The organism is Paenibacillus sp. FSL H7-0943, from assembly GCF_037963265.1.
In the GTDB taxonomy this organism is placed as follows: domain Bacteria; phylum Bacillota; class Bacilli; order Paenibacillales; family Paenibacillaceae; genus Paenibacillus_AQ; species Paenibacillus_AQ odorifer.
This window is the reverse complement of sequence record NZ_CP150148.1, coordinates 5,767,148-5,997,833: the sequence shown is the minus strand read 5'-3', so window position 1 is coordinate 5,997,833 and position 230,686 is coordinate 5,767,148. Positions and strand designations below refer to the sequence as shown.

Here is a 230,686-nt window from a genome sequence, read left to right as displayed (position 1 = left end):
AATGTTTTAGGAGCGGTCGTTTTGCGGCAGAATGGGGATATTCCGTTTCAAAGCGCACTTCTTCAAGATTTTGATATGGTAGTGTTAGTTTTGCATGAAGAACAGGATAGAGAGCATATTGTTCGCCATACCATTGCCGGTGACCAACGGACCCAGTCAGTCCATATTGGCCTTTTTGCTTTGGAGCAGGCTGTTATGGCAGGGGATAATAACGAACTTCTTATCAGTTTGATGAGGGGGGAAGTGATCTGGGACCCCAAGGGAATACTAGAGGAAATGCGACGCGAGATACTGCAATTTGAAGGACCGATCAAGGAACGGGTCGCATTTATGGAGTTTGCTCGCTTTTTGCATATGTATGTGAAATCCAAGCGCTATATAGAGGCTGGCTTTATTATGGATGCTTACAACTGTGTATTGATAGCCTTATACCATTGGGCAAGAATAGAAGTGAGTGAAGTGGGTGCTTTCCCCGAGCCAGCTATTTGGGAGCAGGTTAAAAGCATGAATACCTCTGTTCATAAACTTTATGAGGAGTTAACGGTCAGTACTGAGACCTTAGAGCAACGTGTGGAGCTTGTGCTTCTTGCATGTGAATTTGGGATTATGTCCAAAATGACGGACTGTTGTCTATTGCTCTTTAATATTTTGAATAGCCGTAAGGAAGCATGGAGCATTAAAGAATTACTGCAGCATTCAGGTCTGAGTCAATTAGAGTCTGAACTACCCCTTGTTTTACGAAAGCTGGTTTCTCGTTCGCTAATCCGAGAGATTACATCTTGGGCTGATGTTCACGAGGGAGAAGGGCATGCGATCCGCTATACATTATAGAGATAAATTAGATACAGTAGAAGATGTTTAATTATAGAGAGATGAGCAAGGATAGGGAGAGGCTGAGCACTCTCTTTTTGTTTGTTTACTAATATGAAACGCTCATATTTATTCAGAAAAATTAATGGTTGACTCTTTCCTTGTTCATGTGTTAAATTATAACTCGTCCCTCTGACACAGAGATGTGCTTTCGAAAACATTCGAAAGACAACCAAAAAAAGAAATTAAAAAAAAGGTTGACTAAAACGAGGACGCTGTGATATATTATAAAGGTCGCTGCTGAACAACACATCGACGAAATAAACAGCTTGATCTTTGAAAACTGAACAACGAGTGAGTAGGAAATCACGCAAGTGAAATCCAAAATTAGAGAATTAATTTTCTCGTCAGATGTTTCAAAATGAGCATATCGCTCTTTTCAATACTAATTGGAGAGTTTGATCCTGGCTCAGGACGAACGCTGGCGGCGTGCCTAATACATGCAAGTCGAGCGGAGTTATTTTGAAAGCTTGCTTTCAAAATAACTTAGCGGCGGACGGGTGAGTAACACGTAGGCAACCTGCCCTTCAGACTGGGATAACTACCGGAAACGGTAGCTAATACCGGATAATTTCTTTTTTCTCCTGAGAGAAGAATGAAAGACGGAGCAATCTGTCACTGAGGGATGGGCCTGCGGCGCATTAGCTAGTTGGTGGGGTAACGGCCCACCAAGGCGACGATGCGTAGCCGACCTGAGAGGGTGAACGGCCACACTGGGACTGAGACACGGCCCAGACTCCTACGGGAGGCAGCAGTAGGGAATCTTCCGCAATGGGCGAAAGCCTGACGGAGCAACGCCGCGTGAGTGATGAAGGTTTTCGGATCGTAAAGCTCTGTTGCCAGGGAAGAACGTCCGGTAGAGTAACTGCTACCGGAGTGACGGTACCTGAGAAGAAAGCCCCGGCTAACTACGTGCCAGCAGCCGCGGTAATACGTAGGGGGCAAGCGTTGTCCGGAATTATTGGGCGTAAAGCGCGCGCAGGCGGCTATTTAAGTCTGGTGTTTAAACCTTGGGCTCAACCTGAGGTCGCACTGGAAACTGGGTGGCTTGAGTACAGAAGAGGAAAGTGGAATTCCACGTGTAGCGGTGAAATGCGTAGATATGTGGAGGAACACCAGTGGCGAAGGCGACTTTCTGGGCTGTAACTGACGCTGAGGCGCGAAAGCGTGGGGAGCAAACAGGATTAGATACCCTGGTAGTCCACGCCGTAAACGATGAGTGCTAGGTGTTAGGGGTTTCGATACCCTTGGTGCCGAAGTTAACACAGTAAGCACTCCGCCTGGGGAGTACGGTCGCAAGACTGAAACTCAAAGGAATTGACGGGGACCCGCACAAGCAGTGGAGTATGTGGTTTAATTCGAAGCAACGCGAAGAACCTTACCAGGTCTTGACATCCCTCTGAATCTGCTAGAGATAGCAGCGGCCTTCGGGACAGAGGAGACAGGTGGTGCATGGTTGTCGTCAGCTCGTGTCGTGAGATGTTGGGTTAAGTCCCGCAACGAGCGCAACCCTTAACTTTAGTTGCCAGCAAGTAATGTTGGGCACTCTAGAGTGACTGCCGGTGACAAACCGGAGGAAGGTGGGGATGACGTCAAATCATCATGCCCCTTATGACCTGGGCTACACACGTACTACAATGGCCGGTACAACGGGAAGCGAAGCCGCGAGGTGGAGCCAATCCCATCAAAGCCGGTCTCAGTTCGGATTGCAGGCTGCAACTCGCCTGCATGAAGTCGGAATTGCTAGTAATCGCGGATCAGCATGCCGCGGTGAATACGTTCCCGGGTCTTGTACACACCGCCCGTCACACCACGAGAGTTTACAACACCCGAAGTCGGTGGGGTAACCCGCAAGGGAGCCAGCCGCCGAAGGTGGGGTAGATGATTGGGGTGAAGTCGTAACAAGGTAGCCGTATCGGAAGGTGCGGCTGGATCACCTCCTTTCTATGGAGAATCGTTCTCTGCAATGAGAACATTCAAATCGGAAGCTCAGCTTCCAAACTCAGGTTTAGGCCTGTTACTCACTCGTTGCTCAGTTTTGAGAGTTTAAGCTCTCAAGTAAGACTTGATCCTTGAAAACTGGATACCGAAACGAATTTGCGTTTTAGAACATCTTTTAGCAACTTGTGTAAACAAGTAAATGTTATTAGTGAGATTTTTCTTCGGAAGAATCAAGGTTAAGCTAATAAGAGCACACGGAGGATGCCTAGGCGCCAGGAGCCGACGAAGGACGTGGCGAACAACGAAACTGCCTCGGGGAGCTGTAAGCAAGCTTTGATCCGGGGGTGTCCGAATGGGGAAACCCAGCTGTGGTAATTCGCAGTTACTCATTTCTGAATACATAGGAAATGTAGAGGCAGACCAGGGGAACTGAAACATCTAAGTACCCTGAGGAAGAGAAAACAATAGTGATTCCGTCAGTAGCGGCGAGCGAACGCGGAACAGCCTAAACCTAAGAGCTTGCTCTTAGGGGTTGTGGGACGTCTCACATGGAGTTACAAAGGAATATGGTAGGCGAAGAGGTCTGGAAAGGCCCGCGATAGAGGTAAAAGCCCTGTAGCCTAAACTGTGTTCTCTCCGAGACGGATCCCGAGTAGTGCGGGGCACGTGAAACCCCGTATGAATCCAGCAGGACCATCTGCTAAGGCTAAATACTACCTGGCGACCGATAGTGAAACAGTACCGTGAGGGAAAGGTGAAAAGCACCCCGGAAGGGGAGTGAAATAGAACCTGAAACCGTGTGCTTACAAAAAGTCAGAGCCCTATTAATGGGTGATGGCGTGCCTTTTGTAGAATGAACCGGCGAGTTACGTTTAACATGCAAGGTTAAGCCGAGAAGGTGGAGCCGCAGCGAAAGCGAGTCTGAATAGGGCGAATTAGTATGTGGACGTAGACCCGAAACCGTGTGATCTACCCCTGTCCAGGGTGAAGGTGCGGTAACACGCACTGGAGGCCCGAACCCACGTACGTTGAAAAGTGCGGGGATGAGGTGGGGGTAGCGGAGAAATTCCAATCGAACTCGGAGATAGCTGGTTCTCCCCGAAATAGCTTTAGGGCTAGCCTCGGTATAAGAGTAGTGGAGGTAGAGCACTGATTGGGTGCGGGGTCCGCAAGGATTACCAAGCTCAGTCAAACTCCGAATGCCATATACTTATTGCCGGGAGTCAGACAGTGAGTGCTAAGATCCATTGTCAAAAGGGAAACAGCCCAGACCATCAGCTAAGGTCCCCAAGTGTGTGTTAAGTGGGAAAGGATGTGGAGTTGCACAGACAACCAGGATGTTGGCTTAGAAGCAGCCACCATTGAAAGAGTGCGTAATAGCTCACTGGTCGAGTGACTCTGCGCCGAAAATGTAACGGGGCTAAACACACCACCGAAGCTATGGCTAGATACTATGTATCTGGGGTAGGGGAGCGTTGTGTAGGGGTTGAAGGTGTACTGAAAAGAGCGCTGGACACTACACAAGTGAGAATGCCGGTATGAGTAACGAAAAGATCAGTGAGAATCTGATCCGCCGAAAGCCCAAGGTTTCCTGAGGAAGGCTCGTCCGCTCAGGGTAAGTCGGGACCTAAGGCGAGGCCGAAAGGCGTAGTCGAAGGACAACAGTTTGAAATTACTGTACCACCGTAATCCGCTATGAGCGATGGGGTGACGCAGGAGGGTAGTGACGCGGACTGATGGATGTCCGTCTAAGCAGTGAGGCTGATGTGTAGGCAAATCCGCACATCGTTAAGGCTGGGCTGTGATGGGGAGCGAAAATTGTAGTAGCGAAGGTCATGATCTCACACTGCCAAGAAAAGCCTCTAGCCAGGAGAAGGTGCCCGTACCGCAAACCGACACAGGTAGGCGAGAAGAGAATTCTAAGGCGCGCGGAAGAACTCTCGTTAAGGAACTCGGCAAAATGACCCCGTAACTTCGGGAGAAGGGGTGCCCCGGTAGTGTGAATAGCACGAGGGGGCCGCAGTGAAAAGGCCCAAGCGACTGTTTAGCAAAAACACAGGTCTGTGCGAAGCCGCAAGGCGAAGTATACGGGCTGACGCCTGCCCGGTGCTGGAAGGTTAAGGGGAGTGGTTAGGGGTAACCCGAAGCTATGAACCGAAGCCCCAGTAAACGGCGGCCGTAACTATAACGGTCCTAAGGTAGCGAAATTCCTTGTCAGGTAAATTCTGACCCGCACGAATGGCGTAACGACTTGGGCGCTGTCTCAACGAGAGATCCGGTGAAATTTTAATACCTGTGAAGATGCAGGTTACCCGCGACAAGACGGAAAGACCCCATGGAGCTTTACTGCAGCTTGATATTGAATTTGGGTACGATCTGTACAGGATAGGTGGGAGCCGTAGAAATCGGAGCGCAAGCTTCGGTGGAGGCGCCGTTGGGATACCACCCTGATCGTATCTAGGTTCTAACCTAGTACCCTTACCGGGTACGGGGACCGTGTCAGGCGGGCAGTTTGACTGGGGCGGTCGCCTCCTAAAGAGTAACGGAGGCGTTCCAAGGTTCCCTCAGAATGGTTGGAAATCATTCGCAGAGTGCAAAGGCATAAGGGAGCTTGACTGCGAGACCTACAAGTCGAGCAGGGACGAAAGTCGGACTTAGTGATCCGGTGGTACCGCATGGAAGGGCCATCGCTCAACGGATAAAAGCTACCCTGGGGATAACAGGCTTATCTCCCCCAAGAGTCCACATCGACGGGGAGGTTTGGCACCTCGATGTCGGCTCATCGCATCCTGGGGCTGAAGTAGGTCCCAAGGGTTGGGCTGTTCGCCCATTAAAGCGGTACGCGAGCTGGGTTCAGAACGTCGTGAGACAGTTCGGTCCCTATCTGTCGTGGGCGCAGGAAATTTGAGAGGAGCTGTCCTTAGTACGAGAGGACCGGGATGGACGTACCGCTGGTGCACCAGTTGTTCCGCCAGGAGCATGGCTGGGTAGCTACGTACGGACGGGATAAGCGCTGAAAGCATCTAAGCGTGAAGCCCCCCTCAAGATGAGATTTCCCAATTAGTAAGACCCCTTGAAGACGACGAGGTAGATAGGTTGGAGGTGGAAGTGCAGCAATGCATGGAGCTGACCAATACTAATCGGTCGAGGGCTTATCCTATACGTAGGATGCAGATTCGTTTCGGATTCAGTTTTCAGGCGATTAAGCCTGGTATGAATATTCCCTGATAGCTCAGTTGGTAGAGCACTCGACTGTTAATCGAGTTGTCACAGGTTCGAGTCCTGTTCGGGGAGCCATATGGAGAGGTGTCCGAGTTTGGCCGAAGGAGCACGATTGGAAATCGTGTAGGCGCCACAAGCGTCTCGAGGGTTCGAATCCCTCTCTCTCCGCCACAAATTTTTAATTAGTATGGCCCGTTGGTCAAGGGGTTAAGACACCTCCCTTTCACGGAGGTAACATGGGTTCGAATCCCATACGGGTCACCAAATTTTCACTTGATTTATCCTAGTGGACTTTGGTACAATAACAATTGTTGTTTATGGAGGCTTAGCTCAGCTGGGAGAGCATCTGCCTTACAAGCAGAGGGTCGGGGGTTCGATCCCCTCAGCCTCCACCATAACACTTTCTTACTGACGCGGGGTGGAGCAGCCCGGTAGCTCGTCGGGCTCATAACCCGAAGGCCGCAGGTTCAAATCCTGCCCCCGCAACCAATTAACTTAAGCAATTATATCTTTTGGAACCGTGGTGTAGTTGGCCTAACATGCCTGCCTGTCACGCAGGAGATCGCGGGTTCGAATCCCGTCGGTTCCGCCATTTTCATCATGGCTCGGTAGCTCAGTCGGTAGAGCAGAGGACTGAAAATCCTCGTGTCGGCGGTTCGATTCCGTCCCGAGCCACCATTTATCATCACAAAAGAATGAGTGCCATGCCGGTGTAGCTCAATTGGTAGAGCAACTGACTTGTAATCAGTAGGTTGGGGGTTCAAGTCCTCTCGCCGGCACCATCCTTGGAGGATTAGCGAAGTGGCCAAACGCATCAGACTGTAAATCTGCTCACGTGAGTGTTCGGTGGTTCGAATCCATCATCCTCCACCAGTTTTTAGGGGCATAGTTTAAAGGTAGAACAACGGTCTCCAAAACCGTTGGTGTGGGTTCAATTCCTGCTGCCCCTGCCAAGTTCTTTCTAAAGTTTAATATGGCGGCCGTGGCGAAGGGGTTAACGCACCGGATTGTGGTTCCGGCATTCGTGGGTTCGAGACCCATCGGCCGCCCCATTTACTTTAAAATGAATAATGGCAACAATATCAACTTAATATGGCGACTGTGGCGAAGGGGTTAACGCACCGGATTGTGGTTCCGGCATTCGTGGGTTCGAGACCCATCAGTCGCCCCATTTTACTTTAAAATGTTATTGGGGATTAGCCAAGCGGTAAGGCAACGGACTTTGACTCCGTCACTCATAGGTTCGAATCCTATATCCCCAGCCATTTTATGCGGACGTGGCTCAGCGGTAGAGCATCGCCTTGCCAAGGCGAGGGTCGCGGGTTCGATTCCCGTCGTCCGCTCCAAGTTTTCATGGCGCCATAGCCAAGTGGTAAGGCAAAGCTCTGCAAAAGCTTTATCCCCAGTTCAAATCTGGGTGGCGCCTCCATTTAGTTCATATGTGCCGGCGTGGCGGAATGGCAGACGCGCTCGACTCAAAATCGAGTGGGAAACCGTGGAGGTTCGAGTCCTCTCGCCGGTATCTTAAAAAGGTTTGTAAGAATGCTTTCATAAGCAATCTTACAAACCTTTTTTCTTTATGTCCTTGGGTTTACAGCAGTAAGCCGTTGAATAGAGAGTTTCTCTATTTCAACGGCTTTTTTTAATCTGATTAGTGATTAACCTGATTGATTATTAATGCGGAATGCTCGCGGGGTAAGACCTATTTCTCGTTTGAACATATTGCAGAATTGGGCATCGTTCACAAAACCTGCAGCAGCAGATACTTCAGAGATTTGCATCTGAGTATGACGTAATAAAGATTTTGCATAATCCAGGCGTTTTAACAGCAAATACCGCAGGGGTGAAGACCCGAAACGTTCTTTAAATAGATGGCGAAAACGATCGTAACTATATCCGGACATTTCTGATAGTGTTTCGACGGACAATTTATGGCGATAATGCTCATTCATATAATTAAGGACATATTGTACTCGATCTTCTGTTGGGGATTGATATCCAGAGGCACTAAGAAGCCTCATAAGATGGACGGTAATCTCGCTCATTTGTAGGTTTAGAAGCTCAGAGAATCCGTCTTGCTTGCGTGTAAACTCTGCTTTCATTCGCAGCAGGATTTGAAGAACGGTCTGATCTTTATCATCTTCATATACGCCGAGCAGATTACTCATATTAGGGTGTTCCGAGTGGAAGCCTACAAATAATACATTTGCATCCTCACGGTGGTGCTCGTCATGTTTATGATTGGGTGGCACAAGCGCGAAAGAAGAGGAGCGAAAATGGTAACTTCGTGGGCCAACATTGGTTGTCCCTACCCCCTGTAAATAATAGACTAGTTCGTAGCATTCATGCTGGTGTGGAGGGATATAAGTATTTAGCTCATGTGTGGCACTTACAATATATAGAACACGATCCATGATGATCCTCCAATACTTATGTTTTAGCCGAATCGTACAAAACTATGACCGAAATCATATAATTATTTTTAATAATATTTGTTATGATCGTATCAATAAATCCGAAAGTTCGCAACCTGACTGGCCATCTCGTTCGGAAATAAAGCGGATTATTAATAATAATGGTATTTTTATTGCTATTTTTGAGCCTAAACGTTAAATTTATTACTTTTAATGATACTTTATTTGGAAAAAAGAGAATTTCCATTTGAACCGTGAATTATACAATGGGTGAAGATGGGATTCTGCGGATTACTAACCAACTAAAATTAGGGGTGGAATAGAGTAATGAATAAAAAAGTTCTTTCTTTGTTGTTATTAATGGTGATGGTTCTGGTCACAGCATGTGGGAATAACACGTCCAATAATGGTTCTTCAACGAATACTGGATCCAAAGCGGACGAAGGCGGAGAAACAGGTGCAGGGGATAAACTCAAGGTTGTATTGCTGATTCCGGGGACACTTGGGGATAAATCATTTTTTGATTCCGCTAATAACGGCTTGCAAAAGGTTAAGGATGAACTTGGTGCAGTAACAAAGGTTGTTGAAATGGGCGTTGATAAAACGAAATGGGAGCCTACATTTAACGATATCGCTTCCGAGGATTGGGATGTAATTATTTCTGGCGGTTCTGAAATTACAGAGATGTTTAATGCAACGGCAGAATTGTATCCAGACAAAAAATTCATTAATTATGATACCGACATCGATGAAGCACCAGATAACATGTACAACATGTCTTATGCGACAAATGAAGTATCTTTCTTGGCAGGTGCAGTAGCAGCATTAGCTACACAATCGGATATGCCGAATGCTACCCCTGAGAATGTGATTGGGTTTGTGGGCGGTATGGATATTCCGGGGATTAATGCTTTCTTGGTCGGTTACATTCAAGGTGCTCAGTACGTTGATCCTGATGTAAAAGTGGCTGTGTCGTACGCTGGTGATTTTGTTAACCCGGCAAAAGGTAAGGAGCTGTCTCTAATTCAATATAACTCCGGTGTGGATGTTATTTTTAACGTGGCTGGGGGTACAGGTCTTGGGATCTTTGACGCAGCTAAAGAGAAGAAAAAATATGCAATCGGTGTAGACTCCGATCAGGCAATGTTGATTAACGATACAGATAGTGAAAAAGCAAATCTAATCGTTACTTCATCTATTAAAAAGATTGATACGGCTATTCTAGGTGCAGTGAAGAGATTGCAAGAGGGTACGCTAGAAATGGGCAAACGTGATGTATTGAGCTTTGTAGATGATGGTGTAGGTATTGCTGAGAATGATATTTATAAAAATGTATTCCCGGCTGATCTTCAGGCCAAGGTTGAAGAAGTGAAGCAAAAGCTGATCAATAAAGAAATTAAAGTGGATAATGCGATGGGGATGGAAACCGCAGAGGTAGAAGCTATTCGTAACGCAGTTAAGCCTTAAGCTTTAAACCTTAAGATCAGCTCTATAGAGATAAACCTACAGTTGGAGATTCTTCTAGTCAGGGGAATTCCAGCTGTATATTTTTGCAGACCTCCAAGTTGAAAGGCGTTGAGACCTATGTACACAGCTCTGCTGGAAATGCGGGGAATTACCAAGGTATATCCCAATGGCGTCGTTGCAAATAAAGACGTGCATTTTTCTTTACGTGAGGGAGAAATACATGCGATTGCAGGTGAGAACGGTGCTGGTAAATCGACTTTAATGAAGATTATGTTCGGCATGGAAGAGCCAAGTGAAGGCGAGATCTATATCAAGGGTGAAAAAGTAAAGCTGCAATCCGCTCAGGACGCCATTGATAGAGGTATCGGCATGGTCCACCAGCATTTCATGTTGGTACCTTCTTTTACGGTGGCAGAGAATATGGTGCTGGGTATGGAGCCGCGCAGAGGAGTTGGCATTAATTATGCCGAGGCTGTGCGCATGACGGAAGAGACCGCAAGGAAATACAATCTGGCCGTGGATCCAAAGGCAAAAGTAGAGGATCTTACAGTTGGGATGAAGCAAAAGGTTGAGATTCTTAAGGCGCTGCTGCGTGGTGCGAAAATTCTGGTGCTTGATGAGCCAACTGCGGTGTTGACTCCACAGGAAACAGAGGAATTGTTCCGCGAGCTTAAGCAATTAAGGGAACAGGGGCATACGATAGTTTTTATTTCGCACAAATTAAAGGAAGTCAAAGCGATTTGCGACAGAATTACGATTATGCGCAGCGGCCGTAGTGAAGGTGTTTTTCAAACACAGGATGTGACAGAACAGGAAATCTCGAGGTTAATGGTCGGCAGAGATGTCGTGCTGAAATATGACAAAGAGATTCTGGCTGTTAGTGAGCCAGTACTAACGGTGCAGGGACTCGGTGTGAATGATGCAGATGGTAAAGCGTTATTGTCAGATATCAATTTTGCGGTACGTGGTGGGCAGATCGTTGGGATTGCTGGTGTAGAAGGTAACGGGCAGACACAGCTCATTGAAGCTCTTACAGGTAGCTTGAGAGGTGTCTCAAGTCAGGGTTCTGTACTAGTGAAGGGAAAGGATATCCGTGAATCGGATATTTTGGATATTCGTAAGCTAGGCGTTTCCTATATACCGGAGGATCGGATGCGGCAAGGGATCGCTAGTGAAGCAAGCATAGCTGATAATCTGCTATCTACTCAGTATCGTACAAAAGCAATGAATAAAGGTCTTTTTTTGAATGGCTCACGAATTGCCAAGCTAGCAGTATCCCTTGTAGAGGAATTTAAAGTCCGCTGTTCAGGACCTTCTCAGCCCATAGGAATGTTGTCAGGTGGTAACATGCAGAAGGTAGTCGTAGCTAGAGAGTGTTCGACTGAACCGCAGCTGCTTATTGCAGAACAGCCGACACGGGGTGTGGATATAGGCGCAGCCCAGTTCATACATCAAAAGTTGTTGGAATTACGTTCAGACGATTGCGCGATTTTGCTAGTGTCGGCAGATTTGAATGAGATCTTGGAGATCAGCGATAGTCTGTTAGTAATGTACGAGGGTAAGATTGTTGCCTTTTTCGAGGAGCCATCTAAGGTTAGTGAGGAAGAATTAGGTCTTTATATGCTGGGGATTCATCGGCAGGACGAGGAGCACATCGGGAGGGCCGTAAATCATGTTTAAAGTTAAATATTTTGAGTACATTCGGACATCGGCGGTAATCGTTATTGCACTCGCTATTGCCTTTCTGATCATCTCTTTGGTCAGTAATCAGCCTGTGAAGACGATTGGTATATTCCTATTAGAGCCGTTATCCAGTAAAGGTCATATTGGTAATGTGATTGAGATGGCGATTCCGCTCATGTTCACTGGGTTGGCAGTATCCTTGTTGTTTCGAGCCAATATGTTCAACCTGGGAGCTGAAGGGATTTTCTATTTCTCCGGTGTTGTAACTTCCGTATTGGCTATTCATTTAACGCTGGACGGCTGGCTGCATCCGATGGTAGCTATTGCTGCAGGTTCAATTGTAGGAGCGTTGCTCTCGGCAATACCTGGTATTCTGAAGGCAAAATGGAATGCTAATGAGTTGGTTACATCCTTAATGTTCAATAATATTTTGTTCGGAGTAGGGCTATACCTACTGAACTATCATCTGCGTGATGCTAAAGCTTTTGCCAATGTATCCTACAAATTCGAGAAAACGGCACTGCTGAGTAAAATGGTCTCGGGCACCCGTATTCATACCGGTCTTATTATCGTTATCGTGCTTATTATTGCAGCTCATCTATTCCTATACAAAACGAAATGGGGATATGAGCTGCGCATGACAGGCATCAACCGGGACTTTGCCCGTTATTCCGGTATGAAGACAGCCAAGGTTATTATTCTCGTCCACTTGATTGCAGGTTTTATCGCAGGTATGGGGGGCTCCGTAGAAGTGCTGGGGATGTATAACCGTTTCCAATGGACGTCACTGCCTGGTTATGGTTTGGATGGTGCCCTTGTAGCGATGTTAGCCAAAAATAATCCGCTGTCCGTAATCGGCTCTGCATTATTCCTAGCGTACATTCGAATTGGGGCTGACATGATGGCTCGTCTGTCTGATGTACCTTCAGAGATGATCTCAATTATACAGGCAATTATCATTCTTCTGATTTCGGCTGAGCAATTTCTGAAGTTCTGGAAAAATCGGATGCTCTTGAAGGAGGCGAAGGAAGCGTGAACAGTTTGTTTGATGTGATTTTTACAACTGACTTTGCGTTCTCTGTCCTTCGCGTGACGACTCCGATTCTGTTCGCTGCGCTCGGCGCACTTATCTCCAATCGTGCAGGGATCATTAACATTGGGATGGAGGGCATTATGCTTGTTGCCGCTTTAGCGGGTGTCATCATAAGCAGCTATACGCATAGCGCGTGGGTAGGTCTGCTTGGGGCGGTGTTGTCTGGAACATTGATCGCTGGAATATTAGCTTTTTTCACCCTGAAATTCAAAACACATATCATTCTCGGGGGTGTGGCCATTAATATGTTCGCTTCGGGAGGCACTGTGTTTATCCTCTATCTGCTTAGTGGCGACAAGGGTTCTTCCACTTCTCTGGCGAGTAAAGTTCTGCCTAGTGTCCAGATTCCTTTGTTGAAGGATATCCCGGTGCTTGGACCTATTTTATCGGGGCATCACATACTGACGTATGTTTCTATATTGGCTGTGTTTGTTGTCTACTATCTATTAAACCGTACACCGCTTGGACTGCGCATTCGTTCAGTGGGTGAAAATCCACATGCGGCTCAATCCGTGGGTGTAAGTGTTGTAAAAATACAGTATATGGCTTTGCTGCTTAGCGGATTTTTTGCCGGTTTAGGCGGTGCTTATATGTCGATGGGGTATTTGTCACTGTTTACCCGCGATATGATCGCTGGCCGGGGCTGGATTGCCATTGCCGCTGAGTCGATGGGAAGAAGTACTACCGTAGGCACGGCGCTGACCTCTTTATTATTTGGTACTGCAGATGCATTGTCGAATGCGCTACAGGTGTTAAAGATTCCTGCGGAGCTAATCGCCACTCTTCCTTATGTAGCCACAGTAATTGGACTTGTGATCTACGCAGTATCTGAGACACGAAAAAAGAATAAAAAACTTAAAAGCCCGCTAGTTAAATAGCGATTGAAATGATTGATACACAGACAAGGAGTGAGTAACTATGCCAACACCTATTATTATTGACTGCGATCCAGGGCATGATGACGCAATAGCGATACTGCTTGCCATAGCAAATTCGGAGAAGTTAGATCTGCGCGGGATTACAACGGTTGGTGGAAACCAAATTTTAGATAAAATCACGGAAAACGCTCTGAAGGTGATCAGTTTCGTGAATGCTGACATTCCTGTAGCTAAAGGGGCTGCTGGCCCACTGTTCGGCAAGCTTGTTACAGGTGAGGAAGCGCATGGTGAATCGGGCATGGATGGCCCGCTTTTGCCCCCAAGTAAATTTCGCCCTGTAGAGCAGGGTGCTGTGGAGTTTATGCTGAATATCATCCGTTCTTCAGAGGAGAAGATTACGCTTGTGCCGATGGCTCCTTTAACAAATATTGCACTGCTAATCACGGCTTATCCAGAGATTAAAGACAGAATTGAAAAAATCTCACTGATGGGCGGAGGTATCTCGTATGGGAATGTCACCTCTACTGCGGAGTTTAATATCTATGTAGATCCTGAAGCAGCCCGTATTGTGTTTGAGTCGGGGATTCCGATCACAATGAGTGGTCTGGATGTGACCGATAAGGCTGCTATTTTTGAAGATGAGATCCTAGCATTGAAAGAGCGGGGACCAGTGTCTACTATGGTCGGAGAATTGCTGGATTTCTATTCGATTTACGGTAAAAAAATGGGCTATGTCGGCAGTGCGCTGCATGATCCATGTGCTGTTGCCTGGCTGCTGCATCCGGAACTATTTGAATCTGAGCATCTATATGTAACGGTGGAGACCGAAGGCAAGCTGACGCGGGGAATGACAGTTGCAGACAGACGGAAAAAGACGGATCGTCCAGCGAATGTACAAGTATTGGTGGGCGTTGACCGGGAAGCATTTATGAAGCTGATCTTTGATTCACTGGAAAAGCTTGATCAAGAGCTGCTGCTAGCGGCTGAAGGGAAGTAGCCTATGGCAGGATGGGAGAGACTTCAAGAGACCGTGCAGTTTGAAATTGCTCAGCGTGGAGAAGAAGGTTGCGAGATTGATGGGTTCGCGGATAAGCTAGCGGCTGCTGGCGCCGATGAGCTCAAGCTGATGCAGGTATACAATGAGCTAATGGAGCTTACGATTAGTGAGGATTTTCCGTATCAAGAGCCATCCTCTCTGGAGGAGATTCGTCAACTACGTCCAGAAGGTCCACGTAAGCTTGAGGCGGACTGGAGCGAGGCAGAATGGAGAGATAAGTTCTATGGAGCCTGGCTCGGTAGAAGTGTCGGCTGCGCACTTGGGAAACCGCTGGAGTATTGGGACTATCTCTATGGGAAAGATGGCCGTTCGGGCTGGGAGAATATTGAGCTATGGTTTCAGGGTGCGGACGCCTGGCCAATTACTGGCTATACGCCTGGGCATTCACGGGCAGAGGCTGAATATGGTCTTGGCTTAAGTGAATGGACATATGCGAGTACCCGCGAGACGATCAAGTATATGGAAAGCGATGACGATATTCGCTACACTGTCCTGGGTCTTATGCTGCTGGAGCAGAAGGGTCTGAACTGGGATTCTTGGGATATCGGAAAGCTGTGGCATACACATTTAACATATAGTCAGGTGTGCACGGCGGAGACACAGTCATATATGAATTTTGCGCAGGAGACCTCTCATCTGCATGGCGAGAAGCCTGCGGATTGGCTGGTGCGGCAGGAAAGAGTGCGGATGCACTTAAACCCTTACCGCGAGTGGATTGGTGCCGCTATACGCGCAGATGGACTGGCTTATGGCGCAGCAGGTTATCCTGAGCTTGCGGCAGAACTAGGCTGGCGCGACGCTTCATTTTCACATGTGAAAAATGGTATCTACGGTGAGATGTTGAATGCGGCGATGATATCGGCAGCTTTTGCAGAGAAGGATAATGAACGGATCCTAGAGATAGGCCTTAGTGAGATTCCGCGTACCAGTCGTTTGGCCAGTGATGTTTTGCGGGGGATAGATATTGCGCAGAAGGCCAAAAGTGAGCGGGAGTTGGTTCGTAACATTTGGGATACTTTTAGCCACTATGATGCAGTCCATACAAATAATAATGCTGCTCTTGTAGCTGCGTCGCTTGTTTATGGCGGGAATGACTTTGAAAAAACAGTTGTCACTTCCGTATATGGTGGAATGGATACAGACTGTAACGGGGCTACTGTGGGCTCAATTATGGGAGCGAAGCTTGGAGCAAGTAAGTTGCCGGCTTCATGGATCGAACCGCTTCACGATACGTTATATGCCGATCTGCCCGGATTTCATCCGATAGCGATTTCGGAATGTGCGGAACGCAGCTACCAAGTGTTCTTGAAGATTCGCAGAGAGCTTGGCGAAAAGGCATAAAAGATTTAGCGAGTATGGGACTCGATAGATCAGGGATTCAGGGATTACTATATGAATTATGGGATGTCTTAAGCTATTGGCTTAGACATCTTTTTTTGTGTAACAGCAGGTCTTTAATCACACTCCAACGAACCAAATGTAGCTTTAACTGCATTTCATACACTTAAAAAAACCAAATATGGCTATATTAACAGTGGAGCGTTTAGTGGTGGGGCAATAGGAGAATCATGATTTCAAGAGGGAAGGATTATCTTTGCTAACCCTTTTTATTTTATTAATAAATGTGTAAAAAGAGCCCGGTATAAAGGGGGTTTAGGTTTTCATCAACCTTCCTGGTATATCATTTAAAGAAAAATGATGACACAGCAGAAGAAATGTCTTATTATTTAAGGAGATTTTTAATAAAACAGATTTTAGAAAATTGTAATACAATGTCTCACTTGATGGAGGTTCATTATATAAGGGAAAGGAAGGGGGAGCTTCTAATACTGTCGCTGAGTCGGGTAAGTAAAGGGTACAAGCTGAAGGAAGGCATCTATCAGGCTGTAGATGAGGTATCGCTGGAGGTAAAGCAGGGATCCATTCATGGGATCATTGGTGAGAGTGGTGCGGGGAAATCTACGCTGCTGCGACTGATGAATCTTCTGGAACAGCCGGATGAGGGAACGGTTACCGTAGATGGCCACAACCTGACCGAAATGCCTAGTAAAGCACTGCGTAAAGCAAGGCAAAAGATTGGAATGATCTTTCAACAATTTAATCTTGTTTATAACGTCACTGTAGAGCGGAATGTTTCGATCCCGCTGGAGCTGGCAGATGTCCTAAAGCATGAACGAATGAAGCGTGTGAAGGAGTGTCTGGATTTTGTTGGACTGGCAGATAAGGCAAAACAATATCCGGCACAGCTCAGCGGAGGACAACGTCAGCGTGTTGCGATTGCCCGCGCGCTAGCGAACAGTCCGGGAATATTACTGTGTGACGAGCCAACGTCCTCCCTGGACCCTGGAACCACTACAGATATCTTGAACGTGCTGAAGCATGTGAATTCAAGTCTTGGAGTAACGGTTGTCATTGTTACGCATGAGATGGATGTTGTTAAAAGCATATGTACTCATGTATCGGTGATGGAAAAAGGGCGCATTGTAGATTCGTTCTCTCGTGAAGACGGTGAATTCCGTCCAGCGGCAGCCAGTACCGGGACATACCGCGATCAGATTCTTGGTAAAGCGGGGGAAGATCATGTTTGATAGTGTACTTCAATATCAGGCACAGATGTGGGATTCGATTGGTGAAACCTTTGTGATGGTTGGTATTTCTGTTGGAGCGGCCGTGCTGCTGGGGCTTCCACTGGGTACCTTGTTGTTTTTTTTCCGAAAAGGGCAGCTTTATGAGAATACAACGTTGTCTCTGGTGCTCAACAGTATCGTTAATATTATCCGCTCTTTTCCGTTCCTGCTGCTGGTCGTTGCGCTAATTCCAGTCACTCGTTTCCTGGTCGGGACCGCCATTGGTACGATTGCAGCAGCGGTTCCATTATCTATAATCGCTATTGCCTATTATGCTCGGTTAGTGGAGCAGTCGTTGCTGGAGGTTCCTAAAGGGGTCATTGAAGCAGCATTATCGATGGGAGCCTCGAAGCTGGGCTTGATCTTTAAATTTCTGTATGTGGAAGCTCGTTCGGGTCTAGTCCTTGGACTTACTACTTCTACAATTAGCTTTATCTCCTTCTCGACCGTGATGGGAGTTGTTGGTGGGGGAGGGGTTGGTGATTTCGCTATCCGTTATGGTTATCAGCGTTTTGAGACGGAAGTGATGATCTATGCCATTCTAGTGATGATTGTATTAGTCCAATTGGTTCAGTTCACCGGGGGGACTATCGCAAGGCTGTTGGATAAGCGGTAATACAAAATAGTTCAATATATAAACTGGGGGTTAGTAGTACTAATGAAAAAATCAATGATACTTGTGCTTACATTAATGGTATTGGTCGTAGCGGGTTGTGGCTCTAATAAAGCAGCCGAGAACAATACTGCAAAAGGTAGTAATGATGAGTTAACCAAATTAAAGATCGCTACACTGATCCCACCTATGACAGAAATTCTGGATATTGTGAAGCCGCTCCTGAAGGAAGATGGCATTGATCTGGAGATCGTTGTTCTCTCTGATAATGTGCAGCCTAATGAGGCGTTGGCTAATAAAGAAGTAGACGCTAACTTTTTCCAACACGTTCCTTATATGAAGCAATATAATGAAAGCAAAGGCTCTAATCTGGTAGAGGTACAGCCTGTTTATGACGCTATTTATGGCGGATACTCCAAACGTTATAAGACTATAGCTGATCTTCCTGAAGGGGCTACGCTTGTAATGGCTAATGATCCATCTAACATCGGCCGTTCATTGCAAATGTTCGCTGCAGCTGATCTTATTAAGCTAAAAGAAGGCGTAGGCATTCAAGCCACACAAGCAGACATTACTGAAAATCCAAAAAAATTCAAGTTTGAAGAAGTCGATCTCTTAATGCTGGCCCGTATGCTTGATGATGGCGATCTGGTAGCCATGACTCCTGCTTATGCGAGCCCACTAGGATTGACACCGAAGAAAGATGCACTGATTACGGAAGGCGAAGATTCCGAATTCACAATTACTTTGGTGGCACGTGAAGATAACAAGGACTCTGACGCCATTCAAAAGCTGGCTAAACGGATCAGCGGTCCTGAAGTGAAAAAGTTCCTTGAGGATAATTACGCGGATATTGCGTTGCCTGCGTTTAAATAAGCTGAATATGGATCTATAAAAAAGGGCAGCCCGGCGATATTTACCGGGCTGCCCTTTTTGTAATAGGAGTATTTAGGTGTGTCTTACATTACTCGGCTTCTCTCAGCCGTTCCACAATGGATGCTTGGGATAACGTTTTATAGGCTCTCAGTGTCACTGTGTAAGCGAGAATTAACAAAATAGGAACGGTGAGGATAAACGGCAGCCAACTCATCTGAAATACCATAAAGGCCATATTATCCGTGATGCTTTTGGAAAGGTTATAGGTCAGCAATACACCTAATGTTGAGGTTATGAGGACGGTTAGCAAAACGGTGTAGAATCCTTCAAGGATCAGCATACGTTTTAGCTGCTTTTTGGTCATGCCAATACTCTCCAGCATGGCAAGTTCATTCCGGCGGGAGACTACCCCGGTGAGTACAGTGTTGATATAATTCAGCACCCCGATTAGAGCAATGACCAGGCTAAGCCCATACCCGACGGTTTGAAAAATGCGAATGAATCCACCGAGCTCATCCTTGTAATCCTCCCTTGATTTTAAAGTTAATTCATCAGTTGAATCTGTTAAAGCTTTGACCACTTGTTCTACCTGGTCCAGCTTAGTCGGATCGACATGTAGTGTGGCTGAAACGATATTGGCTGGATCTGTACCCTTCGGCATTTCCTTCTGCAGCTCCGAAGCAGGGAGGAAGATGTTGTAACCTAACATAGAGTAAGATTTTGTTGTGGCAGCATATACTGCATCATGTTTTACTACTGCCATCACTTCATAAGATTTATCCGACTTCTCGAAAGTGACTGTATCTCCAGGATGATAATAGGTGCGGTAGCTATCTTCTTCTATAAACATGGCCTCAGATATGACCGCATATTTTCCTGAAGCAAACTTCTGCCTGTTAAACTCCCCTTCAATAATATCCTTGTCCACAAGATCATACCAGCCCGGATCTAATCCATATAAATGATTGTAGACCATCCCCCCCTTATCTAAAGTGGAGAGAAGATAAGGATGTGGGTCAGCAGCTGCCATTGGCTCCAAAATAGCCCGGACAGCATCATCGACAGGAGATGGAACATATCTGTGGTAAACCTTATCAACAGTTTCTACACCGTCAATTTTACTTAGATTGTTGGCGAATTCCTCTGAAAGCTTATATGGATCACCGTCTCGAGGTCCTGTAATACTGACTAGCACTTCATTCTGAACCACAAAATCACCGGAGATAAAGGCACGTAGATATTTATTCACATCCAGTGAGGAAATTACTGTAAAAATGGTACTGAACAAGATGATACTCAAGGAGAGTGAAGAGAGCATCAGGATCAGCTTCTTTTTGCTTCTGAACAGGTTGGAGAACGCCATGTTGTGAAGTTTTGCGCCATGTTTTGATTTTTTGGCATTCCGTTTTCCACCGCTGCTGACTCCGGCAAATTTTACAGCCTCTACCGGCGAGGTTCGCGAAGCCATTCGGCCCGGTTTGCTTGCGGCGATCCATACTGTCATAAACGAGAATGCTGCTGCACCAATAAATATCCACGGGCTAGCAGAATAGACATTATCAGTAGAACCGTTTAAAAATGAGGAGGCCATAGGGAGAATCAGCAGACCTAGCAGATACCCGAACCCCAATCCAAAAGGCAATGCGACGAGATAAAGTGACCGGGCCTGAATGGAGATGATCTTTTTCAGTTGTCGGGGTGTGGTACCGATGGTCTTTAGCAGCCCGTAAAATTTGACATCCCGCACGACGGAAATAAAAAAGATATTGTAGATTAGTAAATAGCCGCTCAGCATGGTGATAAGAATGACAACTGCATAAGGAATGATATTCAGTAGATTATCGGAGAGAGAAACACTTGTATAAGCCGGATTGACACCATAAGGTACATCCAGGCCGGTGTCCGTCAAAATCTTTTGTACCTTCTGTTCAATATTATAAGAATTATTAAACATCACCCCTAGACCTGCGGTGTTCACATAAGAACCCGTTGCCTCAGAGATGTCCGGGTCAATATGGGAAATGTTCTTCTGTGTAAATGCTTCGGATACAAAAGCCAATCCTGACATCGCCAAATTTTGATCGGTTTCGTAATATCCGGAGAGCTTAAAGTCTTGGCTTATGACTTTTTCACCAATGTCTATATCCAGCTTCACAGTCTGGCCTAACTCATGTTTTGCTCCTAGCAAGTCAAGCGCCCAAGTATTTAGGACGATTTCATTCTCTTGGGAGGGCAGTCCGCCGGCTATAAAGTTGATAAAACCGTGTTTGGCATAATTCTCGTCAATTCGAAGGACCTCTACCCGGTGATTCTTGAACAGACTGGTGCTTATATCGCCAACCTTAAGGAAGACGCCATACTCTTTGATGGATGGTTGATTCTTCAGCTTCTCCAACTCGGCAGGATTCAGATATTTGAAGCTTCCATGATAATCGCTGCCGGTAGTCTGCATTTGTGCGCGTTGCATCGATTTGTTAATACTGAGCGCCAAGGTAAACACGCTGGTGATCAAAAGCGTAGTCAGTACGATGGCACAGATGATAGTGAAATTGCGAGCACGGTTGGCTTTGAGGCTTTTTTTGGCTAAAGTAGCAATGGTCTTATGGTTATTCGTGCTGATCATGGCTGGCTCACTCCGGAGCTACGGAGTTGTCCAGTGAAAATGACGCCATCTTCAATACGGATAATACGGTCAGCAGTTTGAGCAATTTGTTCATTGTGTGTGATCATCACAATGGTTTGGTTGAATTTTTCACTCATCTGTTTAAGTAAAATCAGCACTTCTTGGCTTGTTTTGCTGTCCAGATTACCTGTAGGTTCATCTGCTAAGATGATTGAAGGTTTGGTCGCCAATGCTCTGGCTATTGCCACCCGTTGCTGCTGTCCGCCAGACAGATTAGAAGGTAGAGTATTCATCTTTTCCTGCAAGCCTAAAGTGCGGATGATTAGATCAAGATAAGTTTCGTCAATTTTGCCACCGTCTAGTTCAATGGGCAGCACAATATTCTCCCGCACATTTAGTATGGGTACCAAATTGTAGTTCTGAAAAACAAACCCCACCGATCTGCGCCGAAAAATGGTCAGCTTCTCATCACTCATCGCAAAAATATCATTCCCGTTCACGTAAACCTTGCCCTCTGTTGCCCGATCTAATCCACCAAGCATATGAAGAAGGGTGCTTTTGCCGCTGCCGCTAGTGCCGACAATGGCGACAAACTCCCCTTTATCCACTGACAGTGATATACCGTCCAAAGCCTTAACGCTTGCGCCAACCTTTCCATAGTGTTTTTTTAAATTTTCAGTCTGTAGAATCGGCATAACTCTTCCCCTCCAATGAGATCTGTTTGTCCATGATTTAAGGGTAGCAAATCAATCTGACAGGAGAGTGTCTGAATTCTGACCATAATGACACATTCTATTTCAGCGCTGGGGCAGGTAAACAGAGAAAGTTGTACCTTTTCCAGTTTCAGAAATGACGTTGATATGGCCGCCTTGCGCCGTGATAATCTCTCTGGACAAAAACAACCCGATGCCGACCCCCTCGAATTCACGCGCTTGCTTTCCTCGGTAAAACCGCTTAAAGATGTGAGGGATTTCTTCGCTGGGGATTCCAAGTCCAGTATCGGTAAGGTGGAGACAGGTGAACATCTCGTTGCTTTCAGCAAGAACGGAAATTTGTCCGTTATGCGGTGTGTACTTCACAGCATTCTCGAGCAGGTTGAATAGTGCTTCACTTGTCCATTTGACATCGTGGCAGGCTAAGATGTGTGTCCCGCAGTCAATATTGATCGTAATTTGTTTGTTTTCCGCTTGTGCATAAATCTGGGATAAAGCCTGCGTCAGAGTTTGTATGAGCGGTTTCGCCTCAATCTGCTGTAGGGAGATCATTCCTGTTTCCAAACGTGATAATTTGATTAGAGACTGAATCAGCCAATCCAACTTATCTGACTGCGCTTTAATATGCTGTATGTAGTGCCGGACATTCTCATTTAGTCCGGGCATCTCTTCGAGCAACTGACTGAATACCATGATATTAGAGAGGGGGGTCTTGGTTTGATGGGAGATATCCGAGATCAGCTCTTTTATTTTGTTTTTCTCTGTTTGGATATTTCGTTCATTCGCCTTAGCCATCCCTATATACCGCTTTAGTTTATGTTCCATCGAAGACAGAGCGGTTTCTTCATAGTTAGTGAGTGGCGGCAGGTCATGTATAGCCCGTTCAATCGCAGTATCCAAGGTCTGTATATAGATTGCGATCTGGCGGTTCCATAACCAGACCCATACGGCTCCTGTCGCTAATATACAGATGATAAATAGAGAAGTCAGTTGGAGCAGAGTGGGGTCGAACCCGTACAGAAACATTATACTGCCGATAAAACAGGCCACTAGTATAAGGATGATCAGTAAAAAGAGCCTATGAATTTGCTTGAAATTAGCAGGTGGGCTATTGGTTTTCATGGTTTTTGCCCTTCAGTCCACATGTATCCAAGTCCGTAGATGGTCTTGATATATTTGGGCGCTGCCGGGTCATCCTCAAGTTTAGCACGCAGCCGTTTGATGGCTACTGTCAATGCGTTTTCATCCACAAATTCGGCATCCTTGCTCCAGATCTTGTCTATCAGCTGTTCTCGGGTCAAAATATTGCCCGTATTCGTCACCAGCAGCCGCAACAGTTTTTGCTCAGTTTTGCTCAGCTGGAGCGATTGTTTATTTTTGCTGTACTCCAGTTTCTCAAAATCGAGTTCTAACGGACCCAATGTTATTTTTCCAGTCCCTAGCGATTCCGTTCTTCTGAGCACTGCCATTACTCTGGCGCGAAGCACCATTAGGCTGAATGGTTTGGTGATATAGTCATCGCCCCCCAATGCAAAACCGGTGATAATGTCGGACTCCATATCATTGGCGGTTAGAAAAATAATGGGTACGCGTGAGATCTTGCGAAGTTGCTCGCAATAATCCAGCCCACTGCCGTCTGGCAGATTGATGTCCAGAATGATGAGATCAATAGGGTTAACTGTGAAAATATGCTCCGCCGCGGCAATATCGTAGGCTTGATGGATCATGACATTGTTTTGAGAAAGAGTGAGAGCGATCCCTTTATTTAAACTACGGTCGTCCTCAACGATCAGTATGTTCATAGTAATTCTCCTTCGTTTCTTATTTGATCATTATACATTCTCGGGATTTATTCGAAAGCGAGATTTTTATTTAGTAGACAGTTGAAAGTGGACTTTTCTTTATAATCTTTAAAAATGTTTTATTGTATATTAAATGTAATTTTCTAGAACAAATAGTTAGTATAGTCCTCAAAAAAAACATTGTAAACGAATTTTTTTATATAAAATAGTAAATTTTTGGAATAACATTGATCTTGGAAAAAAATGTCGAAGCATACACTATTTATTCTAGTTATTGGTATTGCAAGAAATTTCACGACGGTATGACACATGAAGAATCAGATATTCTAAAGAAATAGAGGGGTTGTGCATGAGTATATTAAAAGCTAACGACTTGAGAAAGTATTACGGTAGTGAACCAAACCCTGTCAAAGCGTTGGATGGCATAACAATGAGTGTGGAGCAAGGTGAATTTGTGGCTATCGTTGGGACTTCCGGCAGCGGTAAGTCTACGCTACTGCATATGCTCGGGGGCCTTGATAATCCTACCTCTGGCACCGTAGAAGTGAATGGGAAAGAACTGTCAAAGATGAACAGTGATCAGCTTACGATTTTTAGACGTAAAAATATCGGGTTCATTTTTCAAAATTATAATCTAATGCCGATACTTAATGTCTACGAGAATATCGTTCTGCCGATTGAACTTGATGGAAACAAGGTGGATAAGGAGTATGTGAACATCATTGTAAGGATGTTAGGACTGAAGGAGAAGCTGAATAATTTACCCAACAATTTGTCTGGGGGCCAACAACAGCGTGTAGCAATTGCAAGGGCTTTAGCGATGAAGCCCGCTATTATCCTTGCCGATGAGCCCACTGGAAATTTGGATAGTCAAACAAGTGAAGAGGTAATCAAGCTGCTGGAAATGACTAGTCACCAACTAAATCAAACAATCATTATGATTACACATAACAACGAAATTTCCTTGCGTGCTGATCGGATTCTCCGTATGGAGGATGGGAAAATCGTGGATTAGAGAGGGAAAAAATGTATAGAAATCATTCTTCATCCGTCATCCGAAAATTATTTCAGAGATACTATAAGGCAAACAAAACCAGAAATATTATATTGGCATGCGCCATCATTCTTACGACCATTCTGATTACAGCAGCTTGCAGCACATTTTACAGTTACTTGAAATTATCTAAACATCAAGAAATGAAAGAAACCGGGACAAGTGCTAATGTTATTTTGAGTCGTCCAACACAGAATCAATTAGATTTATTAAGTAAATTTGATATTTTAAAGCCTGAAATGAATATTCAAACCAAAATGGGATCACTTGTCAATAATAAGGGACAGGCTGGGATTGATATACAGATGATCAGTTCTACAAATTGGGAGGAATATAGCGGATCACTTGTAGATAATATGCAGGGTACCTATCCTGCTAAAGGCAATGAAATCATGATGTCAACATGGCTGTTGAATAGGTTGGGATACTCAAAGCCGCAGACTGGAATGGAGGTTTCATTGTCTGTTGCTATCAGTGATATTTCAAAAAACGGCGACGCAGAGGTTCAGAGCCTTCCCTTTACTCTGTCTGGATTCTATGAGGACACGGCAAATATCAATTCTGAAAACAATCGAATTGTCTTTTTTTCAGAAACATTTTTAAGAGAACATCCGCAGGAAGTGCCGAATCTTGTAGGGTTATTATTTAAAGATACCAGACATTATCACGATAAAATCGAGCAGATTCGAGCCTCCATTGATTTGGATGGAAATCAGCAGTTGATTCCTTCATATGACGGTAAATTGAATATGAATGTCAAGGATTCACTGGTTGCAGTAATAATGGTTTTGTTTTTTATGTTTGATGGATACCTTATTATTTTCAACGTTGCGTATATCTCTATTACTCGAGACGTACGATTTTATGGGCTGCTGAAAATGCTGGGAATGACTAGTGCGCAAATCAAGCAAATTGTCTATTACAGTGTTGCTAAAGTAGCCTTTTTTGCCCTGCCTGTGGGGATGCTGTTGGGATGGGGGCTTTCATTTTACGTAGTGCCGCTTGCCTTATCTTCGTATGAGGGTTTCTCATCCATAGATAGGCAAGTCAACTTATGGGTATTGCTCTTGGCCCTATTTTTCTCAGCGTTAACTCTATTTTTAAGCTATAGAGCACCTGCAAAGAAGGCAGGGAGAATTTCTCCGATGGAAGCGTCGAAACATACTGATACACAATCCGGAAAACAAAAATCAAGAGGTAGACATGGCGCGAAAATACCGTATATGTCGTTAAAAAATATACTCCGTAGTAAAAAAAGATTGCTTTTTGTTGTGTTAACGCTCTTCTTAGGCAGCACTGCACTTGTGGTGCTTTCCACATTTCTAAAATCCTTCAGTGCGGAGGAATACATCAATGCAGAGGTTAAATACGACATTGCTATGTATAACCAAATGACCAGAGCCAGTTTTAATCCAACAGAGGAGCAGCACTTTACTCCTGAGTTGCTGTCGCAAATTTCCGCAGTAAACGGGATCCGTGAACTCGAACGAACGACGGTAGTATCTATTTTCCAGCATTATTCAGATAGTACTCATGGTGAGTGGCTGCGAAATTACAATGAATTTCGTGCAGGTGTGAATGAGGAACTCAGAGATAAAAAACATTATGAAGAAGATCCTAAAACTAACTTTTGGGGTTTATTGATCGGCATTGATGATAAAAAACTGGAGGAGTATAACCGTACTGCTAAGAACCCGATTAATTTAAGCGACTTTTCCAAAGGGAAGATAGCATTGGTAACTGATATTAATGGGAATGGCATTCCAATAGGTGTACAGATACCCTTTACGGTAATTGACAACAACAAGAGCTATAAGGTGAAAATTGGCGGTCAAATGACGTTTGAACGTGATGCTATGAATAGTGGTGCTGCTCCATGGCTAATTGTGTCAAATAATGTTATCAACAAATATCATTCTGATGCTGTGATTTACTCTATTAAGATTAATGCGCAAAAAGGAAAAGAACAGGATGTGTTGAATGAGGTCAAACTCCTTACAAGCGGAGACAGCAGCATTTCACGCACCTCAAAAATTGAACAGGCAAAAGCGTTTGCTGACTTAAAGCAGTCTTTTTCCAATCTTTCTATTGTTATCATTATCATTTTAAGCAGCATCGGTGTTTTGAATTTTATTAACACTATATTAGTAAGCATTGTATCCAGAAAACAGGAGTTTGCTGTTCTAGCATCTATTGGCGCGACGAAGAAGCAGATTAAATGGCTGATCACCTTTGAAGGAATATGGTTTGCTCTAATTGCTTTTGTTCTTACATTAATAGTGGGTAGTGGCATTAGTTATCTGGTCTTTAATATATTGCATGAATATATAGGCTATGGAGTGTTTAGATATCCGGTTACCTCTTTAATCATATATTCGGGGGTTGTCTTGTTGATCTGTTCTATAATTCCTGGTTTGTTGTACAAATCTATTTCCCGTTCAAGTGTTATTGAACAGCTAAGACAAGCGGAATAATAATGCAAGGGAGGTGGGAACTTTGAAACACAATAGTGGAAAAACTATGAAAAAATTGGCAAAGCGCTCTCTTAAATCTAGCAAAAATTATTTTGCTATTCTGGCAATAGCCTTGGCTGCGATTATGTTCACCAGTGTATTTACTATTGCAGGGAGTTTGTTAGAGTCAATGAAAGACAACAAGATGAGAATCGCGGGGAGCAATGCTCATGGTGGATTTCATCAAATGTCTATGCCTGAGTATAAAAGAGTCTCTTCAGATTTAATGATTAAGGACATCTCCTATTCGGTTCTTATCGGTGATGCACAGGGGGCTGCCTTTTCTAAGTTACCTACAGAAGTGAGATATGGTGAGGAAAAGTATGCAAAATGGGCGTATAGCTTACCACAGCTTGGAAACATGCCACAGCAAAAGAAAGACATAAGTGTAAGCACCTTGGTATTGGATGCGCTGGGTCTTCCCCATACATTAGGTCAATCTATTTCGTTAACCTTCAAAACAGATGAAAAAACAATAACAGATACCTTTACCGTTTGTGGAATTTGGGATGGAAATCCGCTCTCTTGGCGTCAAAATATTTGGCTTTCTCGTGAATATGCAGATTTAATAGCTCCTGTGGCAACTGAACCATGGAACAACCGTCCCAATGTGTACTCAGGCTATATCAACAGTCAATTTTGGTTTTCGAATACGTGGGATATTGAAACGAAATCTGAACAACTTGCCAGCAGAAGTGATTTTGATGGTCAAATAACTGTTAACGCTTCTTATGATATTCTAGGATCTGAACCTCAAAATATACTTCTAGGTTTCCTTGTAATCACAGTGATTTTCTTAGCTGGATATTTGTTAATCTACAATATATTCTATATTTCAATTGCACAAGAAATTAAATCTTATGGTTTATTAAAAGTCATTGGGACAACCTCAAAACAAATCAAAAGAATGGTTCGTTATAAGGCAATATATCTTGCTTGTATCGGTATTCCTTTTGGACTAGTGATAGGTTGGACGATCGGTCGTTTTCTTGTTCCGGCTATTATCGATATTTTTGGTGAAGATATGCGCGTCGTAACAAGTGTACACCCGCTTATTTTTGCTATTGCCGCTATATTCAGCCTCTGCACAGTGTTATTAAGTTGCTTAGGGCCAGCAAAGGTTGCATCAAGGGTTTCTCCAATAGAAGCTCTAAGTTATGTTGAAGGAAAACAGGCGGGAGAACTAAGAAGAAAAAAGAAAAAAGCTCAACCAATAACATCCGTTCGTCTAGCAATGGCTAATTTAAAGAGGAACCCCCGAAAAGTGATCATCGTCACGTTTTCTTTTACACTTAGTTTGGTTATTCTTAATAGTACTTATGGTCTTGTGCATTCTTTTGATTTTAATAAGTTCATTGAGTTTCAGTCTGTTTCGGACTTTACGGTTGCTGATACTTCGATCATAAATAATTCGCCTCCATTTGATACTTCCGGTGTAAGCAATGAGTTCATAAAACAAGTAGAGTCATTGGACGGGCTTGAAAATAGCGGTAATGTTTATGTACTCCCTTTAACACAAAATTTAAGTGATCAGGCAATGTCTGCGCTGAAAAGAGAAGTCGGCTTGATGAATGAAAAGGACCAAGAGGAATTTCTGAGTTCTCAGGAAATGGTGAAACGGAGATCAATAGTGAATACATTTGGTTTCAGTGAGTGGCCGGCACAGATGATTCAAGTAAAGGAAGGAGCTTTGGATCAAAAACGCTGGGAGAACGGAGAGGGAATCTATGTTACTAACTGTAAGAAATTCCTAGATGGTACAAGCAGCATTTATCATCCGGGAGATAAAGTTAAAGTGAGTTTTGGAAACGGAAAGGAAAAGGAATATGAAGTGCTTGCCATTGTTGATTTTCCGGGAGCTATTCACTCAGTGGCATATTATGATATAGGATTAGAGTATTTGTTGCCTTCGGATGAACTGCTTGCCCATGCAGATTCTATGCTGCCAATGTATACAATCTTTAACGTAGATGATGAACATTTAACTCAGACAGAAAAATGGCTGGAGGACTATTGCTTACATACGGATACCGGATTGGATTTCTATTCGAAGAATACTTCTAGAGAAACCTTTCGTAGTTTAATCTTTATGTATGAGGTGGTAGGAGGTGCATTTTGTATTCTGCTAGGTGTTATTGGGATTCTGAATTTCATAAATTCCATGCAAACTTCTATTTTAACCAGAAAACGAGAAATTGCCATGCTGCAATCAATAGCCATGACGGATAAGCAGGTAAAAGAAATGCTTATCTTTGAGGGGGGCGGGTATGCCTTCCTAGGGCTGATGTTTTCGATTGTGCTAGGAAGCTTGGCAAATACTACCCTAGTACCCGCAATGGGAGCAGAACTTGATTATTTTACTTGGGCTTTTACATTAACCCCTATTTTACTTAGTATAATCCCCTTTATGCTGGTCTCTATTGTAGTACCCGTTTTGTGTTACCACAGCATATCTAAGAAGACTATTATTGAAAGATTACGGAGCGAGGTTTTTTGATAAAGAGCCACATAGTTAACCCTAAAGGAAAGTTCAAAAGGGCATCACCTATATAGGGTGGTGTCCTTTCAATTTTTGATGGGTAGCATTCCCATTTATATGTGCAAAGGTTGGTTATGACCTACAACTAGCCCAACAGTGGTCTGTAGTCGTACAGCTACCTCGACTAAGGTCCAGTACGAAAAACCGTCGTTGGTCTGTTTTGAAAGTCTGCGATTTACCCTAGAATAAGGCTATAAGGTTAAGGACAACGAAAGGCGGTGAGAAAAAATGCAAAGAAGACAAGGAAACGGATTAGCGGTTGTACTGATTGTGATTGGTGCGGTTATGCTGCTCGGCATTGCGCTTCCTCTGATCCACGGAATGTTCAGATTACTTTTCCCGGTATTGCTGGTTGTTCTCGGGTACTACGGGATTAAGAGCGGACGCAAGATTATTGGTTGGGTACTGATGTTCATTGGTGTGATGTCCCTGATCGCGAAGCTTTCCTGGATCATTGGACCACTTCTAGGAGTGGCGTTGATCGTCTGGGGCGTATCAGCATTAAAGGGCAGAAGTAACAAGGGTACTTATTAAGAAGCAATGTACTTAAACAAGAAGCAGGGAGGGAGCAGGAGATCATGAGTGTTTTTCGTCGCATGAGGGATATTACTGTAGCTAATCTAAACGAACGTCTGGAGCAAAGCCAAGATCCCGTGAAACTAATTGATCAATTTCTACATTCAACCCGTGAGGAAATCAGTGAAGCTGAAAGGCTGTACCAGCAATATGCTTCCCACACGAAGCAATTGCAGCAGCAAGTGAACCAAGCAACTGCCATGAGAAACAAACGTGAAGAGCAGGCGTTGTTGGCACTGAAAGCAGGCGAGGATCATCTCGCGAAGCTGGCTTTACAAGAAAAGATCATTCACGAGGAAAAACTGGAGCAATATAGCGGGCTGCTAGAACAGAGCAAGCAATCCTTGTTTGAACTTGAAGCACAGCTGAATGAGCTGAAAATAGAGTATCAAACGGTGTACAGCAAACGTCAGTATTATTCGGCACGAATGGAGTCGCTGCGATTGCAGCAACGGATGAATCAAAGAGCCAGTGCTTATGGCAATGGTGGTGATGTTCCCAAAATGTTCGGACGTCTGGAAGATCAGATGTCGGATTGGGAATTAGAAGCAAAGAGCTTGCGTGATTTGCGGCGCATGGGACAGGAATATGCGGTGCAAGCGGGTGAGACCGTAGCGACCGTACTCGAAAGAGAAATGGCTCGCCTAAAGGAGAAACTGAACAATGGTGGAAAGGAGTAGCGCTATGAGTCGATTGTATCGTTCAACAAGAGATAAAGTGATGACGGGTCTTGCAGGTGGATTATCTGAGACACTCGGTATTGATTCCACGTTATTCCGGATTCTATTACTGGTCAGCATTCCGTTTACAGGTGGTGCGGTGATTCCGGTATACTTCATTGCAGCAATGGTCATTCCTAAGGAACCGACGCATTATAATCCATTTGGACCAGGGCCTGGGGCACCGGGTGGCCCATTCGGTGGACCCTACTCAGGCAGACCGGAACATGGACACGGACCACAAGCTACTGGCGGATATGGACCTTATGGACGCCAGCCAAATTACAATCCTAATTTTGAGAAGAACAACGCTTATTCCGCACCGGACTCCGGTTTGGATGCGATGATGAAGGATATTGAGAAGAAGGCTTTGCAAAAAGAAGTAGAAGAACTCAAACAAAAACTGTCTAAATATGAGAAAGGGGAATTGTAAATCATGGGAGTATTTCAAAGAATTAAAGATATGACAAAAGCGTCGGTAAATGACTTGTTGGATAAGGTAGAGGACCCAATCGTAATGCTTAACCAATATCTGCGCGATATGGAGGCTGAAATTCACGAAGCAGAAGTAACAGTTGCTAAACAAATGGCTAACGAACGCCGTATGAAGCAACGTGTGGAAGAAGCAGCAAAAATGTCTGCACAACGTGGATCACAAGCTGAACTGGCACTGAAAAATGGCCAAGAAGAAGTAACTCGCAAGCTGTTGGAAGAAAAAATCTACTTTGACCAAAAGCAAGTGGAGTACAGTGATCTTCACGCACAAGCTGAAGTACACGCTAAGGAATTAGTGCAACAACTGCATGACATGAAGGATGAGTTCTACAAGCTGCGCAACAAACGTAACGAGCTTGTATCCCGTGCTCAAATGGCTAAAGCTAAAAAACAAATGTCGCAAATCAGCAGCGTACATTCCATTGAAAGTGGCAGTGCATCACTCGGATTCCACCGGATGGAAGAGAAAATTATGCAGCTTGAGGCTGAAGCAGATGTAATGCGTGCACCTTACAGCCCATCCGCTGCTTATAGCAAACCCGTTGATGTTGAGAAGCAACTGAAAGTGGATGAGCAATTGGCACTACTGAAAAACAAGCTGAATGATACACCCGCGGCTCCTTCTCTAAACAAAAAAGAACAATAAATCCTGTTCCTAAAACTTGGACGGATATGATATGCTGGACAAGAAGAAGCCATACGGTATGGATCTCCATACCGATATGGCTTTTATAGCGGCTAGCTATAATATTTAACGGTGATAATATTCCTCATCATAGTGACGGATATCTAACCGATAGTATAAAATGAGTTTTGCTTCGCAAAACTTTTAGGAGGTGCGAAATGGATAAACGAAACCGTTTGATTGCCATCGGACTGATTGCTGTTGGCTGCATGATGATTTTTGGTAGATGGCTCGGCTTTTTCTCCATTGTCGCGCTTCTGTTCCTGCTGCTGGGAGTCTACCGTACGACATCAGGCAAAGTAAAGCAGGGCTATAAACTGCTCGGGATAGGTGCTGTATTGCTTTTGCTGGACCATTTGGTGCTCGTGCTGGGGATTTGTTTAATCTCACTTGGGATGTTTTTTACCAAATCCAAAAGAGTACAGCGTAAGGAAGGGTTTATGCAGAAGCAGAACTTTTCATCCAGATTTGACTGGGACCGCTCACCTTGGGTGATGCACAGCCTTAGCTCTTGGCATGTACTGGGTGAGGCCGATGTGGATCTTTCATTAGCTATGGCGGATCATAAGGAAACGGTCATGCTGTTTCAAGGGATTTTTGGCGATATGGACATTAACCTGTCCGATGATTACGGCGTGGAAATTGAAGCTTTTGTGCTCTTTGGGTCCATTGAATTCGGCAACCAGCGAGATACAGGGATGTTGAACCGTCTGAATTGGAAATCAGCTAATTATGACAGCAGTGAATACAAAGTGAAATTTAGTGTTTCTTATTTAATGGGAGATCTAGATGTACGATTATCCTGAAAAGCTTGATAGAGAAGGGAGAGTCCCCCGCATGGAAAAAAAGAACAAAAACATGATATCACGCAGCATGGGTGAGGGGGCTCTGTTCTCTTTGGTCATGCTGCTTGTGATAATGTATGTCATGTATACATATGGCTATTTGAAGCCTTTTGAAAGCTGGAAATTTGGCGTGCGGACAGCCGTCACTCTAATTCTTCTGCCTATGGGCTTTGGGATTGGTTATGGCTTTTATCAGAGCTTTCGTGTGAAGCGGCAGTTGGAACGTCTTAGGCAGACCCTCGTATTATGGGAAAAGGGGAATTTGACGCTGTCCATGCCGGATCTAGGTGATGATGAGCTGGGAAGGCTCGGAGAACAGCTTGGCCGGATTAGCGGCAAATGGGAGAATCAAGTGACGACGCTGCAGCGGTTGTCCACGAATAACGCGAAGCTTGCGGAGCAGGCGCGGGTATCTGCTATTATGGAGGAACGGCAGCGGCTTGCGCGTGAACTGCACGACGCTGTTTCCCAGCAGCTATTTGCAATCTCCATGACTGCCACGGCGGTGGGCCGGACCTTGGAGAAAGATTTCGATAAAGCCCAGCGGCAAATTGCGCTTATAGAAGAAATGTCTGCCGTTGCCCAATCGGAGATGAGGGCATTGCTGCTGCATTTGAGACCTGTTTATTTGGAAGGAAAGGGCCTCGAACAAGGTCTGCAGGAATTGATCAAGGAGCTTAAGATCAAGGTTCCAATCGAAATTGTATTTGAAATGGACCCTGATGTGCAGCTGTTAAAAGGGGTAGAGAATCACTTGTTCCGTATCGTCCAAGAGGCGATTTCTAATACACTTCGTCATGCGAAAGCAGAAAAAATGGAAATCCGGCTGCATAGACGGGGAGATACAGTTCGCTTGACGTTGCGTGATGATGGGATCGGCTTTGAGATGGACGACACCAAACAAGCTTCCTATGGTTTGTCGAACATGCAGGAGCGGATTAATGAAATCGGAGGCTCCATTCAGTTCATTACCGCTCCGGGTAAAGGGATGCGTATTGAGATTACCGTTCCGTTAGTCAATGAATAATAGGAGGAAAGAGTAACCATGGAGATGGAGGAAGCGATTAAAGTACTACTCGTAGATGATCATGAAATGGTACGGATCGGACTAGCAGCTGTTTTAGGTACCGAGGATGGAATTGAGGTCGTAGGTGAAGCTGGAAGTGGAGAAGAAGGTATTCGGCTGGCTCAGGAGTACAATCCCGATGTGGTCTTAATGGATCTCGTAATGGATGGGATGGATGGCATAGAAACGACTAAACAGCTGATGAAGCAGTACCCAGAGATCAAAGTTATTGTTCTTACAAGCTATTTGGACGATGAAAAGATGTATCCTGTTATTGAAGCGGGTGCTTTTAGTTACCTGCTGAAGACTTCGCGGGCCAGTGAAGTGGCGGATGCGATCCGCGCTGCGGCAAGAGGACAGTCCGTGCTTGAGTCACAGGTGGCCTCTAAAATGATGAACCGTTTTAGAAACAATGCAAAAGGAGAATCACCTGCTTATAAAGAGCTTACGGAGCGCGAGATGGAAGTATTACGTCTGTTGGCGCAAGGTAAATCCAATCAGGATATTGCCGATCAACTAATTATTGGAATCAAAACTGTGAAATTTCATGTGACGAATATTCTCGCGAAGCTGGGCGTGGAAGACCGGACCCAAGCAGCAATTTATGCATATAAAAATGGACTAGCTGAATAACAATAAAGGACTGAAGCCTCTGCTTCAGTCCTTTTTATTGTACAAGAAAGTGTGTTTTGGTGCTCCCGCAAAGTACTTGAGTACGCATCGAAGTATAAACCCTCACTTGGTGGGGATATTTCAGGTATAGAATCTCCTAATTCGAACATACTGTCTAGTAGATTGCTAGAGAGGTTCGAAGGGAGAATGACATATGCGGAAGATGAAGCTGAACAACGGAACAAAAAAAGGGACTTTTTTTATAATGATAATCGTGTGCTGCGCTGCGGCTCTGCTAGTTAATCTGCAAAGTGTTAAAGCGAATTCACCCGTTCTTGATGAGGGCGATAACCAAGCTTCAACAGGAGCCGAACTGAATCATGCTCTTGTGAGCTTAATTGATCTCGGAAAAGAAACAACCGTTTCTGATTCACCGCTGCGTTTAGTGTTAAAGTGGCAGGGAGAAAGCAGCAATTACGCGGATCTGTCTGCCGAAGTTGCTAAGCTAAGCACAAGTCTCGGATTGAATGTACCGTCAGGTACTGAGGAAGATGGACATATGACGTATCGTACAGAAGCTGTAAAACCATATGAATCGCGGCTCTCCTTATTTTGGAGTGAGCTTGGTGAAGGCAACAGTTATGCGATTGTAACGTTAGATACGGCTGATCTGCAAAATGAAGCTGGCTTTCAAGCGGCTGCTCGTGAAGTAAGTATGATTCTTGAACAGAATAAAATTAAGGTGGAATGGAATGTATCCCTTCAAGGAAGCGCGCAAGAACAGGGAGCACCTGAAAAAGTTCTAGCACAGACGGAGTCATTGATGCATGACCGGTTTGAAGCTGTGACCGGAGGAGAAAGCTACAAGGATATCTCAACGGTTAGCCGTACGTATTCGATTCCTAATTTGAATCGTTCTGTGATGAGTGGAAATCAGTCAGTTTCTGCCCAAATCGCAGTGCATCATGAAGATCAGAAGGGGACAAACCGCGTAACTATAGGCTTTCCTTTAATAACCATCGAATATTGACATTTTTCTCTTATATAAGCGCAGATATAGTTAATAATAAGAAATATTAATTGAAATTTGCGAAATCCCGAGAGTATTTGTCAGGAATGTGATAGCATCCTTTTTAGGAATATGCTAAAATGACATAACGTCGTTATTCACCTTATGTTAGTACCGACGCTGAGCATGTCAATAAACTATATTACATACAGAAAGATGAGGAGCCATGGCTGAAAATCAAACCCTTGATGCACTGCACACACCCGGTGCTGTCTTTTTTATCTTTGGGGCAACCGGAGACTTAGCCCGGCGTAAGCTTTTCCCGGCGATTTACAGCTTGTACCGTGAAGGTAAGCTGGCACAAGATTTTGCGGTAATTGGCGTGGCGCGGCGCCCGCGTACTCAGGAAGAATTTAGAAGTGATGTGAAGGAATCCATCCTTGAATTCTGCCGTTACAAAGCGGGAGAAGAAAGCGAATGGAATGAGTTTGTTCAGCATTTCGAATACAAATCTCTGGACATTAACAATATTGATGGTTTCCGCGAGTTAAGAGCACAAACTGAAGTTCTTGAAGAGAAATTCAGTATTCCGGGCAATCGGATGTTCTATCTTGCGCTGGCGCCTGAATTGTTCGGCAGTGTCTCCTTCAATCTTAAAGCTGGCGGGATGCTGGATAGTACGGGTTGGAATCGCCTCGTAATTGAGAAGCCTTTTGGTTATAATCTGGAGTCGGCTGAACAGCTGAACGAACAGATTCGTCAGGTCTTCAAAGAAGAGGAAATTTACCGGATTGACCACTATCTTGGTAAAGAAATGGTACAGAATATCGAAGTGATTCGTTTTGCTAATGCTTTTTTCGAACCGCTCTGGAATAATAAACATATTGCCAATATTCAAATTACACTTGGCGAAACCGTAGGTGTAGAAGAACGCGGTGGTTACTATGACCATGCGGGAGCCTTACGGGACATGGGCCAGAATCATATACTGCAACTGCTGACTATGATTGCTATGGAACCACCAAGCCGTCTGCTCGCAGAAGATATTCGTGATGAGAAAGTGAAGGTACTTCGTTCCCTTCGTCCTTATGCGACATCTGATGAGGTGCGTGAGAATGTCGTAAGAGCACAATATATTCAAGGCTTACACCAAGGCAAAACCCTTCCTGCTTACCGTCAGGAAGATAAGGTTGATCCTGAGTCGAATACAGAGACGTATTTTGCTGCCCGTGTATTTGTAGATAACTTCCGCTGGGCTGGAGTTCCTTTCTACATCCGTACAGGTAAACGTCTCCCAGTGAAGACGACGGAAGTGGTAGTTGAGTTCAAAGGTATGCCAACCAACGTTTATTTGGGACAAAAGCATAAACTTGAGCCTAACCTCCTTGTAATCCGTGTGAACCCAATGGAAGGCATTTATGTGAAGATTAATGCCAAGAAACCGGGTTCAGAGTCTGAGATTCAACCGCTGGCTATGGACTTCTGTCAGAGCTGCCTGGTTGGAATCAATTCTCCTGAAGCATATGAGCGCTTGCTACATGATGCCGCACGCGGCGATTCCACTTATTTCACTCGTTGGGATGAGGTATCCTCGGCATGGTCATTCGTGGATCGTATTGCGAAAGCATGGAGCGAAGAGTCTAGCGACTTATCTTCTTATCCTGCTGGCTCTTGGGGTCCAGTGGAAGCAGATGAACTGCTTGCTAAAGAAGGTTTCCATTGGTGGCCTGTAAACGGCCAAGATGAAGATAATGTGGTTTGGCTGAAGAATAACTAAACCTTGAGTTAATGCTATCTCCCTGCAGAGGATGCAGGGAGATTTTTTGTAATGCTAAGATCTAAAAGATCGGACTTCAGACGGTGTTCGGGGGATCTGGGCACTTTTCTAATAACTGCACTTTGTACAATTAAAATCGCTTATCTCGATGTGATTAGTCTTTTAGATGTATTTTCTGCAACTATAATCACCGGATAAGGCGGAAAAGCGTGCACAACTTATTTTTAATTGCATCAAATGCAACTAAAGGCTAATGAAAATGCTAATACTTCAAGTAAGTGTAGGAAATACATCTATTTTCTTGAGCGATGATATGTGGGGATCATAATCCAGACCATTTGGGAGATATTTTGCGGCACGCGCTTTTTAGTAGATAATGTCTGCCGGATTTTGATATACTTTAGAGGATGCTTTCACTTGAAGCGGACTGGAGCTAGACCTAAGAGCTATTCATTCAGAAATGAAGGGGTATGAACAATGAGCAGAGCACCGATTTGATGAACCCCAGTGTAATTGAAGCAGAAGCAGGAATTTTATATATGAAGGGATATGTGTAATGAACAAAGCAATAGATCAGAAGCTGCAAAAGGAAGTGGATAGACGCAGAACCTTTGCGATCATTTCCCACCCGGATGCGGGTAAAACAACTTTAACGGAGAAACTGCTGTTATTCGGTGGCGCGATCCGTCTGGCGGGAACGGTTAAGGCCCGTAAAGCGAATAAGCATGCGACGAGTGACTGGATGGAAATTGAGAAGCAGCGGGGGATTTCTGTAACGTCTTCCGTGATGCAGTTTGATTATTTGAATCATCGCGTGAACATTTTGGATACACCGGGTCACCAAGACTTCAGTGAGGACACCTACCGTACCCTAACTGCAGCGGATAGTGCGGTCATGCTTATTGACGTGGCAAAAGGTGTGGAAGCCCAAACCACCAAACTGTTTCAGGTATGTGCTAAACGGGGTATTCCGATCTTTACCTTTATTAACAAGCTGGACCGTGAAGGACGTAGCCCGTTTGATCTGATGGAAGAGCTGGAGCAGGTTCTTGGTATTCGTTCTGTGCCAATGAACTGGCCGATCGGTAGTGGACGTGAGCTATGCGGCGTATATGACCGGATGAAAAATCAGGTAGAGCTATTCCAAGGTGACGATCATTCCGTAATCAAGGTTCAAAAGGTTGACGGATACCGTGATCCAATCATTCGTGAAATGGCTGGAGAGTATCTGCATGATCAACTGTGTCAGGATCTGGAGCTGCTGGATGTAGCAGGCGATGCTTTTGACTATGAAAAAGTATTAAGTGGTGAACTCACACCTGTGTTCTTTGGCAGTGCGATCAACAATTTTGGCGTACAGACTTTCCTCGATAATTTCTTGGATCTGGCACCGAAGCCTGAACCACGCCGCAGTACTATAGGGGTAGTAGAACCAACGAATGAGAAATTCACTGGTTATGTGTTCAAAATTCAAGCGAACATGAACCCGGCTCACCGTGACCGGATTGCTTTCCTGCGTATTGTGTCCGGGAAATTCGAACGGGGTATGAGCGTGAAGCATGTACGTGCCGGTAAAGATATCAAGCTGGCGCAACCACAGCAATTTTTGGCGCAGGACCGCGATATCGTAGAGGAAGCTTATCCGGGAGATATCATCGGTCTGTTTGATCCAGGTATTTTTAGAATTGGTGATACCTTGAGCCAAGCAGGAGATATGGAATTCGATGAGCTGCCAACGTTCTCACCAGAGATTTTTGCTAAAGTGAGTATTAAAAATGCATTGAAATCGAAGCAGTTCCAGAAGGGTGTCGATCAGCTGACTGAAGAGGGCATGATCCAGGTGTTCCGCACGGTCAACTTTGACGATATTTTGCTTGGCGTAGTTGGACAACTGCAGTTTGAAGTGTTTGAGTACCGCATGAAGGGTGAATATGGTGTGGATGTTCAGTTGCAGAGAATGCCGTACCAGTTTGCACGTTGGATCGTAGATGAAACTAAGCCGGATGCGAGCAAATTCAGAATCAACTCAACGTTGGTGACGGATAAGAAGGGCAATTTTGTCGTGTTGTTCGAGAACGAATATGCTATGCGGACAGCGATGGATAAGAACCCGACAGCTAAATTCCTGGAAATGGCTCCAAAAGCATTACTATAATTAGGACGCTATAACTTTCTGAATGTAATAATAAAACCTCCGCCTCCATAGGTGAAGTTACACCATGGTGAGCGGAGGTTTTTGACTAGTTGCGGTCAGTTTACGATGTGATATCCCCAGGGGTAATAGTCTCCAGGTGATCATGTAGCATGGTAACCAACCTATCTTGCTTAGCGGGATCTAAATCCTTCCAGATCATTTCGAACACGGCGCCAAGTCCCGGGAGTGCTGCCTCCGGACCGTCCACAGAGCCTTCAATCATATGACGTAAATCCTCTTCAGATTGACCGTGCACTTTATGAATAATCGCCTGGCGCAAGTCAATGGTAACGGGCATAATGTACCTCCTTTTTTGAAAATATAGTGATATTGACCTCGTTATAATGTGCCCTGCAAAGGTGCTGGAAATTCAAGTTTTTGTCCAAATATAAGATAGTATAAGTTTGACACATATATATCATCCTTATATTCCTACGAGAAACGGTTGTCATCCATAAGGACGGCAATGACGTTTCTTCTTGGCTTATGCTATACTGTTTGAGATATAGAATGCTACGGGAGGTACATAGACATGGCCAAAAAACAATATGCCGTCATCGGTATGGGGCGTTTCGGATCTAGTGTTGCTAAGGCGCTCAGCGGCATGGGGTTTGATGTACTTGCGATTGATGCTGACGAGCAGCGAACACAGGAAATTTCAAGTATTGTAACTCATGCCGTATCTGCAGATTCCACGGATGAGGAGGCGCTGCGTGCCCTTGGTATTCGCAATTTTGATGTGGTGGTTGTAGCCATTGGCGAGGACATACAAGCTAGCATCCTGACAACACTTATCCTAAAAGACCTGGGTGTGCCTGCAATTCTGGCAAAAGCCAAAGGTGAACTGCACGGCAAAGTATTAAGCAAAATTGGTGCGGACAAGGTGATTTATCCTGAACGGGATATGGGAATGCGGGTTGCGCATCATCTTGCTTCGCCTAATATATTGGATTATATTGAGCTGTCGCCGGACTACAGTATTCTGGATATGAAGGTATCCGGACCGATGCTCGGAAAAAATCTACAGGAGCTCGACATCCGCGCAAGATTTGGCTGCAACGTAATGGCCATCCGCCAAGGTGAAGAAATGAACATCTCTCCCCGTGCAGAGGATCGCCTGATCGATGGCGATATCCTTGTTATTGTTGGGCATAAGGATAATTTGACGAAGCTGGAGATGGCGTATCAGTAGGAACAAAGAATAAATGGCAAGGCAGAAGAAAGGAAGACTTTATGGAAATCATGTCTCCGCAAAATACGCGGGTTAAAGAGTGGGCCGGGTTACAGGAGAAAAAACATCGTGACAAGGCTCGTAAATATATCGTAGAGGGCGTTCATCTGGTTCAAGAAGCACTGCTGGCTGAAGCAGATGTGGAATGCCTTGCTTATGACCTCGACAAAGGAATGCCTGCTGAACTTAAGGGGCTGCTTCAGGCCGTTCAGGGAATGGAAGTGATTGGCGTTTCGGCGGCGATCATCTCAAAATGCAGCAGCACCAATACGCCGCAGCCGGTGTTCGCCATCGTGCGGAAGGAACAGCAGGCTGTAGAAGCTATCCTAGCGAAGAAGGATAGCCTTGTGGTTGTGCTGGACGGCGTGCAGGATCCGGGCAATGTCGGCACCATCATCCGCAGTGCGGATGCAGCGGGAGCAGACGGAGTGATCCTCGGACAAGGCTGTGCTGACCTCTATAATCCGAAGACCATCCGTTCCACGATGGGCTCGATGTTCCATCTTCCGGTGGTAGAGGGAGAGTTAAGTGAGATTTTGCCACAGGCCCGGGAAAATGGGGCGCTGCTGGTGAGCACTTCGCTGCAGGGCGAAGAATCATGCTATGAGCACGATTTTCAGGGCAGCCAGTGGCTGCTGATCGGCAGCGAAGGAAAAGGCATCTCGCCGGAAACGGCGCGACTCGTGGACAAGAGTATCATCATCCCGATGGCAGGCCGCGCGGAATCGCTGAACGCTGCAATGGCGGCGACGATTTTGCTGTTTGAGGGAATGAGACAGCGGGGATAAATTGTCACCGTTTGTAACGTGGTGTGAGTTGTAAGTCATCTTGTCACCGTTTGGAACGTAGTTTTCTCACAGTAAATTCAGTCCTGATGATCAAGATAATCTTGATCATCAGGACTTTTTTATAATCCTGCAACAGTATTGGCTGCACATAAGCCTGGCCATTTCCATTCTCAATACTTATACATTCTTTAGAAATTACTGTTTTCCGAATATTCATGTGTCATTCTTTTTTACGACAAATATATACGAATGTTGGAGGGAAAGTGTAAGGCACAAATTCAATTTTCTCAATAAGTAGTTGTTTAGCCCATCTTTTTTTCATGTGCAGCGAGTGCTGATATGCAACTAAAATTCCGCCTGGTTTAAGTGACTTAACAATCTGATGTAGGATTTTGTCACGCATTTCAATTGAAAAATTAAAAAATGGTAATCCGCAAATTATGCAATCTAACTCACCGATGCCTTCCTGATTCAATTTCTTGAGTAAGTAGCTGGCGTTGGAATGGAAAATGCATTCCGGATAAATTGCTTTTAAGTGTTCTCTCATTTTTTTATTCCGCTCAAACAAAAGCACTTTTGTAGAATTCGTTAATTGTGATGTCATGAGATGTGTAATAGCACCTGTACCAGCTCCAAGTTCTGCAACGGCATTTACATTATGCCATTGTACAGACTGGACTATTTTATTGGCTAATAATTGCGAACTGGGTAGAATATTTCCTACCCGCTTTGGATCTTTGAGGAAGCCTTGTAAGAAAAGTAAGTATTCAGACATAATCAATTAGCAATCCTCTCCGAAAGGCAATCTCAGTTGGAATGTGAAGACGTCATGAGTGTGTTTAAGCGTTAAAGTACCCTTGTGCAACTCAGCAATATTCCTAGCTATCGAAAGACCAAGTCCTGCTCCGGTTTGAATTCCCTGGCTTTTTCTTGAGTGGTCAACCTTATAAAATCGGTCAAATAGACGGTTTTCTTGATCCTGTGAGAGGGGAGTTCCTTTATTTTCAATCTCAATGGTACAGTGTTCAGAATCAGTTGTAATTCGTATGCTAATGCTTCCCGGGCTGATGGAATATTTTAAGGCGTTCATAAGTAGATTATCTATGGCTCTGGCTATTTTCTCACTGTCGATTAAGGTGAGGATTGGATTCTTATCTATCTCTTTTATAAGGTGGACATTGTTTTCTTGAGCGATCGGTTCGAATTCGAATAACAATTGATTCAAAAGCTGCGACAAATCGATTCTCTCCAGATTTAAACGGGAGTCAGCCGAATTAAGTCGGGTATATTCAAACAAATCATCGAGGAGTTTCTTCAAATGAAGCGCCTTGTTATAGGTGTTTTGAATAAAACGTGTGTATTCTTTTTTATCTTGGTACGATTCTGTACGTAAAAGCTCAATATACCCGATAATACTTGTAAGAGGGGTACGTAAGTCGTGTGAAATCCCCGTGATCATCTCCATCTTGGATTTTTCTATTTCGCGTTCCTTGATGATCTGTTGCTCTAAGCGCTCTGCCATCCGGTTGATGTTCAAAGCCACCAGTCCTAGTTCATCTTGGCGCACAACATTTACCCGATAACTCAAATTACCTTCGGATATAATCTGAAGTCCTTGTTCCAGCGCAATTAAATCTTTGACGATTCGCCGGGTCAATGTAAAAAATGTAATAACGAAAATAATGAAAAACATCGGAGTAAGAAGGTAGGCAAGAAAATTGAACACCCAATCCAATTTTGTTGCATTTCCAAAATGAAATAACAAGATGCTAAGTGAGGTATTTATCGCAATGGTAATTATGAAACTCAACACCATCCTGATTAAGATATTGGATTGAATGCGTTTATTTATTTGTAGATTTCGTATGATTTTAATCAACTTTGTAACCAACTCCCCAGACTGTCTTAATATACAGAGGTTCTCTTGGATTTTCCTCTAATTTTTCTCTTAAGTTACGAATATGAACCATTACGGTATTGTCAGAATATCCGTAAGGCTCTTTCCATACACTCTCGTAAATTTGCTCCGAACTATAAACTTGCCCAGGCCGGCTTGCAAGCAGGGTTAAAATCGCAAACTCTAGTGGAGTTAATGAAACTTCAATTCCATTTAACTTTACGGAATGTTTATTTTTATCTATGATCAGGTTTTTAATTATAAGCAGAGAGTTGAATTCTTCCTTTCCAATTAAGGACTGACGCCGTAACTGAGCTTTTACACGGGCCAGTAGTTCCAGTGGATTAAACGGTTTGATCATGTAATCGTCTGCCCCGGTAGTTAGACCCGTGATTTTATCAATGTCCTCTTGCTTGGCTGAGAGCATAATAATTGGGATATTTGATATTTCCCTAATTTTGAGACAGGCTGTGATACCGTCCATTTGAGGCATCATGACATCCAGGATAACCAGTTGAATGGATGTTGTTTGTATTGTACTCAACGCCTCTTGACCATCTGCAGCTTCAAGCACTTGGTAACCTTCATTTCTTAAGTAAACATGAATCACATCTCGAATTTCAGAATCATCATCTGCAACAAGAATTGTATTCAATGGACGCTGCCCCTCTTCTATATTTATTTTATTATGTTTCCCTTTTACGACAGACGTAGACGAAAGCGGGAGGGAAATTAAATGGCACATATTTTATTGTATCAATATTAAAATATTCGGAGAGTTGCTTCTTCATTTGAAGTGAATACTGAAAGGCAATAAATAATCCCTCAGGTTTAAGGGATTGGTAGATCTGTTCAACCAATGTATTTCTTAATTCGGGCTCAAAATTGAAAAAGGGCAGCCCACTAAAAATACAATCTAACTGATGAATATGTGAACCTTTAATTGTTTCTACTAAACTAGCAGCATTATGATAACAGGAAAAGTCCGGATAGCTTGTCTTCAGGTTATGCCTCATGGTTTTATCCATCTCAAATAGTAACACTTTCGTTGTACTAGTTACCTTAGTATTGATTACACGGGTGATTGCACCTGTACCTGATCCAAGTTCAGCGACTGCTTTAACTTCATGCCAAGGGGCTTGGTTAACCATGCTGTGTGCCAGAAACCGGGAACTCGGGGTAACACTGCCTACCTGTTTTGGATCATGAATAAAACTTCTTAAAAATAAGAGTTTTTCATTGAAGCTCATTCGGAATTCCTCCATAATTTTAGAATTGATTTAGATGTTTATTAATTTTGATAGGATGTGATCTCCAAAGTACGTTCCTACAAAAAAGAACAGTAAGGTCCAACTTAAAGCACTGGGATATGAAATAAGGGCAAATCGTTTATAGCTTGTACCGCTGAGCCCGATCAACATGGGAATGATGTAACGTACAACTGGAATAAACATGCCGATATACATAGCTGTACGCCCGCGTTTTTTTAGAATCTGCTCTGCTTTTTTAAAATGTCTGTTAGCTTCAAATTTGCACTTCAGCTTTTGCCCAAAGAATTTACCTGCAAAGTAGGCAACCGTAAAGGCCGTTAATAGCCCTGATAAAATGCAGAAATAAGTCATCCAGGAATTGATAATCCCCATGTGGCTTAGGGTAGCTCCAGTGAGGATTGTAATTTCATTAGGGATTGGAATTCCAAAAGGGCCTAACGTGAAAGCAAGATAAAAAATCAGATATCCATACTGATTGATTAGCTCTAAGACGGTATTACTGGCCAATATGCCACCTCCTTCGCTTACTTCAATACAGAAATCTTAACTAAAAAAACTGAGGAATTAGGTGGGGGAATTCTAAAGAAATCCTGAAGAGACTTAAAATTCGATAGGATTGGCCAAGTCTCTTATTTATAGGGGGCTAAATTATGATAGAAGAAGGGATCCGTTTCTGCCTTGCAATTTGAAATGTCGTTGATATCAAGGAATCAGTCCCACAGTCACAATAAAAAAGTCCTGAGGATCAAGAAACTCTTGATCCATCAGGACTTTTTACATAATGACCTACCCTTTCATCATCAAACGAAGCGAAACGATGATGAGAAAAACGGCTAATAGCTTTAAAAGCAGCTTGGCAGGAAGGCGTTTTGCCAGGCGTGCGCCAATTTGACCGCCGATAATTGCGCCAGGTGCTAGGGCTAACACCATAAACCATTCAACATTCAATAAAAAGGCATGTGTTGTGGTGCTTACGATAGCTGACAGGAAAATTTGAAGCATAGAAGTTGCAACAGCGATATGGGGGGCAAAGCCGAGAAGTAAGGTCATTGTCGGAACCATAAGACTCCCGCCGCCAATCCCAAATAGGCTTGCTACAAAGCCAACAAGAAAACTGATGATTATGCCGGTAGGCATATGATAAGCATATTCGAAATGAGCACCGCTATTATCGGAAAAGCTTCGCTTCACGGTTGGTTTGAAAGGCCAATGGATGGGTTTGTTCGGCTTGAACAAGAGCAATAAAGCGACAAGGATTAAGAAAATACCGAAGCTTACGAAAAACATTCTCCCGCCCATTTGCTTGGTAAAGAGTGCACCTATTACTGAACCCGGAATCGAAACGGCGGCGAAGGTGAGCGCTGCTTGATAATCGATTCTCTTCTGCTTTGCGTACACATAAGTACTTGAGATGGAGTTGAAAAGCAGCATCGCCATTGATGTTCCAGCCAGATGTGAAGGCTCCATATCAGGAAAAAGGAAAGCCAACGCAGGCACAACGATGAACCCGCCGCCAAGTCCGACCAATGAACCGGAAATGCCAGCTGCTAGCCCGATGACTAAGAGCAGTAAGTAAGTTAGCACAACAGCATGTTCCTTCCTCTACGTGAATTCTACAATCATTTATCTTACCAGAAAAAACGTCCCGCAAATAAATTGTTTTTTAGCCAATTGCGCTGTTCTGCTGCTAAACGGGGATCATTGTCCATTTGGGACAGGATATCTTTTTTTACAAGTTTGCAGACGGATTGAACAATAGTTTGATCCTGGCTAGCATCTAACCAGAGAATTTCCGCAGACCGGGGATTAGAGGTGTATCGTTGCCAAGCAGGTTGTCCCTCAGCATTAGGATTACCGGTATATAGGAAATACCGTAAATAGTCCCTCATTAGGGAAGAGAGCATGTTACGCCCAGGCTCGTTATGCTCGGAAATTACATCCGCAGGAAATCTTTCCTGGACACTGGAAAAGTCACCTGTATAGAAGGGGATGTCTGCACCATGCGGGGCACCCATAAGAAAACGGATGTAAGGATCGATCACTCCGTCTCTTAACCCCCAGGCGAAGCGGTAAGCATAGATGGGCATCTCCGGAATCGCACTTAATAATATCTCTGTAGTCTGCTCTACATTAAATTCTGCATACAGATCGCTCCCATATTGGACTGCAGCTTCATAGAGCTTCTTTTCTTCCAGATTTCCGGCTAACTCTTCCTTTTGCACTAGGGAGAAGAAATGAGTATCCCATAAAGTGAACTCGGAGAATTCGCTGGCAGTGCTGCCAAGGATGATCGGCAGGGAAGGGTGATCGCGGTTATTTAGATTGTCGAAGCCACCAATAGGAATGACCGTGCCATCTTCGATCAAATGGGGAAAAGCAGCCATCTGAAGCCCCGTCTCACGAATGATTTCGACAAAGTGTAAGGCATTCTGACGAAATAGGAAGGCGGAAATCTTATCCGCAGATTGTGTGGAAATCCATACTCTTGCCTCACCTTGAGTGCTGACCATTCCTGTTTTTATTAATAACTCTGTTAAAATGTCATCTGCTTTTTCTTCGCTTTGCTCCGTAACAGCCGTTGTTAAACCTCCGCTCATAATAAAAAGCTTATGAAAGAGCCCTCTGCCCAGAGGTGAAAGGTAAGCAGCTAATGCATTTCTTGCACCTGCAGACTGGCCCCCTAATGTTATGTTCCCTGGATTTCCCCCAAAGCAAACAATGTTATTGTGCAGCCACTTTAGCGCATGAAGAACATCGAGGAGACCGTAATTTCCTGAGTCATCCAAGGGGTCCCCGGTTCGGAGTGAGGGATGCCGGAAAAATCCCATTGCTCCTAAACGGTAGTTCACTGTAACCACTATACTATTTGTCTTACACGCCAATTCTCCACCTTGAAAATCCCGTCCCGAACCCCCAATATTTCCGCCGCCGTGGAGGAAGACGAATACGGGTAAGCCTGCCTCGGCATGATCCGGTCGCCAAATATTCAAAAAGAGGCAATCTTCACTGCCGCCAGGTTCCCCTTGAATGAATTGGACACTGCTATTATTAAAATGGCATGCAGGCAATACACCTGTCCAAGGTTCTATCTCACGCGGTGCTTTCCATCTGAGCTTATCTATGGGAGGTTCCGCATAAGGAATCCCTAACCATGCGATCGCCCCAAGTGTTGGCAGACGTATGCCTTTAAGCTGACCGCTGGAGACTGTAATAATTTCTTCCATGGGTTCTCGTGTGCTCATTTATAGTTCCCCTTTCTCCTGCAGATTCTTATGTATTTTTAATTCTCTTTATTATAGTGTTCTGCTATGATGATGAAAAATATATTATTATATATAAAATACATAACTCTAAGGTTATAGAAGAGGGTGGGTTCGTTGGATTTACTTTCGCTTCGGTACTTTCAAACGGTTGCAAAGCTTGAGAATATGACCCAAGCAGCCGAAATACTCCAAATCTCACAGCCTGCTATAAGTAAAATGATCAAAAATCTTGAGGGCGAATTAAACGTCAAATTGTTTGATCGCACAGGAAAATACATTCGATTAAATGAATATGGAAAGCGGTTTCTTGTGAAAGTTGATTTAGCCCTACAAACGTTAGAGGAGGGGAAAACAGAGCTATTGGACTTGTCTGAGCGACCGACAGGAACTGTAGTGATTTTTATCCAAGCGGGTTCCTATTTGCTTCCGGATATGATCACATTATTTCGTCAGAAGTACCCGGAAGCTCAATTCAAGCTATTGCAGCAGGATCAGGAGATCTCACGTTATCCGGCTTTTGATTTGTGTATTTCTTCTACTCCGCTCAAGATTCCAGGAACAGTGTCCACACCGGTATTAACGGAAGAAATCCTGCTGGCGGTTCCTAATGAGCACAGGCTCGCAACCCGTAAAAGTGTACGTCTGAATGAACTCGCGGAAGACGGTTTTATTAGTTTGAAAATAGGCAAGCAGCTGCGCGAAACGACGGATTCTCTCTGTCACGCCGCCGGATTTGCTCCGCGTATCATTTATGAATGCGATGAGCCTTCGATGGTACGCAGTCTAGTCCGTTCGGGACTAGGGGTTTCTTTTATCCCCGCTGTAACTTGGGGGGGTTCTCAAGGATCCTCTGTTGTGCTTCTTCCTATTGAAGAACCCATAAGTACCCGCACCATTGAAATCTCATGGTATACCAACCGGTACATGACTAATGTCGCTAAAAAGTTCAAGGCCTTTGTTGAGGATTATTACAAGCAGTTAAAAGAAGACAATTTAAAAAAAGAGCCAATAAACCCTAAGGCTTAATTGACTCATTGTCAGCAACGCTAATCATTTAATCCCTTACCCTCAAGGATTTGCGGGATGAATTTTTCAATTCGGGATACGCGGGTTTTGGATTGTTTGGCTTGAGAAAAATGATAAATATATGCGTTTTGCCGTCCAGGCGTTAGGGCTTCAAAAGCAGTTTTTAAGCCAGGAAGTTCAGCGAATTTAGTCTGAAGCTCTTCAGGAATGAGGTAATCCTCTTTCTTTTTTAATTCGACTTCCAAACCCGCCTTTTCAACTTCTATGGCATTTTGAATGTAGGCTTTCAGAACAGCTTCCATTTCAACGATTTGTTGCACATTCGTAAACCGAATCTGGCGCGCTGCCTGCACATTTTCTGTTTGTTGAATTAGAATCCCATTGGGATCCTGTAACAAGGCACCTTTGTGAAAGAGAAGCGCACAATATTCTTTAAATCCATGAATTAATACTATGTTTTTATCATCAAATGTGTAACATGGATGCATCCACTTATAATCTTCGGTCAGCCCGCAATCAAGCACGATCGTTCTCAACTGCTCATATTCTTCCCGCCATTGTTTCGCTTTACTTAAAAATTTATCAACCCTAGGATTCAATACATTATTTGTCATAAAAAACACCCATCTTCATCATATTTTCAATACAATTTTACTTTTTTTATGGAATGTACAGTCGTAATCTTCTGGGAATGGGCAACCTATGTTGTCTCCCGTTCGATCAGTTGGAACGATAGGGGCTGCAGCTCCATATCCAGTCCAAGCAGGGTTGGAGCCAGCAGAAGAAAGGCGTTCTCCGCCTGTCCTGCAATCGGATTCCGAACAGTGGTAATTCCGAGTGTCTGTGACAGCTCCGAATTATCAAAACCAATGATGGCTAGATCACGGGGCACCTCCAGCTGCTGTCTACGTGCTTCGCTCAGAACGCCCACCGCCACCAAATCATTGGAGCACAGAATGGCATCCGGCTGATCGGGTTGTCCAATTAGGGTTCGCACCAATTGCTCTCCGTCACGGATTCCATAAATCGTGGAGTAATACCATTTCTCAACAATGGGAAGATTATATTTGGTCATGATTTGCTCATAAGCTAGTCGTCTACTCTGGGTATTTATGCTGCTTGGGCGGCCAAAAGCATTAGCGATACGCGTATAACCCCGCTCTATCAAATGCTCTAGAGCGAGTGCATATCCGTCATATTGGTTCATGGCAACTGACGGTATTTCAGGATGGTCCATGCGTTGCCAAGACACAATCGGGCCGTATTTGCAGTAGGAAGTTATGACATTTTTATCGTTAACAGCGGTCAGAATAAGCAGGGCGTCGACTCTTTTTTGTTTGAGATCCTCGAAGGCCTGAAGTTCCTTTTGCTTATCACCGCCGGTGGTATAAATAATCGTCTGGTATCCGTAACGGCCGGAAATTTCGACGAAGCTGTTCATGAAGCACAAAATAAGCTCGTTGAGGTCTAAGGTAATCATGCCGATTTGCTGGGTTTGGCCTTTGGATAAAGATATGGCATTCCGATTGGGAACATAGTCCGTCTCTTTCATAATGGCGAGAATTTTCTCCCTAGTTTTCTTGCTGACATGGGGAGAATCGTTCAGGACTCGGGATACCGTAGCTTTGGAAAAGCCCGACAGCTTAGCAATTTCGTCAAGTGTGGACATCGGCTTATCTCCTTTGCAAGATTAATCCTTGACATGTAACGCGTTCCAAGGTTTAGGATTCGGATTAGAGCAGTAAACCTATACTATCACAATAGCAAAGGCGGGAAGAAATATGAACTTACAATTTCCAGAAGGATTCCTATGGGGTGGGGCTGTAGCCGCTAACCAGCTTGAAGGGGCGTATCAGGATGATGGCAAAGGCTGGTCTACCCAAGATGTCATGCCGCATGGCATTAAGTCTGCGCCTACAGAAGTTCCTACCGACGATAACATGAAGTTAATTGGTATCGATTTCTATCACCGATATAAAGAAGATATTAAGCTGTTTGCGGAAATGGGCTTTAAAGTATTCCGGACGTCTATTGCCTGGTCACGGATTTTTCCGAAAGGGGACGAGCTGGAGCCGAATGAACAAGGCTTGCAGTTCTACGACGACCTGTTCGACGAGTGTCATAAATACGGCATTGAACCGCTAGTTACGATCTCCCATTATGAGACCCCGCTGCATTTGGCACGAGAGTATGATGGATGGGTTAACCGTAAGATGGTGGAATTTTACGAGCGTTATGTGAGAACGATCTTTAATCGTTACAAGAATAAGGTTAAATACTGGCTGACCTTCAACGAGATCAATTCTATCCTAGAGTTCCCATTTATGAGTGGCGGAATCAATACTCCATTGGAGAAATTGAGTAAGCAGGATCTGTATCAGGCCATTCACCATGAGTTCATTGCAAGTGCTTTAGCGGTGAAGATCGGCCATGAGATCAATCCTGATTTCAAAATAGGCTGCATGGTGCTGAGCATGCCAATTTATCCGCTCACTCCGCATCCGGACGATTTGATCAAGGCGATGCAAAGTGATCACAAAAATATGTTTTTTGCGGATGTTCATAGCAGAGGTTATTATCCAGGCTATATGAAACGGTTCTTTAAGGAAAATGGAATTCACATTCATTTCGAGTCAGGGGACGAAGAAATTCTGAAGCATACCGTGGATTTCATATCGTTCAGTTACTATATGAGCACATGTGAAACAGCCGATCCGGAGAAACAGATCAGAGGAGAAGGAAACCTGCTGGGTGGGATACCGAATCCGTATCTGGAAGCGAGCGAATGGGGTTGGCAGATCGATCCGCAGGGCTTGCGTTATGTGATGAATATATTCTATGACCGATACCAAAAACCGCTGTTTATCGTGGAAAATGGCCTTGGCGCCGTCGATCAGCTGGTTGTAGACGGGAACGGTGAGAAGATCGTAAACGACGATTACCGGATCAATTATTTGCGAGATCATTTGGTTCAAGTAGCAGAAGCTATTGCTGATGGCGTGGAAGTTATGGGATACACAAGCTGGGGCTGCATCGACTTGGTTAGCGCAACAAGCGCCGAGCTGAAGAAACGTTATGGTTTCATTTATGTAGATCGTCATGATGATGGTTCAGGTACACTGGAGAGATACCGTAAGAAGTCCTTCCACTGGTACAAAGAAGTAATTGAATCCAACGGACAAAGCCTGTTCTAATAAAAAAAGTCCTGATAATCGAGTTATTCTTGATCTATCAGGGCCTTTTTTTTTATCCAATATTATACAGACACTGGTTTATTGTTGACATCATTAATTGAACATGTTAATTTGTAAATATTAAATTAATCGGATATCAGGATTGCTACTGCATAGCAGGCAAAACCTAAGTTTCATTTATGATTACGGGGATAATCTCACTCGTACATAGATGTGATTTAGGTTTTTTTGTGTTCCCTGATATCCGTGATTAATTGATCTGTTACAGAGGGGTGTATAAAAATGAGTTATGAACAGCTAAGTAAAGACATTATTCAATCTGTCGGTGGGGAGAAAAATATTAACAATGTGATTCATTGTGCCACGCGACTAAGATTCACACTTAACGATGAGCAAAAAGCTGATAAAGAAAATTTGGAGAAAATGAAAGGGATTATTGGGGTCGTTAGCAAAGGGGGACAGTTTCAAGTTATAGTGGGTACCCATGTTGCTGATGTGTATAAAGAAATTGCCAAATCCATATCCCCTAACAGTGACTCTGGCGAGAACAAGGTAAAGAAACCTATAGGGACTTTGATTTTTGATGTTATTTCTAGAAGCTTTTCGCCTCTGATTGGTGCTTTAGCAGGTGCGGGTATGTTGAAAGCGCTATTAACCGTACTTGCTTCGTTACATGTTCTAAGTGCGGATAGCGAAACTTACAAAGTATTAGCCGGCGCTAGTAATGCCGTGTTTTATTTTCTACCCATTTTCTTAGGGATTACGTTATCGATTAGGCTGGGTGTGAATGCTTATGTGGGTGGTAGTATCGGTGCGGCCTTACTTGAGCCTAATATTACGGGATTAGCAAGTGTTGAATCTCCACATTTTTTAGGTATTCCTTTAGTAATTTCGGACTATTCATCAAGCGTGTTTCCGATTTTTATCGCCATCTGTATATACGCTTTATTGGATAAGCAGCTAAGAAAGTTTATACACAAGGATTTGCAGATGTTCTTAGTCCCTATGATATGTTTGATTGTGATTGTGCCGTTAACTATTTTAGCGTTCGGACCGTTTGGCGTGAATGTAGGGAATTTAATTGGAGACGCTATTTTGTTCCTCAGTACGAAAAGCGGTATTGTTACGGGAGCAATTGTGGGAATAGCTTGGACGTATTTGACTGTGCTCGGATTGCACTGGGGACTTGTGCCAATTATTCTTGAGAATATTGCTAAGGGTGGAGATCCGATATATGCAATGGCCGGCATGGCCATCTTCGCTCAGCTGGGTGTAGCGTTGGGGATCTTCCTGAAAACAAAGGACAAACAGTTGAAAACATTGGCCGGCAGTACATTTATACCAGGCGCGCTTTCCGGTGTAACAGAACCTATTATTTACGGATTGCTGACTCGTTACAAACGGACTTTCATTTATGTAACCATTGCCGGCGGAGTAGGTGGAGCACTTAGTGGTCTTTTCAAAGTGAAGATGGAAGTCTTCGCATTTGTCAGCGTATTAAGTCTTCCTGCATTCTCTCCGCTGGCCGTTCAAGCGATTATAGCAGGAGTGACCATTGTATTGGCTATGGTAATTACCATGGTATTTGGTTATGAAGATAAAAAGAAAGTGAATATTGTAGAAGAAAAAACGAATACTGAAAAAAGCGAGGTTATCCTCCCTCACGCCGTTAAAAGTTCAACCGTTGTAAGCCCTCTGGCTGGTAACGTAATCCCGTTAACCTCAGTAGATGATGCTGCCTTTGCTTCAGAAGCAATGGGCAAGGGGATTGCAATTGAACCCACAGAAGGTAAGCTTTATTCACCGGTAAGTGGAGTTGTATCCACTATTTTCAGAACAGGTCATTGTATTGCGGTAGTATCGGATGAGGGTGTTGAGGTCTTGATTCATATCGGTATAGAAACCGTGAAGCTAAAAGGTAAATACTTTGATGTGAAAGTGCAAGAAGGAGCAACAGTTAAACAGGGTGATCTATTGATTGAGTTTGATTTTGAACAAATAAAAAATGAAGGTTATCAATGCACAACGCCGATAATTATTACCAATACGGCTAATTATAGTGATGTGATTGGTACCAATAAAACAGCTATTACACCGGGTGAAGATCTGCTGACTGTTGTAGTGTGATCTATTGAAGAGTCATAAGGTATGAATGGAATCGATCTCTTAGTACTGCTACTTAGAGATCGATTTTTTATTATAGAATACTATAAAAAAGTGCTAGCTTCGTAAAAATGAAAAGGTAAGGAGCTGTAATATGCGGATCGAAAAAGTGTTAAACAACAATGTTGTTACTGTCATAGATGACCAAAATTTTGAACTAGTAGTCATGGGAAGAGGACTGGCCTTTAAGAAAAAACGTGGAGACTTTTTAGAAGAAGATAAAATTGAAAAGATATTCACTTTAAGCAATCAAAAACTTTCAGATAAGCTAAAAACGCTGCTTTCCGAGATTCCAATCGAGCACATGGAGCTCTCAGAAGAGATTATCAACTTCGCCAAACTGCAGCTCGGTAAAATGCTGGATGACAGTATTTATGTTAGTCTGACAGATCATATCAGTTTTGCGCTGGAGAGATTCTCAAAAGGGATGAAGATTAAAAACGCCATGCTTTGGGAAATCAAAAAATTCTATAAAGAAGAATATGAGGTTGGGAAAGCTGCGCTTCAAATTATACATTCCAAGCTCGGAGTCAGACTTCCCGAAGATGAGGCCGGACATATTGCGCTCCATCTGGTGAATGCAGAACTAAATGAAGAGATGCCTAACATGGTGAATATCACCAAGATCATGAACGACATCCTAAATATCGTGAAGCGCCATTTCAGGCTAGAGTACGATGAGGAGTCCCTTGCTTATTACCGTTTTATCACTCATTTGAAATTTTTTGCACAACGTCTCATCAACGGTACTCCACCTCCTGATAATGAGAATGGCCTATTTATTTTGGTAAAGCAGCAGTATAAGGAAGCTTTCGCAAGCGTTGAGAAAATTAAAATCTATATTGATAAAACATATAATCGGGAGTTAACAAATGATGAAATGCTGTATCTGACCATACACATTGAAAGAATTACAAACCAGATCATGGAGTAGGGACGGTTAAGCCTTAAATTTTAACTTTGACTTTCGGGAGAATCGCGTATAAGATTACTAATATGTTTTCTGTGATAATCATTATCAATAGATTGATAACGGTTATCATGGAATCAACTTCGAACGTTGAATCCAGGGGGATAAAGCAAATGCACAAAAGGTTAATTAGTTTATTTATGGTTATTGCTATTATATTGGTCGTATCAGGCTGTGGTACTAACCAAAAGAACAATTCAACATCGAACGCGGGAGCAACTGACAAACCAGCTGCTGAAAACGCGGGCAGTGAATCTACAAGCGGTCCTATTGTTTTAAAGGATTCTAAAGGTGAGATTACGCTGGACAAACCTGCGCAAAGAGTTGTGGTATTGGAATGGACCTTTACGGAGGATGTTATTGCACTGGGAGTGCAGCCAGTAGGTAACGCAGATAACGAAAACTATAAGCTGTATGTGACTTCTGAAGCACCACTTGATGCAAACGTGACTGATGTTGGTTCCCGTGACGAGCCAGATCTGGAGACAATTGCTTCATTAAAGCCTGATCTGATTATTGCCAATACGGGTGGGCATGAAGGAATTTATGATCAACTTAAAAGTATCGCTCCAACATTGATTTTCGGCTTGTATCCGAATGAAGGAGAAGGTAATCAGTACACACTGATGGAAGATACTTTCAAAACAATTGCAGCGGCAGTAGGTAAAACAGCAGAAGCCGATAAGGTTCTTGCTGATTTGGATGCACATTATGCAGATGCAAAAGCAAAGCTGGCTGATGCAGGCAAAGAAGGCTTGAACTATGTACTGACACAAGCATACAGCTACCAGAATGCAGCAACGATGCGTCTTTTTACAGATAATTCACTTGCGGTACAAACTTTGGATCGGATCGGTCTGAAAAACGACTGGAAACCCGAAAATTTCGAAGTTTACGGATTCAGTACCTCTACAGTTGAGGCATTGCCTGCGGTTCAGGATACAAATCTAATCTATATCGTCCAAGAGGATGATAATATTTTCACGAAAGAACTGAAGGATAATTCCGTTTGGAATGGCCTTAACTTTGTAAAAGAGAATCGCACCTTCGGATTGAGCAGTACTACTTGGGTGTTCGGCGGTCCGATCTCCTCCAAAGTTATCGTGGATGAAGTTGTAAATACATTAACGAAATGAGTGCGGTTATGAACGAAAAGAGTAGCAAAGAAGCCTCTATCGGCATGAACTGGCGGATCATTGGAATATTTGGGGGCGGCTTTGCCGTCCTCTTCATTCTGTTCGTTTTAAGTTTGGGCTTTGGGGAAGCCAAGATTCCTGCAGCTACTGTAATAGATGGTTTGCTGAATCGCCAAGATATAATGGAACATAATCTGCTCTGGGATATCCGCATGCCACGTACAGTTATTGGTCTGCTGGCCGGGGCTGCTCTGGCTGTGGCTGGGGCATTATTGCAAACTATAACGAAGAACCCGCTTGCTTCCTCAGATACACTTGGGATTAATGCCGGGGCATACTTTATGGTCGTGCTTGGTATGGTAGCTTTTCCTGCTTTGCAGCATGAGTTTCCATTTTTGCTCGCAGTTGCAGGGGGACTGCTTGCTGCTTTAGCCGCTTATTTATTGAGTGGAGGCAAGGCAGCCACACCTGTTCGGCTGGCTTTGTCAGGTATGATCGTCTCCATGGTGCTCGGAGCGTTTACATCGGCCATACATATTTTTAAAAGAACAGAAACACAAAATCTGTTTTTATGGGGTTCAGGTTCCCTAATCCAGTTGGATTGGGACGGTGTTATATATGCCTGGCCTTTTGTCGTAGTGCTGCTATTGGCAGCGATATTTGCCGGCAGACAATTTGATGCGCTGGAGCTCGATGAGTCAACCGCTCGTTCACTTGGACAGCGAGTAGGGTTAATTCGGGCGACAGGACTTGGCCTATCGGTATTAATGGCTGCGGTTGTAGTCAGCGTGGTTGGACCGATTGGCTTCGTCGGCTTAGTGGCTCCCCATCTCGTCAGACTTAGTGGGATTCGCAAGCATCGCCTGCTCATTCCTGCAAGCGCGTTGTGGGGAGCCTTGCTCATCACGGCAGCGGATACGCTAGCGCGTGTAGTGCGAAGCAGTGTGGGTGAAATGCCTGTAGGTGCAGTTATGGCGATTATTGGAGCCCCGTGGCTCATTTGGCTGGTACTCACCAAGATGAAAAATATATCGGGCTCAGGCGCTGGCCAATCATCGATGAGTATCGGTGGAGCGGGACTGCGTCTGCGCTTTGTGCCGACGGCTATAGTTATGACCGTGCTGCTCATTGTTATTATCCTCGTAAGCTTATCGTTTGGGGGAACAAAAATACCGATCAGTGAATTGCTAAGTAGTCTGTTCCATAGGGGGGATCAATCCTATTCCGTCCTGCTGAATTTACGGCTTCCCCGTACACTCGTAGCGGCTGCAGGAGGGATCGCACTTGCAATCAGTGGTGTATTGATTCAAAGTGCTGTTCGAAATCCATTGGCAGATGCTTCTATTATTGGTGTGACCTCAGGGGCTGGCTTTGGTGCTTTGGCCGTAATGACCGTTTGGCCAGCATTGACGGTATTTGCAGTTCCGCTTGCCGCAATCGTGGGTGGGGCACTGGCTGCTGCTTTTGTCTTTTTTATGGCCTGGCGCAGGTCCTTGAATCCATCGGTTCTGATCTTGCTTGGAATCGCAGTCTCTGCTATTGCCTCTGCGGGAATCCAGGTCATGATCGTCAAAGGAAGTTTATGGAGCAGTAGCTCCTTAATTTGGTTAACGGGTTCGACTTATGGACGAAGCTGGAATCAATTTTACATCCTATTTGCATTCCTGCTTGTACTTGTTCCGATTGCATACTATTTGGGCCGAAAATGCGATTTGTTGGCATTTGGTGACGAGAGTTCAACAGGATTGGGCTTGCCGGTTCGAGGAACGCGGCTTTGGGCTATGATTATCGGCGTTTTGCTTGCAGCGGGAGCCGTTGCAAGTGTGGGAACAATTGGCTTTCTCGGACTCATGGCGCCGCATGCGGTGCGGATGATGATTGGTCATCATACGAGACGCTCGATTGTTTTGTCAGGATTACTTGGCGGCTTGATGCTCGTCATTGCCGATACGCTCGGAAGAACCATAATGGCGCCGAAAGAAATCCCTTCAGGCCTTATTATTATGCTGATTGGGGCTCCGTATTTCTTGTTTCTAATGTACCGGTCACAGGTTAGAAAAGTGTAGATTTTGTTATAAGAAAAAATCAGGGGGTGCCCCAGCAGCCGTAAAATGGCTGCTGGGGCACCCCCTGATTAATTAGAGCTTACTCCATCTAGAACGCCTCAAACATCGTTTCATTCGATTAAGATTTCCCTCCCTTACGCTACAGCTATCGGACACAGATGACCTTAAACGCAGTTTTATTTCGCATTTGAAGTGACAACGGACCGCATAGTCGCTATTGGCATGAAAAGCACCCGATTTGCCCTTCTTCCTATGAAATAACGTCATTGGAGTCCGAAACCAAGCTCCAAAGGCTAAAAATCCGCATATAACGTCATCTGAGTCCTTAAGCCTCAGCGAATGTTGAGAATTTATTGGTGCAGGCCACCAACGCCCATAAACAAAAAGCAGCGATTCTCCCATACCGGGGAAAGCTGCTTTTTTAATTGGATATTATCGATTTGTGAACAATTATTTAACTATTATTCTTAATTTTGTATATTTCCGTTTGCTAGTTTATACTTTAATCTTATGTTGTAGAATTTTGGAAATAAGGAGTGGGATTATGTGAGGCTCTTCGACAGAAAAGGTGTACAAGACGGCAGCAAAACTATTAACAACTCTGGCGAATTAAGAATCAATATTTTTTTCTTTAGCACTTTTATTATTTTTTGTGTGATTATCCTACGCCTTGCGGTCTTGCAATTTGTCGAAGGACCTACGTTATCTGAAGCTGAGGCTAATCGGGATACGAAAATAGTGGCATTATCGGCATTGAGAGGGAATATCCTCGCTGCTGATGGTGAGAAATTGGCATACTCAACGCCCGTTCAATCTTTGTACCTTACTTTGGATAAGGAATATACCGCAACAAAAACAGATAAAACTACGAAAAAAGTTACCTTAACTGCTGAGGCAAATAATAAATCAAAGGCACTCGCCAGCAAGTTAGCAGAAGCCTTCGAAACTTATGGTGCTCCTAATGAAAAAAAACTAACCACAGAAGAGATCCTTGAGTCTATGGATTTATATTCAAAAAAACTCTCTGGTTATGTAGCACGAAGAATTAAATCAGGTTTAACTAAGAAAGAAATCGCTTATTTTTTAGAACACAAAAACGAATATCCAAACCTAGAAGTGATAGAGGAAAGCAGCAGGCATTATGATACCGATACGGTGGCTGTACAAGCTGTTGGTTACGTGAAATTTTTTAAATCCTCTACTAGTTTAGATCTTTATAAGGATGTACTTCAGGCGATGAAAAATAATCAGAACCCTGGACTTAACTATAAAGAGGATGAGCTAGTAGGCTTTGATGGCTTAGAGCTGCAATACCAGAAAGAGCTTCGGGGCCAGAATGGTTATAAGGAAGTTTCCGTAGATCCGCAGAATATGGCAGAAAAAATTGTAAGTATTGAACCCCCGGTTAAAGGAAGCACTATCTGGACTACCCTTAATAAAAAAATTCAGCTGAAGACCGAAGAAGCCATTAAAGATCAGATTCAGTGGTTACATTCACACACCGTTCAGGGAGAAACACATCCTGATGCTTTAACAGGTTACGCTGTAGCCATGGAAGTGGATACAGGTAATATTATTGCTATGGCAAGTATGCCTGACTATGATACTAACAGCTGGGCTACGGGTTCGATCTCTCCAGAGGTGTATAAAAAAATTGAAAAGCATTACCAAAATGGAACGATAACTCCATACTCATCGGGAAGATCAGGGCATAATTTTGAATCCACCGTGCTGCTTGGTTCGACCATAAAACCATTGAGTGTGTTAATTGGCTTAAAAGAGGGCTTTATAAGTACTTCTTCTACTTATCAAGATAAAGGGATCACCTCATTTGGTAGGGAAGGACATGAGACTAATGTAAGGAACTCATCCAATCATGTATACGGCTCTTTGTATCCTTATACAGCCATTGAAAAATCTTCAAACGTATATATGGTTGATATGATCGGAAAAAAATTGTACGAAAAATACAAGTCTAAGGGCATCGGGGTATGGGACACATATATGAAAGAATTCGGTCTAGGTGTGCCAACAGGGATAGGTTTACCAAGGGAATACTTGGGTGATTTGAATTATAAAGCTGAAGCTAAAGCGGGTTCAGTTCAGTCGGCACTTGTTTATGCTTCTTTTGGGCAGCAGGGACGTTATACCGTTCTTCAGTTGGCGCAATATGCGGCTACACTAGCCAATGAAGGGCAACGAATCAAACCACAGCTAGTAAGCAAGATTACGGACTCCAAAGGTAAAGTTATCAAAGAATTCAAACGGGAAGTGCTTGATGAAGTGACTACTTTCGATAAATCCTATTGGCGGGAGATAAAGAAAGGGATGAACAGTGACGTTAAAAGTGCCTTCGGTGATTTCCCCTATGATTTTGCGCGTAAAACAGGAACTTCACAACAGACGGATAGTAAAAACATAAACCGTGATAACGGAGTGTTTATAGCTTTTGCACCACGTGAAAATCCAAAGCTTGCTGTAGCTGTAGTTATTCCTGAAGGCGGATTTGGATCTAGCAGTGCAGCACCTGTAGCGAGAAAAATTTTTGATGCTTATGATTGGGAGTACGGATTGGATGGAATTCCGAAGAAAAATGTGGATAAAAGTATCAGCGAATAACACAAAGGAGAGAGCGCACACTGCGCTTTCTTTTTCTTTTTACAGAGCGGTTTGTGGCGGATCGAAGGAACGGGTTCCAGATTAAAATATTGTAACCATAAAGCGTGAAACTTTTATCCTAGTAGGAGCGTCAAAAGGTTAGGAAAAAAATGTATTCGTCATTCCAGGAGGGTGAATCTGTGAAGAAGTTATGGATTTCTATTTTAGTGGGCTTATTAGTTTTGCCGATGATGTTTCAATCTTCAGTGAAAGCTGCTACTGCGCCCATCAGTATTTTTATTGACGGGGTTCGATTGTCCACAGATCAAGCACCGGTGATGGTAAATGGACGGACGATGGTACCCCTACGGGCAATCTTTGAAGCCTTTAATGCCACCATCAAGTGGAATCAGAAAACACAAACTGTAACTGCAACTAAAGATGATACAACGATTATGTTAAAGATTGGCTCAAAGACAGCCACGATTAACAATAAAGCTGTAACTCTAGATGTGCCGGGTCAGAATTTGAAAGGAAGAACGATGGTTCCTACACGGTTTGTAAGTGAGTCATTGGGTCATGATGTGGGTTGGAATCCAAGTACCAAAGTGGTGACCATAACGACTTCCGGCGGTAAAACTGGAACTGTAAATCCGGCATCGAATGTACAGTTAAAGGATGTAAGTGATAACGGTGACGGCCGTGATCTCCAGGTCAGCTTCACCCAATCTTCTAATGAAGCTCTTGTGGATCATTACCGGGTAATGATTGTAAAGGCTTGGAGCACTTTTAATATCTCATCTGCACAAAAGGTTACATCCGCCAATTATTCTACTGTTTTAGCTACAGGCACTAATCCTACGATTAGAATGACCGCAAATTCAAGGGATGTGGATGGTGACCTCATTAAAGGTAATCAAACCTATGTAGCTTATGTTTTCGCAGTGGGCAAAGGCAATAATACCAGCGCTCTCTCGTATAGTTCTTCGACTATATCGCTTAATACTAATACTGTAGTCGTTGCCCCAAGTAATGTACAAGTAAGTGATGTGAGCGATTATAGTGATGGCCGCGATTTAGCCGTAAGTTTTAATAAGGTATCGGATGAATCCAAGGTGAGTTCTTACCGGATATTTGTAGTCAAAGCTACTAATTATTCTTCTTTTAATTTGGCGGCAGCAAATGCTGTTAGCAGTTCAAATTACACACAGGTCAACAAAACAGGTTCCAATATCACCCAGATCTTATCGTCTGGAGCGAGGGATGTAGATGGAGCCCTCATTAAGACGGGAGTTGGTTACCGTGTGTTTGTTATGGGTGTAGATAGTGGCAGTAATACAGCCAATAATTTATTGTCTGCTGCTTCATCTGCGATTACGCTGTCCTCGGTCAATGTCTCTAATTTAAGTGTAAGCGACGTTAGTGACTTTGGAGATGGCCGGGATTTAAAAGTATCCTTTAACCACGCTACAGATGAAACGTATATTAGCCAGTACCGAATTCTAGTTGTGCCTACAGCTTATTCCAACAACTTTAGTTTATCTGAGGCGAATAATGTCTCCAGCTCTTACTACACAACGGTGAGCACAACAGGATCTAGCACCAGTCAAGTGTTAGCCTCGTCAGCAAGAGACGTGCGTGGTAATTTGATTAAGAATGGAACACCTTACAGAGTGTATGTGTTAACGATTGGAAGCGGGAAGAATTTGGGCACCAACATTCTCTCAACGGAGTCAACATTAATTACGTTGGCTGTTGACTACAATGTGAGTGCTGTCTACAATTTGGATGTAAGTGACGTAAATGATTATGATGATGGCCGTGATTTAAGAGTATCCTTTGACCACGCTACGAATGAAACGTATATTAGCCAGTATCGAATCCTGGTTGTACCTACTTCCTATTACAATAGCTTCAGTTTATCTGACGCTAATAATGTGTACAGTTCCAACTACACAGCAGTGAGCACAACAGGATCCAGCACCAATCAAGTGTTAACCTCGTCATCAAGGGACGTGCGCGGTAACCTGATAAAGAGTGGAATCAATTACAGAGTATATGTATTAACAGTCGGAAGCGGGAATTACTCGGGCAGCAATGTTCTTTCTTCTGGTTCACCTTTAATTACGTTGAATGTAGATTACAAATTGGCTCCTATTTCGAGCTTGGATGTAAGGGACGTTAATGATTACGAAGACGGCAGGGATTTAAAAGTATCCTTTAACCATGCCACGGATGAAACGTACATTAGCCAGTATCGAATCCTGATTGTACCTACTTCCTATTACAGCAGCTTTAGTTTAACCCAGGCAAATGCGGTTTCTAGCTCCAATTACACAGCGGTAGGCACTTCAGGAAATAATACCAGTCAAGTCTTGGATTCTTCAGCCAGAGACGTAAACGGAAATTTAATAAAGAGTGGAATCAGTTACAGAGTGTATGTGTTAACGATTGGCAGCGGCAAGTACTCAGGCACTAATGTGTTGTCCTCAGAGTCGAATGCCATAACTTTATCCACTAAGCTGCCGGTAACCTCTGTCACCAATGTAACGTACAGTGTGGATGAGGGTAAAATACTAGTAAGTTTCAACCGTTCCTCTAACGAGTCTAACATTTCGGAATATCGAATTCTGGTGGTTCCGTCCAAACAAGGTTTTGGTTCAGCGGAAGCAATTGAGGTGAAATCCTCGTATTATACGTCGATAACGCCTAACGGAACGAATCCTACAATTGTAGCCTCGAGAAGAGATGTTAATGGTGCATTAATTGTTAAGGGTGTTAAATATAAAGTATATGTTCTTGCGGTAGCCAATAATAATGGCGTGCAGAGTGGCGGTCTTTCGGATTCAACGGAAGAGATTGAAATATAAGGATAGGGAATAAAATCATTATAATATAAGGCAAAAAACCTTCATTGAGCACTGGGCTTGATGAAGCGCTTTTTGCCTTGTTTTTTTGTTTTCTATTTTTTATAAAAATAGGGTTGCGATTATACACATTTAAAACATTTGGTTTAACCTAATGGAAGCGCTATAATTGAAAATAATTACATGCTTAAGGAGTCTATCATGAAAAGAGGCAGGATATTCTACAAGATTTTTGTTCCTATTCTGGTGCTGGGAATTGGCCTGGTTATTAGCTTCGGTGGCTATATTTATCTGACGACGATTAATTCGGTAAATGAAAGAGTAGCGGATGATAAACAGAGTTTAATTACTCAAATTAAAAACACCTTGGAACAGAAAATTCAGACCATCGAATACGCTTTTAATACTTACAGTACCACCAGTTCCTTCAGGGAGGTCGTGCAAAATCCGATCACCGAGCAGGATTTTGAGAAGTATCGCGAGATTAATTCCCAGCTTAACTACATTGCCAGCATGGGGATGGATTTTGTTAATTATTCTCTAATCAGTTTGGAGCAGAAATGGCAGATTTCCAATGGTAAGCTTTCACATTTAACGGAAGAAGAGAGCAGGACACTTTATGAGAGCTATATTAATAACCGTAGCCGGGGGTTGTTTTGGGTTAAGACGGATAAGGGTATCCGCTTTGTAAATACCCTGCCGGTATTCTCACAGACCAAACAGGCGATTGCCTTATCTGATATATCCCTTCAGACCTTGCAGAGCACCCTTCAGACCGAAGGAAACACACCGGTGTTTATTCTTAACCGGGAGGGTGAGCTTTTATATGAGTCGGAAACTGGAAAGTCCCTGCTGACTAATAATCAACTTAGCCATATCACTAATGTTGCTGGAGGCGGGGGGCAATTGGGGACGATTGCCATGGAGCGGGCTGATCACCAATCGATAAAAGCTATTTATGCTAAATCTTCTTATAATAATTGGATTTACGTAACTATTTTGGATAAATCAGAAATTTCTGATGCACTAAAGACAACACGATTCGGGATTGTGATGATGGTACTGCTTATTACGTTGTTGATTGCGGTAGTCGCTTATGTGATCTCTTTGTATTTCACCAAGCCATTCCGGCAGATTCAGCGCCGATTATTGCCTGCCAATGCGGAGCTAGAGCCTAAGAATGAGGTAGACTGGATTATTAATTCGATTGATACCATCTTATCGGAGAAAGAAAGCCTAGAGGGTCTGATTGAGTCTGAGATGCCTAAGTTGGAAACTCAGTTTATTCTAAATCTGTTTCGTAGCCGGATATCCCAAGAAGAGCTTAATCTGGGTTTGCCTCGTTTCGGTTATGAGCTGTCACAGAATTCGGTGTACGCAACGCTGCTAATACAGCTGGATAACTATGGGGAACGGCAGGCTAGTGATAAGGATCTTCTGCTTGTAGCGGTTAACAAACTGGTGGAAGAGCTGATTCCGCAGGAGAGGCGGATGATTCCTATCTTATTAAATGACCGTACACAAGCGACTATCCTGATCTTTGAGGGAGCGAATGAACAGGAGAACCGGAGAATAGCACTGGACTATGCCAAGACAATTATTCGAACAGCTAGAGAAATCCTGAAACTATCCATTAGCGTTGGAATCAGCAATTTTTATGATAATTTATTGTTTAGTAGGGAAGCTTGCGAGATGAGTAAGCAGGCGCTGCATCATCGTTTAAATCTGGGCAAAGAGTCTATCATCTTCTATGAGGATATATCGAAGGTGATCTCGGGTCCAGTTCTACTGCATTATCCGTCTGAGTTTGAGTCCCAGTTATTTGACGCGATTCGGATTGGAGATGAAGAACAAGTCTCCTGTTCTCTGTATCCATTACTCGGGGAAATGATGAAGCACAGTAAGAACCCTTTGAATTTCGAAGTCACATTAATACGTTTCGTCAACAATCTGATTCAGCTGGAGCAGCTGCTGGGTGTAGAGGTTCTGCTGACAGAGGACAATTCTACGTTGTATCACCGATTGTTAGACATCCGTAATCCGGAAGAGATCGAACGCATTTTGGTCAAAGAAGTTATCCATCCGATGGTGACCAGCGTTAAGGAGAAGACAGACCGTCAGTTCCGCCTCTTATCCGATAAAATTGCGGTGATTGTCCGCTCGGAATTTGATCAGGACTTAACGCTAGAATTAATTGGTGATCGCCTCCATTACAGTCCGAACTATTTAAGCAGTATTTTCAAAAAAGAGTACGGGATGACGTTTAGCGAGTATCTAATGAACTATCGTCTGGAAATGGCTAAGAAGTGGCTGGTGGAAACGGATATGACCATTAAAGAGATTGCTGAAAGGCTGCAGTACCATAATCCGCAGAACTTTATTCGATCCTTCCGTAAAAAAGAACATGTAACACCAGGTGTATACCGAACCCAGAAACAGGAGAAGTAAGGCGCTGAACACAAACAGCCAGCCCCGGGAGACCGGGGCTGGCTGTTTGTGCAGCTGCAATGTTTTAGCCTTTTACAGAACCCAGCAGGGCTCCTTTGGTGAAGTGTTTTTGTACGAAAGGATAGGCGAGCAGCATTGGAACGGTTGCGACTACGATAACCGCCATTTTGATGGTTTGAGCAGGTGGGATAATATCAACAGAAGCATTATCTCCCTGCATCCCGCTGGCGACGATAACAATTTGGCGCAGCAGGACTTGAATAGGCCACTTAGTGGAGTCTGTCATATATAAAATTGCACTCATATAAGTGTTCCAGTAAGCTACCCCGTAGAACAAGGAGAGGGTCGCGATAGATGGCATCGCCAGCGGAAGCATGATTTTGAAAAATACACCAAAATCATTAGAGCCGTCAATCTTGGCTGATTCCTCTAGCCCTTCCGGCAGCGCCTGGAAGAAGTTACGCATAATGATCAGGTTAAAAGCATTGATCGCAACAGGCATGATCATGGACCAGTAGGAATCGATTAATCCGAAATATTTAACTACCAGGAAAGTAGGGATCATTCCCCCGCTGAAGAGCATGGAGAACACGATTACGAAATTGATGAAATCTCTTCCGTATAGATATTTTCTAGATAATCCATAAGCCATTAAAGAGGTAAGAACCATACTGACAACTGTACCCACTAAGGTTACACCGATGGATACGCCAAGCCCTTTAAAAATAGTAGGCGTTGACAGTATATAACGGTAAGCATCCAAAGAGAATGTCGTCGGGAACAGGATGAAGCTTTTTTCTACTACCTCCTGTGTTGAAGCAAAGGAACTGGCAAACACATTGACAAAGGGTAAAAGACAGGCTAGGGCAATGAGTGTAAGCAGTGTGGTATTTACAATAGTAAACAGCCGGCTACCCATATTTTCTTTTTTAAAAGATGATTGCGACATGCAGATATCCTCCTTGTAATCGTTTCATTGAAACTTTAACAGGGGTCTGTTATTCCGTATATAATCATTAGCTTGGGCTTTGTTTTGGGAGGAAAAAGCGTGATAAGGCATAGATGATCTTTATGTATTGTAGTAATCACTATAAGATGCACGGGCCTGGAAAACCTTATAGCTGTAGGGTTCTTGGAGTATCAGTATCTGATGATTATATACGTAATGGACGAATGATCGTAATCTGGGAATCGTAAAGAAACGCGATCAAGGAGGCCGATCAGGTGAAAGAGGCAAACGTCACCATGCTGAACACGAAAGTTAATCCAGTAAGAAAAAAGCGAACGGGGCCTAGCTGGCTGAGTTTAAAAAGAAACAAGTTATTGTATCTGATGATACTCCCGGGATTTTTGTATTTTGTTATTTTTAAGTACCTGCCTATGGGCGGTCTTATCATTGCATTTCAGGACTATCAGCCGTTTCTGGGTATAGCGGATAGCCCGTGGGTAGGGTTTAAGCATTTCGTCCGATTGTTTACAGAACCTACCTTCTTTATGCTATTGAGTAATACACTTATCTTGTTTGCATTAAACATTGTTATTTTCTTCCCGCTACCTATTATAGTGGCGCTGATGCTTAACGAAGTTCAGCACAAGTTATTTAAGAGCACCATTCAAACGATTATTTATATCCCCCATTTCATGTCATGGGTTATCATCGTCTCCATTTCCTATGTATTTATGAATGTGGATGGAGGGGTGCTGAATGAGATGTTGGCGGCCCTTGGGATGCAGAAGATCAGCTTTTTGACTTCTCCTGAGTGGTTGCGTACCGTGTATATCGGACAGATCATTTGGAAAGAAATTGGTTGGTCAACCATTATTTATTTGGCAGCCATTACCGTAGTGGATACGCAGTTATATGAAGCAGCTGAGATGGATGGAGCGGCAAGATTGCGTAAAACATGGCATATCACTCTGCCGGCAATTCGCCCAATCATTATTACCTTGCTTATTCTGAAGATTGGCCACACGCTGGATCTGGGCTTTGAGCATATGTACTTGCTGATCAATTCCTTGAACCGCGAAGTTGGAGAAATTTTCGATACCTATATCTATACAGCTGGTTTAAAGAACGGACAATTGAGTTTCAGTACGACAGTGGGTCTGTTCAAGGGTGTGGTTGGCTTGATTCTCGTTATGCTGTCGAACAAGTTGGCCAAAAAAATCGGCGAAGATGGTGTTTACTAGGCTTCACAGTATGCTGAATTCTTACCTCTGCCTTAAGGGCAGAGGTGGAAGATACAACACAAATACATTAGTAAAAGGGGTAATGTTGATGAATCGCAATTACAAAAAAATTGCAGCCTTAATGTTGTGTAGCGGGTTAGTACTCACTGCATGCGGAGGAGGCAATAACGCGAAGGAGTCAAATTCTTCAAATGGGGGAACGGATTCAACGGCTAAAACAACTGCTGCACCTGCAGATGTGCTAGATGCTAAAGCAAAGATTAGCTGGCTGAACATTTTACAAACGTCTACAACACCAACGGGTCCTATTCTGGACAAAATTGAAGAATTGACGAATACAGAGATTGAATTCTCATGGATTCCGGATCCTTCCAAAGAAGAACGTATTAATACTTCATTAGCATCGAATTCCCTAGCAGACATCGTTACCCTGACTATTCTTGATAACTCTTCTGTACGTAATGCACTGAAGGCCGGTATGTTCTGGGAAGTAAGTCCTTATCTTGATGAGTTCCCGAATTTGGCTAAAATTTCACAGGATACACGTACATCGGCATCGATTGCAGGTAAGCTGTACGGGGTTCCTTTCCAGAAGTCCTTGGCTAGAAACGGCGTTGTTCTCCGTAAAGATTGGCTGGATAAGCTTGGACTGCAGGTTCCAAAAACAACAGATGAGTTGATGGAAGTTGCGAAAGCGTTTACCGAAAAAGACCCTGATGGTAATGGCAAAAAGGATACCACAGGCTTCATGGACCGCAGCGATCTTGTATATGGAGCATTTAAGACATTGGGCTCATACTTTGGAACACCGAACTATTGGAGTGTAGATGATGCGGGTAAAATGACACCGGAGTTCGATACAGAGGCTTATGTCAAGACCATGGATTATATGAAGACTCTTTATGATGGTGGTTATATCAATCAGGATTTCGCTGTGACGGCTAAAACAGATCAGCAGCAGAATTTTGCGCAAGGAAAGGCTGGAATTTATGTGGGTGCCTTGTTTGACAGCAAGAACCTACTGAATCTGTCTAAAGGCATACAGGATGGTATGGATTTGGTTATGGTTAACGATATCACTTCCACCGGTAATGAAGCGGATCGCGCCATTTGGGCTGGTAATAACGGAATTGGGGGACTGTTGTCTTTCCCGAAATCCGAAGTCAAGGATGAAAATGAATTAAGACGGATCTTGAAATTTGTTAATGATCTTATGAATGAAGATGTCTATGGCTTGATGACTTATGGTATTAAGGATGTCCACTATACAATCGATGGAGAACAAGCGGTTACGATTAAGGATACAGATCTCTGGAAGCAAGAAGTTCAGCCATTTTCGGCATCTCGTCCATTAGAGAATGGATTCATTATCCATGATGCTGATCCACTCAAAGTTGAAGCTGATAAGCTGATCGTTGAGAATGCTAAATATGCTGTACTGAATCCTGCTTACTCTCTGGAATCTGAGACCTATTCTACTCAAGGATCTGAGTTGCAAAAGATTATGACAGATGCCACTTATAAATATATCCTAGGCAAAATTGATTTGGACGGATTTAAAGCTGAGGTTGAAAAGTGGAAGAAATCCGGCGGCAGCAAAATCATTACTGAATATGAAGCTGCTTATAAAGCTGTAAATCCTTAAGAAGTACTACAGACTATATTCTAAGAAAATAGTAGAGGGGTCCTAAATGGGGAGGCTGCGTTTAGGACCATATCTATTCAAACAGGAGGAAAAAATGAAAGACAACAATGCACTTAGGAGTATGGGCTGGGGTGTTCGAATGGCAGATTCGATTATGGAGCGAACGCCAAGATTATATGAGGATAACGGATATCATGGAAAATGGTCTTATGATTATGGAGTCATCTTGAAGGGTTTTGAGCTGCTGTGGAGACAGACCGGGCAGGTTAAATATTATCAATTCATCAAAGATAATATGGATTATTTTATTGAGGAAGACGGCTCTGTGAAGGGATATCGCCTGAGCGAACATAATATTGATCACTTAAATAACGGAAAGATCCTATTTGTGCTCCATAAAGAAACTGGGTTAGCGAAATATAAAATGGCTGCAGATTTATTAAGAAAGCAGATAACAACGCATCCTCGAACCTCAGAAGGTGCGTTTTGGCATAAGAATGTATATCCTTATCAGATTTGGCTGGATGGCTTGTATATGGGCTCTCCTTTCTATCTGGAGTATTTACTTGAGTATGAAGGCGGCAAGGGTCTGGACGATGTGACCCGGCAATTTATTCTGTGCGAGCGTCATACCAAGGATGCTGAGACGGGTCTCCTGTTTCACGCATGGGATGAAAAGCGGGTACAGCCGTGGTGCGATCCTGAAATGGGGTTGTCTCCGAACTTTTGGGGGCGTTCGCTGGGGTGGTATGTGATGGCGCTAGTGGATGTACTCGGCATGCTCCCTAAGGAACACGCGGATTATGAGATCGTGGCACGTATACTGACAGATACGCTGACAGCGCTTCGTCAGGTTCAGGATGCGGATGCTGGAGTATGGTATCAGGTTGTAAACATGGGCGGCCGTAAAGGCAATTATTTGGAGGCTTCCGCCTCTAGCATGATCACCTATGCAATGGCTAAGGGCATTCGGATTGGTGTACTCGATGATAGTTGGTTCGAGACTCTTGACCGTGCTTATCAAGGTCTTATTGCTGAATTTGTGCTGGAAACCAAAAATGGCTGGGTTAACCTGAATAAAAACTGCCAGGTCGCTGGACTCGGTGGTGAGGACCGGAGAGATGGTACTTACGCCTATTATATCAGTGAACCGATCGTAACCAATGATCAGAAGGGGCTTGGCGCATTTCTCCTGGCTTGTGGAGAATATGAATATTTGCAGCGTCCCGTCGTGACGAAAGGAAGCGAGTGAAGCACATGTCTATCTACAATATAAATGACTACGGAGCGCATCCTAATAGTGCAGAGCCTTCAACGGAAGCGATAGCCAGTGCCATTCATGCGGCAAGCGAGGCAGGGGGAGGAACAGTTTATGTTCCTTCCGGGCACTATCAGACGGGTGCTATCTTCATGAAAAGCAATATTGAGCTGAAGCTCAGTCCTGGAGCTGTGCTTAGCTTCAGCTCTGATCCTAACGATTATCCGGTGGTGGATTCCCGTTGGGAGGGTGTGAAGCAGAACGTCCATGCTTCATGTATTTTTGGAATAAATCTAGAGAATGTATCGGTTACAGGTGCAGGCAAGCTGGATGGAAGGGGCGCACCTTGGTGGGATAAACATCGGAATTCTCCTGATTCACTGCTGTATCCCCGCCCGAAGCTTATCAGCTTCGACAACTGCCGTAGAGTCACGCTCAGAGATCTGACACTCGTGAACTCCCCAAGCTGGACTGTGAATCCTATCTGTTGCCATGATGTTACGATTGATAATCTGTCGATCTATAATCCGGCGGATTCGCCTAATACAGACGGTATTGACCCAGAATCCTGTGTGAATGTCCGCATCAGCAACTGCAATATCGATGTGGGTGATGACTGCATCGCCATTAAAGCAGGGACGGAGGATACGAAGGAGCGGGTTGCCTGCGAGAATATCACGATAACTAACTGCACGATGATTCATGGTCATGGCGGTGTGGTGCTGGGAAGCGAAATGAGCGGAGATATCCGTAATATCGTGATCAGCAATTGCGTGTTCAAGCAGACGGACCGCGGCATTCGGCTGAAGTCCAGACGCGGGCGCGGAGGTGTTGTCGAAGATATTCGTGTCAGCAATATCGTGATGGAGGACGTGATCTGTCCGTTTATTCTTAATCTTTATTATTTCTGCGGACCACGTGGTAAGGACAAATATGTATGGGATAAGAATCCTTATCCGGTGACGGAGGAGACCCCCTGCTTCCGACGGATTCATTTTGCTAATATTACTGCTCGGAATGTTCACGCGGCTGCAGGTTTTCTTTACGGCCTTGCGGAGCAATACATTTCAGAAATTACCTTTTCCGATATTGATATTTCCATGGCAGAGAATGCAATCCCTGGTCGTCCAGCCATGATGTCAGGAATCCAGGATATGAACAACCGTGGGTTTTATCTGGGCAACGTAAGAGATATTCGCTTCCGCCAAGTGACGATCGAGAATCATGAAGGACCGGCTTTTTATATTGAAAATGGAGAAACGGTAGATATCACCGGCTGCCAATCGAGAAACACCCGTAAAGTGGAAGAATTAGTGCAGCAGGTAACCGTTATCCCGTCACAGGAAGATCTAAGTGAGCAGACAGACTGATAATTGACAGGATAGACCGCAGATTTGCTTAGGGTGAAGGGTGCGGATGTATGGAAATAGGAAGGAGTATGAAGATGATTACAGATAATATTCAGACTGGAGTTATTCACAATCCCATATTAAAAGGCTTCAATCCTGACCCTTGTATTGTAAGAGCGGGGGAGATGTACTATATTGCTGTTTCTTCTTTTGAATGGCTGCCCGGTGTGAGGGTGTATCAATCAGCGGACTTAGCAGACTGGGAGCATTGCACAGATATTCTGACTCATCAGGTAGATCTGCGGGGAAATCCGAAAAATTGCAGTATCTGGGCTCCACAGCTTAGTTATTATGACGGTTTGTTTTATCTGATTTATACCGATGTTAAGAGCACCAAACGGCCTTTTAAAGACTGTCATAACTATCTGATCACTGCGGAGGGTATTGAGGGACCTTGGTCTGAACCGGTATACCTAAACAGCAGCGGGTTCGATCCATCTCTGTACCATGATGAGGATGGGCGCAAATGGCTGCTGAATGAGCTGTGGGATTACCGGATTACGGAAGGCAATAAGTCCTGCGGGATTGTAATTCAGGAGTACGATCCAGAGCAGTGCCAATTAATAGGTGAACCTGTGAAAATCTTTGATTGCACGCCGCTGAAGAAGACGGAAGCGCCGCATATTTACAAGCGGGGAGGTTATTACTACTTAATTACGGCAGAAGGCGGCACTGGATCGGGGCATGCCGTAACCGTAGCGCGCTCCAAGGCGCTGCTTGGTCCGTATGAGGTGGATCCGCTCAATCCGATGTTGACCTCACGGGATAATCCCGAGCTGCCGCTTCAATGTGCAGGCCATGGAAGTCTGGTAGAGACACCAGAAGGTGAATGGTATATGGCCCATTTGTGTACGCGACCCCTTGAAGGCGAATACGCCATACTGGGGAGAGAGACTGCCGTTCAGCAGGTGCACTGGAATGAGGAGGGCTGGTTAAGACTAACCTCAGGCGGAAATACACCACAGCTCAAGGTACCAGCACCTAAAGGAACACAGTTCCTGAACCAAGTGCGGACGCTTGAATTTGAGGATGATTTTAACGGCCCAGAATTGAAAAAGAACTGGAATACATTGCGGATTCCTAGGAATGAAAGCTGGTGTTCCCTTGCTGAAAGACCGGGCTGGTTAAGAATCAGGGCCGGGGAGTCCGTGCAGAGTCTGTTTGAGCATCATATTCTGGCTATTCGCCAGATGGATATAAGCTTCCGCGCTGAAACAGCGCTTGAATATGAACCGAATACTTATCTGCAGATGGCAGGACTACTGTTATACCTGAATGAGGATAACTATCTTTATGCGTATATCAGCCATGAAGAAGGACGTGGCAAGGTGCTGCGGTTAATGCGCTGTCAGCGCGATGAATTCACTGCGGAGCCTGTAATGATTGAACTAAATGCAAGGGAGACAGTGCGGATCGCGGTTGAGGTGCAGGAAGTGACTGGGCAATTTGTTTATCTTAAGGGTGACGATACGGAGTGGAAGCCACTTGGCGATCCGCAGAATATCAGCTTTTTGTCGGGAGGCTTCACTGGGAACTTTGTTGGCATTGCGGCGCATGATATGCAGCAGTTCGGTGGCAGCAGTGCTGATTTCGCATATTTCCGTTATCAGGGCAAGGAATAATACACACGGCTTTACTAAGGAAGGGGTTGCTCTGAGGACAGGGCCCCCTTCTTATTCCAATAGATATTAGGAGGTCTTGTATGAAGAGAAAATGGTTATCCGGGGCGCTGGTTGCGAGTCTTCTTGCAACATGTATGCCATTTGGTGGTGTCGAGGCCGCTTCTTTGGAAGCGCTTCCTGCTTTTCCGGGCGCGGAAGGCGGCGGCAAATATGTAACCGGCGGAAGAGCTCAACCTGTGTATGAAGTAACGACGTTGGCTGATTATGGTATCAAGGAAACTCCGATCCCCGGCTCCTTCCGCGATGCGGTAAGCCAAAGTAATCGGACCATTGTTTTTCGAGTGGGGGGAACCATCCATCTGAAGGAATCCCTCAAGATTACTGGCTCAAATCTGACGATTGCCGGGCAAACGGCTCCAGGTGACGGAATTACAATTGCCGACTACACAACCTCTGTTGAAGCTGACAATATTATTATGCGCTATATGCGTTTCCGGTTAGGCGACCGGGTAGCTAGTGAAGATGATGCTTTTGGATCAAGGTACCATAAGGATCTCATTATCGATCATAGCTCATTCAGCTGGTCGGTGGATGAAGTGGTCAGTCTGTATGATAACGAGAATACTACTGTGCAATGGTCGATATCCGCTGAAAGTATGCTGATGACGACACACCAGAAGGGACGTCACGGCTACGGAGGAATCTGGGGTGGCAAAAATGCCAGTTTCCTTCACAATCTGATTGCTCATAGCACCAGCCGCAACCCCCGTTTGCCGACGGTGACCAAATTGGTGGACCTGACGGAAATGTCTAATAACGTTATCTATAACTGGGGATTCGCTTCTACCTATGGGGGTGGAGCGGAAGATTATCGATATAATATCACTAACAATTATTATAAAAATGGTCCAAACACCTACACCAGTGTAAAAAATCAATTGTTTGGGGAAGTATCTCCAGAAACCCGGTTGTTTATAGATGGGAACATCATGGATGGTAATCCGAAGGTTACTGAAGACAACTGGAAGGGTGTGCAAAAGTATTCGGATATCTCTAAGCTTACGGAGCCGGCAAAGATGCCTAACCCATATACGGCAGTGTCGGCGGAAGAAGCCTACGCAAATGTAATGGCGGATGCTGGTGCCACTTTGCCAAGGCGTGATGCTTACGATGCGCGGGTCATTAATGATGTGAAGAATCGCACTGGACAGCATATTAATTCACCTATTGAAATAGGCGGTTACCCAGACTATACAGAGACAGCTTCCAATGTAATCGACATGGATCATGACGGTATGGATGACAGCTGGGAGATTGCTAATGGACTAGACCCTACCGATTCTGAGGATGGTAAGAAGACGACATTATCTGCGGAGGGCTATACGAATCTAGAAGTGTATCTGAATGATCTGATTGTTTTGGGAAAAGCAGGGAATGAGCATACAGACAATCCTGTAACCGCTATCAATTATCCTGTGAATAACCAAATCATAGAGTCAGGCAACAATGTGAAGGTTACAGCCTCTGCAAGTGATAGTGATGGTATTGCTAAGGTGGAATTTATCGTTAATGGTGTGAAGCAAGCCGAAGCTACCACAGCACCTTATAGTTTCGATTGGAACAATGTGCAGGATGGTACCTATTATCTCGTTGTTCAGGCTATAGACAATAAGGGTCTCAAGACACAATCTGATAACGTGGCTATTCATGTCAACACGTCTGGATCCGTTCTTCCTTGGACTTCGGTGGATATTGGCCATCCAGGGATAGCGGGAGTGACTACGCTTCATCCGGATAGCGGGAAGATTACGCTCAAATCGGCTGGACTTATCGGAGCAACATCAGAGAGCGAAACGGCTGTTGATAATTTTCATTTTGCTTATCAAACCCTGACAGGCAATGGTGAAATTATTGCTAGAATCGACTCCGTAACGGGAACTGACGATTATGCAAAAGCAGGTGTCATGATTCGTGATAATCTCAATGAGAACTCTAAAATGACAATGCTGGCAATCCCTTATGTCAAATATGGCAAGAAGGGAGTTATGATTACCCGCTCCACCACAGGAGCCAAGGTGGTAAAAACAGAACCGGACAGCTTCATCAATACACCTTATTGGGTGAAGCTGGTTCGTCTTGGTAATGAAGTGACAGGTCTGGTATCGCCGGATAAAGTAACATGGAGCAAGGTAGGCACGGTGAAGCTTGACCTGAATGATACGGTTTATTTTGGTCTTGCAGCCGATGCCGCTAAGGTAGATAACGAGGTTAATCGTTATAATGCATCTGTCTTCAGTGAGGTGGAGCTGAAACCGCTTAGTGATCAGTTTCCTACTGCGCCCCGTGGTCTTACAGCGACAGCAGGTGAGGAAAAAGTGAAGCTGAATTGGGAGGATGTTGGTTCTGCCAAGTCGTATAGTGTTAAACGTAGTGAGGTTTCAGGCGGTCCATACAAGACGATCAATACTGAAATTAAAGATAGCCTGTATACTGATTCCGGACTCAGCTCCGGAAAAACTTATTACTACGTGGTCAGTGCTGTGAATGAGCTTGGTGAAAGCTTTGATTCCGATGAGGCCAGCGCTACGGCTGAAGGTGAAGCAGGTAATGTGTATTATGTGGATGAAGACTTTGAACAGGTTGCTGTGGGTGTGACACCAGAGTATTATGATGTGACTCCAAATCCACAGACTGAAATTCAAAAGGTTATTGTATCTCCCACACCGTCTGACAGTAAGGGGAATACGTCAGATCAAGTGTTGAATGTGTTCGATGGTGCGAACGGCAGCGTGCAGTTTATCCGCAAATTCGCGCCAATTACGGGTGCACTCGTTATTGACACTGACTTTATGTTTGTGACAGAATCGGGAACCTCGGTGTTCCTGCAGGCCCAGAGTACAGATGGAAGCAAAACGGCATTCTCCATTGAGAGCAGAAAGCCAACGCTTCCTGAAGCTACAGGTAAATATACGCTAACCATGAGCAGGGGGAGCAGCCAGTATCATCAACTGATGAACTCTTATTCCCTAAAACAATGGTATAACCTGAAGCTAAAGGTGGATGTGAACAACGATAAAGTGGATGTATATATCGATGATCAGCCTGCGGGCTCTTTTCCGTTCACAACCACGAATTTCGCCAGCTATGGCATTGGGCGTATTTTGTCCAAGACACCGGGCGGCGGCTCAGGAAATTATTACTTAGATAATTTAAAGATCTATGTTGAGCCGATTGAAACACCGCTTGGACTGACTGGACTTCCAGGAAACCAAGCAGCCCAGCTATCCTGGCCTGCTCTTGAAGGGGCAACTTCCTACAATATTAAGAGAAGTCTTAAGAGCGGGGGGCCTTATGAGACTATTGCCAACGCTATTACAGAGACATCATATATTGATACTGAAGTTACCAACGAAACTACCTATTATTATGTTATCTCGGCGATGGCGCCGACTGGTGAATCGGGAAATTCCAATGAAATTAGTATTACCCCATCCGCTTTGGCGGTGAAATTGCCTGCGCCAGAATCGTTCGCGGCTGTAAGTCGGAATACTCAGCTGGATCTCAGCTGGAATGCTGTGGAGAATGCAGCTAGCTACAGCATCAAGAAGTGGAATGAGACTTCAGGCAGCTATGAACTCGTGGCAAAAGAAATCGCCGGCACAACTTACCGCGTCGGAGGTCTGGCCAACGGGCAAACCTACCGTTACGTCGTATCTGCAACCAATGTGGCCGGAGAGGGAAAAGAATCAGCGCCTGTTGAAGCTACTCCGCAATCTCCTTTGGGAACGCCTGTGGTTTCCATTGAAGCTGGTGACAGTGTAATGAAACTAAGCTGGCCAGCGATTGAGGAGGCGAACCAGTATATTGTCAAACGTGCCACATCGGCGAAAGGTCCTTATGAAGTGCTCGGGTCTGATTTATCAGGCACAAGCTTTACTGATAGTGGGCTCGTAAACGGAACACCGTATTATTACAAATTCCAAGCAATAAATGGTACCCGTAGTAGTCTAGATTCAGCTGTTGCCTCAGCGGTTCCATACCAGAATTCCGGCCAGCCGCAGGCTCCACAAGGAGTTAGTGCTGAGCCTGGCAACACTGATATCCATCTGACTTGGAATGTAGCTGATGGAGCTAGCAGCTATCAAATTCTACGCTCGGAGAGCGGTGGCAGTTATGCGGTCGTGGCCGACGGCATCGAAGCAACCGATTATACCGATAAAGGCTTGAGCAACGGGACTGCCTATCAATATGCGGTAATCGCCATCGGTGATAAGGGTGCCAGTCTTCCATCCGAGGTGGTCAAGGGAATTCCAGCTCCTGTCATTATTGTTGCTCAGAATGGGACAGGAGATTATAAAACGATTAATGACGCTATTCAAGCAGCACCTGATAATAGTGCCCTAACCACGATTATTAAAGTGAAGAACGGCACGTATAAGGAGAAGGTGCTTGTACCTTCTAGTAAGATGAATATTAGTATCATCGGTGAGAGCTGGGAAGGTACCGTACTTATTAACGGTGACTCCGCGAAAACCATTGGCTCAGATGGTAAAGAAATGGGCACCAGCGGCAGCTATACATTAAAGGTTGCGGCAACTGATTTCACACTGGAGAACATGACGGTTGAGAACAGTGCTGGGCGGGATGCCGGTCAGGCAGTCGCTTTATATGCTGAAGGAGACCGGGGAGTGTACAGAAATGTTAAGCTTCTAGGATATCAGGATACCCTGTTCGCAGATAAGGGAAGAGCCTATTTCGTCGACAGCCATATTGAAGGTACAGTAGACTTTATCTTCGGTAATTCCGCTGCCGTATTCGAGAATAATGTGATTCAAAGTGCGGGTGCTGGCTATGTTACTGCGCCTTCCACGGCAACGGGTAAGCCTGGTTATGTGTTCATCAATAATCGACTAACTGCCAGTGAGGGCGTTGCTGCTGGAACCGTTGATTTGGGCCGGCCATGGAGAGAATACGGCAGCTCTACCTTCATTAATACGGAGATGGGAGCTCATATTCGTGCTACTGGCTGGCATGAATGGTATGAAGGTCGTTCCAAAACTGCACGGTTCTCTGAGTTTTTAGGTTACGGAGAGGGTGCTAATGCAGCTTCACGTTACAGCTGGTCCAAACAATTAACAGCAGAAGAGGCGGCTGCCTATACGATTGAAGCTGTGCTTGGTGGAAGTGATGGCTGGAATCCACAGCAATCCAAGATTTTAGTGGGACAAGAGCAGATACCTGCGGTACATGTCTCTTCAATTACTGTAACGGGTAAAGATGGAATTAGCAGCATTGAGTCGAAGGGCAGTGCCTTGCAGCTGCAAGCCTCTGTGCTTCCAGAAAATGCGACGAATCCTAAAGTTATCTGGACGGTAACTGAAGCAGATGGGGTAACCTCAACGGATAAAGCGGTTATTGATGAGAAGGGCTTGCTGACAGCTAGAAAGAACGGTAGCGTTCAAGTAACGGCGCGAGCTCTAGATGGAAGTGGAGTATCCGGAAGCCTAGAGATTAAGATCAGCGGACAAGATGAGATTGCCCGTAATCTGCCCGCTGCAACGCTTAACGGACCCGTCAAAGTGGCGGCAGGACAGGATTTCACTTACCGTGTAGGGCTTACAAATGTTACTACCTCCGTCTACAAGGAAGTGTATGCTGTAGACTTTACCATGGCATATGACGTATCTGGTGTGGAATTCGTATCCGCTCAGACCTTGCCAGACGGATTCAGCATCACTCATATTAATGAGGACAGTCCAGGTCTAATAACAGTTAGTGTAGCTGGAACGGAGGCAGGAAATATCCTGACCGATGATGCGGAATTCTTAGAAATGATCTTCAAAGCGAAGAAGACAACCCGTGAAATCGCCGTGCCGCTTGGATTTATTTCTTTCCGAGGATCCAACACAGATGTTGAATTTGACATCCTGCATGAGGCACAGTCGGTTGTTCATGTCATTCCTATATCCGTCATGGAGATAAAAGTCTCCTCCAAAGATAATGTGAGCGAAATCAAGTCAGGGCAAACCCTGCAAATGGTAGCTGTAATCCTGCCGGACCATGCATCCGATCCAGCAGTGAGCTGGTCAGTGGTGAATGAGGATGGATCAGCTACTGAGCGAGCATCTATTACGGATACCGGCTTGCTCACTGCAATTGCAGCAGGCAAGGTAACCGTGAAAGCGGCAGCTAAAGATGGCTCTGGTGTTGTAGGCACGATGTCCATTGAGATTATGGCAGAATCGCAGGTTTCAGAATCGGGCGGTACTTCAACTTCAACGACATTCAAACCAGTGAAACAACCGGAACCAACTGTGAACGCAGATGGAGTTACTCTTTCCGTGACAGCGGATGTGAATGGTAAAGCTATTGCAGAGGTATCCTCAGCGATTCTGCAACAAGCAATTGGCTCAATGCAGAATGGAGTATTGAGAATCACAGTGAAGCCAGCCTCTGCCAGCTCGGTGATTGAACTGACCTTGCCAGCTCGTGAGTTGGCTGGAGCGGGAGCAAAAGCAATTCAACTTTTAGAAATAGACATGGGATTGTCTACGTTCCGAATAAATGCTGACCTGCTTCTTGCGATGGCAGGATCTGACGCCGTAAGCGTTAAGCTTGTAGTTGGCAAAGTTGACGCGAAGACACTGTCGCTTCAGACGGATGTCGGGGATATTTATGAGTTTAAGTTCTTTGTTGATGGCAAACAGTTTGACAGCTTTGGGCGTGGACTGAAGGTTGAACGGGATTACAAACCAAAGACAACTTCAGGTGTAGAACAAATAGTAGTCTACCAAATCCGTGAAGACGGGACTGTGGAGGTGGTTAGAAACTCTCAGTTTAATCTGACAACTGGCAAAATCATCTTTAGACCAGACAATTCCGGCAGATTCGCAGTAGCATATGCGGAAAATTCCTTTAAGGATATCGCTGGACTAGGCTGGGCACAAAATAGCATTCAAGCCCTCGCCGCCAGAGACATCCTGAATGGCACCGGAGATCATAACTTCGGGCCACAGCTGAATGTAACTCGGGCACAGTTCCTAAAGATGCTGATGCTTGCATTAGAGCTAGAGGAAGGTAATGCGGCAAGTACATTTAAGGATGTTTCGCTGGATGCTTGGTACTACAGCTCCGCTGCTGCTGCTCAGCAGCTAGGAATTATTCAGGGCAGATCTGATGGAACCTTCGGTGCTAATGAAACAATTAGCCGTGAGGAAATGGCGTTGATGGCTTATCGTGCAGCACAGCTCGCTAAGCTTACGGTCGTGGAAGTGGACCAGCCAGTGAATTTCAATGATGCCGCTGATGTTTCAGCCTACGCTCGTGAGGCTGTACAATTCATGAGCGGAGCAAAGATTATTCAAGGTGTGGGCAAAGATAACTTTGCACCTAAAGCCAATACAACTCGTGCTCAGGCAGCTGTTATTGTCTATCGATTGTTCCAGCTAAATCCTTAAATTTCAAGTTGACACCCTGTGTGATTTATCATATTATGATTGGAGTTGTTATAAGTAAATAAACCAAACTCTATCCAGTGGATGGAGTGGCGGAACTTTGTCAAAGATGTATTCTTTGGTTTCAATCGCCCCTTGTCATTTCGATGACAAGGGGCTTTATTATGTTAATGAGCTTGCTCAAGAGAAAGGGAAGAGGTTTACGATGAATATGAAGTTATTCAAATATGCTTTACTAGTTTTTTTAGGCGCTTGTAGTTATGGCTCACTCTCTACGATCGTCAAGCTTGGAATGAACGATGGCTTTAGAATGAAACAATTGGTAGGATCACAATACTTTTTTGGATGGTGTATGCTGCTCTTGCTGGTCTTATTATTTTCTCGAAAGAAATTAGGGCTAAAAACAGGCGGGAAATTATTAGCCGCTGGGATCACCATCAGTTTAACTGGCATATTTTATGGCTTCGCCGTTGAACAATTACCTGCTTCGATTGCGATTGTACTGTTATTCCAATTTACTTGGATCGGTGTAATTCTGGAGGCGGTTGTAGATCGAAAACTTCCTAGTCGGGAAAAAGTGATTTCGATGGTTATCCTTCTAATTGGTACAGTATTAGCGGGGGGCATCCTTGAGCCGAGTATAGGTGGAATTACGACCACTGGTGTAATTTTTGGCTTAATGTCAGCCGTGTCGTTTGCTTTCTATATTTTTGTGAGTGGAAGAGTAGCTACGCAGGTGCCTGCCGTTAATAAAAGCTTGTATATGACCACTAGTGCAATGGTTATTATTATGACTGTTTTTTCGCCTTCGTTTTTATATGACGGTGCGATTACCGATGGGCTTTGGAAATACGGCCTACCTCTAGGTTTGTTGGGCATCGTAATTCCAGTTCTGTTCTTTTCGATCGGGGTTCCGAAGCTGGGTTCAGGTCTAGGCGCGATTTTAGGGGCAGCGGAGTTACCGGCAGCTGTAGTAGCCTCCGTGTTAGTTCTGCAAGAAGAGGTATCATTACTTCGCTGGATCGGGATTATCGTAGTTCTGATCGGGATCGCAGCTCCACAAATCCTACCGATGGGGACAGGGAAAAAGTCATCCAAACCATCACCAAAACAATCACTCCGTAAGGTAGAACTTTAATCGGCAAACTGGCATCGATGGTATGATCTGATCCTGAGAGGATTAGATTATCTATCGGTGTTTTTTTGTGGAAAAAAAGATTGGTGTTAATTTTTCTGGTATCGATAATGGATGTCTATTATATAGTGGTTCTATTCTTAACTAAATGGAGATGACCACTTATGAACACTAAAAACTATGACTATTTTAAAACGCTGCATGATCAAAAAAATCCACTGATCCTGTACAACTGCTGGGATGTAGCCTCGGCTAAAGCAATAGAGCAAGCTGGATCAAAGGCGGTAGCAACTAGCAGCTATTCCATGGCGGAAGCGTGGGGATATTCGGACGGTGAACAGCTTACATTTGAGCTTATGCTTTGGATGATTTCAAAGATTGCCGAACGAGTAGCGGTTCCATTGACCGTAGACATCGAAGGTGGATATGCTATAGATGAGGATATTTTAGCGCATAACATGGAGCAGTTATTTCAATTAGACATCTGTGGTATCAATTTTGAAGATCAGATCGTAAATCATCCTAACAATGAACTATGGGAGACTAGCGAACAAAGCCGGAGGATCAAAACCATACAACAAGTAGCCTCCAAACTGCAAAAGCGCGTGTTTATTAACGCTAGAACGGATATCTTTTTCAAGGCTAAGGAACATTCGATGGATCTAGTCAATCAAGCTATAGAACGTACCTATGCTTATGCTGACGCTGGAGCGGATGGGATTTTTATACCGGGGCTCGCTGATCCAAGCTTGATTGAACAATTTGTTGAAAAATCGCCACTGCCTGTGAATATTATGGTTATGGACGGTATGCTTTCAAATCATGAATTGCAAAATATTGGCGTGAAACGGATTAGCTATGGACCGCGTAGTTTCTTTCAGGCACAACATAACCTCCAAGAAAATGCCCGGCAAACGCTTGATGCCTCAGGACTTTATTTAGAAATGAGCTAACCACACTATGATAACTAATGAGCAGGATATCGATAAATATTATAAGATGCTGGTCGAGAAAAACTCGAATTATGAGGGCGTATTTTTTGTAGGAGTGAAAACAACGGGCATCATGTGTAGGCCAACTTGTCCCGCTAAAAAGCCATTAAAAGAAAATTGTGAGTTTTTTGCTACAGCCAAGGAAGCCTTATTAGCTTCATATAGACCTTGTAAAAGGTGTCAGCCGCTATCCAATCCAACAAAAATGTCTCCTGAAGTAAAGCGGCTTGTAGAAGCTATTGAGAGCAATCCGGAACGAAAATGGACAGATAAAGATTTTGATGAGCTGTCTATTAGTGCAAACACGGCACGCCGCCAATTTAAGAAACAATTTGGAATGACCTTTATCGAATATGCACGTTCTAGACGTTTAGGACTGGCATTCAAACATATTAGGAATGGGGATTCAATCATTAACGCACAACTGGAAAGCGGGTACGATTCGAGCAATGGGTTTAGGGATGCTTTTTCACGAACGATGGGGACTGTCCCGAATCATTCCAAGCAGATTAAAGTGCTGTACTGTACTTGGATAGAAACGATATTGGGTTCTATGCTGGCCATCTCCGATGAAGAGAGTCTTTTACTGCTGGAATTTGTGGATCGCAAGGGACTTGAAAATGAAATCAAGAGATTACGCACTCGCTTAAATGCAACTATATTACCTGAAAAGGTAGCCGTCCTTCACCAAATTGAGGAGGAATTGAAGCTGTATTTCACCGGTGAACTTACGGAATTTACAACGCCGGTTCGTTATCTGGGCTCAGACTTTCAGCAAAAGGTGTGGAATGAACTCCGGAAAATACCTCTGGGACAGACAGCTTCTTATAAGGAGCTTGCAGAGAAAATCAACAATCCTTCTGCTTGCCGCGCTGTAGCAAGGGCGAATGGCACCAATCAACTCTCAATCTTGGTTCCATGTCATCGAGTGATAAATAGCAATGGTGAATTGGGGGGCTATGGAGGCGGGCTTGCCAGAAAAGAATGGTTAATCAAACATGAGTCTAACCGCTCCTTAAAGGAGAATAATTTCATTTAACTACTTCTCTCTATTACGGAGAAAGTGACGGGTCCCCTTACTTCAAGGCAGGAGATTCATCACTTTCTGTACTTAAATATTGAACTAACATGTCCACAAATCGGTTAGCAATTTGAATATCCTGAAGTTCGTTGTTGAAATCGTCTTTGGAAATCAGGCTCATTTTCTGCAATAAACCCATCATAGACGTGAAGATGAAATGAGCAGTGGATAAGGGTTCTGTATCAAATTTTAATGATCCATCTTTAACTCCGGCCTCTAGAGCATCCATTAAGAAATGTCGTTCTTTACCCCGCATCACAAAATTTCTGTAATTTTCTTTGAGTTCTTTACTGTAATCATAGGCTTCAAAATGCAAATCGAATAGAAGAATGAATTTGATGTAACCTGGGTGTTGCCGGGCATAATCAATCCAAGCATTAAGCATCGAAGCAAGCATTTGCTTACCATTCATTTCAATTGAAGAAGGTGCGCTTCTAACAAATTGCGTCATGCTCTCCAGGATTTCCATCTGGACCTCAAAAATCAGTTCGTTCATGGACTGGAAATGCTTATAAAAGGTAACCCGGCTTACACCAGCCACGTCGCAGACATCCTTAATATTAACTTTGAGAAAGCTTTGCTTCATAAAAAGATCCTTCGCCGCAGCAATCAATTCTTCCCGGTTTCTGTTTTTTAAATTCTGGTGCCAGTTCTCAGTCATGGGTTACACTCCTTTCTTGTTCTTTTTTTGGTTTTTGTAAGGTAATGAAAAAGGCAGATGCCAGGATAATTGCCCCAAAAATATAGGGGATATCCATGTGTTTGTCAAACATCAATCCCGCTAAAATGGGTCCAAGTATGTTTCCAATGCTGGTATACGTTGTATTTAATCCGGCAGCATATCCTTGCCGATCACCAGCTGAGTTGGCAATCAATGTACTTACTGTGGGTCGTAAAAAAGCATTAAAAGCAAAAAATAAACCGGATACAACTAATAAATAACCTAAATTGATCTTGAATATCATCAACAATAAGGTTATAGCGGTCATCAACAATGATATACGTATAAGCTTTATCTCGCCAAGTCTCTTAATCAGATGATCAAGCAGCCAGATCTGTACAACAATGCCTATAACAGCACCAACCGTAATAATGATTGAGATTTTCGTTGCATCAAAACCGTATTTTTGTTCCACAAAAAGGGCGTACACCGTTTCATAATTCATCAGACCAAATGTCATGATCAGAATGAGCAAAAGATAGCGGAAATAGGACGTCCGGAATGAATTTACGATTTGATTACGAATGGATTCCCGAGGGGCCTGTTTGTTAACGGATTTCCGTTTTTCCTTTGGGAGTGTCTCTGGCATATAAAAACAAAGTATCGTAGCGATAAGCCCAAGTCCACCCGCAAAAAAATAAGGCATGCGTATGCCAAACCCAGCGATAATGCCGCCTAACCCTGGACCAAGCACTATACCCAAATTCATGGAAGCCCCCAAGTACCCCATACCTTTAGCGCGGGTTTCATGGGTAGTGATATCAGCGACGTAGGCCATATTGGAAGGAACCATGATTCCGATACCTATACCCCCAATAAATCTAGCGACATAGAGTAGGGGCAATGTCGTAGAGACAGCAAATATCAGATCTGAAAGAACGGTTAAAAACATTCCGGAAATGATCATTGATTTTCTTCCCCATTTATCCGAAAGCTGTCCCCCTATAGGTGAAAAAATAAACTGTGCTGCTCCAAAAGCTGCAATAAGATATCCGGCAGCAGCTCCTGACGCATTAAACAGCTTCAGATACTCAGGTAGAATGGGAATAACCATACCTTGCCCTAATAAAGCGATAAATAGATTCAACATCAGAATGAAAAGTGGAAATCTAGCAGCCTTAGATAAGCTGCTCATATCTTAGCCCTCCTATATGGTTTACACTATGTAATTCTTTACTCGATGTAAACCATGATAATGGAATGATGGGCCCTTGTAAAGGTGTATCTGAAATTTAGGATACGTCGTTTTTTGTACGTTTTTTCAAGTAAAAAAAGTACTGTTTTAAACAAAAGAAGGAAAATTTATGAATTCACATCATTATCCAAGTATGATAGCATGATCTATATATTTTGGTGTAAAGCGCGGGCTTAACTTAATAAGATTGGAGCGAACATCATGCTTAAGGTTCTGATCGTGGACGATGAACCCTGGGTTCTTGAGGGGCTAAGGACGATGATCGACTGGGAAAAATTCGGTTATGAAGTTTGTGGTGAAGCTCAAAACGGCACGGATGCGATGAGGCTTATCCAGGAGAATAAACCGGAACTGGTTCTTACGGATATTAATATGCCTGTAATTAACGGACTTGAGCTTATTACAAAGTTGAATGAGGTCATGGAGAAACCTCCTAAATTTGTGATTCTGTCTGGATATGATGACTTCAAGTATGCACGTACGGCATTGCGCCAGCGGGTAAATGAATATTTATTAAAACCCATTGATGATGAAGAAATAGAGGCTTTATTAAGCAGGATCACTCCAATAATCCAAAATGAAATCGCTTCCAATGAGGAGTTTGATAAAAAGCAATTTTTTATCGTAAATAATATCATCAACCGCCTGATCCAAGGGGAGTATAACGAAAATTTAGAGCTTCTAACCCGAAACACCTTGAAGCTTCAAGCGGATGCAGAGTTAATGTGTATTCTTATCGAACCGGCCTCCTCTATGAATCCATTCCAACCGCAGATAAGTGATTATTTTTCCGAGGAACACTTCTGCTTCTTTCAAGACGGATCGGGAAGAGCGGGGATCATTCTTCAGTCTGCTTCTATCGGCAATGAGAGCCTGGAGACTATCGTCAACCAGATGCATTCAGATCTCACTGAACAATCACAGGAGCTGGTCTTTTTAGCACTTAGCAGCAGAATGGTCGGGGTGAGCTCGATTCGAGAGATTTATAGGCAGGCACTTGAGGTATGGAAACGAAAAACGCATCAGCAGAAAAGAGGGGTCTTTTATTATAGTGAGCTTAGGAACCTGAAAAAGGAAGAACCTCATGAGGACCATTTCAGACAGCTGCTGCATAAGGTCCAAACGAATGATACGGAACAGATCCAGCCTTGTGTAAAAGAAGCGTTCACTGCTTTCGTTGAGAATCTGTTGACCCTTGAAGTTGTAAAAGCAAAAGTGGCCCATTTAGAGCTTACGATCTGTAGAATTATAGCTCAAATGAATGGAGACCCGGATACGATTATGATTAAGCTTCAGCAAGAATACGGAAATCTAGGTGAGCTTAGTGATTATTTTATATTAAGCCGTTATGTACAAAGTCTGTGTGAACGGGCTGCCGTCTATCTGTCTGAACTAGAGCAGCAGAATGAACAAAATACGATTTACAAGGTTATTCAGTATGTGGATCGGGAATTTCGGAATAAATTAAAGCTTCAGGATTTGGCACAACAATTTCATATTAATTCTACCTATTTGGGACAACTGTTCAGAAAGCAAACGGGTCAGGGTTTTAGTGAATACCTAAATGCCAAACGGATTGAAGAGGCAAAAAGTCTGCTGAAACGAACACAGCTAAAGATATCGGATATAGCGGTGCAGGTGGGATTCTCTAACACTGATTATTTTATAGATAAGTTTAAGCTGCTTGTAGGGGTAGTACCATCCGTGTATAAAAATGAGAATAAGAACCAACAGCTCTAGGGGAAGCAAGGTGTTTCATATGGAGAGAAAAAAATTCAGATTTAGAAAAGTAGTGAATGATATTCCCTTGAATTATAAATTTTCCCTTATTTATATCATAGGTGTTCTTCTCCCTATCATTATTATTAACCTTGTTTTTTTGGATCGGATTTCCGATCTGATCAAATCGAGAGAGCAGCAGAATCTGGAGATATCCTTAGAAAGAGCCCGAAAGGATATTCATGACTTCATTGAAGGTGGGGTAGCTGTCAGCTATACGCTTTCTGCTGATAAGAACCTGTATGAATTGCTTGAGCGGACGTATGGGAACTCTATTGAATTCTATGACACTTTTGATGAACAGCTAAGAGGCCGCATGAATAGCTATATGCCGGTGAACAATCAGATTGAACGGATTACTGTATTCACGAACAATGATTCCATTGTTTCTGGCAGCAACTATCAGGTCATCAATGAAAAGGTTATGAATAGTGAATGGTATAAGCAGTCGAAGGCTGCGAATAAACATCTGTTTCTTGCCGCTTATCATATGAGTGACATCTCTAGTGTGATTTCTACAGCGCCTTATTTGAGTGTTATTGAGCGAATGGACGCTTACAGCTCATACAATAAATTTGAAAAGCTGCTTAGAATTGATTTGGATCTCAGTAAAATATATGACGTGATTATCAGAGAAAAAGATTACTTGAGTCTTTATCTGGTTAACGAGCAGGACGAGATTATTATGTCTGCCCAAAGCGGGTATCAAAGAGGCACCACGGAACCTTATCCCGTGTTCAAGCTGCAGGATGATGAGCGCAAGGAGGATGTGCATATTGTACCCGTCGGCGGAGCTAGTTATATAAAAGGCTGGCGGATAATAGGAATTACACAAGGTGAGCGTATTGCCCAAGCGATAATGGAGATTCGGATTTATGCAGGGATTCTGGCGTCTATTGTCACGCTAATCACAACCGCTTTCTTATATGTGATGTTAAGATCCTATAATTATCGGGTGAAACGGTTGTCCAGACATATGCAGAAAGTATCCAATGAGAAATTTGAGCTGATTCGGATTGATGAAGGTCAGGATGAGATCGGGGGCTTGATCCGTAATTTTAACAGGATGACCACTACCATTAATTCCTTGATCAATGATGTATATAAACTGGAGATTCAAAAAAATAATCTGGAGATGGAAAGAGTAAGAGCTGAACTGAATTTCCTGCAAAGCCAGATGAATCCGCATTTTCTGTTTAATACGTTAAATGCCATTTTGGTGGTCTGTACTAAAAATAATTACTCGGATGTTACGGATATCATTAAGAGTTTATCGAAATTACTTAGACGGCTGCTGAGCTGGAAAGAGGATCTCGTTACCTTGGAAGAAGAAATGACTTTCATCGAGATGTATTTGAAAATTGAAAAATTCCGGTTCAGGGATAAATTCGACTATCAATTTGAGATCGATGAGCAGTCGCTTCAATATAAGATTCCCAAGCTAAGCATGCAGCCGCTCGTTGAGAATTCCTGCAAACATGGTCTACAGGCCATAGAGGGACTAGGTGTGATAAAAGTGAAGACGTTAGTGGAGGAGGGACGATTAAAAGTTACCGTCTCTGATAACGGTAAAGGGATAGAGCCAGAGAAGCTGCAAGAATTATTAGGTAATGTTCAAAATGAAGCGTCTTCGGGAACGAATATCGGAATCCGCAACGTGTACCGCCGATTAGAATTGTACTATGAAGATCAGGTCCGTTTTGATATCAGCAGCGTTCCGGATGAAGGGACCATTGTCACTTTTGACATTCCACTAAAACTCCTGGAACGGAAGAATAGCTAGAAAGTGAGGGACCCCCAATGAAATACAAAGTATTATTGATCGATGATGAGCCTAGTGCGCTTGAAGCGATGCAGCTGTGGATTAATTGGCAGGAGCTTGGCTTTGAGGTATGTGGAACCTCCAGCAATGGCAAAGAGGGGCTGGAGCTAATGAAACAGCTAGAGCCAGATCTTGTAATTACGGATGTTAATATGCCGCTAATGAATGGGCTGGAGATGGTCGCAGCTTGGCAACAAGCTGAGATTAAGGAGATCAAATTTGCCATACTAAGTGGTTATAGTGAGTTTGAATATGCCAAGACAGCTATACACTATGGAATTAATCATTATCTGATGAAGCCAGTGTTTCCCGAAGAGGCGGCAGAAGAATTGCTGGAGATATATCAGGAGCTGGAGCAGGAAGCTCAGAAGCGCAGTTTAAATCAAATAGCCTCCGCGGAGGAGGCTGTTTCTCTCCTGAAAGGAATGCTGCATGAGAAAGCTGAGCAGTCGAATCAGGAGGTACTTAACCGACTATCGAAAGGTAAAAGCCATTGGAATATTTGTTTGATACAGACAGAGCCGGTTTTATATACGGAGATCAGAGAGCAAGCCTCAGCCCTCCTAACCGATAAAGATTCTATGTTTCTGATGGATCTGGAGAGTCATTGTTTTGGAATCGTATATGGATACAATTCATTGTCCACTGAGGGAGCTGTGATCGATCAGATTGCAACTCCTTTGCTGAATGAACACCCCAAACAAGCTTTATATATTGCAACAGGTGCTGGTGTAGGCTCCTTGCTTCAGATCGGGAACAGTTTCCGAATGGCGAAAGAAGCATTAATGTATTATTTTTATTATTCTGAAAATGTAGAGATCCTGACTTATCAGGAGATTAAGGATAGTCCCTTTAGTTATCATTATGATCAAATTCAACTGATGGATGACTTGATAAGACCGATTAACACCCTGGACTCCGCAGGCTTTAGCCAAGCTGTGAACTCGGCAGCCCGCAGTTTCCGGGAACAGCGCATCGCTCCAGAGGTTGTGAAGAAAATTGTTATTCATATGATGTATAAGATTATTGAGTTTACCTCGGAAGCCAGTGAAGTTCATGAGTCCTCCTTATCTAATCAAATTAGAATCCCCGCGATGTTAGACTCAATGATCACCTTGACGGACTTAATGCGTAATTTGCTATTCTGCGGCGAGGCCAGTATCGATATCCTTCTTAAGGAACAAAACCTAAAATCACAGGGGATTGTTCAGGAGATTAACAATTATATTGAAGAGCATTTTCGCGAATGTCTTACCATTAAGAGACTATCAGAGGTTTTTTTCCTGCACCCGGTATATCTGGGTCAATTATTGATCAAGAAGAACGGTATTAATTTCAATGAACAGCTGCATAACCTCCGAATAAAAGAGGCAGTACATTTACTTCAACAAAATAAATTAAAAAATAGTGAAATCGCTGAAAAAGTGGGCTATGGCAATTATAGTCAGTTCCTCAAGCAATTTGAAAAAAAGCTGCATATGAGCCCTAACGAATTTAAAAACACTAATACCTAAACTTTTTGGGGGTACATCTTTAATTCTGGCGTATTTTCAGAAGATTATCACCTCTATAATTTAACTTGTAAGGGCTTACAACATTGTTACACCAACAAATATATGGAGGTGCTTTATGGGGGGCAAGTTAATATCCAAATGGAAACTTAGTCTGATTGCTGTGTTATCCCTAAGCTTTACCTTAGCAGGGTGCGGAGGAAATAACAGCAACAATACGACGGCTAAAGGGGAAGACAAACCAGCAGAAACAGCCACTTCAACTGCTGCAGGAACAGATTCTGAGAAGATTGAACCTTTTGAAATTAGTATCTTTCTTGGAGAAGCAGGCCAGCAACCAACACCAGATAATAAAATTTATAAAATGATTAAAGAAAAAACAGGCGCATCCTTCAATTTCGAATTCTTAGCTGGGGATCTTAACCAGAAGTTAGGCGTAATGATTGCCGGTCAGGATTATCCGGATTTGATGACTGCCAATACTAAGCTGACAGGAGCGGAAGCTTTTATCCCGCTTGAAGATTTGATTGAACAATATGCTCCAAATTTGAAAGCGCATTATGCAGATTACTGGAACATGATGAAAGACCCGAATGATGGACATATTTATACGCTTCCGAATTATGGTGCGTATAACGGTAAAGTGAATACAACCTATTATGCAGGTCCTGCTTTCTGGATTCAGAAGGACATCCTGAAAGATGCTGGTTATCCAAAGGTGAAGACCTTGGACGAGTATTTTGACCTCATTGTGAAATATAAAGAAAAAAATCCAACTATCGATGGAACGCCAACCATCGGATTCGAAATTCTTAACAACGACTGGAGAAACTGGGGATTGTTTAACGCTCCTCAGCATCTGATCGGGCACCCGAATGATGGCGGAGTGGTTGTTAATGATAACGTTGCAGAAATCTTCGCAGATAAAGACTATGCTAAGCAATACTATCAAAAGCTTAATGAAATGAACCAATTGGGCGTTATCGACCAAGAAACATTTGTGCAAAACTACGATCAATATTTGGCGAAACTGTCTAGTGGAGCCGTTCTGGGAATGTTTGATCAGCACTGGAACTTTGGTTCAGCAGAAGATTCACTCCGGACACAAGGTAAAGATGAAAGAACTTATGTAGGACTTCCACTTGTGTTTGATACCAGCACTAAAGATTATTATCTGGATCGCCCAGCGCTGAACTTGAATAATGGCTTCGGGATCAGTATCAATGCCAAAAATCCTGAAAAAATTATTAAACTAATGGATACATTGATTCAAGAAGATTGGCAAAAAATCTTCACTTGGGGTATTGAAGGTGAAGATTATCAAGTGGAAAATGGCCGTTTTATAAGAAATGAAGAACAACGGAAGAACGCAGTTGATGCTACATGGAAGCTCAGCAACAAAGCAGATGCTTGGTATGCTACAGCTCCGAAATTGCAAGGATTCTTTGAGGATGGAAACTCAACAGATGCTGCGGCTCAACCAGAAGAATACCGGGCTGCACTCAAGCCGTATGACAAGGAAATTCTTGATGCTTATGGCTACAACAGTTATGTGGATTTCTTCAGCGAGCCTGAGCCGAACCCAGTAGCTTATCCAGCTTGGTCCATAGATCTTGTTGAAGGCTCAGATGCCAAAATTGCCGAAACGAAGCTGAATGAATTGCGAACCAAATACCTGCCAAAAGCAATCTTGGCCAGTCCATCAGAATTCGATAAGGTTTGGAATGACTTTGTTGGAGAAATTGGTAAAGCGAATGTCAAAGCCTATGAAGACAAAATCAATGAACAGCTTAAATGGAGATTTGATACTTGGAGTGTTAAATAGTTAGAGCTTGCTTAAAAATCAGAAAGTGGTGGCTTATTAGGCCAACCACTTTCTGAAATATATGGATGATGTGGGGAGAAAACATATATGGATGAGATATTAACGGGGAAAAAAGTTAACCGGCATCCTAAAAGAAAAAAGAAGCAACCGATTACTATGACCTTGATTAAGAATCAGAAACAGCTGATTTGGATGTCGGTTCCATTAATGCTTTATATTATACTATTTGCTTATGTTCCCATCTGGGGATGGACGATGGCTTTCCAAGATTATAAACCAGCTAGAGCATTTAGTGAACAAACATGGGTGGGTTTAAAACACTTCAAGTTTCTTTTTACGGATGATAGCTTTTTGAGAGTACTGCGCAATACGTTGGCCATGGGCCTAATTAATCTAGTTCTAGGATTTGTGACTGCGATAATACTGGCATTGCTGCTTAATGAGATCAAAAATGTATTTTGGAAAAGAACCGTTCAGACCATATCCTACTTGCCTCACTTCCTCTCTTGGATTATTGTAACAGGCATTGTAGCTACTTCTCTTTCGGTTAATGACGGGATTATCAACATCGTGCTCATGAAATTGCATCTCATTGATTCACCGATCCTTTGGTTGAGTGAAGGGAAGTATTTCTGGGGTATTGTAGGTGCTTCACACGTCTGGAAAGAAGTCGGATGGAGTACTATCATCTACTTGGCGGCTATCGCCTCTATTGATCCGGCTTTATATGAAGCTGCTGAGATTGATGGAGCGAACCGGTATAAGAAAATGCGTCATGTAACTTTGCCGGGCATGAAAGCAACCATTGTAATCCTGTTAATAATGTCCGTAGGACATGTACTGGAAGCTGGATTTGAGGTTCAGTACTTGTTAGGAAACGGGCTTGTCGTAGATTGGTCGGAAACGATTGATATATTTGTATTGAAATATGGTATAGCGCAAGGGAATTATTCCTTAGCTACCGCGGGTGGTATTTTCAAAACAGTCGTAAGTGTAACGTTGCTGCTATTAGCTAACTGGACTGCGAAGCGGCTAGGGGAAGAGAGGCTGTTATAATCATGGAAAAAACTCAATTGATTCCTCAAAAATCTCCAAAAAGTAATGCTGGAAACCGGATGAAAAATCTGAGGTTCGAACCCGTAGTGTTCAGCACCTTCAATACTATATTTATGGTTTGTCTAGTTATTGTTACCTTGTATCCATTCCTGAATACTATAGCAGTCTCCTTTAATGCGGGGAATGATACCATCCGCGGCGGCATTTATTTATGGCCTAGAGAGTGGACCATACAGAACTACAAAGCGGTTTTTGCCTCAGGTACAATTTATAATGCTTTTTGGATTTCGGTAGCACGAACAGTGATATCTACGATCCTGAATCTATTTTTAACTACGATGCTTGCGTATACATTAAGCCGGAAAGAATATGTTTTCCGCAAACATATTACCTTTATATTCGTCCTTACCATGTATTTTAGTGCGGGTCTGATTCCAAACTATTTCCTTATGAAGGATCTTCATTTGCTCAATTCGTTCTGGGTATATGTAATCCCGTCCATGGTAAGTGCATTTAATATGATCGTTATCCGTACTTATATTGGTACCTTACATGAAAGTCTTATGGAATCTGCAAGAATCGACGGTGCCGGGGAATTCAAGATCTTCATGAAAGTAGTCTTCCCTTTGTGTAAACCTGTTCTTGCTACCATCGCCCTTTTTGTTGCAGTAGGTGCGTGGAACCAATGGTTTGATGCGTTTATCTACACCTCTTCCCGCCAGAACTTGAGTACATTGCAATATGAATTAATGAAGCTGCTATCCTCTACTATGAACTCGAACAGTAACCCTAGTGTAAATAATGGGACAGGGATGACTCAGGAGTCGGTACATGCCATGGTTACACCAATCTCCATACGGGCAGCCGTTACGATCGTTGCTTCGGTTCCAATTTTGCTAGTTTATCCATTCATGCAGAAATATTTTGTGGTCGGTCTAAATGTAGGAAGCGTGAAGGAATAAGGAGCTTGCAATCACTATTAAGTAATAGGAAGGTTGTCTGTTAAATTATGACCCCATCTTCAATCACATACACGAATCCGATACTTCCAGGCTTCTATCCGGATCCAAGTATCACTCGGGCAGGGGATGACTACTATTTAGTTTGCAGCTCCTTTGAGTATTTCCCTGGCGTACCTATTTTTCATAGTCAGGATTTGATTCACTGGACACAAATAGGTCATGTGCTCAATCGTGTAAGTCAGCTGGATACTCGTAAAAGCAAGAGCTCTGGGGGGATATTTGCCCCAACGATCCGGTATCATGAAGGAACGTTTTACATGATAACGACCGAAGTACACGGGAAAGGAAATTTCTATGTTACGGCTACGGATCCTGCGGGTCCGTGGTCAGATCCGATTAGTATTCCTTATGGAGGAATTGATCCTTCCCTAATGTTTGATGAGGATGGAAAGGTATATGTAACCACCCAGCAGGGGGCAGATTATGACTCCCATGCCATCCAATATGAGATAGATATTGCTACGGGAGCAGCGTTAACAGAACCTGTTGTTATCTGGACTGGGGATGGCGGACCTTGGACGGAAGGACCCCATTTGTACAAAATAAATGGAATGTACTATATCATGACGGCTTCAGGAGGAACGGCTAAGGAACATCGGGAGATCATTGGCCGCAGCTCCTCTCCATATGGACCGTTTGAACGATTGCCGTATCCAATATTGACGCACAGCGGTACTGACAATCCCATTCAGTATTTAGGGCATGCCGATTTGATTGAGGATCGTAACGGGGATTGGTGGGCCGTATTCCTTGGGGTAAGACTAGTAGATACAAAATTCACTGTGCTTGGAAGAGAGACTTTCCTTGCTCCGGTAAGCTGGACTGAAGACGGATGGCCGATGATCGATAATAATGAAGACACAGTTGGACTGGAAATGAAGGTTTCACGTGTACCTGGTCAATCGCCAAAACCTGAGACTAGTGGAAGATATGATTTTGATGATCAAGTATTGCCGCTGGGATTAGCCTTTCTGCGGAATCCGGCTGAGGGAAGCTGGTCCTTAAACGAAAGACAGGGATGGTTATCTCTTCGAGGACAATCTGCAGGTCTCAGTGAAGTAGGCCAAGTGGCTTTTGTAGGCAGAAGACAGCAGCATACTTCGGCAGAATGGAGCACGCTGCTTGAAATGCCTTCATCTATTGCTGATGTGGAAGCTGGACTTTGCGCCAGATTAGATGAGAATGCTCATTATGAAATTGGACTTGTTCAAAAAAACGGGCAAACAGTGATTACAGCTCATGTGACTATGGATGGAATAACCCGTACAGTGGCAGAGGTTCCAACTACTGCCGAGCGAATTTATTTGAAAGTTAAGGCTGAGCTTTCCGAATACAGCTTCCTTTATTCTTTGGATGGGCAGGAGTGGAATAAGCTATCAACAGCAGCAGCGTACCCATTATCTCCTCAAGCCGTAAAAGGAAATGGATTTACGGGTGTTCTTATTGGATTATATGCAACAGGTCATGGCAAGGTGGCTGAGGTGCCTGCCTACTTCGATTGGTTCGATTATCAGTCTTAATTATTCGAATACTGATATAAATGCTTTTGTCAGGAGGGAACTTGTTGAGACAAGCTAGTGATTACACAGAACTTGCACTAAAAACAATATTTGCTGAGGATTTCAAAATTGGCGCAGCCGTTAACCCGATGACGATACAATCACAGGAGCACTTGCTCGCCTATCATTTCAATAGCATTACCGCTGAGAATGAGATGAAGTTTGAAAGTCTGCATCCGCTTGAAGACATTTATAACTTTAAACTAGCAGATCAGTTGGTTGCGTTCGCCCGAAAACATCATATGGCTATGCGTGGGCATACTTTAGTCTGGCATAACCAGACTACGGACTGGTTGTTTGAGGATAAGAAGGGCGGGTGTGTAAGCAAAGAGACATTGCTTGCACGGCTCAAATCACATATTCAGACCGTGGTTGGGCGTTACAAGGAAGATATCTATGCTTGGGATGTTGTAAATGAAGTTATTGCAGATGAAGGAGAAGAACTTCTTCGCCAGTCAAAGTGGCTGGACATTGTCGGACCGGAGTTTATCGGCAAAGCGTTTGAATTCGCTCATGAAGCCGATCCTAAGGCTTTATTATTCTACAACGACTATAACGAGTCTAATCCTCTTAAGCGTGACAAAATCTATAAAATGGTGAAGTCGCTGCTGGAACAAGGAGTGCCGATCCATGGCGTCGGATTGCAAGCCCACTGGAATCTATACGATCCGGACTTAGATGAAATACGTGCTGCTATTGAGAAGTATGCATCTTTAGGGCTTCAGCTCCAATTGACAGAGCTGGATGTGTCCATGTTCCGTTTCGATGACAAACGAATGGATTTAAAGGTTGCACCTGCCGAACTGCTCGAGCTGCAGGCAGAGCGGTATGAAGCGATGTTTGCTCTGTTGAAAGAATACCGCGACGTGATTAGCTCAGTCACTTTCTGGGGAGCAGCGGATGACTATACATGGCTGGACGGCTTCCCTGTTCGGGGACGGAAAAATTGGCCATTTCTATTCGATGAGCGGCATAATCCTAAGCCGGCTTATCACCAATTGCTTAACGCTGTCACCAAATCATAGAGCGGGTAACCTGCTCAAGCTTGCGAATTATGAACCCGTCCTTTTCAATCCAGGGCGGGTTATTTATACGGGAGGAATAAACATGACAAATACCGCTTATGAGGCTTGGCTCAACTATGGCCAGCTGAAATCAGGATCTCTATACAATCAATATATAGATTGGTGTGTTGAGTTGGTAGTAACGGAGGACAACGAGACGATTCAGGCGGCAGCCGCGGAATTCATACAGGGGATGACCTCTATGCTGGGCAAAGCGCCACTGCTCACAGCGAAACCTGAAGGACCGTGTATCGTTATAGGAACCTTCCAAGGGGGGAATCCATTAATTAGTAGAGTATTCGCAGGAGAACGAACCGATTCACTGGGTCCTGAAGGTTTCCTTATACGTACAAATGCTACTGAGCAATGTATCGCTGTCGGTGCTTCAACGCCTGTTGGAATATTGTATGGCGTATTCCATCTGTTACGGCTGATAGGAACAGAAAGCGAGATAGACGCTCTGAATTTGTCTATGAATCCGGTGAACGGCCTGCGAATGATTAATCACTGGGATAATTTTGATGGCAGTATTGAACGTGGCTATGCTGGACGGTCCTTTTTTTACGAGTCCAATCAATTTCTTAACGATACAAAGCGGCTGCGTGATTATGCCAGATTGATGTCCTCTGTGGGGATCAACGCGATTTCGATTAACAATGTGAATGTTCATGAGCTTGAATCTCTATTTATAACGGAGCAATATTTGCCTGATATCGCGTTAATTGCAGGAATATTCCGCGTATACGGAATTAAGCTATTCCTCAGTGCTAACTTTGCCAGTCCGATACAGATCGGAGCATTGGAGACAGCTGATCCACTGGACCCAGCGGTGCGGCAATGGTGGAAAGATAAGGCTGGTGAGGTTTATCGAGTGATCCCTGATTTTGGCGGGTTTGTGGTCAAAGCAGATTCAGAAAATCGACCAGGGCCATTCACTTACGGGCGTGACCATGCCGATGGCGCTAATATGCTTGGAGAAGCACTGGAGCCGTTTGGCGGAATCGTGATTTGGCGTTGTTTCGTATATAACTGCAAGCAGGATTGGCGTGACCGTAAGACCGATCGGGCCAGAGCAGCGTATGATCATTTCAAACCATTGGATGGCCGATTTAATGATAATGTAGTGCTGCAAATCAAGAATGGACCGATGGATTTTCAAGTCAGAGAACCGGTATCTCCGCTGTTTGGCGCACTGGAACATACCAATCATCTGATGGAGTTTCAGATTGCTCAAGAATATACGGGGCAGCAGCGGCATCTCTGTTATCTTGTTCCACAGTGGAAAGAAGTCCTTGATTTCAATACTTATGCCAAAGGGCAAACTACGCTTGTGAAACATATTGTGGACGGATCGGTGTGGGGAAATAAGTATAATGGTGTGGCTGCTGTAACTAATGTTGGGGATGACATGAACTGGACGGGGCATGGGTTAGCTCAAGCTAATCTGTATGGATATGGGAGATTAATTTGGAATCCGGAGCTGACGGCAAAGGAAATCGCTGAGGAATGGATTCGCCTTACCTTTGGCACTGATGAAGGTCTAGTGGCTGCTATTCGCGGGATGTTAATGGACTCATGGAGGATTTACGAATCTTACACAGCTCCATTAGGTGTGGGCTGGATGGTTAATCCGGATCATCATTATGGGCCGAATGTGGATGGATATGAATACGCCAAGTGGGGAACGTACCATTATGCGGATCATAAGGGCATTGGTGTGGATCGTTCAGTCAAATCGGGAACGGGGTATAGCGGACAGTATATGGGTCTTAATGCATCAAATTATGAGAATCTAGCGTCTTGTCCAGAAGAGCTGCTGCTGTTCTTCCATCATGTTCCATACACGCATGTTCTGCAATCGGGGCAAACGGTTATACAACATATCTACGATACTCATTTCGAGGGGGCAGAGCAGGCTGCACAGCTTCTAGCAACATGGGAATCACTTGAAGGCAGCATGGATAGTGGATTGTATGTGCAAGTGAAGCAACGTCTTGAAGAGCAAGCAGAGCATGCGCAGGAATGGAGAGATCGGATCAATACGTATTTTTACCGCAAGAGCGGAATTGAGGATCTTAAAGGCAGAAAGATTTATTAGATTTTGAACCGAGGGATGATGATAGTGAGCCTCACGATTAGAGCGATTTTGAAAGATTTAATGGGAACTGTGGAACAGGTAGAAGGGACTGTGGATATTCTGAACCCAGGGGAACCGGAAACTGAAGTCACAGGGATTATTACGGCCTTTTCTGCCACACAAAATATTGTGGAGCAAGCAATAGCGTTAGGAGCCAATTTGCTGATCACGCATGAAGGTGTATTTTATAGCCATCATGCGGCGAACGAGTGGTTAGAAGGTGATCCGGTTTATCATGCGAAAAAAAGTCTGATCGAACGATCCCCAATAGCTATTTTTCGTTATCATGATTATTGGCATCGGCAAGAGCCGGATGGGATTATGATGGGTTTGCTGCGAGAGCTGGATTGGTCAGACTATGTGGAAGAGCAGCAAGCGGCTGCTACGATCCTCACTATTCCTGCCATGACTGTACTGGAAGCTGCTCAGTATATTAAAAGTAAGCTAGGGATCTCTTATGTACGCGCTGCTGGTGACCTGTCTCTGTCCTGCAAACGCATAGGGATATTAGTAGGTTACAGAGGGGGCGGGACGATGGCTATTCCACTTTTTAATGATCACAATCTTGATTTAATTATTGCTGGAGAAGGACCAGAGTGGGAGACTCCGGAATATGTGCGGGATGCAGGGCACCAAGGCAGATCTAAAGCGCTCATCATGTTAGGTCATGCGGAGAGTGAAGCGCCGGGGATGAAATATTTAGCTGAAATCTTAGCAGACAAATATCCCATGCTTCCTACCCGGTTCATTGCTGAACAACCCATCTATCAGATGGTTTAATCTGGGGAAATTAAGAGTACGGAATAAATAAACATATTATGGAGAAAATGAAGGGAAACAGGTCACTGAGAAAGGAGTGTTTCAATGGAAATTCCTTTGGAGGCTGATGAAGTATTAAGTCGGATCAAAAAGCTGCAAAGCGACGGAAGCTCGATCAGTAAAAAACAAGTAAAGCAAAGCGACCCAGAGCTTATGAGAAGTGCGCTGTTCTTTTTTCCAAGCTGGGAGCATGCATTGAAAAACGCCGATCTTTTGTAGCCATAGTATTGTAAAAGGAAGCTAAGTGGACAGGGGGATATCTCTGATTCTGCTTAGCTTTTTTCTTTTTTATGAAATCATTCGTGCTGTTCATGTGAAATAATATTAACAAGCTTGCCAAACGGATCGGGGACATAGAAACGACCAACACCCCAAGGTACAGAAACTGGCCCAATATTGGTATTGAAGATTGTCGTTTCTTATTAAATAGGAAAGTACTGGTGAATCACCCCCTTTTTCGCTTGCTTCAGAGCTGTTTTTCTAAAGAAAACGAGTAAACAAGAGCAAAAGAAAGAGAAAATGAAGAGTATGCTTAATATGAAATGAAAAGCATTGCTTTCAACATTATTTTGACCAGAGCCCTCCTTTACAAGAAAACCTTACAAGAGTATGATTCATCTCAGAACTGAGAATTATCTTAAATTTACAATTACATAAGCAATCCGCTTAATTTCCGTTTCTGGAAAGCGGGGGAACCAACAACTGGCAGCCGATGTGAGAGTCGGCACTGGTTATGGGGTGAATCCTGTTCCGGGTGCATAATATGCATCCCTGCAGGTAGGGCAACTCTCACTGCCCGAATCCGACAGCTAACCTCGTAAGCGTATGGAGAGAGGATGAATGGCGTGTTTAGTGATGAATAGCCACAGAGAATCCCTCTGTGGTTTTTTGCTGCGTTTTTAAGCAGATATAGTCGTAGAATTTATTATGAAAGAGGTGTTACCTTTGCCTATCGCTAAACTGAACGGAACTTCGCTCTATTATGAAATCAATGGAACTGGCACTCCGGTTGTGTTTATCCATGGACATGGATTAACACACAGTATGTTCAAACCACAGCTGGAGTATTTTTCCGATAAATATAAAGTGATTTTGTGCGATTTACGGGGGAATGGCAAGTCTGGTAAACTGCTGGAGGCCCCACATGAGATTATTGAGACGCAATGTCTGGATCTGATTATGCTGTTGAATGACCTAGGTATCCGTGAAGCAGTTTTTGTAGGAATCGCCTATGGTGGCTTAGTCGTTCAGCATATTGCCAAACAATATCCTGAGCGTGTAAAAGCCATTGTGGTCGCGGATAGCTTTTGTAGGACTCACGGATCAACAATAGTAGGGAAAATACAAACTATGGCAGCATATTGTAGTTTACTAATGTATTATCTCCCAAGCGAGCTGGTGTTGCCTTCGATTCGGATGATGTACCGAGAGCGCTGGAGTCTGGCCTACAATGAGATTAGAAGAGGGCTGCTGGACAAACGTCCCCGGGAGCTATATCGGCAAAGGCTGGCTACGAGCCATGTTGATTACACCAGATGTTTAAAGGCTTTTAAACGTCCCGCTTTATGTATTGTAGGGGACTTCAATGAATTTGGAGTGAATTGTATGAAGGAAATGGTGTCTCAGCTGCCACATGCGCAGTTGGCGATTATTCCGAACGCATTAGATCCAAGTAATCTGTGCCAACCGGAGCAATTCAATGCGATTCTTCAACGTTTCTTAGAGAAGCAGCAGGGTACTCAGCAGATTAGCTGATCTATTGGGAGACCTTCACAAGCGAAGCGTTTAAGTGAGAAAAAAGACGACCCATAGCCAGGGAGCACGAGCTGGCTATGGGTCGTCTTTCTGGGAAGAACTTTAGGGGAATTCTCCCTAAAGTGAAGGAGATTATGGCTCCTAGAACATGGATTAGGGAGAAATTCCCTAATAATAGGATGTTTTTAGGGAGGATTTCCCTAATATAATGGACATCCAACTAAAGGCTGGCTTATCAGTAGTAAAATCTACGAATGAGCCAGCCTTTGGTTATTTTACTAACCGATGGATGTTGAACATTTACAAGCATATTGTACCTAGAACGCCACTTAATGTCCCCACCCTACCACAGCATCAAATATAGCTCACCCGACGTGGGAAAGAACGGTAGACCTAAGTAGTGATGGTAAGTGTATAGAGGAAGGCGTAACAAGCAGCACATCTGCTACTCTTGCATTTTGTACAATGCGATCTACTCGTGTAAGATTAAGATAATTCATACTAAAGGAGCTGAGTCATGATGTCTCAAGCTGAAACTATAAAACTGACTTCATTATCTTCAAAAGGGGGCTGCGGCTGCAAAATCGGTCCCGCTGATCTCATGCAGGTTATTCGCAGTCTGCCACCAACTGTTCCTAACCCGGATCTACTTGTAGGTCTGGACACTAGTGATGATGCAGGGGTGTACCGTTTAAGTGATGAATTAGCGTTAGTGCAAACTGTTGATTTTTTCACGCCGATCGTGGATGATCCCTATTCATTTGGTCAAATTGCAGCAGCCAATGCATTAAGTGATATTTATGCGATGGGTGGAAAGCCGCTTACGGTGCTTAATATTGTGGCCTTCCCTATTTCTGTTTTAGATAAAAGCATTCTCGGTGACATTTTGCGCGGTGCAGCGGATAAAGTACAGGAAGCAGGAGCTACTCTTGTGGGCGGACATTCCATCGACGATAAAGAGCCCAAATTCGGATTGGCCGTTACGGGCCTTGTGCATCCTGACAAAGTAAGAACGAATGCGGGCGCCAAGGTGGGAGACAAGCTGATTCTAACGAAGCCTATCGGTGTGGGGATCTTAACAACTTCCATTAAAAAGGATCAGCTATCTTCTGAAGAAACCACACGCCTTACGACAGTAATGTCTACTTTGAATAAAAAAGCGGCTGAAATCATGGAGCCTTATGATGTACATGCTTGTACAGATGTTACCGGATTTGGGCTACTGGGACATGCCTCGGAAATGGCTAAAGGGAGCGGCACGGGCCTGATCATTCGTCAAGGCGATGTACCGATGCTGCCAAGAGTAAGAGAGCTTGCGGAACAGGGATTTGTTCCAGGAGGCACTAAGAATAACTTTGCCCATCTGGAAGGCAGCATTCTTTATCCGGAAGAGATGGACCAACTAAGCCGCTATATTCTATGTGACGCTGTGACTTCTGGCGGACTGCTGATCTCTGTGGCCCCTGAACAAAGCGAAGATTTGCTAAAAGAGTTAGTAGATGCAGGGGTAGAAGCGGTATTGATCGGAGAGGTAACGGAAGAGCATCCGGGTCAGATTACGGTTATAGCTGCTGTGGAATAACTGTTGTATATCAGCTTAGAGCAAATTATGAAGGTTAGCCACCAGAGGAGAGAGCATATTGTTTCAGGACATTACACTGGAAGAACTTAGAGTGTTAAAAAACAAGAAGCAGATCACCATTATTGATGTTAGATCTCCTTCTGAATATAAAGATGCAACGCTGCCGGATAGTTTGAATATTCCTTTTTTTGATGATCAGGAACGGGCTGAAGTAGGGACGTTGTATAAACAGACAAGTGTGCAGGCCGCGAAAGAACGTGGTTTGGAGATTGCTGCGGCAAAACTGCCTTCTTTTGTCAAAGAATTTGCAGCGATTCAAGGAGACAAAGCAGTATTCTGCTGGAGGGGAGGTATGCGCAGCCGTACAACTGCGACCGTACTCTCTTTAATGGATATTCATGCTTATCGGCTGATAGGCGGCTATAAGGCTTATCGTAAATGGGTGCTCGACGAATTGGAGTCCTATGAATGTAAGGCGAAGTCTTATGTGATTCACGGAAATACAGGCACAGGTAAAACCAATCTGTTACACCGTCTGAAGACACAGGGGTATCCTGTTCTGGATTTGGAAGGGATGGCAGGTCATCGCGGTTCTATTTTTGGTGAGATTGGCCTTCGTGCGAACAATCAAAAAACGTTCGATAGTCTTCTTTTAGAGGAGTTAATTAAGATCGGAGATTCTCCTTATGTACTATTTGAAGCGGAGAGCAAAAAGATTGGTAAGGTAGTGATGCCCCCATTTATGGCCGAGCAAAAAGAGAGCGGAACGCAGATCTGGATTGAGATGCCTTTGCATGCCAGAGTGGAGCAAATCCTTGAGGATTATCGGCCAGTAGAATACAAGGAGCAATGTATTTCTGCATTTCGGAGTATTAAATCCCGAATTCATATCCCTATTGCGGCAGAAATCGAGCGATGCTTGCAGGCAGATTTGTTCGGCGAAGCTGTGGCGCTGCTGCTAGAATATTACTATGATCCTAGATACGATTATACGTCCACTCAGTATGAAGGCATTGAGAGAGTTACTTTTAAAGTGAATAATCTGGATGAAGCTGAGACTGCTGTGCGTTCTTTTTTAAAACGTCAGGAAGTATAAGTTTCGCGTTATGGTTAAAGGGGGCTTTACTTAATATGATCTATTTAGATTACAACGCTACAACACCAGTAGATAAGGAAGTAGCAGAGGTTATGATCCCTTATCTTTACGGTCATTTTGGGAATCCTTCAAGCAGTCATTCTTTGGGGCGGGAAGCTAAACTCGGAATAGAGCAGGCAAGAACACAGGTGGCTGATTTCCTGAATTGTGCGCCGGGTGAGGTGCTTTTTACCAGTGGGGGTAGTGAGTCTAATAATACTGTCATTAAAGGAGTAGCCCAAACGTATCGCCATAAAGGTAATCACATTATCCTGTCTGCTATTGAGCATCCAGCGGTAATTAAACCTTGTCAGTACCTGGAGCAGATGGGATACAACCTGACTTATGTACCTGTTGACTCGTATGGAATGGTGCAGGTTGACGATGTGAAAAAGCAGCTCACGGACCAAACCATTCTGGTCTCCATCATGCACTCTAATAACGAAACGGGTACGATCCAGCCGATCAAGGAAATAGCTGAGGTCTGCCACGAACGGGGCATTCTTATTCATACAGATGCTTCACAATCTGCGGGAAAAGTAGACCTCGATGTAGCGGATTTAGGGGTGGATTTTCTAACGCTTGCAGGCCATAAATTATATGCGCCCAAAGGCATTGGAGCATTGTACATTCGGGACGGCATTCACATTGAGCCTTTGATACACGGTGCGGGCCATGAACAGGGGCGAAGAGCGGGGACAGAAAATACACCCTACATTATTGGCTTAGGAAAAGCCTGCGAGCTTGCTGCTGACTCTGATTCTAGAAAAAGAGTTAAGCAAGTTACGGAGTATTTCTATGGAAGACTGCAGGAGTCTTTTGGCGAAAAAATTCATTTGAATGGTCATAAACACAAGCGCTTGCCTAACACCCTTAACGTTAGTTTTCTTGGAGCAGTGGGTCATGAAATTATCGATTCTCTGGAAGCTGTGGCTGCTTCAACTGGCTCGGCGTGCCATTCCGGTGAAACGTTGATTTCGCCTGTTTTAAAGGCTATGCATGTGTCGGAGAACATTGGACGGGGAGCGGTTCGTTTTAGTGTGGGACGATATACGACTACAGCGGAAATCGATGAGGTCATCGATAAGCTGAAGGTGTATTTGTTATAAGCTGAAATCGTATTAGTTGTGAGGTTCGTTTTTGCAAACAGTGACAAAGTGTGAATCCTAGTGAACGGACTTTGACTTCCAGTGGACGGACTATGACTCTCAGTGAACAGATTATGGCTCCCAGTGAATGGACTATGACTCTCAGTAAACGGATTATGGCTCCCAGTGAACGGACTCGCTATCGGACTCAGGCGCTCTTATCTGCAACATTTTCCTCTTTTTGGGTTGTTATAGGACCCCATAGTCGCTATTTGTACAAAATAGACAAAATTGAGCATCATTTCTGCCCAATAGCGCCTCTCAGGTCCGATAATCTCTCTAAACAGTGATAAATTAACGAATAGCGGCATTTGAGTCCGAAGGATCAAGAAGTTGAACCCGCATATTACAAAAAAAAGCATCTGTCACTCCTTCAAAAGGAATCGCAGATGCTTTTTTAAAATTTGTTTTAGTGATTATACAATCGTAAAGCCAGCACTTGCATAACCAGTGACTGTATTTACAAGGGTGAGGCCTGTAGCGGTGGCTGAGAATACCATAAGCAAACGTGTCTGTGGAGTTACAGCAAAATTGATACCATTCGTAATTCCGCTGACAAAAGTTCCTAGATTTATAGTACCGGTGATAGGTGGAAGTGGGACTATTGCCCCTGGAATAGCAGTAAATGTATTATTTGGTGTGGTCGATTGGTACAACTGTGCTGTTACATTTATCGTAGTACCAAGCAGCGATAAAGCTATGGTATTACTGAAGTAAGCAGCAATGGAAGTTATTACTCCTGCTCGAGGAGTTGAGAATGCAAAGTTGATAAGCGGTCCAAGGAGAGTACCTGTCAAATCAATATTACCGCCAACAAGCGAAATGCCTGTGGCTGAACTTCCGAAGCCTACAAGACTTGTTGTTCCAACCAAACCACCCAAAACTGTGGTCATAATAATAGGTCCTCCGGATGCCAGCGGAATAATTGCACCGTTACCGGTTGCACCAGTGACTCCGGTAATGCCAGTAGCTCCAACCGCGCCGGGATCACCCGTGGCACCCGTTACACCCGTAGCTCCGGCAACGCCAACCGCGCCGGGATCACCCGTGGCACCCGTTACACCGGTAGCTCCGGCAACGCCGACCGCGCCGGGATCACCCGTGGCGCCCGTTGCACCCGTAGCTCCGGCAACGCCGACCGCGCCGGGATCACCCGTCGCGCCCGTTGCACCCGTAGCTCCGGCAACGCCGACCGCCCCCGGATCACCCGTGGCACCCGTTACACCCGTAGCTCCGGCAACGCCGACCGCCCCCGGATCACCCGTCGCCCCTGTGGCACCCGTAGCTCCGGCAACGCCGACCGCCCCCGGATCACCCGTCGCGCCAGTCGCCCCCGTAGCTCCGGCAACGCCGACCGCGCCGGGATCACCCGTCGCGCCCGTTGCACCAGCAGGGCCCGCCAAGCCGGCAGCACCCGTCGAACCAGTCGCGCCCGTTGCTCCTACACCTGGACCTGCTGGTCCTTGCGCACCTGTTGGCCCTTGAATTCCTTGCACACCCTGTGGTCCTTGCGGTCCCACCGCGCCACCAGCGATTAACAAGTAATCTGGTGAACTCCCGGGTATTCCAGTAGGTCCGGAAACGGTAGCTATATAGGTGCTGCCATTGAAGGTTACTACTTGACCTGCTGGATAAGTAGGACTTTGTGCAGGATTAAAGATTACAATCCCTTGCAGCCCTACCCCTTGTGGTCCCTGAGGTCCTTGAAGTCCAGGCGTTCCTTGAGGGCCTTGTGGTCCTTGCGGTCCTTGGGGGCCTGTGGAGCCACCAGCAATTAATAAATAGTCTGGTGAACTTCCAGGTGTTCCCGTTGGTCCAGCAACAATAGCAATATAGGTACTGCCATTAAAGGTTACTACTTGACCTGCTGGATAAGTAGGGCTTAATGCAGGATTAAAAGCAACAATTCCTTGCAGCCCTGCCCCTGTGGTTCCCTTTACGCCCGGAACCCCTTGCGCTCCTTGCGGACCCTGAGGTCCCTGTGGCCCTTGAGGTCCAGTCGCACCTTTAATAGGCAATCCGATTGCTTGTGTAATAGAAGCTTGAATATGTCTGATCTGAATAATCAACTGATCTTTACAATTAGAGTCAATCTTCGTGGCGAGAATAAAAGATAATAACTCAGCTAACAACAGTTGAAGATTGGTGCCCACGCTTACGACAGAGAAGGGACTGACTTCGGTCGATACAATGGTTATCTCTACTACAGAAAGTAGCTCAGTTCTAAAAGGACTGCATAACTTAGAGGTATGCAAGAATTCCAATAATTCTCTTAACACTCTTTGTAGATTGGCAATATGAAGTGTTGTGGGATTCGTAAGTACGGGGGGTACCACTGCAGAGAGATCAGTGACTATTTTTAATAGTGCGTTACACTCCCTCTTTCTAATAGGACTGCTGATCCTTCCATGCTTGTTTAGGATAGCATCGCCTTTAAATGGTCTGTAATCAGGCATATTTCTATATCTCCTCCTTGAACTTCTCCTGTTCATTCCTTTGAAAAATGGGAACCTGCCCAATCAGCATATTCTGAGAAGCGGAAGTTGTTACAAAAATCGCCCTAAAAGCCGTTATTCCTGAAAGTCGTTATTAATGAAGCAATACAAAAAAGGCAGGCCACCGCTAATTACGGTAGTCTACCTTTTTAATAGATACGTTAAGTAGTCTCTCCTTTAATGAGAGTTACGTCTACAGTAGTGTTGTTGATTAGCTCTCCGTCAGCACTTTCGATCATTTGCAGGAGAGTATTGGTCAGCATGACCCCGATCCGATCACTAGGTTGCATAATGGTAGTCAATTTAGGACTCTGAAGCATGCGGGTAAAGCTGTGGTAATCATAACCGATGATTTTCAGTTGCTCGGGCACTCGAATGCCTTGCTGTTCAGCATAAATGTATAAAGCATAAGCCACAATATCATTACTGCAAAATACTCCATCATATTCTCGAAGTTGGGCCGGAGAGATATTTTCGGTGACAAAGGACCAAAAATAATCAAAGGTAAGCTTGTTGTGCGCGCCTTCGATAATATCGTAAGTTACACCATGTTTCATACTTGTGATGACAAAAGCATCCCGACGACGATTCGCAAGAATATCCAGATCTAGCGGGCCGGAGATATGTAGCAACCGTTTACAGCCCAGCTGTATCAAATGTTCGGTAGCTAGCTCACCACCGCGGTAATTATCCGATCCCACACAAGGGATATTGGAGGAAATAAAACGGTCAAAAGAGACAATAGGGAAAGGGACCTTTTTATAGCTTTCAATATTCATGGTGTGGCTGCACATGATAATGCCATCTACTTGATTCTGGCGAAGCATGCTAATATAGTTGGCTTCCTTCTTAGGATCATCAAGAGAATTGCATATTAGCAATTTATAGTTTTTTTCATTAGCACTCATTTCAACATACTTGATGAGATCGGAAAAGAAAGGGTGATTTGAATCTGGAACAATAATCCCAATAAAAAAGGATTGATTCTTCTGTAAGGCTCTGGCGATTTGATTAGGATGATAATCTAAGGCGTCCATCGCTTTTTCAACTTTTTTACGCGTCTCTTTGCTGATATATCCCCGGTTGTTCATTACTCTGGACACGGTAGCTACAGCAACGCCCGCTTCCTTGGCAACATCTTTAATACTTGCCATACCCTCATCCCCGTTTCATAAAATGCTCTAATCTATATTCTACAACTTTCTTGGATTGTTGACACTAATCGAGACTAACAATTGTAAAAGCATAGATAGTTTCTGATAGTTATAATAGGTATGTTATACGTTACCACAAATATTTGGATATAATATTAAACATTAATCATTATACCTATATTTTATTGATTTAATTATATGAAAACGTTTGACATATTATTTTCGCATCTATAAAATTGGTTTTGAATAAACCTTCATCTAGGGAGGAACAAGATTGTTAGGAGAACGCTTTCATAAATTACATTAGTTTGATGATTTCTCAGACCTTATGAAGCAAGAGAGTATAAATTGAAATAGAAGGAGAACTCCAATATGCTGATTAAAAATGAAGTTATGCTTATCACTTATGCAGATAGCATGGGAAATAATTTAAAAGAACTAAACGAAGTACTGCATACACACTTGCAAGGAGTCGTGGGTGGGGTTCATTTATTGCCGTTTTACCCCTCTTCGGGCGACCGGGGATTTGCCCCGATGGATTATACCAAGGTTGATTCGGCTTTTGGCGACTGGGCGGAAATCGAAGAGATGAGCGAGAAGTTCTACATGATGTATGATTTCATGATCAATCACATTTCACAGCAGTCTCCATACTTTCAAGATTTCCTTGAGAAGAAGGATGCATCGCAATACAAGGATTTATTTATTCGTTACAAGGATTTCTGGCCTAACGGTGAACCAACTGAGGTTGATGTGGATTTAATTTATAAACGTAAACCGCGGGCGCCATACGTAGAGGTTACTTTTAAAGACGGGACGAAGGAAAAGGTTTGGTGTACGTTTGATGAGCAGCAGATCGATCTGGACGTGACTACGGAAACTACGAAGAAATTCGTAAAAGACAATCTGACCTTCCTTGCTGATAAAGGAGCATCGATTATCCGGCTGGACGCTTTTGCCTATGCCAACAAAAAGATGGGTACCAACTGCTTTTTCGTAGAACCGGATATTTGGGAAATGTTAAATTTGTCTAAAGAAGTAGTGGAGCCTTATGGCGTAACTGTTCTTCCGGAAATCCATGAGCATTACAGCATTCAATTGAAGATTGCAGACAAGGATTATTATGTCTATGATTTCGCCCTGCCAATGTTGGTATTACATGCTCTATATAGTGGAAAAGTAAATCGGCTTGCGCATTGGCTGGAAATCTGTCCGAGAAAACAATTCACTACCCTGGATACACATGACGGGATTGGCGTGGTGGATGTTAAGGATCTGATGACCGACGAAGAAGCTGAAATGACCAGAGAAAGCCTATATAGCCAAGGAGCGAATGTTAAGAAAAAATATAGCTCCGCCGCTTATAATAATCTGGATATTTATCAAATTAACTGCACTTATTATTCTGCACTTGGCAATGATGATCAGGCGTATCTTTTGGCCAGAGCTATTCAGTGCTTCGCCCCTGGTATTCCACAGATTTATTATGTAGGTCTCTTCGCTGGCGAGAATGATATTGAACTGCTCGAAAGCACAAAAGAAGGACGCAATATTAACCGCCATTATTATTCTAAAGATGAAATTGCTGCTGAGGTACAACGTCCTGTTGTTCAAAAGCTGTTCGCATTGTTGAAATTCAGAAATAGCTGTCCAGCTTTTAATGGTGAGATCAAGATTGTACAAGGTAGTGAGAATGAGCTGAACATCACTTGGAAAAATGAAAACAGTGTGGCGAAGCTTGAAGCTAATCTGTTGACCAAAGAATATACCATTCTTGCAGGTGAGAATGAAGCAAATATTGCGAAGGTATTTTAATATTTCACATGATATCGAAGGGTGTTCCAAAGGCCAATGTAATGGCTGCTGGAGCACCCTTCGTTTTGGAGTATAGGTGATTCATGTTATGAACTGTTTTTGGTCCGTCTGAATTCTATTGGTGTAAGGCTGAAGTTGCGTTTGAACATCCGGTGGAGATAAGAACTGCTAGTGAAGCCAGTTACTTCAGCAATATCCGATACCGATAAATCACTCTCTACAAGCAGGCGGCATACTTCCTTCATCCGTACCTCCATAATGACATCCACAATAGTGGTTAGGGTCTGCTGCTTATAAAGTCTGCTGACATAGATTGGAGACATATTAAGTTCATCGGCAATTTGGTTCAGACTCAAGCAAGGGTCCGTGTAAGATTGCTGAATGGTTTGGTTGATTTGCCGGATTAGATCGCTTTGCTTGGAGCTGCGCTTATCCGCTTGGAATTCCTGAATATGATCAAAAAGCTGGTAAAAAGCCGCTTCAAATTCTTCTATCGTTTCATAATGTTCAAGCGAAGGCATCACCATCATCCCTTCGGTGGAGGTAGGACTAAGCTTCTTGATGTTATCGACGATTCGTTTAATCGTTAGCGTCACCCTTGAAACAGTAAGTTCCAGCACATGATAGGGATATTGCTCCATTTCACGTACCATTTCGGAGAAGTGACTGCGGGCTTCGTCTGTTCTGCCACTTGTGAGCGCATCGACCAGCTTTTTTTCGCTGTCAGCCGGGTAGGAGTAAAGATTGTTCTGAAGCTCGCTAATGCGCTCAGCATTGATCAGGCTGCCATGACCATAAAACAGTCTATGTTTGGAAGCTTCTCTGGCCTGACTGTACAGCCGGTTTAGTACATCTGGATTATCACTGATGGGGCTGTACACTAACGACAGTCCGATTTTTAAATAATCACAACAGGCCACGCGGATCTGCCGCAGCAGCACTTCAATTAGCTCGGTATCCAGATGTTCAGTGGAGGTCATGCTGCTAAGCAACATGACCACGCTATCGTCATTCATATCTACAGTTTCCACCTGATAAGTCTGTCCACAGATCTCTGAGGCAATATTCATGATGGCAAACTTGTACGGAAGGAGATAAGAGCCTCGTTCCTTTCGCAGAGCTTCGTACTCATCAATGCGTAGTAATACTAGCCGGTAGCCCTCGTTTAAATTAAAAGAAATACCCAGCTGTTGAACATCATTTTGCCGGCTGTTATGAGGAGATTTAATGCCAAGCACCAGATTGCGTAATGAATTCTGCCTGATCGTGAACATACTGTTGCGTTTATCTGCCTCAAGGGTGTTCATTCGGCTTACGATCGAATCAATCGGCAGATAAAGCCGTTTGGACAGTACCCTAGAAATAACAAGACCGAACAATAAAATAATTAAAGAAATCAGAAGCGTAGTATTGCGGATATGATTGGTCTGTTCAGTAATTACCTCATAAGGAGTAATGCGCACATATTGCCAGCCAAGCGAATCGGGCGAAGTATAGGACACCAGTGATTTATTCCCTCTAAAAGGGGCAGTAAAATAGCCGGCAGAACGTGCTTTTACTTGATGCTCCAGCCAACTGTTTTCATCCCCGGAGAGCTTCTCCAATGTCAGCTTATTCCCCGACAGAAAACGGCCTTGGTCATCCAAAATGTAGGTACTGCCACTACCGGGTGTATTGCCGTTAGCCAGTTCTTTATTGATCCAAGCCGCGGATATGTTAACAATAACCGCAGAGTTAATAGAGCGGTCCCAATTGATCGCATCATAGCAAAGGTAAGTATAGACTGAGATGGTTTTTTTCTCAGGTTCATCTATGGAATAGGTTCGCGGAATCGGCGTAAATGTTTTGTAATCCTGATAATGATTCAGCATCTGAATAATTTCAGTGTCCACCAGTTCGCGGGTGGTGAATACGCCATTCTGGCCCTGTGCTGCCGAAATATAAACCGTGTCATTATTCGGATTATATACATAGATGGATTCAATATAAGGCATGGAATTTAAGTAGTTTCCGAGATCGGACATCGCCGCGGTTACCTCATAAATAGAGGGCTTGTTGTAGAACAACAGATGAGAAATCGTGCTGGTTCGATACAGTTGAAATGAAAGCGTTTGCGCTACTTCAGCCATGTTGACCACTTTTTTGCCAGTCTGGGTCAGATCCCTTAGATCGGAGCGAAAGGTTTGCGTCTTCTCGACGCCGATGTAGTACGTATAGTAAACAAAAGTAGAGATAAGAAGGGTTAACGATATGCACAGGGTTATGGTGGTGAGCAGCTTGCCATACAGTAGTCTTTTTCTCCGTAGATCATTATTCTTCATACCGTCCCCCCTGATCATCATATGACTTACTCGGACAAGACTCTGGATGAATTCATATTATGAAGTTCCTTTATTATAAGTCCCCAAGAGTGAACAGAACAGTGGAGCAACCTTAGAATCCTGCATTTTTCCAATCTGAAGGGAGTGAACAAATTAAATATTCGTGTACAAAACAGTCTTTTCTACAAGGATTATAAGGAGTTAGCGAAGCTTGAGAAGCTCAGTGGGTCTCCGAAGACTTTTACATAAACATCCGGATTGTTCAGTTCCTGTTTCGCCAGTTTGTGCAGTAAGGCTTGTAAGCTTCACTTCTGTGTTCAGAAGAATCCCCCTATAGTGGAATTATGCAGTTTCTATATTAAGGGGAGTGAGAGATCTTGAGCCAAACCTCATCCAAAGGAATTTCAAACGTCGAACTTGGCATCCAGGCTGATGGTAGAGCACGCTTACGAACGACAAGAAAGAAGAAAGGATTGTTGTATGAGCTGGTGCACAATCGGGTAATGTTTCTGATGCTGCTGCCCACCTTGATCTTTTTTCTGGTGAATTCCTATTTTCCAATGGTAGGCATCTATTATGCGTTCACTCAATTCGACTTCAACAGCAGCATGTTCAACTCCAAGTTTGTGGGATTACAGAATTTCGAGTTCCTCTGGAGATCCGGTACGCTGGTGAAGCTCACGATGAACACGATAGGATACAATATTGCTTTTATTGTACTGGGAAATGTGCTGGCAATTGTCTGTGCGATCCTGCTGAGTGAGCTCAATGGAAAATGGTTTAAAAAGATTAGCCAATCAGTAATGTTTTTGCCTTACTTCGTATCTTTTGTAATTCTCAGCGTAATTGTCTACAACTTGTTTAATTATGACAGCGGTTTCTTAAATACAATGCTTACCCAATTTGGCCTTGATCCGGTCGACGTTTACAGTAAACCTTGGGCATGGATCTTTCTGATCATTATCTTTTATCTATGGAAAAATCTTGGCTACAGCATGGTGATTTATCTGGCGGCGATTACGGGGATTAGTGACGAATATTATGAAGCGGCCAAAATTGATGGTGCTAATATTTTCCAGCGGATTTGGTATATAACGGTGCCGATGCTGAAATCAACCTTTGTGGTGCTGCTGCTCTTTGCGCTCGGGAGTATTATGAAGGGCCAATTCGATCTTTTCTATCAATTAATAGGCAATAACGGGCTGCTCTACAATACGACGGATATCCTTGATACCTATGTATACCGTTCGCTTAAAGTAACCTTTGATGTGGGCATGGCAACGGCTGCCGGGGTCTATCAATCCTTGTTCGGCTTCGTCCTCATTATGACGGTCAACTACATTATCCGCAAAATAAACGATGACTACGCCCTGTTCTAGGAGGATAAGAAATGAAAATTCAAAAGGATAAATATACGCGAATGCTTCATTGGATTGCCTATGTGGTCATTATTGGCTTATCGATCGCTTGCCTGCTGCCCTTTTTGCTAATTATCTCTGCATCTTTGACCAGCAATGAGTCCATTATTCGCGATGGCTATCATCTGATTCCGGCACAGTTCTCACTGGAGGGCTACAAGACGGTATTCATCTTCCCGGATGAGGTGCTGCGGGCATATGCGGTCACAGTCAGCACAACTGCGATTGGAACGGTAATGGGACTTTTTTTCATGACTATGGCGGGTTATGTACTGGCGCGTAAAGATTTCAAATATCGAAATAGCTTTTCCTTCTATATATACTTTACGACTTTGTTTGGGGGAGGACTTGTCCCTTGGTACATCATGATTACGAAATACCTCGGTTTGTTGGATTCCTATGCGGTACTGGTGCTTCCAGGTCTGATGACGCCATTTTTGATCATTTTAATGAAAAACTTCATCAAATCAGCAGTTCCTGAGGAATTGTTCGATTCTGGAAAAATAGACGGGGCTGGTGATTTCCGGATTTACTGGCAGATTGTACTCAAGCTTTCCATGCCGGGCATCGCTACAGTCGGTTTGTTTCTGGCTTTGTATTACTGGAATGACTGGTTCACCTCTTCACTGTTCATCAATGATACGCATAAATATCAGCTGCAGTTCTATCTGTACAATGTTATCAATTCAGCACAGTTTATCGCACAGATGGGGGCGGGAACCGGGGTGTCACTGGCTACGGAGGTCCCTGCTGAGTCTACCAAAATGGCGATGGCAATTGTCGTGACGGGACCTATTCTTTTTCTGTACCCGTTCGTTCAGCGTTATTTTGTCAAAGGCCTAACCATCGGCGCTGTAAAAGGTTAGAACCGCAACCTGCCCACTACCGGGTAAAGGTACAGTCGGCTAACATAGAAGCATAGTGAAAAGGGAGGATTCAGATGAATAAACAATGGGGCAAACGCATGTCTATTCTGCTTACGTCAGTACTGGGCATGACGCTACTGGCAGGCTGCGGGGGGAATTCTAATTCTGCAAACGGAGGCAATGCGGCGGTAAAAGAGAGCAATAGCGGAGGAAACACAGCACAAAGTACGAACGCAGGGACGGAGGAGAAGACCGGACTGGACACTTCCAAAAAGGTCGAGCTGCAATTCTATATGCTAGGCGATGCGCCGAAGGACCTCTCAAGCATTGAAGCGGAAATTAACAAAATGGCTGAAGAGGATCTGAATGCAACCGTTAAATTCAACTATACAACCTGGACAGATTGGGATCAGAAATATAAGCTGCTGCTGTCGTCGGGTCAATCGATCGATCTGATCTTCACTGCGGACTGGACACAATATCAAGCTTATGCGAAAAAGGGAGCTTTTTTGGCTATAGATGATCTGCTGCCCAAAGCTGCCCCGGAACTCCAGCAATTCGTACCACAGGAAATGTGGGATGCCGTGAAGATTGATGGCAAGATTTACACCGTTCCAGCGACTTATAAGGAGTATGTAACGAACGGCTTCGTATGGCGTGAGGATCTGCGCAAGAAATACAATCTGCCTCAGCCGACAGATCTGGCTAGCTATGAAGCATACATGGAAGGAATCAAGAAAAATGAACCGCAGATGTCACCTGCTTCTTTTAACAGTGATGTAAGAGGTAACATTCATGATGTATATTCAACACTTACCGCACAGGTCGGCAGTCCGCTGCCTTATGGTATTGGTATTAAGTACGATGATCCTTCAAAAGCTTATCTGTATTGGGGCTCGGAGGAACATAAAGAAGAGCTGCTGACGATGAGACGCTGGCAGGAAAACGGATTGATTTCCAAAAACGTCCTGAACTTGAAGGATACCATCCAGGCTCCGATTATCGCGGGCAAGGCAGCAAGCATCTTCGGAGATAATCCGACTCGCTTCAACGATACGTTGATGAAGGTGAAAGCAGCACATCCGGATTGGGATCTAGGTTACTATCCTTATGGCAATACCATTGGTTATGCAACACCAGTTCATCCTATTCATAATGGTTTCGCCATTCCGAAGAGCAGCAAGAACCCTGAACGTGCACTGGCCTTCTATGAAAAAATGGTCATGGATAAACGTTATAATCAGCTGACACAATACGGTGTGGAAGGAAAGAACTATAAAATTGATGCGAACGGCTACTATGAACTTATTGGAGATGCTTCAACGAACGGTTTTACACGCGAGGGAATGAATGGCTGGGCCTGGCGGAATCCGGAGTTCATGCTATTTGATAAATCCTATGATGGCGTGAAGGAAATTTTCGCTGAGCTCGACAAAATTCAGAAGCCGGATATTTTCACAGGTTTTGCTGAGGATTATACCTCCTATCAGGCGGAAAAAGCAGCACTAGAGCAGGTGGAAAAGCAATACCTGTATCCATTGCAAGCTGGATTAGTAGAGGATGTTGATGCGGGTTTAGCCACCTTTATGGAAAAGGCTAAGCAAGCCGGCCTTGAAAAAATTCAGACCGAATATATCAAGCAATGGGATGCTTATGTGCAGGAGAAGGGTTTGAAATAATAAAAGTAGCAAGGGATGTTCCTTAAGCCTAATGGCAGGGAGCATCCCTTTTTTTGTGTTCTTTAACGTACTCAGATTTACGAGAAACGTTGACGGAATTCCCGTGGAGTGGTTCCTTCTATTCGAATAAAGCTGGAGCTGAAGTAAGGGGCCTGATTGAAGCCGACTTCCTCGGCTATACGGGCAATCGTGTAGCTAGTCTGCATCAGCAAAAGTTTACTTTGCTGAATTCGATAATGCAGCAGATATTCCATCGGCGCACAGCCGTATTCCTTCTTCATGCAACGAGCGATATATACAGGGTGAAAGCTTAGACTTTCCCCGAGCTGCTGCGCAGTGATATGCTCACGAAAATGGCTGCGTAAATAGGAGGCCGCTTGCTCTGCACATATTTTGGAGGGCGAGGGGCGCTCATGGCTGAGGGAGGCGGATAACTGCTGAATTACCTCCTGAAACAACAGCTGCTGCTGAAATGGAGTATCGCTTAAATGGGAATTAGGCACAAGCTGATTCAGCTGCGAGAGCAGCTCTTCCATCTTGGACGGCTGTAGCAGAGTTGTATATTGAGGCAAGCGTACGCTAAACGGCCGGATATCAAATTCGTCAGATTGCAGGGAGTTCTCTATTTTGACGTTATCTTTCTCAAGCGCAGCAGCCGTATCCTCGGTCATATTCCAGTCGCCCACCGTTTGAAAATGCAGCCAATAATAAGAGGTGGATTCCTTGCAGCTATCCGTACTGAAATGATGGCTGTCTGGACGAAGCAAGAGCGCCTGACCCGCTTTTACTTGAAAAGGGAGACCGCCTTCACTCATATATAAACAGCCTTGTTTAACTACAAGCATATCGAACACCCGGGTATTATGGCGGCTCATATGATAATGGCCGGGGGAGAAAGTATGGAATCCGCTCACAATGTAGTACAGCAACGGAGGAACGGTGAAGTTCAAGATGTTCATGTCAGAAGCTCCTTTTAGTGAGGTTGGAATAATGTAATAATTGGTTTGAAATCTGTACCATCATCCAAAGTATATCATCTATAATTTAGTCTGACCTAATGAATAAAGATGTTATTTTTTAGGCTAAGTCTATAGGTATGGTTTACGAGGAGGGTTTGTATAGTGAAAAAAGAAAGACAGGGTTTTGGACTCTGGGTATTGGCTTGGCCTATATTTATAGAGGTATTTCTACAGACTCTGCTGGGTACGGTAGATACATTAATGGTCAGCCGTATCTCTGATGATGCAGTCGCCGTAGTCGGCATTTCCAATCAATTGTTCGGTGCATTGACCACACTTTTTACAACATTTGCGGGTGGAGCGGGGATTCTGATTGCACAGAGAATGGGCTCCAAACGTTTTGGTGAAGCGCGCACGATTGCTATTATGGGAGTATCGGTTAGCCTCGTGTTGGGGCTTGTCGTGAGTATTGTGTTGTTTTTCTATGCGGGCCCTATTGGTGGGGTTCTAAATATAGCACCGGAACTATTATCACTTTCGAATGTCTATATCTCCCATGTCGGCGGTGGACTTTTTATGGTCGGGATGATCGCTTCCCTCGGTACCGCTATCCGGAACACAGGGAATACCAAAGGGCCAATGTACACAGGGATCATCATCAACGTGATTCATATAATTCTGAACTATATTTTTATATTTGGTGTATTCGGTCTGCCTCAGCTAGGTCTTGCGGGCATCGCGATCTCCAGTATTATCAGTAGACTGGTCGGAGTGATTATTCTCTATTCCTTATTCCGGCGTTCTTTCGAAATCAAGGTTAGACTTAGAGATTTCCGTATATTCAATGGGAAGCTGTTCAAGCAAATTCTGAAGATTGCCTGGCCGCTGGGGATCAATTCTTCCTGTTGGGTATTCTCCCAGCTTATTGTGTATTCCTTTCTGGCTGCACTTGGAGCCGAAGCGTTAGCAGCACGCACGTATCTTAACACCTTGGAGTCCTTTTGCTTCACGCTTGGTTATGCTTTTGCGCTGGCGGGGCAGATACAGATTGCTCATTTATTCGGAGCAGGCAAACTGAAAGAAGCTTACCGCAGTGCATATCGTACACTCTTCATTGGTTTGAGTATTGTGTCAGCTAACATGTTGTTATTATTCTTGTTCGGAAAACAGCTGCTCGGTTATTTCACATCTGATCCGAAAATTATTGCGATCGGGGTTTCTTTGTTAGCTCTAAATCTATTGCTCCAGCCCTCCAAAATGCTGAATATGGCCCTCGGCAACGCGCTGAATGCCATCGGGGATACGCGTTATACGATGTATACTTCCATCGTGTCTATGTCCCTCATTGGCGTGGGCTGCTCCTATTGGTTAGGAATCAGCGTCGGCTGGGGACTCATAGGTATCTATTGTTGTATGATAGCCGACGAATTGGTGAGAGGTTTGCTTGTTTTGGCGCGCTGGAGGGGGCGAAAGGTTCTCCGCCAAGCGGATACCGGCTTGAGTGAAGAGAATGCTTCACTACATGGAGCGGGGAAAAGAAGCGCCTCGTTAACCACATAAGCGGGACTCTATAAGCCCAGCTTGATGGGCAATGGAGTGGTTTTAGAGTAGGACGTTGTTTGTGGAGTAGTGTTTTTGTTTCGGCAGTAGGGTGGTAGTAGTGCTGCAGTAGTGCTGCAGTAGTGCGACAGTAGTGCGACAGTAGTGTGATAGTAGGGAGGCTGTGGGAGGGCGGTAGTGGGGTGGTTGCGGGAGGGATGACGTTGTGCTTTCGGACTCAGATGCCGCTATTTGCTAATTTAGAGCCTTTTCCGGTTAGTTTCGGACTGGAGGGGCGCTATTCCTCGTGAAATGGCTCATGTAGGGGTAATTTTGCGGCAATAGTGACACTGGAGTCCGAAAGCGACTTTGAAAGCCCAAGTAACACCGTGCACCCAAGCGACAACGAGCACTTCAAGTAACATAGAGCAACTCTGTGGCTTGAAAATTGATTAGTTTAGGGGCAGTAGGGCGTTGTGCTTTCGGACTCAGATGCAGCTATTTGCTAATTTAGAGCCTTTTCCGGATAGTTTCGGACTGGAGAGGCGCTATTCCTCGTAAAATGGCTCCTAATGGGGTCGTTTTGCACCAATAGTGACTCTGGAGTCCGATAGCCCATGAAAAGAGACGTTTGTGCGGAAATAACGGCTCTGGAGTCCGAAAGCGACTTTGAAAGTCCAAGTAACACCGTGCACCCAAGCGACAACGAGCACTTCAAGTAACATTAAGCATCCTGAGTAACGGCGAGCACTCTAGGTAATAATTGAGCATTCCAAGTAACGATGAGCACTCCAAGTAACAATGATCATCCCGATTAACATAGAGCAACTCTGTGGCTTAAAAATTGATTAGTTTAGGGGCAGTAGGGCGGTTGCGGGCTGGCTGGCGTTGAGTTTCGGACTCAGATGCCGCTATTTGCTAATTTAGAGCCTTTTACGGATAGTTTCGGACTGGAGAGGCGCTATTCCTCGTAAAATGGCTCCTAATGGGGTCGTTTTGCACCAATAGTGACTCTAGAGTCCGATAGCCCATGAAAAGAGGCGTTTGTGCGGAAATAACGGCTCTGAGGTCCGAAAACAACTTTGAAAGTCCAAGTAACACCGTGCACCCAAGTGACAACGATCACTCTAAGTAACATTGAGCATCCTGAGTAACGTCGATCACTTCAAGTAACATTAAGCATCCCGAGTAACGTCGAGCACCCAAGTGACAACGAGCACTCCAAGTAACATCAAATTTGCTGATGCTTTTTTGAAAGAGGTTACCTCATGAGTAATTACTTCTGTGAGGGCCTCTTTTTTATGCGCGTATAAAGTTTAAGTTTGACGGTCCTCAAATTTGATTATTCATTCATATAGAGTTTGATTCTATGATATAAATGAGGTAGCCTTTATAGAATGGGTAGCCGTTATATAAATACATGTCAGTGAAGGGTTTGAGGGAAATGTTGTTGTCAAAATGGAGAGGGTTTTCGTTACTAGGGCTGCTCTTAATGCTTGTACTATTATCAGGCTGTTCTAAAGGAACAGCGCATGTCACAGTGAATAAGAATGGAAGCGTAGATTTTGCAGTGAATATGAAAGTGAATTCGCGGGCAGAAGCGTTGATTAGCGGAAAAATGGAAGATGCTCTGGTAAACAAACTTAAAGATCAGGGGATTGAGCTAGAGAAAAGCCAAGATGGAAAATCTACAGTCTATGAATTCATGAAATCTTATGCCTCTTTTGAGGAAATGAAAGCACTCTCTGGTGACTTGGATATTGTGGACCTGAAATTAGATACCAAAGATTATTGGTTTTATACCAAATATGATGTTGAGGCGAAGCCCAAATTAAATAGTTACATAGACACCATAATGGATAATATGGGATCGCTCAGCTTATCGAAGCCGATTATTCGGGCGTTTTTACAAAACATGGCTTTCGACTTTAAATTAACGTTACCTGTGGATTTATATGGAGACAATAATGCAAATGTGGAGGACGGCAGAACCCTTACTTGGAATGTTACACTAGCGGATACAGAGCCAATTCAAATGCAGGTTTATGTGCCTAATGTATGGAATATCGTGATTGTGCTTATCATTTTAGTGGTGGTTATTGTAACTGCGATTATATTGTTCGTCAGAAAAAGAAAGCAGCGTAATAGAAAACGTTTCTAAGTGGGTTCGTAAGGTTTAGGAAGTGCCGGGAAGCTAAGATGCTTTACCGGCCTTCTTTACTTTTTAGCAGGCACAGAGTTATAATTAGTACCAAGTACTAATATCAGATACTAAATGAAGAGGTGATTGGAATGACAGGTGCAAAAATTACCGCTATCGGAACCTATGTCCCAGCCAAAAGACTGACTAATGCCGATCTGGAGCAGATCGTAGATACAAATAATGAATGGATTGTACAACGGACCGGAATCCGTGAGCGCCGAATTAGTAGGCAGGATGAGTATACAAGTGATTTATGTGCAGCAGCTGTGCAGGATCTTATGACTCGTTATGGAAAAAGCGTTCAGGATGTCGATATGGTCCTGGTAGCTACGAGCACACCTGACTTTTCCTTTCCCTCAGTAGCTTCTTTGATTCAAAATCGTTTTAACATTCCACAGACTGCGGGTGCTATGGATTTGAGCGCAGCATGCGCGGGTTTTGTCTATGCACTGCATACTGCTCACAGTTATGTGGCTTCAGGAATGCATCGTAAGGTCCTGGTTATTGGTGCGGATACGATCTCCAAGATTACGGATTATACTGACCGCAGTACATGTATTCTTTTTGGGGACGGAGCGGGAGCTGTACTTGTGGAAAGTGATGAGCAGTCGACGGGATTTTTGGGCTTCCAGCTGGCAAGTGATGGCGGTGGGGCACATCATGTGTACCGTACGGGGCTTGCCCATACTGTAAACAATATTGAGCTGGTAGATACACAAATGCTGGTACAGAACGGACGTGAAGTGTTTCGCTGGGCGGTCAGAACGGTTCCTTTAGGTGTGCAACAGCTGCTTGAAAAAGCGGAGGTAACTCTGGAGGAAGTAGACTGGTTTATTCCACACAGCGCTAATATGCGCATGATTGAGCCAATTTGTGAGCGATTAAATTATCCGCTGGAGCAGGTGCTGCACAGTCTTGTGAATTTCGGCAATACTTCTGCTGCCACGATTCCTTTAGCACTCGATTTGGGCATCCGCGAGGGTAAAGTCCAAAATGGACAAAAGATCCTGATGTATGGTTTTGGTGCCGGATTGACCCAGGCGGGGCAATTGATTGAGTTGAATTTGGATCATCAGGTAGGGATACCTACTCCATATTAAGAGGTGGAATTTGGCGAGTTGATGTCCAATGAATATATAACGAAACGTTTCGGTTAATCAAAAAAAGACAGCGCCGTTTGCGGAAACCCGCTTACATTAGCCGTTGTCTTTTTTTGTTGAGTAACTAAGTATTTAATTGACTGCCACAGGATTCACGTACAATAAGCACAGGCTCCACTACAAACGATCCACCGCCAGACTGATTGTTAATCAAGTCATAGAGCATATGAGCAGCGAGGATCCCAAGCCGTTCTTTGTTCTGGCGGATGGTCGACAGTTTTGGACTGGTATATTTACAGGCTTCAATGTCGTCACAACCGATAATGGCAATATCTTCAGGAACGCTGAGGCCGTGTTCTTTCAAAGCCCGGATGGCTCCCAGAGCCAGCAAATCAGAAGCCGCAAAAATGGCTTTTGGTAAATTTCCGGCTTGAATTAATTGCTGCATAGCCGTATAACCGCTGGGCTCAAAGAAATCGTCGCCATGAACAAACCACTGACGGTTCAAAGTGAGGCCGAAGCTTTCAATAGCTTTGACATATCCAGATTCCCGCAAGTTAGAAATATCTGAATCCGCTGCACTTCCGATAAATCCAAGCTCTCTATAGCCAAGTAGATAAAAATGCTCCACGACCTTGGAAGAAACCTGAAAGTTATCTGACATCACAAAGCCAGATTTTTTGCCCTTTAGCTCAAGGTCGACCCCGATACAAGGAATACTGCTCATATCCAGATCGCGGATGGTAGGCTCCATCTTTTGCCCGGAAATAATGACACATCCATCCACATTAAAATGAACAGATCGAGCGAAATAATCGCCGCTGCTGATGAATTTCTCGTTGGAAAAGAAAATGAGATCGTAGCCCAGAACGCCCATCTGCTTTTTAAAGGAATTTAGCACTTCTACGAAAAAGGGATGGGTAAATTCGACATTAAGCTCGCCAGCAAAAATAACCCCGATCAGATTCGACTTCTTAGTTGCGAGTGTCTTGGCGGAGTTGGAAGGTGAATATCCGGTTTGTTCGATGATCTCCAAAACTCTTTGCTTGGTTTTTTCGGAAACATCGCTGTAATTGTTCATAATTTTCGAAACAGTCGAGACAGAAACGCCGGCCATTTCGGCAATCATTTTGATATTCATAGTTAATAAAGCCACCCTCCGCTAAATAGTTGAAATTTGAGAAAAAGACTGTTCTAGAGCGGTTATTTGCGAGTTATTATGAATAGGGTGAATGAAAATTCAATTATTTTCAGTCTATTATTATTGCCGAAACAAGTCAAATATATATTTCACTATGCAGATTTATTCCAAAATAATCTATGTAAAAAAATTCAAAATTACATCTTTACAAAAATAGAAAACTAAGCAACAATAGCATTGTCGAAACCGATTTCGATTTTTCGCTTGAATTACGAATATTACGAAATTCGAGGAGTGATGTTTAGGATGAAAAGGAATTTCACAGCAGCACTTGCTGCTATGCTCCTTGTCACCGGGCTGCTATCACCGGTTGGGAGCATGAATGCTTCAGCGGCAGAGGCGTTAAAGGAAAACTCACCTGATTCAGCGGCAACGAAAGTGGAAAATGAACCAATCAATGGATTGAAAGCGTTTACCGATGTATTTCCAAGTCATTGGGCCGCAGGCCCATTACAGCGTTGGAGCGCAAATGGGATCATAAGCGGATATGACGACGGGTCGTTTCGTCCGGGTAAGGAAGTCACGAAGGCAGAATTCGCAGCTATTATGAATCGTATATTTAATTATCAGGAGCAATCGGATAAGGTTCCCGCTGATGTCCAGGCTACAGACTGGTATAAAAATGATATAGCCAAAGGGATTGCAGCTGGATATTTAAGCAGTGATCAGAAGAACAATATTTATCCTTCAAAAGCACTTTCGCGCGCTGAGGCGGCGTTAGCATTGGAGAAAGTGTTTCGTTTCAATGCAGACAAAAGCAGTACAGCAGCATTCACCGATCTGAACGGAGTCAGCGATGAAACCGCAAAAGCAATAGCTGTTCTATCGAGTGCAGGTTTTGTAAAAGGATATCCTGGAGGTTTGTTTAAGCCAGATGGTGGGATCACCCGTGCAGAGTTAGCTCAGTTGGCTGATCGAATGGTTTCGGGACTCCTCCTGAAATCAGGAGAGACTTCACTAGGAACAGTAAAGGGCAATGTAGTCATTAATCGGGCTGACGTGATTCTTAAAGACACGGTCATCCAAGGTAATCTTTATCTAACCGAGGGGATAGCTGAAGGGAATGCAAAGCTTGAAGGTGTAAAGGTAACAGGGACTACTTTTGTACGGGGAGGCGGCGAGCAAAGTATCGGCTTACACCATACTTCTCTTGGACTGCTTCAAGTAGCCAAGCCTAATGGTAAGGTTCGGGTTTATGCCAGCGGGTCAACAGCTGTGGGTACTGTGCATCTGCTATCTGGGGCAATCTTGGAAGAAAGCAGCGATCTTACCGGGGCAGGGTTTGGGGATGTTGAGATGGATGTCGTTCCTCACAATATTTCGCTTCGCGGAACATTTGCAGCGGTTCGTTCGGCAGACTCAGCAGTCAGCGGTTCTTTGTTAAGAATCCTTGGAACTGTCGGCAGCCTTATTCTGGGAAGTCCGGCCCAATTAACATTGGAGAACAATTCACAAGTGGCGGCACTAATCCTATCTGCGAGCGCTGGAGGTACAACAATTCAAGGCAGCGGAAGCGTAACCACAATAGATAACAAAGCCGATGGAGTAACGATTGGCGGTGTAGCATTAAAAAAAGGAAACACTGGCAAAACAACATTGCCAATAGCAAGCTCAGCGCCAAGCAGTTCGGGGAATGTAGGTCCAATATCGACACCAAACTCCACACCTGAAGCAACGGCGACACCTACGGCAACTGCTACGCCAATCGAAACACCAACACCAACACCAACACCAACACCAACACCAACAGCCACACCGACACCAACAGCCACACCGACACCAACAGCCACACCGACACCAACACCAACACCGACACCAACACCAACGCCAACGCCAACACCAACACCAACACCAACACCAACACCAACACCAACACCAACACCAACACCAACACCAACACCAACGCCAACACCCACAGCCACGCCAACACCAACCACTGATCCGTGGACACTGGTGTGGGGGGATGAGTTTGATGATGGAGAGATTGATGCAACAAAGTGGACCTATGACCTTGGAGATGGTTCGCAATACAACAATCCAGGTTGGGGAAACAATGAGAAGCAGTGGTATACCAACGATGAGAAGAATGTAAAGGAACAGGACGGTAACCTGATCATTACGGCCCACAAAGAAGAAAAAGCTGGCAAACAATATACTTCTACACGGATTAAGACTAAAGGGTTGTTTAGTAAGAAATATGGGAAATTTGAAATTCGGGCCAAAGCACCTACTGGAAAAGGGTACTGGCCGGCGATCTGGATGCTGCCGGAGAACGATGTGTACGGGACTTGGGCTGCTTCCGGTGAGCTTGATATTATGGAAGGCTGGGGCAGTCGTCCAGACACGGTAGCGGGGACGATTCATTACGGCGGTATGGCGCCGAACAATGTATACTCCGGCAAAGAGTATGTATTTCCGGATAACGCTACGATTGAGCAGTTCCATACGTACTCTATTGAGTGGGAGCCGGGCGAAATTCGCTGGTATGTGGATGGTGAATTATATTCGACCAAAAATGACTGGTACAGCATCAGCAATGGGCAGCCTGCCAATAATGTGTATCCAGCGCCGTTTAATCAGAAGTTCCATTTGCTGATGAATCTGGCCGTAGGCGGTAACTTTGATGGTGATCCGACTAGCGAAACCGTATTTCCAAAATCGATGGAGATTGATTACGTTAGAGTCTACGAGCTGACAGGTCGTGAGTACCGCGAGCCTATTCCAGTTACACTGGAGAAGGAAGCCTATCCAGAAGGCTCCAAGCTTGCACTGGCAGACGGCAACATGGTCTATAACAACAATTATTCGGAGCAGGTGCCGGGGGATGACGGTATGGGAATCCCAAATACCGCACATTGGGCACTTTATAAAGAAGCAGGGGCTGAAGCTACGGTTTCTACTGTTCCTATTGGGGAGCGCAATTATGTGAAGGTAGATATCAGCAGTGGCGGCGGGAATTTTTATTCGATTCAACCCCAAGCTATCGTATCTATAGCTAAAGGCAGGTTCTATAAACTCAGCTTCGATGCCAAAACTGATATGTCCCGCAGTATGAGCGTTCGGTTAACAGGTGGAGAATCTCGTGGATTTGCAGCGTATTCTCCATCGTTTAAGGTAGATCTAACTTCAGCGATGACGCATTACGAAACGATGTTTCAAATGAAGGAGAACTCAGATATTGCTGCACGCGTCGAGTTCAACGTGGGTACCAATACTTCACCGGTATGGTTTGGTAATGTCAGATTAGAAGAGATTGAGAATATTCAATTCCCGCATGATAGTGTGAAGGAACCGCTGGCCAACGGTAATCATCTGTACAATGGTACTTTCGATATTGGGGAACCCAATCGGATGAGTTATTGGCATACGGAAGCAGCTGGTGGTGCCACGGTAGAATCAAGCGTTAATGACAATGGCCAGTTAAAGCTACAGATTGGCGGCAGTGAAAATGGTGAGGTTCGGTTACTTCAGAAGGGAATTCAGCTCATTCAAGGGCAGGACTACGAGGTTACCTTCAATGCTTCAGTATCCTCTGCACGCACAGGAACGGTCCAACTACTAGGAAAAGACGGCAGTGTACAGGCAGAACAAACGGTTAACTTAAGCGAAGGTGAGCAAAAAATTAAAGCCAACTTTATCAATCTTGCAGGTGCAACCGATCATGAAGGACAATTCGTATTATTGTTAAACGGGGCAGCGGATACAGTCGTTCTGGATAACTTCCAGATGATACGTACTAGCTTCTATTTTGATCCATCGCTAATATATTACCCGCTCCTGAATGGTGAATTTAACTTTGGGTTTAGCGCCTGGGACCGCCTGTTGACAGAGCAGGGTGGTCAGAGCAGCGCTACGGTTGTAGATGGAGCAGCGAAATTTAGCATTACGAATACTGGCAGTCAGGCTTATTCTGTAATGTTGTTTCAGAACAACTTGAAAGCTGCTGCTGGAATGGATTATGTGGTTGAATTTGATGCCAGTTCAACCGTAATCCGCAAAATCGGGGTGAACGTAGAAAATGGTACGTATCAGGCCTCGTTCAGCAATATTCTGGAGGTAACGCCGGAGACGAATCATTACAGATTCGAATTCCGGCAAGGCAGCAAGGATACATTGTCTCTTAAATTCCTGCTTGGGAAGGTTGAGGGGATTAGTATTCCTCAAAACCATGATATTATCATTGACAATGTGAAATTTGAGATCAAAAATGCACCGGCCAAACCGCAGGAGCTGCTGAGCGACAGCAGTAATAACAGAGTTTCGCAGCCGATTGAGCTTACTTTTATCGACAATGCAAATTGGCGGAATCAAATCATGGCGGTAAAGGTTAACGGTACAACACTTAATGCAGAGCAGTACACTATTGAACCGGGAAAAATCACAATTGAAGCAGCAGTATTTCCGGCAGAAGGAAGTTATACCATTACTGTTGAGGCTGAACATTATGTTACTGCAACTGTCGCGCAGACTATTCTAGCTAATGATAACAATCTAGTCATCAATGGTTCGTTTGGCAGCGATAAGACGGGCTGGACTACATGGTCCGGAGAAGGTGGCGTCTCCGCGTTTAATGTGAAGGATGGCGTAGCTGAAATCCTGATTACGTCGGCCGGATGGGAAGCGTGGCATACACAATTTTTCCAAGAGGGTATTCCACTGGAGGGCGGAAAAACATATGAGGTGAGCTTCAAAGCAAAATCAACGGTTCCGCGCCAAATTGTGTTAGAATACTCCAATACTTCAGCTGCTTCCGCGCAAGCTAAGTTTGATATTCATGCGGATTGGGCTACTTATACAGCACAATTTACGGTGTCGAACAGCAACCCGCTGAAGCTTAATTATCTGATCGGCAAAACGCTGGGCGCTGATCCTGCGGCTAACAGTACACCGCATACGATTTCTTTTGACGATATTGTGGTCAGGGAGGTACAAGGGGGTCCACCAGTAACACCGCCAAGCGGTACCCTGGATAATGGAACCTTCGATGTAGATGCAACGGGCTGGAGCCAGTATTTTGACGGAATCGGAACTGCTTCTGTTCAAGAGGGGGAATTTGCTATCAACTTAACAGGTACCGGGCAAGCCCCTTATAGCGCACAGGTGGATTACGAAAATCTCAAGCTCGTTCAGGGAAAGACGTACACCTTGAAGTTTAAAGCTCGTTCTACAGTAAACCGCAATATTCAGGTAGCTGTGGAGCATAAGGGCGGGGACTACACCAAATATATGGAAGCTGAGCTTGTAGCCTTGACCCAGAATATGGACGAATACAGCTACACTTTTACCATGAATGGGGCAACAGACGCTGGTGTTCATCTGGTGTTTTTGCTAGGGCTTATAGATGGGAATAGTACGGAGACGAATAGTGAAATTAGCGCGGGCAGTACAATTTATTTAGATGATGTAAGCTTGATCGAAGGGTAAACGAGAAAAAACGGCAGTGTTTTCCTTTTTACAGGAGCACTGTCGTTTTTTTGTGTGTTTTTTGTGGGTTTGACTTAAGTTTCTTTAGGGATAAATTCAAAAATTTTGCCACTCTCAAAAGATTCTATTAGTTTCAGCAACCAGCGGTAGTAGTTAATGGATTCAGTTATTTTTTCTTCATCTGTATTTAAGAGCTGCATAAGTTTACTATCGTCACTATACTCTTTTTTCATATCGTTAATTTCTGCAAGTGATTTCGCTAGTGAGATCATATTACCTTCAACGGCTTTTCTCCATTTAATAGAGAAGTAATCACTGAAGTTCTGATGCCAGTCAGGCACAGTGGTGAACAAGTCTTTGCGCGTCCCTCTCCCCCATACTTTGTCGATCATTTTCAGATCTAGAAGGGTACGGACTCCCGTACTCATGGACGTTTTACTCATTCCCATTGTTTTACTGAGTTCATCCAGTGTCACTGGACCTTGATTGAAGTACATATAACCGTATAAATGTCCAATAGACAAGGTAATGCCATACAGATCCATGTTTTTGCCGATAGAATCGATCACACGTTCACGGGCTTTACTAATCTTCTCTATTTGTTCGGGCGTAAGCCCTTCTAAATCGTTCATGATGTCCCTCCTGAGGAATAGGTCGATAGACTGCAACCTTATACAATGTATTGTAATCAAATCCCCCTCCATAAGTAAAGAATTCATGAAGAAAGGAATTTGGCGTAAAACAGAGTATTCCATACATAAAGTTCATAAAGTTAAAACTGTACACTAAATTTTATCCGTATATGGTGTTTGCATGAATTTTCAATAGTCCGGTAAACTACTATAAGTGAACTAAACCCGGATAACATTTCGGGAGAAGGAGGACGGCATGGCTATTATAGAGGTGAAACAACTAACCAAAGTATTCGGTCATGATGCGGGACGCGCGATTCCTTTATTAGAGCAAGGGATGTCGAAGGAAAAAATTGCTCAGGAATTGAAGTTGACAGTCGGAGTCAACAAAGCCGAATTCAGCATTGAAGAAGGAGAAATATTCGTCATTATGGGTTTGTCCGGCAGCGGTAAGTCGACGCTGGTTCGTTTGTTGAACCGCTTGATTGAGCCTACAGGGGGGCAAGTTCTTTTTAAAGGGAAAGATGTTGTGAAAATGAATCCGGAGCAGCTGCGCCAATTCAGACGGAAGAACATCGGCATGGTGTTTCAGAAGTTCGCATTATTTCCACATCGAAGCGTACTGGAGAATGCAGCATACGGGCTTGAAGTTCAGGGCGTAGATAAAAAGAAAAGAACTGAACTGGCAACAGAAGCCTTGCATCTGGTAGGTCTGAAAGGTTGGGAGAATCATCGTCCTGATCAACTCAGTGGAGGGATGCAGCAGCGTGTTGGACTGGCACGGGGCCTTGCTAACGACCCGGATATCCTGCTTATGGATGAGGCATTTAGTGCACTGGATCCGCTTATTCGTAAAGACATGCAGCAAGAGCTGCTGGAATTACAGACCAGAGTGAAGAAGACCATCGTGTTTATCACTCATGATCTAGACGAAGCTTTGCGGATTGGAGATCGGATCGCACTGATGAAGGACGGAGTCATTGTGCAAATTGGTACACCGGAAGAAATCCTCATCCAACCTGCCAATAAATATGTAGAGCGATTCGTGGAGGATGTGGACTTGTCCAAGGTGTTGACTGCAGCTCATGTAATGCGTCAGCCGGAAACAGTCAGACCTGAACGCGGGCCTCGGGTAGCGCTTCAATTAATGCGTGACAGTGGTATATTCAGTCTGTATGTAGTGGACAAGGAAAATAAGCTTCTGGGTGTTATTACAGCTGAGGATGCCCTTAAGGCACTGAATGATAATAAATCTATTCTGGAAGTAACGCGGAGAGAAATCCCACGTGTACAACCGGAAACGCTACTCAATGATTTCTTTGAATTAATATCTGAGACACATTTGCCTGTAGCCGTCGTAGATGAAGCGGATAAATTGAAGGGTATTGTGATTAAAGGAGCCGTTCTTTCCGCACTCGCCGGCAACGCGGTACCGGAAGGAGGATTATAATGGACATTCCTAAACTGCCTTTGGGAAAGGCACTCGAGTGGTTGGAAAATTGGCTGACGACTTATTGTGGGCCCCTGTTTGACTTCATCCATTCGATTATCGGTGGTATGGTGGCTGGCATTGAAAATGCACTTACCTTCCTGCCAGCATTAGTACTTATCGTGCTTATTGCAGCTTTGTCTTATTGGATCGGTAAATGGCGCATGGCACTATTTGCGGTCATTGGGCTGCTTCTGATTGATAATCTTGGATTATGGGGACCTTCTATGCAGTCCTTGGCCCTTGTTCTAACCGCCTCGATATTGGCTGTAGTAATTGGTGTGCCGATTGGTATTTTATGTGCGCAGAGAAATACCGTTAGAAATATAGTTACGCCTATTTTGGACTTTATGCAGACGATGCCGGCTTTTGTATATTTATTGCCAGCGGTATCCTTTTTCTCACTGGGCGTAGTTCCAGGGGTTATTGCTTCGATTATTTTTGCAATTCCGCCAACGATTCGCTTGACCAATCTCGGAATTCGTCAGGTTTCGGAGGAACTGGTGGAGGCAGCAGATGCTTTCGGATCGACACCTACTCAGAAATTGGTTAAATTGCAGCTTCCAATCGCTTTACCAACAATTATGGCAGGTGTGAACCAGACCATTATGTTGTCACTGTCAATGGTTGTTATCTCATCGATGATTGGTGCACAGGGCGTGGGTGCCTATGTATACCGTGCGGTATCACAGGCTAAGACAGGAGACGGATTCGAAGCAGGGATTGCGATCGTTATTATCGCCATTCTGCTGGACCGTTTGACACAGAACGCACTAAAACCAAAACAAAGATAGGAGTTTTAAATAAATGAAGAAGAAAAATATAGGGGTATTCCTGTTAGTTATTATGATGATTGCTGTTATTGCTGGATGTTCTTCATCAAGTAAAGAGAAGGTAAAATTAGCATATGTAGCATGGGATTCGGAAATTGCGAGTACTTATGTAGTAAAGGAAGTACTTGAAACTAAGCTTGGAGCTACCGTTGAAATGCTGCAGGTAGATGCTGGTCCAATGTGGGCTGGGGTTGCAGACGGTAGTGCGGATGGAATGGTTGCAGCTTGGCTGCCAAGCACCCATGCGGCTTATTTAGAGAAGTACGGTGCAAAAATTGAAGATTTGGGTGCAAATCTAAACGGGACTAAGGTTGGCTTGGCTGTTCCGGCCTATATGGATATTAACTCTATTGAAGACTTGAAGAACAGTGATATGGCAGCAAAGCTGAACAATCGCATTATCGGCATTGAGCCAGGTGCCGGCATTATGACAACCACAGAAAAGGCTATCGCGGAATATGATCTTAGCGATTACACACTTCTTGAAAGCTCATCCGCAGCGATGGCTCAGGAACTGCAAAAGGCTTATGACAACAACGAGCCAATCGTTGTTACAGGCTGGACACCGCACTGGATGTTCGCCAATATGGATCTGAAATATCTGGAAGATCCAAAAGGGGTTTACGGTGCGGATGAACAGATCCACACGATGGTTCGCCAAGGTCTGAAAGATGACATGCCCAATGTCTACAAATTCCTGGATCAATTCGAATGGACAGCAGAAGATATGGCCAAAGTAATGATCGAGGTTCAGGGTGGGAAGTCCCCAGAAGAAGCCGCTAAAACTTGGGTGGAAAGCAATCCGGATAAAGTGAATGCTTGGGTTGCAGGTATAGAATTGTAAGTAGATTAAAAACTGTGTTATGATGTGAAGAATAAATGGAAACAAAAATGTAACTTGTACGCTAACTACTGTTCTTTACACATTACACTTCATAAGCAAGCTCATTCAATAAAACACCCCGTAAGGGGTGTTTTTCTTGGGAATATAAGCAAAGTATTACAAGCTCTTAGTGTACCCTGCTTATATTTCAATAAGAATGGATACCTAGTTTACACACTTAGACTTATGCTTTGTCAAAGTAAATCAGGAGGCAGCTGCTGCAAGGAGTCAAGAGAGGAGACTGCTTCATGACAGAGACCATAAATACCTGGATTGATTGGCTGCTGCAAACGCTGGGCCTTAGCGGGCCATCTATTTTATTCGTGACCATCCCGCTCGCACTTTTGCAGAGTATATTAGGATTTTTTCCATTCGTAATTTTGATCGTGCTGCATGTCTCTGTTTTTAACGTAATTGGAGGCATGCTGATCAGTTGGCTGGCCTGCAATCTGGGCGGAATACTGATGTATTTTCTCATTCGGCGATATCTGTATAACTGGTTTGACCGAAAATGGAGAAGCAAACTGAAGCGCTATGATAAATGGCAACGTTACTTGGATCGATATGGGATTTGGACACTGGTGCTATTGCGTACGATCCCGATTATTCCGAATAATGTAATCAATTTCATGTCTGCTGTTTCACCGATTAAAGCCTCATCTTTTATATGGGGAACCATACTTGGTAATTTGTCTTATATATGGTTATTCGGTACGATCGGATCCACCCTAATTGTTCCGCGTGAAGAATGGAATGGTTATCTTACCTGGTATGCGGTGTTTATAGCTATTCTCATTGGCATCTTTATTCGGCGTCATTGGGACCATTTGCAGGAGGATAAGCGGAGCAGAATGCACTAATATCATCTTCCCAGTTCATGATCTAAAGGATGAAGAACGTTACTTCAGGCGCAGTTTGCCGGAGGGAACGTTCTTCTTTTTTGTCCTCTTAGCGAATACCTTAAATTAAGTGGAGGTGGCTTGACCTCTGCGTAAGGCGGGAGGGACTATTGCAATGGGCAGATTGAAAAAATGGGGAAACCGAAGGCTGAGAATACCTGATCTAGGCCATTTTCGGCTGCCAAAAATAAATGGGGACACGAATCGGAGATTCTCAGCGAGAAGCTCCGCATTCAAGTCAAAACCCAGCCGGGCAGCGGTTAGGCCGCAGCGTACGCGCTTTGAAGCCAAACGTAGCAAAGGCCGCTTTAGATTATCCAGCCGGCCAGAGAGTAAGGTAACGGTTGCAGGCGGAAGAACACATAAGCCAAGAAGCCGACGTAAATTTTGGCTGATAGCCTCCTTAGTAATACTTGTGCTGGTGCTGCAATCCTTGCGCTATGTGGAGCTGCATATGAAACCGCCCATCCTGCATTTAGCACAAATACGTGTGAAGCAAATCGCTACGGAATCGATTAATAAGGCGATTACCTCACAGGTTGCGAATGGAGGGAATGCGGAAGAGCTAATTGATTGGAAGACGGATAAGAACGGGAAAATATCAGGGTTCATGCTCAACTACGCGGAGCATATGCGTATTACTTCGCAAGCGGCACAGGTTATTCAGTCTACGCTGCAGGAATTGCATAATCGAATAGAATATATTCCGCTGGGGCAAGCGCTGGGCAGTCCCCTTATTGCTTCTTATGGACCCGATATTCCTATCAAGATTGAACCACAAGGTGCGGTTAAGGTTGAACTCAGCACCCGCCAGCAAAACGCTGGGATCAATATGATTCTGGTCGAGGTATACATTCATATTGTGACAGAGGTTGCAGTCGTCATTCCTTTTGATATGGAGCCGCAGGTAGTGGATACAGAAATTCCTGTGTCTTATCTGATGGTTGTTGGAGATGTACCTATGTATTATTACGATAATCAAGGTCAACCTGTGGGGGCGAACGGCAGCAGTGCTCCGGGAATTGCCATTCCTGCTCCAGCTGTAGGCGGGGATAAGAGTGGAGTAGTGGATCAGGGCAAGGATACCACCAGTAACAGTCAGAAAGATAACAGCTCGTCTCCAGCGGCAACCGATCCCGCGAGTACGGGTGCAGATCATACGGAAGAAGACAAAGGCGCGGGCGGAGGTAATTAAGGGGATATCACGCTTCAGCGCTCATAGACTATAGGTAGAACAGCTTTAATAAATGGAGCGTGAATCCTAATGTCGCAAGAATCTCTGAATGTGGAACGCTTGGCGGGAAGGTATGGGTTCTTGGAGCGCACGGGACTACTTCCACTGCCGAGTAAAGATGGACTTACCCTTGTAGTTGAGCTAAGCCGCCTGGAATGTGCCGCAGCTTGCTTACCCTTGCTGCTGCTCCATTCTGGAGAGTCTGTGCGCATTATTGCTGTGGCGATGACTCCTGATTTTCCTATGGAAACTTTAGCGGAACAGTTCTCACCGGAGCAGTCGATTCTCTTTCTTCCTTATGAAAAGGAGGAGTACATGCCTAACCAGGCTTTGGCACAGATCGAAACCAGTTTCGCGGTTTTGCTTGAAGATTCGATCATGGTATCGCCTGGCTGGCTAAGTGAGCTATTGTGGGTTCCTTTTGATGACGCTTCAGTTAAGGTGGTGGCCCCTCGCTCTTCAACCGAAAGAGGGGAAGGGAAGAAACGTCTTCACTTCGGCACCTATGATGAGTTTGCTGCTCATGTAAGCTACAATCTTGGCCGGCATCAAGGAGAATGGCGAGAGATGGATGTACTAACGGGTTCTTGCCTCCTGTTCTCTAAAGAGCTGCTTCAGCGTATCGGAGGGTTGGACACCTCGCTTCAAGTGCGGTCTCTTATGATTGCCGATTGGTGTCTTCGAGCGCGGCAGTCTGGAGCCAAGCTGGCGCTAAGTGATGCTGTGTATGTTCATGCTATACATTCACTTGATAGGGGCCAGAGAAGGATGAACGGACCAACACTTGCGGATGGCTGGCAGGCGTATAGTACAAAATGGGCACTGGAAGATGTCTTAGAAGCCGAAGAACATCTTGTACCGCAGAATGGATTCTTACAATCAACACAACCTGTTATTCCACTCGGTAAGGCAACCTTGCAAACGCCATTAGTGACGGCGATTGTTTATTGTGAAGAGGATGGGAATGGGGACCATCTTCCGCAGGAATGGGCAGCTACACAGGAGCAGCAGAGCTACAAGAATATTCGCTGGATCTGGATCAAGGACAGATGGATGAACACAGCTTCCGGCTTGCCAGTAAATGAACAGGATGTAGTGATTGCAGTTCGTGGTCAAGAGGCTTGGCTGCGGGCTTTGAAGAATGCATCTGCATTATTTGAGAGTGAGATAACTGTGTATTTATCAGACTCTATCAGGTATGAGAAATATTACGTTGAACGGGTAGTGAAGGCGATCACCCAAGGTTCCGCGGATCTGATCGTTAGTTTATCTACGGATATGGACGAAGAGGTGGGGCGGTTGCTTAGGGGGGACCCTTCGGGAATTGTTTTTCCATTAGAGCGAGTTGCTCATAAAGGCGGGAATGTGCCTGGAGTGATTACCTGTAAGGCGTCTACTTCGCACCAATTGCAGCTTCACCCTGAAGCTTCACTAACTATAGGTTATGTGGGGGATTTGTCCGAACCGCAGGGGAAGAAGGCAGATAGGAGCAGGGGCAAGGAGGCGCAGTCATGAAATATTTAATTCTGAGCAGAGGCTCCTGGGAGGAATACGAATATAAAAGACTGTTGGATCTTCTGCCCGAGCGGGAAGAGGTCTGTTTTGCCGGAAGAATGACTCTTGAGCAGCAGACTAACAGCCAGATCAAGCCGGTAATGATCGCGGATATTCATACTCTCAAGGCGAGGGAGTACACATTTCTGGTCTCTTCTCCCTATTGGCTACCAGAGGTTCTTTCTTTGCAAGCGGGATATATAGTGGCTTTATTAGAGCGCTGTCCGGAAGAAGAAAATAAGGTCTTATGGGATAAATACAGCGGCTTGCTTGGAGCAAAGGCCGATCTAGTAGGAACCCGGTCAGAACGGATCTATTTGGAGCAGAGCTTGTGCAGGGAGAATGTTATTTATCTCGACGGGGATCAGCAGGAATCGTATGGAGTTGTATGTCAGCGCGAGCGGATTTATTTTCTGACAGATTATGAGATGTTGTGGAGTAAGGCGATTGAGAACTTATGGCAGGAGGAGCCCCTCCTTGCTACGGACTGGTTTAGGATTCAACTCCAGCTTAGGGCGGATTATTATACCTCGATGTGCGCCAAGCTGCCCAGCCAGCCTGTTGTACATTATTTGGCAGCATCTTATTTGTATTTGCTTGGGGACTCCACAGCGAATCGATATCTGGCGCAATCCTTTGAGTTAATGGTGCTGTATGAATATTTGGATTGCCTTATTTCACACTTCCGGTTTTTTTCTGCAATAGAAGCCAAGACAGGGAATCTGGAAACGGCGGTCCGCCAATTTGCGATTACAGCATTTACCGCAGAGGAGAAGCAAGCAGTAGAAAGGATGGAGGGCTGGCTCCATTCCGGGCAGGATGAACTGGTTCGCGCGGAGTTGTTCCACCTGAATGAGGATGAGGCAGCGGCAGTAAGAATTTTAAGTCCGCTAACTTCTCCCGAGGCAAAAGCGTTGCTGGTGCAAAATTATGTGCGGACTTTTCAATGGGAAAAGGCAATAGTGCTGCAACATGAGCAGGAAGAAAATGTGGATGAAGCCATGGAAGGCACCATACACTTGCTGTATGGCAGGCGGCACGAGGCCATTCGCAGCTTTTTAAATGCAGGAGGGCAAGACAATCAGGCATGGCCACTTTTGTCAGAGATGGCAGATCTCGAAGAGGCTGTAAGACGATTGAGAAGGAGAGTGGAGGATGAGTAGTCATAGAGGGCCACTCCGCAAAACATCAGGCAACCGTCTGACCGCTATTATGCAGGTTAGGAACGAAGCCGGAAGGTATTTAGAGCAGGTGCTGGAGGAATTAAGTGAGTTCGTGGATGATATTGTGATCGTGGATGATGGAAGTACAGATCATACGGCTCAGTTATGTCTCTCTTTTGCCAAAGTTAAGAAGCTCGTAACCCTGCAAAGCTCTTTGTTTAACCGTGAATGGGAGCTACGGCAAACATTGTGGGAGCTGGCGGTATCTACGAATCCGGATTGGCTGCTGTCTGTGGACGCCGATGAGTTCTATGAAGAGTCTGCTAAACGGGAGATGAGGCGACTCATCGATCAGGATGTGTATGACTGGGTATCCTTCCGATTATTTGATTTTTGGGGCGGCACCACACATTACCGTGAAGATGAGCATTGGAATATCCACACGAAGCATACCCGTACACTAGTCCGCTATTTGCCGAACTTTCATTATTTTTTTCCGAAAATGGATCATCATGTGCCAAGACTTCCGCTCTCTTATTCGGTATTGCCGGGGTTTCTTACCGAGCTGCGTGTGAAACATTATGGTTGGGCGATATCCCCTGAGGAGCTTCGGCGAAAATACTCGCGTTACCTGGAGCTTGATCCAGAGGGGCGCTGGGGTAGTCTGGAGCAGTACGAATCTATCCTTGATGAGCAGCCCCATCTGGTGGAATGGCAAGAGGAGCTTTGAAATCCGCATCTGATCTGCCAACCGGCTAAGTCCGGCTGGCAGATCTCAGAAGCAGCGCAGAAGGGATATGAGCTGATGGTATCCCTTGCGGATATACTTCTGCTGCGAGCTGCAGCTTGTAATAAGCGAGGCTCACGGCTGCGGTAGCCCCCCCGACTCTACGCAAAGCGGCTTCATCCTCTACATGAAGGATGGGCATCTCTCCACAGGAGTAGGCTATCGCAGCGTATAATTGCCACTCGGTACAGTCCGCAGGTGTATGATATTGAGGGTGCTTGCTGACATAAATAGAGCACCATTGTTTTTTTATGGAGGTGGGGGCTTCAAGTAATCCGTAGAGTAAGGGCTGCGGCAGACTGGACCAGTGTAAGGAAGATCCTTCCGAATGGCGATAAAGTGCTAATAAACTATTCCAAGCACCAGTCTGAAGCAGCAATTGTGCTGCATAGCTTAGATCCGAAAGATCAGCTTTAAGGCTATAATTCCCTGCTAAAATATGATGGATCGATAAAATCCCCGGTCTGTAAGGCAATAGACAGACAAGCCAGCGCATGGCAGACTCTGTATCTCCAATACCGCAAGAGAAAGCCCACAGGTAGCCAAGTACAAAGGATCGGTTGGAAAGATGGGAAGGATCATGAAGCAGCTGTTCAAGCGGTGCGAGTGTCTGAAGATGTTCCGGTTGATTGTTTATTTCCAGAATCGCCTGCAATGCAGCCTGAACAGATGAGGGTAACTGGCTGGCTGTAGAAAGCTCAGCTTGCCATTCCGGATCGCGGGCATTGAGCGCTGCGGGCAGAAGATAACTCAAAGTATCAGGAGATAAAGAGTGCAGATGGTTGTGGGTCAATGCTCGTAGTTGTGCCTTCTCTCCAGATAGAAGGCTTAGTGGGATGAGTTCTTTCCACGCCTCGCTATAATCAGGCTTATGTTGTATGGCAGCCTCGTAATGTCTCCACGCATCCGGATATTGGTATAACTTCTCACAGACTCTTCCGGCTAGTAGTTCTGTCCGATACGTTCCACTGCCTGAGGAAGAAGGGTATTTATGTGCTGTATTTCCGCTCTGAAGTGCGTTCTCCAAGAAATGCTTGGCTGAGCTGAGCTTCCCTTGTTCCAGTAACAGGAGGGCATAGCTTTCTAATAAATCAGTGAAATCGGGAAAAAGACCGCTCCCCGTACGAAAAACTTCCTCGGCTTCCTGCTTTCGGCCACATAGTTGTAAGGCGTACGCCGTCTTAAGGTAAATATCTGAGACATAACCGGAAGGGGCTGGAGCATCGGTGAGCAGCGGAAGGAGGATCTCTGCCGCTTCTTTATATTGACCCTGCTGATAATACTCTGCCCCTAACGCGTAACGAAGAAAAAGATGGTTCGGTTGAAGCCGCAGACCCCTGTTGATGAGTGCTAAATTGCGGTTATATTTATTTTTACGCAGCAGTTCATCTTCTAAATATCCGTAGTGGAAAATACGCAAATCTGCATAAGCGATCTCCCCCGCTGGAAGCTCCCAAATGCTGCTGGCAATCTCCTCATGAATACTTCCACGAAAAATAATTCTTTTATCATTTTTGAATAATCGACAGACATGATCTGTAACAAAATCCGCTTCAGGTATTTCACCGACATAGTGGATAATAGGCAGCCAATACCCATGAATATACTCGGCACCAAGCAAGGGCTGGAGCAGCTCCTCACTCCAATGATCCACAGCCTCATCAGCATCCAGTACCAGAACCCAAGCGGAAGTTGCATACTCTAGGCTTATATTCCGCGCTTTGGAAAAATCATTTTCCCAAGGAATGTCGATAATCTTTGCACCGAACCTCTGAGCGATTTCTTTACTGTTATCCTCTGAGCCTGTATCCGCAATGATAATCTCAGACACTAGCCCGCGTACAGAGGATAAGCATTTCTCCAGATGGTTTGCCTCGTTCTTAATAATCATGCAAAGTGTGATATCCGGTGTGGTCATAGGAATACGTCCTTCCTAATCTGAAACTCTGGGCAGTGGGATTGCGAGCCGCACTCTTTTAGCCGCTGGAGAATAGGGGGTTGAAGAGGAGAGGGAGGCAAGCAGACGATCCGCCAACAAAAGCTCCGAACGCCCTGGGTGATTGGCTGGGTTGAATAACGAGTCATTAGATGAGGACTGCCCTGTGGTCTTCATCAGCTGTTTTGCTGCCTCTTCACATCTCTCAATCCGCAATAAATCTAAGAGAAGTCCGCTTTTAGCGGCTGTGTATTCGGGTAGATGAGCGTGAAGCCAGCCCAAAATTTCATTTTCGCGCTCAGCACATTTTAAGGCTCGGATCAGTCGGGTTATAATGGGCGTTGGCTCGGGATGAAGCTGAGCAGCTTTGGTATAACAGACACAGGCCTCGGTCTCATCGCCTATTTCTTCGCATAACTGTCCCAGCAAATAAAATGTCAAATAAGATCCGAATCCGGACTCGGTATGGTAACCGGAAGGAGCTTCTCCAATGACTAAGGCTTGCAGCAATGCTGTTTTGGCCTCAACTAGGGCCCCCATTTGAAACAGCAGCACACCTTTGATATGAGCCAAGTCAGGATAATCCGGATGTAAGGTTATCCCTGAGTCGCAAGCTTCCAGCGCCGCGTTGAAATCTTTTAATTCTGCCAGGCAGCGGATTTGATATTTGTGCAGCAGATGAACATAACTTGTGTCGGGTGGAGCTTCGTTAAGTGATCTTTTGATATGCTCTAGAGCCGGTTGATATTCACCAAGCCGCATATATTCAACAGCCATATTGAAATGGTGGAAGGGGTCATTGGGATTTAACTTTAGCTGTTCCTTGAGCAGCTCAACATTTCGTTTGATCTTATCTTTTTTTGCTACTACGCCGTCTGCATAACCGTAATGATGGATGACTACGTTGCTTAAATGCATTGCTGCTTTGGGAGTAGCTTTTACGATCGTTTCTGCAATCTGTTCGTGGATGATGCCGCTGAAACGGTACTGCGGGCGGTTACGGAATAGCCGGATAATCGGATTAACAGTAATGGTCTGTGAAGCTGCGGTTAAACCTTTATGATTATGAATGCGCAGAAAAAAAGCTTCATACTCCAAATGCTCCGCACACAGCAACAGCTCCCCCTTACTTTTCGCATCCAGTTCCTCGTCTCCATCCAGAATGAGAATCCATTGTCCGTGGGCTTGCTGAAGACCCGCGTTGCGGGCAGCGGCAAAATCGCCATTCCAAGTATAGTGAACAACTTTAGCTCCAAAGCTTAGAGCAATTTGTAGCGTGGAGTCAGTAGAGCCAGTATCGACTACAATAATCTCATCGGCGATACCACGTACACTTTTTAAACATTGGTTTAGGTTATCTGCTTCGTTCTTAACGATCATGCATAGAGAAATCAGAGGTTTTTGGCTGGGCATGCTCATTTGGCTGTCCTCCCCTCACTCTGGCGGAAGCTCCACTGTGTATGCCACGGTGTACGATTTAGTAAAAAGATGGATTTATGGATGGCACCAATATCCGTTTGCAGTGGACCATGAACGTTAGCTGCATCCAAGCTGTTTAGTGCCTCCTCCATGCTATGCTTCGCTTGCTGAAGGTAACAGAGTGCTAAACCCACTCGGGCAGCCTCATGCTCAGGCATCTGCTCCAGCGCTTGTTGAAACCATTCACTGGCTTCCGTGTAATGCCCTTTGTCAAAGACCATCTCACCTATATAAAAAAGAACCTTCGTATCAGCTGCTTGATCGCTAACTAACCTGATAAAATGCTCGCCGGCTGTATTCCTATTCCCTTCTTTATATAATGCTGCGGCTAATTCAGACCGGAAGGTAGGGAACAGCTTTATCAAAGCTTCGCTTAACGCGGGCTGGTGTAGTTTTACTGATTGTTCGATCAAATCTGAAATGAATGAGGAATGTAATGTTAATGAATCTACCTCTGCTTCAACGGGATCTACCTTTTGTTGCTGGTGGCACTTCTGAATGTATTGCAGTCCGAAACGGAGTTCGTCTGGTGCATAGGTTAGCAGGTCATTATGGAATTCTCCAAAAAGCGCCCAAGAGCAAATAGCCCAGAGGGTAGCCCACTTTTTCAGATATTCTAAATCATGGTTATCTTGCGTAGCTAAGGAGGTCACTTGTCTTATGGTTGTATAGGCGTTCTCTAGCTTGCCGGTGATGAGGAGTGAAGAGATCATCCAATTTGCCGTATCTAATTCCAAGGGAAAAGTGTCTCGGGATAAGTTAGTGATGGTCTCATTAGCATTTATCGCAAATAAGCTGTCAATGATTGCAGCTCGTTGGGCAGCATTAGTTGGGGGGACGAGTTGTATCAGCAAGCCGGCAATCTCCTCATCGGGTACAGCTAAGCGTTGAAAAGCAGAAGCTATTCCCTGCAAGGCAGGCCTATATAAAGAGTGGTGTTGAAGCGCACGGTGGTAGAATCTCGCAGCGTCCTCCTGAAGCTCAAGCCGCTCTGAGATTAAGCCTAGTCGATAAAGTGGGCGGAAGGTGTTCATCCCTTGCTCAGATACATATTTTTGACTAACCTGATCTCCAGAAATGGATGCTGCACGCTGATAAGCTTGAAAAGCACGTTCTAACAAGCCTTGACTCTCCAAAGATTGGCCTAATAAAAAATGCAGGTCAGGGTAATCCTCATAACGCTCCAATTCAGGCAACAGCAAGGGATCTATGATATTCGTTTTTCCTTGAGTCAGATAAATTTTACAGAGATCTCTAATCATCGTAGGACGGTAGGAAGCTTCAAGTGGCACATGGTGAAGGGTCTGGCGAAGTAATGTCTCTGCTTCCAGAAGACGACCGTCCTGACAGCAGGTGACTGCTAAATTATACGAGTGAAAAGGATCTTCCGGTTGTTCGGCTAAAGCGAGTCGCAGCAGCTGCTCATTGCGTTTGATTTTATTTTTTCGTGCCATGATTTCCGGCAAATATCCGAAGTGTTCAATCTCAATATCACTATGCTCAATCGCCGAGATGTTATGTGATTTAAGGATTGCAGCGTCAATTCCTTCATGAATTCTTCCGCTATATCGATAACCCTGTCCATTTCGGAATAAACGAACCGCACTGTGCTTTACCTTATCTTCAGGCCGAACGCCAAGCCAATTATCAATTTGTACTGTAAAAGCCTGAGCTTGCGTGTTTTGCAGGAGGCTGCGGAGTTCCGGAAGTGGAGTTTGCAGGCGTTCATCGGCATCAAGGACTAGAATCCAATCGGTATCCGCCTGATCGAGACCTTCGTTACGTGCTGCAGCAAAGTTTTCTGTCCATTCCCGTTGGAATACTCTAGCCCCGTGCGCTTGGGAAATAGCTATGGATTCGTCAGTAGAGCCTGTATCTATGACCACAATCTCGTCAACACCTGCTACGCTTGTGAGACAGTGGGGCAGAAGATCAGCTTCATTGTTAACGATGAGGTGGACGCCAAGCGTAATATTGTTCACGTTGTTTCCTCCTTGTTACATATGTAGAAGTAGAAATCAGCTTTTGCTATCAAAAGAAAAAGCACATGGATATCCATGCACTCTTTCGTTACAACATATGATGGGCATCTGCATTACGTTCCCTGTGCGTTGAAACTTACATTGATTGTTGAGGCGGCCCCTGCATTCGTTGATTGATAGGATAAGCGTGTATATTTCAGGAATCTGGCTGGAACTATGACATCGATAGAACCTGCTGCTAAAGGATTATCTCCTGTGGTATCGACGAAATAGTTCGTTCCGTCAGCACTGATTTCTACTCGTGTGTTGACCGGGTTAGCTCCAGTGTTATTGATGAAAAAGGAATAGGTCCCCAATACGCTCGTAGTCACTGCTGGCAGTGGAGTATAGGCATTAGCAGTTGCAATACCCGTCGTCGTCTGTTCGATAAAGCTGCGTTGTGAAATAGAGGTCACACTGCTGAGCGTACCAGCGGTAATGGTGGCTCCAAGCACACTGGTAATGGTCCCGTTTAAGAGGTTGGTGACCGTACCTGCTGAGGACAGAGTACCCGCAGTGATCGTGGCTCCGAGCACGCTGGTAATGGTCCCGTTTAAGAGATTGGTTACTGTACCAGCCGAAGACAGAGTACCCGCAGTGATCGTGGCTCCGAGCACGCTGGTAATGGTCCCGTTTAAGAGATTGGTTACTGTACCTGCGGAGGACAAAGTGCCCGCGGTGATTGTGGCTCCAAGCACGCTGGTAATGGTCCCGTTTAAGAGATTGGTTACTGTACCTGCGGAGGACAAAGTACCCGCGGTGATTGTGGCTCCAAGCACGCTGGTAATGGTCCCGTTTAAGAGATTGGTGACCGTACCTGCTGAGGATAGGGTACCAGCTGTGATCGTAGCCCCTAGCACACTAGTAATGGTCCCGTTAAGGATATTGGTGACCGTTCCTGCTGAGGACAAAGTACCCGCGGTAATAGTTGCGCCTAGTACACTAGTAATGGTACCAGCCGTAATCGTAGCTCCGAGCACGCTAGTAATCGTGCCTTCGAGAATGTTAGAAATGGTACCTGCGGAAGACAAAGTACCAGCTGTGATGGTAGCTCCAAGTACGCTAGTAATAGTCCCGTTAAGAATGTTGGTAACCGTACCTGCGGAGGACAAAGTACCCGCAGTGATGGTAGCCCCGAGTACGTTAGTAATGGTACCTTCGAGAATGTTAGTAATGGTACCTGCGGAAGACAAAGTACCAGCTGTGATGGTAGCTCCAAGTACGCTAGTAATAGTCCCGTTAAGAATGTTGGTAACCGTACCTGCGGAGGACAAAGTACCCGCAGTGATGGTAGCTCCGAGTACGCTAGTGATCGTCCCGTTAAGAATGTTGGTAACTGTTCCTGCTGAGGACAAAGTACCCGCAGTGATGGTAGCTCCGAGTATATTGGAAATCGTACCATCTAGGATAATTGTCGTTAGATTTCCGCCTGGATCTGTAGTGAGCGGATGATCAATCAGCGAGGCATCCCGGCCAAAAATAAGCGTTCGTAGATTATCGGGATTAGCTTGAAAAGAGCTGTAGTTAGGCAAAGTTCCTCGTCCCTCTCTTATAAAATTGTTAACTCATACCTATAGACTGGGCTTGGACGTATACATCAATTTTGCCTAAACCCGTTGACTGTTGCGTGGAGGCGGATATCCGAGTCCACTTTAAAAATCTGCTTGGCACTAGCACCTTCATTTCTTTTGCAGCCACGATCTCTTCTGAATCTATAAAAGAATCAAGACTGTTCGGACTAATCTCCAAGCGGACGCTAACAGGGTGGTCTCCTTGGTTCATAACTGCGTAAGAGATCATCGTTTTGGTTCCGCTTTTTTGCCAAGGCAGAGGTGAAATGGAGCTGGACACGGGGAATCCGATAAATTGATGCTCGGAAAATAAAGGACTGATCGTGACCTTACGGCGGTTTGTTCGACCCTTTGGAGGTGGAAATGATTGCGGATTTCTAGAGCAATTCCCCTGTTTTTTTGAGTGTTTTATTTTGCTGCGCTTTTTTAGTTCCAGACCGTTATGGATTTCATTCACCTCCTACGGGTTTTCTGGAACCCTATCCATAAAAGGACCCTAACCGTCGTTTGAGCCCTGAGCATCAATAAACCGCAGTTCAATAAGCCGCGAACCGTTAGGGACAATCCTTAGCCATTCGAATGGTGATAATAATATATGGTGAAAAATAAGAGGTGATTGGGCTGGGAAAGCAAAAATACGCACATTCCCAAACAACCTGTTACTTAGAGCGGCATAAAATAAGATAAGCTCAAGTACGGGGAGGATAGCGCATGCCAAACGATTCAGTCTTTAATCAGAGTAGCCAGCCACTCTTTACAGAACAAGTCAACACGTATGTTGCACCTGGTATAGATTCAGCTCCGGAGGGAGGAGCGGCTAAGGCGGGGCTATTGTTTGGAATCCCTTTTACTTCTACGGTAACGACTGCTGCACCGTTAGTTGTTCAGATTAGTAATCCGGCAGGCAGCGGACGTACATTGTATGTATCCCGTGTTGCAGCTAGCTCGGCAACAGCTGCTGTTACTTTATCTCTACTTAGGAACGCTACGGTCACCGGGACTACCGTTACACCGATAAATTTTAATTTTGGAAGTGCGTTAACCAGTGTGATGACGGCCAGAACCTCGACTTCTGCCCCTACGGGAGGTCCGGCCACTCTAGTATCTTTATTACTGGCAGCGGGTCCCGTCATTGTTGATTTTACTGGACAAATCGTTGTTCCTCCCGGAAATTCCATAACCACGTCCATCACGATTGCATCGGGAACTTCAGCAGCGACAACATCTATCAGCTGGTGGGAATATTAGAAATGGGAGGGGATAATCATGCCTAATCAATATGTGTTTAACGACAATGATCAACCTCTTTTTGTGGATATGGTCAATACCTTCCAATCTCCGGATATCAGCGCGCCACCTGAAATAAGTGCTTCGAAGGCTGCGGTCTTGTATTCTACCAACACATCCGCGTCTAGTTTGGTCGTACTTAGTCTTATTTCTGCAATTACTTCTATTCGGATTAGTAATGCTGCTGGTAGCGGGAAAACCGTATATATCTCTCGTATTAGCGGCAGTATCGGCGGATCTTCTCTGCTATCGGCTATGTCTGGAAGCTTTACAATTGTAAAAGGAGGGACGTTAACCTCTCCTGTAACCTTGACACCAACCAATAATAATCTCGGAAGTGCGGCTACAAGTGCGATGACCGTTCAATCTTCAACAGCGGCAATTAGCGGGGGGACGACGCTTTACAATTATCAATTAGCTCCAGGCGCTTTCTCACAGAACTTTACGGGCAGCATCATCGTTCCGCCGGGGACTGCTATTTGTGCTAACGTAACTTCATCTAGCTCGGCTGTAGGCTTAACGATTACTTCTGCACTTGGTCTTCTTTGGTGGGAGCAATAGAGTTTATATTTTTTTTTGAAACTATAACGGTGGTAAACCTTGACATCATTTGGTTAAGGTTTTACATAGAAGGTTGGAATGAATAGAAAATAAAGGGGATTGGCATTATACAATAAAGTTGGAATTCAGTATGGAATGTGAAAAGAGGGACAATTATGGAAAGTTGTTTATTTATTCATGGCTTTACCGGAGGTGAGCATGAAATCTCTCCCTTGTCCCAGTTTATGGAGCAGCATAATTATCGTTCCAGAACATTTACCCTGAAGGGGCACGGGGGCAGCAGGAATGATCTACTGCATTCGGATCGACATGATTGGCAGCAAAGTGCTGAGGATGAATTAACAGAGCTGTTAAAGACAAATGACGGCGTTCATCTGATCGGTTTTTCAACCGGTGCTCTTATTGCTTCACATCTTTCCGTGCGCTATAAACCTTGGATTAAATCTCTCACTTTGTTGTCTACCCCTGTGTTTCCGCTGAATCCTGTAGAAATTATTAAGACCCTTGGGAGCTTTTCCATGCTAAAAACTTATATTAGTAAATTCAGTTCAACGCCTCCAAAAGCAACTCGAGAGTTCCAGCGATTGGTTCGTGAGAGCTTTTCTGTCTATCCGCATATTGAGACTCCAACCCTGATCGTGCAAGGAAAAAGAGATCATCTAGTGAAGACTAGAAGCGCCGATTACCTACGACATCATATGATCAAGGCGACCCAAAAACAGGTGCTGATGGTCGACAACAGTGGTCATATGGTGTGCCATTGTGAAGAGAAGGACCGAATTATGAATGAGGTCTTGCAGTTTATTCAGACGGCGGGACGCTGAACTCAAACAGTAAATATTCAACCCCAAGAGCTTCCTAAATAGGAGCTCTTTTTTTGTTGTGCATTTCAATTTTAAGGCTTGACAATGCGTCTAGTGTCATGGTAATTTTTAGTAGGGAAACCGGTTTCCCTAAAATTCGTTTGTTTCTATGCCAAAAACATCGCTGGAAAGGTCGTTTTTAATCCAAGAAGTAGGTTTTAGTGTGTTATGAATACGCTTTAATAAGAGAGGGAGATGCGCGCGATGAAACGTAAGTTATGGTACGTGCCCGTTCTGATTACATCTATTCTTCTTTCTACTGTGATTAATTTATTCGTCTTAGCGCCACAACAGGCAGATGCGGCTAGCATCGGTACGATTAACGAGAATGATACCATTTATCAGATTATGGTGGACCGGTTTAATGACGGGGACTCTTCCAACAATGCTACGGGAGCGGCAATTCGCTATGGCGAGAACTCTGAAGAAGATTTCCGTTATATGAAAGGCGGAGATTGGCAAGGAGTGATCGACAAGCTATCTTATATTAAAAATATGGGCTACACCGCGATCTGGATTTCCCCAGTGGCGGAGCCGCAAATGACGAATCGGGAGAACAATGGCAGTGGTAAAAACACGGCGTATCACGGGTACAACGTTAAGGATCCTAACGCAGCCAATCCCTACTTCGGTACAAAGGAGAAGCTGAAGGAGTTAGTGGATTCCGCACATGCGGTTGGCATCAAGGTGGTTATAGACGTTGTGCCAAACCATATCGGGGATTATATGCTGGGTACCCAAGCCTACTATGATATCCCTAGTCTGCAGCCAGCAGCTCCTTTCAATAACCCGGCTTGGTATCACCATAACGGAGATATCAACTGGTCTTTGGCAGACGGAAGATACGATCAATGGGCACAGGATTACTTAGAAAATCATGATTTAGGCGGACTGGATGACATTGACTTCGATGTCCCTGCTGCTAAAAAGGCCATATTTGATTCGATTAAAGGCTGGTTTGACTATACAGGGGCAGATGGTGCGCGTGTAGACGCAGCCAAGCTGATGAAGCCGACTGATATTGGTGAATTGCAAAATTATCTGGGGGTTAATACCTTTGGCGAGAATTTTGACGGCAATGCTGAATTTGTCTCGCGCTGGGTCGGCAACAACAAGGAGTGGGGCATGCTTGATTTCCCAATGTTCTTCTCCGTTCTAAATAGCTTCGCATATGGGCAGTCTTTTGACTCCAATATTAAAAGCACCTTGGCACAGGATTCCTACTATAACGGAAATGCCAATCACATGGTTACCTTTATCGACAATCATGACCGCAATCGTTTTCTCACAGAAGCTGGAGGAAGCGTAGATAAGCTGCAGAACGCTTTGAGTTTTATTTTTACAGTGCGTGGAACACCCGTTGTCTTCCAAGGTACGGAACAGAACAAAGGCAATGGTAATGGGCAGATTATGACGGGAGGCATCGCCGATACCTGGAACCGCTGGTCAATGGTGAAACGGGATGCAAACGGCAATGTAATAGAGAATTATTTTAATGAGAATGCCAGCACCTACAAGCACGTAGCCAAACTTAATGAGATTCGGAAAAATAATCCGGCACTCCGTACAGGCACTCAACGTGAAATGTGGTCTGCACAGAACTTATATGCTTTTTCACGTCGTATTGACACTGGAACTAATCTGGGGCAGGAAGTTATCTCCGTATTCAGTAATAAATCCAGCGGCTCGCAGACCGTTACCATTCCACTGCGTGCAGAGAGCAGCTTGGCAGTCGGGACGGTTCTTTATAACCTGTTGAACACTTCGGATACGGTAACCGTACAATCGGGTGGAGCAACTGGCAAGCAGATCACTGTAACCGTGGGTGCAAATGCAGCCAAAATCTATGCCAAACAACAGCTTCCTACAGATACAGTTGCTCCAACTGTACCCACTAACGTGACCGCAACCGTTCAAAATGCATCCAGTGCTTTAGTAAGCTGGACCGCTTCCACCGACAATGTAGGTGTGACCGGATATGAAATTTATCGCAACGGCGTAAAAGTGGGTACATCCGCAACTACTTCATATACGGATAACGGATTATCTGCCAGTACTACGTATGACTATACGGTAAAAGCAATGGATGCAGCAGGCAATCTATCCCTCCTTAGCGCGATTGCTTCAGTGACAACACCAGCGGGGAACAGTGTCACTATTTACTATAAGCAGGGCTATACCTCGCCTTATATTCATTATCGTCCTGCAGGAGGAACTTGGACGACATCACCGGGTGTGGCGATACCTGTCTCTGATGTAGCAGGCTACAACAAAATAACGATTAATATTGGCTCAGCCAGCCAGCTTGAAGCTTGCTTTAACAATGGCAGCGGCACTTGGGACAGTAACGGGGGCAGCAACTATTTATTTAGTGCCGGCACCTGGACCTATACACCAACTGGCAATATTCAATCGGGTGGACCCGTGACGCCGACACCAACGGTAACGCCGACACCAACAACAACCGTAACGCCGACACCGACACCGACGGTAACACCAACGCCAACTCCGACGGTAACGCCGACACCGACACCAACCGTAACGCCAACACCGACGCCAACGGTAACGCCGACACCCACCGTAACGCCAACACCAACGGCAACACCTGTCGGCAGTACGGCAACGATCTATTATAAGAATGCGGCTTATAGCAGCTCTTATATCCATTATAAGCTCGATGGTTCAACGGTCTGGACGACGTCTCCAGGCGAGCAGCTTCAAGCTTCTGCTTTTACAGGATATAAGGCGGTTACGATTCAGTTGGACACGGCAGCTGGGCTGACCGCAGCCTTTAATAATGGCAGTGGCACATGGGATAACAATGGAGGCAATAACTATCATTTTGCTGCGGGCACCTGGAGTATGGTGAATGGTAACATCACCGCAGGAGAGCCACAAGCGGATAGTGTTACATTCCGAGCAACTGTTCCTGCGTCTACTCCTGTGAGTGGTCCCGTTTATCTCTCCGGTTCCTTCAATAGCTGGAATGCGGCAGATCCGAACTACCAACTGACGAAGGGTAGTGATGGTATTTACTCCATCACACTAAGTCTACCGGCGGGAACAGCAATTCAATACAAAGTTACACGAGGTGCTTGGACTAATGTGGAGGTGAATTCGAATGGATCGGATCTTTCCAATCGAACCCTTACGCCATCAGGCGGTGCACAAACCGTAAATCTGACGGTTCAGCGCTGGAAGGATCTATAAGCTTCATAATATCTACAGCTTAAACACACCAAGGAGCGGCTCCCGTTTGGGGCCGCTCCTTGGTAAGCAGTATGAAGCTTTTTAATTGCAGAAAGTACAATTAAACTTTCTGTTTGAAGCTGGTAGAAAGAATTAACTGTATTTTGTGCAGTAGAATTCAGGAAAAAGGCTGTTTTTTACCGATTTTATGAGTTTTGACTGTACAAAGTGCAATTAAATCGAATGTTACCCATCCTATAAGGATTTCTATTGCACAAAATGCAATTAAATCCGATGTAGCCATTTTAGCTACTCAAATTCGATCAAGCTAAAGCAGTTACTCCAGACAATCAAGCCGAATCAGCACGCAGCGCAATAAAGTTCAGTCAACTACACAAGCTCAATCAAGCTCAGTTAGTTACTCAAGACAATCAAACCGAAATAGCACTCAGCGCAATAATGTTCAGTCAGCTATACAAGCGCAACCAAGCTTCCCGCCTCTTCACTACGTTCCCGCCGGGAACTGCGATCTCATAGTTGACTCACGAGGAATGAGTTCTGGCTCGAGAAGCAAATGCCTAGAGGGTATGTTGTTATTACGAATGCGTTGCATCAGCAGCTCGCCTGAAGATACCCCCAGCTGGAAGGTGTCGATATTTAGCGAGGTTAGAGGAGGCGTAGTGTAACGGGACAGAGGATATTCATCAAATGCGGCAATGCCGAGCTGTGAGGGAACATGAATATCCAGTGATTTTGCAGCTTGAAGCACCCCGAAGGCAACATAGCTGTTCATGCATACTACGGAGTCTGGTCGATCTTCGCTCTGTAGAAGCTCAAGTGCAGCAAGATAGCTCTCATGTTCATCAGCCTTACAATTGATAATCCATTGCTGCTGATCGGCAAGATCTGCTTGCTGCAATGCTTGCAAATATCCACTCAGACGATGGGTATAAATCTTTTCCTGCTGCTGCCCGCCTATGAAGGCTATTTTGGAGTACCCCTGCTTTATTAAATGTGAGGTCAGCATGCTGCCGCCTGCTTCATTATCGAAATCAACCCAGCTTCCGGGAGTCATAATTTCGCCGATGGAGATGTAGGGAAACTCCAAGCGGTTTAGTTCTTCGCAAAGCTCTTCCGTTAGTACGGAGTTATTCGCTATGATTCCGTCGACACGTTTGCTGAATACAAGTCTATTTAGAAAATGTCCTTCCGGACTACTATGCTGTACATTGGAAATAGTCAGCTCGTATTTTAAAGGCGCAATTACACTTTCTATTCCACCGATGATGTTGTAGAAAAACTGGTTTAGAAATTCACTTTCCTTGGACATATCGACCAGGAGACCAATATTACAGCTGCTTTGTCTGGCTAATCCGGTAGCGATACTACTTGGTGTATAGTTCATTTGCTTCATAATTTCGCGAACTTTGTGTTTCGTTTCCTGTGATATTTTTGGGGAATCGTTTAATACTTTGGATACGGTAGATTTAGCCACATTGGCTGCTTTGGCAATATCAGAAATGGTTACTTTCATTGTCTTCCCCTCATAATCCGGAACGGTATTTGTAACCATAATAACACAAATTTAGCAGTCTCTCTAATCACAAAGAGTCTTATAGATTTAACGATAAAAGCATAAAAAGGAGTTTAGAAGTTATGCCTCATACATGGTTTTTATATCATACAAGTGAAGATCCGTTTGCCTATCCTATGGGTACGGGCATCTTGAAGCTCAGACTGTTCACGCAAGCTGGACAGCAATTATCCTGTACCGTCATCTACTCAGACCGTTATGATTCTCCGGGGCATGAAGTTCCTTTGCAGATGGAGCGGATTGGGTCGGCAGGTGTTTATGAGATACATGAAGCGGTCATTGAGACCCCTACTAAAAAATGCAGATATCTATTCCATGTAACTAATCCTGCTGGTGAATATGTCTGGTATGGAGAGAGAGGGGCGTCGGAGAACCGGGAACGTGCGGGTTCTTTTCAATATGCATATCTCCATCATTCTGAGGCGTTGAAGTTACCTTCATGGAGCATGGATGCAGTAACCTATCAAATCTATCCCAGCAGTTATAACGAAGGAACCTTACAAGGCATCTCTGACAAAATGCCCTACCTGCAACAGTTAGGAGTAAACGTTGTTTATATGACGCCTGTATTTGAGTCTCCTTCAGAACATAAATATAATACCTCCGATTACTATAAGGTTGATCCAGTATTTGGGGATACGGAAGGATTGAAGGCACTGGTCAGCCAGGCGCACAGGCATGGAATCAAAGTGATTTTAGATGCTGTGTTTAATCATTCGGGAGACCGCTTTTTCGCGTTTAAGGATGTGTTGGCAAAAGGAGAGCAATCTCCGTATAAAGATTGGTTCTTCATTCATTCCTTTCCGGTTACGCAGACCCCTGTACCCAATTATGAAACGTTTGCCAAAGCTGAAGCGCATATGCCAAAGCTGAACATGGACAATCCGGATACGGCGAATTACATGATTGAGGTTGCGAAGTATTGGGTGCGCGAGACAGGGATTGACGGCTGGCGTCTGGATGTGGCCAATGAAGTTAATCCGCGTTTTTGGTCCCGGTTTCGGCAAGAACTCAAATCTGAATATCCTGAAATCCTGCTGATCGGTGAGATTATGCATGCTTCTGGGCCATGGCTTAGAGGGGATCAGTTCGATGGAGGAATGAATTATGTGCTTCGTGATGCAGTGTTAGAATTTTTTGCGGAACAATCGACGGGGCCAGTTCGCTTTATGGAGCAATTGCTCCATCAGGAGGCGTTGTATAATGACCAGGCGAATTCGGCTATGTTTCAGTTGCTTGGCAGCCATGATACCCTGCGGTTTCTTACGGCATGTAAAGAAGGTGGGCGTGGTTGGGACCGCTTGGGTACCGCTGTTGAACGTATGATGCTGGCTGTTTTTTTCCAGATGACCTATATCGGCATTCCAATGATCTATTACGGGGATGAGGTTGGGATGGAAGGGGCGACGGACCCCCACTGTAGAAAAGCTATGATATGGCAAGAACAAGCTCAGAATGCAGTGCTGCATAAGTGGTATCAACAGTTGATTTCTCTGAGAAAAAGTCATGAGGTTCTGCGCAAAGGCTCCTTCCGTCCTTGGTTTACTGATGAAGTTCGTAATGTGCTTGGTTACATACGAGGTGTGGAGCACGAAAAGATAGGGCTGATTATCAATAATTCTCCAAACCCTTACCAACTAGAGCTTAGCCCATATCGAGCTGATAAGAACGAATTAACTGATTTATTGTCTGGAGTAATTTTTAAAAATAATAATAAGCTTACGGTCAGCATTGAACCATTCGGCTGTTTGATGTTGTATTAAAAAAGAAAAGGCCCCTCTCTAAGGAAAGGGACCTTATTCTAATTTACGGCACTTTTTTTGCTTCTTTTGTTCTTTAAGTCTCTATATTCCTGATTCTCCCATTGTTTCAGCAACGGAAACGGATCAAAAGCCCATTCGGTAATTCCGCGATCGCGGTAAATGCCAAAATGTAGATGCGGAGGAAATTTTCCTTGTGTTCCGGGATTGCCGTAACCCGAGCTGCCTACCCAGCCAATAATCTCACCGGGGGTGACTATATCTCCGCGAGAAATGGTCTTGTTATATCCAGATAGATGAGCGTAATAATGGTAACGGTTCTCGATATCGCGAATCCCGATTCTCCAGCCGCCGTACCGGTTCCAGCCTTTTGTCTCCACTAAGCCAAAGCAGGTGCTTCGGACGGGCACTCCTTGAGGTGCAAATAAATCTGTTCCTTCATGGATACGTGCTCCGCCCCAGCTTCTTCCAGTGCCCCAAGTGCTACGATAAGAATAAAGGTTACTTAAGGGAAGCGGGAAGGCATTGCCGGATAGGTCCAGCCGTCCAAAATGTTCATATAACTTCGCGAACTGGGTAATGCGCTGCGAGGCACGGCCATTGTGATAATACTCCCAGACCCCGATACTGAAATCACTAGCGGATTGTCCATACTTCAATAAGTGTCTAGCCATACTATACAGAACGTCCGCATCATTCTCTGGATCAGCTATACCGTCTCCTGAGCCATCACTGCCAAAACCATCAAAGAAGCTAATGGAGTTCGGGGAAGTATCCCCCTGATCCGGATTGAGTGGACCAGCCCATACCGGTGCCGGGATCTTTATGGCTGTAAGGCGCGTGGAGACAGGCTGCCCTGAGGCTCCCTTTTTGGCGAGCGTGCGCTCATATTGATCAATGGCTGCGAACCTAAACCACGGGATACCAGTAGCTGCGCTCATTTGCTCATAAATCTGTCTACGGCCAGACCATTGCGCTTCTTTGCTAGCACTAGCGGGATCCCCGCTGCTCATCACCGGTTGGATTGTAGGCCGCGCTACAGCTGCTGAAACGGGAAGGTTTAAACCACCCCAGAGGATAGCGGCCGCGGACAGGCATAACAGGGTTCTCCGGTCTTTAATATTCTTAAATAGGGCCAGCAAGATAACAGCCTCCTTTTGTCCGGGCATTAAATTGAATGTAGTCACTTCGGATGAAGCTTTTTTATAGATTGGTGCAAAATGCTACTTTTTATCCGTTCTTGTCTAAAGGTACCAGAAAAATCTCGCTGGAAACTCCAGATGATACACCCTGCATATTTCACAAAAACAGGCAATTGTAAATCGCACATGTTATAATATGAGGCAGCAACTTTCATCTGCAGCATCACATTCAGGAGGAAGCGGGGTTTATCATTTTGTCTAATAAAACAGCAAAGCAACCTAAACCGGATTGGATTAAGATTAAGCTAACTACCGGTGACAACTATCAGGAAATCAAAAGCATGATGCGTTCCAAAACTTTACATACCGTATGTGAAGAAGCCAGGTGTCCGAATATTTATGAATGCTGGGCAAACCGTACGGCTACCTTCATGATTTTAGGTGATATTTGTACACGCGCATGCCGTTTTTGTGCAGTGAATACAGGGATGCCTACAGAACTGGACCTGCAGGAGCCTGAGCGTGTAGCTGAAGCTGCAGAGAAAATGAATCTTCGTCACTGTGTGGTGACTAGTGTGGCCCGCGATGATCTTGCGGATGGTGGCGCTCAGATTTTTGCTGAGACGGTAGCGGCGATTCGTAAACGCCTTCCGTTATGTAGTGTTGAAGTGCTTATTCCAGACTTTTTAGGAGACCGGAATAGTCTTGAGATTGTCATGAACAGTAATCCAGACATTCTTAATCATAATATTGAGACCGTGGAACGGATGTCAGATCGTGTACGGGCTAAAGCGAAGTACCCTCGTTCCTTGGAATTGCTGCGCAGAGCCAAGGAAATGAAACCCAATATTCCAACCAAATCGAGCATCATGCTTGGTGTCGGTGAAGAGTGGAATGAGATTTTACAAGCAATGGATGATTTGCGAGCCGTAAATTGTGATATATTGACTTTAGGACAATATTTGCAACCCACTCCAAAACACTTAAATGTGGAGAAATATTATCCACCGGAGGAATTTGCACTGTTGAAGGAAGAGGGAATGAAGCGTGGCTTCAGCCACGTGGAATCAGGCCCGCTAGTTCGCAGCTCTTATCATGCGCATGAGCAGGTGAAGTCTGCAGCTCAAGCTCGCGAGGAGCGTGCGGTTTCTTCTAGCTAATTATTGCTTTTCTGTGGTTTAATTCACGGAGAATGTTAGTAAGAGGAGGAAGAAGCGACAGCGTTCTGATATCTCTGCTCTTAGGTTACCCATAAAAATCGTTGATTTGCGTCATCGGAGGGGAATATTGGTGCTGTAGGAGCGGTTCTAGAACAGCGACCGAAAGCCCAATATTCCACATAGATGGCGGCATAATCAACGCCACGATACCCAAAGAAAGGCAGGCGACAAAAGGTTTGATCGTAATAGGCGGAAAAGGCTATGAACTTATGTTGGATCATAAGGATGGTTGGAATCCGGAGGCGTTTCGCGGGAGATATAGCGAGGTGCTGGAAAGATACGACTATATTATCGGTGACTGGGGTTACAGTCAGTTGCGTTTGAAAGGTTTTTACCGGGACAACCATCCTAAGGTGAATCGGGATACAGCGATTTCGGGTATGGTTGATTATATTAATGAATATTGCAATTTTGGCTGCGCTTATTTTGTGCTGCATAAATTGAAAGAGGTACCACAGGAAGGCATGTTCAAGGATATTTTAATCAAAGAAATACCAGAGCCGAGTGATGAAGAGGCCTTGGAGCAAGAAGGGGAAGCTAGTGATGAAGCGGCTGCAGATAAAGAGTTCTCTGTTAAAGAAATATCCTCTAAGCAAGGCTCGAATCACTCATTGGCATTTAAAGAGATGACTTCTTCTAAGGACAATATGGCGAAGGATAGACCTGTGAGAGAACATCAGAGCCGAAATCACCGGGGCAAGGATTCACAGGGCAAGAAATCCAAAAAGGATTTCCAAGGCAGACCGCCACAAGGTCAGTCTCAGAAGCCCCAAAACACACCAAAACCTCAAAGCGCTCAAAACAACCAAAACAACCAAAACAACCAAAACAACCAAAACATAGAAAATTCACAACCTTAATGATGAAAGCTGAACCATAAGTAGAGTCCTTCTACGAATGAGCCAGCTTTTTTTCTTATGAAAAACAGCAGAGCAGCGTTTCTTCCATTACTTGGAGATCGCTGCTCTGCTGTTGCTGTGCCGCTCGGTGTTGCTGTGTTGCTGTGTTGCTGTGCTATTCAGTGTTGTTGTGTAGCTTAGTGTTGCTGTGCTGTTCAGTGTTGCTGTGCTGCTCAGTGTTGCTGTGTTGCTCGGTGTTGCTGTGCCGCTCGGCGTTGCTCAGTGCTGCTCTGTGGGCTCGGTGTTGCTGTACGTTCTTCAGTGTTGGCGGTGTGGCTCAGTGTTGCTGTGTGTTGCTTGGTGTTGTTGTGCGTTGCTCTGCTGCTCTATGCTGTTAGTCGTTGGCTGCTTGACCCAGCAGTTTCATCATCCCCTAAGGCTTAAGGACCCAGATGCCGTTATTTGCGAATTTTCAGCCTTTTGAGCGGGGTTTCGGACTCCAATGATGCTATTCGTTAGAAAGAGGCGTAATTATGGTGTTTTTCATACCAATAGCGACTATGGGGTCCGATAGCATAACAAATATGGATTAATATTGCGTTTAGGGTCATCCATGTCCGATAGGTGCTACAGATGTTTCGTAGGTGCAAATATTATCCAACTAAACAAAGAACAGGAGTTGTCCCAACGGCCATTTCATGGCTTATGTGACAACTCCTGTTTTTACTCATTGGTGCTTGATTCAGCAGCTTAATGATTAGTGAGATTAAGGATCTATTTTACAGATAATTTCAATTGTTTCTGTGTTGCATTGTAACTCCATACAAGCGCAGGGAACTTCTTCTTAAAGGCATTTAATTCAATGAAGGTCTCGCCGTTCTGAGAAAGCGCCTCTTTGGAGGACAATGTAAAGCCGGTCGCTTTACCTGCCCCGTTCGTTACGATGACTTTTTTGTTCTTGGCATCCCATGTGATGTCGCCTTCGATCAGTGCACCTAATACGAGCGAAGAAGCATAAGTCTTATCTCCTTGCTTTATTAGACCCACATTACCAGCAAAGGCAACCCCGTTGACGTTCAAGATATGATGATCACCGGAAACCTCAATACTTTTCATTCCTGCAATCTGAAGAGCGGTAATCAGCTGTGCAGTTTTGCCTTTAACCTCAATATCCGGTGCAAGGCCGATGTGATTAAAGTCTTCTTTATTTGGAGTTAGGTATTTCTGCGTAGTCAGCTTCAGCATGTCTCCATTAGACATTGGAAGCAGGCTCTGAATACGTGCTTTGCCGAAAGAACGAGTGCCTACGACGGTAGCGAGCTTATTGTCACGTAATGCGCCAGTAAGCGCCTCAGAAGCGCTGGCAGTGTACTCATTCGTTAGAATAACGACGGGTACACCTATTTTGCTGCCGCTGGTAATCGTTACTGGAGTAAGTGCTCCGGTTTGATCGGAGGTATACATCATGATGCCTTTATCCATAAAATTGGAGGTAATGTTGTATGCCGAATCCATATAGCCGCCTAAGTTGTCACGCAAATCAAGCACCATCGATTTCATACCTGCTGCGCGCATCTTTTTCAGCATGGCGGCGAATTCTTCATCGGAATTCTGTGTGAAACCGCTCAGTGTGATGTAGGCTATCTTCTGTCCAACAATGGTTCCGGTAACGGAAGTTGAGCTGATTTCATTCCGGGTTACACGAAATGATTTAGACACTCCATTCCGGAGCACCTGCAGAGTGACCTTGGTGCCTGCGGCTCCGCTTAACTCGTCACCTTCAGTCTCTTCAACGGGGATTCCGTTAATTTTGACTATCGTATCGCCGCGTTTCAGACCTGCTTGTTCTGCAGGCGAACCGGGTGTTATGTCTTCGATGTAGAGCTCTGTTGCGGTATATTGCAATCTAACACCAATACCAACGTATTCCAGATCAACATCATGTTCAAATTGTGCCGCTTCCTCGGTATTGAAGTATTGGCTATAGGGATCATCCAGGGTGTTCACCATGCCATCAATGGCTCCACGAATCAAGGTATCCTTATCTACACCGGAGAGGTTATAGTTCTCCAGAATATTCATGACTTCATTGATAAGATCACGGTTATCTGTAGATGCCTGAGCGGCATCGGCAGCAGACACCACTGGAGCAAAAGTTAGGGATAAAGCCAGACAGCTGCCTAGAAGTGCACTTATTACTTTATTGGATTTCATGGAATCATACGCCCTTTTTATATAATTTATAAGATAAGAAAGTATACACTGCACGAATTAACTTTCTGTGACGTATGGTTGTTAGGATTTCACAAGTTTATAGTAAACGCTGTAGGTGTTATCAGTAGTCCATACCCCGTTATCCGACTTGGATAAAATGAAGATCGTGCCTTGCTCAAAAGTTTCCTCTTCACTGGCATCCTTCTCTTTGCTTTCTACATAAATAGCTGCTTCTTTGGCGCTAAAATAGTAGATACTCGAAACGCTTGGAGTATAAATGACGTCGTATGAAGTAAAGAAATCTTCCAGATCTTCCTTAAGGGAAGTATCATATTCTTCTCCGTATGAAGTCATGGTGGAAAGAACAGCGGCCGAATTTTGTTCATTCATAGCTTGATAATATTTGGTGATATTACCTTTGATGGCATCCGCATCATTTTGAGGAATGTTAGCTGCTGTTTTTAGAGCTTGTTCACGAGTCAGCAGTATCACGGAGCTTTGGGATTCCACAGATGATATTTTCCAGCTTCCATTCTTGCGGATAAGTGTATACATGTATTCGTCCTCTGTATCTGGCGTATAGGCCCCACCTGTCCGGCGAGAGCTTTCCAGTGTATAGACAGTAGCGTCATTGCCTGAAATATCAATGATTTCCAAACTCTCAATAGTATTTTTTATGTCAAAAATCTCAAAGGATGCATTAAGATCCGCCACCGAGTCCGCATTAGAGGATTCTGAATCCATAAGGGAATAGAAGCTAATTGCTTTTTCTTCATTGAAATATTTATTAGACAAACGGATTAATGCTGTAATCGCTGCTTCGTCCTTATCTTTGGATACTGGGGTGGTAATTTGCACGCTTCTGCTGGTTGAATTCCAGACGGCTGTGCCTCCGGTTGCCTCTGCGATAAAACGTAAAGGAATATATGTAGTGCCAGCTGAGGAGACTGGTGCGGTGGTCAGTTTTTTCACGGTTCCGTTAACGGTTGCGCGGTTGCTGCCAATTTTCAGGCTGATCGCCAGATTTGAACTTTTACCTGTTACTGTTCCAGTCTTGGCATCCCAAAGCACCTGGAGTCCAAGCTTTTCGAAGATGACCCGGAAAGGGACAAGTACAGAATTGTTCGCTAAATATGGGGTTCCTGCGGTAAAGGAAACCTTACTGCCGTTGATATAAACATCAATCGGTTTTGAAGCAGCAAAAGCCGGGACCGCCAGTATCAGGGCCAGAAGACTTATGCTCAAGAGGGATAATAATTTTTTCAACAGTACTCTCTCCTTTTATGTAACTCTTTGTAAAATAGCCTCATTATACCATTTGATTTCTCTCTATGTCTATCAATTGGTGTTAGTTTTGTCACACCAAAAATAGCCGGAGATATTGAAATCTCCAGCTTTTTGATCCCCTGATCTCAGACTAAGAAAGCTTCACGGACACGGTTCCAGAACGGAAACGGACGATACCTTGCAAAGCTGACTTTTTTGTCTGAAACTTGACAGCGTACTGAAATCAGGTCATCAACAGGAATGTTGTTATGATCTACGGTGAGCAGCAAACGCTGGTCTTTACATGAAAAAATGTCACAATGATGATGCTTCGGCAGTAGTAGCGGAGAGCCCATTGTCCGGAATACACGGTTGTTAATAGACGCGATTTCGGCAATCTGCAGCGCTTCTATTGAAGGGTGAACCATAGCGCCCCCAAGGCTTTTGTTATAAGCGGTGCTGCCAGAGGGAGTTGAAATACAAAGTCCATCGCCCCGGAACATTTCGAAGGTGACATCATTGATGTCGATTTGGATCATTATAGTTCCATCCACCCCTTTAAGGGTAAATTCGTTGAGGGCAATGTGAGACGAAGATCCCGATTTTTTGTGAATCTCCAGCTCTATTAATGGATATTTCACAATGCGCGGTTTCTGCGGCTCAGTATCACCGGTTCCGCACATATAATCGATTAAGGTGGGCAGCTCTTCTGCTTGCCAGTCCGCATAGAAGCCGAGGTGTCCTGTGTGCACACCTACAAAGGCTAAGTTGGGAATCTGATCGATAAAGGTATGAAAAGCGTGCAGCATTGTGCCGTCTCCACCTATCGAGATGACGATTTCCGGAGACTCGGCATCCAGTTGCAAATCCCGCTCCGCCGCCAGCTTGTGAAATTGCTCGGCAAGTTTGATTGACAGCTCATCACCGCGGTCCAGAACATAATATCTCAAGATGTACAAGCTCCTTTATATAATTCCGTCATACACCGATCATAATCAATCTTGCCCCGGAACACAATATGTAATCAACTTCGGCGCATCAATCGGAGCATTGCCATAAAGACAGGAATAAGCAGTGACACTAGAAGAGCAGCGGCCAGTATAAGACTCAGTAGAGCTAGGTTGGCAGTGACACCAGAGGCTGAAGGTGTAAAGGCGGTGGAGGCTGGCAGAGAGACCCAGGCAGAAGACAATCCTGATCCCATCACAGGCTTCCATAGCAGCACCACGAGACCTGCTGCGAGTACGGCATGTATTAGTCTCGCAGTTAAGAAAGGCAGATAACGCAGCCCGGTACCGTTCAAAATACTGGCGACTTGGGCATGTACAGATAATCCGCCCCAAGAGAGAATAAAGGCAGCTGCTGCGACCTTGAATTGAAGCGGGATGGAAGAAGCGGCTTCACCAGCAGAACGGGCACCTATGGTGACCTCGAATAATCCGCTGATCAAGGCCTGAGCTAATTCGGGAGGCCCTCCAACAAGGGAGACGAGAGATCCGGCCAGGCTAAATAGTGAGGGCAGGATTCCGGCACGGGCAAGCAGCTCCATTAGCACGTTGAAGAATACAACCAGACCCCCTACGACAATAATAAGCTGTAGCGAGGATTGGATCGCTCCTTTTAACAGTTCCCCGAAGCTACGTCCATCCTTGCGCCGGGCTTCGGACATCGCAAGGAGTGCGGCATGTATTCTGCCGAATCCTTGTTTTGCTGGAGCAGAGGGGACGTCAGAACTACTTTTTGTTGGGTCTTGGGTGGGGGTCTTTTGTTCCTTACGTCCATGAAATGACATTAGGAGACCAACCATTAAGCCACTTCCGTAGTGGGCTAGTGCCAATATTAGCCCCAAAGAAGCATCGCGAAAGAACCCAACGGATACCGCCCCTAATAGAAAAATAGGATCGGAGGAGGTTGTAAATGCTACAAGGCGTTCACCTTCGATTCTGCTGATCAGCTTCTGCTCCCGCAGCTTAGCGGTTAATTTGGCTCCAACGGGATATCCTGATACATATCCCATGGCCGCGACAAAACCACCGCTGCCTGGTATACCGAAGAGGGGACGCATCAGTGGATCAAGTAAAGCGCCGAAGAGATGGACAATGCCTAAGCCTAGCATGATTTCAGAAATGACGAAGAAGGGAAACAGTGAAGGGAAGAGCACGTCCCACCAGATGGCCAGGCCACGTAAGGCTGCGGCAAGAGATGCTTCAGGATGAAGTAACATAAGCAGCATACAACCTGCCAATATGAATCCCAGCAGCGGGCCGCCAATCTTTTTAAAAGTCATAATTAACGCCTCCTGGTCTATGGTTAGATGTATGCAAAAAGAGGGACAAACAGCACAAAAAAATGGAGAAAGCGGTTACAAATATCTGTGCTTTTTCGCAGGAATTATGATATTATGTAATAAATAAATGCACCCTCTGTTACACGATTAAATGGGATGGAGTGATGGCGATGAGCGTTATAGCCGGAGTTCTCGTTTGTGCTTTTGTATATGTAATCCGGGTCTCTCTCGTCCCTCCTGGTGATGAGGAATTTAGGACCTACTAACCTTACTCTTCAGGCGCTGAACTATAGTTTAGCGCCTTTTTTCTGTAGTTTAGAGAGCACTTTCGACGGATATCCGTGTTATGCTTATCTTTGGTATAATAAAATAAGTAACGTTTCATTAATATGGAAGAAGGCTGGTAACCTCAATGAATCCAAATGAGAGTATATATGACAATCTAGGGGGGGCTGAAGCACTACATCGGTTGGTGGAAGTGTTCTATGCCAAGGTACAGCTTCATCCGCAGCTGGGACCCTTGTTCCCTGAAGATATTACTCCAGTTCTGGAGAAGCAATATCAATTCCTGACACAGTTTTTTGGCGGGGGTCCACTTTATTCGGAATTACATGGACATCCCATGATGAGAGCAAGGCATATGCATATTCCTATTACTCCAGAACGTGCTGAGGAGTGGTTACAATGTATGAAAGAGGCACTGGTGGAGACTGGAGTCGAAGAACCACTGCGTTCATTCGTGCTTAGCCGCCTTGCAGGTCCTGCACATCATTTTGTTAACATGCCCCAGGAATAACAAGGGACAGGTTGATCCTGAAAGGAATGAGAGTACTTGACAGAGTTAATACCCCTATATTCTATTAAGGTCAAGTGTTGCAACTGTGAAAATGAATTTTCAACCTCGCGGGTACGTCCTAGTCTAAAAAAGGCTATTCGGCGTGATGCTGATTTCTGCGCGTATTATAAAAATGAGAATCCGGATTATTATGTTGTACGGGTCTGCCCCAATTGCGGGTTTGCCTCCACAGAAAATTCGGCTGACAAGCTGACGGAACGCCAGCGCAAGGCATTTAATGAACAGGTAGGGAAACGCTGGAAGAGCCGGGACTTTGGAGAGAAACGAGACTGGGAAACTGCGCTCGAGACCTATAAGCTGGCGCTTTTATGTGCTCAAAGTATTAACGATAAAGATCGGATTATCGCAAGTCTGCTGCATCATATTGCTTGGCTCTATCGCTATCAAGGGGAGACTGAGCAGGAGAAGCGTTTTTTACGCTATTCTTTGGACGAGTATGTTAAGGTCTATGAAATAGATGGCATTGCCGGCAATGATGCCCGGCTCATGTACCTGATCGGCGAACTTAATCGGCGGATCGGAGAATACTCAGTGGCTGTAATGTGGTTCTCCCGTCTGATCAATGATCAGAAGATCATGGATGCGGCGATGATTCGAGCGGCACGTGAGCAGTGGGTTATTTTACGGGAGCAAATGCGTGCTGAGGCTCTAGATGTTGAAGTTGATATCGAAGGCTTGTCTTCAAGTTCATAATGTTTGCGAACAACAAAAAGCGCAGAAGAGAATTAAATTCTCCTCTGCGCTTTGTAGAAAGAAAATGTTAGGATTTGCTTATCTGACAGCTCGATCGAACAAAAGGTAATCGCCGTCATTATCTATAACTGTAGGACTGGCGCTGCAGCAGGGGAAGACGAGCAGTTTTTTCTTGCCGTCACGAACGATTTGTAATTCTTTTGGCTTCATAGGCAGAAGCACATTCTCTGAGTTGCAGAATGGACAGTATTGCACATACATATCGCCTAGAATGATGTCATAAGGCCAGGTATGACTAAATGGAATCATTGTGAGTCCTTCCCAGAAGGAGTCTCTTCATTTTCTCCCTCAGTTTGTGGGGGATTTTCTTTTTTGGATAGCTCCGCTATTTTTTGTAGTAAAATATGTTGGGGCATATGCATCAAGTGTTCCAAAGGAACGCCTAGTTGCTTGGATAACGTAATGGCTGTTTCCGGTGAAATTTGTAGTGGCTTCATATGGATGCCCTCCTAAAGTTTATCGGCTATAAATGTTCAGATATCGTTATTCACTTTACCATGGTGTTAAGACAATTACAAAGAAAGTCAAATGAAAGCAAAGGAATGGTGAGTACACATGAAACAACCGTTATCACTGACTTGGGAACTTGATACTATTTTTCCGGGGGGTTCTTCGTCTGCAGAGTTAGAAGGGTTCTTGAGCAAGCTTGAAAAAGATATTTTATCCTTGCAAGGCTTTGTGAAGGATGCTGTGGCACCAACGGATGTTGCGTCTACAAAAGCATTGGATGAGGTTATAGCATTGCTTCAGAGCTGTTCAGGAAGACTTGTGGAGGTCACTTCCTTCGCAGACTGTCTAGGCGCTCAGAATCAGATGGACAAGGGTGCGGTAAGGCTGGCGGCCAAAGTGACAAGCATGCGCGCTGGATTCGAAGGGATCAGCTCGCAATTTAGCAATGTACTTCGTCAGACTACGGACAAGGTATGGGCTGAGTGGATGGCTCGGCCAGAGATTGCTCCTTTAACGTTCGTACTGAGCGAGAGCCGTGATTTGGCCCGTGAGAAGATGAGCCCTGAGCTGGAAAGCTTAGCGTTGGAATTAGCTGTTGACGGATATCATGGATGGAGCGGGCACTATGATACGATTGTTAGCTCGATCAAGATCCCATTTGAGGATGAAGAAGGAACAAAGCTGCTATCTGCTGGTCAAGCTTTTAATAAGCTGGATGATCCAGATCCAAAAGTGCGTCAAACGATGTTCCATAAATGGGAAGAGGCTTGGACTGAAGCGGCAGATAATTGCGCGGATACCTTAAATCACTTAGCAGGCTTCCGCCTGAAGCTCTATAAGGGCAGAGGCTGGGACGATGTTCTGAAAGATCCGCTCAGCATCAATCGTATGACACAGGACACCTTAAATACGATGTGGGACGTGATTACGAATAGCAAACCTGTACTTGTGTCCTACCTTCAGCGTAAAGCCAAGCTGCTGGGGCTGGATTCTCTCTCATGGGTCGATGTCGAAGCTCCTGTAGGCAAATCCTCCGGCAAGATCCCTTATGATCAAGCTGCGAAGGATATCGTCACACAGTTCCGTAAATTTAGTCCTAAGATGGCTGAGTTTGCAGAGCGTGCCTTTGATAATAACTGGATCGAGGTTGAGGATCGTAATGGCAAACGTCCTGGTGGATTCTGTACTTCCTTCCCTGAGAGTAAAGAATCACGGATATTCATGACTTACAGCGGCACACCTTCCAATGTTTCAACATTGGCTCATGAGCTGGGACATGCTTATCATTCCTACCTGCTTGATGATCAACCTGTATTTAATCAGAATTATGCAATGAACGTTGCAGAGACCGCTTCAACCTTCGCAGAAGTGATTGTATCTGATGCTCAGGTTAAAGCTGCGGGCAATGCAGAGGAGAAGCTGGCTCTGCTTGAAACGAAGATACAGAACAGTGTGGCATTCTTTATGAACATTCACGCTCGATTCTTGTTCGAGACTCGCTTTTATGAGAAACGTAAGGAAGGTCTTGTAAATGCTGAGGAACTGTCCGCTCTGATGGTGGAAGCACAGAAAGAAGCTTTCTGTGGTGTGCTTTCTGAATACCATCCTCACTTCTGGGCGTCGAAGCTGCATTTCTATATCACAGATGTACCTTTCTATAATTTCCCGTACACCGTTGGTTATATGTTCAGTACAGGCTTATATCGTCTGGCATTACAAGAGGGAGCTTCCTTTGCAGACAAATACGATAGCTTGTTGCAGGATACCGGCGTGATGACATTGGAGGATTTGGTGCTCAAACATTTGGGTGTGGATCTGACAAAACCGGATTTCTGGCAAGGAGCTACAGATCTGATCGTGGCTGATATTACCGAGTTCTTGGAGATGACAGAGCATTTAGCGTGAAATGTCTAAAATAAGACAAATTTCAGGACACAAAAAATAACGGAATTTCAGTGTGAACACGCAAAGACCCCGGTTAAGGGGTCTTTTTTTAATGCTTAAATGTCGAAAACCCCCGGTTTATAAAAATTAATATACGAATGATCCATGAATTTTGCGCATTACTAGGGATAATAACCCAATTTTGTAGAATAATGTTGTTTGACGTATTTAAGGGGTCTATAATGAGCCTTGAGCCTTATAAAAGGCTTGCATGGAAGACAAATGAGCTCAGCTCAAAAAGCTTAAGTAAGCGCTTACTAAGCCGATTTGTACGAAGTAAACTCGAAGTAGCTAAGCTCACAAAACGATATAAATCGAACCAGAAACTTGGGAAAAGGGGAAGGAGTGGCGGAGGGGAATTTTGGAACTGTAAGAGCGAGAGCGACTGCCTTTGTCTCCGAATTTCACCCGCTATACGCGTAAGAATTCAAGAAATTTGGAGAGAACAGCGGCTGGAAGTCCAAACATTCCCCGCAGTGGCGACGGGCCCTTAGCCCAAATATTTAGGGTTCGATTTATAAGACGAAGTAAACTCGAAGTAGCTAAGCTCACAAAACTTTTAGGAGGAAAGATATGCTTAAGACAGAACAGCTATCATTAGCAAGACAGATGGATTTGGTGTTTAGGGAACTGCAAGAGGAATTGTCAGGACTATCTTCCGGTACGGTATTTGTGCAAATACGAAATAATACCATTGGCAAATTCGGCATACGTCATCATCCTTTAGCCGGTCGGGGGGGTGGATTCACAGAAGTGAAGGAAGGAATAACGGAGAGCCAGCAGTCTTCTTTTCGTCTAATGGCACTGGAGAGTCTGAAATACAAACGCCGTTGGACTCATGGTGAGATCAGCTATGAGTTCGCTATAAGACAGGGAAAGCTAATCGTAGATGCTACGCTGGAGTCTAATTATAATATGGCGAATCTGATGATTCGATCTCCCCGTAATGCTTACGCCGAGAGTGCTGATCAATTTTTAAGTTAAACGTTTTACATAAAAATTGTTTGCAGCTGGGATTATAGGCTATAAATTAGAAAAACCTCCCACAGCTTCTGGAAGAAGTGTGAGAGGTTTGAAAGCTAGTCGGCAATAGGCTTTTTAAGACCTCTGCCGGATAAAACACTTAAGATAACGATGTTACTGACGACCGGACAGTTGTTGTTCTGCCAGTTGTACTAGACGTTTAGTGATGTAACCTCCCAAAGAACCAGTTTCGCGGGAAGTGTAGTTCCCGTAATAACCGTCAGCTGGGATCGTTACTCCAAGCTCTTGTGCTGCTTCATATTTCAATTGTTGCAACGCTGCATTTGCTTGAGGAACTACAAGGTTATTGGAACGGCTGCTACGACCTTGACCTGCTTGACCCATGTGTGTCACCTCCTTCGCCCGTTGTGAAGATAGTATGAGCGCTAAGAGGCTAATTCATGCATGCTATCGAAAGGTTTTAAGGATGGTAATTATTAGTCGATTAAAAGTAAGGGTAGGAAAGCCTAAATAACTAAGCTCGCACAAAAAATCGGCCTTCTCTTACGTAAACGCAAGGGAAGACCGATATAATGTATATCTGCTTTAATTCTCGGGATAGATCATTTCCAGCATAGTGGACAGCTCAAGACTTTGACCTGGTTCTACCTTCAGCAAGCCCGTGAAGGAAGGGTCATCTGAAACGTTAGGAGCATCCGGGAGCCAGGTGTAAGGTTCGATGCACAGAAATTGATCGGCCGGTCCTTTGGTATACAGGACCCAGTGACGGAAATGATTCTCGTCAGCTGTATAACGAAGACCATAACCATCATCGCGTAATAGCAAGGCTTCTACGGGCTGCTTGTCACCAATACGTAGAGCAGTATCAAAATTAGTTCCCTGGAGGTTGATTCCAGAGTTTAGTGAATCTAGATCACCAAGTGGAATTAGATTGCCGCTAGGGAGCAATTCATCGTTTAGTTCATAAATGCTGTTTACGGGCAGCTTGAGATTCCAGCGTTCAGGTTCTCCATCGATCATAAACCAGGTGTGATAACCGATCCCAAAGGGAATACGGTGATCGCCGAGATTTGTAACCTTTAAAGTCTGGCTGAGCCGGGCATCCTGAAGCCTGAATGTCATTTCGAATTTGAGTGGAATGGGAAATTGCTCCATCCAGTGCGGATCATCTTCAGTAAGGAATTCAGTAGTGACTGCACAACCGTCCTCGTCTTCTTCAATATCGCTGACACACCAGGATTGAGTCCGGTGTAGACCATGGATATGATTGTCACCAGCGGTATTCTGGTCAAATTGATAACTTGTACCCTCGAATTGAAATTTTCCTTTACGAATTCTTCCGGGTGGAATTAAGAGCGGGATGCCAAAATGGTAAGGTTTTTGCATAAAGAAAGCTTGATCGCTTTCATCAGGCCGCCGCAGAATTTCCCGTTGTTCTTTTACATCAAACAATGAAATCACGTTGTTTCCTAGTCGCGGCAAAAGCGTGACTTCCAGTTCGCGGCTGTGCAAAATATAAGTATCATAACCGCCCCACTGCCCTTTGGTCACCTGTTTCATGAGATATGCTCCTTTATCGTAACTGTAATCGAATAGAACATGGATAACCTTATCATAACAGATTTATGCGGAAGTGGTTAAGTGATTTGACAACTTCTCTTTATGGTTCTATGATGAAGGCATTAAATTATGATGAGAATGTGATGACGGGGACAAGTAGACAGGAAATGCACCTTCAGAAAGCCGGTGGTTGATGCGAACCGGTAGGACACTCCTGATGAATGGACCCCTGAGCGCCGCGCTTGAACGGGAGCAAGATGCCCTAGTAGACCGGCCGGATCTTCCCCGTTAACGGAAGACTAAGGCTGTTTCCCTTTGACTATACAAAGGTTAAGCAGCGAATAAGGGTGGCACCACGGTCTCACGTCCCTTGCGGATGAGGCTTTTTTTGCGTTCTCGGAAATCGGAAATTACATCTAACGGAGGTCTATATTATGTTGAAAAAAGTAATGTCAGGCATACAACCGAGCGGTTCTCTAACTTTGGGTAACTATATCGGAGCGCTGAAAAATTTTGTGAAGCTGCAAGACGATCATCAATGTTTCTTTATGGTTGTCGATATGCATGCGATCACCGTTGCTCAAGATCCTGCGGCACTGCGTGAGCAGTCTGAAGCTGTAGCTGCACTCTTTATCGCGGCAGGAATTGATCCTGTGCGTTCGAATGTATATATGCAGTCTCATGTGCCTCAGCATGCGGAATTGGGCTGGATCATGACTACGCTAACGGCAATGGGCGAGCTTGAGCGTATGACACAGTTCAAAGATAAATCATCAGGTAAGGATTCAGTTGGCGCGGGCCTATTCGTATATCCTTCTTTAATGGCAGCAGATATTCTTGTTTATAATGCGGATCTTGTGCCAGTAGGTGAAGATCAGAAGCAGCACTTGGAGTTGACCCGTGATTTAGCGGGCCGATTCAATAACCGTTTTGGCGAATTCTTTACGATTCCTGAACCGTATATCCCTGAAGTGGGCGCACGCATTATGTCTCTGGATGATGGCACTAAAAAAATGAGCAAGAGCAGCCCGAATGCAGGCAGCTATATTGCCCTGTTGGATTCGCCGGATGTGATCCGTAAAAAAATCAGCCGCGCAACGACTGATTCTGGACGTGAAGTGATCTTTGATCCGGCTAACAAGCCAGAGATTAGTAACTTGATGAGTATTTACTCGGAATGTTCTGGGATGTCCCTCCAGCAAATTGCCGATCGTTATGAAGGACAAATGTATGGTGGCTTTAAGAAGGATCTTGGGGAAGTGGTTGTATCCACACTTGAGCCTTTGCAACAAAGATATCATGAAATTCGCAGTTCAGGTGCGATCACTGATATTCTTGCTGAAGGTGCTGAACGTGCACGTATTGTTGCAGCTGAGACGTTGAATGGCGTAAAAGAGCGGATGGGCTTTCTGCCAGCTCGTTAATCTTAGTCAGAGCTTAAGCTTTCCTGTTTGCGTCTAATTCTGGCTTTGAGGATAAATCCCCAGCCAATATTCATTACGCAAAGAAAACCAAGCAGAAGTGCCAGCCAGAAGCTATAGCTGATCGCGATTGAAGCGGCAGTGAGAATAAGAATAGAAGAACAAGCGAACCAAAGTGAGAGTCCTTTACCCATTAAGAGCCTTCCTTTCCGTGTCTGCTAAAATGAATCCCGGAGTATTATAAAATACTCCGGGATTTTTTGTGATTATAGAATAGATCTCTCAGTAAGTCTACAGTTTCATCGTAAAGAACCAGGGTCGATGGAAAATCGTTTGTCGAGCTTATCACTGCTAAGCCAGCCTACATAAGTATTTAAAGGTTTATATTGGTTATCCATAACTAATACAGCCACAAAAGGGTATTGTTTGCGGTGTAAATAACGAACGTCTCCCCAGCGCACCATATATCCTGAAGGAAGCTCCTCCACTTCGGCAACCGCATAAGAGGTGAAATATAGAAAGGACTGAATATCTGGATGCGACTTGGATATTTCCACAGCGGGATGATTTGAGCAGACCGCATGTTTGAACCATTCCAGACGGTTGTTCAGTAGCTGCCCAACGTCATAGCTGCCGTCTTTTTTCACTTTAACTACGTTCCAGCGTTTAAGTGAAATTGTAGGGATTACAATATAACGTTCACCAGCATTATGGTGTATATCTTTAAGCTTGATGTTTCGTGTAAGGCGGGCATGAACAATTGTTCTCCAAATATAATAAAGAATGGTACAGGCATAAAGCGTAATAAATAAAGGTTTGGGCGGCACAATCCCAGTGATCCAGAGTAGAATAGCTGCGATATGGCTGCCAAAAATAAATGGATCGAAAATGTGGATGATATTCCAGGCAATCCATTTCTCAGTAAATGGACGGGCGGCCTGGGTTCCATAGGTGTTAAACAGATCAGAGAAGACGTGCACGCCTACGCCTATGAAACCCCAGAGTGCAACATGGCTTAAAGCTGCCAAATCAGTAAATCCAAACAGAGGCCCTAAGACTAGGGCAATCAGAGCGGGCCACAAAATTAGAAAAGGCAAGGAGTGTGTGATTCCCCGGTGATTACGAATATATATTGCATTGTCCTTTAGTCTTAATGCGGTATCGGCATCAGGAGCTTGTGAGCCTAAAATCGTAGCCAGCATAACGGCCCCGGCCAGTTTAGGGTCAGAAGCAACGACAGGATCTACGAATGAAAGTCCGGCTAACCCTATGCCCATAACTAAATGTGTAGCGGTGTCCATTGGTCAGTTCTCCTTTGTTGTTCGGAAGTACATTATTAATGATTACCCAAATACAGCTTAGGTTATTAACGGGCTGGAAATAAATATTGTCACGTAATTGTCAAATTCATGAACATACTGTGCCATGACTGTCAAAGTCTCCTCGGGTTTGATATGATAAAGTTAACAGCGAAGTCTATTTAGTGCTTCGGCTAGAACGTTAGAAGTTCGTTTAGAAGGAGGATCATTTGGTGTGGATAATCATATAACATTTCAAGCTTCTTCCGATTCTGCAGCTATGTCTGCAAAATCTCCACCGGAAGGTGCAAGTTGGCGTGATTTCATTACCGTAACAAAACCCGGTATTATCCGATCTAACCTCATCGCTGCCTTTGCAGGATATTGGCTGGCTTCAGGTTGGGATGTTCAATACGGCAGATTAGTTCTGACTCTGCTCGGTACAATGCTGGTTATGGCTTCGGCCTGTGTTTTTAATAACTATTTCGACCGTGACCTGGACATGAAGATGGAAAGAACGCGCGATCGGGGGCTTCCTACAGGACGACTGAAACCCAAAACCGTATTGCTGTATGCTATTGGGCTAGGGATTGCGGGCTTGATTGTACTGTTTGCTTTTTCCGGAGTTTTAGCCGGTCTGTTCGGGATTGTAGGGATGTTCGTTTACGTTGTAGTATACACCCTTTGGTTGAAACGGACATCAACATGGAGCACTTCAGTAGGTGCGATCTCTGGAGCTATGCCACCGGTAATTGGCTACGTTGCAGTTACGGGAACAGTTGATCTAGGGGCTTGGCTGATGTTTGCGATGTTGTTTCTGTGGCAACCTCCCCATTTCTGGGCACTCGGGATTAGACGTAAAGAAGAATATAGAGCCGCTGGATTTCCGCTGCTGCCTGTAGTCAAAGGAACACGTCGTACGAAGTTTCAAATGATTCCTTATGTAGCACTGTTGCTGCCTATTCCAGTGTTAATGTACGCCTACGATTATGCAGGCATTTTTTATCTGGTGATTTCAACAGCGCTGTCCCTGGCTTGGTTAATCATAACCTTGATGGGCTTTGCAGCAAAAGATGACGAAGTCTGGGCGAAGAAGAACTTCCTCTTCTCCATTAACTACCTAACGGTAAGTTTGATCGTACTTGTATTGAATACGATTCACGGTTAAGAAGAGGGAGGGTATTATTGTCCGTGCAGACCTTTAAGCGTTATAAATGGACCTGGATTCTACTATTGCTTGCTTTGGTAATGGCTGGTTATCTGGCAGTTAATTCTTTGAATTTAGGAAAAGAAAAACTGCCGGTAATCGGAGAAGTGCAGGACTTTTCACTTGAAAATGTGGATGGAGACCAGATTACTCTGGCTGATACACAAGGTAAGGCGCGGCTGGTATACTTTTTTTTCACACAATGTCCGGATGTATGTCCTATAACTACGTTTCTGTTATCTCAGACGCAGAAAATTCTGGTCGACGATGGCAGCTTTGGAAAAGATACGGCGTTCGTCTCCATTTCTTTTGATCCAGAGAATGATACGCGTGAAGCCATTAAAAGCTTTGCGGACCGTTTCCAGGCAGATTATAAGGGTTGGTACTTCTTACGGGGGGATCAGGAAGTCATTCGTAAGCTGGCAACTGATTCTTTTAAAGTACTAATTGCAGGGAATAGTAAAGAAAATTTCGTACATGCCAATCGCATAGCATTGGTTGATCGAGACAATCGTCTCCGTGCATTGTATGACGCAGGGGATACGGATAACATAACGCCTGAATTTCTTGCCGATAGGCTGAATGAATTGGCTCGTGAATAGAACATAACCGCATAACAGAAACGCCTTTTTCGAATCCCATTTATTGAAGGATAACGAAAAAGGCGTTTTTAATTTCTTAGGCAATATATCGCGAATCAAAAAGGAATGGGTTCAGGGTAAATGATGAACTCTTCCAGACCCGCTTTTTCAAGCTGATTAATATTGTATTCATCTGGAGTGCCTTCCACCCCGGCATAACCCCGGCGTGTATAGATGTGACCAGCATCGGGAAAGGCATCGCGGAGAATCCCGCGTATTTTTTTGCCTGAACTGTCGTTATCCATATAAAGATATACTTCTCCATCTCCTACTTTTTGTCGCAGGGACTCGAGTTTGAGCGTATTTAATGTACCAAAGGTACAGAGGATTTCGACTTCCGGTACCAGCACGCGTCGTAATCTGCTGCGATCGTTTTTGCCTTCGACAATAATCGTAATGGACATTTGCTGACAATCACCTCCGGAAATGAAGTCTGAACTTACAGACTCATTATAGTTTACCGAAGGAGGAGCAGTTTTAACAACTGTTTCTACAGGAAAATCTTCATTCCCCGGGAAATGTCGTAAAAACAATAAATCATGCGGCCCTCCCATTCCATTTGGAAGAGTAGGTAGACAGTTTGGTTGAATTTTTTGGCGGAAGCAGTAATAGTGCAACCATCAGCAATAGAAAGGCAATGAAATAAGGTGAAACAACGGCTCTTAATTGTCCTGCGGCCACAGGGCCTGCGAATGCGCCTAGTGACATGGCTATCGACTGCATGGAGAAGGTGCGTCCCATACGTCCTGGTCCACCTAGACTAATAAAGAGCGATGCCATTGCAGGAAATAATATTCCTTTGGCTGCACCCAGCATAAAGAGAATAACGGATGCGGGAATGCTGTGAAGTGAGGCGAGCGCAAAAAAACAAAGGGCCATTCCTAGCAAGGCCACGGCTATTCTTCCTCCTGGGGAAAAGCGGTTCAGGAAGAACAAACTGAGTGTTACCAAAGCCCCTAAGCTAAGGAGCGATAAAAGAATGCCTGTGGAAACAATGCTATTACTTCCGGTCTGAGATAGAGGAAGTTCAAAGAACAGAACCCCTTGTGAACAAGAAACGAAAAAAGGCAGCAGATAATAACGTTTGGAAACTGGATTGGCATCGGATATAGGGACCGAAGGAAGATCCTGTTTTTTTAAAGGAGGTGCTGCAGAGTTTACAGGGCGTACTAAACTCCGGGCAGGTGCCGGTACACTGAAAAAAGCCATGATGCCTGTAGCGATAAGCAGCCATCCCAATGTGGTGAAGGTGCCGGAATAGCCAGCTTTAGCTACGATAAAGGCCCCCGCTGCTGGGGATACCACTGAAGCTAAGGTATGAACGATACCATGTCCGGACATATATTTCCCCTGCTCAGTAGCATCAGATGATAATGAAGCCAGCAAGGTCATGCACGCTGGAGAGAGGAAGGCGAGCGCGAACCCGCTTGCTGCTCGTAGCATCAGCAAATGCCACGGAAGCTGAGCATGAGCCTGCAGCAGTAGAATGGCTCCCGCAGTAACAAGGCTAAAGACGATGTAGCGGCGGCTGCCATTACGATCGACGAGTACGCCTGCGAGCAAATTGCCAGGAAGATGGGTTAACGAATACATGCCCATCATCCAGCCAATAAAGGCGGGTCCCGCACCAAGAGAGATGGCAAAGGGCGTTAGAATAGGATACTGTGCATGTAAATCAAAAAACGCCAGAAAAAGAAACAGGTACAGCCACAGCGCAGTTTTCACAGGGAAACACCTCCGAGAGCCACCTACAATAAAGATTAATGCAGGAAGGCGGATTTTAAGAAGATCAAATTTAAGCAACTACTTGTACTTTACGTGGGACAGAGAGGGCTTATACCGCTTTTTTAATTCCTATAAGCAGGTATACCTTTCTCTGGCTGTGGAACCATGAATTATGATGGGCATTCATGTATAATAATTAATATTGGCGTCATGTCTATAGAGGAGATAATCCTTAGGACGAAACTAGGTGATAGGGGTGTTGTGAGGTTGATGGATCCAGAGGTGTGGTCACAGTTTATTAGAGAGAATTGGTTAGTTATTGTTATTGCGCTCATTCTGTTGTTCGCGGTTGTTAATTTGGTCAAAACGATGTTGAAATGGGCGATTGTCATTATTATCGTTGTAGGTCTATTCATCTATAGTGGTGTGACAATGGACCAAATTGGTAACGCTGTGAATAAGGTGGCAGATGGAACGGTAAGTACGGTGAAGAAGGAAGCACAAGAGGTTATGCTTAAAGAGGCGCAGGATGCGAAGTACACTTCAAATGGTGACGGAACATTTACGATCACAACTCCGAATATTGAAGTGAAAGGTACTACTGGCGAAGATAAGGTAGAGGTTACTTTCCGCGGAGTTAGTCTTGGGAAGTGGAGTATTACTGATACCACACAAACATTTATCGAGGAAGCTCGGAAACATCAATAAACGGCTTCAGTTTAAATCATTATCAAAAACAAGCAAGCGGGCGACTGAAAGGGGAGATTGGATATGATAAACGGTTGGTTGACTAGTCTGAGTGATGCAAATATCATCTCCATCGCCCTCCTGCTGGTAGTAGTCTTTTCACTATTGCAAGGCTGGAGCAGAGGGTTCTCAAGTGCTACCGGAAGATTATTCGGTCTGCTGGGAACAGGACTGTATACAATAGCTTCTTTGGTGCTGGCCATTCCTGCTGCGGCTTATCTCAATCCTCATGTACAGACTTGGGCAGCAGGAATAAGTCTGCCTGATAAACAGCTGACCCAGTGGCAGCAAATTTATTATACGGCTGTGTCTGTGCTGGCGGAATCGCCGCTGGTGCGGTTTCTATTGTTGTTATTGCTCTCTTATATCTTAATTCGCATGCTTCTGGGATTGTTGTCTATGCTGCTCCCATTCCATCAGCTACGGCGCACCAAGACATTTAAGGACAGAAAGATTACGCAAGTAAGCCGTATGGGCGGAGCTATCATAGGATTAATTATAGGCTTGACTCGTGGTTTAATTATTGTGCTTGCTCTCTTCATTTGTGTTGGCCTAAATCCAGAAAGTCAATTTAGCCGTTATGTGGAATCTTCTCCGATCTACAGTCAAAGCGCTGCCGCTGTATTTGAGCCCTTTGTTGGGGAGACCGTGCAGAAAAAGCTGCCTATTCTGACGAAGACCGTTGCAGCTGAGATGAATGATATCCTGCGCAGAAAATATGAAGTTATTGATCATGACATTCCACAAGATATTGTGGGTGCGGCTGAAGATATTATTGGACAAGCGCAAGGAGACGAGAAGAAAGCCAAACTACTGTATGATTGGGTAGGAACACGAGTAACTTATGATTACGCCAAAGCGGAAAATTATGAAAAAAATAGAATTTGGCATGAACAGACCCCGCAGGATACCTTCGACACACGCATAGGGGTATGTATTGATTATGCCCGTCTTTACGCTGTAATGGCCCGCTCCCAAGGATTGCAGGTGCGCGTTGTAACGGGTCAAGGCTATGATGGTCGAGGCGGGTATGGCGCACATGCCTGGAATGAAGTTTATATAAGTGACCGGCAAGCTTGGATTCCATTGGATCCCACTTGGGCGAGCAGTGGAGATTGGTTTAATCCGAAGGATTTTGACGATACGCATATTAGGGAGAACGCACTCTGAGTGAGGGCGCCGCACTCCTTCCGTGTGGTACAATAAACTCATACCAACCGCTCTAACACAAATGCGAGTGCAATGCTCACAATCAGCTTCTTAGAAATCACCTTCATTATAAGAGCAATGTCGCTGGCTAAGGCAATTCAGACATTATTTTTATATAGAAGGGAAGAAAGCTGGTGAGCTTTGGGAAGCAGCTCCCGCCTGCGGACGGGAAATCTTCGAAACATTCTGTAGGTCTGAGATTGAATCTGTTTTTCTTTGGCACTTTTTTTATTTTTTGTATCATTATTGTGCGTCTTGCAGGTTTGCAGTTTACTGAGGGAGCTTTGCTGACAGAAGAAGAGATCAAACGGGATACGAAGTTTGTTCCGCTGGCAGCCATGCGAGGGATTATTTTTGCTGCCGGGGGTGAGCAGATAGCCTATTCTACACCTGTTGAGTCGCTCTATCTTACCCTAAATAAGGAATATACAGCTAAAACTACCGATAAAGTAACGGGTGAAACCTCACTAACGGAAAAAGCGAAAAATAAGTCTAATGACCTTGCAGCAAGATTAGTAGCGGAGTTTGAGAAATATGGAAGTGCAGATGCCCCTAAGTTAACGCAGCAGGACGTGCTGGATTTACTTGATCTGGACTTTAAAAAGTATCTGGGTTATGTACCGCGTCGTATAAAAGCAGGGCTAACTTCAGAAGAAATAGCTTATTTCATGGAACACAAGGATGAATATCCAGGTATTACCATTGTGGAAGAAAGTGTACGCCACTACGATAAAGATACGGTAGCTGTGCAGACGGTGGGTTTTGGTAAACCTTTTAAATCAACCGAAGACATAGCGATGTACAAAAATATTCGTAGTGCAATGAAAGACAATTCTTCACCGGGACTTATGTATAAAACGGAAGAATATGTAGGATTTGATGGTCTGGAAATGCAGTATCAACGCGAACTGCGCGGAGAAAATGGTTATCAGGTCATTTCGGTCACTCCTCAAAATATGGCTGAGAAGGTAGAACAGACCGTTCCCCCTATAAAAGGCAATAACATTTGGATGACCATTAATAAGAATGTTCAGATGAAGACTGAACAGGCCATATTGGATCAGATTAAATGGCTGCATACCAATGCTGTTCAAGGCGAAACTCATCCTGATGCTTTAACAGGTTATGCAGTAGCAATGGAAGTAGAGACTGGGAATATTGTCGCTATGGCGAGTATGCCTGATTACGATTCGAATGTATGGACAAAGGACTCACTGCCTACATCTGTCTGGAATAAAATTATGAATAATCATCTGAATGGTACAATTACCTCGAATTCTTCCGGGAGATCGGGTCATGATTTTAGCTCACTTGTATTCTTGGGATCGACCATTAAACCGTTAAGTGTATTAATTGGTTTAAATGAAGGATTTTTTAACACCTCGAGCACCTATCCCGATGTGGGGATTACCTATTTCGGTAAGGATGATAAATCATCGGTTAGAAATTCATCAGGTCACGTCTATGGAAAATTGTATCCGGCTGATGCTATCAAGCAATCCTCTAACGTATTTATGGTAGATATGGTCGGAAAGCAACTATACAAAAAATACCAGGGGGATAAAGGTGTAGAGGTCTGGGACGAATATATGAAAAAGTTCGGACTGGGTGTGTCAACACAAAGTGGTCTTCCCGGTGAATCACCAGGTCAGATTAACTATACAGATTTCAAGGCTGCAGGGAGCTCACAGGCCGCGCTCGTCTACGCATCTTTTGGCCAGCAAGGCAGTTATACTACATTACAGCTTGCCCAGTATGCTACTACACTTGCAAATGAAGGTGTTCGAATTAAACCGCAGCTTGTAAGTAAGATTACTGATGCGCAAGGTAAGGTGGTTAAGGAATTTAAAAAAGAAGTGCTTAATAGCGTAACCTTTGATAAATCGTTCTGGAGAGAAATCAAACAGGGAATGAGCAGTAAAGTTAGTGCTTTTGACGATTTTCCTTATGATTTTGCCCGTAAGACAGGAACCTCTGAAAAAACGGATAGAAAAAATATAAACCGTGATAACGGGGTCTTTATTGCCTTTGCTCCACGTGAGAATCCGAAGCTGGCTGTAGCGGTTGTGATTCCGGAAGGCGGCTTTGGCTCCAATAGTGCAGCTCCGGTTGCCCGTAAGATTTTTGATGCTTATGATTGGGAATATGGGCTGGATGGGGTTCCGAAGAAGAATATTCCACCTGTGGCAGATCCCGTTCAAGAACAATAAGCTTAAATTAGAGAAAAAGGAGAGAAAAACTGTGAGTTTTTTCCGTAAGCAGGCCTCACCTCCTGACGAGACCAGTAGCAAAAGTTCCATCGGCCTGCGACTCAACGTGTTTTTCTTTAGCACGTTCGTTATATTTTGCGTAATCATCATCCGACTAGCTGTTCTGCAGTTCGTGGAAGGCCCAACTTTAACTGAGGTAGAGACGAGTAGAGATACTAAAAATGTACCGTTAGCTTCCATGAGAGGGGTTATATACGCTGCAGGTGGTGAGAAGCTAGCTTATTCCACACCTGTTCAATCGCTGTATATCACACTCAATAAAGAGTATACGGCTAAGGAAACAGATAAAGTCACCGGTAAAACAACGCTGACCCCAGAGGCTAAGGCCAAGTCTGATGCATTGGCAGCCAAGCTGGTAGCTGATTTCAATAAATATGGGGATCCAAATGCAGAGAAGATGACGGAGAAAGATGTAATTGATGCGTTGGATTTATATTTTCGTAAATCACTTGGCTTTATGGCACGGCGAATTAAGGCTGATCTGACTACTGAAGAAGTTGCTTATTTCATGGAACATAAAGGAGAATATCCGGGGCTTGAGATTGTCGAGGAGAGCATTCGTCATTACGATAAAGATACGGTTGCTGTACAGACGATTGGTTATATCAAACCCTTCAAATCCGCGAACAGTCTTAATATTTATAAAAACATTCTAAGTGCTATGAAAAACAATCCGGAGCCAGGGCTAACGTATAAGGATGATGAATTTGTTGGATTCGATGGGCTGGAGCTGAAATATCAGCGTGAGCTTCGCGGGCAAAACGGCTATCAGGAAATTTCTGTCAATCCACAGAATATGGCGGAGAAAATTGAGCGTGTCGTTCCGCCTGTCAAAGGAAATGACATCTGGACAACGATTAATAAGAACGTTCAGATGAAGACAGAACAGGCGATAACAGATCAGCTCAAATGGTTGCACTCTAATACCGTACAAGGCAGAACGCATCCGAATGCTTTAACGGGATATGCAGTAGCGATGGAAGTAGATACTGGCAATATTGTTGCTATGGCGAGTATGCCTGACTATGATACGAATGTTTGGACAACGGGTTCTTTATCTGCAGATGTCTGGAACAGTATTATGGATAACTATCAGAACGGCACGATAACTCCTATTTCTTCAGGAACCTCAGGGAATGGACTAAGATCTGTATTGCTTCTAGGTTCAACGATTAAACCTTTGAGTGTACTCGTGGGCCTGAATGAAGGGTTGTTTTCAACTTCTTCTTATTATCAGGATAGAGGTTTTGCGACTTTTGGTAAGTCTGGGCATGAAACGAAGGTAAGAAACTCTTCTAACCACGTATATGGTTCTTTGGATCCTGCTAGAGCCATTGAGAAATCCTCGAATGCATTTATGGTCGATATGGTCGGTAAAAGATTGTATGACAAATATAAAAGCAAAGGGATTGACATCTGGGATGTCTATATGAAAGAGTTCGGCCTTGGTGTATCTACGGGAATTGACCTGCCAAATGAATTCTTGGGTCAAAGAAACTATACCAATATAGAAGCTGCTGGTAGTGCGCAGTCCGCACTGGTCTATGCCTCTTTCGGACAACAAGGAAGTTATACAGTAATGCAGCTTGCACAGTATGTTACTACACTTGCTAATGAAGGACAGCGGATTAAACCTCAACTGGTTAGCAAGATTACTGATGCAGATGGAAATATAATCAAAGAATTTAAACGTGAGGTGCTTGATGAAGTAACAAACTTCGATAAGTCCTACTGGAATGAAATTAAGCAGGGGATGCGAAGTGAAGTTAGTGCTTTTTCTGATTTCCCTTATGACTTTGCCCGTAAGACGGGAACCTCTCAGCAAGTAGCTAAGGGTGAAATTCGCGATAATGGGGTATTTATTGCATATGCTCCACGTAATAATCCTAAGTTGGCTGTGGCGGTTGTAATCCCTGAAGGTGGTTTTGGTTCACAAAGTGCGGCACCAGTCGCACGTAAAATATTTGATGCCTATGATTGGGAATATGGCCTTGATGGAGTTCCAAAGAAAAGTCTCCAGTCTGGCAATAATACTAATGATAATGCGAAGGAGGGAGAGACTACAGGTACTGAGTAACTCTGACCCTATGGCTAAGATTTAAAAAATAAACAGCTTCTCAAATGAGAGCATACAAGAATGGAGGGGTGGCAAATGATTGCCAAATACCGCCTGCTTGCATTGGATATGGATGGAACCCTACTGAATGATGAACAGATAATTACACCCACAACGGTGGAATGGATTCAAAAGGCGGTCAACGCAGGCGTTCATGTCTGTCTGTCGACAGGCCGAGCATTTGTAAGTGCCTTACCCTATGCAGAGCAGCTAGGTTTAGAGACACCGATGATCACTGTGAACGGCAGTGAGGTGTGGAGAGCGCCACATGAAATATACCGGAGATCACTAATGGATCCCAAGCTGGTACAAGAAATGTATGATCTTGCAAAAGCAGATGACATCTGGTTCTGGGCTTATTCTCTGGACGAAGTTCTTAAACAGGATAACTGGGATGGCGATGTAACGGGTAGAGAATGGCTTAAGTTCGGTTATCACACTGAAGATGATGAGCTTCGTCATAAGCTGTTGCTTCGTCTTCAAGATATGGGTGGACTGGAGATTACGAACTCTTCTCCGCACAATCTGGAGATTAATCCTCTAGGCGTGAATAAGGCAGCAGGAATAAAGGAAGTCTGCAAGCTGCTGGGAATAGAAATGTCGCAAGTTGTAGCTGTGGGCGACAGCCTTAACGATCTGGCGGCGATCCAGCAGGCTGGGCTTGGGGTTGCCATGGGCAATGCGCAAAAGACGGTTAAACAAGAGGCTGACGTTGTGGTGGCGACCAATAATCAAGACGGGATTGCTGAGGTCATTCAAAAGTATATCTTTACCGAAGCTGCAGCCTCTGTAGGCAGCAAATAATAAAAGCAGTACTGCGAAGTGAATCCATGGAGCATTATGCTAGTAGGAGGTTAAGGAATTGACGATCCTGGGTTGGATTCTTATCATTGTTTTGTTTGCTGTAGGATTGGCAGGGGCTGTGTATCCTATACTGCCGGGTGCGTTAGCGATCTATCTTGCCTTTTTTGTATACGGCTGGTTCTTTTCTTTTGAGCCCTTTGGGGTTTGGTTCTGGATTATTCAAACACTGATCGTTGTAGTTCTTTTTGTTGCTGATTATGTTGTAGGAGCGTGGGGTGTCAAAAAATTTGGCGGCTCACGTTCATCGATTATCGGGAGCACGATCGGGCTGATCTTGGGACCTTTTGTTATTCCAGCTTTTGGTCTTATCATTGGACCATTTCTAGGGGCTTTTATTGGAGAATTGATTGTGGGATCTTCCCCGTCTAAAGCTGCTAAGGTAAGTGTTGGCTCCATACTCGGCTTATTTAGCAGCACCTTGGTCAAAATCGTGTTGCAGGTAATTATGGTCGTCCTCTTTTTTATATGGGTCGCCCGGTTTTAATTTAACAGTGAAGAAGGGGAAAGAGTTTGTCCAAGAAAGAGTCTTTTGTTAAAGGCACGCTTATCCTTGCTGCTGCAGCTTTGGTGGCAAGGGTACTCGGGCTTGTCCAGCGGGTGCCGCTGGAGCATTTATTTAATGATGTTGGTAATGCTTCATTTACGCAGGCAAACACAGTTTATTTGATGTTATTACCGCTGGCTACAGCAGGGATTCCAAGTACATTAAGTAAAATGGTATCTGAGCGTTATGCACTGAATAGGCCAAATGAAGCTCAACAGGTGTATCGGGCGGCATTAATGTTTGGTGTTGTAGTTGGCGTAATTATGAGCGCATTGTTATACATAGGTGCTCCTTATTATGCAGAATATGCAAAAGTTCCTGAAAGTACTTTGGCGATCCGGGCCATAGCTCCGGCACTCCTACTCTTCCCTTCTATAGCAATGATGCGTGGGTACTTTCAAGGGCGGAATAATATGATGGCTGGTGGCATCTCTCAAATTGTGGAGCAGATCGCGAGGGTATCTACAGCTGTTCTTCTGGCATTTGTATTGTTACAAAAAGGGTACGACAACACTTGGATGGCTGCTGGAGCATCATTCGGTAGTGTATTTGGTAGTGTTGGTGCTTTTGGTGTAATGCTCTATTACGCTATGAAATTACGGCGTAGTGAGGGGCAAACTGCGTTATACAAAACGAATGAAGCGAAGCTTCCTCTATTTGGAATTTATAAGGATATATTTAAATTATCCATTCCTATCGTTCTATCTTCAGTTACGGTTCCAGTAGTGAACTTTATTGATACATCTTTAATTGTACCGTTACTGAGTGGACAAGTTGGTGTAGCTGATGCCACACGTGCTTTGGGTATTTTCGGGAGTCGGGCACAGAGTGTCGCCGGGATTCCGCCGGTTCTTTCTATAGCACTGAGCACTTCACTAATACCAATTATTTCAGCTGCATATGCCCGTCGGGATGAAAAACATCTAAAAGGGCAAGTGACGTTAGCACTTCGTATCTCTATTTTAACAGGAGCACCGATTGTTCTATCACTCGTAGTTGCTGCATATTCAGTTAATGGCCTCTTATTCAGTAGTTTAGATGGCAGTGGTATCGTAGCCATGCTTACTTTAGGAACGATCTTTCAGATTACGATGATGACAACGAACTCTATTTTGTTAGGTATGGGCAAATCGCGAATTTCCATGTATTATGTGTTAGCGGGTATTATTGTAAAATTAGTGGCAAGCTTATTACTTAGTAAGGTATTTGGCATCTACGGAATCATCGGTGCAACAGCACTTTGTTTCGTGGTCATTACTTTGCTTAACTTACGTATGCTGAAATCGATTGTGCCTTTTGAAATTATGGGCAAGCGTTGGGGCGGTTTCGTGATTGCGGTACTTGTGTCCGGCGGGATTGGTTATGGCTTGAATGAGGCTGGGATTCTGTTAACAGATCTGATGCCTGCACGTTTGGCGTTTCTGATCACTTGTCTTGTTGTAGGAGCCGCTGTTGTTGTTATTTATCTAGTACTGCTTATTGTGCTGGGCGTGCTGACTAAACAGGAAATCTCCAGTTATCCGCGGGCGCTGCAAAAATTATTGAATCCGCTGATGAAGTTACAGCCTGCACGTGTTCGTATGAGAGAATAGGTTTGACTTCTACACTGCATTTTGCTTCACTTAAAGAGTAGAAAATAGACAGATATTGAAGAAGGGACTGAGTAAATCATGGACAAAATTAGTTCTCCTGCTGAATTTCAGGTAGCCATTCAATCACCTCGATTAACAGTGGCCATCTTCAAGGCTGACTGGTGCTCGGATTGCAAATTTATCGATCCTTTTATCCCAGAGGTAGAGCAGTCTTATGCAGACCGCCTTACACTGGTTGAGGTAGATGTTGATGCCGTGGGCGATGTTAGTCAAGAACAAAATATTATGGGTATTCCAAGCTTCGTCGCATATTCGGATGGACGGGAATTGGTTAGATTCGTTAATAAATTACGCAAATCCCGTGAAGAGATTGAGAATTTCCTTGATAAAGCGGTCCAAGTGCATCAAAGCCTTCAAAAGTAATTCCTAAGGAACCACCGCTTTCGCTTGTTTGTGCAAAGCGGTGGTTTTTTGAAATATAAGTCTGGCTGCTTCTTCATTACTAAAAACTGCGGGTGATATTTTTGACGACAAATCAGTTGAAATGGCTTAGTTATCTTACTTGCCTTATCATGTTCCTCGCTGTACTCGGAGGAGCGGTAGTGACGAAGACTGGATCGGGCTTGGAATGCGGAAATGAATGGCCGCTCTGTCATGGAAAATTAATTCCGGCTTATACTATAGGCTCGATGATTGAATACACCCATCGCTTGTTTAGCGGTTTGGCAGGGTTATTCTCACTTGCCTCGATGTTTGCTTTTTGGCGTTATGCTCGTACGCGGCGCGATTTGCTGGGATATGCATTTATGACCTTAGTATTCGTCATCGTTCAAGGTGGTATGGGAGCGCTTGCAGTAATTAAATCCCAATCCGCTGCTGTAATGGCGTTGCATATGGGTTTTTCTTTGATCGCCTTTTCAAGCGCTATGATGTTGGCTCTTGGAACCAAGAGATGGCATGAAGCACGTGAATATGATCATAAGCTGGAGGCTCAAAAGAAGCCCGTAAGTAAGGCTTTTCGCAATTTAACCTGTTTTACTGCCATCTATTCTTATATTGTCGTGTATATTGGAGCCTTTGTAAGTCATACGGATTCACAAGGCGGGTGTTCGGGTTGGCCGCTTTGTAATGGAGAATGGGTTCCGGAGCTTTCCGGAGGTGTAGGTGTTGTTTTTACGCATCGGATTGCGGCTTTAATCTTATTCATGCTTACTGCGCTGCTTGGGCATTTAGCATTTTGGAAACATAAGGATTATCCAGAGCTTAGAGCGCTAGGTATAGCTGCAGTGCTGTTATGCTTGATGCAGGTATTTAGTGGGGCGGCTGTGGTTTACACTCTAGATAATGAAAGGCTGTACATATTTGCCGCTTTGGCTCATATTTTACTGATTGCCAGTTTGTTTGGTGTCTTATGTTATATGAGTGTAAGAGTCTGGCAGCTAAATCGCGCGAGTAGTGTCGTGTCTGGAAAAAATGTAACGAGCCCAATGATTCCACCGCCTTGGTAGAACATTCCCTCCGTGGATAGAGGTGCTTCACCCGCGGAATAATAAAGTGGAAATCGGTATATCGTGGAGCTGATTGGCCGATGCTTACGTCGCGAGTTTTGTACGAAGCAGTCCATGGAAGCAGACGCTGAACAAAACTTTAGGAGGACTGGGATATGCTGCGGGTATTACTTGGAGAGCCGCCTCGAAAGAACAGCGGTGTGTTGGCTGATGCGATGGAGAATATGGCCACTTTTGCAGCATTGCTGCGCAAGGAAATGAGTGCCCATGAGGATAATGACCATGAATACCGCAAGCTGGAGATTTGGACACGTGGGCTGATTTCCTCTCTGGATGAACTGGAGCAAAGTTGGTTCGCGGCCGCTTTTTACCGGAAATTAGTGATTGCGGGTTATATGGATGATATGACACCGGTGGAACAGGGCGATTATGCACGTTATGTTTATTTTTATAAAGATGGCTTTATCCGGGTTTTCTCTCTTCTGGACAAGCTTGGGACGGTACTGAATCATTTTTATGATCTCAAAACATCCAAATTAAAAACGCACTTTTCTTACTTTACAGTGCTGCGTCAGCTTCAATTATTGAATGTGCATCCTGCATTAGCGGATCAACTGGAAGAGATTAAGAACTCCTACCGCGATCCATTGGAGAATTTACGCAAGCGCAGAAATGCTGAAATTCATTATATGAATTCCGAAATGCAGGATGATTTGTGGCAGCGGCACCAAGGTCTGCATGACAAAATTCAGCTCGAGGATCTGGATAGCCATCTTGAGGATTTAAAACAATCGCTCGAAATGAACTGTAAGACATTAATCGCGGCATTCAGCTACAGCAATGAACAGCTGCGTAAGGAAATAAGCAAGGTAAAGAGCATAAAATCGTAATTGTTCAATATATTTCCTTTTGACAAAAATAGATAAACTCACTATACTTATGCTTGCATTAAAGTATGTACGATTTCAGAAAAAATATAATTTCATAACTTTATCTTATCGAGAGCGGCGGAGGGATAGGCCCGATGAAGCCCGGCAACCGATTTGTATCCAGCGCGGGAAGCGTTGTACAAATGTCATGGTGCTAATTCCTACAATGGCGCAGGTTGCGGTCGTTGGCAGATGAGAAGGCATTGTCTTAATAAACCCACAGAGCCTCTTGCGATCTGCATCGATCGTTGGAGGTTTTTTTGTATAGAATAAGTGAAGTATAAAGGGGGGGCGACGAGAGTTGATTAATCTAAAAGGGATAACAAAGGTTTATGGAAAAGGGAGTAATGCGGCAACAGCACTTTCTGGATTGAATCTGTCCATCGAGAAAGGTGAAATATTCGGAGTCATCGGCCACTCTGGAGCCGGGAAAAGTACATTGATCCGTTGCATTAATCTGTTGGAACGTCCGACAGAAGGAGAGGTCTGGGTAGACGGTGTTGAGCTAACCAGTCTTAACCAAGGTCAGCTGCAGGAACAGCGGCGCAAGATTGGGATGATTTTTCAACATTTCAATTTGCTGTCTTCAGCGACCGTGTACGATAATATTGCCTTTCCACTGCGCCTTGCAGGTACGTCGAGAACAGCTATTGATACAAAAGTCAAAGACCTGCTCGCTCTAGTTGGGCTTGAAGAACATAAAGATAAGTTTCCTTCTCAGTTATCTGGAGGACAAAAGCAGCGGGTCGGCATCGCCCGGGCACTAGCCAGTGACCCTGATGTGCTGCTGTGTGACGAGGCCACTTCTGCGCTTGATCCCCAGACAACAGATTCCATTCTTAAGCTGCTGCTCGATATTAATAAAAGATTCCATTTGACCATTGTGCTGATCACACATGAAATGCATGTAATCCAGAGCATCTGCGACCGTGTCGCGGTCATTCATGGTGGTGGGATTGTTGAGCAAGGCAAAGTTACAGAGGTATTTCTCAAGCCGCAGCATGAGGTTACACGCGATTTCATCCGCAGTGAGACACAGAATGAAGGACCTCTTCGAGTGGCGCTTGATGCTGCTGCCGGGGATAACTCTCAAGCTGTCAAAATTACTTTTTTCGGAGAAAAAACTTACGGCTCGGCACTATCCGATGTCGTGCGTGATACGGGTGTAAGCTTTGCAATCTTACATGGTACCATTTCAACGATTAAAGATGTGCCTTATGGACAGATGATTGTGCGGTTCGAAGGGCCAGCTGAGGCGATTGCTGTAACGATCTCCAGGCTAATTGCTCAAGGCCTTGATGTGGAGGTGATTTCGTAATGAATTTTGCAGATCTAAATTGGCAAGAAATGATGGATGCTACGGTTGCTACTATAAAAATGATATTTTTTTCCGGATTGTTCACAATTATTCTTGGTTTACCACTCGGAATTCTATTGTATTTATGGGGGAAATCGAATAGTATAGTAATCAGAGTAACTTACTCGGTCTTATCATTACTTGTAAATATTCTACGTTCCGTACCCTTTATCATTTTGATGGTGGCTCTAATTCCTTTCAGCAAAGCCGTTGTTGGAACCTCCATTGGTGTACTCGGTACGATTCCACCTCTGGTGATTGGTGCAGCTCCGTTTTTTGCCCGCTTGGTAGAGACGTCGTTAAGAGAGGTAGACCGCGGAGTCATCGAAGCCGCACAAGGTATGGGAGCATCGACGAACCAAATCGTTATGCGTGTTCTTTTGCCAGAAGCTCGTCCAGGTCTGCTCGCTGGAGTTACGATCACACTGGTTACACTGGTCTCCTATACAGCAATGGCTGGTATGGTTGGGGGCGGCGGATTAGGTGACTTGGCGATTCGTTACGGCTACCACCGCTATGAGACGGAGATTATGATTGTTTCTATAATATTTATTGTCGTACTGGTGCAATTGCTACAAATGGCCGGTGACCGACTCGTAAAACATTACACACGGAAATAAGGTACATCCATATATATCCTTATTCAATACAAAATATAGATTAGAGGGGGATTTACAATGAAAAAAGTACTACTTACATTTTTTAGCCTGACACTGGTTGCGGTGCTTGCGGCTTGCGGTAACAACAATGCATCTAATAATGCTGGGAGCTCGGCTGCTACAACAGCACCAAACGCAGAAGCAACAAGTGAACCTACTAAAGATCCAGTAAAATTGGTGATTGGTGCCTCACCTGTTCCTCATGCTGAAATTTTGAAGGCTATTGCTCCATTGCTTGAAAAAGATGGAATTACACTTGAAATCAAAGAATTCACTGACTATATTCAACCTAACGTACAGCTTGATGAGAAGGAGTTAGACGCTAACTTTTTCCAACACCAACCGTATCTGGATGACCAAAACAAAAATAATAAAACCGACCTGGTCTCTGTTGCATCCGTTCACGTTGAACCTTTTGGAGCTTATTCCAAAAAAATCAAATCGATCGATGAGTTGGCTGATGGTGCAAAAGTTGCCATTCCGAACGATGCTACTAACGGTGGCCGTGCACTAATCCTACTTGCAAAAAATGGTCTGATTACCTTGAAAGATGATACAAACATTGCTGCAACAAAAGCAGATATCACTGAAAACAAGAAAAATCTCGACATCATTGAGTTGGAAGCTGCTATGCTCCCACGTCAACTGGATGAGGTAGACCTTGCTTTGATCAACACGAACTTTGCACTAGACGCTGGTCTTGTGCCAACTAAAGATGCATTGTTCATCGAGGGTGTAGATTCCCCTTATGCTAACATTTTGGTAACCCGTCAAGACAATAAAGATTCCGAAGCCATCAAAAAGCTGGTTGCTGCCCTGAATTCTCCAGAAGCTAAAGCTTTCATTGAAGAAAAGTACGAAGGTGCGATCATTCCAGCGTTTTAAGGAATGAAGCTAAATTCGTCTATAGTCATAACAAGAACCCGCAGCCAAGTTGGCTTGCGGGTTTTATGTTCTAAGGTTGTGAGAGAATGTTAAATCCTCTATAATAAGAAAATCCCGATCTCCTATACAGGAGAATCGGGAGGGTTATTGAACGGGATTTAGAATACTTGAACTACTTCTTCAACGCCTTCTACTTCTTCAAGGAGGGCGCGTTCAATCCCGGCTTTCAAGGTGATCGTGGAGCTTGGGCAGCTGCCGCAGGCACCCATAAGTTTCAACTTAACGATGCCGTCTTCCACATCGACCAGTTCTACGTCACCGCCATCGCGCTGCAGGAACGGACGAAGCTTATCCAGCACTTCTAGTACTTCATCATACATTTCGGTGCTTTGTGCATTCTCACTCATTTCTCAATCACTCCTTTCGTAAGTTCATTATAGTACAAAAAGTTAAAAAATAAAATGGTTAGGCGGAATAGGGAGATCATCATGAGACCAATTATTGAATTTTGTTCCAGCAACATGGGTCACGGAACAGACAAGCTAATGCATAAGCTGGAGGAAAATCCAGATTATGATGTTATTGAATACGGATGTCTGAACAATTGTGGAGAGTGTTATTTAATGCCTTTCGCCATGGTTGAAGGTGACATTATTGCAGCAGACACTGTTGCAGAGCTAGAAGAGAAAATTGAGGCCAAGATCAAAGAGCTTGAGGCTTGGTTTAATATAGATCTTGACTAAATTTCTCGAGAAAAAAAGAGGGAGCACTCCATAATCTAAATTATGGAGTGCTCCCTCTTTTTGGAACCTTACTTGAACAAAATCCACCAATTTGATCGATTAGGCAACATATTGGAGAGTGCAGGGGCTACCGTGAAGGTGCCACCGGACTCAGGCGACCTTATATTGGGTGTTTTCCTACATTTGGATTGCTATCGGACCCCATAGTCACTATTCACCTGAAAAACAGCATAAATGAACCTTATTATTAGCAATAACTTCACTGGAGTCCGAAACTCTCCTTCATAGGCTGAAAATTTGCGAATAAGGTCATCTGAGTCCGAAGGGTATACGCACCAATAACGTAAGGAAGCTACTCTCGTGTTTATCTGAGAGTAGCTTCCTTTAATACTTATGAACCAATCATAGGCTTATCCTAAAGTGCGTTTCGACATCCAGAGCACTCCGCTCTTGAGGATGCGGGGAACCCGTCCTTTGACGGAGCGTTGTCCCATAAGTCCGAATCCTGCTTTTTTTCCTAGTGACCCTAAAGTACCCTTCAGGCGAATAGGATGAAGCTTAGGAGTCTCACCGCGCCAGGTCGCTTGGATAACCTGAGCTACCTGCTCACCCTGTGCTCCAGCGGCTTGTGCGCTTGGTGCAAATGGCAGACTGGCACAGTCACCAATCACATATACCTCCGGATAATCCGGTATACGATAATACTCATCCAGCATAATCCGTCCACCGCGGTCCTTCGACACATTCAAATCTTGAACTACTTTTACAGGTTGAATCCCTGCGGTCCATACTGTCACATCTGAAAGGATTTCCTCGGTACCGTTAAAAATCGAATCCTTCTCTACATGAGATACAGAGATTCGTCCCAGCGTTTGCACCTGATGGTGATGAAACCATTCCTCTACGTACTGTGACAGCTTTGCCGGAAAGGCAGACAAAACACGTTCACCGCGATCCAGAATAGCAATGTTAAGGTCTGGACGGCTCTCCCGAAGCTCTGCAGCTAATTCAACACCGCTTAATCCTCCACCTACGATGTTTATCGTTCCGTAAGGCTTCACATCATTTAAACGGCGGTAGGTTTCCCGAGTACCAGCAAAGGTCTGGATGCTGCAGGTATATTGATCAGCACCAGGGATGTTGTGGTAATTGTCGGTACAGCCAAGAGCAATGGCTAGGAGATCATAAGATACAATCTCACCGGATTCCATACTGACTATTTTGCTCTCCAAATCAATGGAACTCACTTCACCGTACCGGACAGTAAGCCGGGGGTGAACCGGAAAATGAATGCGCAGGTGATAATCAGTTACGGTACCTGCGGCGAGCGCATAATATTCCGTTTTGATTCCTTGATATGGCATTCGGTCAATTAAGATAATTTCAACATCATGAGGAAGATGATTATTGAGTAATTCTTGAATTAAGGCTAGGCCGCCGTAGCCACCGCCAAGAACGAGTATTGTTCTCATGCTGACCGAACTTCCTTTCCAATATGGGATAACAAATCTCAGGTAGTCTTCTTATTCGTATACCTTAACTTCATTATAGAAAGTGTCACGTTCGACAGGAATTCGTCCAGCACCTTTCACTAGCCAGATCAATTCGTCGCGAGTCAGACCTTCCGGTGTTAAGGCGCCAGCCGCGTGGCTGATACGTTCTTTTAAAATTGTGCCATGCACATCTGATGCACCGAAGTTCAGCGCAACTTGAGTAAGCTGAGGGCCAATGTTAATGAAGTACGCTTTGATGTGATCGAAATTGTCCAACATCAATCTGCTGATCGCAATGGTCTTCAGATCCTCATAAGCAGAGTTGCGGCGCATGATGCCAGCGTTTTTATTCTTAGGCTGCATGGACAATGGAATGAATACCATAAAGCCATTGGTTTCGTCCTGCAAATCACGGATTTGCATCATATGGCGGATACGGTCTTCATGAGATTCAATGGAGCCGTACAGCATAGTGGTATGGGTCTTCATCCCAAGCTGATGTGCTGTCCGATGGACTTCCAGATATTCTTCCACATTAGCTTTGTCTACACGCATTTTTTTACGATATTGGTCGGATAATATTTCTGCACCACCACCGGTGAGTGTTTTCAGTCCAGCAGCACGCAATTGTTCCAGTACCTCACGAATACTCAAACCGCTAATACGGGTGAAAAAATCAATTTCAGCGGCAGTGTAGGCTTTTAAGGTAACCTCAGGGAAACGTTCGTTCAAAGCTTTTAAAGAATCCACATAATATTGGAAGGGAACCTTGTCGTTATGGCCACCAACAATATGGAATTCGCGTACGCCTGGGTGGATATGCTGTTCGACATATTGCACCATTTCCTGACCGGAAAGGGTATAGGCTCCCTCTTCTCCATCATCTTTGCGGAAATTGCAGAATGCACAGTGCGATTCGCAAACATTGGTGAAATATAGACTCATGTTTTCGATAAAATATACCCGATTGTGATTCTTGGCGATATTGACTTCATTCGCTAGCTGGCCAATGGTAAGTAAATCGTTGCTTTGATATAAATAAACGCCATCTTCCAAATTCAATCTTTCGCCGCTGCGAACCTTATCAATAATGTTCGCCATTCGGGCATCCGTGTGGGGGGTAAAAAGAGTAGACATATTATGATTTCCTCCTGAAAGTTTACGAGCAGATTGCTCGAAGATAAATTCCAGACGTACCCAAGTGGTAGCTGTTCATTCTAAAAAAGAAAGAGGCGAGCTTGCCTCCGTGACAAATTTCCGAATTTTTACTTAGAGTGCCTTCCCTATTATAAACCTACTCTCCTAAGGGTATCAACAGCTTGATATTGATGGTGTTTTTTGCTGTGAAGGGTCATGCCGAAGGCAGTTGTGACTTGAGGGTAACGGAATAGTCGGTTATACTGAATTTATCAAGCATAAACGTCATTGGCATCCTTATAAAGTTGATAAGCGTTTAAGCGAGAAATATAAGACATAAAGAATAGGTGCAACACTTATACTTTCTTATATTTTTAAGAAATAACTTTTGGCCGGAAGGTCCCTTAAACATAAGTTTCCGCTTATGAAGGGAGACGAATTTGTAGGAGGATGAGATCATGATTAATATTAGTGAAAAGGCAGCAGAACAATTAAAGGCGATGCTTGCTGAACAAGAAGTACCGAACATGTTCCTCCGTATTGGAGTAACGCCCGGCGGTTGCAGTGGATTCTCGTACGCTATGGGCTTTGATGATAATGAAACCGATCAGGACGTATATATGGACATTCAAGCCATGAAAGTGGTTGTGGAGAAGGAGAACCTTCGTTACCTGGACGGCCTCGAAATCGACTTTGAAGAATCCGGTATGACGGGTGGTTTCACCATCAACAACCCTAACGCTACTGCAACTTGCGGCTGCGGTTCAAGCTTCCGTACAGCTACGGATGCAGGGAAACCTAACGAAGAGCCTTGCTAATCACAGCAATCACGGCTCCAAGCCCCGTGTTGGATTCTAACAACACAGGCTTGGAGTTTTTTTTATTCTCAATGACAAAAATCATCACAAGGAGTTCGGAAATGGAAATGGAAATCAGAAAATTAAAAGCTGGTGAACAGCCTCCATTAGAATTACTTCTATTAGCAGATCCTTCGGAGAGCTTAGTTAACGGATATTTACAAAGAGGGTTATGTTGTGTGGCTGAGGTGGATAACAGCATCATCGGAGTCTACGTTGTGCTGCAGACAAGACTGGAGACTGTAGAAATCGTAAATATCGCCGTCGACGAAAATAAACACGGGCAAGGAATAGGTAAGCAGCTGCTGAACCATGCGATTCAGAATGCCAAGCAGCTTGGGGCAAAAACCATTGAAATTGGCACAGGAAATTCGAGTGTTGGACAATTGGCACTTTATCAGAAATGTGGATTCAGAATCACCGGCATTGATAGAGATTTTTTTATTAGGCATTACAGTGAAGAAATCTTTGAAAATGGGATTCAAGTCATAGATATGATACGCCTGTCGCTGGATTTATGAGTAATAGGGGAGTTTCTCAGAAGTCATTTAATGGGCGCTGGGGTAGTTCTTTATTCTTTTACATAGGAAGCAAACGATATATCGCTAATCATGTATCGCAAGCCAGGTATCGGACACAGAGGACCCTAAACGCCGCATTTTCCCATATTTGTGGTGCCAACGGACTGCATTGCCGCTATTGCTATGAAAATCAGTAAATATGAAGCTCTTTCTAAGCGATAGTGTCACTGGAGTCCGAAACCACGCCTCAAAGGTTGAAAATCTGCAAATAACGTCATCTGGGTCCGAAATGCTCATGGGTTAACGACACTGTTGAAGCAGATAGCTATTGTTTAAAAACACAGAGCAGCGATTCTCCACATAACTGGAGAATCGCTGCTCTGTGTTTTTTTTGCGAGGGTCGGACCGTCTGTGCATAGAAGTAAGCTGTTTATAGGCAGTCCCCTGCGTACATTAGGCTGGAATAATAAACTTGTAATTAATCATAAATACGATGAGCGCTGCAGCTCCAAGGGAGAAGGCGATACAGCCCGTACCCAGTGCTCTGCGTTTGTCTTTAATAAATTTAAAGCCAATGGCGCAGATCAGTATAGTCGTTCCAGCCAATACAATGGACATCCCAAGCATAGCCACCCAATATAAAACCTCAAAAAACTGTGCCATTCTGAGCCCTCCCCGCGCTGTGCTTTTTAGTGATTCTGTTAGTACTCACTATAATAGTAGAAATTGAAAATGTAACCGCTATTAATAATACAACGATTTTGAAGATTATTCTAGTTATAGTGAACTCATCCATTAAGATATTGATGTCGAATTTCTTGAGAACTGAATCTACAAAATCCGCGGTTGTACCCTGTCGCTGTCGACTGATGCTGTGCTAAACACTAAGCCCTTTTTGCTAAGAGCGGCATCTTACACGGACAATCATACAAGAGGGCGAGACCTTCTCTGAGTAATGTATAGGGTAGGCTGGATTGTGAAGGGAGGGAAAGGACGATGGCAGGAAGACAATTGGCCAGTAAGTGGCTGAAGACAGAGGCGTTGCTGACCGACGCTCGGGTTGCACCCTATATCCCAATGACGAGGGGGTACAGGGCAGAAACGCTCCTGGCAATGCTTCGTAGATATGGAAATGTTGTCATTAAACCTATTGTGGGTGGCGGAGGTTACGGTGTAATCAAAGTTTTTCGGGATAGTCGCGGTTATGGATTCACCTATATGGACAGAACTCGAATTTACAAGGATTTTGGATCCATGAGACGTGCGCTTAATACTGTGAAGGCAAGACGCAGATATTTGATTCAACAAGGGATTTCCCTTGCGAGAATCGGTGGACGGCCTATTGATTATCGGGTCAAAGTAGTTAAGAATGGTGAGGTTTGGGAATTTCGCTCCATGGTAGGGAGATTGGCTCGGCCAGGTCTGTTCGTAACCAATCTTTGTAAAGGGGGAACGATGCTATCATGTCGTGAAGGACTTCGTAGATCGTTGCCGCGGATTAAAGCTTCAGCGAAGAAAGCAGAAATGCGGAGACTAACCCATGTATGTATCGGAATTATGGAACGGCATTTTCCGGGAATAGGTGAGCTGGGCTTTGATTATGCTGTAGATTATTCGGGGAAAATATGGATTTTGGAGGTTAATACAAGACCTCAATAAATTAACAATTATTTTAAGAATTGACGATAATAGAGTAGTAAGATAAAATTGCGTTTAGTTGCGTTCTTTTGGGGTAAATAACATTGTAATTTATTTACAATAAAAATATATTTTTTGCTTTATACAAGTGGTTCAATCCTGTGTATAACTATTATCCCCATAGTCCACTGTGTAGCTAGTACCTTTATAACGCTTACACACATTTTATACACAGGATTTCCACATGTACTTGTGGATAACGCGAACGCTTGTTCGAAAAATGATAGTTTGATATGATAGATTCAGATCCAAATAAAGGAAAGGTAGATGAAGTTTATGGTTGAATTGTCGGATGAGATGCTGCTTGACTCTTACCATAGAGCAATAGAGCTGCAACTAGAGCATGATTTCATCGCTCTTCTACTCGTTGAAATTCGCAAACGAAACTTACACTCTCCAGTACATGCGGTTCTTCATTAAAAAAGCGCAAAGGATAACTTTGTAGCAGGCTACATATATAAAACCGCGAGGCACAAACAAACATAAAAGGGTATCCTCACAGGCTGTTATCAACAGGCCTGTAAGAATACCCTTTTTTATTGTGTTAATAGATTTAGAGTTTCATATTACTGCTGTGACCCGGTGATAGCTTCGCTTCTGGATCAATGTACACCTTAGCATTATTCACAGCCGTTGGAGCTTCGCCAAATCCTACAGCAATCAGCTTCAGCTTACCAGGGTAAGTTGTGATATCGCCGGCAGCAAATATGCCTGGAATGCTTGTTTCCATACGCGAGTCAACAACAATGGAGTTCCCTTCAATATCAATACCCCATTCGGCAATAGGACCTAGGGAAGAGATGAATCCGAAGTTAACAATAACGCTGTCCACTTCAATTTCTTGAGTTTCTTTGGTCTTGATATTTGACAATGTAACCTTGGTAATGAACTCATCACCATGCAGCTCTGTAATTTCAGTAGGGGTAACTACGTTAACCTTGGAAGCCATCAGGTTCTCAACGCTATGTTCATGCGCACGGAATTTATCCCGGCGGTGAATCAGGGTTACCTGTTCAGCGATGGGTTCCAGCATGAGCGCCCAGTCAACTGCAGAGTCACCGCCACCGCTGATCAGAACTTTTTTATCTTTAAAGGCATTTAGATCATTTACAAAATAATGGAGGTTTGCTTTTTCAAAACGTCCAGCGTTGGGTAATTCCAAACGACGAGGTTCAAATGCACCTACACCAGCTGTAATGATGATCGCCTTACTGTGGTATTCGGCTACATCGGTTGTAACCACAAAATGACGTTCGTCCCGTTTTTGAACAGAAATCACTTTCTCCTCCAGCCGGATATTGGATTGGAACATATCCATTTGCCGAGACAGGTTGTCGACCAATTCTTGTGCTGTTACTTTTGGAAAACCTGCCACATCATAAATGTATTTTTCTGGATAAAGGGCAGCAAGTTGTCCCCCCAATTGGGGCATACTTTCAATAAGGGTTACTGATGCCTGACGCATTCCGCCGTAAAATGCGGCAAACATGCCAGCTGGCCCGCCACCTATGATTAAAAGGTCGCTCATAGGAACGCTGGATTGCTCTTGGGTCACGGGATATTACACCTCCGAGTTGATATATTCATTTTGCCATACTTGTGTACCTACTTATTATAATCATTGTGACACATACCTGCAAAGAAAGACTTTAGAAGTCAATAAAAGTGTGACGTTTTTTAGTATTTTAATGTTTGATTAATGCTACACTAAGGTTTACAATGGATATGGTCAATTTAGAAATGCTTCAAGTTTGATTGGAATTTCTTCTAAATATAAGTGTATAAATTCACAAAAAGGACCGTACATTGTTTTTCAATAAAAAATACAAAGACAGATTTACCTCTTGGAAGGAGCCGGAACATGAGTAGTATTCCCAAAATCGTTATCTTAGGCGCGGGCTATGGGGGTATTTTGACCGCACAGCGCTTGCAGAAGGCTTTGAATTATAATGAAGCGGATGTCACGCTTGTAAACCGTCACGAGTACCACTATTTTACTACCCATCTACATATGCCTGCGGCGGGTACGGACAGTATTGAACACACTCGGGTGTCCATTTCGAAACTAATCGATGAATTCAAGATCGACCTCGTGAAGTCATCTGTTCAGGAAATTCGTACTCAGCAGAAAAAGATTATTTTGGAGGATGGTACCCTATCGTACGATTATCTTGTCATTGCTTTAGGTGGAGAGCCTGAAACATTTGGTATTCCTGGACTTGATAAATACGCACTGACAATCCGGAGCATCAATTCCGTTCGTTTAATTCGCGAGCATATTGAATATCAATTCGCTAAGTACAAGAACGAGAACAATGCTCAGGAGCATATTAATTTTGTTGTCGGTGGTGCCGGCTTTAGCGGTATCGAATTTGTAGCTGAATTAGCTGACCGTATCCCTGGACTGTGTAAAGAATATGACGTTGATCCAAGTATGGTTAATATATATAACGTAGAGGCTGCTCCGACAGCACTGCCTGGTTTTGCTCCTGAGCTTGTTGAGTATGCGATGGACTTGCTCACCAAAAAGGGAGTTACCTTCAAGATGGGTGTTGCGATCAAGGAGTGTCTGCCAAACGGGGTAATTCTGGCATCAGGCGAAGAAATCAAAGCCTCCACAATTATTTGGACAGGCGGAATCCGTGGCAATCGTCTTATTGAGGCTGCCGGATTTGAAGCTATGCGTGGGCGCGTGAAGGTAGATGAATATCTACGTGCACCGGGCCAAGAGAATATCTTCATTATTGGTGATGGCTCCCTTATGATTAATCCGGAAGGACGCCCTTACCCGCCAACCGCTCAAATTGCTATGCAGCAGGGTGAATGCTGTGCGCATAATTTGGTGGCGGCAATCCGCAATCAACAGCCGAAGAAATTCGCATTCAGCAATAAAGGAACCGTAGCTTCCCTAGGCAAAGGCCAAGGAATCGCTGTAGTAGGCAGCAAAACTTACAAGGGCTGGACTGCAGCTCAGTTGAAAAAAGTTGTAGATATGCGCTACTTGTTCATTATCGGCGGAATTCCGCTGGTTCTGAAAAAAGGAAGATTCTTATAAGATGCGCCATTGCAGCGTACAGGTACGCGGACTGCTGACTCGGGAAGAATTGGACCGTTATAACGGACTGATAGAGGTTGGATCTTATCTGGAGGATCAGAACCAATATGATCTGGCTTATATCGTTCAGAAGGAAATTGATCTGCTCATTCTCCCTGGTATCGAACGCCTGAAGGATAAAGGGCGCGCTCGGGATCGGGCCACGGCTGAATATCTGGAAAGTTTACGTGAAGATGATGAGGATAACGAAGACGAGGATTCAGGAACTTCGGTGTCTTAATCTAATAATATGGCAGTTAAAAAGGGTGTGTCTCCATGCGAACTGGAAACACACCCTTTTTTTGTTGTTACAGCTTGAGCATTTCTTCAAAAGATTCTTCAGTCAGCAGATTGCCGACATAAAAAGGTCCGAATTCGCCGTAGCGAGCACTTACTTCGTCAAAACGCATTTCGTATACCAGCTTTTTGAATTGCAGTGCATCTTCAGCGAACAGAGTCACGCCCCATTCCCAGTCATCAAAACCGACGGAGCCGGTGATAATTTGCTTCACTTTACCTGCATATGAACGTCCAATTAACCCGTGTGAAGCCATGAGCTCCCGGCGTTTGTCCATATCAAGCATGTACCAGTTATCGGCAAGCTCGCGTTTTTTGTTCATAGGGTAGAAACAGATGTGTTTCGCTTGCGGTAAAATAGGCTTTAGACGTGCGGCAACATGCGGATTCTGCATAGGGTCGCTACCGTCGCTGCCACTGCCACCAGCAGCGTAGTTGCTTAATTCAACAATACTTACATATGAATAAGCTTTGGTTGTATATTGAGCAAAAGCGATTTTGTTAAAGGCGGTCTCAAGTTGGTTCAAAGCTTCTAGGCTTTCGCGCAAAAACATCATTACAAAATCGGCCTTTTGGCCCACTATGGAGTATACTGCGGTGCTGCCTTCTTTAGCTTCCTCAACAGGGCTCCATTCCTGCATAAAAGCATGTAGTTCTTCCAGGGCAACGGCACGTTCTTCATCATCTGCTGCCGTCCAAGCGGTCCAGTTCAGAGAGCGGAAGTCATGCAGTGCATACCAGCCTTCCAGTGTCAAAGCGGCTTCGATCATGATCTCACTCCTTAAAAGTTTTACGAAGCATAAGCCTCGTTGAAATAACATCGCGTAAAACTTGCTTCGAAAGCATACGCTTAGTTTTACGAAGCATAAGCCTCGCTGAAATAACATCGCGTAAAACTCGCAATTGAAGCATAAACTTAGTCTTACGAAGCATCTGCTTCATAGGCTATGTATGATCTGATTAATCTACTTGCATTGTATCGCAATCAAGCCGCCAAGAGCAAACGGAGGCATCCTCTAAGTGTGCGAATTAGTGCGTGAATTTGAATAAAGTTCATTGCTTCGTGACATTTTTTCTAGTAAACTTACTACTAGCTTGTAAAAGATGTGCGCTTCTTTATAGAAAGGGGTGGAGACGGTAAGATGGGATTTATTCCAGTGTTTATCCTAGCCGTTTTATTCTTTGTGATGATGTTTGGTATCGGCTTTATTCTTAACATGTTAATGAAGACAACCTGGTTTCCCGCTTATCTATTCGTACTTATTATTCTACCCGTCGTAATCTATTCTATTTGGGATAGAAACGCGATGTCGCTCTGGGAGCATCTCTCCAGTTTCCACTTTGTTGATTATCTTACAGGTGTCGCTGGTCTTGCAGGTGCTATACTTAGTGGATGGACCATTCAAAAGCTGCGCTTTGGCGGTTACAAGATGTTTTAAAGATTTGAAAGAGCCTATGTTATGAATCAGTCTTATATTTCTGCGAGAAACGGGATACCTTCCTCTTTAGAGGACGGCGAAGCCGTTTCTTCTTGTTTAATAGAGGTAGATATTCGTAAGAAGAAGTTGATTATATTGCGAAAAGAGTCGAAATTGGGATTTTATTTACATTTTCGCTATGTTAATTTGTGATAGAATAGAATCCTGTATGAATTCGTGTAAACAAGGGGGTATCCGTAGATGCGGATGAGTAACTTACATCATTTCACCGAACATCATCGGTACTGCGTTTCCCGCGAATTTGGTCTTAGTGTTATAGATGGACGTATGCTTAGCTCTGTATATCAACCTATGGTAGGAGCCTTTGCAATCAGTTTCTATCGCTTGCTGGTTGAACATGTGCCAGCAGATAGCATTGGCTATTCTGGAGTGGAGCAACAGCGCAGGCTATTTATGACTTTGGGTGTTGAACCCAATGAGAAAGGCCGCAAATATTTAATTGATCAGGCTTCCCGGTTAGAAGCAGTGGGTCTGTTGCAGACCTGTCGAATCTATGTGCCGGAAACAGATGATTATTTATATGAATATGAGCTAATGCCGCCGCTATCGCCAGCCGACTTTTTTGCCACTCAGCATTTAACCTTGCTGTTACGTGATAAGATTGGCAAATTTGCTGTGCTGTCCTTACGGGAACAGTTCTGGAATCGCGAGCCGGAAGAGTGGAGTCGCAGATCTATAGGCAAAGAGAATATTTCCGTGCCTTTTTATGATATTTTTCAACTTAATACACATGTCATTGATTATGAGCTGGAGCAAGCTTTGGCAGAGGTAGCCTCTGTTCGACAGCCCGGCACGCTTGAATCCGGAGAGCAGGCAATCGGATATAGTGACATTATTTTGCGTTTTCCACGGGAGTCTGTGAATCGGGCTCATGTAGAAAAACTGCGCTTTGACCATACTCAAATGGGTGTAATTAACTATGTTGCTCATAAATACGAATTGAGTCCGCAGGATTTATGTCGTTTGCTGGATGAGGATGGAGTGTTCTCACCGGAGGGCGAGGTCATGCTGGATGCGTTGCAATATAAAGCGAGCCAACATTTCAGGCAAGATATGAAACGACAGGAAAAACGTGAAATTGCAGCTGCGAAAGTTGTTTCTATCCGGTCCAGTGCGACCGAAGAGAATGATGATTCTATAGCACCACCAGAGCAATCAGTAGAGATGGAGTTTTATGTAGAAGTACCGCCACAATTTTTGTCCAAGTGTGACATTCACCAATATAATATGATGCTGCGAAACGAACCTTATACAAGACTGCTACAAACCTTTTTCCCGGGTGCAGTACCCAGCCATCTGATGGATATGTTCGAGAAAATAGATCTGAACTATAAGCTGAGCGGTGAAGTAATTAATGTACTCATTCATTATTTAATGACTATGGTAGCCTCGGGTGGAGAACAGCGGATGAACCGCAATTTTGTAGAGGCTATCGCCTCCAATATGCTGGTTAAACAAGTGAACACCTACGAGAAGGCTGTAAGATATATTAGAGATCAGTCCAAAGTGAAGGGCAAGGGGACAACGGCTAATGCTGCTGGAGGAACACGATCACGTTCTTATGCCAAAAATACAGGCCGCTCCAATAAACCGGAAATTCCGATTGTGCTGGATGATGGAAGTGCTGGAACAGTATCGGAAGAGGAATTCGCGGCGATGATGAAGAAAGCGGCAGAAATTAAGGCCAGTAAGAAAAAAGGCGTATCGCAAACGCCTTAATGAAAGAGAGGTGGAACAATGGAGTCTATGGGCGATGTACTTCGTTCGATCAACAATCCAACTCTACGGCAGCGTCAACGCGATCTTGAACAGGGGTTATTCAATCATCCACTTGTGAAGGCATTACAGTCCGAACATCCTGAACTGGACGAATCACGACTGCGGCTTCATATGAGTCGCCTGTATCAATATGTAGAGGAAAGCCGAAACTGTGCGAACTGCCCAGGACTAGAGAAGTGTCCAAATGATTTTCCTGGCCATTATAGTAAACTAACGGTAGAAACTGTGAATGGTTCAGTGGATCTATATGAACGCAAGACGGCATGCCGGCTTAAAGTGGCACAAGATAATCAGGATAACATCCGCAAACGTATTCGTAGCTTTTATGTGGACGAGCGTGTACTTAACGGCGGTTATGATGAGATAGATATTATGGGCAAAGACCCGCGCCGGGTCTCGGCTGTGAATAAAATATTTGATTATATCACGAATGTTAAAGAGGAAGGCCTGACTTCACGCGGCATTTATTTACATGGCTCTTTCGGAACAGGCAAAACTTTTTTGATGTGTTATTTACTGCATGAGCTTGCTGTTGCTGGATATACCGGAGTGATCGTATACATGCCAGACTTTATAGAGGACTTGAAATCGATCATGATGGATGGCCAGAAGATGAAGGAAACTGTTGATACGATGAAAAACTGCGATTTACTTATTTTTGATGACATTGGTGCGGAAAATTTGAATCCTTGGGCTCGTGATCATGTACTTGGGGCGATCTTGAATTATCGGATGAACCGCAAACCAACCTTCTACACCTCGAATTATCCGTTGGATGGCTTGGAGAAACATCTTAGCTTTACGAGCAAAGATGGTGAAGAGGTCTATAAAGGCCAACGACTAATGGATCGCATTGCTCCTTTTGTGGATGTTCTTCCACTGCATGGGGAAAATCAAAGAGGGGCCAATAGATAAGCCTGGAATATTCATAATGTAAAATTCAAAAGAGCAGTGATTCCTCTTTTATTGGAGGATCGCTGCTCTTCGTTTTTTTAGTTATTCGAACTCAAACGCCGCTTTTTCCCTGCTACGAAGCAGGATCGTCTTAAGTCCTGATTGTTTTTCACTTGTTCAAACACACTTTCGGGTTGCAGCATCTGGCGGGCATACTGAATCTGATCGATAATTAGGGAATATCTCCCTAAAATTCAGAGGTTTCTGCTCATTAGACTACTAATTAGGGAATATCTCCCTAAAAATGAACTGATTCGTCAGCGAAAACAGATATTCTCCCGATTATTAGGGAGGAATTCCCTGATTCCGTTCATTTATAGCAAATATCGGCTATAATCAGGGAGATTTTCCCTCATTATTCTAAAAAAAAGAAGCCGCCCCATAAGTAGCATTCACTACTTTTGAGACAGCTTCTTTTTATTGTGCGATGATTCCTTTACTCCGAGAGAATGAATTTAAGGATGACCATTCCGAAAAAGACAACCGTCATAAACGTGGTCATTCCGAAAAATCCGGTCATTAAATCCCCAAGATCATTGCGGGGTTCTTCGTTGATATGTTCTCGTGGGTCCCGTACTTGCGCGTTAACATCCATAGTTTCTGCCTCCTTACAGGGACAAGCCCTGTATTATTAGATGCAAATTGACATTTGTTTATGAAATAAGTCATTGACAATTAATGCGCTTTCTTTAAGTATACCGAAATGCTGGGGAGGTTGTAAAGAAAAGAGTACGCAAAAAAAATACATTGAAGGCAATATAATTGCGAGTGATATTTCACATATCCCATAAAGATATGTTATACTTGTAATGTGTCGGTAAGTGGTAATTTGGTTATCATATTACATGAAACAATTTATTAACTCATATTTCGGAGCAGCTTCCATGAACTAAGCTTTGGCTTAAGATGTGCGTAATGCTTCGCAAAACTTAAAGGAGGAACAATATCATGGCTATCGTGAACGTGTCTGACCAATCCTTCAGTAACGAAGTGGAAGGTCAAGGTACTGTAGTAGTAGACTTCTGGGCTCCTTGGTGTGGTCCTTGTAAAATGCTCGCTCCAATCTTGGATGAATTGTCCACAGAGCTGGGAGACGACGTGAAAATTGCAAAATTGAATGTGGATGAGAATCCGGAAACGGCTTCCCGTTTTGGTGTTATGAGTATCCCAACTCTGATCTTCTTCAAAGATGGTCAACCGGTAGATAAAGTTGTGGGACTGAACTCCAAAGAATCCCTGAAAAATATCGTAGCAAAACATCAATAATTGATAGATGCTACTGTTCGGGTCTCGGCCCTGCCACTCAGCGCCTTCGGTTCATTCCGGAGGCGTTTTGTGTGCTGAATGCCAACTAATCATGGGTCCAATTTAGCTGGAGGGGATCATTTTGGACAATATCCGCAATAAACTGGCACTACTACCCGATCTGCCTGGCTGCTATCTGATGAAGAATCAGGAAGGCACTATTATTTATGTGGGCAAAGCGAAGGTACTTAAGAATCGGGTACGCTCTTATTTTACAGGCAGTCATAATGGTAAAACGCAGCGGCTTGTCGCTAATATTGCTGATTTCGAATACATCGTTACGTCCAGTAACATGGAAGCGCTCATTCTAGAGTGTAATCTGATTAAGAAACATATGCCGCGTTATAATGTGCTTTTGAAAGACGACAAGACGTTTCCTTATATAAAAATAACGAATGAAACTCACCCGCGCCTTGAGGTTACACGCCGGGTGATTAAAGATAAAGCAAAATATTTTGGCCCTTATCCTAATGCTTATGCTGCTCAGCAGACAAAAAAGCTCCTAGATCGTATGTACCCGCTTCGTAAATGCGGCGTGATGCCAAAGGAGGTCTGTCTTTACTATCACATGGGCCAGTGTTTGGCACCGTGTGAGAAGGAGGTTCAGAAATCCGAGTATGAGCAGATTACGCAGGACATCGCTGCTTTTCTAGGCGGAGGTCATGAGGCGGTTAAAAAGGATTTACAGCAAAAAATGCAGGAAGCTGCTGAGGAATTATATTTTGAGCGGGCGAAGGAACTGCGGGATCAGATTATCCATATCGATGCATTGATGGAGAAGCAGAAGATCAACACTACAGATACTAAGGACCGGGACGTATTTGGTTATGCTGTAGACAAGGGATGGATGTGTGTACAGATTCTGTACATGAGACAAGGGAAGATGATCCAGCGCCATTCCTCCGTGTTCCCGTTCTATGGTGAAGCCTACAGTGACTTTATGTCTTATGTGACGCAGTATTACAGTGATAATCCCGCTTTGCCGCAGGAGATTCTGCTGCCGGATGTGCTCGATGAGGAGTCTCTGGCTAATAAAGAGACTAAACCCGAGATCGCCATAGCTGCTCCAGCAGAAGCGGATTTACAACAGGGTGAAGATACTCCTGAATCGGCTGAAGAGGCTGAGGCACGTGCAGCGGCAGCGGAGGAAGCTGCGGCAGCAGGGATCGTGGATGCCGCTGGCGGCGCCTCCATTCTGCAGGAGTGGCTGGGCATTAAGGTGCTTGTGCCACAACGCGGTCTTAAGAAGCAGATGGTTGGCATGGCTTGCCAAAATGCAAGAGTGGCTATCGACGAGAAATTCCGGCTGATTGAACGGGATGAAGAGCGTACCTCTGGAGCAGCGATCAGCTTAGGCGAGAGCTTGGGGCTTGAACGCTTGAGCCGTATTGAGGCGTTCGATAACTCGAACATTCAGGGGACTAATCCGGTCTCAGCGATGGTTGTCTTCATTGATGGTAAGCCTGCACGAAAAGAGTACCGTAAATATAAGGTTCGTACGGTAGTGGGTGCAGATGATTATGGAACGATGCGCGAGGTCATTCGGCGGCGATATGAACGGGTATTGAAGGAGAATCTTCCGATACCGGATCTTATCGTGGTCGATGGAGGGAAAGGGCAAATCTCCTCTGCTATTGATATTCTGGAGAATGAGCTGGGATTATTCATTCCGGTCTGCGGCCTTGTTAAGGATGATAAGCATAAGACGGCTCAGCTTTTGGTTGGAGATCCGCCAGAGCCTGTCGCGCTAGCCCGGGACAGTCAGGAATTTTACCTTTTGCAGCGGATTCAGGATGAGGTCCATAGGTTCGCGATCACCTTCCATCGTGAACAGCGCGGGAAGTCCATGGTTACCTCCAAGCTGGACTCTATACCTGGTATAGGTGAGAAGCGCCGTAAAGCGCTGCTAAAGCATTTCGGATCGCTTAAGAAAATTAAAGAAGCCTCCGTGGATGATTTCCGTACACTTTCTATTGGAGAAAAGCTGGCAAAACAAATTCTTGATGCGCTCAAGGATGAAGAGCCAACCTCATAGCAATGGTGACAAAAGAAAAAGGGTATCAAAGCAGCGACTAAAGCGGCTTTGATGCCCTTTTTTAATTTCATTACGTCTTCACATTAGTTTAAATCAAAGAAGAAGGCTCCACCGGCTTAGGTTTCTGTGGTGGATTAAATCGATAGACGATGTAAGCGACTATGAACGGCATAATAATCGCGAAGATACCCGCGCCTACATTTACGCTCTCCTTCATAAAGATCAGCGTAGCGCCCATCAGGATGCTGTCAAACACGACGTGGCTGAACATGACAGCAATAAACCCGTAACGAAGGAAAATATAGCTGAACAGTAGCCCGATTACAGTCAGCTCAATGGGACGGGAGCTGATGGGATAGATCGGATATAACGTATGGCCAAACGCCCAAACCAGCGTGGTGATCAAGCAAGCGATAAAAGTGTTCCGGAACACCTTTTTCAGCATAGGAATTCCGAAAAAGCGATAAATGGCTTCCTCAGATAAACCAGCGAGCCATGCGACGATAGGCAGAAGCCAAGCATATCTCATGTTATAAGGAGATTGGGTGGCGTCTGTAGTAGACCAATTGTGCAAGGTAAACGATAATATGATGAACATAACCGTCTGCACCCCTAGCAGAACGAAAGCCCAGATGTATCCAGCCCGGATACTGTCCAACACATATTGTCCATAGCCGGGCTCTTTGGCGCGGGGCCAAGGGTTCATGCCTTCCTCTTTTCGCCATAGGCCATTACCGCCCACTAAAGAGAAGTAGAGCAAGGAGGACATCAGCAGGCTGTACAAAGCATAAATGATAAACATAATGACAGAGGTAATCTGTGCTTCTAGCCCTTCGCCCGTTGATTCAGGCAGCATATTATAGGTGCTGATCATCATGATTACAAAATAGGCTGAGCTTAGGAATACTCCACGTTTAAAGGAAGTATGCTCTCTTCTAAGAATACTGTAGACGAGTGCCAGAATTCCTAAAATCAGTGTGGGTATACCGTAACCGAATAATGTTAGCTTTTCCGCTAAAGAGGTCTGTCCTTGTACGTAGGAGGTATGCCAAGCTGGTGCAGTGAATCCGGCATTAAAGCTGGATACCTGCTCTCCACTGAAATCAAAATAATAGTGCAATAAGGATTCGCCGACCTGAACAGTACTATCCGTATACACTAGCCCATGGCTTCCTGTATTCGATTCAATTTGTAGCTTGGCAGGATTTACTTCCCATTCCTGAAGCCAAGGACGAGCAAGATTCTCCTTCTGCGCTAGAGTGAGGTCAGCTCCCTTGTCCTCTTTTGCACCAACGGAAGCGATGCCTGACCCCTCTTCGGAGGTAACTTTTGCAGCCTTTGAGAAAGCGACAATCTTACCGTTATACATATTGAGGTCAACGATGATTTGCGGCTCTTGCTCCGCTGAAGGAGTAAGCGTTGCACGAAAGACATCAAAAGGATATTTTTGATCCAATTTTTTCTTGGTGTAGTCCTCCACAAGCTTCTCGCGAGACATATAACCATAAAAGGAAGAGTCCGTCTGGTAAAGTACATTCCATTGATCGTTTGGTGCTTCGGTGTAGTTGAGCTTTTGTTCTGCGAATAATATGGCTTGATCACGGGCTTCTGCCTTGCTAATGACGGTGGTATCTTCACCTGTAGGACTACTAAGCAGTGAAGGGGAAATCTGAAACATAATAAATAGAATAAGACCGATAATGCCCGAGATGATGAGCCTCTTGGAGAGGGCACGTTGCTGTAAGGGCTGGCCGACGGGATTCATGTAACGCCTCCTTGTTATGTACTGTGACAATGTTATGTTCCATTATAGTATTAGTGCCTGGTTGGTTACAAAAAACATTATATGTTCTTTTTATGGGTAATAGAGATAGTATAGAATAGTCATGTGAATTTATACCATGAATTTTATCGTGTTCATTTCTGTTCATTTCTGCACGAATGATGAGAATCGGTGTAATTGCAGGGAAAACACGGAAAAGTGATGAGAAAAGGCACTCCTTTTGATGCAGTCTCTTTAAACCGCATTTTTTCATGTGAATGAGCATTAATTGTGTCTTTGTGAATTCACTAAATAACGTATATAATTTGTATGCAATTGTATAGTAGCCGAATTTCTGGTGAAAACGGGGGAACCATAAGAAGTGATGAAAAGTGGAGTGTACACGATAAATGGCACTTTCATCAGGGGTGAATTTCGTTCTGGGAACGAATAGGGCAGCCTGCACAGTCCGAATCCGACAGCTAACCTCGTAGGCTAATTTACTGCAGGAACCAAGTCAGCATTGGTTTTCCAGTGCTTTTTTTGTTGGAATTTTTGATAAGAAGGTGAGCAAAGTGGCTTCACAGTTTCGCAGGATTTCTGAATTTAAGTTTCTGAAGCTCTCGCCACCGCAGATACTGGTGCTTGGTTTTGCATCGATCATTCTGATAGGGGCCCTGCTGCTTATGCTGCCCATCTCAAGCACAAGCGGGAATTCCGTGGAATTTATTGATGCATTATTTACTTCAACGTCGGCAACCTGTGTTACAGGGCTTGTTGTGCTGGATACCGGAACTTCGTTCACGATTTTTGGGAAAACCGTAATTATGATCCTGATCCAGATCGGCGGCTTAGGTTTTATGACCATGGCCACTCTATTTTCACTGGTGTTAAAGCGTAAAATATCTTTGCGGGACAGGCTAATCCTACAGGAAGCCATGAATCAAGGCTCTATGGAAGGAATTGTGCGACTGATCCGGAGAGTCCTCATATATTCTCTTGTCATAGAAGGCTGTGCCGCTGTGCTGCTGTCTATTCGCTGGGCTTTTGATATGCCGTTGGGAAAAGCGATTTATTATGGCATATTTCATGCGGTGTCTATGTTTAATAATGCGGGGTTCGATATTTTTGGGGATTTTCGCAGTTTAACTGATTATGTATATGATCCGCTTGTGAATATTATTGTAATGTTTCTGATTGTCTCCGGCGGGATTGGTTTTATTGTAATGTCAGATCTGGTGGAGTTTCGGGTAACCCGCAGGCTGTCTCTACATAGTAAAGTTGTCCTGTCCACCAGCACAGGGCTGATTCTGATCGGAGCTTTGGTTATTTTTATATTTGAGTTTACTAACACTCGTACCCTGGGTTCACTGAATTTCGGCGGTAAAATATTATCGGCCTTCTTTCAATCCGTGTCTCCCCGTACGGCTGGCGCGAACACAGTAGATATTGCTGGACTTCGGCAGGCTACACAATTTTTTATAGTGATTCTTATGTTTATTGGTGCTTCTCCGGGCTCAACGGGCGGCGGGATCAAGACAACAACCTTTACAATGATGATTGGTGCTGTAATTGCTATGCTGCGTGGACGGGAAGATGTTGTGTTGTTCCGTTATCGGCTGGCTCAAGAGCGCATCTACAAGGCATTAACGATCACGCTGCTGGCTTTGTTGTTAATCGCCTCTGTGTCGATGATACTCTCCACAACTGAAGACAGTAATTTCTTGGCAATCTTGTTTGAGACGACCTCCGCCTTTGCTACGGTAGGACTGACTATGGGGCTAACTCCGGAACTGTCAGCGATCGGTAAGATTCTACTCTGTCTGACGATGTTTGCAGGTCGGCTAGGTCCACTAACCTTAGCATATGCACTCGGTCCCAAACAGGGTAAACCACTGTATAAGTATCCGGAAGGTAAAATAATTATTGGATAGGAGTTAATTAGAAATGAAAGCACAGCAATTTGTAGTAATCGGCTTAGGTCGCTTCGGTTCAAGCCTGGCGCTTGAGCTGATGGAAATGGGCTACGAGGTGCTCGGCATTGACCACCATGAAGAACGCGTGGAGGAAATGAGCGATCAGCTGACGCATACGGTAGTAGCAGATGCTACAGATGAGGGAATTATGCGCTCGCTTGGTGTACGGAACTTTGATTGTGGGATTGTTGCGATTGGTGACAATATGGAGAGAAGCATTCTGGCGGCCATTTTGTTGAAGGAGATTGGAGTCAAGCAAGTGGTGGCTAAGGCAATCTCTATCCTTCATGGCCGCGCACTGTCGCGGCTGGGGGTTGATCGGGTTATTTTTCCGGAGCGGGATATGGGGATTCGTGTGGCACATCAGCTGGTGACGCCCAATTTGCTGGATTATATTGAACTGTCCAAGGATTATAAAATTGTCGAGCTGACCGTACCGTCCTGCATGAACGGCAGAAGCTTGTCTGATTTAAATACAAGAGCTAAATATGGCTGCAGTATTGTTGCCCTAAATAGGGAAAGCGGAATAATCGTCGCTCCAACTGCCCATGATTATTTGAGTGAAGGCGATGTTATGGTACTCATTGGTCCTAATGAAAGTATTGACCGTTTTGAGAGTGAAGTTGTGAACCAAGAATCATAGAAAAAGAAGCTGACTCAAAAGTAGTGAATTCTACTTAGGGGCAGCTTCTTTTTTATGGAGTAAAGAGTAGGAAACGTATTGGATTTTAATATGCCATATGACTATGGACCATGCGTAGTGTTCTATAATGTTGGTTTGGTCGGTGCGCGACTTGCTAGGTGTGGTTATCGTACGGCTTGAAATTAGATGATTTGAGGTATCTGTGACGGTGAAATATGTGTGACGAAAAGCGATATGCGTTCTTTGTTTGTACGATGTACAGAGTGGGTGTGAACTAATTAGGGAAGACCTCCCTAAAAATAGCCGCTATTCGCTCTAAATGAACGACATTAGGGAATTCCCCTCTAATAAACAGAGGAATTCCTTTATTAGTTAGTTACTGAATGGGCCGAAAATAGGGGAGTTTTCCCTAATTCCTCGATAAGTACTTCACTTATTGCCTCATTTGGAGATCACTAGGTGCGCCCCTTGATTCATTTGGTCCGGCTTTACTGCTCACGTTCTGTCAGAAACATCTCTTCGGTAACTTGCACCAGACTGCGAGCCGCCGTGCTCATGCTTCCATCGTCACGGTAGATCAGGCAGGTGGTCCGTTGAGTCTGTTCCAGCTCCTTGATATGTAAGGACACCAGCCCGCCGCCGTTCAGCAGTTCTGGACGCAGATAAGACTTTGGCAGCAACGCAGCCGCTTTGACAGTCGGAAGCAGCCGTACGATGGCTTCGAAGGAGTCAATCTCCATGCGCACATCGGGATCAATCCCGCAGCGCTGGAATAGATCGTCCGTCAGACGCCGGTACCAGGTCCCCTTTGAGAAGAGAATCATAGGCAGCCGGGATAGATTATCCATGGTTAGCTTGGAAGATAAATTTAAAGGATGCTGCTCTGAGACGACTAGTCGCAGTTGATCCTCAAATAGAGAAATGCAGCGCAACCCGGGTTCTTGAATAGAGGAAGCGATCAGACCTACATCTGATTTTCCCTCACTAACTGAGGATACGATCTCATGCGTTCGGCCTGTGATCAGCTTCAGCTCTGCGGTCGGATATTTGTCCATATAAGCGTTTACCAGCGGCGGAAGCGTGGTCTGCAGGGAGGTAAGACTAGCCCCCAAGGTGACAAGCCTTGGCTCCCCCTCTTTAAATTTGGAAAGGGCTTCCAGAAACTTGGAACGCTGCTGCCGTTGTTCAAGCGCATAGGAATAAGTGAGACGCCCAACCTCGGTTAATTCCAGTCGTTTGCCATAACGATTAAATAGTGCGACCCCCAGACGTTCCTCGAGTTTAGAAATTTTGCGAGACAAGGCGGGCTGGGATAGATTGAGCTGGCGTGAGGCCCGGTTTAAGCTGGAATGTTCCACAACTGCTGCAAAAACATCTAAATCGTCAAACATAATTGAGTTCCTCTCCTAATGCGATGTACGATCAGTAGTGATGAAATTCATAGCCGTAAGAGTAACTGTTCTTATTACATAAGGAAAATCAGGTTATGTCGGAAAATGTTGTTTTGCTAAATGAGAATTATTATCATATAAAATCTATTCTTATGCGTTTATTGTATAACGTTTAATAATTAGATTGCAATTCCCTTATAAGCGAAAAAAGAGTAACATGAAAAGTGACACAAGATATTCACATTTTGTGAAAAATAAAACTAAGTCCGGTAAACTCTAGGATAACGGTAAATTAAGGAATTATGTCATTGGATTGTCAACGTTATCCTGTGTCAAATGTAGTTCCGGCGGTGAATACCCATTAATGAAAACGCTGTTTTAATCGGAAAGGGGTTACTTTGTATGAAAGGATTTTATTCCAGAAAGATTCATTCCTTGCTAGGCGTTATCCCACTTGGAGCCTTCTTCATTGAGCACATGATGACGAATTTTGCGGCTGTAGAGGGTGGCGCTTCCGGTTTCACTGACAGCGTGTTATGGCTGAACAGCCTGCCGCTCGTCTTCTTCCTGGAATTGTTCGGTATATGGCTTCCTCTGCTGTACCATGGGGTATACGGACTTTATATTGCGTATCAATCCAAGCCGAACTTGAACCGTTTCAACATTGAAAGAAACTGGCGTTATACCCTGCAACGGATTACAGGTATTGTTACCTTCATCTTTATCGTCTGGCACTTGTTCCAAACACGGGTTCAGGTGGCGGTGGGTAATGTGGAGCATGAAGAATTAGGCGGTCTGATGCATGATATCGTGACTCAGCCACTTCTGCTGACACTGTATATTATCGGTATCGTTGCTGCATGCTTCCACTTCTCGAACGGTCTCTGGTCTTTCTTGATCAGCTGGGGAATTACCGTAGGTCCACGTGCACAGCGGGTATCTTCTTACCTCTGTCTTGGCATATTTGTATTAGTAACTTTCATGTTCCTGATTTCGCTGGTTACTTTCCGTGACAGTGAATTTCAAACTGCAGCAACCATTGCCCAGTCCATAAAGACCTTCATTTAATTTAAGAATCCTTTCTGATATTTTCGATAAAAGGAGTGAACTATCATGGCAACATCCGATATCATTATCGTGGGCGGCGGCCTGGCCGGCCTGATGGCTACCATCAAGGCAGCGGAAGCTGGTGCGCATGTCCATTTATTCTCATTAGTTCCTGTAAAAAGATCACACTCCGTATGTGCGCAAGGCGGCATCAATGGCGCTGTAAATACCAAAGGTGAGGGCGACTCCCCTTGGGAGCATTTTGATGACACCGTCTATGGCGGTGACTTTTTGGCGAATCAGCCGCCAGTTAAGGCGATGTGTGAAGCTGCGCCAGGTATCATTCACCTTATGGACCGGATGGGCGTTATGTTCAACCGTACGCCGGAAGGCCTGCTCGACTTCCGGCGTTTCGGCGGAACGAAGCGGCACCGTACAGCTTTTGCCGGCGCGACTACAGGCCAACAGCTGCTGTACGCGTTGGATGAGCAGGTGCGCCGCTGGGAAGCTGAAGGTCTCGTAACTAAACGCGAGAACTGGGAGTTCCTTTCAGCTATCATCGACGACGAAGGTGTATGCCGAGGCATCAGTGCCCAGAATCTTAAGACGATGGAGATTGAGACTTTTCCTGCGGATGCTGTTATTTTGGCAAGCGGCGGGCCGGGTATTATTTTTGGCAAAACAACGAACTCCGTAATTAATACAGGGACAGCCGCAAGTGCGGTATACCAACAGGGCGTACATTATGCCAACGGAGAATTTATCCAGATTCACCCAACGGCTATTCCGGGAGATGACAAGCTCCGCCTGATGTCGGAATCGGCACGTGGCGAGGGCGGCCGTATCTGGACTTATAAAGACGGGAAACCGTGGTATTTCCTCGAAGAAAAATATCCGTCCTACGGTAACTTGGTGCCGCGCGATATTGCTACACGTGAAATTTTTAATGTGTGTGTGGATCAAGGGCTGGGCATTAATGGCGAGAACATGGTGTATTTGGACCTCTCTCACAAGGATCCGAAAGAGCTGGACGTGAAGCTTGGCGGGATTATTGAAATTTACGAAAAATTCATGGGGGATGATCCCCGTAAAATACCAATGAAGATCTTCCCGGCTGTGCACTATTCTATGGGCGGCATGTGGGTTGATTACAATCAAATGACGAACGTTCCGGGTCTTTTTGCAGCCGGAGAATGTGAATATCAATATCACGGAGCGAACCGTCTAGGCGCCAACTCTCTGGTATCTGCTATTTACGGCGGTATGGTCGCAGGACCAAAGGCTGTTGAATACATTAAAGGCCTGAAGAAATCATCGCAGGATATCTCTTCTTCCGTATTCGATAGCTTCCACAAAAAGCAAACGGACAAATATGAGTCTCTATTGGCAATGTCAGGGACAGAGAATGCTTATGTGATCCACAAGGAACTGGGCGAATGGATGACCGCTAATATGACCGTGGTGCGGCACAATCCGAAGCTGGAAGCGACCATTGGTAAAATCAAAGAGCTTAAGGAGCGTTATCGCAAGATCAATATGAATGATGCATCGCGCTGGAATAACCAAGGTGTGGCCTTCACTCGCCAGCTCTGGAATATGCTGGAGCTGTCCGAAGCGATGACACTTGGAGCGCTTATGCGGAATGAGAGCCGTGGTGCACATTACAAACCGGAATTCCCGAATCGTAATGATGAGGAGTTCTTGAAGACCACAAAAGCAGCCTGGACTGCAGAGGGTCCACAAATCTCCTACGACGAAGTGGATGTCTCGCTGATTCCTCCACGGGTACGCGATTATTCGAAGGATTAACGCTTTCCAGAAACAGAATAGCTTGCGAGGCAAGCTTCATGAAATAAAATCAGGCAATTTTAGGAGGGAACCATTATGGCGGAAACAGCTGCAGCTCCCAAAAACGTAAAGTTTATCATCACCCGCCAGGACGATCCACAAAGTTCATCGTATGTCGAGGAATTTGAACTTCCTTATCGTCCAGGTATGAATGTGATCAGTGCTTTGATGGAAATTCAGCGTAACCCTGTGAATGCCAAAGGTGACAGCACAGTTCCCGTATGCTGGGATTCCAACTGTTTAGAAGAAGTGTGCGGAGCTTGCTCCATGGTGATTAATGGCAAACCCCGCCAAGCCTGCGCTGCACTTATAGACAATCTGGAGCAGCCTGTACGAATTGAGCCTATGAAGACATTTCCGGTGGTGCGTGACTTAGTCATTGACCGTACCCGGATGTTCAATGCACTAAAAAGGGTGAAAGCATGGATTCCGATTGACGGTACGTACGATCTTGGACCGGGACCGCGGATGCCGGAGAAAAAACGGCAGTGGGCCTATGAATTATCCAAATGTATGACCTGTGGCGTATGTTTGGAGGCTTGCCCGAATGTCAACGAAAAGACGGATTTCATCGGACCGGCAGCCATTTCTCAAGTACGTCTGTTCAATGCTCATCCTACAGGTGAAATGAACGCTGACGAAAGATTGGATGCTCTGATGGAGGATGGCGGGATCGATGGCTGTGGTAACTCACAGAACTGTGTACGCGCTTGTCCAAAGGGAATACCTCTTACGACATCCATTGCAGAAATTAACAAGCAAACAACGAAGCATATGTTCAAACGTTGGTTAGGTGTGTAATTAATAGTACCGCCAAATGTTTATCTATTGAGCTATCCTCAAAGTGGATTCCATTCGCTGGGGGGTAGCTTTTTTTATGTTGTTATGACTCTCTTATCTGCTTGTGGCGGGAAAGTCTTGCAGGGCTGGAGCAGGTTCAGAACATTGACCAATTTATGCTATAATATCCATTGTTAACGTAATGTTAGCTGTGGAACAAGGAGGAATAATCGTGATTTGTCGGGAGCAAGATGGAGCAATTGTAATGGTTAAGCAGCATGATCACGGGAAACTTGCCGGAGATCTGGCCATTGGGTTCAAAGAGCAGCATGTGCCAACTGAAGGACGCCGGGAAGAGGTACTGTGGGCAGTAGCCCAGCATGATAGGGGCTGGATTGATCTGGATGAGACCCCTTTCTGGAATGATGCGGAGCAAGCACCCTACACCTTTATTGATTTTCCTGTAGTGCCTAAGTTGACCTTTTATAAGCGTGGATTAGATGAGATCGAGGAACACACACCGTACGGAGCGTTGCTGTGCAGCTTGCATTTTGAACGGCTTATTAAGTTAGCGGGACTCGATTATCCAGAACTTACTTTATATCAAGAACATGAAGAGGAACGCAGAGCACGTATCCATCGGGAACTTGAAGCTTCTAAGCCTATTGGGGAAGATGAGCTGTATTATGATGCCCGCCTTTTAGAATTCTGCGATGATCTGTCCTTGTATTTGGCCTTAAATGAGCCGGGGTGTCCGAAATCAGAGGAGCATCCATGGTGGCGTGAAGGGTTCTCAGGTACTGAAGATTTCAGTTTTACGTCAGGTCGTGTCATCACAGCGGAGTGGCAGGATAAGTCAACGTTAATGCTTGAACCGTTTCCTTTTGAAAAAACGCTGGAAGTAGCATTTATGCTGAGACGAGTTGAAAAATCAGAAATCGCAAAAAAAGGGATTGCACGCGCTTACAGCGAAACTCCGGAAGAAGAATGCCGGATTGTTCTAACTGCCCGGAATAATATATAAGTTATTATTTGGACCATCTGTTTTTCGGGGGAAAAGGTAAAGAAAGGAGAATCTCCCTATGAAGATACAATCGTCTGGGGCTTCTCCCAATAAGAATGGCGATAAGATCCACAAGGACACCTCTAAGGGGCGTTCTGGTGGCGAGTCAACAATTACCCGCCGGCAGTTCCTGACTCGGAGTGCGGCTGCTGTAATCGGCGCAGGATTGCTTACAAGCGGATATGCATGGCAGGGGGAGCCGAACTGGATTGAGGTCACTAAGCTGGACTTGCGCTTTAAGGAGCTTCCTTCCGCTTTTTCAGGGATGAAGCTTGTTCATTTCAGTGATACACATCTCGGATTTAATAAGGATGCCAGGGATCTGGCCCGGCTCGCTAAACATATAAGCAAAGCTGAACCGGATCTTATTTGCTTCACGGGTGACATTGTGGACAGCGATCCTGAGGATCTTGTTGAAGCCGTACCGGTGCTGGCTGCGTTAAGTGCGCCATTGGGTAAATTTGCGATATTAGGCAATCATGATTACAAGAATACCCAGCTGGTTACCGAGCTGCTGGAGTCTGCGGGCTTCCGGGTGCTAAGGAATAAATCCTACCTTCTAAAAAGAGGCGGGGCAGTCATGGCGGTTACGGGTCTGGATGATCTGTTACACGGTAAACCCGACCCAGCGAAAGCAATTGCTGGTGTTCCTGAAGGAACCTTTAACGTCCTTTTGATGCATGAGCCGGATTATGCGGATACCGCACAGGCCTATTCATTTGATCTACAGCTTTCCGGGCACAGTCATGGCGGACAAATTCGCCTGCCCTTTATAGGTGCGCCATTTACACCTTATGGATCTCTTAAATACATAAATGGATTGTATTATACAGAAGACAAAGCCATGCCTGTGTATGTGAATAGAGGGTTTGGAGAGACATACATGCCTTTTCGGTTATTGTGTAGGCCAGAATTAACGGTTCTGACGCTGCATCGGTCCATGAGCTGATTAGGCTGGAATTTTAGCTGCACGGAAGGGGAGAGAAGATGAGCACCTATGGAGCAGTGTTGTTAGAGACACAACATGGTTTAGCGGTAGATCTGAGGCTGATCATGCCTGAGGATGTTTTAGCTTTGCGGCAGCTGCTCTCCCATCCAGATGTGCAGCGCCATATTCTAGTACGCTCCGGCCCTGGATCAGTATCTGCCCAGGTGGAGAAGCTGGTAAACCGGATGTTATTTGCCTTCGATCCTTGTGCGCTGCATGCCGGGATCTATTTAAAGGGGCAGCAGCGGTTGATCGGTATAGTGGCTTTGCAGAATTGGAACCGCCGTGAGGGCACAGCTACCTTAGGATATATGCTGGACCCGGCATGGTGGGGATGCGGGCTGGCGACGGAGGCCGTGGGTTTGTTTTTGAACTATAGTGTTCATACCCTTGGGATAACAAGGATCGAAGGACGCTGCACAGGAGATAATATTAGATCGGAACGTGTGATGCTCAAGAACGGTATGAAGCTGGAGCGGGTGATGCCCAAAGTCGGCTCCTTGGACGATGTAATGAAAGTATTCACATTGTTACACAAATGAAATAATGCCGTTATCAAACTCTAACAGTGTGCGGTTAAACTAAGTACATGACCCCCTTTTAAAAATATACTGCTTTGGGACCCGATGATTCGGGTCCATTTTTTTTGTTTGAAAAGAGTAGCTTAAGTGATTGGCAGTACCGAATCCGATCGTTTATGATTAACATACTATGGAGTGGAATGACCAAGGAGGCGTAACATTTTGAATGAAGTGGTACAAACATTAAAAAATCATCGTTCTTTCCGGCAATATTCAGACCAGCCTGTGGAGCCAGAGAAGCTACAATCAATGATTGAATCGGCTCAAGCCGCACCGTCATGGGTTCATGGACAGCAGGTATCGATAATCTCCATCAAAGATCCTGCGCGTAAGCAGCAGCTTTCAGTTTTATGCGGAAATCAGAAGCATGTAGCGGCAGCACCGGTTTTTTTGGTGTTTTGCATGGATTTTTATAGAGCTAAAGTAGCTAGTGAGCTGGAAGGCAAGTCTTTTGAAGCCGTAAAAGATGTGGATGCGCTTTTGGTTGGAGCTACAGATGTGGGAATCTCATTGTCTAACGCGATTGCAGCGGCGGAATCCATGGGACTGGGCATCATTCCTATTGGGGGTGTGCGCCGCAACACAGCGGGTGTGATTGAACTGCTGAAGCTGCCGGAGTACGTATTCCCTGTCGTCGGTCTCTGCGTGGGATACCCAGCGGAGGAGGTTTCTCAGAAGCCGCGGCTGCCGCTGGAAGCTATATTTCATGAGGAGCAATACAATCCGGATGTACAAGGCCTCCTGGAGGCATATAATCAAACCCACCGTGAATACTTGCAGCAGCAGGGGATGACGGAGAGAGACTGGACCAGTACGATTGCTCATTTTTATGAGATCAACCCGGAATATGGAGATGCGAAACGTACGCTGAAACAACAAGGTTTTAGCTGTGATAATCTGTAAATAAACAAAATAATGCACCAAGCTGAGATTGGTTTAACGGAGGGTGAACCCTGCCCCTAAACCAATAACGCTTGGTGCATTATTTAATTTCTCGCTTTAACGCTTACCGTCCTTATAGGGACGTTGAAGGCGTTTAGGCTTGATTACAGAGAAACTTTGACTTTTTGGCGCTGCTTGTAATAAACCCAGTGTGTAAAGCCTATTGCTTTGAGCTGTGCAGCTACCGCATCACGATCCTCAGCGACCCGGGACGGCTTATGTGCATCCGAACCGAAACTAACCTCTACGCCAAAATGTAGTGCCCGCTCCAGAATATCTTCAGAGGGATACCAGCCGCCGACCAGCTTAGTTCCGCCTGAGGTATTGATTTCGATGGCCACGTCACATTCACTAATTACACGCAGACAATCGTCAATCGGCTGAGGTGCAGGAATTTCGGAAAAAGCAGGATAATTCCCCTTCATCGCATCAATATGCCCGAGTATTTGGAACATACCACTGCGTGCGGAATCAGCAATCAACCGGTAATATTCAGACTTCACGCGGATCTTCTCATTTTTGCTAAGGTTTTTCCAGCGCCCTTTGTTAAAAATGCTGACTCCACCAACACTATGTACCGAGCCAATCACATAATCAAAAGGGTAGGCGGATAATGTCTTGCGGTATATCTCAGCATGTTCGGGGAAGTAATCTGATTCGATGCCTAACAGGACGTCGATAACGCCTTCGTACTCTTTTTTGAGGGAGAGAACATCATCTACATAATTAGTAAATTCGGATTTAGCCATTGCGATTTTGGGAAAAGCCTGATCGGATGGATCTCCGAAATAGGGAGTATGATCGGAAATACCTATAACGCCCAATCCAGCGGCAATCCCAGCTTCGATATAATCTCTAATCGTTCCGTCAGCATGGCCACAGCGGAAATGATGGGTGTGTAAATCAAATTTCATCAAGAACATCTCCTTTAAACAAGGTTATGCAATCAGCTCAGAAGTAATCGGTTCCACTTTGTGGGTGGGATTTATTCAGACCCGATAAATTGGGTTTCTGGCATGCCTTTAAGATCGCTTAGGAACTGCCTCATAGCAGAGTTTACGTATTTTCCTGATTTCGTGATCACACCAACAGGATGCGTGACCTCCAGCTCAATAATTGGCACAATTTTGAGAGTGCCGGCTCGAACCTCAGCGGTAACTGACTGCTTGGAAATAATGGCGGCGCCCAAATCGAGCTCGACCATCCGTTTCACTTCCTCGCTGCTGGTCAGCTCCATAATGACCTGAGGTTGAATGCCATGTTTGTTCAGAACCTCATCCGCAAATTTACGGCCCACTGTGTCTGGTGAGAGCAGAATCAGCGGGGTTTTGCTTAAGGCTTCTATCCCAGCGGTCTTCACTTGAGCGAGAGGGTGTCTGGGAGAGACCACCAGTTCGAAGGTATCATAATACAAAATGGAAGTAGACATGCCCGGGCTACGTCCAATTAAATAACCGATGCCGACATCAACAATGCCGTTTTCGACATGCTGATAAATTTGTGATGAGGACATAGAGGAAATTGATGTTTTGATATGGGGGAACTGGTCTTTAAAATAAGATAGAATACGCGGTAAAATTTGAATAGCGATTGAGGTAGTTGTGCCTAAAACTATATGACCTTGGGGATTTTCATCAAGATCTGCAAGCCGTTCCTTAAGTTCCTCGACAATCCTCACTATTTGTTCCGCATGCTCCAGAAAGACAGTCCCTCTATCCGTTAATGTAACAGGCTGGTTTCGGTCAACCAGCTGAGTCTTGAACTCTTCTTCAAGGCTCTTAATCTGTGCTGATACCGCTGGTTGGGTCAGATTAAGCAGTTCTCCGGCCTTGCGAAAGCTCATCGTTTTGGAAATTGTTATTAGTGTCTCCAGCTGGCTGATGTTCATGGAATACCTCCTTTGGACCATCGAATTGGATGTGTAATTGCGTTAATATCTTACGTTCCACGTTGGCATTTGTTTAAATTATAGGAGATAATACCCGGCAGAGCAATGTTGCTGCGTAAACTATCTTGGGTTTGAATTCGACATATGCATTAATTTTTGCTGAATTGTGCCGATATATAAAGTATAATATATCCATATTGCTTGGGACTTTTGGTATATGACCAAAGCACGATAAAGGGGGAGACTAGACATTCATGAAAGCAGAAGTAATTAATCCGTTTCTAGAGTCTGCACGGACTGTTATAGAACAAGTAATTCAGGTCTCGCCTTCTACGGGGAGTTTAGGCATTAAAGAAATTGAACTGATCGATAATCATATATGGATTCAAGTAGGGATGACAGGCCAACTGAGCGGAAATATTATATTTGGTATCGCGGAGCAGGTAGCCTTGCGAATGGTATCGATTATGATGGGTGGCTTTGTGATCACCGAGATGGATGAGATGGGTCAAAGTGCAATTTCAGAGCTGAGCAATATGATCAGTGGGAATGCCAGTACCATTCTATATAATCAAGGTGTTTCGGTGGATATAAGTCCTCCTCAGATTATGAAGATGGAAAGCATGTCTTTTATGCCTCGTAAAGCGCTTAGTATTCCGTTGTTGATGGATGGGGTTGGAGAGATGGATATTCAGGTGATGATCTCTTAGGCAAGAGTTAGGAGCTGAAATACTATTCATGGTACTCAAAGATAAGGTTGTTGTGATTACAGGAGCGTCCAGCGGCATTGGTGCATTAACGGCACAGATGCTTAGTAAAAAGGGGGCAATCCCTGTCCTGGTAGCACGTTCCGAAGCGAAGCTGAAAGAAACAGCGGCCGGTATCCCGGGCGTTTTTGGACTGTACACCTGTGACGTAACAGATGCTGAGGGTGTTCAGAAGACCTTCGCACAAATTTTGGAGGCATATGGCAGAATTGATATTTTGCTAAATAACGCAGGGTACGGCAAATTTGCTGCTTTTACGGAGATGGAGCCTCATGAATTTGACGATATGATGGATGTTAACTACATGGGGATTGTCCGGTGCACGAAGGCTGTTATTCCACATATGCTGGAGCGGGGAAGCGGGCAGATTGTAAATGTGGCTTCCATGGCAGGGAAGATAGGCACGGCCAAATCCGTAGCCTATACGGCTACCAAACATGCTGTACTCGGATTCACAAATGCGCTCCGTCAGGAGCTGCGGAAGAGTGGAATTATCGTCTCGGCTGTGAACCCGGGGCCGATTGCCACCGATTTTTTCAAAACGGCTGACCCGTCTGGCAATTATGAGAAGAGTGTAGCCCGGATGATGATGACCCCAGAGCATGTATCTTCCAAGATCGTTAAGGTTATGGAGACCGGCAAAGAAGAGCTCGATCTTCCGGGTCTGGCAGGGTTTGGCATACGGCTTTACGGGCTGTTTCCTCGCCTGGCGGACAAGCTTACTTATAATGCGATGAACAGAAAATAGACCCTGTTGCCAGCTTTATTGGCCTTCCATTTGGTGGAGAGGCCTTTTTGGCATATAATGAAGATATTATCTCAAGCGAAAAGGATGAATTACACTTATGAATAAAGCTTCTTTTGCGGCTATCGGCATTCAGGAAGACCTCATTGCCCGGTTGTCGGAATTCGGCATTAACGCTCCATCCCCGGTACAAGAGCAGACAATACCGCTTCTACTAGAGGGAAGAGATGTTATTGCAGCTTCCCAGACTGGAACGGGTAAGACGCTGGCCTATCTATTGCCGCTGCTTCAAACGATTAATCCGGAGCAGAAGGTGGTCCAAAAGCTGGTGCTCGCCCCTACACAGGAGCTGGCGATGCAAATCTTACGCGAGGCGGAACGTTATGGTGAACAGCGCGGAATCCGAGTTATGGGTCTTATTGGCGGGGCCGCAATCAAACGCCAGATTGACAAGCTGCGTGAGCATCCACAGCTAGTTGTGGGAACACCTGGGCGGATCCGCGAGCTGATTGGACTTCGTAAATTGAAGATGCATGAAGTCAGTACTATTGTTCTGGATGAGGCGGACCAAATGTTCCAGCTTAGCGGAGCCGGCGAAGTTACAAAGATTGTCAGCAGTGCGCTGCGTTCACGCCAGCTTGTTATGCTGTCGGCAACGATCGGACCAGAGACGAAAGCGCTGGCTAATCGTGAAATGAAGAATCCGGCAGAGGTTGGGATTGCTCCAGGTGTAATGACTGCTGAAAGCTTGGAGCATCATTATGTTGTTGCTGAAGAGCGTAACAAAATGGACATGCTGCGCCGGGTGATTCGCCATTACAATCCCGATAAAGCGATTGTATTCGTGAATGCTACAGATGATATTGCCGAGGTTGAGGCTAAGCTGAATCATCTTGGGCTTACTGCGGCAGCACTTTACGGAGATGCCGATAAGGTAACGCGCAGCAATGTATTAAAAGGTTTCCGGGAAGGCAAATTTCGTGTGCTTGTTGCCAGTGACGTAGCTGCCAGAGGACTGGATATTGAGAATCTTTCTTTGGTAGTTAGTTACGATCCGGCTTTTGATTCTGAACATTATGTACACCGTGCAGGCCGTACCGGACGGATGGGACGCCGCGGCTTATCTGTAACAATTGTTACAGAGCAACAGACCTTTATCATGCGGAAATTCGCCCGCGAATTGGATATTGCGCTTGAGGAGCGGGAGATGGTCGGTGGTAAGGTGCTTGCAGCAGATGAAGCACGCAGCGCTTTGCACAATGGACGGGGACGGAGTAATGAAGGCAGTGGGCAACGCCGTGATGGATCCGCTCCACGCAGCGGCAAGCCGCCTGTTAGCACATCTGGAGCCTCCAATGTTCAGTCGCCATCCGTTGGAGCAGGTACACCGCCTGCCAAAAGAATGGCTACGATTAACACAAGTGAAACAACAAGCGGAGAACAACAACGCGATTCACAGCGCAGCGCGAATCCTTCTGCAGGAGCACGCGGAGATGCGACTCCTGCACGGAGCAAACGCAGCAGCAATGCGGAACGTGAGAAGAACCGTAAAAATAAAGGAGCTCCAAAGTGGTTGAAAGACAAAACTCCGAGAGGTGACGGTCAATGATTAATGCTCCCGTATTGCAAATTACGGGTCTCAGTGGTGGGTACAGCCTGAATAAGCCAGTGCTGCATGATATTGCACTTCAGGTGCAGCCTGGCGAAATGGTTGGATTGATTGGTTTAAACGGAGCAGGAAAAAGTACGACGATGAAGCATATTCTAGGATTGATGTCGCCCCATAAGGGCGATATCACCGTACAAGGCAAGACGCGTGCTGAAGATCCCGTTGGATACAATAATGCGTTGTCTTTTGTACCGGAATCGCCGCTACTGTATGACGAAATGACGGTTCGTGAGCATGTTGAATTTACTGCCAGAGCTTATGGGGTAGATCAAAAGGATTATGAATCCCGCACCTCGCATCTTGCCAAGCTGTTCCATATGGAGGATAAGATGGACACCCTGTCGACCCATCTATCCAAAGGGATGAAACAGAAGGTTATGATCATGTGCGCTTTCGTTGCACGACCTGCATTATATGTCATCGACGAGCCTTTTTTAGGATTGGATCCGCTAGGGATCCGCTCCTTGCTTGATTTCATGATGGATCTGAAGAACTCTGGATCGTCGATTCTGTTAAGCTCTCATATTCTTTCCACAATAGAGAATTATTGCGACCGTTTTATTGTATTGCATAAAGGTAAGGTGATTGCACAAGGCACGCTGGCGGAAATAGCGGCAACTGCCGGGCATCAGGGGCTGACTTTGGAGCAGCTGTTCTACGAGCTGGTTCAGGGAGGGAAATAATATGGATTTGAAAGAGCTGCGGCGCACGCGGCGCGGTCGATTCATGGGAAGTATGCTTCCTTATGTGGGATATATCATTCAAAGCGGCGTAGCCATGGTCTTCCTGTTCGTGTTGATCGTCTTCTCTGCTTGGTATACATCGCTGCTACAAAATGTACCTGAAGGCATTCCCATTCGCTGGATTATGTTAGCACTACTGTTGCCTGCGACAGTGCATAGCGGCTTCCGAACCTATTTGCAGACCCCGGATACGATCTTTCTGCTGCCTCAGGGTCACCGCATGAAGGAATATTTTGCACCGTCCTGGG

General features: G+C 44.6%; 181 protein-coding genes, 16 tRNA genes, 2 rRNA genes, 3 riboswitches and 1 other annotated feature (2 of these 203 cut by a window edge). Of the genes, 145 read left to right on the top strand and 54 right to left on the bottom strand.

What is annotated here, in order from left to right:
* The 19 genes from NSQ55_RS26175 to NSQ55_RS26085 form a co-directional block, all read left to right on the top strand.
* Positions 1-831 carry the 3' portion of a nucleotidyltransferase-like protein gene (locus tag NSQ55_RS26175; RefSeq protein WP_076128632.1) on the top strand. The gene continues 48 nt to the left of window position 1, outside the view, so the window shows 831 of its 879 coding nt (coding positions 49-879); its start codon lies beyond the left edge, outside the window; its stop codon occupies positions 829-831.
* Positions 832-1,256: 425 nt separating this feature from the next.
* Positions 1,257-2,814: ribosomal RNA gene (locus NSQ55_RS26170) — 16S ribosomal RNA — on the top strand.
* A 231-nt stretch (positions 2,815-3,045) separates the two neighbouring features.
* Positions 3,046-5,971: ribosomal RNA gene (locus tag NSQ55_RS26165) — 23S ribosomal RNA — on the top strand.
* Together the 16S and 23S rRNA genes with 16 tRNA genes alongside form the textbook arrangement of a ribosomal RNA operon.
* 61 nt (positions 5,972-6,032) lie before the next feature.
* Positions 6,033-6,108: transfer RNA gene (locus tag NSQ55_RS26160), tRNA-Asn, on the top strand.
* A 3-nt stretch (positions 6,109-6,111) separates the two neighbouring features.
* Positions 6,112-6,204, top strand: a tRNA-Ser gene (locus tag NSQ55_RS26155).
* An 18-nt stretch (positions 6,205-6,222) separates the two neighbouring features.
* Positions 6,223-6,297: transfer RNA gene (locus NSQ55_RS26150), tRNA-Glu, on the top strand.
* A 55-nt stretch (positions 6,298-6,352) separates the two neighbouring features.
* Positions 6,353-6,428: transfer RNA gene (locus tag NSQ55_RS26145), tRNA-Val, on the top strand.
* 17 nt (positions 6,429-6,445) lie between these two features.
* Positions 6,446-6,522: transfer RNA gene (locus NSQ55_RS26140), tRNA-Met, on the top strand.
* 25 nt (positions 6,523-6,547) lie between these two features.
* Positions 6,548-6,625: transfer RNA gene (locus NSQ55_RS26135), tRNA-Asp, on the top strand.
* A 10-nt stretch (positions 6,626-6,635) separates the two neighbouring features.
* Positions 6,636-6,711 (top strand) — tRNA-Phe (locus NSQ55_RS26130).
* A 28-nt stretch (positions 6,712-6,739) separates the two neighbouring features.
* Positions 6,740-6,815: transfer RNA gene (locus tag NSQ55_RS26125), tRNA-Thr, on the top strand.
* A gap of 5 nt (positions 6,816-6,820) precedes the next feature.
* Positions 6,821-6,906, top strand: a tRNA-Tyr gene (locus NSQ55_RS26120).
* Positions 6,907-6,912: 6 nt separating this feature from the next.
* Positions 6,913-6,986, top strand: a tRNA-Trp gene (locus tag NSQ55_RS26115).
* A gap of 23 nt (positions 6,987-7,009) precedes the next feature.
* A tRNA-His gene (locus tag NSQ55_RS26110) sits at positions 7,010-7,085 on the top strand.
* 43 nt (positions 7,086-7,128) lie between these two features.
* Positions 7,129-7,204, top strand: a tRNA-His gene (locus tag NSQ55_RS26105).
* Positions 7,205-7,223: 19 nt separating this feature from the next.
* Positions 7,224-7,298 (top strand) — tRNA-Gln (locus NSQ55_RS26100).
* Between the two features lie 6 nt (positions 7,299-7,304).
* Positions 7,305-7,379 (top strand) — tRNA-Gly (locus NSQ55_RS26095).
* 9 nt (positions 7,380-7,388) lie between these two features.
* A tRNA-Cys gene (locus NSQ55_RS26090) sits at positions 7,389-7,462 on the top strand.
* Between the two features lie 14 nt (positions 7,463-7,476).
* Positions 7,477-7,555, top strand: a tRNA-Leu gene (locus NSQ55_RS26085).
* 136 nt (positions 7,556-7,691) lie between these two features.
* Here NSQ55_RS26085 and NSQ55_RS26080 read toward each other — a convergent pair.
* A complete protein-coding gene (locus NSQ55_RS26080; RefSeq protein ID WP_076130295.1) occupies positions 7,692-8,447 on the bottom strand; it encodes an AraC family transcriptional regulator in 756 nt (251 codons plus the stop codon).
* A 327-nt stretch (positions 8,448-8,774) separates the two neighbouring features.
* Here NSQ55_RS26080 and NSQ55_RS26075 point away from each other — a divergent pair, with 327 nt between their 5' ends.
* From NSQ55_RS26075 to NSQ55_RS26035, 9 genes are all read left to right on the top strand, one after another.
* The gene (locus NSQ55_RS26075) at positions 8,775-9,914 is read left to right on the top strand and encodes a BMP family ABC transporter substrate-binding protein (protein ID WP_339169782.1); all 1,140 of its coding nucleotides are present in this window, start codon (positions 8,775-8,777) and stop codon (positions 9,912-9,914) included.
* A 117-nt stretch (positions 9,915-10,031) separates the two neighbouring features.
* Positions 10,032-11,594 carry an ABC transporter ATP-binding protein gene (locus NSQ55_RS26070; RefSeq protein WP_076130297.1) on the top strand — a complete coding sequence of 521 codons (1,563 nt, stop codon included), beginning with the start codon at positions 10,032-10,034 and terminating at the stop codon, positions 11,592-11,594.
* On the top strand, positions 11,587-12,633 hold the full coding sequence (locus tag NSQ55_RS26065; RefSeq protein WP_036685569.1) for an ABC transporter permease: 1,047 nt from the start codon (positions 11,587-11,589) through the stop codon (positions 12,631-12,633). The genes NSQ55_RS26070 and NSQ55_RS26065 overlap by 8 nt, the downstream gene beginning before the upstream one ends.
* Positions 12,630-13,568, top strand: coding sequence for an ABC transporter permease (locus NSQ55_RS26060; protein WP_036685567.1), 939 nt, complete (start codon positions 12,630-12,632; stop codon positions 13,566-13,568). The genes NSQ55_RS26065 and NSQ55_RS26060 overlap by 4 nt, the downstream gene beginning before the upstream one ends.
* A 40-nt stretch (positions 13,569-13,608) precedes the next feature.
* Positions 13,609-14,565: a nucleoside hydrolase gene (locus tag NSQ55_RS26055; RefSeq protein WP_076184827.1), complete on the top strand. Its 957-nt coding sequence runs from the start codon at positions 13,609-13,611 to the stop codon at positions 14,563-14,565.
* 3 nt (positions 14,566-14,568) lie between these two features.
* Entirely contained in the window at positions 14,569-15,966 is a 1,398-nt protein-coding gene (locus NSQ55_RS26050; protein ID WP_076302375.1) for an ADP-ribosylglycohydrolase family protein, read from the top strand.
* Between the two features lie 485 nt (positions 15,967-16,451).
* A complete protein-coding gene (locus NSQ55_RS26045; protein WP_339174613.1) occupies positions 16,452-17,213 on the top strand; it encodes an ATP-binding cassette domain-containing protein in 762 nt (253 codons plus the stop codon).
* The gene (locus NSQ55_RS26040) at positions 17,206-17,868 is read left to right on the top strand and encodes a methionine ABC transporter permease (protein WP_036685560.1); all 663 of its coding nucleotides are present in this window, start codon (positions 17,206-17,208) and stop codon (positions 17,866-17,868) included. Before NSQ55_RS26045 ends, NSQ55_RS26040 begins: the two co-directional genes overlap by 8 nt.
* Positions 17,869-17,910: 42 nt before the next feature.
* Complete coding sequence (locus NSQ55_RS26035) at positions 17,911-18,741, top strand: MetQ/NlpA family ABC transporter substrate-binding protein (protein WP_076308850.1); 831 nt, start codon at positions 17,911-17,913, stop codon at positions 18,739-18,741.
* Between the two features lie 88 nt (positions 18,742-18,829).
* Here the strand turns inward: NSQ55_RS26035 and NSQ55_RS26030 are convergent, their stop codons facing one another.
* The 4 genes from NSQ55_RS26030 to NSQ55_RS26015 form a co-directional block, all read right to left on the bottom strand.
* The gene (locus tag NSQ55_RS26030) at positions 18,830-21,364 is read right to left on the bottom strand and encodes an FtsX-like permease family protein (protein WP_339169778.1); all 2,535 of its coding nucleotides are present in this window, start codon (positions 21,362-21,364) and stop codon (positions 18,830-18,832) included.
* Positions 21,361-22,059, bottom strand: a complete 699-nt coding sequence (locus NSQ55_RS26025) for an ABC transporter ATP-binding protein (protein WP_339169777.1) — start codon at positions 22,057-22,059, stop codon at positions 21,361-21,363. The genes NSQ55_RS26030 and NSQ55_RS26025 overlap by 4 nt, the downstream gene beginning before the upstream one ends.
* 102 nt (positions 22,060-22,161) lie before the next feature.
* Entirely contained in the window at positions 22,162-23,199 is a 1,038-nt protein-coding gene (locus NSQ55_RS26020; RefSeq protein WP_076130303.1) for a HAMP domain-containing sensor histidine kinase, read from the bottom strand.
* A complete protein-coding gene (locus tag NSQ55_RS26015; protein ID WP_339169776.1) occupies positions 23,196-23,879 on the bottom strand; it encodes a response regulator transcription factor in 684 nt (227 codons plus the stop codon). Before NSQ55_RS26015 ends, NSQ55_RS26020 begins: the two co-directional genes overlap by 4 nt.
* A 349-nt stretch (positions 23,880-24,228) precedes the next feature.
* Here NSQ55_RS26015 and NSQ55_RS26010 point away from each other — a divergent pair, with 349 nt between their 5' ends.
* The 13 genes from NSQ55_RS26010 (at position 24,229) to NSQ55_RS25950 (ending at position 39,924) form a co-directional block, all read left to right on the top strand.
* Positions 24,229-24,894 (top strand): ABC transporter ATP-binding protein, encoded by a 666-nt coding sequence (locus NSQ55_RS26010; RefSeq protein ID WP_076130305.1) that lies wholly within the window; start codon positions 24,229-24,231, stop codon positions 24,892-24,894.
* An 11-nt stretch (positions 24,895-24,905) separates the two neighbouring features.
* Positions 24,906-27,407, top strand: coding sequence for an ABC transporter permease (locus tag NSQ55_RS26005; RefSeq protein WP_339169773.1), 2,502 nt, complete (start codon positions 24,906-24,908; stop codon positions 27,405-27,407).
* A 22-nt stretch (positions 27,408-27,429) separates the two neighbouring features.
* Positions 27,430-29,943 carry an ABC transporter permease gene (locus NSQ55_RS26000; RefSeq protein ID WP_248549721.1) on the top strand — a complete coding sequence of 838 codons (2,514 nt, stop codon included), beginning with the start codon at positions 27,430-27,432 and terminating at the stop codon, positions 29,941-29,943.
* A gap of 270 nt (positions 29,944-30,213) precedes the next feature.
* The gene (locus tag NSQ55_RS25995) at positions 30,214-30,519 is read left to right on the top strand and encodes a hypothetical protein (RefSeq protein ID WP_076130307.1); all 306 of its coding nucleotides are present in this window, start codon (positions 30,214-30,216) and stop codon (positions 30,517-30,519) included.
* A 44-nt stretch (positions 30,520-30,563) separates the two neighbouring features.
* Positions 30,564-31,241, top strand: coding sequence for a PspA/IM30 family protein (locus NSQ55_RS25990; protein ID WP_036685541.1), 678 nt, complete (start codon positions 30,564-30,566; stop codon positions 31,239-31,241).
* Between the two features lie 4 nt (positions 31,242-31,245).
* Entirely contained in the window at positions 31,246-31,713 is a 468-nt protein-coding gene (locus NSQ55_RS25985) for a PspC domain-containing protein (protein ID WP_076184838.1), read from the top strand.
* A gap of 3 nt (positions 31,714-31,716) precedes the next feature.
* Positions 31,717-32,421, top strand: coding sequence for a PspA/IM30 family protein (locus NSQ55_RS25980; protein ID WP_036685540.1), 705 nt, complete (start codon positions 31,717-31,719; stop codon positions 32,419-32,421).
* A gap of 197 nt (positions 32,422-32,618) precedes the next feature.
* The gene (gene liaF, locus NSQ55_RS25975; RefSeq protein WP_036685537.1) at positions 32,619-33,266 is read left to right on the top strand and encodes a cell wall-active antibiotics response protein LiaF; all 648 of its coding nucleotides are present in this window, start codon (positions 32,619-32,621) and stop codon (positions 33,264-33,266) included.
* 31 nt (positions 33,267-33,297) lie between these two features.
* Positions 33,298-34,332 (top strand): sensor histidine kinase, encoded by a 1,035-nt coding sequence (locus NSQ55_RS25970; protein ID WP_076130326.1) that lies wholly within the window; start codon positions 33,298-33,300, stop codon positions 34,330-34,332.
* A gap of 18 nt (positions 34,333-34,350) precedes the next feature.
* Positions 34,351-35,004, top strand: a complete 654-nt coding sequence (locus tag NSQ55_RS25965; RefSeq protein ID WP_036685532.1) for a response regulator transcription factor — start codon at positions 34,351-34,353, stop codon at positions 35,002-35,004.
* A 193-nt stretch (positions 35,005-35,197) separates the two neighbouring features.
* Positions 35,198-36,013 carry a YwmB family TATA-box binding protein gene (locus tag NSQ55_RS25960; protein ID WP_339169767.1) on the top strand — a complete coding sequence of 272 codons (816 nt, stop codon included), beginning with the start codon at positions 35,198-35,200 and terminating at the stop codon, positions 36,011-36,013.
* 205 nt (positions 36,014-36,218) lie between these two features.
* On the top strand, positions 36,219-37,769 hold the full coding sequence (zwf, locus tag NSQ55_RS25955) for a glucose-6-phosphate dehydrogenase (RefSeq protein WP_036685526.1): 1,551 nt from the start codon (positions 36,219-36,221) through the stop codon (positions 37,767-37,769).
* 556 nt (positions 37,770-38,325) lie between these two features.
* Complete coding sequence (locus tag NSQ55_RS25950; RefSeq protein ID WP_076184819.1) at positions 38,326-39,924, top strand: peptide chain release factor 3; 1,599 nt, start codon at positions 38,326-38,328, stop codon at positions 39,922-39,924.
* A 100-nt stretch (positions 39,925-40,024) separates the two neighbouring features.
* On the opposite strand, the gene NSQ55_RS25945 is transcribed toward NSQ55_RS25950, so the two are convergent.
* Entirely contained in the window at positions 40,025-40,261 is a 237-nt protein-coding gene (locus NSQ55_RS25945; protein WP_076130310.1) for a small acid-soluble spore protein SspI, read from the bottom strand.
* Positions 40,262-40,495: 234 nt separating this feature from the next.
* On the opposite strand from NSQ55_RS25945, the gene NSQ55_RS25940 reads away from it, so the two are divergent.
* The gene (locus NSQ55_RS25940; protein ID WP_036685517.1) at positions 40,496-41,155 is read left to right on the top strand and encodes a TrkA family potassium uptake protein; all 660 of its coding nucleotides are present in this window, start codon (positions 40,496-40,498) and stop codon (positions 41,153-41,155) included.
* Between the two features lie 41 nt (positions 41,156-41,196).
* Complete coding sequence (locus tag NSQ55_RS25935; RefSeq protein ID WP_036685514.1) at positions 41,197-41,982, top strand: RNA methyltransferase; 786 nt, start codon at positions 41,197-41,199, stop codon at positions 41,980-41,982.
* A 220-nt stretch (positions 41,983-42,202) separates the two neighbouring features.
* Here NSQ55_RS25935 and NSQ55_RS25930 read toward each other — a convergent pair whose 3' ends face one another.
* The 7 genes from NSQ55_RS25930 to NSQ55_RS25900 form a co-directional block, all read right to left on the bottom strand.
* Complete coding sequence (locus tag NSQ55_RS25930) at positions 42,203-42,757, bottom strand: methyltransferase domain-containing protein (RefSeq protein ID WP_081387947.1); 555 nt, start codon at positions 42,755-42,757, stop codon at positions 42,203-42,205.
* Positions 42,758-42,763: 6 nt separating this feature from the next.
* On the bottom strand, positions 42,764-43,798 hold the full coding sequence (locus tag NSQ55_RS25925) for a HAMP domain-containing sensor histidine kinase (protein ID WP_139329893.1): 1,035 nt from the start codon (positions 43,796-43,798) through the stop codon (positions 42,764-42,766).
* A gap of 55 nt (positions 43,799-43,853) precedes the next feature.
* Positions 43,854-44,534, bottom strand: coding sequence for a response regulator transcription factor (locus tag NSQ55_RS25920; RefSeq protein WP_036685458.1), 681 nt, complete (start codon positions 44,532-44,534; stop codon positions 43,854-43,856).
* A gap of 31 nt (positions 44,535-44,565) precedes the next feature.
* On the bottom strand, positions 44,566-45,129 hold the full coding sequence (locus tag NSQ55_RS25915; protein ID WP_076308856.1) for a methyltransferase domain-containing protein: 564 nt from the start codon (positions 45,127-45,129) through the stop codon (positions 44,566-44,568).
* A gap of 30 nt (positions 45,130-45,159) precedes the next feature.
* A complete protein-coding gene (locus NSQ55_RS25910; RefSeq protein ID WP_076130315.1) occupies positions 45,160-45,657 on the bottom strand; it encodes a DedA family protein in 498 nt (165 codons plus the stop codon).
* Between the two features lie 279 nt (positions 45,658-45,936).
* Positions 45,937-46,734, bottom strand: coding sequence for a sulfite exporter TauE/SafE family protein (locus tag NSQ55_RS25905; protein ID WP_076098819.1), 798 nt, complete (start codon positions 46,732-46,734; stop codon positions 45,937-45,939).
* A gap of 44 nt (positions 46,735-46,778) precedes the next feature.
* The gene (locus NSQ55_RS25900; RefSeq protein ID WP_339169759.1) at positions 46,779-48,392 is read right to left on the bottom strand and encodes a carboxylesterase family protein; all 1,614 of its coding nucleotides are present in this window, start codon (positions 48,390-48,392) and stop codon (positions 46,779-46,781) included.
* A 135-nt stretch (positions 48,393-48,527) separates the two neighbouring features.
* On the opposite strand from NSQ55_RS25900, the gene NSQ55_RS25895 reads away from it, so the two are divergent.
* On the top strand, positions 48,528-49,439 hold the full coding sequence (locus tag NSQ55_RS25895) for a LysR family transcriptional regulator (RefSeq protein ID WP_248549715.1): 912 nt from the start codon (positions 48,528-48,530) through the stop codon (positions 49,437-49,439).
* Between the two features lie 20 nt (positions 49,440-49,459).
* Here the strand turns inward: NSQ55_RS25895 and NSQ55_RS25890 are convergent, their stop codons facing one another.
* Together NSQ55_RS25890 and NSQ55_RS25885 are read right to left on the bottom strand one after the other, a co-directional pair.
* Positions 49,460-50,053: a YdeI family protein gene (locus tag NSQ55_RS25890; RefSeq protein WP_076098816.1), complete on the bottom strand. Its 594-nt coding sequence runs from the start codon at positions 50,051-50,053 to the stop codon at positions 49,460-49,462.
* 86 nt (positions 50,054-50,139) lie between these two features.
* Positions 50,140-51,108 carry a LacI family DNA-binding transcriptional regulator gene (locus NSQ55_RS25885; protein WP_339169756.1) on the bottom strand — a complete coding sequence of 323 codons (969 nt, stop codon included), beginning with the start codon at positions 51,106-51,108 and terminating at the stop codon, positions 50,140-50,142.
* A gap of 112 nt (positions 51,109-51,220) precedes the next feature.
* Between NSQ55_RS25885 and ascB the strand changes: the two genes are divergently transcribed.
* From ascB to NSQ55_RS25845, 8 genes are all read left to right on the top strand, one after another.
* Positions 51,221-52,633 (top strand): 6-phospho-beta-glucosidase, encoded by a 1,413-nt coding sequence (ascB, locus tag NSQ55_RS25880; protein ID WP_339169755.1) that lies wholly within the window; start codon positions 51,221-51,223, stop codon positions 52,631-52,633.
* A 282-nt stretch (positions 52,634-52,915) separates the two neighbouring features.
* Entirely contained in the window at positions 52,916-54,760 is a 1,845-nt protein-coding gene (locus NSQ55_RS25875; protein WP_339169753.1) for a beta-glucoside-specific PTS transporter subunit IIABC, read from the top strand.
* A 130-nt stretch (positions 54,761-54,890) separates the two neighbouring features.
* Positions 54,891-55,730, top strand: coding sequence for a PRD domain-containing protein (locus tag NSQ55_RS25870; protein WP_076144575.1), 840 nt, complete (start codon positions 54,891-54,893; stop codon positions 55,728-55,730).
* Positions 55,731-55,879: 149 nt separating this feature from the next.
* Positions 55,880-56,902: an iron-siderophore ABC transporter substrate-binding protein gene (locus tag NSQ55_RS25865; RefSeq protein WP_076130322.1), complete on the top strand. Its 1,023-nt coding sequence runs from the start codon at positions 55,880-55,882 to the stop codon at positions 56,900-56,902.
* An 8-nt stretch (positions 56,903-56,910) separates the two neighbouring features.
* A complete protein-coding gene (locus NSQ55_RS25860) occupies positions 56,911-58,968 on the top strand; it encodes an iron ABC transporter permease (RefSeq protein ID WP_076184808.1) in 2,058 nt (685 codons plus the stop codon).
* 546 nt (positions 58,969-59,514) lie between these two features.
* Positions 59,515-61,587, top strand: a complete 2,073-nt coding sequence (locus tag NSQ55_RS25855; RefSeq protein ID WP_076184807.1) for a penicillin-binding transpeptidase domain-containing protein — start codon at positions 59,515-59,517, stop codon at positions 61,585-61,587.
* Between the two features lie 179 nt (positions 61,588-61,766).
* Positions 61,767-64,436 carry a copper amine oxidase N-terminal domain-containing protein gene (locus tag NSQ55_RS25850; protein WP_076184806.1) on the top strand — a complete coding sequence of 890 codons (2,670 nt, stop codon included), beginning with the start codon at positions 61,767-61,769 and terminating at the stop codon, positions 64,434-64,436.
* A gap of 198 nt (positions 64,437-64,634) precedes the next feature.
* Complete coding sequence (locus NSQ55_RS25845; RefSeq protein ID WP_076184805.1) at positions 64,635-66,881, top strand: AraC family transcriptional regulator; 2,247 nt, start codon at positions 64,635-64,637, stop codon at positions 66,879-66,881.
* 64 nt (positions 66,882-66,945) lie between these two features.
* Here the strand turns inward: NSQ55_RS25845 and NSQ55_RS25840 are convergent, their stop codons facing one another.
* Complete coding sequence (locus tag NSQ55_RS25840; RefSeq protein WP_076130456.1) at positions 66,946-67,830, bottom strand: carbohydrate ABC transporter permease; 885 nt, start codon at positions 67,828-67,830, stop codon at positions 66,946-66,948.
* 275 nt (positions 67,831-68,105) lie between these two features.
* Here NSQ55_RS25840 and NSQ55_RS25835 point away from each other — a divergent pair, with 275 nt between their 5' ends.
* From NSQ55_RS25835 to NSQ55_RS25795, 9 genes are all read left to right on the top strand, one after another.
* Positions 68,106-69,071 (top strand): ABC transporter permease subunit, encoded by a 966-nt coding sequence (locus NSQ55_RS25835; protein WP_269473519.1) that lies wholly within the window; start codon positions 68,106-68,108, stop codon positions 69,069-69,071.
* Between the two features lie 88 nt (positions 69,072-69,159).
* Positions 69,160-70,716: an extracellular solute-binding protein gene (locus NSQ55_RS25830; RefSeq protein ID WP_076134128.1), complete on the top strand. Its 1,557-nt coding sequence runs from the start codon at positions 69,160-69,162 to the stop codon at positions 70,714-70,716.
* Between the two features lie 94 nt (positions 70,717-70,810).
* Positions 70,811-71,968 carry a glycoside hydrolase family 88 protein gene (locus NSQ55_RS25825; protein ID WP_339169748.1) on the top strand — a complete coding sequence of 386 codons (1,158 nt, stop codon included), beginning with the start codon at positions 70,811-70,813 and terminating at the stop codon, positions 71,966-71,968.
* A gap of 5 nt (positions 71,969-71,973) precedes the next feature.
* Positions 71,974-73,344, top strand: a complete 1,371-nt coding sequence (locus NSQ55_RS25820) for a glycoside hydrolase family 28 protein (protein WP_076130458.1) — start codon at positions 71,974-71,976, stop codon at positions 73,342-73,344.
* A gap of 74 nt (positions 73,345-73,418) precedes the next feature.
* Positions 73,419-75,005, top strand: coding sequence for a glycoside hydrolase family 43 protein (locus NSQ55_RS25815; RefSeq protein WP_339169747.1), 1,587 nt, complete (start codon positions 73,419-73,421; stop codon positions 75,003-75,005).
* An 80-nt stretch (positions 75,006-75,085) separates the two neighbouring features.
* Positions 75,086-82,462, top strand: coding sequence for a pectinesterase family protein (locus tag NSQ55_RS25810; protein WP_339169746.1), 7,377 nt, complete (start codon positions 75,086-75,088; stop codon positions 82,460-82,462).
* Positions 82,463-82,670: 208 nt separating this feature from the next.
* Positions 82,671-83,597, top strand: a complete 927-nt coding sequence (locus tag NSQ55_RS25805; protein ID WP_076130480.1) for a DMT family transporter — start codon at positions 82,671-82,673, stop codon at positions 83,595-83,597.
* 161 nt (positions 83,598-83,758) lie between these two features.
* A complete protein-coding gene (locus NSQ55_RS25800) occupies positions 83,759-84,547 on the top strand; it encodes an isocitrate lyase/phosphoenolpyruvate mutase family protein (RefSeq protein ID WP_339169744.1) in 789 nt (262 codons plus the stop codon).
* Between the two features lie 7 nt (positions 84,548-84,554).
* A complete protein-coding gene (locus NSQ55_RS25795; protein ID WP_339169743.1) occupies positions 84,555-85,625 on the top strand; it encodes a trifunctional transcriptional activator/DNA repair protein Ada/methylated-DNA--[protein]-cysteine S-methyltransferase in 1,071 nt (356 codons plus the stop codon).
* Positions 85,626-85,662: 37 nt separating this feature from the next.
* Here NSQ55_RS25795 and NSQ55_RS25790 read toward each other — a convergent pair whose 3' ends face one another.
* Together NSQ55_RS25790 and NSQ55_RS25785 are read right to left on the bottom strand one after the other, a co-directional pair.
* Positions 85,663-86,328 carry a TetR/AcrR family transcriptional regulator gene (locus tag NSQ55_RS25790; RefSeq protein WP_076194117.1) on the bottom strand — a complete coding sequence of 222 codons (666 nt, stop codon included), beginning with the start codon at positions 86,326-86,328 and terminating at the stop codon, positions 85,663-85,665.
* The gene (locus NSQ55_RS25785) at positions 86,321-87,523 is read right to left on the bottom strand and encodes an MFS transporter (RefSeq protein ID WP_339169741.1); all 1,203 of its coding nucleotides are present in this window, start codon (positions 87,521-87,523) and stop codon (positions 86,321-86,323) included. The genes NSQ55_RS25790 and NSQ55_RS25785 overlap by 8 nt, the downstream gene beginning before the upstream one ends.
* 261 nt (positions 87,524-87,784) lie before the next feature.
* Between NSQ55_RS25785 and NSQ55_RS25780 the strand changes: the two genes are divergently transcribed.
* From NSQ55_RS25780 to NSQ55_RS25710, 15 genes are all read left to right on the top strand, one after another.
* Positions 87,785-89,323: a response regulator gene (locus NSQ55_RS25780; protein ID WP_076194119.1), complete on the top strand. Its 1,539-nt coding sequence runs from the start codon at positions 87,785-87,787 to the stop codon at positions 89,321-89,323.
* A 19-nt stretch (positions 89,324-89,342) separates the two neighbouring features.
* Entirely contained in the window at positions 89,343-91,145 is a 1,803-nt protein-coding gene (locus NSQ55_RS25775) for a sensor histidine kinase (RefSeq protein ID WP_076184836.1), read from the top strand.
* A 17-nt stretch (positions 91,146-91,162) separates the two neighbouring features.
* On the top strand, positions 91,163-92,698 hold the full coding sequence (locus NSQ55_RS25770; RefSeq protein ID WP_076130466.1) for a response regulator: 1,536 nt from the start codon (positions 91,163-91,165) through the stop codon (positions 92,696-92,698).
* Between the two features lie 115 nt (positions 92,699-92,813).
* On the top strand, positions 92,814-94,520 hold the full coding sequence (locus tag NSQ55_RS25765; protein ID WP_339169738.1) for a sugar ABC transporter substrate-binding protein: 1,707 nt from the start codon (positions 92,814-92,816) through the stop codon (positions 94,518-94,520).
* 87 nt (positions 94,521-94,607) lie between these two features.
* A complete protein-coding gene (locus NSQ55_RS25760) occupies positions 94,608-95,576 on the top strand; it encodes an ABC transporter permease subunit (RefSeq protein WP_076130468.1) in 969 nt (322 codons plus the stop codon).
* Between the two features lie 59 nt (positions 95,577-95,635).
* Positions 95,636-96,538 (top strand): carbohydrate ABC transporter permease, encoded by a 903-nt coding sequence (locus NSQ55_RS25755; protein ID WP_139329891.1) that lies wholly within the window; start codon positions 95,636-95,638, stop codon positions 96,536-96,538.
* 47 nt (positions 96,539-96,585) lie between these two features.
* Entirely contained in the window at positions 96,586-98,118 is a 1,533-nt protein-coding gene (locus NSQ55_RS25750; RefSeq protein ID WP_076302397.1) for a glycoside hydrolase family 43 protein, read from the top strand.
* Between the two features lie 44 nt (positions 98,119-98,162).
* A complete protein-coding gene (locus NSQ55_RS25745; RefSeq protein WP_256721038.1) occupies positions 98,163-99,182 on the top strand; it encodes an endo-1,4-beta-xylanase in 1,020 nt (339 codons plus the stop codon).
* An 82-nt stretch (positions 99,183-99,264) separates the two neighbouring features.
* Entirely contained in the window at positions 99,265-101,319 is a 2,055-nt protein-coding gene (locus NSQ55_RS25740; RefSeq protein WP_076184793.1) for an alpha-glucuronidase family glycosyl hydrolase, read from the top strand.
* A gap of 18 nt (positions 101,320-101,337) precedes the next feature.
* Positions 101,338-102,138 (top strand): Nif3-like dinuclear metal center hexameric protein, encoded by an 801-nt coding sequence (locus NSQ55_RS25735; RefSeq protein ID WP_339174610.1) that lies wholly within the window; start codon positions 101,338-101,340, stop codon positions 102,136-102,138.
* Positions 102,139-102,222: 84 nt separating this feature from the next.
* The gene (locus tag NSQ55_RS25730) at positions 102,223-102,396 is read left to right on the top strand and encodes a hypothetical protein (protein WP_169744809.1); all 174 of its coding nucleotides are present in this window, start codon (positions 102,223-102,225) and stop codon (positions 102,394-102,396) included.
* Positions 102,397-102,830: 434 nt separating this feature from the next.
* A riboswitch (cyclic di-AMP (ydaO/yuaA leader) is annotated at positions 102,831-103,017 on the top strand.
* Positions 103,018-103,122: 105 nt separating this feature from the next.
* Positions 103,123-103,932 carry an alpha/beta hydrolase gene (locus tag NSQ55_RS25725; protein WP_339169733.1) on the top strand — a complete coding sequence of 270 codons (810 nt, stop codon included), beginning with the start codon at positions 103,123-103,125 and terminating at the stop codon, positions 103,930-103,932.
* 520 nt (positions 103,933-104,452) lie between these two features.
* Entirely contained in the window at positions 104,453-105,514 is a 1,062-nt protein-coding gene (gene selD / locus NSQ55_RS25720; protein ID WP_076130475.1) for a selenide, water dikinase SelD, read from the top strand.
* 58 nt (positions 105,515-105,572) lie between these two features.
* Entirely contained in the window at positions 105,573-106,610 is a 1,038-nt protein-coding gene (gene mnmH / locus NSQ55_RS25715) for a tRNA 2-selenouridine(34) synthase MnmH (protein ID WP_076130476.1), read from the top strand.
* Positions 106,611-106,645: 35 nt separating this feature from the next.
* Positions 106,646-107,758 (top strand): cysteine desulfurase family protein, encoded by a 1,113-nt coding sequence (locus tag NSQ55_RS25710; RefSeq protein WP_339169732.1) that lies wholly within the window; start codon positions 106,646-106,648, stop codon positions 107,756-107,758.
* A gap of 455 nt (positions 107,759-108,213) precedes the next feature.
* Here the strand turns inward: NSQ55_RS25710 and NSQ55_RS25705 are convergent, their stop codons facing one another.
* Both NSQ55_RS25705 and NSQ55_RS25700 read right to left on the bottom strand, forming a co-directional pair.
* On the bottom strand, positions 108,214-110,253 hold the full coding sequence (locus NSQ55_RS25705; protein WP_339169730.1) for an exosporium glycoprotein BclB-related protein: 2,040 nt from the start codon (positions 110,251-110,253) through the stop codon (positions 108,214-108,216).
* Between the two features lie 200 nt (positions 110,254-110,453).
* Entirely contained in the window at positions 110,454-111,446 is a 993-nt protein-coding gene (locus NSQ55_RS25700) for a LacI family DNA-binding transcriptional regulator (protein WP_076220791.1), read from the bottom strand.
* Between the two features lie 372 nt (positions 111,447-111,818).
* Here NSQ55_RS25700 and gtfA point away from each other — a divergent pair, with 372 nt between their 5' ends.
* The gene (gtfA, locus tag NSQ55_RS25695; protein ID WP_339169727.1) at positions 111,819-113,261 is read left to right on the top strand and encodes a sucrose phosphorylase; all 1,443 of its coding nucleotides are present in this window, start codon (positions 111,819-111,821) and stop codon (positions 113,259-113,261) included.
* A gap of 86 nt (positions 113,262-113,347) precedes the next feature.
* Here gtfA and NSQ55_RS25690 read toward each other — a convergent pair whose 3' ends face one another.
* Positions 113,348-115,582, bottom strand: a complete 2,235-nt coding sequence (locus NSQ55_RS25690; protein WP_339169725.1) for an AraC family transcriptional regulator — start codon at positions 115,580-115,582, stop codon at positions 113,348-113,350.
* A gap of 503 nt (positions 115,583-116,085) precedes the next feature.
* Here NSQ55_RS25690 and NSQ55_RS25685 point away from each other — a divergent pair.
* The 3 genes from NSQ55_RS25685 to NSQ55_RS25675 all read left to right on the top strand — a co-directional run bounded on the left by NSQ55_RS25685 (position 116,086) and on the right by NSQ55_RS25675 (position 119,545).
* Positions 116,086-116,961, top strand: a complete 876-nt coding sequence (locus NSQ55_RS25685; RefSeq protein WP_094903677.1) for an ABC transporter permease subunit — start codon at positions 116,086-116,088, stop codon at positions 116,959-116,961.
* An 11-nt stretch (positions 116,962-116,972) separates the two neighbouring features.
* Positions 116,973-117,866, top strand: coding sequence for a carbohydrate ABC transporter permease (locus NSQ55_RS25680; RefSeq protein WP_036685379.1), 894 nt, complete (start codon positions 116,973-116,975; stop codon positions 117,864-117,866).
* A 68-nt stretch (positions 117,867-117,934) separates the two neighbouring features.
* Complete coding sequence (locus tag NSQ55_RS25675; RefSeq protein ID WP_339174608.1) at positions 117,935-119,545, top strand: extracellular solute-binding protein; 1,611 nt, start codon at positions 117,935-117,937, stop codon at positions 119,543-119,545.
* Between the two features lie 77 nt (positions 119,546-119,622).
* On the opposite strand, the gene NSQ55_RS25670 is transcribed toward NSQ55_RS25675, so the two are convergent.
* Complete coding sequence (locus NSQ55_RS25670; protein ID WP_339169722.1) at positions 119,623-120,504, bottom strand: AraC family transcriptional regulator; 882 nt, start codon at positions 120,502-120,504, stop codon at positions 119,623-119,625.
* Positions 120,505-120,666: 162 nt separating this feature from the next.
* Here NSQ55_RS25670 and NSQ55_RS25665 point away from each other — a divergent pair, with 162 nt between their 5' ends.
* From NSQ55_RS25665 to NSQ55_RS25655, 3 genes are all read left to right on the top strand, one after another.
* Positions 120,667-122,064: an MATE family efflux transporter gene (locus tag NSQ55_RS25665; protein WP_339169721.1), complete on the top strand. Its 1,398-nt coding sequence runs from the start codon at positions 120,667-120,669 to the stop codon at positions 122,062-122,064.
* Positions 122,065-123,487: 1,423 nt separating this feature from the next.
* On the top strand, positions 123,488-124,204 hold the full coding sequence (locus NSQ55_RS25660) for a hypothetical protein (RefSeq protein ID WP_175619988.1): 717 nt from the start codon (positions 123,488-123,490) through the stop codon (positions 124,202-124,204).
* A 131-nt stretch (positions 124,205-124,335) separates the two neighbouring features.
* A complete protein-coding gene (locus tag NSQ55_RS25655) occupies positions 124,336-125,346 on the top strand; it encodes a ketoacyl-ACP synthase III (protein ID WP_076128027.1) in 1,011 nt (336 codons plus the stop codon).
* Positions 125,347-125,470: 124 nt separating this feature from the next.
* On the opposite strand, the gene NSQ55_RS25650 is transcribed toward NSQ55_RS25655, so the two are convergent.
* Positions 125,471-126,487 carry a LacI family DNA-binding transcriptional regulator gene (locus NSQ55_RS25650; protein ID WP_036685366.1) on the bottom strand — a complete coding sequence of 339 codons (1,017 nt, stop codon included), beginning with the start codon at positions 126,485-126,487 and terminating at the stop codon, positions 125,471-125,473.
* A 306-nt stretch (positions 126,488-126,793) separates the two neighbouring features.
* Here NSQ55_RS25650 and NSQ55_RS25645 point away from each other — a divergent pair, with 306 nt between their 5' ends.
* Positions 126,794-131,971 (top strand): carbohydrate binding domain-containing protein, encoded by a 5,178-nt coding sequence (locus NSQ55_RS25645; protein ID WP_339169717.1) that lies wholly within the window; start codon positions 126,794-126,796, stop codon positions 131,969-131,971.
* A gap of 74 nt (positions 131,972-132,045) precedes the next feature.
* On the opposite strand, the gene NSQ55_RS25640 is transcribed toward NSQ55_RS25645, so the two are convergent.
* On the bottom strand, positions 132,046-132,603 hold the full coding sequence (locus NSQ55_RS25640; protein ID WP_036685364.1) for a transcriptional regulator: 558 nt from the start codon (positions 132,601-132,603) through the stop codon (positions 132,046-132,048).
* Between the two features lie 256 nt (positions 132,604-132,859).
* Here NSQ55_RS25640 and NSQ55_RS25635 point away from each other — a divergent pair, with 256 nt between their 5' ends.
* From NSQ55_RS25635 to NSQ55_RS25600, 8 genes are all read left to right on the top strand, one after another.
* Positions 132,860-134,053: a glycine betaine/L-proline ABC transporter ATP-binding protein gene (locus tag NSQ55_RS25635; protein WP_339169715.1), complete on the top strand. Its 1,194-nt coding sequence runs from the start codon at positions 132,860-132,862 to the stop codon at positions 134,051-134,053.
* Positions 134,053-134,886: a proline/glycine betaine ABC transporter permease gene (locus NSQ55_RS25630; protein ID WP_076099393.1), complete on the top strand. Its 834-nt coding sequence runs from the start codon at positions 134,053-134,055 to the stop codon at positions 134,884-134,886. The genes NSQ55_RS25635 and NSQ55_RS25630 overlap by 1 nt, the downstream gene beginning before the upstream one ends.
* Positions 134,887-134,899: 13 nt before the next feature.
* Positions 134,900-135,769, top strand: coding sequence for a glycine betaine ABC transporter substrate-binding protein (locus NSQ55_RS25625; RefSeq protein ID WP_038573223.1), 870 nt, complete (start codon positions 134,900-134,902; stop codon positions 135,767-135,769).
* A gap of 287 nt (positions 135,770-136,056) precedes the next feature.
* Positions 136,057-136,668 (top strand): VTT domain-containing protein, encoded by a 612-nt coding sequence (locus tag NSQ55_RS25620; protein ID WP_339169713.1) that lies wholly within the window; start codon positions 136,057-136,059, stop codon positions 136,666-136,668.
* A gap of 154 nt (positions 136,669-136,822) precedes the next feature.
* A complete protein-coding gene (gene yunB, locus NSQ55_RS25615) occupies positions 136,823-137,902 on the top strand; it encodes a sporulation protein YunB (RefSeq protein ID WP_339169711.1) in 1,080 nt (359 codons plus the stop codon).
* Between the two features lie 69 nt (positions 137,903-137,971).
* Positions 137,972-139,456 (top strand): hypothetical protein, encoded by a 1,485-nt coding sequence (locus tag NSQ55_RS25610; RefSeq protein WP_076184781.1) that lies wholly within the window; start codon positions 137,972-137,974, stop codon positions 139,454-139,456.
* Positions 139,453-140,658: a hypothetical protein gene (locus NSQ55_RS25605; RefSeq protein WP_339169708.1), complete on the top strand. Its 1,206-nt coding sequence runs from the start codon at positions 139,453-139,455 to the stop codon at positions 140,656-140,658. The genes NSQ55_RS25610 and NSQ55_RS25605 overlap by 4 nt, the downstream gene beginning before the upstream one ends.
* Positions 140,651-141,388 (top strand): glycosyltransferase, encoded by a 738-nt coding sequence (locus tag NSQ55_RS25600; RefSeq protein ID WP_076193397.1) that lies wholly within the window; start codon positions 140,651-140,653, stop codon positions 141,386-141,388. The genes NSQ55_RS25605 and NSQ55_RS25600 overlap by 8 nt, the downstream gene beginning before the upstream one ends.
* A 25-nt stretch (positions 141,389-141,413) precedes the next feature.
* Here NSQ55_RS25600 and NSQ55_RS25595 read toward each other — a convergent pair whose 3' ends face one another.
* From NSQ55_RS25595 to NSQ55_RS25575, 5 genes are all read right to left on the bottom strand, one after another.
* Positions 141,414-143,363 carry a glycosyltransferase gene (locus NSQ55_RS25595; RefSeq protein ID WP_339169707.1) on the bottom strand — a complete coding sequence of 650 codons (1,950 nt, stop codon included), beginning with the start codon at positions 143,361-143,363 and terminating at the stop codon, positions 141,414-141,416.
* A 15-nt stretch (positions 143,364-143,378) separates the two neighbouring features.
* Entirely contained in the window at positions 143,379-144,800 is a 1,422-nt protein-coding gene (locus NSQ55_RS25590; protein ID WP_339169706.1) for a glycosyltransferase, read from the bottom strand.
* Positions 144,797-146,842 (bottom strand): glycosyltransferase, encoded by a 2,046-nt coding sequence (locus tag NSQ55_RS25585; RefSeq protein ID WP_339169704.1) that lies wholly within the window; start codon positions 146,840-146,842, stop codon positions 144,797-144,799. Before NSQ55_RS25585 ends, NSQ55_RS25590 begins: the two co-directional genes overlap by 4 nt.
* A gap of 113 nt (positions 146,843-146,955) precedes the next feature.
* Positions 146,956-148,413: a DUF6385 domain-containing protein gene (locus tag NSQ55_RS25580; protein ID WP_339169702.1), complete on the bottom strand. Its 1,458-nt coding sequence runs from the start codon at positions 148,411-148,413 to the stop codon at positions 146,956-146,958.
* A gap of 28 nt (positions 148,414-148,441) precedes the next feature.
* Entirely contained in the window at positions 148,442-148,681 is a 240-nt protein-coding gene (locus tag NSQ55_RS25575) for a DUF6385 domain-containing protein (protein ID WP_036685337.1), read from the bottom strand.
* Between the two features lie 482 nt (positions 148,682-149,163).
* Between NSQ55_RS25575 and NSQ55_RS25570 the strand changes: the two genes are divergently transcribed.
* The 4 genes from NSQ55_RS25570 (at position 149,164) to NSQ55_RS25555 (ending at position 154,373) form a co-directional block, all read left to right on the top strand.
* Entirely contained in the window at positions 149,164-149,700 is a 537-nt protein-coding gene (locus NSQ55_RS25570) for a hypothetical protein (RefSeq protein ID WP_036685336.1), read from the top strand.
* Between the two features lie 18 nt (positions 149,701-149,718).
* Positions 149,719-150,300: a hypothetical protein gene (locus tag NSQ55_RS25565; protein ID WP_339169700.1), complete on the top strand. Its 582-nt coding sequence runs from the start codon at positions 149,719-149,721 to the stop codon at positions 150,298-150,300.
* A gap of 155 nt (positions 150,301-150,455) precedes the next feature.
* Complete coding sequence (locus tag NSQ55_RS25560; protein WP_036685332.1) at positions 150,456-151,124, top strand: alpha/beta fold hydrolase; 669 nt, start codon at positions 150,456-150,458, stop codon at positions 151,122-151,124.
* Between the two features lie 243 nt (positions 151,125-151,367).
* Positions 151,368-154,373, top strand: coding sequence for a carbohydrate binding domain-containing protein (locus NSQ55_RS25555; RefSeq protein WP_339169699.1), 3,006 nt, complete (start codon positions 151,368-151,370; stop codon positions 154,371-154,373).
* 484 nt (positions 154,374-154,857) lie between these two features.
* On the opposite strand, the gene NSQ55_RS25550 is transcribed toward NSQ55_RS25555, so the two are convergent.
* Entirely contained in the window at positions 154,858-155,886 is a 1,029-nt protein-coding gene (locus NSQ55_RS25550) for a LacI family DNA-binding transcriptional regulator (protein ID WP_076099381.1), read from the bottom strand.
* A 122-nt stretch (positions 155,887-156,008) separates the two neighbouring features.
* On the opposite strand from NSQ55_RS25550, the gene NSQ55_RS25545 reads away from it, so the two are divergent.
* Positions 156,009-157,709, top strand: a complete 1,701-nt coding sequence (locus tag NSQ55_RS25545) for a glycoside hydrolase family 13 protein (protein ID WP_076128007.1) — start codon at positions 156,009-156,011, stop codon at positions 157,707-157,709.
* A 38-nt stretch (positions 157,710-157,747) separates the two neighbouring features.
* On the opposite strand, the gene NSQ55_RS25540 is transcribed toward NSQ55_RS25545, so the two are convergent.
* Positions 157,748-158,848, bottom strand: coding sequence for a M23 family metallopeptidase (locus tag NSQ55_RS25540; RefSeq protein WP_076099379.1), 1,101 nt, complete (start codon positions 158,846-158,848; stop codon positions 157,748-157,750).
* A gap of 254 nt (positions 158,849-159,102) precedes the next feature.
* On the opposite strand from NSQ55_RS25540, the gene lipA reads away from it, so the two are divergent.
* Complete coding sequence (lipA, locus tag NSQ55_RS25535) at positions 159,103-160,008, top strand: lipoyl synthase (protein WP_036685320.1); 906 nt, start codon at positions 159,103-159,105, stop codon at positions 160,006-160,008.
* Between the two features lie 236 nt (positions 160,009-160,244).
* The gene (locus tag NSQ55_RS25530; protein WP_081383342.1) at positions 160,245-160,928 is read left to right on the top strand and encodes a YutD family protein; all 684 of its coding nucleotides are present in this window, start codon (positions 160,245-160,247) and stop codon (positions 160,926-160,928) included.
* Between the two features lie 753 nt (positions 160,929-161,681).
* Here the strand turns inward: NSQ55_RS25530 and NSQ55_RS25525 are convergent.
* The 4 genes from NSQ55_RS25525 to ylbJ all read right to left on the bottom strand — a co-directional run bounded on the left by NSQ55_RS25525 (position 161,682) and on the right by ylbJ (position 166,674).
* Complete coding sequence (locus tag NSQ55_RS25525; protein ID WP_076128004.1) at positions 161,682-163,121, bottom strand: S41 family peptidase; 1,440 nt, start codon at positions 163,119-163,121, stop codon at positions 161,682-161,684.
* A gap of 81 nt (positions 163,122-163,202) precedes the next feature.
* Complete coding sequence (locus NSQ55_RS25520; RefSeq protein ID WP_076193388.1) at positions 163,203-164,387, bottom strand: copper amine oxidase N-terminal domain-containing protein; 1,185 nt, start codon at positions 164,385-164,387, stop codon at positions 163,203-163,205.
* A gap of 146 nt (positions 164,388-164,533) precedes the next feature.
* Positions 164,534-165,337: an NAD kinase gene (locus NSQ55_RS25515; RefSeq protein ID WP_076184770.1), complete on the bottom strand. Its 804-nt coding sequence runs from the start codon at positions 165,335-165,337 to the stop codon at positions 164,534-164,536.
* 74 nt (positions 165,338-165,411) lie between these two features.
* Positions 165,412-166,674: a sporulation integral membrane protein YlbJ gene (gene ylbJ, locus NSQ55_RS25510; protein WP_076193383.1), complete on the bottom strand. Its 1,263-nt coding sequence runs from the start codon at positions 166,672-166,674 to the stop codon at positions 165,412-165,414.
* Between the two features lie 412 nt (positions 166,675-167,086).
* On the opposite strand from ylbJ, the gene NSQ55_RS25505 reads away from it, so the two are divergent.
* Positions 167,087-167,470 (top strand): globin, encoded by a 384-nt coding sequence (locus tag NSQ55_RS25505; RefSeq protein ID WP_076134176.1) that lies wholly within the window; start codon positions 167,087-167,089, stop codon positions 167,468-167,470.
* 36 nt (positions 167,471-167,506) lie between these two features.
* Positions 167,507-168,223, top strand: coding sequence for a DUF2225 domain-containing protein (locus NSQ55_RS25500; RefSeq protein WP_036685310.1), 717 nt, complete (start codon positions 167,507-167,509; stop codon positions 168,221-168,223).
* A 78-nt stretch (positions 168,224-168,301) separates the two neighbouring features.
* Here the strand turns inward: NSQ55_RS25500 and NSQ55_RS25495 are convergent, their stop codons facing one another.
* Entirely contained in the window at positions 168,302-168,532 is a 231-nt protein-coding gene (locus NSQ55_RS25495; RefSeq protein ID WP_036685307.1) for a hypothetical protein, read from the bottom strand.
* Positions 168,529-168,720, bottom strand: a complete 192-nt coding sequence (locus NSQ55_RS25490; protein WP_036685305.1) for a YycC family protein — start codon at positions 168,718-168,720, stop codon at positions 168,529-168,531. The genes NSQ55_RS25495 and NSQ55_RS25490 overlap by 4 nt, the downstream gene beginning before the upstream one ends.
* Positions 168,721-168,838: 118 nt before the next feature.
* Between NSQ55_RS25490 and NSQ55_RS25485 the strand changes: the two genes are divergently transcribed.
* Both NSQ55_RS25485 and NSQ55_RS25480 read left to right on the top strand, forming a co-directional pair.
* On the top strand, positions 168,839-170,638 hold the full coding sequence (locus NSQ55_RS25485; RefSeq protein WP_036685300.1) for a M3 family oligoendopeptidase: 1,800 nt from the start codon (positions 168,839-168,841) through the stop codon (positions 170,636-170,638).
* Between the two features lie 612 nt (positions 170,639-171,250).
* The gene (locus NSQ55_RS25480; RefSeq protein WP_036685297.1) at positions 171,251-171,661 is read left to right on the top strand and encodes a hypothetical protein; all 411 of its coding nucleotides are present in this window, start codon (positions 171,251-171,253) and stop codon (positions 171,659-171,661) included.
* Positions 171,662-171,814: 153 nt separating this feature from the next.
* Here the strand turns inward: NSQ55_RS25480 and NSQ55_RS25475 are convergent, their stop codons facing one another.
* Both NSQ55_RS25475 and NSQ55_RS25470 read right to left on the bottom strand, forming a co-directional pair.
* A complete protein-coding gene (locus NSQ55_RS25475) occupies positions 171,815-172,045 on the bottom strand; it encodes an alpha/beta-type small acid-soluble spore protein (protein ID WP_036685295.1) in 231 nt (76 codons plus the stop codon).
* 201 nt (positions 172,046-172,246) lie between these two features.
* Positions 172,247-173,221: an aldose 1-epimerase gene (locus NSQ55_RS25470; RefSeq protein WP_076184767.1), complete on the bottom strand. Its 975-nt coding sequence runs from the start codon at positions 173,219-173,221 to the stop codon at positions 172,247-172,249.
* A 134-nt stretch (positions 173,222-173,355) separates the two neighbouring features.
* Positions 173,356-173,595, top strand: a binding site (T-box leader).
* Between the two features lie 63 nt (positions 173,596-173,658).
* Between NSQ55_RS25470 and trpS the strand changes: the two genes are divergently transcribed.
* On the top strand, positions 173,659-174,645 hold the full coding sequence (gene trpS / locus NSQ55_RS25465; protein ID WP_036685592.1) for a tryptophan--tRNA ligase: 987 nt from the start codon (positions 173,659-173,661) through the stop codon (positions 174,643-174,645).
* A 2-nt stretch (positions 174,646-174,647) separates the two neighbouring features.
* Here the strand turns inward: trpS and NSQ55_RS25460 are convergent, their stop codons facing one another.
* Positions 174,648-174,836, bottom strand: a complete 189-nt coding sequence (locus NSQ55_RS25460; RefSeq protein WP_036685291.1) for a hypothetical protein — start codon at positions 174,834-174,836, stop codon at positions 174,648-174,650.
* Positions 174,837-174,941: 105 nt separating this feature from the next.
* Complete coding sequence (locus tag NSQ55_RS25455; RefSeq protein WP_036685288.1) at positions 174,942-175,943, bottom strand: metal-dependent hydrolase; 1,002 nt, start codon at positions 175,941-175,943, stop codon at positions 174,942-174,944.
* A 232-nt stretch (positions 175,944-176,175) separates the two neighbouring features.
* On the opposite strand from NSQ55_RS25455, the gene cyoE reads away from it, so the two are divergent.
* The gene (gene cyoE, locus NSQ55_RS25450) at positions 176,176-177,108 is read left to right on the top strand and encodes a heme o synthase (protein ID WP_036685285.1); all 933 of its coding nucleotides are present in this window, start codon (positions 176,176-176,178) and stop codon (positions 177,106-177,108) included.
* Positions 177,109-177,131: 23 nt separating this feature from the next.
* Entirely contained in the window at positions 177,132-177,749 is a 618-nt protein-coding gene (locus tag NSQ55_RS25445) for an SCO family protein (RefSeq protein ID WP_036685589.1), read from the top strand.
* Positions 177,750-177,844: 95 nt separating this feature from the next.
* On the opposite strand, the gene NSQ55_RS25440 is transcribed toward NSQ55_RS25445, so the two are convergent.
* Positions 177,845-178,192, bottom strand: a complete 348-nt coding sequence (locus tag NSQ55_RS25440; protein WP_036685586.1) for a DNA primase — start codon at positions 178,190-178,192, stop codon at positions 177,845-177,847.
* Positions 178,193-178,325: 133 nt separating this feature from the next.
* On the bottom strand, positions 178,326-179,513 hold the full coding sequence (locus NSQ55_RS25435) for an MFS transporter (RefSeq protein ID WP_076184766.1): 1,188 nt from the start codon (positions 179,511-179,513) through the stop codon (positions 178,326-178,328).
* A 270-nt stretch (positions 179,514-179,783) separates the two neighbouring features.
* On the opposite strand from NSQ55_RS25435, the gene NSQ55_RS25430 reads away from it, so the two are divergent.
* From NSQ55_RS25430 to NSQ55_RS25370, 13 genes are all read left to right on the top strand, one after another.
* Positions 179,784-180,221, top strand: a complete 438-nt coding sequence (locus NSQ55_RS25430; RefSeq protein WP_076127990.1) for a hypothetical protein — start codon at positions 179,784-179,786, stop codon at positions 180,219-180,221.
* 63 nt (positions 180,222-180,284) lie between these two features.
* Positions 180,285-181,430 (top strand): transglutaminase-like domain-containing protein, encoded by a 1,146-nt coding sequence (locus tag NSQ55_RS25425; RefSeq protein ID WP_076127989.1) that lies wholly within the window; start codon positions 180,285-180,287, stop codon positions 181,428-181,430.
* A 173-nt stretch (positions 181,431-181,603) separates the two neighbouring features.
* Entirely contained in the window at positions 181,604-183,679 is a 2,076-nt protein-coding gene (locus NSQ55_RS25420; protein WP_254857062.1) for a penicillin-binding transpeptidase domain-containing protein, read from the top strand.
* Positions 183,680-183,710: 31 nt separating this feature from the next.
* Entirely contained in the window at positions 183,711-185,816 is a 2,106-nt protein-coding gene (locus NSQ55_RS25415; protein WP_076308837.1) for a penicillin-binding transpeptidase domain-containing protein, read from the top strand.
* Positions 185,817-185,891: 75 nt separating this feature from the next.
* On the top strand, positions 185,892-186,659 hold the full coding sequence (locus tag NSQ55_RS25410; protein ID WP_036685270.1) for a Cof-type HAD-IIB family hydrolase: 768 nt from the start codon (positions 185,892-185,894) through the stop codon (positions 186,657-186,659).
* Positions 186,660-186,717: 58 nt separating this feature from the next.
* Positions 186,718-187,203 carry a DUF456 family protein gene (locus tag NSQ55_RS25405; RefSeq protein WP_038573189.1) on the top strand — a complete coding sequence of 162 codons (486 nt, stop codon included), beginning with the start codon at positions 186,718-186,720 and terminating at the stop codon, positions 187,201-187,203.
* A 26-nt stretch (positions 187,204-187,229) separates the two neighbouring features.
* The gene (locus tag NSQ55_RS25400; RefSeq protein WP_339169685.1) at positions 187,230-188,855 is read left to right on the top strand and encodes a polysaccharide biosynthesis protein; all 1,626 of its coding nucleotides are present in this window, start codon (positions 187,230-187,232) and stop codon (positions 188,853-188,855) included.
* A gap of 78 nt (positions 188,856-188,933) precedes the next feature.
* The gene (locus tag NSQ55_RS25395; RefSeq protein WP_076127982.1) at positions 188,934-189,278 is read left to right on the top strand and encodes a thioredoxin family protein; all 345 of its coding nucleotides are present in this window, start codon (positions 188,934-188,936) and stop codon (positions 189,276-189,278) included.
* A 101-nt stretch (positions 189,279-189,379) separates the two neighbouring features.
* Positions 189,380-190,363 (top strand): heme A synthase, encoded by a 984-nt coding sequence (locus NSQ55_RS25390; RefSeq protein WP_076184763.1) that lies wholly within the window; start codon positions 189,380-189,382, stop codon positions 190,361-190,363.
* 155 nt (positions 190,364-190,518) lie between these two features.
* Positions 190,519-191,253, top strand: a complete 735-nt coding sequence (locus NSQ55_RS25385; RefSeq protein ID WP_076127978.1) for a Cthe_2314 family HEPN domain-containing protein — start codon at positions 190,519-190,521, stop codon at positions 191,251-191,253.
* Between the two features lie 102 nt (positions 191,254-191,355).
* A riboswitch (SAM riboswitch) is annotated at positions 191,356-191,491 on the top strand.
* 102 nt (positions 191,492-191,593) lie between these two features.
* Positions 191,594-192,610, top strand: coding sequence for a methionine ABC transporter ATP-binding protein (locus tag NSQ55_RS25380; RefSeq protein WP_076127976.1), 1,017 nt, complete (start codon positions 191,594-191,596; stop codon positions 192,608-192,610).
* Entirely contained in the window at positions 192,610-193,269 is a 660-nt protein-coding gene (locus NSQ55_RS25375; protein ID WP_076099375.1) for a methionine ABC transporter permease, read from the top strand. Before NSQ55_RS25380 ends, NSQ55_RS25375 begins: the two co-directional genes overlap by 1 nt.
* A 57-nt stretch (positions 193,270-193,326) precedes the next feature.
* A complete protein-coding gene (locus tag NSQ55_RS25370; RefSeq protein WP_036685252.1) occupies positions 193,327-194,193 on the top strand; it encodes a MetQ/NlpA family ABC transporter substrate-binding protein in 867 nt (288 codons plus the stop codon).
* A 158-nt stretch (positions 194,194-194,351) separates the two neighbouring features.
* Here the strand turns inward: NSQ55_RS25370 and NSQ55_RS25365 are convergent, their stop codons facing one another.
* Positions 194,352-194,600 (bottom strand): NifU family protein, encoded by a 249-nt coding sequence (locus tag NSQ55_RS25365; RefSeq protein WP_036685249.1) that lies wholly within the window; start codon positions 194,598-194,600, stop codon positions 194,352-194,354.
* An 81-nt stretch (positions 194,601-194,681) separates the two neighbouring features.
* Between NSQ55_RS25365 and NSQ55_RS25360 the strand changes: the two genes are divergently transcribed.
* On the top strand, positions 194,682-194,936 hold the full coding sequence (locus NSQ55_RS25360) for a YuzB family protein (RefSeq protein WP_036685247.1): 255 nt from the start codon (positions 194,682-194,684) through the stop codon (positions 194,934-194,936).
* Between the two features lie 410 nt (positions 194,937-195,346).
* On the opposite strand, the gene NSQ55_RS25355 is transcribed toward NSQ55_RS25360, so the two are convergent.
* Positions 195,347-196,408, bottom strand: coding sequence for an NAD(P)/FAD-dependent oxidoreductase (locus NSQ55_RS25355; RefSeq protein WP_076099373.1), 1,062 nt, complete (start codon positions 196,406-196,408; stop codon positions 195,347-195,349).
* 51 nt (positions 196,409-196,459) lie between these two features.
* Complete coding sequence (gene mqnE, locus NSQ55_RS25350) at positions 196,460-197,566, bottom strand: aminofutalosine synthase MqnE (RefSeq protein WP_036685236.1); 1,107 nt, start codon at positions 197,564-197,566, stop codon at positions 196,460-196,462.
* Positions 197,567-198,024: 458 nt separating this feature from the next.
* Here mqnE and NSQ55_RS25345 point away from each other — a divergent pair, with 458 nt between their 5' ends.
* Together NSQ55_RS25345 and NSQ55_RS25340 are read left to right on the top strand one after the other, a co-directional pair.
* Positions 198,025-198,384, top strand: coding sequence for an iron-sulfur cluster assembly accessory protein (locus NSQ55_RS25345; protein WP_076184761.1), 360 nt, complete (start codon positions 198,025-198,027; stop codon positions 198,382-198,384).
* A 107-nt stretch (positions 198,385-198,491) separates the two neighbouring features.
* Positions 198,492-198,944, top strand: a complete 453-nt coding sequence (locus NSQ55_RS25340; RefSeq protein ID WP_312149031.1) for a GNAT family N-acetyltransferase — start codon at positions 198,492-198,494, stop codon at positions 198,942-198,944.
* A gap of 453 nt (positions 198,945-199,397) precedes the next feature.
* On the opposite strand, the gene NSQ55_RS25335 is transcribed toward NSQ55_RS25340, so the two are convergent.
* On the bottom strand, positions 199,398-199,607 hold the full coding sequence (locus tag NSQ55_RS25335) for a hypothetical protein (RefSeq protein ID WP_036685233.1): 210 nt from the start codon (positions 199,605-199,607) through the stop codon (positions 199,398-199,400).
* Between the two features lie 333 nt (positions 199,608-199,940).
* Between NSQ55_RS25335 and NSQ55_RS25330 the strand changes: the two genes are divergently transcribed.
* Complete coding sequence (locus tag NSQ55_RS25330) at positions 199,941-200,603, top strand: YheC/YheD family protein (protein WP_076127972.1); 663 nt, start codon at positions 199,941-199,943, stop codon at positions 200,601-200,603.
* Between the two features lie 315 nt (positions 200,604-200,918).
* Entirely contained in the window at positions 200,919-201,062 is a 144-nt protein-coding gene (sda, locus tag NSQ55_RS25325) for a sporulation histidine kinase inhibitor Sda (RefSeq protein ID WP_036685584.1), read from the top strand.
* Positions 201,063-201,195: 133 nt separating this feature from the next.
* Here sda and NSQ55_RS25320 read toward each other — a convergent pair whose 3' ends face one another.
* Positions 201,196-202,170: an NAD(P)/FAD-dependent oxidoreductase gene (locus NSQ55_RS25320; protein ID WP_076128050.1), complete on the bottom strand. Its 975-nt coding sequence runs from the start codon at positions 202,168-202,170 to the stop codon at positions 201,196-201,198.
* A 333-nt stretch (positions 202,171-202,503) separates the two neighbouring features.
* Here NSQ55_RS25320 and NSQ55_RS25315 point away from each other — a divergent pair, with 333 nt between their 5' ends.
* Both NSQ55_RS25315 and NSQ55_RS25310 read left to right on the top strand, forming a co-directional pair.
* Positions 202,504-203,697, top strand: coding sequence for an NAD(P)/FAD-dependent oxidoreductase (locus NSQ55_RS25315; RefSeq protein ID WP_036685230.1), 1,194 nt, complete (start codon positions 202,504-202,506; stop codon positions 203,695-203,697).
* 1 nt (position 203,698) lies between these two features.
* A complete protein-coding gene (locus NSQ55_RS25310) occupies positions 203,699-203,977 on the top strand; it encodes a hypothetical protein (protein WP_036685228.1) in 279 nt (92 codons plus the stop codon).
* 67 nt (positions 203,978-204,044) lie between these two features.
* On the opposite strand, the gene hemQ is transcribed toward NSQ55_RS25310, so the two are convergent.
* Positions 204,045-204,803: a hydrogen peroxide-dependent heme synthase gene (hemQ, locus tag NSQ55_RS25305; protein ID WP_036685226.1), complete on the bottom strand. Its 759-nt coding sequence runs from the start codon at positions 204,801-204,803 to the stop codon at positions 204,045-204,047.
* A gap of 372 nt (positions 204,804-205,175) precedes the next feature.
* Here hemQ and NSQ55_RS25300 point away from each other — a divergent pair, with 372 nt between their 5' ends.
* From NSQ55_RS25300 to dnaI, 3 genes are all read left to right on the top strand, one after another.
* Entirely contained in the window at positions 205,176-205,472 is a 297-nt protein-coding gene (locus NSQ55_RS25300; RefSeq protein ID WP_036685224.1) for a YuiB family protein, read from the top strand.
* A gap of 240 nt (positions 205,473-205,712) precedes the next feature.
* On the top strand, positions 205,713-207,251 hold the full coding sequence (locus tag NSQ55_RS25295; RefSeq protein WP_339169672.1) for a helicase DnaB: 1,539 nt from the start codon (positions 205,713-205,715) through the stop codon (positions 207,249-207,251).
* Between the two features lie 18 nt (positions 207,252-207,269).
* Entirely contained in the window at positions 207,270-208,226 is a 957-nt protein-coding gene (dnaI, locus tag NSQ55_RS25290) for a primosomal protein DnaI (protein WP_076134190.1), read from the top strand.
* Between the two features lie 475 nt (positions 208,227-208,701).
* Here the strand turns inward: dnaI and NSQ55_RS25285 are convergent, their stop codons facing one another.
* The gene (locus NSQ55_RS25285; RefSeq protein ID WP_094902239.1) at positions 208,702-208,860 is read right to left on the bottom strand and encodes a YqzM family protein; all 159 of its coding nucleotides are present in this window, start codon (positions 208,858-208,860) and stop codon (positions 208,702-208,704) included.
* Between the two features lie 353 nt (positions 208,861-209,213).
* Between NSQ55_RS25285 and trxA the strand changes: the two genes are divergently transcribed.
* Complete coding sequence (trxA, locus tag NSQ55_RS25280; protein ID WP_036679814.1) at positions 209,214-209,531, top strand: thioredoxin; 318 nt, start codon at positions 209,214-209,216, stop codon at positions 209,529-209,531.
* Positions 209,532-209,652: 121 nt separating this feature from the next.
* Positions 209,653-211,605 carry an excinuclease ABC subunit UvrC gene (gene uvrC, locus NSQ55_RS25275; protein ID WP_280753733.1) on the top strand — a complete coding sequence of 651 codons (1,953 nt, stop codon included), beginning with the start codon at positions 209,653-209,655 and terminating at the stop codon, positions 211,603-211,605.
* Positions 211,606-211,693: 88 nt separating this feature from the next.
* Here the strand turns inward: uvrC and NSQ55_RS25270 are convergent, their stop codons facing one another.
* On the bottom strand, positions 211,694-213,370 hold the full coding sequence (locus NSQ55_RS25270) for a CPBP family intramembrane glutamic endopeptidase (protein ID WP_339169666.1): 1,677 nt from the start codon (positions 213,368-213,370) through the stop codon (positions 211,694-211,696).
* A 332-nt stretch (positions 213,371-213,702) separates the two neighbouring features.
* A riboswitch (cyclic di-AMP (ydaO/yuaA leader) is annotated at positions 213,703-213,878 on the top strand.
* A 64-nt stretch (positions 213,879-213,942) separates the two neighbouring features.
* Between NSQ55_RS25270 and NSQ55_RS25265 the strand changes: the two genes are divergently transcribed.
* Positions 213,943-215,301 carry a TrkH family potassium uptake protein gene (locus NSQ55_RS25265; RefSeq protein ID WP_249267754.1) on the top strand — a complete coding sequence of 453 codons (1,359 nt, stop codon included), beginning with the start codon at positions 213,943-213,945 and terminating at the stop codon, positions 215,299-215,301.
* 13 nt (positions 215,302-215,314) lie between these two features.
* Positions 215,315-215,986 (top strand): TrkA family potassium uptake protein, encoded by a 672-nt coding sequence (locus NSQ55_RS25260; RefSeq protein WP_036679808.1) that lies wholly within the window; start codon positions 215,315-215,317, stop codon positions 215,984-215,986.
* Positions 215,987-216,474: 488 nt separating this feature from the next.
* Here the strand turns inward: NSQ55_RS25260 and NSQ55_RS25255 are convergent, their stop codons facing one another.
* Positions 216,475-217,377 carry a LysR family transcriptional regulator gene (locus NSQ55_RS25255; RefSeq protein WP_036679806.1) on the bottom strand — a complete coding sequence of 301 codons (903 nt, stop codon included), beginning with the start codon at positions 217,375-217,377 and terminating at the stop codon, positions 216,475-216,477.
* A gap of 402 nt (positions 217,378-217,779) precedes the next feature.
* Between NSQ55_RS25255 and NSQ55_RS25250 the strand changes: the two genes are divergently transcribed.
* The 7 genes from NSQ55_RS25250 (at position 217,780) to NSQ55_RS25220 (ending at position 224,587) form a co-directional block, all read left to right on the top strand.
* On the top strand, positions 217,780-218,445 hold the full coding sequence (locus tag NSQ55_RS25250; protein ID WP_036679804.1) for a succinate dehydrogenase cytochrome b558 subunit: 666 nt from the start codon (positions 217,780-217,782) through the stop codon (positions 218,443-218,445).
* 45 nt (positions 218,446-218,490) lie between these two features.
* Entirely contained in the window at positions 218,491-220,233 is a 1,743-nt protein-coding gene (sdhA, locus tag NSQ55_RS25245; RefSeq protein ID WP_076127961.1) for a succinate dehydrogenase flavoprotein subunit, read from the top strand.
* Between the two features lie 75 nt (positions 220,234-220,308).
* The gene (sdhB, locus tag NSQ55_RS25240) at positions 220,309-221,073 is read left to right on the top strand and encodes a succinate dehydrogenase iron-sulfur subunit (protein ID WP_036679800.1); all 765 of its coding nucleotides are present in this window, start codon (positions 220,309-220,311) and stop codon (positions 221,071-221,073) included.
* Positions 221,074-221,284: 211 nt separating this feature from the next.
* Entirely contained in the window at positions 221,285-222,076 is a 792-nt protein-coding gene (locus NSQ55_RS25235; protein WP_339169660.1) for a DUF3891 family protein, read from the top strand.
* 58 nt (positions 222,077-222,134) lie between these two features.
* Positions 222,135-223,064: a metallophosphoesterase gene (locus NSQ55_RS25230; RefSeq protein ID WP_081391912.1), complete on the top strand. Its 930-nt coding sequence runs from the start codon at positions 222,135-222,137 to the stop codon at positions 223,062-223,064.
* 38 nt (positions 223,065-223,102) lie between these two features.
* Positions 223,103-223,645: a GNAT family N-acetyltransferase gene (locus NSQ55_RS25225; protein WP_076184756.1), complete on the top strand. Its 543-nt coding sequence runs from the start codon at positions 223,103-223,105 to the stop codon at positions 223,643-223,645.
* 210 nt (positions 223,646-223,855) lie between these two features.
* Positions 223,856-224,587 carry an NADPH-dependent oxidoreductase gene (locus NSQ55_RS25220; RefSeq protein ID WP_339174603.1) on the top strand — a complete coding sequence of 244 codons (732 nt, stop codon included), beginning with the start codon at positions 223,856-223,858 and terminating at the stop codon, positions 224,585-224,587.
* A gap of 143 nt (positions 224,588-224,730) precedes the next feature.
* On the opposite strand, the gene NSQ55_RS25215 is transcribed toward NSQ55_RS25220, so the two are convergent.
* Together NSQ55_RS25215 and NSQ55_RS25210 are read right to left on the bottom strand one after the other, a co-directional pair.
* A complete protein-coding gene (locus NSQ55_RS25215) occupies positions 224,731-225,540 on the bottom strand; it encodes a histidinol-phosphatase (protein ID WP_339169657.1) in 810 nt (269 codons plus the stop codon).
* Between the two features lie 71 nt (positions 225,541-225,611).
* A complete protein-coding gene (locus tag NSQ55_RS25210; RefSeq protein WP_038573173.1) occupies positions 225,612-226,514 on the bottom strand; it encodes a LysR family transcriptional regulator in 903 nt (300 codons plus the stop codon).
* A gap of 254 nt (positions 226,515-226,768) precedes the next feature.
* Here NSQ55_RS25210 and NSQ55_RS25205 point away from each other — a divergent pair, with 254 nt between their 5' ends.
* From NSQ55_RS25205 to NSQ55_RS25185, 5 genes are all read left to right on the top strand, one after another.
* Positions 226,769-227,224 carry a chemotaxis protein CheX gene (locus NSQ55_RS25205; protein WP_036679793.1) on the top strand — a complete coding sequence of 152 codons (456 nt, stop codon included), beginning with the start codon at positions 226,769-226,771 and terminating at the stop codon, positions 227,222-227,224.
* Between the two features lie 28 nt (positions 227,225-227,252).
* Complete coding sequence (locus tag NSQ55_RS25200) at positions 227,253-228,029, top strand: SDR family oxidoreductase (RefSeq protein ID WP_076141978.1); 777 nt, start codon at positions 227,253-227,255, stop codon at positions 228,027-228,029.
* 97 nt (positions 228,030-228,126) lie between these two features.
* Positions 228,127-229,635: a DEAD/DEAH box helicase gene (locus tag NSQ55_RS25195; RefSeq protein WP_076184753.1), complete on the top strand. Its 1,509-nt coding sequence runs from the start codon at positions 228,127-228,129 to the stop codon at positions 229,633-229,635.
* Complete coding sequence (locus tag NSQ55_RS25190) at positions 229,632-230,378, top strand: ABC transporter ATP-binding protein (RefSeq protein ID WP_076184752.1); 747 nt, start codon at positions 229,632-229,634, stop codon at positions 230,376-230,378. Before NSQ55_RS25195 ends, NSQ55_RS25190 begins: the two co-directional genes overlap by 4 nt.
* 1 nt (position 230,379) lies before the next feature.
* Positions 230,380-230,686, top strand: the start of a protein-coding gene (locus NSQ55_RS25185) for an ABC transporter permease (RefSeq protein ID WP_339169653.1). The gene runs 914 nt beyond the window's last position; the window shows 307 of its 1,221 coding nt (coding positions 1-307); its start codon is at positions 230,380-230,382; the stop codon falls past the right edge of the window.

Excerpts from the sequence above, each read along its gene's own strand:
- hemQ (WP_036685226.1), bottom strand. The coding sequence starts at position 204,803 with ATGATCGAAGCCGCTTTGACACTGGAAGGCTGGTATGCACTGCATGAC.
- NSQ55_RS25840 (WP_076130456.1), bottom strand. The coding sequence starts at position 67,830 with ATGTCGCAATCATCTTTTAAAAAAGAAAATATGGGTAGCCGGCTGTTT.
- NSQ55_RS25825 (WP_339169748.1), top strand. The coding sequence starts at position 70,811 with ATGAAAGACAACAATGCACTTAGGAGTATGGGCTGGGGTGTTCGAATG.
- NSQ55_RS25950 (WP_076184819.1), top strand. The coding sequence starts at position 38,326 with ATGAACAAAGCAATAGATCAGAAGCTGCAAAAGGAAGTGGATAGACGC.
- NSQ55_RS25830 (WP_076134128.1), top strand. The coding sequence starts at position 69,160 with ATGAATCGCAATTACAAAAAAATTGCAGCCTTAATGTTGTGTAGCGGG.
- NSQ55_RS25690 (WP_339169725.1), bottom strand. The coding sequence starts at position 115,582 with ATGAAGAATAATGATCTACGGAGAAAAAGACTACTGTATGGCAAGCTG.
- NSQ55_RS25650 (WP_036685366.1), bottom strand. The coding sequence starts at position 126,487 with ATGAATATCAAAATGATTGCCGAAATGGCCGGCGTTTCTGTCTCGACT.
- NSQ55_RS26075 (WP_339169782.1), top strand. The coding sequence starts at position 8,775 with ATGAATAAAAAAGTTCTTTCTTTGTTGTTATTAATGGTGATGGTTCTG.
- liaF (WP_036685537.1), top strand. The coding sequence starts at position 32,619 with ATGGATAAACGAAACCGTTTGATTGCCATCGGACTGATTGCTGTTGGC.
- NSQ55_RS25785 (WP_339169741.1), bottom strand. The coding sequence starts at position 87,523 with ATGAGCAGCTTATCTAAGGCTGCTAGATTTCCACTTTTCATTCTGATG.
- NSQ55_RS25330 (WP_076127972.1), top strand. The coding sequence starts at position 199,941 with ATGGCAGGAAGACAATTGGCCAGTAAGTGGCTGAAGACAGAGGCGTTG.
- NSQ55_RS25395 (WP_076127982.1), top strand. The coding sequence starts at position 188,934 with ATGGACAAAATTAGTTCTCCTGCTGAATTTCAGGTAGCCATTCAATCA.
- NSQ55_RS25965 (WP_036685532.1), top strand. The coding sequence starts at position 34,351 with ATGGAGATGGAGGAAGCGATTAAAGTACTACTCGTAGATGATCATGAA.
- NSQ55_RS25970 (WP_076130326.1), top strand. The coding sequence starts at position 33,298 with ATGGAAAAAAAGAACAAAAACATGATATCACGCAGCATGGGTGAGGGG.
- NSQ55_RS25610 (WP_076184781.1), top strand. The coding sequence starts at position 137,972 with ATGTCGCAAGAATCTCTGAATGTGGAACGCTTGGCGGGAAGGTATGGG.
- NSQ55_RS25925 (WP_139329893.1), bottom strand. The coding sequence starts at position 43,798 with ATGGTGTTGAGTTTCATAATTACCATTGCGATAAATACCTCACTTAGC.
- NSQ55_RS25945 (WP_076130310.1), bottom strand. The coding sequence starts at position 40,261 with ATGCCCGTTACCATTGACTTGCGCCAGGCGATTATTCATAAAGTGCAC.
- NSQ55_RS25490 (WP_036685305.1), bottom strand. The coding sequence starts at position 168,720 with ATGAAGCCACTACAAATTTCACCGGAAACAGCCATTACGTTATCCAAG.
- yunB (WP_339169711.1), top strand. The coding sequence starts at position 136,823 with ATGGGCAGATTGAAAAAATGGGGAAACCGAAGGCTGAGAATACCTGAT.
- NSQ55_RS25340 (WP_312149031.1), top strand. The coding sequence starts at position 198,492 with ATGGAAATCAGAAAATTAAAAGCTGGTGAACAGCCTCCATTAGAATTA.
- ascB (WP_339169755.1), top strand. The coding sequence starts at position 51,221 with ATGAACTTACAATTTCCAGAAGGATTCCTATGGGGTGGGGCTGTAGCC.
- NSQ55_RS25470 (WP_076184767.1), bottom strand. The coding sequence starts at position 173,221 with ATGAAACAGGTGACCAAAGGGCAGTGGGGCGGTTATGATACTTATATT.
- NSQ55_RS25870 (WP_076144575.1), top strand. The coding sequence starts at position 54,891 with ATGCGGATCGAAAAAGTGTTAAACAACAATGTTGTTACTGTCATAGAT.
- NSQ55_RS25205 (WP_036679793.1), top strand. The coding sequence starts at position 226,769 with ATGAAAGCAGAAGTAATTAATCCGTTTCTAGAGTCTGCACGGACTGTT.
- NSQ55_RS25425 (WP_076127989.1), top strand. The coding sequence starts at position 180,285 with ATGATAAACGGTTGGTTGACTAGTCTGAGTGATGCAAATATCATCTCC.
- NSQ55_RS25370 (WP_036685252.1), top strand. The coding sequence starts at position 193,327 with ATGAAAAAAGTACTACTTACATTTTTTAGCCTGACACTGGTTGCGGTG.
- NSQ55_RS25375 (WP_076099375.1), top strand. The coding sequence starts at position 192,610 with ATGAATTTTGCAGATCTAAATTGGCAAGAAATGATGGATGCTACGGTT.
- NSQ55_RS25600 (WP_076193397.1), top strand. The coding sequence starts at position 140,651 with ATGAGTAGTCATAGAGGGCCACTCCGCAAAACATCAGGCAACCGTCTG.
- NSQ55_RS25430 (WP_076127990.1), top strand. The coding sequence starts at position 179,784 with ATGGATCCAGAGGTGTGGTCACAGTTTATTAGAGAGAATTGGTTAGTT.
- gtfA (WP_339169727.1), top strand. The coding sequence starts at position 111,819 with ATGCTGATTAAAAATGAAGTTATGCTTATCACTTATGCAGATAGCATG.
- NSQ55_RS25705 (WP_339169730.1), bottom strand. The coding sequence starts at position 110,253 with ATGCCTGATTACAGACCATTTAAAGGCGATGCTATCCTAAACAAGCAT.
- NSQ55_RS25545 (WP_076128007.1), top strand. The coding sequence starts at position 156,009 with ATGCCTCATACATGGTTTTTATATCATACAAGTGAAGATCCGTTTGCC.
- NSQ55_RS25620 (WP_339169713.1), top strand. The coding sequence starts at position 136,057 with ATGACAGAGACCATAAATACCTGGATTGATTGGCTGCTGCAAACGCTG.
- NSQ55_RS25800 (WP_339169744.1), top strand. The coding sequence starts at position 83,759 with ATGAACACTAAAAACTATGACTATTTTAAAACGCTGCATGATCAAAAA.
- NSQ55_RS25485 (WP_036685300.1), top strand. The coding sequence starts at position 168,839 with ATGAAACAACCGTTATCACTGACTTGGGAACTTGATACTATTTTTCCG.
- NSQ55_RS25820 (WP_076130458.1), top strand. The coding sequence starts at position 71,974 with ATGTCTATCTACAATATAAATGACTACGGAGCGCATCCTAATAGTGCA.
- NSQ55_RS25645 (WP_339169717.1), top strand. The coding sequence starts at position 126,794 with ATGAAAAGGAATTTCACAGCAGCACTTGCTGCTATGCTCCTTGTCACC.
- NSQ55_RS26050 (WP_076302375.1), top strand. The coding sequence starts at position 14,569 with ATGGCAGGATGGGAGAGACTTCAAGAGACCGTGCAGTTTGAAATTGCT.
- NSQ55_RS26005 (WP_339169773.1), top strand. The coding sequence starts at position 24,906 with ATGTATAGAAATCATTCTTCATCCGTCATCCGAAAATTATTTCAGAGA.
- NSQ55_RS25900 (WP_339169759.1), bottom strand. The coding sequence starts at position 48,392 with ATGAGCACACGAGAACCCATGGAAGAAATTATTACAGTCTCCAGCGGT.
- NSQ55_RS25525 (WP_076128004.1), bottom strand. The coding sequence starts at position 163,121 with ATGAAATCCAATAAAGTAATAAGTGCACTTCTAGGCAGCTGTCTGGCT.
- NSQ55_RS25355 (WP_076099373.1), bottom strand. The coding sequence starts at position 196,408 with ATGAGAACAATACTCGTTCTTGGCGGTGGCTACGGCGGCCTAGCCTTA.
- NSQ55_RS25960 (WP_339169767.1), top strand. The coding sequence starts at position 35,198 with ATGCGGAAGATGAAGCTGAACAACGGAACAAAAAAAGGGACTTTTTTT.
- NSQ55_RS25260 (WP_036679808.1), top strand. The coding sequence starts at position 215,315 with ATGAAAGCACAGCAATTTGTAGTAATCGGCTTAGGTCGCTTCGGTTCA.
- mqnE (WP_036685236.1), bottom strand. The coding sequence starts at position 197,566 with ATGTCTACTCTTTTTACCCCCCACACGGATGCCCGAATGGCGAACATT.
- NSQ55_RS25225 (WP_076184756.1), top strand. The coding sequence starts at position 223,103 with ATGAGCACCTATGGAGCAGTGTTGTTAGAGACACAACATGGTTTAGCG.
- NSQ55_RS25595 (WP_339169707.1), bottom strand. The coding sequence starts at position 143,363 with ATGACCACACCGGATATCACACTTTGCATGATTATTAAGAACGAGGCA.
- NSQ55_RS25475 (WP_036685295.1), bottom strand. The coding sequence starts at position 172,045 with ATGGGTCAAGCAGGTCAAGGTCGTAGCAGCCGTTCCAATAACCTTGTA.
- NSQ55_RS25710 (WP_339169732.1), top strand. The coding sequence starts at position 106,646 with ATGATCTATTTAGATTACAACGCTACAACACCAGTAGATAAGGAAGTA.
- NSQ55_RS25750 (WP_076302397.1), top strand. The coding sequence starts at position 96,586 with ATGACCCCATCTTCAATCACATACACGAATCCGATACTTCCAGGCTTC.
- NSQ55_RS25660 (WP_175619988.1), top strand. The coding sequence starts at position 123,488 with ATGTTGTTGTCAAAATGGAGAGGGTTTTCGTTACTAGGGCTGCTCTTA.
- NSQ55_RS25680 (WP_036685379.1), top strand. The coding sequence starts at position 116,973 with ATGAAAATTCAAAAGGATAAATATACGCGAATGCTTCATTGGATTGCC.
- NSQ55_RS25385 (WP_076127978.1), top strand. The coding sequence starts at position 190,519 with ATGCTGCGGGTATTACTTGGAGAGCCGCCTCGAAAGAACAGCGGTGTG.
- NSQ55_RS25735 (WP_339174610.1), top strand. The coding sequence starts at position 101,338 with ATGATAGTGAGCCTCACGATTAGAGCGATTTTGAAAGATTTAATGGGA.
- NSQ55_RS25345 (WP_076184761.1), top strand. The coding sequence starts at position 198,025 with ATGATTAATATTAGTGAAAAGGCAGCAGAACAATTAAAGGCGATGCTT.
- NSQ55_RS25570 (WP_036685336.1), top strand. The coding sequence starts at position 149,164 with ATGCCAAACGATTCAGTCTTTAATCAGAGTAGCCAGCCACTCTTTACA.
- NSQ55_RS26070 (WP_076130297.1), top strand. The coding sequence starts at position 10,032 with ATGTACACAGCTCTGCTGGAAATGCGGGGAATTACCAAGGTATATCCC.
- NSQ55_RS25590 (WP_339169706.1), bottom strand. The coding sequence starts at position 144,800 with ATGAGCATGCCCAGCCAAAAACCTCTGATTTCTCTATGCATGATCGTT.
- selD (WP_076130475.1), top strand. The coding sequence starts at position 104,453 with ATGTCTCAAGCTGAAACTATAAAACTGACTTCATTATCTTCAAAAGGG.
- NSQ55_RS26035 (WP_076308850.1), top strand. The coding sequence starts at position 17,911 with ATGAAAAAATCAATGATACTTGTGCTTACATTAATGGTATTGGTCGTA.
- NSQ55_RS25775 (WP_076184836.1), top strand. The coding sequence starts at position 89,343 with ATGGAGAGAAAAAAATTCAGATTTAGAAAAGTAGTGAATGATATTCCC.
- NSQ55_RS26065 (WP_036685569.1), top strand. The coding sequence starts at position 11,587 with ATGTTTAAAGTTAAATATTTTGAGTACATTCGGACATCGGCGGTAATC.
- NSQ55_RS25195 (WP_076184753.1), top strand. The coding sequence starts at position 228,127 with ATGAATAAAGCTTCTTTTGCGGCTATCGGCATTCAGGAAGACCTCATT.
- NSQ55_RS25320 (WP_076128050.1), bottom strand. The coding sequence starts at position 202,170 with ATGAGCGACCTTTTAATCATAGGTGGCGGGCCAGCTGGCATGTTTGCC.
- NSQ55_RS25630 (WP_076099393.1), top strand. The coding sequence starts at position 134,053 with ATGGACATTCCTAAACTGCCTTTGGGAAAGGCACTCGAGTGGTTGGAA.
- NSQ55_RS25845 (WP_076184805.1), top strand. The coding sequence starts at position 64,635 with ATGAAAAGAGGCAGGATATTCTACAAGATTTTTGTTCCTATTCTGGTG.
- NSQ55_RS25335 (WP_036685233.1), bottom strand. The coding sequence starts at position 199,607 with ATGGCACAGTTTTTTGAGGTTTTATATTGGGTGGCTATGCTTGGGATG.
- NSQ55_RS25575 (WP_036685337.1), bottom strand. The coding sequence starts at position 148,681 with ATGATCTCTTACGCAGTTATGAACCAAGGAGACCACCCTGTTAGCGTC.
- dnaI (WP_076134190.1), top strand. The coding sequence starts at position 207,270 with ATGGAGTCTATGGGCGATGTACTTCGTTCGATCAACAATCCAACTCTA.
- NSQ55_RS25640 (WP_036685364.1), bottom strand. The coding sequence starts at position 132,603 with ATGAACGATTTAGAAGGGCTTACGCCCGAACAAATAGAGAAGATTAGT.
- NSQ55_RS26080 (WP_076130295.1), bottom strand. The coding sequence starts at position 8,447 with ATGGATCGTGTTCTATATATTGTAAGTGCCACACATGAGCTAAATACT.
- NSQ55_RS25635 (WP_339169715.1), top strand. The coding sequence starts at position 132,860 with ATGGCTATTATAGAGGTGAAACAACTAACCAAAGTATTCGGTCATGAT.
- NSQ55_RS26020 (WP_076130303.1), bottom strand. The coding sequence starts at position 23,199 with ATGAAAACCAATAGCCCACCTGCTAATTTCAAGCAAATTCATAGGCTC.
- NSQ55_RS25790 (WP_076194117.1), bottom strand. The coding sequence starts at position 86,328 with ATGACTGAGAACTGGCACCAGAATTTAAAAAACAGAAACCGGGAAGAA.
- trxA (WP_036679814.1), top strand. The coding sequence starts at position 209,214 with ATGGCTATCGTGAACGTGTCTGACCAATCCTTCAGTAACGAAGTGGAA.
- NSQ55_RS25255 (WP_036679806.1), bottom strand. The coding sequence starts at position 217,377 with ATGTTTGACGATTTAGATGTTTTTGCAGCAGTTGTGGAACATTCCAGC.
- NSQ55_RS25300 (WP_036685224.1), top strand. The coding sequence starts at position 205,176 with ATGGGATTTATTCCAGTGTTTATCCTAGCCGTTTTATTCTTTGTGATG.
- NSQ55_RS25295 (WP_339169672.1), top strand. The coding sequence starts at position 205,713 with ATGCGGATGAGTAACTTACATCATTTCACCGAACATCATCGGTACTGC.
- NSQ55_RS25885 (WP_339169756.1), bottom strand. The coding sequence starts at position 51,108 with ATGTCCACACTTGACGAAATTGCTAAGCTGTCGGGCTTTTCCAAAGCT.
- NSQ55_RS25190 (WP_076184752.1), top strand. The coding sequence starts at position 229,632 with ATGATTAATGCTCCCGTATTGCAAATTACGGGTCTCAGTGGTGGGTAC.
- NSQ55_RS25930 (WP_081387947.1), bottom strand. The coding sequence starts at position 42,757 with ATGTCTGAATACTTACTTTTCTTACAAGGCTTCCTCAAAGATCCAAAG.
- NSQ55_RS25755 (WP_139329891.1), top strand. The coding sequence starts at position 95,636 with ATGAAAAATCTGAGGTTCGAACCCGTAGTGTTCAGCACCTTCAATACT.
- NSQ55_RS25985 (WP_076184838.1), top strand. The coding sequence starts at position 31,246 with ATGAGTCGATTGTATCGTTCAACAAGAGATAAAGTGATGACGGGTCTT.
- NSQ55_RS25230 (WP_081391912.1), top strand. The coding sequence starts at position 222,135 with ATGAAGATACAATCGTCTGGGGCTTCTCCCAATAAGAATGGCGATAAG.
- NSQ55_RS26040 (WP_036685560.1), top strand. The coding sequence starts at position 17,206 with ATGTTTGATAGTGTACTTCAATATCAGGCACAGATGTGGGATTCGATT.
- NSQ55_RS25815 (WP_339169747.1), top strand. The coding sequence starts at position 73,419 with ATGATTACAGATAATATTCAGACTGGAGTTATTCACAATCCCATATTA.
- NSQ55_RS25365 (WP_036685249.1), bottom strand. The coding sequence starts at position 194,600 with ATGAGTGAGAATGCACAAAGCACCGAAATGTATGATGAAGTACTAGAA.
- NSQ55_RS25285 (WP_094902239.1), bottom strand. The coding sequence starts at position 208,860 with ATGGATGTTAACGCGCAAGTACGGGACCCACGAGAACATATCAACGAA.
- NSQ55_RS25655 (WP_076128027.1), top strand. The coding sequence starts at position 124,336 with ATGACAGGTGCAAAAATTACCGCTATCGGAACCTATGTCCCAGCCAAA.
- NSQ55_RS25795 (WP_339169743.1), top strand. The coding sequence starts at position 84,555 with ATGATAACTAATGAGCAGGATATCGATAAATATTATAAGATGCTGGTC.
- NSQ55_RS25770 (WP_076130466.1), top strand. The coding sequence starts at position 91,163 with ATGAAATACAAAGTATTATTGATCGATGATGAGCCTAGTGCGCTTGAA.
- NSQ55_RS25360 (WP_036685247.1), top strand. The coding sequence starts at position 194,682 with ATGAGACCAATTATTGAATTTTGTTCCAGCAACATGGGTCACGGAACA.
- NSQ55_RS25685 (WP_094903677.1), top strand. The coding sequence starts at position 116,086 with ATGTTTCTGATGCTGCTGCCCACCTTGATCTTTTTTCTGGTGAATTCC.
- NSQ55_RS25935 (WP_036685514.1), top strand. The coding sequence starts at position 41,197 with ATGGAAATCATGTCTCCGCAAAATACGCGGGTTAAAGAGTGGGCCGGG.
- NSQ55_RS25700 (WP_076220791.1), bottom strand. The coding sequence starts at position 111,446 with ATGGCAAGTATTAAAGATGTTGCCAAGGAAGCGGGCGTTGCTGTAGCT.
- NSQ55_RS25560 (WP_036685332.1), top strand. The coding sequence starts at position 150,456 with ATGGAAAGTTGTTTATTTATTCATGGCTTTACCGGAGGTGAGCATGAA.
- NSQ55_RS25915 (WP_076308856.1), bottom strand. The coding sequence starts at position 45,129 with ATGAGCTTCAATGAAAAACTCTTATTTTTAAGAAGTTTTATTCATGAT.
- NSQ55_RS25765 (WP_339169738.1), top strand. The coding sequence starts at position 92,814 with ATGGGGGGCAAGTTAATATCCAAATGGAAACTTAGTCTGATTGCTGTG.
- NSQ55_RS25410 (WP_036685270.1), top strand. The coding sequence starts at position 185,892 with ATGATTGCCAAATACCGCCTGCTTGCATTGGATATGGATGGAACCCTA.
- NSQ55_RS25760 (WP_076130468.1), top strand. The coding sequence starts at position 94,608 with ATGGATGAGATATTAACGGGGAAAAAAGTTAACCGGCATCCTAAAAGA.
- NSQ55_RS25605 (WP_339169708.1), top strand. The coding sequence starts at position 139,453 with ATGAAATATTTAATTCTGAGCAGAGGCTCCTGGGAGGAATACGAATAT.
- NSQ55_RS25315 (WP_036685230.1), top strand. The coding sequence starts at position 202,504 with ATGAGTAGTATTCCCAAAATCGTTATCTTAGGCGCGGGCTATGGGGGT.
- zwf (WP_036685526.1), top strand. The coding sequence starts at position 36,219 with ATGGCTGAAAATCAAACCCTTGATGCACTGCACACACCCGGTGCTGTC.
- ylbJ (WP_076193383.1), bottom strand. The coding sequence starts at position 166,674 with ATGACTTTTAAAAAGATTGGCGGCCCGCTGCTGGGATTCATATTGGCA.
- NSQ55_RS25780 (WP_076194119.1), top strand. The coding sequence starts at position 87,785 with ATGCTTAAGGTTCTGATCGTGGACGATGAACCCTGGGTTCTTGAGGGG.
- NSQ55_RS25270 (WP_339169666.1), bottom strand. The coding sequence starts at position 213,370 with ATGAATCCCGTCGGCCAGCCCTTACAGCAACGTGCCCTCTCCAAGAGG.
- NSQ55_RS25555 (WP_339169699.1), top strand. The coding sequence starts at position 151,368 with ATGAAACGTAAGTTATGGTACGTGCCCGTTCTGATTACATCTATTCTT.
- NSQ55_RS25995 (WP_076130307.1), top strand. The coding sequence starts at position 30,214 with ATGCAAAGAAGACAAGGAAACGGATTAGCGGTTGTACTGATTGTGATT.
- NSQ55_RS25860 (WP_076184808.1), top strand. The coding sequence starts at position 56,911 with ATGAACGAAAAGAGTAGCAAAGAAGCCTCTATCGGCATGAACTGGCGG.
- NSQ55_RS25805 (WP_076130480.1), top strand. The coding sequence starts at position 82,671 with ATGAAGTTATTCAAATATGCTTTACTAGTTTTTTTAGGCGCTTGTAGT.
- NSQ55_RS25565 (WP_339169700.1), top strand. The coding sequence starts at position 149,719 with ATGCCTAATCAATATGTGTTTAACGACAATGATCAACCTCTTTTTGTG.
- NSQ55_RS25200 (WP_076141978.1), top strand. The coding sequence starts at position 227,253 with ATGGTACTCAAAGATAAGGTTGTTGTGATTACAGGAGCGTCCAGCGGC.
- NSQ55_RS26025 (WP_339169777.1), bottom strand. The coding sequence starts at position 22,059 with ATGCCGATTCTACAGACTGAAAATTTAAAAAAACACTATGGAAAGGTT.
- NSQ55_RS25670 (WP_339169722.1), bottom strand. The coding sequence starts at position 120,504 with ATGAACATCTTGAACTTCACCGTTCCTCCGTTGCTGTACTACATTGTG.
- NSQ55_RS25495 (WP_036685307.1), bottom strand. The coding sequence starts at position 168,532 with ATGATTCCATTTAGTCATACCTGGCCTTATGACATCATTCTAGGCGAT.
- NSQ55_RS25730 (WP_169744809.1), top strand. The coding sequence starts at position 102,223 with ATGGAAATTCCTTTGGAGGCTGATGAAGTATTAAGTCGGATCAAAAAG.
- NSQ55_RS25455 (WP_036685288.1), bottom strand. The coding sequence starts at position 175,943 with ATGGACACCGCTACACATTTAGTTATGGGCATAGGGTTAGCCGGACTT.
- sdhB (WP_036679800.1), top strand. The coding sequence starts at position 220,309 with ATGGCGGAAACAGCTGCAGCTCCCAAAAACGTAAAGTTTATCATCACC.
- NSQ55_RS25550 (WP_076099381.1), bottom strand. The coding sequence starts at position 155,886 with ATGAAAGTAACCATTTCTGATATTGCCAAAGCAGCCAATGTGGCTAAA.
- NSQ55_RS25505 (WP_076134176.1), top strand. The coding sequence starts at position 167,087 with ATGAATCCAAATGAGAGTATATATGACAATCTAGGGGGGGCTGAAGCA.
- NSQ55_RS25460 (WP_036685291.1), bottom strand. The coding sequence starts at position 174,836 with ATGGGTAAAGGACTCTCACTTTGGTTCGCTTGTTCTTCTATTCTTATT.
- NSQ55_RS26015 (WP_339169776.1), bottom strand. The coding sequence starts at position 23,879 with ATGAACATACTGATCGTTGAGGACGACCGTAGTTTAAATAAAGGGATC.
- NSQ55_RS26055 (WP_076184827.1), top strand. The coding sequence starts at position 13,609 with ATGCCAACACCTATTATTATTGACTGCGATCCAGGGCATGATGACGCA.
- NSQ55_RS25940 (WP_036685517.1), top strand. The coding sequence starts at position 40,496 with ATGGCCAAAAAACAATATGCCGTCATCGGTATGGGGCGTTTCGGATCT.
- sdhA (WP_076127961.1), top strand. The coding sequence starts at position 218,491 with ATGGCAACATCCGATATCATTATCGTGGGCGGCGGCCTGGCCGGCCTG.
- NSQ55_RS25625 (WP_038573223.1), top strand. The coding sequence starts at position 134,900 with ATGAAGAAGAAAAATATAGGGGTATTCCTGTTAGTTATTATGATGATT.
- NSQ55_RS25865 (WP_076130322.1), top strand. The coding sequence starts at position 55,880 with ATGCACAAAAGGTTAATTAGTTTATTTATGGTTATTGCTATTATATTG.
- NSQ55_RS25440 (WP_036685586.1), bottom strand. The coding sequence starts at position 178,192 with ATGTCCATTACGATTATTGTCGAAGGCAAAAACGATCGCAGCAGATTA.
- NSQ55_RS26010 (WP_076130305.1), top strand. The coding sequence starts at position 24,229 with ATGAGTATATTAAAAGCTAACGACTTGAGAAAGTATTACGGTAGTGAA.
- NSQ55_RS25310 (WP_036685228.1), top strand. The coding sequence starts at position 203,699 with ATGCGCCATTGCAGCGTACAGGTACGCGGACTGCTGACTCGGGAAGAA.
- NSQ55_RS25250 (WP_036679804.1), top strand. The coding sequence starts at position 217,780 with ATGAAAGGATTTTATTCCAGAAAGATTCATTCCTTGCTAGGCGTTATC.
- NSQ55_RS25875 (WP_339169753.1), top strand. The coding sequence starts at position 52,916 with ATGAGTTATGAACAGCTAAGTAAAGACATTATTCAATCTGTCGGTGGG.
- sda (WP_036685584.1), top strand. The coding sequence starts at position 200,919 with ATGGTTGAATTGTCGGATGAGATGCTGCTTGACTCTTACCATAGAGCA.
- NSQ55_RS25215 (WP_339169657.1), bottom strand. The coding sequence starts at position 225,540 with ATGAAATTTGATTTACACACCCATCATTTCCGCTGTGGCCATGCTGAC.
- NSQ55_RS25740 (WP_076184793.1), top strand. The coding sequence starts at position 99,265 with ATGACAAATACCGCTTATGAGGCTTGGCTCAACTATGGCCAGCTGAAA.
- NSQ55_RS25810 (WP_339169746.1), top strand. The coding sequence starts at position 75,086 with ATGAAGAGAAAATGGTTATCCGGGGCGCTGGTTGCGAGTCTTCTTGCA.
- NSQ55_RS25980 (WP_036685540.1), top strand. The coding sequence starts at position 31,717 with ATGGGAGTATTTCAAAGAATTAAAGATATGACAAAAGCGTCGGTAAAT.
- NSQ55_RS25890 (WP_076098816.1), bottom strand. The coding sequence starts at position 50,053 with ATGACAAATAATGTATTGAATCCTAGGGTTGATAAATTTTTAAGTAAA.
- NSQ55_RS25480 (WP_036685297.1), top strand. The coding sequence starts at position 171,251 with ATGCTTAAGACAGAACAGCTATCATTAGCAAGACAGATGGATTTGGTG.
- NSQ55_RS25990 (WP_036685541.1), top strand. The coding sequence starts at position 30,564 with ATGAGTGTTTTTCGTCGCATGAGGGATATTACTGTAGCTAATCTAAAC.
- NSQ55_RS25210 (WP_038573173.1), bottom strand. The coding sequence starts at position 226,514 with ATGAACATCAGCCAGCTGGAGACACTAATAACAATTTCCAAAACGATG.
- NSQ55_RS26030 (WP_339169778.1), bottom strand. The coding sequence starts at position 21,364 with ATGATCAGCACGAATAACCATAAGACCATTGCTACTTTAGCCAAAAAA.